191 protein-coding genes and 13 pseudogenes (2 of these 204 cut by a window edge) are annotated in these 230,686 nt (G+C 70.4%); 99 read left to right on the top strand and 105 right to left on the bottom strand.

Translation table 11 applies throughout. From position 1 onward, the window contains the following. From OG844_RS40980 to OG844_RS40995, 4 genes and pseudogenes are all read left to right on the top strand, one after another. Positions 1-30: the final stretch of a hypothetical protein gene (locus tag OG844_RS40980; protein WP_406388270.1), read on the top strand. Its footprint begins 741 nt before the window's first position; only the last 30 of its 771 coding nucleotides appear in the window; its start codon lies beyond the left edge, outside the window; the stop codon is at positions 28-30. Between the two features lie 554 nt (positions 31-584). Further along, positions 585-1,052: pseudogene (locus tag OG844_RS40985) on the top strand (trehalase-like domain-containing protein); the annotation flags it as partial. After that, a complete protein-coding gene (locus OG844_RS40990; protein ID WP_406388269.1) occupies positions 1,046-1,309 on the top strand; it encodes a hypothetical protein in 264 nt (87 codons plus the stop codon). The pseudogene OG844_RS40985 and the gene OG844_RS40990, both read left to right, overlap by 7 nt. Positions 1,310-1,717: 408 nt before the next feature. Continuing rightward, positions 1,718-4,969, top strand: a complete 3,252-nt coding sequence (locus OG844_RS40995; RefSeq protein WP_406388267.1) for a GH92 family glycosyl hydrolase — start codon at positions 1,718-1,720, stop codon at positions 4,967-4,969. Between the two features lie 66 nt (positions 4,970-5,035). On the opposite strand, the gene OG844_RS41000 is transcribed toward OG844_RS40995, so the two are convergent. The 4 genes from OG844_RS41000 to OG844_RS41015 form a co-directional block, all read right to left on the bottom strand. Further along, positions 5,036-5,527, bottom strand: coding sequence for a hypothetical protein (locus OG844_RS41000; RefSeq protein ID WP_406388266.1), 492 nt, complete (start codon positions 5,525-5,527; stop codon positions 5,036-5,038). Positions 5,528-5,779: 252 nt separating this feature from the next. Then, entirely contained in the window at positions 5,780-7,042 is a 1,263-nt protein-coding gene (locus OG844_RS41005; RefSeq protein WP_406388265.1) for a DUF6357 family protein, read from the bottom strand. A gap of 350 nt (positions 7,043-7,392) precedes the next feature. Then, complete coding sequence (locus OG844_RS41010) at positions 7,393-8,046, bottom strand: hypothetical protein (RefSeq protein ID WP_406388264.1); 654 nt, start codon at positions 8,044-8,046, stop codon at positions 7,393-7,395. Between the two features lie 245 nt (positions 8,047-8,291). Further along, positions 8,292-9,800 carry a DUF4246 domain-containing protein gene (locus tag OG844_RS41015; protein WP_406388262.1) on the bottom strand — a complete coding sequence of 503 codons (1,509 nt, stop codon included), beginning with the start codon at positions 9,798-9,800 and terminating at the stop codon, positions 8,292-8,294. A 300-nt stretch (positions 9,801-10,100) separates the two neighbouring features. Here OG844_RS41015 and OG844_RS41020 point away from each other — a divergent pair, with 300 nt between their 5' ends. After that, complete coding sequence (locus OG844_RS41020) at positions 10,101-10,838, top strand: DUF4232 domain-containing protein (protein WP_406388260.1); 738 nt, start codon at positions 10,101-10,103, stop codon at positions 10,836-10,838. Positions 10,839-11,040: 202 nt separating this feature from the next. After that, positions 11,041-13,275 carry a serine/threonine-protein kinase gene (locus OG844_RS41025; protein WP_406388258.1) on the top strand — a complete coding sequence of 745 codons (2,235 nt, stop codon included), beginning with the start codon at positions 11,041-11,043 and terminating at the stop codon, positions 13,273-13,275. Between the two features lie 143 nt (positions 13,276-13,418). On the opposite strand, the gene OG844_RS41030 is transcribed toward OG844_RS41025, so the two are convergent. After that, positions 13,419-13,844, bottom strand: coding sequence for a VOC family protein (locus tag OG844_RS41030; protein ID WP_406388257.1), 426 nt, complete (start codon positions 13,842-13,844; stop codon positions 13,419-13,421). A 192-nt stretch (positions 13,845-14,036) separates the two neighbouring features. Between OG844_RS41030 and OG844_RS41035 the strand changes: the two genes are divergently transcribed. Further along, the gene (locus OG844_RS41035) at positions 14,037-15,998 is read left to right on the top strand and encodes an acyl-CoA dehydrogenase (RefSeq protein WP_406388255.1); all 1,962 of its coding nucleotides are present in this window, start codon (positions 14,037-14,039) and stop codon (positions 15,996-15,998) included. Positions 15,999-16,089: 91 nt separating this feature from the next. On the opposite strand, the gene OG844_RS41040 is transcribed toward OG844_RS41035, so the two are convergent. From OG844_RS41040 to OG844_RS41055, 4 genes are all read right to left on the bottom strand, one after another. Beyond that, the gene (locus OG844_RS41040; RefSeq protein ID WP_406388253.1) at positions 16,090-16,965 is read right to left on the bottom strand and encodes a geranyl diphosphate 2-C-methyltransferase; all 876 of its coding nucleotides are present in this window, start codon (positions 16,963-16,965) and stop codon (positions 16,090-16,092) included. A 16-nt stretch (positions 16,966-16,981) separates the two neighbouring features. After that, positions 16,982-18,292, bottom strand: coding sequence for a family 2 encapsulin nanocompartment cargo protein terpene cyclase (locus tag OG844_RS41045; protein ID WP_406388252.1), 1,311 nt, complete (start codon positions 18,290-18,292; stop codon positions 16,982-16,984). 109 nt (positions 18,293-18,401) lie between these two features. After that, positions 18,402-19,814 (bottom strand): family 2B encapsulin nanocompartment shell protein, encoded by a 1,413-nt coding sequence (locus tag OG844_RS41050; RefSeq protein WP_406388250.1) that lies wholly within the window; start codon positions 19,812-19,814, stop codon positions 18,402-18,404. A gap of 804 nt (positions 19,815-20,618) precedes the next feature. Continuing rightward, positions 20,619-21,476 (bottom strand): SigB/SigF/SigG family RNA polymerase sigma factor, encoded by an 858-nt coding sequence (locus tag OG844_RS41055; RefSeq protein ID WP_406388248.1) that lies wholly within the window; start codon positions 21,474-21,476, stop codon positions 20,619-20,621. A gap of 291 nt (positions 21,477-21,767) precedes the next feature. On the opposite strand from OG844_RS41055, the gene OG844_RS41060 reads away from it, so the two are divergent. Continuing rightward, the gene (locus OG844_RS41060) at positions 21,768-22,955 is read left to right on the top strand and encodes a PP2C family protein-serine/threonine phosphatase (protein WP_406388247.1); all 1,188 of its coding nucleotides are present in this window, start codon (positions 21,768-21,770) and stop codon (positions 22,953-22,955) included. Positions 22,956-22,992: 37 nt separating this feature from the next. Here the strand turns inward: OG844_RS41060 and OG844_RS41065 are convergent, their stop codons facing one another. After that, on the bottom strand, positions 22,993-23,490 hold the full coding sequence (locus tag OG844_RS41065) for a MarR family winged helix-turn-helix transcriptional regulator (protein ID WP_406396004.1): 498 nt from the start codon (positions 23,488-23,490) through the stop codon (positions 22,993-22,995). Positions 23,491-23,804: 314 nt separating this feature from the next. Between OG844_RS41065 and OG844_RS41070 the strand changes: the two genes are divergently transcribed. The 4 genes and pseudogenes from OG844_RS41070 (at position 23,805) to OG844_RS41085 (ending at position 29,800) form a co-directional block, all read left to right on the top strand. Further along, positions 23,805-24,197, top strand: coding sequence for an STAS domain-containing protein (locus OG844_RS41070; protein WP_406388245.1), 393 nt, complete (start codon positions 23,805-23,807; stop codon positions 24,195-24,197). A 366-nt stretch (positions 24,198-24,563) separates the two neighbouring features. Beyond that, positions 24,564-25,165, top strand: a pseudogene (locus OG844_RS41075) (maleylpyruvate isomerase N-terminal domain-containing protein); the annotation flags it as partial. A gap of 102 nt (positions 25,166-25,267) precedes the next feature. After that, the gene (locus OG844_RS41080) at positions 25,268-26,119 is read left to right on the top strand and encodes a LysR substrate-binding domain-containing protein (protein WP_406396370.1); all 852 of its coding nucleotides are present in this window, start codon (positions 25,268-25,270) and stop codon (positions 26,117-26,119) included. Positions 26,120-26,404: 285 nt separating this feature from the next. Continuing rightward, a complete protein-coding gene (locus tag OG844_RS41085) occupies positions 26,405-29,800 on the top strand; it encodes a CARDB domain-containing protein (protein WP_406388244.1) in 3,396 nt (1,131 codons plus the stop codon). A gap of 77 nt (positions 29,801-29,877) precedes the next feature. On the opposite strand, the gene OG844_RS41090 is transcribed toward OG844_RS41085, so the two are convergent. After that, positions 29,878-33,045 (bottom strand): ATP-binding protein, encoded by a 3,168-nt coding sequence (locus tag OG844_RS41090; protein ID WP_406388242.1) that lies wholly within the window; start codon positions 33,043-33,045, stop codon positions 29,878-29,880. 162 nt (positions 33,046-33,207) lie between these two features. Between OG844_RS41090 and OG844_RS41095 the strand changes: the two genes are divergently transcribed. Together OG844_RS41095 and OG844_RS41100 are read left to right on the top strand one after the other, a co-directional pair. Next, entirely contained in the window at positions 33,208-33,336 is a 129-nt protein-coding gene (locus OG844_RS41095; RefSeq protein WP_406388241.1) for a hypothetical protein, read from the top strand. A 118-nt stretch (positions 33,337-33,454) separates the two neighbouring features. Further along, positions 33,455-34,102, top strand: coding sequence for a hypothetical protein (locus OG844_RS41100; protein ID WP_406388239.1), 648 nt, complete (start codon positions 33,455-33,457; stop codon positions 34,100-34,102). 43 nt (positions 34,103-34,145) lie between these two features. On the opposite strand, the gene OG844_RS41105 is transcribed toward OG844_RS41100, so the two are convergent. Continuing rightward, entirely contained in the window at positions 34,146-36,404 is a 2,259-nt protein-coding gene (locus tag OG844_RS41105; RefSeq protein ID WP_406388238.1) for a HelD family protein, read from the bottom strand. A gap of 171 nt (positions 36,405-36,575) precedes the next feature. Continuing rightward, entirely contained in the window at positions 36,576-37,388 is an 813-nt protein-coding gene (locus tag OG844_RS41110) for a peptidoglycan DD-metalloendopeptidase family protein (RefSeq protein ID WP_406388236.1), read from the bottom strand. A gap of 184 nt (positions 37,389-37,572) precedes the next feature. Here OG844_RS41110 and OG844_RS41115 point away from each other — a divergent pair, with 184 nt between their 5' ends. Beyond that, positions 37,573-38,652 carry a GH25 family lysozyme gene (locus OG844_RS41115; RefSeq protein WP_406388234.1) on the top strand — a complete coding sequence of 360 codons (1,080 nt, stop codon included), beginning with the start codon at positions 37,573-37,575 and terminating at the stop codon, positions 38,650-38,652. A gap of 117 nt (positions 38,653-38,769) precedes the next feature. On the opposite strand, the gene OG844_RS41120 is transcribed toward OG844_RS41115, so the two are convergent. After that, positions 38,770-39,732: a hypothetical protein gene (locus tag OG844_RS41120; protein WP_406388233.1), complete on the bottom strand. Its 963-nt coding sequence runs from the start codon at positions 39,730-39,732 to the stop codon at positions 38,770-38,772. 239 nt (positions 39,733-39,971) lie between these two features. On the opposite strand from OG844_RS41120, the gene OG844_RS41125 reads away from it, so the two are divergent. Together OG844_RS41125 and tkt are read left to right on the top strand one after the other, a co-directional pair. Then, the gene (locus tag OG844_RS41125) at positions 39,972-42,239 is read left to right on the top strand and encodes a heavy metal translocating P-type ATPase (protein ID WP_406388231.1); all 2,268 of its coding nucleotides are present in this window, start codon (positions 39,972-39,974) and stop codon (positions 42,237-42,239) included. Between the two features lie 270 nt (positions 42,240-42,509). Further along, positions 42,510-44,699 carry a transketolase gene (gene tkt, locus OG844_RS41130; RefSeq protein ID WP_406388230.1) on the top strand — a complete coding sequence of 730 codons (2,190 nt, stop codon included), beginning with the start codon at positions 42,510-42,512 and terminating at the stop codon, positions 44,697-44,699. Positions 44,700-44,737: 38 nt separating this feature from the next. Here tkt and OG844_RS41135 read toward each other — a convergent pair whose 3' ends face one another. The 4 genes from OG844_RS41135 to OG844_RS41150 all read right to left on the bottom strand — a co-directional run bounded on the left by OG844_RS41135 (position 44,738) and on the right by OG844_RS41150 (position 50,987). Continuing rightward, positions 44,738-47,596 (bottom strand): NHLP bacteriocin export ABC transporter permease/ATPase subunit, encoded by a 2,859-nt coding sequence (locus OG844_RS41135; protein WP_406388228.1) that lies wholly within the window; start codon positions 47,594-47,596, stop codon positions 44,738-44,740. A 1-nt stretch (position 47,597) separates the two neighbouring features. Then, on the bottom strand, positions 47,598-49,877 hold the full coding sequence (locus OG844_RS41140) for an NHLP family bacteriocin export ABC transporter peptidase/permease/ATPase subunit (protein WP_406388227.1): 2,280 nt from the start codon (positions 49,875-49,877) through the stop codon (positions 47,598-47,600). Then, positions 49,874-50,677: a hypothetical protein gene (locus OG844_RS41145; RefSeq protein WP_406388225.1), complete on the bottom strand. Its 804-nt coding sequence runs from the start codon at positions 50,675-50,677 to the stop codon at positions 49,874-49,876. The genes OG844_RS41140 and OG844_RS41145 overlap by 4 nt, the downstream gene beginning before the upstream one ends. Before the next feature lie 82 nt (positions 50,678-50,759). Next, complete coding sequence (locus OG844_RS41150) at positions 50,760-50,987, bottom strand: type A2 lantipeptide (protein ID WP_329213613.1); 228 nt, start codon at positions 50,985-50,987, stop codon at positions 50,760-50,762. Positions 50,988-51,751: 764 nt separating this feature from the next. Here OG844_RS41150 and OG844_RS41155 point away from each other — a divergent pair. Beyond that, the gene (locus OG844_RS41155; RefSeq protein WP_406388223.1) at positions 51,752-54,454 is read left to right on the top strand and encodes a cellulose binding domain-containing protein; all 2,703 of its coding nucleotides are present in this window, start codon (positions 51,752-51,754) and stop codon (positions 54,452-54,454) included. Between the two features lie 148 nt (positions 54,455-54,602). Continuing rightward, positions 54,603-56,225: an FAD-dependent monooxygenase gene (locus OG844_RS41160; protein ID WP_406388221.1), complete on the top strand. Its 1,623-nt coding sequence runs from the start codon at positions 54,603-54,605 to the stop codon at positions 56,223-56,225. Positions 56,226-56,299: 74 nt separating this feature from the next. Here the strand turns inward: OG844_RS41160 and OG844_RS41165 are convergent, their stop codons facing one another. Beyond that, on the bottom strand, positions 56,300-58,483 hold the full coding sequence (locus OG844_RS41165; RefSeq protein ID WP_406388220.1) for a discoidin domain-containing protein: 2,184 nt from the start codon (positions 58,481-58,483) through the stop codon (positions 56,300-56,302). A 490-nt stretch (positions 58,484-58,973) separates the two neighbouring features. Between OG844_RS41165 and OG844_RS41170 the strand changes: the two genes are divergently transcribed. The 4 genes from OG844_RS41170 (at position 58,974) to OG844_RS41185 (ending at position 62,075) form a co-directional block, all read left to right on the top strand. Then, a complete protein-coding gene (locus OG844_RS41170; RefSeq protein WP_406388219.1) occupies positions 58,974-59,702 on the top strand; it encodes a hypothetical protein in 729 nt (242 codons plus the stop codon). A gap of 128 nt (positions 59,703-59,830) precedes the next feature. Then, positions 59,831-60,532: a class F sortase gene (locus OG844_RS41175; RefSeq protein ID WP_406388217.1), complete on the top strand. Its 702-nt coding sequence runs from the start codon at positions 59,831-59,833 to the stop codon at positions 60,530-60,532. Positions 60,533-60,627: 95 nt separating this feature from the next. Continuing rightward, positions 60,628-61,662 (top strand): MDR family NADP-dependent oxidoreductase, encoded by a 1,035-nt coding sequence (locus tag OG844_RS41180; protein ID WP_406388215.1) that lies wholly within the window; start codon positions 60,628-60,630, stop codon positions 61,660-61,662. Positions 61,663-61,691: 29 nt separating this feature from the next. Beyond that, positions 61,692-62,075 (top strand): MerR family transcriptional regulator, encoded by a 384-nt coding sequence (locus OG844_RS41185; protein WP_406388214.1) that lies wholly within the window; start codon positions 61,692-61,694, stop codon positions 62,073-62,075. Positions 62,076-62,088: 13 nt separating this feature from the next. On the opposite strand, the gene OG844_RS41190 is transcribed toward OG844_RS41185, so the two are convergent. Together OG844_RS41190 and OG844_RS41195 are read right to left on the bottom strand one after the other, a co-directional pair. Continuing rightward, complete coding sequence (locus tag OG844_RS41190; protein WP_406396001.1) at positions 62,089-62,589, bottom strand: DNA polymerase ligase N-terminal domain-containing protein; 501 nt, start codon at positions 62,587-62,589, stop codon at positions 62,089-62,091. A 214-nt stretch (positions 62,590-62,803) separates the two neighbouring features. After that, complete coding sequence (locus tag OG844_RS41195; RefSeq protein ID WP_406388212.1) at positions 62,804-63,328, bottom strand: DUF4232 domain-containing protein; 525 nt, start codon at positions 63,326-63,328, stop codon at positions 62,804-62,806. Between the two features lie 189 nt (positions 63,329-63,517). Between OG844_RS41195 and OG844_RS41200 the strand changes: the two genes are divergently transcribed. Next, positions 63,518-64,438, top strand: coding sequence for a family 16 glycosylhydrolase (locus OG844_RS41200; protein WP_406388211.1), 921 nt, complete (start codon positions 63,518-63,520; stop codon positions 64,436-64,438). Between the two features lie 60 nt (positions 64,439-64,498). Continuing rightward, positions 64,499-65,491, top strand: a complete 993-nt coding sequence (locus OG844_RS41205) for an aldo/keto reductase (RefSeq protein WP_406388209.1) — start codon at positions 64,499-64,501, stop codon at positions 65,489-65,491. A gap of 37 nt (positions 65,492-65,528) precedes the next feature. On the opposite strand, the gene OG844_RS41210 is transcribed toward OG844_RS41205, so the two are convergent. The 3 genes from OG844_RS41210 to OG844_RS41220 form a co-directional block, all read right to left on the bottom strand. Then, positions 65,529-66,719 carry a serine/threonine-protein kinase gene (locus OG844_RS41210; protein ID WP_406388207.1) on the bottom strand — a complete coding sequence of 397 codons (1,191 nt, stop codon included), beginning with the start codon at positions 66,717-66,719 and terminating at the stop codon, positions 65,529-65,531. A 223-nt stretch (positions 66,720-66,942) separates the two neighbouring features. After that, positions 66,943-67,635 carry an HAD family hydrolase gene (locus tag OG844_RS41215; protein WP_406388206.1) on the bottom strand — a complete coding sequence of 231 codons (693 nt, stop codon included), beginning with the start codon at positions 67,633-67,635 and terminating at the stop codon, positions 66,943-66,945. A 24-nt stretch (positions 67,636-67,659) separates the two neighbouring features. After that, a complete protein-coding gene (locus tag OG844_RS41220; protein ID WP_406388205.1) occupies positions 67,660-68,142 on the bottom strand; it encodes an Lrp/AsnC family transcriptional regulator in 483 nt (160 codons plus the stop codon). Between the two features lie 273 nt (positions 68,143-68,415). On the opposite strand from OG844_RS41220, the gene OG844_RS41225 reads away from it, so the two are divergent. Together OG844_RS41225 and OG844_RS41230 are read left to right on the top strand one after the other, a co-directional pair. Further along, positions 68,416-69,927 (top strand): FUSC family protein, encoded by a 1,512-nt coding sequence (locus OG844_RS41225; protein ID WP_406388203.1) that lies wholly within the window; start codon positions 68,416-68,418, stop codon positions 69,925-69,927. A gap of 169 nt (positions 69,928-70,096) precedes the next feature. Further along, the gene (locus OG844_RS41230; RefSeq protein ID WP_406388202.1) at positions 70,097-71,176 is read left to right on the top strand and encodes a lactonase family protein; all 1,080 of its coding nucleotides are present in this window, start codon (positions 70,097-70,099) and stop codon (positions 71,174-71,176) included. Between the two features lie 133 nt (positions 71,177-71,309). Here the strand turns inward: OG844_RS41230 and OG844_RS41235 are convergent, their stop codons facing one another. From OG844_RS41235 to OG844_RS41250, 4 genes are all read right to left on the bottom strand, one after another. Then, positions 71,310-72,233: a sirohydrochlorin chelatase gene (locus tag OG844_RS41235; protein ID WP_384610529.1), complete on the bottom strand. Its 924-nt coding sequence runs from the start codon at positions 72,231-72,233 to the stop codon at positions 71,310-71,312. A 138-nt stretch (positions 72,234-72,371) separates the two neighbouring features. Next, a complete protein-coding gene (locus tag OG844_RS41240) occupies positions 72,372-73,382 on the bottom strand; it encodes an N-acetylglucosamine kinase (protein ID WP_406395999.1) in 1,011 nt (336 codons plus the stop codon). Further along, positions 73,367-74,044: a uracil-DNA glycosylase gene (locus tag OG844_RS41245; protein ID WP_406388200.1), complete on the bottom strand. Its 678-nt coding sequence runs from the start codon at positions 74,042-74,044 to the stop codon at positions 73,367-73,369. The genes OG844_RS41240 and OG844_RS41245 overlap by 16 nt, the downstream gene beginning before the upstream one ends. A 55-nt stretch (positions 74,045-74,099) precedes the next feature. Beyond that, positions 74,100-75,185: a WD40/YVTN/BNR-like repeat-containing protein gene (locus tag OG844_RS41250; protein ID WP_406388198.1), complete on the bottom strand. Its 1,086-nt coding sequence runs from the start codon at positions 75,183-75,185 to the stop codon at positions 74,100-74,102. Positions 75,186-75,450: 265 nt separating this feature from the next. On the opposite strand from OG844_RS41250, the pseudogene OG844_RS41255 reads away from it, so the two are divergent. Further along, positions 75,451-76,162 (top strand): annotated as a pseudogene (locus OG844_RS41255) (cupin domain-containing protein). A 44-nt stretch (positions 76,163-76,206) separates the two neighbouring features. Here OG844_RS41255 and OG844_RS41260 read toward each other — a convergent pair. Then, positions 76,207-77,265, bottom strand: coding sequence for a LacI family DNA-binding transcriptional regulator (locus OG844_RS41260; RefSeq protein WP_406388197.1), 1,059 nt, complete (start codon positions 77,263-77,265; stop codon positions 76,207-76,209). Positions 77,266-77,479: 214 nt separating this feature from the next. On the opposite strand from OG844_RS41260, the gene OG844_RS41265 reads away from it, so the two are divergent. From OG844_RS41265 to OG844_RS41310, 10 genes are all read left to right on the top strand, one after another. Beyond that, on the top strand, positions 77,480-78,727 hold the full coding sequence (locus tag OG844_RS41265) for an extracellular solute-binding protein (protein ID WP_406395997.1): 1,248 nt from the start codon (positions 77,480-77,482) through the stop codon (positions 78,725-78,727). A 2-nt stretch (positions 78,728-78,729) separates the two neighbouring features. Then, complete coding sequence (locus OG844_RS41270; RefSeq protein ID WP_406388195.1) at positions 78,730-79,659, top strand: carbohydrate ABC transporter permease; 930 nt, start codon at positions 78,730-78,732, stop codon at positions 79,657-79,659. A 4-nt stretch (positions 79,660-79,663) separates the two neighbouring features. Then, a complete protein-coding gene (locus tag OG844_RS41275) occupies positions 79,664-80,560 on the top strand; it encodes a carbohydrate ABC transporter permease (protein ID WP_329213668.1) in 897 nt (298 codons plus the stop codon). Between the two features lie 53 nt (positions 80,561-80,613). Beyond that, the gene (locus OG844_RS41280; RefSeq protein WP_406388194.1) at positions 80,614-83,016 is read left to right on the top strand and encodes a glycoside hydrolase family 3 N-terminal domain-containing protein; all 2,403 of its coding nucleotides are present in this window, start codon (positions 80,614-80,616) and stop codon (positions 83,014-83,016) included. A gap of 177 nt (positions 83,017-83,193) precedes the next feature. Beyond that, on the top strand, positions 83,194-83,853 hold the full coding sequence (locus OG844_RS41285) for a sodium:solute symporter family transporter (protein WP_406388192.1): 660 nt from the start codon (positions 83,194-83,196) through the stop codon (positions 83,851-83,853). An 87-nt stretch (positions 83,854-83,940) separates the two neighbouring features. Next, complete coding sequence (locus tag OG844_RS41290; protein WP_406388191.1) at positions 83,941-87,144, top strand: glycosyl hydrolase 115 family protein; 3,204 nt, start codon at positions 83,941-83,943, stop codon at positions 87,142-87,144. Between the two features lie 29 nt (positions 87,145-87,173). Then, a complete protein-coding gene (locus OG844_RS41295; protein ID WP_384610511.1) occupies positions 87,174-87,575 on the top strand; it encodes a hypothetical protein in 402 nt (133 codons plus the stop codon). Between the two features lie 162 nt (positions 87,576-87,737). Then, complete coding sequence (locus OG844_RS41300; RefSeq protein WP_406388190.1) at positions 87,738-88,841, top strand: NADH:flavin oxidoreductase/NADH oxidase; 1,104 nt, start codon at positions 87,738-87,740, stop codon at positions 88,839-88,841. A gap of 55 nt (positions 88,842-88,896) precedes the next feature. After that, a complete protein-coding gene (locus tag OG844_RS41305; RefSeq protein WP_406388189.1) occupies positions 88,897-89,688 on the top strand; it encodes a class I SAM-dependent methyltransferase in 792 nt (263 codons plus the stop codon). Positions 89,689-89,738: 50 nt separating this feature from the next. Next, on the top strand, positions 89,739-90,086 hold the full coding sequence (locus OG844_RS41310; RefSeq protein ID WP_406388188.1) for a transcriptional regulator: 348 nt from the start codon (positions 89,739-89,741) through the stop codon (positions 90,084-90,086). A 31-nt stretch (positions 90,087-90,117) separates the two neighbouring features. Here the strand turns inward: OG844_RS41310 and OG844_RS41315 are convergent, their stop codons facing one another. Together OG844_RS41315 and OG844_RS41320 are read right to left on the bottom strand one after the other, a co-directional pair. Beyond that, the gene (locus OG844_RS41315; RefSeq protein WP_406388187.1) at positions 90,118-91,500 is read right to left on the bottom strand and encodes an FAD-dependent oxidoreductase; all 1,383 of its coding nucleotides are present in this window, start codon (positions 91,498-91,500) and stop codon (positions 90,118-90,120) included. Positions 91,501-91,588: 88 nt separating this feature from the next. Beyond that, a complete protein-coding gene (locus OG844_RS41320) occupies positions 91,589-92,275 on the bottom strand; it encodes a DUF305 domain-containing protein (protein ID WP_406388185.1) in 687 nt (228 codons plus the stop codon). 157 nt (positions 92,276-92,432) lie between these two features. On the opposite strand from OG844_RS41320, the gene OG844_RS41325 reads away from it, so the two are divergent. After that, positions 92,433-93,923 carry an LVIVD repeat-containing protein gene (locus tag OG844_RS41325; RefSeq protein WP_406388184.1) on the top strand — a complete coding sequence of 497 codons (1,491 nt, stop codon included), beginning with the start codon at positions 92,433-92,435 and terminating at the stop codon, positions 93,921-93,923. A gap of 227 nt (positions 93,924-94,150) precedes the next feature. On the opposite strand, the gene OG844_RS41330 is transcribed toward OG844_RS41325, so the two are convergent. The 5 genes from OG844_RS41330 to OG844_RS41350 form a co-directional block, all read right to left on the bottom strand. Further along, the gene (locus OG844_RS41330; protein WP_383175449.1) at positions 94,151-94,330 is read right to left on the bottom strand and encodes a hypothetical protein; all 180 of its coding nucleotides are present in this window, start codon (positions 94,328-94,330) and stop codon (positions 94,151-94,153) included. A gap of 79 nt (positions 94,331-94,409) precedes the next feature. After that, complete coding sequence (locus tag OG844_RS41335; protein WP_406388182.1) at positions 94,410-95,135, bottom strand: HAD family hydrolase; 726 nt, start codon at positions 95,133-95,135, stop codon at positions 94,410-94,412. Positions 95,136-95,155: 20 nt separating this feature from the next. Continuing rightward, on the bottom strand, positions 95,156-95,848 hold the full coding sequence (locus OG844_RS41340) for a phosphatase PAP2 family protein (RefSeq protein WP_406388181.1): 693 nt from the start codon (positions 95,846-95,848) through the stop codon (positions 95,156-95,158). Between the two features lie 35 nt (positions 95,849-95,883). Beyond that, positions 95,884-96,819, bottom strand: a complete 936-nt coding sequence (locus tag OG844_RS41345) for a M56 family metallopeptidase (protein WP_406388180.1) — start codon at positions 96,817-96,819, stop codon at positions 95,884-95,886. Between the two features lie 87 nt (positions 96,820-96,906). Next, complete coding sequence (locus OG844_RS41350) at positions 96,907-97,506, bottom strand: DUF5134 domain-containing protein (RefSeq protein WP_406388179.1); 600 nt, start codon at positions 97,504-97,506, stop codon at positions 96,907-96,909. A 176-nt stretch (positions 97,507-97,682) separates the two neighbouring features. Between OG844_RS41350 and OG844_RS41355 the strand changes: the two genes are divergently transcribed. Next, positions 97,683-98,231, top strand: a complete 549-nt coding sequence (locus OG844_RS41355; protein WP_406388177.1) for a GNAT family N-acetyltransferase — start codon at positions 97,683-97,685, stop codon at positions 98,229-98,231. Positions 98,232-98,245: 14 nt separating this feature from the next. Here OG844_RS41355 and OG844_RS41360 read toward each other — a convergent pair whose 3' ends face one another. Continuing rightward, positions 98,246-98,896: a glycerophosphodiester phosphodiesterase gene (locus OG844_RS41360; RefSeq protein ID WP_406395995.1), complete on the bottom strand. Its 651-nt coding sequence runs from the start codon at positions 98,894-98,896 to the stop codon at positions 98,246-98,248. Positions 98,897-99,174: 278 nt separating this feature from the next. Between OG844_RS41360 and OG844_RS41365 the strand changes: the two genes are divergently transcribed. The 4 genes from OG844_RS41365 (at position 99,175) to OG844_RS41380 (ending at position 103,286) form a co-directional block, all read left to right on the top strand. Further along, a complete protein-coding gene (locus OG844_RS41365; RefSeq protein ID WP_406388176.1) occupies positions 99,175-100,572 on the top strand; it encodes a DUF6421 family protein in 1,398 nt (465 codons plus the stop codon). 26 nt (positions 100,573-100,598) lie between these two features. Beyond that, complete coding sequence (locus OG844_RS41370; protein ID WP_406388175.1) at positions 100,599-101,366, top strand: SDR family NAD(P)-dependent oxidoreductase; 768 nt, start codon at positions 100,599-100,601, stop codon at positions 101,364-101,366. Beyond that, positions 101,345-102,424: a threonine aldolase family protein gene (locus OG844_RS41375; protein ID WP_406388174.1), complete on the top strand. Its 1,080-nt coding sequence runs from the start codon at positions 101,345-101,347 to the stop codon at positions 102,422-102,424. The genes OG844_RS41370 and OG844_RS41375 overlap by 22 nt, the downstream gene beginning before the upstream one ends. 169 nt (positions 102,425-102,593) lie before the next feature. Then, positions 102,594-103,286, top strand: coding sequence for a B3/4 domain-containing protein (locus OG844_RS41380; RefSeq protein ID WP_406388173.1), 693 nt, complete (start codon positions 102,594-102,596; stop codon positions 103,284-103,286). 22 nt (positions 103,287-103,308) lie between these two features. Here OG844_RS41380 and OG844_RS41385 read toward each other — a convergent pair whose 3' ends face one another. Further along, positions 103,309-104,031: a lysophospholipid acyltransferase family protein gene (locus OG844_RS41385; RefSeq protein WP_406388172.1), complete on the bottom strand. Its 723-nt coding sequence runs from the start codon at positions 104,029-104,031 to the stop codon at positions 103,309-103,311. A 220-nt stretch (positions 104,032-104,251) separates the two neighbouring features. On the opposite strand from OG844_RS41385, the gene OG844_RS41390 reads away from it, so the two are divergent. The 5 genes from OG844_RS41390 to OG844_RS41410 all read left to right on the top strand — a co-directional run bounded on the left by OG844_RS41390 (position 104,252) and on the right by OG844_RS41410 (position 108,761). Beyond that, a complete protein-coding gene (locus OG844_RS41390) occupies positions 104,252-104,578 on the top strand; it encodes a TlpA family protein disulfide reductase (protein ID WP_406388171.1) in 327 nt (108 codons plus the stop codon). Positions 104,579-104,773: 195 nt separating this feature from the next. After that, the gene (locus OG844_RS41395) at positions 104,774-105,280 is read left to right on the top strand and encodes a flavin reductase family protein (protein WP_406388170.1); all 507 of its coding nucleotides are present in this window, start codon (positions 104,774-104,776) and stop codon (positions 105,278-105,280) included. Between the two features lie 201 nt (positions 105,281-105,481). Continuing rightward, positions 105,482-106,267 carry an electron transfer flavoprotein subunit beta/FixA family protein gene (locus OG844_RS41400; RefSeq protein WP_406388168.1) on the top strand — a complete coding sequence of 262 codons (786 nt, stop codon included), beginning with the start codon at positions 105,482-105,484 and terminating at the stop codon, positions 106,265-106,267. Positions 106,268-106,327: 60 nt separating this feature from the next. Next, positions 106,328-107,290, top strand: a complete 963-nt coding sequence (locus OG844_RS41405; protein ID WP_406388166.1) for an electron transfer flavoprotein subunit alpha/FixB family protein — start codon at positions 106,328-106,330, stop codon at positions 107,288-107,290. A 172-nt stretch (positions 107,291-107,462) separates the two neighbouring features. Further along, the gene (locus OG844_RS41410; RefSeq protein ID WP_406388165.1) at positions 107,463-108,761 is read left to right on the top strand and encodes a DUF6986 family protein; all 1,299 of its coding nucleotides are present in this window, start codon (positions 107,463-107,465) and stop codon (positions 108,759-108,761) included. A gap of 22 nt (positions 108,762-108,783) precedes the next feature. Here the strand turns inward: OG844_RS41410 and OG844_RS41415 are convergent, their stop codons facing one another. After that, positions 108,784-109,812: a LacI family DNA-binding transcriptional regulator gene (locus tag OG844_RS41415; RefSeq protein WP_351181925.1), complete on the bottom strand. Its 1,029-nt coding sequence runs from the start codon at positions 109,810-109,812 to the stop codon at positions 108,784-108,786. 197 nt (positions 109,813-110,009) lie between these two features. On the opposite strand from OG844_RS41415, the gene OG844_RS41420 reads away from it, so the two are divergent. Continuing rightward, a complete protein-coding gene (locus OG844_RS41420) occupies positions 110,010-110,978 on the top strand; it encodes an ROK family protein (protein WP_406388163.1) in 969 nt (322 codons plus the stop codon). Positions 110,979-111,010: 32 nt separating this feature from the next. Here the strand turns inward: OG844_RS41420 and OG844_RS41425 are convergent, their stop codons facing one another. Beyond that, complete coding sequence (locus OG844_RS41425; RefSeq protein WP_406396393.1) at positions 111,011-111,136, bottom strand: hypothetical protein; 126 nt, start codon at positions 111,134-111,136, stop codon at positions 111,011-111,013. A gap of 258 nt (positions 111,137-111,394) precedes the next feature. On the opposite strand from OG844_RS41425, the gene OG844_RS41430 reads away from it, so the two are divergent. Beyond that, a complete protein-coding gene (locus OG844_RS41430; protein WP_406388161.1) occupies positions 111,395-112,432 on the top strand; it encodes an NUDIX domain-containing protein in 1,038 nt (345 codons plus the stop codon). Positions 112,433-112,522: 90 nt separating this feature from the next. Here OG844_RS41430 and OG844_RS41435 read toward each other — a convergent pair whose 3' ends face one another. Then, positions 112,523-113,887 carry a dipeptidase gene (locus OG844_RS41435; RefSeq protein ID WP_406388159.1) on the bottom strand — a complete coding sequence of 455 codons (1,365 nt, stop codon included), beginning with the start codon at positions 113,885-113,887 and terminating at the stop codon, positions 112,523-112,525. 195 nt (positions 113,888-114,082) lie between these two features. Here OG844_RS41435 and OG844_RS41440 point away from each other — a divergent pair, with 195 nt between their 5' ends. Further along, positions 114,083-115,348 (top strand): geranylgeranyl reductase family protein, encoded by a 1,266-nt coding sequence (locus OG844_RS41440; protein WP_406388158.1) that lies wholly within the window; start codon positions 114,083-114,085, stop codon positions 115,346-115,348. A 142-nt stretch (positions 115,349-115,490) separates the two neighbouring features. On the opposite strand, the gene OG844_RS41445 is transcribed toward OG844_RS41440, so the two are convergent. Then, positions 115,491-115,940 carry a nitroreductase family deazaflavin-dependent oxidoreductase gene (locus tag OG844_RS41445; RefSeq protein ID WP_406388157.1) on the bottom strand — a complete coding sequence of 150 codons (450 nt, stop codon included), beginning with the start codon at positions 115,938-115,940 and terminating at the stop codon, positions 115,491-115,493. A 125-nt stretch (positions 115,941-116,065) separates the two neighbouring features. Here OG844_RS41445 and OG844_RS41450 point away from each other — a divergent pair, with 125 nt between their 5' ends. The 3 genes from OG844_RS41450 (at position 116,066) to OG844_RS41460 (ending at position 118,875) form a co-directional block, all read left to right on the top strand. Continuing rightward, positions 116,066-116,803, top strand: coding sequence for a TetR/AcrR family transcriptional regulator (locus OG844_RS41450; protein ID WP_406388156.1), 738 nt, complete (start codon positions 116,066-116,068; stop codon positions 116,801-116,803). Positions 116,804-116,944: 141 nt separating this feature from the next. Then, a complete protein-coding gene (locus OG844_RS41455; protein ID WP_406388155.1) occupies positions 116,945-118,213 on the top strand; it encodes a sensor histidine kinase in 1,269 nt (422 codons plus the stop codon). Beyond that, on the top strand, positions 118,210-118,875 hold the full coding sequence (locus OG844_RS41460; RefSeq protein ID WP_351181442.1) for a response regulator transcription factor: 666 nt from the start codon (positions 118,210-118,212) through the stop codon (positions 118,873-118,875). Before OG844_RS41455 ends, OG844_RS41460 begins: the two co-directional genes overlap by 4 nt. Here the strand turns inward: OG844_RS41460 and OG844_RS41465 are convergent. Next, positions 118,836-119,132 carry a DUF6332 family protein gene (locus OG844_RS41465; protein ID WP_406388153.1) on the bottom strand — a complete coding sequence of 99 codons (297 nt, stop codon included), beginning with the start codon at positions 119,130-119,132 and terminating at the stop codon, positions 118,836-118,838. The genes OG844_RS41460 and OG844_RS41465 overlap by 40 nt on opposite strands. A gap of 125 nt (positions 119,133-119,257) precedes the next feature. Between OG844_RS41465 and OG844_RS41470 the strand changes: the two genes are divergently transcribed. After that, entirely contained in the window at positions 119,258-119,659 is a 402-nt protein-coding gene (locus OG844_RS41470; RefSeq protein ID WP_406388152.1) for a MarR family winged helix-turn-helix transcriptional regulator, read from the top strand. Between the two features lie 33 nt (positions 119,660-119,692). Here the strand turns inward: OG844_RS41470 and OG844_RS41475 are convergent, their stop codons facing one another. The 3 genes from OG844_RS41475 to OG844_RS41485 all read right to left on the bottom strand — a co-directional run bounded on the left by OG844_RS41475 (position 119,693) and on the right by OG844_RS41485 (position 122,142). After that, entirely contained in the window at positions 119,693-120,445 is a 753-nt protein-coding gene (locus tag OG844_RS41475; protein ID WP_406388151.1) for a maleylpyruvate isomerase family mycothiol-dependent enzyme, read from the bottom strand. Between the two features lie 22 nt (positions 120,446-120,467). Beyond that, positions 120,468-120,836 (bottom strand): SCO4225 family membrane protein, encoded by a 369-nt coding sequence (locus OG844_RS41480; RefSeq protein WP_406388150.1) that lies wholly within the window; start codon positions 120,834-120,836, stop codon positions 120,468-120,470. A 79-nt stretch (positions 120,837-120,915) separates the two neighbouring features. Further along, positions 120,916-122,142 carry an MFS transporter gene (locus tag OG844_RS41485; RefSeq protein WP_406388149.1) on the bottom strand — a complete coding sequence of 409 codons (1,227 nt, stop codon included), beginning with the start codon at positions 122,140-122,142 and terminating at the stop codon, positions 120,916-120,918. Between the two features lie 121 nt (positions 122,143-122,263). On the opposite strand from OG844_RS41485, the gene OG844_RS41490 reads away from it, so the two are divergent. Further along, positions 122,264-123,478: an ROK family protein gene (locus OG844_RS41490; RefSeq protein WP_406388148.1), complete on the top strand. Its 1,215-nt coding sequence runs from the start codon at positions 122,264-122,266 to the stop codon at positions 123,476-123,478. On the opposite strand, the pseudogene OG844_RS41495 reads toward OG844_RS41490, so the two are convergent. The 3 genes and pseudogenes from OG844_RS41495 to OG844_RS41505 form a co-directional block, all read right to left on the bottom strand. Continuing rightward, positions 123,479-124,389 (bottom strand): annotated as a pseudogene (locus OG844_RS41495) (phosphotriesterase). Next, positions 124,383-124,964, bottom strand: a complete 582-nt coding sequence (locus OG844_RS41500) for a DUF4865 family protein (protein WP_406388146.1) — start codon at positions 124,962-124,964, stop codon at positions 124,383-124,385. Before OG844_RS41500 ends, OG844_RS41495 begins: the two are co-directional and overlap by 7 nt. Positions 124,965-124,999: 35 nt before the next feature. Next, on the bottom strand, positions 125,000-125,569 hold the full coding sequence (locus tag OG844_RS41505; protein WP_406388144.1) for a TetR/AcrR family transcriptional regulator: 570 nt from the start codon (positions 125,567-125,569) through the stop codon (positions 125,000-125,002). A 199-nt stretch (positions 125,570-125,768) separates the two neighbouring features. Here OG844_RS41505 and OG844_RS41510 point away from each other — a divergent pair, with 199 nt between their 5' ends. The 3 genes and pseudogenes from OG844_RS41510 to OG844_RS41520 all read left to right on the top strand — a co-directional run. Further along, on the top strand, positions 125,769-126,062 hold the full coding sequence (locus OG844_RS41510) for an SHOCT domain-containing protein (protein ID WP_406388143.1): 294 nt from the start codon (positions 125,769-125,771) through the stop codon (positions 126,060-126,062). Continuing rightward, positions 126,059-126,278: pseudogene (locus OG844_RS41515) on the top strand (ABC transporter ATP-binding protein); the annotation flags it as partial. The gene OG844_RS41510 and the pseudogene OG844_RS41515, both read left to right, overlap by 4 nt. Next, a pseudogene (locus OG844_RS41520) lies at positions 126,279-126,619 on the top strand (ABC transporter substrate-binding protein); the annotation flags it as partial. A 279-nt stretch (positions 126,620-126,898) separates the two neighbouring features. Here the strand turns inward: OG844_RS41520 and OG844_RS41525 are convergent. Both OG844_RS41525 and OG844_RS41530 read right to left on the bottom strand, forming a co-directional pair. After that, positions 126,899-127,420, bottom strand: a complete 522-nt coding sequence (locus OG844_RS41525) for an ATP-binding protein (protein ID WP_406388141.1) — start codon at positions 127,418-127,420, stop codon at positions 126,899-126,901. 217 nt (positions 127,421-127,637) lie between these two features. Further along, complete coding sequence (locus OG844_RS41530) at positions 127,638-127,955, bottom strand: hypothetical protein (protein WP_329213767.1); 318 nt, start codon at positions 127,953-127,955, stop codon at positions 127,638-127,640. Positions 127,956-128,194: 239 nt separating this feature from the next. Here OG844_RS41530 and OG844_RS41535 point away from each other — a divergent pair, with 239 nt between their 5' ends. Next, positions 128,195-129,328 (top strand): PLP-dependent cysteine synthase family protein, encoded by a 1,134-nt coding sequence (locus OG844_RS41535; RefSeq protein ID WP_406388140.1) that lies wholly within the window; start codon positions 128,195-128,197, stop codon positions 129,326-129,328. Between the two features lie 2 nt (positions 129,329-129,330). Here OG844_RS41535 and OG844_RS41540 read toward each other — a convergent pair whose 3' ends face one another. Together OG844_RS41540 and OG844_RS41545 are read right to left on the bottom strand one after the other, a co-directional pair. After that, the gene (locus OG844_RS41540) at positions 129,331-129,768 is read right to left on the bottom strand and encodes an SRPBCC family protein (protein ID WP_406388139.1); all 438 of its coding nucleotides are present in this window, start codon (positions 129,766-129,768) and stop codon (positions 129,331-129,333) included. Positions 129,769-129,835: 67 nt separating this feature from the next. Continuing rightward, positions 129,836-130,666 (bottom strand): DeoR/GlpR family DNA-binding transcription regulator, encoded by an 831-nt coding sequence (locus OG844_RS41545; protein ID WP_406388137.1) that lies wholly within the window; start codon positions 130,664-130,666, stop codon positions 129,836-129,838. A 236-nt stretch (positions 130,667-130,902) separates the two neighbouring features. Between OG844_RS41545 and OG844_RS41550 the strand changes: the two genes are divergently transcribed. Continuing rightward, positions 130,903-133,272, top strand: a complete 2,370-nt coding sequence (locus OG844_RS41550; RefSeq protein ID WP_406388136.1) for a hypothetical protein — start codon at positions 130,903-130,905, stop codon at positions 133,270-133,272. Here OG844_RS41550 and OG844_RS41555 read toward each other — a convergent pair. The 4 genes from OG844_RS41555 to OG844_RS41570 form a co-directional block, all read right to left on the bottom strand. Further along, positions 133,242-135,674, bottom strand: coding sequence for a right-handed parallel beta-helix repeat-containing protein (locus OG844_RS41555; protein ID WP_406388135.1), 2,433 nt, complete (start codon positions 135,672-135,674; stop codon positions 133,242-133,244). The two genes, OG844_RS41550 and OG844_RS41555, sit on opposite strands and share 31 nt — an antisense overlap. 231 nt (positions 135,675-135,905) lie before the next feature. Continuing rightward, complete coding sequence (locus OG844_RS41560; RefSeq protein ID WP_406388133.1) at positions 135,906-136,523, bottom strand: hypothetical protein; 618 nt, start codon at positions 136,521-136,523, stop codon at positions 135,906-135,908. 136 nt (positions 136,524-136,659) lie between these two features. Beyond that, positions 136,660-137,484 carry an MOSC domain-containing protein gene (locus OG844_RS41565; RefSeq protein ID WP_406388131.1) on the bottom strand — a complete coding sequence of 275 codons (825 nt, stop codon included), beginning with the start codon at positions 137,482-137,484 and terminating at the stop codon, positions 136,660-136,662. 46 nt (positions 137,485-137,530) lie between these two features. Then, entirely contained in the window at positions 137,531-138,001 is a 471-nt protein-coding gene (locus tag OG844_RS41570; protein ID WP_351176576.1) for a DUF6643 family protein, read from the bottom strand. A gap of 257 nt (positions 138,002-138,258) precedes the next feature. Here OG844_RS41570 and OG844_RS41575 point away from each other — a divergent pair, with 257 nt between their 5' ends. Next, positions 138,259-139,566, top strand: coding sequence for a TerD family protein (locus OG844_RS41575; protein WP_406388129.1), 1,308 nt, complete (start codon positions 138,259-138,261; stop codon positions 139,564-139,566). Between the two features lie 37 nt (positions 139,567-139,603). Here the strand turns inward: OG844_RS41575 and OG844_RS41580 are convergent, their stop codons facing one another. Continuing rightward, on the bottom strand, positions 139,604-140,785 hold the full coding sequence (locus OG844_RS41580) for a glycosyltransferase (protein ID WP_406388128.1): 1,182 nt from the start codon (positions 140,783-140,785) through the stop codon (positions 139,604-139,606). Between the two features lie 58 nt (positions 140,786-140,843). On the opposite strand from OG844_RS41580, the gene OG844_RS41585 reads away from it, so the two are divergent. Genes OG844_RS41585 through OG844_RS41600 form a run of 4 tightly spaced genes read left to right on the top strand, consistent with a single transcriptional unit; the run spans position 140,844 to position 144,419 of the window. Then, the gene (locus tag OG844_RS41585; protein WP_406388127.1) at positions 140,844-141,629 is read left to right on the top strand and encodes a glutamate racemase; all 786 of its coding nucleotides are present in this window, start codon (positions 140,844-140,846) and stop codon (positions 141,627-141,629) included. A 60-nt stretch (positions 141,630-141,689) separates the two neighbouring features. Further along, complete coding sequence (locus tag OG844_RS41590; RefSeq protein WP_406388125.1) at positions 141,690-142,250, top strand: hypothetical protein; 561 nt, start codon at positions 141,690-141,692, stop codon at positions 142,248-142,250. A 51-nt stretch (positions 142,251-142,301) separates the two neighbouring features. Beyond that, entirely contained in the window at positions 142,302-143,924 is a 1,623-nt protein-coding gene (gene lnt, locus OG844_RS41595) for an apolipoprotein N-acyltransferase (protein ID WP_406388124.1), read from the top strand. A 9-nt stretch (positions 143,925-143,933) separates the two neighbouring features. Next, complete coding sequence (locus tag OG844_RS41600) at positions 143,934-144,419, top strand: NUDIX hydrolase (RefSeq protein WP_406388122.1); 486 nt, start codon at positions 143,934-143,936, stop codon at positions 144,417-144,419. Between the two features lie 67 nt (positions 144,420-144,486). Here OG844_RS41600 and OG844_RS41605 read toward each other — a convergent pair whose 3' ends face one another. Together OG844_RS41605 and OG844_RS41610 are read right to left on the bottom strand one after the other, a co-directional pair. Beyond that, positions 144,487-145,887: an MFS transporter gene (locus tag OG844_RS41605; protein ID WP_406388120.1), complete on the bottom strand. Its 1,401-nt coding sequence runs from the start codon at positions 145,885-145,887 to the stop codon at positions 144,487-144,489. A gap of 338 nt (positions 145,888-146,225) precedes the next feature. Further along, a pseudogene (locus OG844_RS41610) lies at positions 146,226-146,683 on the bottom strand (YhjD/YihY/BrkB family envelope integrity protein); the annotation flags it as partial. A gap of 214 nt (positions 146,684-146,897) precedes the next feature. Between OG844_RS41610 and OG844_RS41615 the strand changes: the two are divergent. The 3 genes from OG844_RS41615 to OG844_RS41625 all read left to right on the top strand — a co-directional run bounded on the left by OG844_RS41615 (position 146,898) and on the right by OG844_RS41625 (position 148,351). Further along, entirely contained in the window at positions 146,898-147,041 is a 144-nt protein-coding gene (locus OG844_RS41615; RefSeq protein ID WP_406388119.1) for a hypothetical protein, read from the top strand. A 93-nt stretch (positions 147,042-147,134) separates the two neighbouring features. Further along, entirely contained in the window at positions 147,135-147,431 is a 297-nt protein-coding gene (locus OG844_RS41620) for an STAS domain-containing protein (protein WP_406388118.1), read from the top strand. Beyond that, complete coding sequence (locus OG844_RS41625; RefSeq protein ID WP_406388117.1) at positions 147,431-148,351, top strand: anti-sigma factor RsbA family regulatory protein; 921 nt, start codon at positions 147,431-147,433, stop codon at positions 148,349-148,351. Before OG844_RS41620 ends, OG844_RS41625 begins: the two co-directional genes overlap by 1 nt. 264 nt (positions 148,352-148,615) lie before the next feature. Here the strand turns inward: OG844_RS41625 and OG844_RS41630 are convergent. Further along, a pseudogene (locus OG844_RS41630) lies at positions 148,616-148,927 on the bottom strand (hypothetical protein); the annotation flags it as partial. 192 nt (positions 148,928-149,119) lie between these two features. On the opposite strand from OG844_RS41630, the gene OG844_RS41635 reads away from it, so the two are divergent. Next, positions 149,120-150,631, top strand: a complete 1,512-nt coding sequence (locus tag OG844_RS41635) for a cryptochrome/photolyase family protein (RefSeq protein WP_406388116.1) — start codon at positions 149,120-149,122, stop codon at positions 150,629-150,631. A gap of 39 nt (positions 150,632-150,670) precedes the next feature. Continuing rightward, on the top strand, positions 150,671-151,846 hold the full coding sequence (locus OG844_RS41640) for a spore photoproduct lyase family protein (RefSeq protein ID WP_406388115.1): 1,176 nt from the start codon (positions 150,671-150,673) through the stop codon (positions 151,844-151,846). Between the two features lie 63 nt (positions 151,847-151,909). On the opposite strand, the gene OG844_RS41645 is transcribed toward OG844_RS41640, so the two are convergent. From OG844_RS41645 to OG844_RS41675, 7 genes are all read right to left on the bottom strand, one after another. Continuing rightward, positions 151,910-153,058: an FUSC family protein gene (locus OG844_RS41645; RefSeq protein ID WP_406388113.1), complete on the bottom strand. Its 1,149-nt coding sequence runs from the start codon at positions 153,056-153,058 to the stop codon at positions 151,910-151,912. 261 nt (positions 153,059-153,319) lie between these two features. After that, complete coding sequence (locus tag OG844_RS41650; protein WP_406388111.1) at positions 153,320-154,408, bottom strand: lytic polysaccharide monooxygenase; 1,089 nt, start codon at positions 154,406-154,408, stop codon at positions 153,320-153,322. Between the two features lie 690 nt (positions 154,409-155,098). After that, complete coding sequence (locus OG844_RS41655) at positions 155,099-155,779, bottom strand: potassium-transporting ATPase subunit C (protein ID WP_406388109.1); 681 nt, start codon at positions 155,777-155,779, stop codon at positions 155,099-155,101. Positions 155,780-155,785: 6 nt separating this feature from the next. After that, positions 155,786-157,900, bottom strand: coding sequence for a potassium-transporting ATPase subunit KdpB (kdpB, locus tag OG844_RS41660; RefSeq protein WP_406388107.1), 2,115 nt, complete (start codon positions 157,898-157,900; stop codon positions 155,786-155,788). After that, positions 157,897-159,561 carry a potassium-transporting ATPase subunit KdpA gene (kdpA, locus tag OG844_RS41665; protein WP_406388106.1) on the bottom strand — a complete coding sequence of 555 codons (1,665 nt, stop codon included), beginning with the start codon at positions 159,559-159,561 and terminating at the stop codon, positions 157,897-157,899. The genes kdpB and kdpA overlap by 4 nt, the downstream gene beginning before the upstream one ends. 8 nt (positions 159,562-159,569) lie before the next feature. After that, positions 159,570-159,659 carry a K(+)-transporting ATPase subunit F gene (gene kdpF / locus OG844_RS41670; protein WP_010058599.1) on the bottom strand — a complete coding sequence of 30 codons (90 nt, stop codon included), beginning with the start codon at positions 159,657-159,659 and terminating at the stop codon, positions 159,570-159,572. Positions 159,660-160,088: 429 nt separating this feature from the next. After that, complete coding sequence (locus tag OG844_RS41675; protein WP_406388105.1) at positions 160,089-160,985, bottom strand: LysR family transcriptional regulator; 897 nt, start codon at positions 160,983-160,985, stop codon at positions 160,089-160,091. 97 nt (positions 160,986-161,082) lie between these two features. On the opposite strand from OG844_RS41675, the gene OG844_RS41680 reads away from it, so the two are divergent. Beyond that, positions 161,083-161,448, top strand: coding sequence for a YybH family protein (locus OG844_RS41680; RefSeq protein WP_406388104.1), 366 nt, complete (start codon positions 161,083-161,085; stop codon positions 161,446-161,448). A 1-nt stretch (position 161,449) separates the two neighbouring features. Here the strand turns inward: OG844_RS41680 and OG844_RS41685 are convergent, their stop codons facing one another. Together OG844_RS41685 and OG844_RS41690 are read right to left on the bottom strand one after the other, a co-directional pair. Then, positions 161,450-162,241: an ABC transporter permease gene (locus tag OG844_RS41685; RefSeq protein ID WP_406388103.1), complete on the bottom strand. Its 792-nt coding sequence runs from the start codon at positions 162,239-162,241 to the stop codon at positions 161,450-161,452. Further along, complete coding sequence (locus OG844_RS41690; protein ID WP_406388101.1) at positions 162,238-163,224, bottom strand: ATP-binding cassette domain-containing protein; 987 nt, start codon at positions 163,222-163,224, stop codon at positions 162,238-162,240. Before OG844_RS41690 ends, OG844_RS41685 begins: the two co-directional genes overlap by 4 nt. Here OG844_RS41690 and OG844_RS41695 point away from each other — a divergent pair. Further along, positions 163,223-163,597: a hypothetical protein gene (locus OG844_RS41695; protein WP_406388100.1), complete on the top strand. Its 375-nt coding sequence runs from the start codon at positions 163,223-163,225 to the stop codon at positions 163,595-163,597. The two genes, OG844_RS41690 and OG844_RS41695, sit on opposite strands and share 2 nt — an antisense overlap. Here OG844_RS41695 and OG844_RS41700 read toward each other — a convergent pair. From OG844_RS41700 to OG844_RS41710, 3 genes are read right to left on the bottom strand one after another with little or no spacing between them, the layout of a single operon-like run. Next, positions 163,552-163,878: a DUF1048 domain-containing protein gene (locus OG844_RS41700; RefSeq protein ID WP_406388098.1), complete on the bottom strand. Its 327-nt coding sequence runs from the start codon at positions 163,876-163,878 to the stop codon at positions 163,552-163,554. The two genes, OG844_RS41695 and OG844_RS41700, sit on opposite strands and share 46 nt — an antisense overlap. A gap of 1 nt (position 163,879) precedes the next feature. Beyond that, complete coding sequence (locus tag OG844_RS41705; RefSeq protein WP_406388097.1) at positions 163,880-164,236, bottom strand: DUF1048 domain-containing protein; 357 nt, start codon at positions 164,234-164,236, stop codon at positions 163,880-163,882. Then, positions 164,233-164,559, bottom strand: a complete 327-nt coding sequence (locus OG844_RS41710) for a PadR family transcriptional regulator (RefSeq protein ID WP_406388095.1) — start codon at positions 164,557-164,559, stop codon at positions 164,233-164,235. Before OG844_RS41710 ends, OG844_RS41705 begins: the two co-directional genes overlap by 4 nt. 214 nt (positions 164,560-164,773) lie before the next feature. Here OG844_RS41710 and OG844_RS41715 point away from each other — a divergent pair, with 214 nt between their 5' ends. Then, positions 164,774-166,576 carry a cholesterol oxidase substrate-binding domain-containing protein gene (locus OG844_RS41715; protein WP_406388094.1) on the top strand — a complete coding sequence of 601 codons (1,803 nt, stop codon included), beginning with the start codon at positions 164,774-164,776 and terminating at the stop codon, positions 166,574-166,576. A gap of 174 nt (positions 166,577-166,750) precedes the next feature. Here the strand turns inward: OG844_RS41715 and OG844_RS41720 are convergent, their stop codons facing one another. From OG844_RS41720 to OG844_RS41730, 3 genes are all read right to left on the bottom strand, one after another. After that, positions 166,751-168,247, bottom strand: a complete 1,497-nt coding sequence (locus OG844_RS41720) for a PepSY-associated TM helix domain-containing protein (RefSeq protein ID WP_406388093.1) — start codon at positions 168,245-168,247, stop codon at positions 166,751-166,753. Positions 168,248-168,420: 173 nt separating this feature from the next. After that, positions 168,421-168,945, bottom strand: coding sequence for a hypothetical protein (locus OG844_RS41725; RefSeq protein WP_406388092.1), 525 nt, complete (start codon positions 168,943-168,945; stop codon positions 168,421-168,423). Positions 168,946-169,105: 160 nt separating this feature from the next. Further along, positions 169,106-169,531, bottom strand: coding sequence for a SpoIIE family protein phosphatase (locus OG844_RS41730; protein WP_406388090.1), 426 nt, complete (start codon positions 169,529-169,531; stop codon positions 169,106-169,108). A gap of 290 nt (positions 169,532-169,821) precedes the next feature. On the opposite strand from OG844_RS41730, the gene OG844_RS41735 reads away from it, so the two are divergent. Next, complete coding sequence (locus OG844_RS41735; protein ID WP_406388089.1) at positions 169,822-170,550, top strand: type 1 glutamine amidotransferase; 729 nt, start codon at positions 169,822-169,824, stop codon at positions 170,548-170,550. A gap of 117 nt (positions 170,551-170,667) precedes the next feature. Here OG844_RS41735 and OG844_RS41740 read toward each other — a convergent pair whose 3' ends face one another. After that, positions 170,668-170,865, bottom strand: coding sequence for a hypothetical protein (locus tag OG844_RS41740; RefSeq protein WP_406388088.1), 198 nt, complete (start codon positions 170,863-170,865; stop codon positions 170,668-170,670). A 192-nt stretch (positions 170,866-171,057) separates the two neighbouring features. Then, positions 171,058-171,498 (bottom strand): ATP-binding protein, encoded by a 441-nt coding sequence (locus OG844_RS41745; RefSeq protein WP_406388087.1) that lies wholly within the window; start codon positions 171,496-171,498, stop codon positions 171,058-171,060. A 205-nt stretch (positions 171,499-171,703) separates the two neighbouring features. On the opposite strand from OG844_RS41745, the gene OG844_RS41750 reads away from it, so the two are divergent. After that, the gene (locus OG844_RS41750; protein WP_356422939.1) at positions 171,704-172,147 is read left to right on the top strand and encodes an SRPBCC family protein; all 444 of its coding nucleotides are present in this window, start codon (positions 171,704-171,706) and stop codon (positions 172,145-172,147) included. A gap of 147 nt (positions 172,148-172,294) precedes the next feature. Here OG844_RS41750 and OG844_RS41755 read toward each other — a convergent pair whose 3' ends face one another. The 4 genes from OG844_RS41755 to OG844_RS41770 form a co-directional block, all read right to left on the bottom strand. Beyond that, complete coding sequence (locus OG844_RS41755) at positions 172,295-173,851, bottom strand: PQQ-dependent sugar dehydrogenase (protein WP_406388086.1); 1,557 nt, start codon at positions 173,849-173,851, stop codon at positions 172,295-172,297. A 1,018-nt stretch (positions 173,852-174,869) separates the two neighbouring features. After that, positions 174,870-175,268 carry a hypothetical protein gene (locus tag OG844_RS41760; RefSeq protein WP_406388085.1) on the bottom strand — a complete coding sequence of 133 codons (399 nt, stop codon included), beginning with the start codon at positions 175,266-175,268 and terminating at the stop codon, positions 174,870-174,872. A 44-nt stretch (positions 175,269-175,312) separates the two neighbouring features. Then, on the bottom strand, positions 175,313-176,812 hold the full coding sequence (locus OG844_RS41765; protein ID WP_406388084.1) for a long-chain-fatty-acid--CoA ligase: 1,500 nt from the start codon (positions 176,810-176,812) through the stop codon (positions 175,313-175,315). A gap of 46 nt (positions 176,813-176,858) precedes the next feature. Continuing rightward, on the bottom strand, positions 176,859-177,887 hold the full coding sequence (locus tag OG844_RS41770) for a TauD/TfdA family dioxygenase (RefSeq protein WP_406388082.1): 1,029 nt from the start codon (positions 177,885-177,887) through the stop codon (positions 176,859-176,861). A gap of 173 nt (positions 177,888-178,060) precedes the next feature. Here OG844_RS41770 and OG844_RS41775 point away from each other — a divergent pair, with 173 nt between their 5' ends. The 6 genes from OG844_RS41775 (at position 178,061) to OG844_RS41800 (ending at position 184,481) form a co-directional block, all read left to right on the top strand. Then, positions 178,061-179,083 (top strand): AraC family transcriptional regulator, encoded by a 1,023-nt coding sequence (locus OG844_RS41775; RefSeq protein WP_406388081.1) that lies wholly within the window; start codon positions 178,061-178,063, stop codon positions 179,081-179,083. Between the two features lie 335 nt (positions 179,084-179,418). Continuing rightward, entirely contained in the window at positions 179,419-180,477 is a 1,059-nt protein-coding gene (locus OG844_RS41780) for a 3-keto-5-aminohexanoate cleavage protein (RefSeq protein ID WP_406388080.1), read from the top strand. 87 nt (positions 180,478-180,564) lie between these two features. Continuing rightward, on the top strand, positions 180,565-181,536 hold the full coding sequence (locus OG844_RS41785; protein ID WP_406388078.1) for a quinone oxidoreductase family protein: 972 nt from the start codon (positions 180,565-180,567) through the stop codon (positions 181,534-181,536). 67 nt (positions 181,537-181,603) lie between these two features. Next, positions 181,604-182,521, top strand: coding sequence for a TauD/TfdA dioxygenase family protein (locus OG844_RS41790; protein WP_406388077.1), 918 nt, complete (start codon positions 181,604-181,606; stop codon positions 182,519-182,521). 53 nt (positions 182,522-182,574) lie between these two features. Then, positions 182,575-183,909, top strand: coding sequence for an MFS transporter (locus tag OG844_RS41795; protein WP_406388076.1), 1,335 nt, complete (start codon positions 182,575-182,577; stop codon positions 183,907-183,909). After that, positions 183,906-184,481: an RBBP9/YdeN family alpha/beta hydrolase gene (locus OG844_RS41800; protein ID WP_406388075.1), complete on the top strand. Its 576-nt coding sequence runs from the start codon at positions 183,906-183,908 to the stop codon at positions 184,479-184,481. The genes OG844_RS41795 and OG844_RS41800 overlap by 4 nt, the downstream gene beginning before the upstream one ends. Before the next feature lie 159 nt (positions 184,482-184,640). Here OG844_RS41800 and OG844_RS41805 read toward each other — a convergent pair. The 9 genes and pseudogenes from OG844_RS41805 to OG844_RS41845 form a co-directional block, all read right to left on the bottom strand. Continuing rightward, positions 184,641-184,946: pseudogene (locus tag OG844_RS41805) on the bottom strand (TetR/AcrR family transcriptional regulator); the annotation flags it as partial. A gap of 193 nt (positions 184,947-185,139) precedes the next feature. After that, the gene (locus OG844_RS41810) at positions 185,140-186,969 is read right to left on the bottom strand and encodes a N,N-dimethylformamidase beta subunit family domain-containing protein (RefSeq protein WP_406395993.1); all 1,830 of its coding nucleotides are present in this window, start codon (positions 186,967-186,969) and stop codon (positions 185,140-185,142) included. A gap of 65 nt (positions 186,970-187,034) precedes the next feature. Further along, complete coding sequence (locus OG844_RS41815) at positions 187,035-188,507, bottom strand: condensation domain-containing protein (RefSeq protein WP_406395991.1); 1,473 nt, start codon at positions 188,505-188,507, stop codon at positions 187,035-187,037. 35 nt (positions 188,508-188,542) lie between these two features. After that, entirely contained in the window at positions 188,543-188,809 is a 267-nt protein-coding gene (locus OG844_RS41820; protein WP_406388074.1) for an acyl carrier protein, read from the bottom strand. After that, on the bottom strand, positions 188,806-189,030 hold the full coding sequence (locus OG844_RS41825) for an MbtH family NRPS accessory protein (RefSeq protein ID WP_351167283.1): 225 nt from the start codon (positions 189,028-189,030) through the stop codon (positions 188,806-188,808). The genes OG844_RS41820 and OG844_RS41825 overlap by 4 nt, the downstream gene beginning before the upstream one ends. Positions 189,031-189,035: 5 nt before the next feature. Next, the gene (locus OG844_RS41830; protein WP_406388073.1) at positions 189,036-192,056 is read right to left on the bottom strand and encodes a non-ribosomal peptide synthetase; all 3,021 of its coding nucleotides are present in this window, start codon (positions 192,054-192,056) and stop codon (positions 189,036-189,038) included. Next, entirely contained in the window at positions 192,053-193,552 is a 1,500-nt protein-coding gene (locus OG844_RS41835; RefSeq protein ID WP_406388072.1) for a class I adenylate-forming enzyme family protein, read from the bottom strand. Before OG844_RS41835 ends, OG844_RS41830 begins: the two co-directional genes overlap by 4 nt. Then, complete coding sequence (locus tag OG844_RS41840; RefSeq protein ID WP_406388070.1) at positions 193,549-199,104, bottom strand: amino acid adenylation domain-containing protein; 5,556 nt, start codon at positions 199,102-199,104, stop codon at positions 193,549-193,551. The genes OG844_RS41835 and OG844_RS41840 overlap by 4 nt, the downstream gene beginning before the upstream one ends. After that, positions 199,101-202,364, bottom strand: a complete 3,264-nt coding sequence (locus tag OG844_RS41845; protein WP_406388069.1) for an amino acid adenylation domain-containing protein — start codon at positions 202,362-202,364, stop codon at positions 199,101-199,103. Before OG844_RS41845 ends, OG844_RS41840 begins: the two co-directional genes overlap by 4 nt. Positions 202,365-202,989: 625 nt before the next feature. On the opposite strand from OG844_RS41845, the gene OG844_RS41850 reads away from it, so the two are divergent. Next, complete coding sequence (locus tag OG844_RS41850) at positions 202,990-204,315, top strand: S1 family peptidase (protein WP_406388068.1); 1,326 nt, start codon at positions 202,990-202,992, stop codon at positions 204,313-204,315. Positions 204,316-204,405: 90 nt separating this feature from the next. Here the strand turns inward: OG844_RS41850 and OG844_RS41855 are convergent, their stop codons facing one another. From OG844_RS41855 to OG844_RS41865, 3 genes are all read right to left on the bottom strand, one after another. Then, positions 204,406-206,088, bottom strand: coding sequence for a nickel transporter (locus OG844_RS41855; protein WP_406388067.1), 1,683 nt, complete (start codon positions 206,086-206,088; stop codon positions 204,406-204,408). Beyond that, the gene (locus tag OG844_RS41860) at positions 206,085-207,395 is read right to left on the bottom strand and encodes a tetratricopeptide repeat protein (RefSeq protein WP_406388066.1); all 1,311 of its coding nucleotides are present in this window, start codon (positions 207,393-207,395) and stop codon (positions 206,085-206,087) included. The genes OG844_RS41855 and OG844_RS41860 overlap by 4 nt, the downstream gene beginning before the upstream one ends. A 217-nt stretch (positions 207,396-207,612) precedes the next feature. Next, positions 207,613-209,160: a DUF4331 domain-containing protein gene (locus OG844_RS41865; protein WP_406388065.1), complete on the bottom strand. Its 1,548-nt coding sequence runs from the start codon at positions 209,158-209,160 to the stop codon at positions 207,613-207,615. A 317-nt stretch (positions 209,161-209,477) separates the two neighbouring features. Between OG844_RS41865 and OG844_RS41870 the strand changes: the two genes are divergently transcribed. Then, positions 209,478-209,720: a DUF6411 family protein gene (locus OG844_RS41870; protein WP_406388064.1), complete on the top strand. Its 243-nt coding sequence runs from the start codon at positions 209,478-209,480 to the stop codon at positions 209,718-209,720. 70 nt (positions 209,721-209,790) lie between these two features. On the opposite strand, the gene OG844_RS41875 is transcribed toward OG844_RS41870, so the two are convergent. After that, entirely contained in the window at positions 209,791-210,318 is a 528-nt protein-coding gene (locus OG844_RS41875) for a hypothetical protein (RefSeq protein WP_406388063.1), read from the bottom strand. A 120-nt stretch (positions 210,319-210,438) separates the two neighbouring features. On the opposite strand from OG844_RS41875, the gene OG844_RS41880 reads away from it, so the two are divergent. Next, a complete protein-coding gene (locus OG844_RS41880; protein ID WP_406388062.1) occupies positions 210,439-211,788 on the top strand; it encodes a BTAD domain-containing putative transcriptional regulator in 1,350 nt (449 codons plus the stop codon). Positions 211,789-211,834: 46 nt separating this feature from the next. Here OG844_RS41880 and OG844_RS41885 read toward each other — a convergent pair whose 3' ends face one another. Then, positions 211,835-212,926, bottom strand: a complete 1,092-nt coding sequence (locus tag OG844_RS41885) for a glutamate--cysteine ligase (protein ID WP_406388061.1) — start codon at positions 212,924-212,926, stop codon at positions 211,835-211,837. 212 nt (positions 212,927-213,138) lie between these two features. Here OG844_RS41885 and OG844_RS41890 point away from each other — a divergent pair, with 212 nt between their 5' ends. From OG844_RS41890 to OG844_RS41905, 4 genes and pseudogenes are all read left to right on the top strand, one after another. Continuing rightward, entirely contained in the window at positions 213,139-213,675 is a 537-nt protein-coding gene (locus OG844_RS41890) for a cysteine hydrolase family protein (protein ID WP_406388060.1), read from the top strand. A gap of 55 nt (positions 213,676-213,730) precedes the next feature. Then, a complete protein-coding gene (locus tag OG844_RS41895) occupies positions 213,731-214,405 on the top strand; it encodes an HAD family hydrolase (RefSeq protein ID WP_406388059.1) in 675 nt (224 codons plus the stop codon). 196 nt (positions 214,406-214,601) lie between these two features. Continuing rightward, positions 214,602-215,378 (top strand): VOC family protein, encoded by a 777-nt coding sequence (locus tag OG844_RS41900; protein ID WP_406388058.1) that lies wholly within the window; start codon positions 214,602-214,604, stop codon positions 215,376-215,378. Positions 215,379-215,394: 16 nt separating this feature from the next. Next, positions 215,395-215,693 (top strand): annotated as a pseudogene (locus OG844_RS41905) (LLM class flavin-dependent oxidoreductase); the annotation flags it as partial. A 263-nt stretch (positions 215,694-215,956) separates the two neighbouring features. Here the strand turns inward: OG844_RS41905 and OG844_RS41910 are convergent. The 3 genes and pseudogenes from OG844_RS41910 to OG844_RS41920 form a co-directional block, all read right to left on the bottom strand. Continuing rightward, positions 215,957-216,283: a plasmid stabilization protein gene (locus OG844_RS41910; protein ID WP_406388056.1), complete on the bottom strand. Its 327-nt coding sequence runs from the start codon at positions 216,281-216,283 to the stop codon at positions 215,957-215,959. A 507-nt stretch (positions 216,284-216,790) separates the two neighbouring features. Beyond that, a complete protein-coding gene (locus tag OG844_RS41915; protein ID WP_406388055.1) occupies positions 216,791-217,093 on the bottom strand; it encodes a helix-turn-helix domain-containing protein in 303 nt (100 codons plus the stop codon). A 127-nt stretch (positions 217,094-217,220) separates the two neighbouring features. Further along, positions 217,221-217,544 (bottom strand): annotated as a pseudogene (locus OG844_RS41920) (recombinase family protein); the annotation flags it as partial. A gap of 51 nt (positions 217,545-217,595) precedes the next feature. Between OG844_RS41920 and OG844_RS41925 the strand changes: the two are divergent. Continuing rightward, entirely contained in the window at positions 217,596-218,033 is a 438-nt protein-coding gene (locus tag OG844_RS41925; RefSeq protein ID WP_005474438.1) for a VOC family protein, read from the top strand. Between the two features lie 128 nt (positions 218,034-218,161). Here OG844_RS41925 and OG844_RS41930 read toward each other — a convergent pair whose 3' ends face one another. The 5 genes from OG844_RS41930 to OG844_RS41950 form a co-directional block, all read right to left on the bottom strand. Next, on the bottom strand, positions 218,162-218,725 hold the full coding sequence (locus tag OG844_RS41930) for a hypothetical protein (RefSeq protein WP_406388054.1): 564 nt from the start codon (positions 218,723-218,725) through the stop codon (positions 218,162-218,164). Beyond that, positions 218,722-219,414 carry a hypothetical protein gene (locus OG844_RS41935; protein WP_406388053.1) on the bottom strand — a complete coding sequence of 231 codons (693 nt, stop codon included), beginning with the start codon at positions 219,412-219,414 and terminating at the stop codon, positions 218,722-218,724. Before OG844_RS41935 ends, OG844_RS41930 begins: the two co-directional genes overlap by 4 nt. Further along, positions 219,411-220,424: a TniB family NTP-binding protein gene (locus OG844_RS41940; RefSeq protein ID WP_406395989.1), complete on the bottom strand. Its 1,014-nt coding sequence runs from the start codon at positions 220,422-220,424 to the stop codon at positions 219,411-219,413. The genes OG844_RS41935 and OG844_RS41940 overlap by 4 nt, the downstream gene beginning before the upstream one ends. Positions 220,425-220,426: 2 nt before the next feature. Next, on the bottom strand, positions 220,427-222,520 hold the full coding sequence (locus tag OG844_RS41945) for a Mu transposase C-terminal domain-containing protein (protein WP_406388052.1): 2,094 nt from the start codon (positions 222,518-222,520) through the stop codon (positions 220,427-220,429). 147 nt (positions 222,521-222,667) lie between these two features. Further along, positions 222,668-223,270 (bottom strand): TnsA-like heteromeric transposase endonuclease subunit, encoded by a 603-nt coding sequence (locus OG844_RS41950; protein WP_406388051.1) that lies wholly within the window; start codon positions 223,268-223,270, stop codon positions 222,668-222,670. Positions 223,271-223,506: 236 nt separating this feature from the next. Here OG844_RS41950 and OG844_RS41955 point away from each other — a divergent pair, with 236 nt between their 5' ends. The 7 genes and pseudogenes from OG844_RS41955 to OG844_RS41985 all read left to right on the top strand — a co-directional run bounded on the left by OG844_RS41955 (position 223,507) and on the right by OG844_RS41985 (position 228,642). Further along, positions 223,507-224,163: a TetR/AcrR family transcriptional regulator gene (locus OG844_RS41955; RefSeq protein ID WP_406388050.1), complete on the top strand. Its 657-nt coding sequence runs from the start codon at positions 223,507-223,509 to the stop codon at positions 224,161-224,163. A gap of 50 nt (positions 224,164-224,213) precedes the next feature. Further along, positions 224,214-225,638 carry an MFS transporter gene (locus OG844_RS41960; RefSeq protein WP_406395987.1) on the top strand — a complete coding sequence of 475 codons (1,425 nt, stop codon included), beginning with the start codon at positions 224,214-224,216 and terminating at the stop codon, positions 225,636-225,638. A 155-nt stretch (positions 225,639-225,793) separates the two neighbouring features. After that, a pseudogene (locus OG844_RS41965) lies at positions 225,794-226,659 on the top strand (DUF4158 domain-containing protein). Between the two features lie 483 nt (positions 226,660-227,142). Beyond that, a pseudogene (locus OG844_RS41970) lies at positions 227,143-227,298 on the top strand (hypothetical protein); the annotation flags it as partial. 53 nt (positions 227,299-227,351) lie between these two features. Further along, a complete protein-coding gene (locus tag OG844_RS41975) occupies positions 227,352-227,516 on the top strand; it encodes a hypothetical protein (protein ID WP_406388049.1) in 165 nt (54 codons plus the stop codon). A 24-nt stretch (positions 227,517-227,540) separates the two neighbouring features. Further along, complete coding sequence (locus OG844_RS41980; RefSeq protein ID WP_406388048.1) at positions 227,541-227,795, top strand: hypothetical protein; 255 nt, start codon at positions 227,541-227,543, stop codon at positions 227,793-227,795. Positions 227,796-228,003: 208 nt separating this feature from the next. Beyond that, positions 228,004-228,642, top strand: coding sequence for a DUF1345 domain-containing protein (locus tag OG844_RS41985; protein ID WP_406388047.1), 639 nt, complete (start codon positions 228,004-228,006; stop codon positions 228,640-228,642). An 18-nt stretch (positions 228,643-228,660) separates the two neighbouring features. Here OG844_RS41985 and OG844_RS41990 read toward each other — a convergent pair whose 3' ends face one another. Continuing rightward, positions 228,661-229,608 carry a methionyl-tRNA formyltransferase gene (locus OG844_RS41990; RefSeq protein ID WP_406388046.1) on the bottom strand — a complete coding sequence of 316 codons (948 nt, stop codon included), beginning with the start codon at positions 229,606-229,608 and terminating at the stop codon, positions 228,661-228,663. Between the two features lie 249 nt (positions 229,609-229,857). Between OG844_RS41990 and OG844_RS41995 the strand changes: the two genes are divergently transcribed. Beyond that, a protein-coding gene (locus tag OG844_RS41995; RefSeq protein ID WP_406388045.1) for a lysine N(6)-hydroxylase/L-ornithine N(5)-oxygenase family protein crosses the window boundary here: on the top strand, positions 229,858-230,686 show its 5' portion. The gene runs 527 nt beyond the window's last position; the window shows 829 of its 1,356 coding nt (coding positions 1-829); it begins with the start codon at positions 229,858-229,860; the stop codon falls past the right edge of the window.

Genomic DNA, 230,686 nt, shown 5'->3' on the forward strand with positions numbered 1-230,686 from the left:
AGCGTTTCCGATCTACCCTCTTGCGACTGAAGAGCGCCCGAGGACGCCCTCGCGGCGGAAACCCGGACCGTCGCCCACCAACTCGCCCACGACCAGGGTGTCGACCCCGCGGTCCTCGCCGCCGCGTCCATCATCGAGATCGTCACCGCCTGCCACCCCGACACGGCGAGCGGGCTGGCCTGGCTCATCGCCCAGTCCAAGCCCCGCGCCCGCCCTGCCCCGCGAACTCGTCCAAGCGACACGGCCGTTCGCAACCCTCGTGGAGGGCTGGCCCGCTGTGCGCGCCCTGCCCGGCGGACCGGAACTCCTGGCAACCCCGACACAGAGCGCTCACCGCATACCGCGACCACCGGGCTCCCCAGTGGCCTCGCGACGGTGTCCTCCACGCCCTGATCGACTCCCACCTCCGCACCGGCGGCTATCCGGCGGGCACCAGCAGCACGCCGTGGCACCTCGCCCGGGCCGCCGCCCTCTCCACCATGCGCACCAAGCGCCCGCAGCACCCCATGATCCACCGAGCCGCAACGAACGGACCATCATGAGCAGCCCATCGAGAACTACGCCCTGTAGGAGACCTCCAGACCGCCGCCCTGATCAGCAGAACCGGGAGCGTGGACTGGGGGTGTCTGCCCCGGTTCGACAGCCCGGCCCCGTTCGCCGGGCTCCTGGGCACCCGTGAGCACGGCTTCCGGCAGCTGGGACCCGCCGCCGACGACGGGCTGCCCGCTCCCGCCGACCACCGCCAGTACCAGCGCGACTCCCTCGTCCTGGACAGCTTCTGGATTACCGAGGACGGCACCCTGCAGATCACCGACTTCATGCCGCCCTGGGACGCGCGGACCACCCAGCCCCGCCTGATCCGCATCGCCCAGGTCCTCACCGGACAGATGACGGTGCGCTCGGAGTTCCGGCCTCGGATGGACTACGGGGGAACGACGCCCCGGATCACGGTCACCGACGGCCGGGCCTCGGCCGTCGCCGGCCCCGCACGCTCTCTACCTCGACGCCGAGTCGGACACCACCGTCCGCACCCACCCAGCCGCGCATGCTGAAGACTGCGGAGTACCACCTGATCCGGATGGCCGCCGCCGAGGGAACGACCGGGGAGTACGCGTGGGAGAAGGGTTTGACGCAGTTCCGGGCCAACTACATAGCGCGCACGGTCCGAAGGACTCTGGAGGCCGCCACGCTCCACGCTCTGATCAGACGGGCCTGGCAGCGGCAGCTGCTCGGCCCCACTCCGTTCTCCGCCGACTTGGCCCGGATGCACGTTCAGCAGCCGGCGGAGCCGGATCTCGGCTTCACGTGATTGTCCGCTCGCCAGCGGCTACCGGTTGGCGCTCCGAGTCTGGGGATTCCGTCCCATCCTGTACCTCGACGTGCCCGACGAGGTCTCGGCCCAAGCCGTCGCGCGGTTCCTCTCCGGCCGCGAGGGCTACGCCCACCTCCGTGTGCCGTTGGGTGGCGCATCCGCCTCGCAGGCCGGCCGCGCGCCAGGGCAGGCAGGTCACTTGTCGACGCCCCGTTCTGCAGAATCGATTCATCGCGTCAGGATTTGCCCCCCGCTCAGCCAGTGACATCCGGGGTGGTGGGGGGTTACGGTGCCAACGAACAGAGTGACAACGTTGTCAGTCGGTCAGGATTCGAAGGGAAATACCCCATGCGGTTTGCTTTCAGACCGTTCCGTCCCCGTGCTTCCGGTATAACAGCCGGTCTGATGGCCGCCGTCCTCGTGAGTGGTGGAGTGGTCGGCATCGCCCAGCCCGCCGCCGCCTCGGACGCGGAACCGATCGATCTGGTCAATCCGTTCGTCGGAACCCAGAACTTCGGCAACACCTTCCCCGGGGCGAGCGCGCCGTTCGGCATGGTTCAGGTCAGTCCGGACACCGGCGGCCAGGGCGGATACGACTACAAGCAGGACTCGATCTACGGATTCAGCCAGACGCACCTGTCCGGCGTCGGCTGCGGCGTCATGGGCGAGCTGCCCATCATGCCGACCACGGGCGCGGTCGACTCCGTGGACCCGAACGCCTACCGCTCCCCGTACAGCCACGACGACGAGCAGGCCAGTCCCGGCTATTACCGGGTGGGACTGAAGAAGTACGACGTCGACGCGGAACTCACCGCCACCGAGCGCACCGGGTGGCAGCGCTACACCTTCCCCTCCACCGGTTCGGCCAACGTCCTGTTCAACACGGGCAAGGCCAACCAGTCCGTGCTGGACTCCGAGGTGCACGTCGTCGGTGACCGCACCATCGAGGGCCGGGTGCACGCCGGGGGCTTCTGCGCCGGGCACGACGAGCACACGGTGTACTTCAGTGCCACCTTCGACCGGCCCTTCAAGGCCTACGGCACATGGGACGGCGCAGACCCCGAGCCCGGCACGCGAGACGCGGAGGGAGGCGGCCAGAACGGCGCCTGGGTGACCTTCGACGCGACCACCGACCGGGACGCCGTCCTCAAGGTGGGGCTGTCCTACACCGGTGTGGAGGGCGCCCGTAAGAACCTGGCCGCGGAGACCAAGGAGTCCTTCGACTTCGACGGCACGCGCAAGGCGTTGCAGGACACCTGGAAGAAGCAGCTGGATTCCATCCGGGTGGGCGGAGGCGCGGCGGACCGGCAGAAGGCCTTCTACACCGCGCTCTACCACAGCCAGTTGCACCCGAACCTCGCCGGTGACGTCGACGGCATGTACCAGGGGTTCGACAACAAGACGCACACGGCAAAGGACTACACGCCGTACCAGAACTTCTCGCTCTGGGACACCTACCGGCCGCAGAACCAGCTTCTGCAGATGCTGGAGCCGAAGGTCGCCCGGGACGTCGCGCTGTCGGTCGTCGCGGCTGGCCGGGACGGCGGCTGGCTGCCCCGCTGGGCGCTCGCCAACAGCGAGACCAACATCATGACCGGTGACCCCGTCACGCCCTTCCTCGTAGAGGCCTGGTCGAAGGGTCTGCTCGCCGGACACGAGGCAGAGACCTATGCGTTGCTGAAGAAGAACGCGACCAGCACCCCGCCCGCCGACTCGCCGTACAACGGACGCTCGGGATCGGACCACTACACCGAGCGCGGCTACATCCCGTCAGGACTCGAGCTCGGCAAGGACTGCGCGGACAAGGGCGGCGACAACGACTGCAAGCACCCGGCGTCGGCGACGATGGAGTACTCCGCCGCCGATGCGTCGCTCGCACTGATGGCCGACCGGCTCGGACACAAGTCGGACGCCCGGATGTTCGCCACGCGCGGGCAGTGGTACCGGAACCTGTGGGACTCCTCGATCCAGCAGTTCCGGCCGCGGACGGCCGACGGCACCTGGCTCACGCCGTACGACCCGGTCGAGGCGGCGCACCAGTTCCATGAGGGCGGCGCGTACCAGTACCAGTGGCTGGTACCGCAGGACCCGGCTGGTCTCGTCAGCCTGATGGGCGGCCGGAGCGCCACCGAGAAGCGGCTCGATTCCTTCTTCGTCCACGACAAACTGCTCACCGACCCGGCGGGCACCGCTCGGAACGACTGGATCTCGCAGCCGTACGACTACTACGGCAAGCCGACGTACAACCCGAACAACGAGCCGGACCTGCACGCCCCGTACATGTACAACTGGGTCGGCGCCCCGGCGAAGACCGCGACCGTGGTGCGTGCGGCGATGACGCTGTTCACCAACGGGCCGGACGGGATGACGGGCAACGACGACCTGGGCACCATGTCGGCCTGGTACGTCTTCTCCTCCCTCGGCCTCTACCCGACGATGAGCGGCGGCGACTTCCTGGCCGTGTCCAGCCCGCAGTTCGAGTCGGCGACCGTCCGGATCGGCAGCTACCCCAAGGCGTCCGGCACCAAGGGTCAGGGCGGCACGCTGACGATCGAGGCACCCGGAGCGAGCGACACGAAGCGGTACGTGCAGAGCGTGGCCCTGAACGGCCGGGACGTACCCCAGACCTGGCTGAGCTGGAACAAGCTCGCGCACGGCGGAACCCTTGCCCACCGGCTCGGGACCTCCCCCTCCTCATGGGGCACGGGCAAGGGCGCCCAGCCGCCCTCCGTCAACCAGGCATCCCCCGACAGCCGCAAGCACGTCGACGCGTCGCTGCGTCCCGCCTCGGCGGTCGTCCCCACGGGTGACGCCGCACAGATCGCGAAGTTCACGCTGGACGTCCTCGGGCAGGCACCCGGCAAGCTGAACGTGTCGGTCACGGCGAAGGTGCCCAGCGGCTGGAAGGCCACGACGGCACAGCGTTCACCACTGGTGATCGATTCCGGTCATCTCCCGGTGCAGAAGGAGGTGTCGCTCGGCATCACCGTGCCGCCGGGCGTCGCGGCCGGGTCCTACCCGGTGGAGGTGAAGGTCGCGGGCCGAGGGACGAACTCGGTCACCCGCAAGGCCACCGTCGCGGTGGGAGCCGCCACGACCTGCGCGAGTGAGGCGAACGGGCAGTGCGCAGTGGACCTGCGCGCGGACCTCGGCCACGACGGCACGGCCACGGTGGCGAACTCCGACGAGGGCGACTTCGACGGGCATGGCTGGAGCTATGACGGCGACCTGCTGCCCAAGGCGGGGCCGGTCACGTGGGACGGGGTGACGTACGACGCGCCGGACCCCACCGGCACGGCGAACAACTTCCTCGAAGCAAGCGGGCAGGCCCTCCTGCTGCCCGCCGGACAGCACAGTGCGCTGCGGCTGGTCGGCTCGGCGCACAACGGTCCTGTGACCACCACACTGACCGTGCACTACACGGACGGCAGCAGCACGGAGGCACCGGTGACGTTCGGCGACTGGGCGGGCTCCGCGCCGGACGGCGGCACGGTCGTCCTCGACATGCCGCACCGCATCAAGCGGGGCAGCGGTGTCGACGGGCCGTCCATTCGGCTCTTCGGTACGGCCGCCGAGCTCGACGGGGGCAAGACGGTCCGTTCGGTCTCGCTGCCGGACGACTCCCGCGTCGAGATCTACGCGATGACGCTCGTTTAGAGAGGGACGGCGGACCGCCGAAACCCAGCCTGCGGTGCGCCGTTCCGGATCGGCGCACCCCTCTCATCAGGGCCTCGGCGCGAAAGCGCCGGGGCCCTTCGCGTGCTCGCCCACCCCGACATCCGGCCCACCGTCCAACTGGCGCCGACGCCTGCCCGAACGGGACGGCCACGGCTGCCGTGCCGTCGGCATCTCCGGGTACGACGCCGGCCACGGACACCGTGACGACCTTCCGCTCCTCCTCACCATGACAGGAGCCGCCCGGGTGTACGCGGTGAGCGGCCCACGGCAGTACGGGCACCGCCGGTCGAGCGCGGTGGGCTGCCCGTCACGGCCGAGGGCCCGCTCGACGCGGGCGCGGCGGGTGGTCGCGGCGATCTTGTCGGCGAGCAGTGGCCGGACCGCGGTGAACAGGTCGCCGTCGGCCTCCTCGCCGAGCGCGCGCCCTTCCAGCCATACGGCGGCCCAGTGCAGCCCGTACGCACGGCTGCCCGGGTCGGTGGGGGACGCGTAGCTCCAGCGCGCGGGGTCGGCAAGGTCGGCCGCAGCGGGCGCCACCGCATAAGCGTGGCGTCCGGGGTGCGGCGGCCTACGAGGTGGCGGCGCACGGGGCGCTGCGGGCGGCGGCCACGGCGTCGCACAGCCGAGCTACTCGCGACAAGTCTGCCGGCGGTGGACCGGTGCTACCCGCCGCTGGGCACCGAAACGGACCCGGCTCCGACTGTTCACCACCGCCCGTGTGGGAGTCCTCCTTGAAAGCCCTGGCATGGGAGCCGTCTGTCGCCGCATCGTGAGGGCAAGCATCGGCGACTACTTGGCGTCGCGCCGCCGGCGCGCGCGCTCGAACTCGGCGGCATCCGACATCCAAGAGCCGTGCTGCTCGAGTGCGGCGCAGCCGCCGCGGACGAAGGTGCTCACCAGGTTCCGGTACCCGCTGATCCCGTCGACCAGGCTGTACTCGACCCGGTACTCCGGATCCGACTCGCCTTCACCCTCGTGCACCGTCGTGATCCGGGCGATGGAATCCGCGTAGAAGTGGAGCTGGATCCCTTCGCCCATCTCCTCGTCCTCGATGGTGAACACTTCGTTGTCCGCGGCAGAGCGATCGCCGACGAACTCCCAGAACTCCGCGGTGGCAGTGCGGGGATCGTCCTGGATCCACTTCTTGTCGACGCCCTTGTCGTCGGTGAACGACAGGATCGTCTTCCTCGCACTCTCGCCGAAGTCGGCGCGGTCGCCGGAAGCCTCCTCGTCGTCCTCCATGGGGGTGCTCCTGGAGTGGTCCGCAGCCTCCGAGCACATCAGGAAGCTCACGGTACGCACCGCGTCATCGACGAGCTCAGGGTGTGCACGGCGCACGGCCGCGTCGACCGCCGTCGCCATCCGATCCCAGTCGCGCTTGTCCGTGGCGCGCTTGCCCCGTCGCGGATCGCGGCCGATCCGCATCCCGGCGCATGCCCGCTCCGCGGTGGCGATCACACGCATGACCTCCGGCAGCAGCACGGGGTCGACGGTATCGGGCATCCGCTTCGGAACCGTCGCGCCGTGCAGGTACTGGCCCGTGTACCTCAGTATCGCGGCGTCGAGTGGACCGAGTACTGTTCCGCGCTCGGCGCGGCGGCGGTCCGCGTGGTACTCCTGAGCTCGTTTCCCGTTGGACGTCTCTGTCGCCGCGCGCATCGCCGCGCAGACCTGACCGCGCTCGAGCAGATCGATGTCAGCCCCATGGGCGATGAGCCGACCCCTGTCCCACCGGATGCGTTGGAAGAGCGCGTCGACGTCCGCGGGCGCGGAGAGGAGGATCGGGTCCAGGAGCGCGACGGCAGCGTTCTCTTCGAGCCGGCCCCGGGTTCCGGCGTCGTCGCACAGCGGAAGGACCGCACTCCACAGCAGCAGGTGTCTGGCCAGGTCCTCCCGGATCACCGCAAGATGGGCTTCCCCGATCGAGAACGTGAACGTGCGAGGCTCATGGTTGGCGTCGGCCCCGGCACCGAGCATCAGCTTCAGCTCACCGGCCTCGCGGATCACGTTCGGGATCCAGCCGCTCCTGCGCGTGAAAACTATGTCTCTCATGGACTCAGTCTTCCCCATCAGAAGAGACTGGCGAGTCCTGCCTGCACCGACCTGACCGGCCGCTTTCGTGTCATCCCACGCCGCCCGGAGCGAGCAGGCCCGTCATGGTCGAGTCAGACGTCGAACCTGAACTCCACCGAGTTCCGGTGCAGAGCAACTTCGATCCGGCACCGATCTCGACAGGATGCGACCAGATGGAAATCGCCGCCTACCCATCACCAGAGGAATACAGCAGTCAGTGGTCGACGCGTAGGCGAGTCATTTCCGAACGGCACCGGCTGGACACGGTTGGCCTTGGCCCACGGCGGGCATCACGGCGATGTTGCAGCCCCATCCCGAACCAAATCTGTTCATGACCACCGTTCAAATTCGACGTCGAGGCGCGTGTCGGTGCGCACCCAGACTTCGCCATCGGCGGCCTCGGCCGGGGCGTCGACTCGTTCGACACCGAGGAATTCGATCAACTTGAGCAGTTCGGCTCGTTCAGCTCGGTCATCGCTGACATCATGCGAGTCGAAGAAGACGTAGTACTGGTTGCTCGGGTCTACGATGCCCGAATTTCCCCAGATCCGAGCGACTTCTTCGATTGCCGCGGCTTCGGTCGTGATCGTGGCGGCGCGGGTAGCGCCGCGAGTCTCCGGTGACGCGTCGAGGTCCGCGAGGTCCGAGAACCACTGGCCGAAGTAGTCGAGGCCGGCATATCCGTTCTCGAAAAACAGCATCGCGCTCGGCAGGTAGCGATTGGCCCTATCGACCTTGAGGTATTCAGACCGAGGCTGATCCGCCACATCGATCCGTGCGATCACACCTTGACCGGGCATGAGCACCAAGCTTTGGCTCGCAGGTGCATCTTCGATGGTGTAGGTATCAGCATCTCGATTCCGGAAGAACGCGGAGAATGCTACGTACGCTTCCTGAGGGTCGCCTACGGAGACCTGCTGGGAGTTGCCGTCACCGACAGCGAAGACGAACTGTTTCGGTCCGGGGTTGTAAGGGCGAGCCATTTGTGTCCTTCCTTCACGTGTGATACCTCCGCCAGCGTAGTCGCATCAGAGCAGGCAGACGGACCTGCCGTTCATCGCCGACGAATTGCCGGAAGAGCCGGCGGCCACCGGAGCCACAGCCCCGCGCGCCGGTAGTCTGTTCGGCACGCTCGGTACCCCATCACCGCGCGCGCAGTTCGAGAGGGCACAGGGGCGGGCGCCGCAGGACTTGCCCCCGGGTCCCCTCCCGCGCCCTCTGCCTTGGTTCAGTGCTCGCAGAGGGAGAATTCTCGCTCGTAGAGCTGCTCGTTGTGCTCGTCGACGAAGAACTTGCGTTCCCGCATGAGTTGTTCCCGAAATTCATTGGCCTGTTCAAGCGTCATGGTCGAGGTTTCGGACCATGGTTGCTGCGGTGGCACATCGGATGTCGAGACGATCTTCTCCGACGGGTCGACCAGGAAGAACGCGAGAATTTTGCGATGTCCCGGGCGGGTTGGGTCCGTCAGGTGGAATGAGCCGACGCGGTGCTGCAGGATGTTCGGGAACGCCAGGCAGCGGCCCGCTGGGGTCGATGCCGATCCCAGCGTCTGGTTCAGTGCGTCTTCGTCCTCCAGGCCGTAGACCTCACGCAGACCGTTGTCGTCGTTCTGTTCGTAGTTCGGGTCGTCGAGTGCCGCCCGGAAGCTCAGCCGGCTTTCGGTGATGTTCTCACTGTCCCAGTAGTAGATGCCGGTCGAGACGATCCGCTCGTTCAGCATCCCCTCGACATGCCAGGAACCGCCCGGGTACTCGGGCTTGTCCGGGGTGAGGTGAATGGTGGCGAGCTTGACGATGACCTGGAGGCGGTGGCCTCGCAGGTCGACTCGGGCGGATGCACCGGGCAACTCGGGCGGAGTGAAGGCCGGGGCGTCCGGGATGACCGGGCGGCGGTTTTCCCACCAGTCGTCCTCGGCCTCCTCCCAAGCACGGAGGGCTTCCGCGTAGGCCCCATCATCGCTGTAGTCTGATGTGTCCGGATGCTCAGGCTCCGAGTCGTACCACCCGTAGGGATCGGCCTCGATCCGCAGGGGCCGGGGATGGCGCAGATCGGTGAGCACGTTCTCCAGCAGAGGGCGCATGCACGAGAACAAGTCCGGTAGGACGGAAGCCAGTTCGTGATGAGTCTCGGGGTGGACGTTGTTGACGTACGAACGGAAGGTGATATCGCCGTCATCAGTGACGTCGACGTCCGTGGGCAACCACTGGAATTTCTCCGAGAGTTCGTATGTCGAGTAGCGGCCCGTCTCGTTCTGCCAAGCCCGCTCGGGTGCGTCGCTCACCTCTTTCACCAGGCAGAACAGTGAGGGATGGACCAGATCCAGTACCTGGCCGTCGGACCCGGGATGCCAGTCCTTTTCCGCTTCGGGGACCTGCTCCAGAACCCGGACCGCCTCGCGCAGCCGGGATCCGAGCGTGTCGTCGACCAGCGTGTCCGACTGCCACACCCCGTCGACGGCGGACACCTCGATGCCGGTTCGTCCGTCCCGCAGCGCGGCGTAATGCACGAGTTCGGCGAGCACGTAACGAACCTGCGCTTCGGTGAGCCCTTGGGCGACCGCTTCCTGCGTCCACCTGGCGACGATGTCGGCATCGTTCATCTTGTCGAACCACCCCGGCTTCGCCCGAATGTGTGAGCTGCACTGCATCATCTGAAGTTCCCGCAGTGTTCGGGGTGTTGCGAACGCTATGGAACGGGAAGCACGAAAGGGCAGCGGGAAAGCAGACAGGCCGGTCAATTCTCTTGATCCTCCGAGTCGGTGTGCGGTGGCCGGAAGGATACGTCAGCAGACTGACACCGCAGCTGTAGTCCCTCTCGCCGCCGGTCCGGGAGTCAGCTATGACCCCCTTCTGCGGGCTGCGGACCGCGGCCGCCGTGCCGCCGGCGTCATCGTCACGCCAAGGCATCAGTTCGTACGAGGGCTGTAACAGACCCGGATCCGGGGCGACCGACCGATGGGCGGCAACCCAGAATGGCTGTGCAGAGCTTGAGACATCGACCGGTCCCGGGGGCCGGTCTCGGGGGAGTGGAACACAGCATGCACGCGAAGACAGTGAGAGTCGGATCGCTACGTCAGGGCCTGCGCGGCACCCTCTTGGGGGTGGTGGCGGTCGCGGCGCTGCTGGGGGCCACCGCCTGCCAGGCCTCCGGGGGTGAGGACAACGCCGCCCCGTCGGCCTCCGCGTCGGCCGGGGAGAGCGCGTCGAAGAGTCCCGAGGCATCGGGCGACACCGGCACCGCCACCGAAACCGGCAGTGGTGGCTCGGCCGGTGACGCGACCGGGGACAGCGGCGAGACCGGCGGAGGCAACGGCACCGACTACCAGGACTGCAAGGTCACCGACCTCACCACCGCGGTCGAGTTGCAGGACCCGTCCGGGGAGACCCCCCGCCACTTCCTGCTGACCGTCACCAACGGCAACAAGAAGCCCTGCGTCCTGAACGAGGCACCGCTGGTGCGACTCGGGGCAGGCAACGACGCCTCCACCGTCGAGACGCTCGGAGAGCCTGACACCGAGCCCGTCGTCGTCGAAGGAGACGGCGCGGCGTACGCAGGCCTGTACGTCTTCGGCAACGACGAGGGCGGCGAGGCGGCGTACGACCAGGCCGACCGGTTCACCGCCACCCTGGTCGCCGGTGAGGGCACCGAACTCAACGGCACGCTCATCTTCGACCTGCCCGACGGCCTCCCCTCCGTCTCCTACGACGACGCGGCGCGGGTGAACGGCTGGGCCGGCACCGAGGGCCTGGCGATGCGCGCGATCAACCAGCTCTGACCCCGGGCGGGCGACCCATGCCCCCACTGCCGGGGCATGGTTCTCCCACGGCGGAACGTCGTGAGCGGCACGGGAGCAGCCCTGCGCTCGCTGTTCGTCACCCGCTTTGCTCTGCCGTACTGCACTGCGACTAGTTTGGGTGCAGGACAGGTACGCGGGCCCGTGGTGGCACAGGTGCACGGGGGACGGGAGGTCGGGAAGGGTGTCGCTGCGCGAAGGAGATCCAGCCGAGATCGGCGGTTATCCACTTGAGGCGCGGCTCGGCTCGGGTGGCATGGGCACGGTCTTTCTGGCCCGTACGAGTTCGGGGCGACCCGTCGCGATCAAGCTCATCCATCAGCAGTACGCGGGGGACGACGAGTTCCGCATCCGCTTCCGGCAGGAGGTTGCTGCCGCGAGGCGGGTGAGTGGAGCGTTCACCGCCGCCGTGGTCGACGCCGCCCCCGAGGCCGAGCAGCCGTGGATGGCGACGACCTACATCGAGGGGCACACGCTCGCCCAGCGCATCGCCGCGGAGGGTCCGCTGAACGGAGCGGAGCTGAGGAGGCTCGCCATCGGGCTGGCGGAGGCACTGCGCGACATCCACCGGGTGGGGGTCGTCCACCGTGACCTGAAGCCCTCGAACGTCGTGCTCTCGCCCGAGGGCCCGCGCGTCATCGACTTCGGCATTTCGCGCGCCGTGGACCAGCAGACGCTGACGATGACCGGGCGGGTCATCGGTACGCCGCCCTTCATGTCGCCGGAGCAGTTGCAGGCGCCGCGCGGTGTGGGGCCGCGGTCCGATGTCTTCTCGCTGGGGACGCTGCTGGTGTACGCGGCAACGGGACATGGGCCCTTCGACGCGGACAGCCCGTATTTGACGGCGTATCAGGTGGTGCACGAGGAGCCGTCGCTGGGTGCGGTACCGGCGGCTCTGCGTGCGGTCATCGAGCCGTGCCTGGACAAGGAGCCCGAGGGGCGCCCCTCGGCGGACGAACTCCTCGTGCTGTTGCGGGATTTGCCGTCCGACCTCGGCGGTACCGAGGTGAGCGGGCTCGGCGCGGGCCGCACCCGCGACATGATCACCCAGCATCACGCGACGCGGGCCACCCCGGAGCCGAATGCCCCGGCCACCGCCGAGGCCGGTCCAGGGAGCACCGGCACCCCCATCGGCCACCGTCTGCGCCGCCGGTGGCGTCCTGTGCTCGCGGCCGCGGTCGCCGTGGCAGCGATCGGCGGGGGAGTCGCGGCGCTGAAGGCGGGCGGCTCCGGGGGCAACAGCGGCGGTGACAAGGGCAACAGCGTCGCGGTGCCGGGTGCTGCACTGCCGGACGGCTTCGAGCCGTGGCGCAGGACCGTGCAGGGTGGCAGCGAAGACATCCCCGACGAGCTGCGTTGCGTCGCGCGCGGCGAGGCGCTGTTCTGCGGGGGCGGCGGTGTCGTCGCCACCCGTATCAGGACCATGGACGGCTCGCGGGTGTGGACGGCGAAGAGCCCGGGCGTCCCCGTCCAGGGCATGCACCTGGTGGGCGCCACCGACGACACGGCGCTCGGTTACCGCTTCGCCGCCCAGGACGCCCCGCAGGACCCTCCCAGCGAGGTGGTGGCCATCGACGCCGACAACGGCAGGGAGCTGTGGTCCGTACCGTCCGGCGCCCAGTCGACCGCCGTCACGGGCCGGACCCAGGACGCCGTCGTGATCGGCTCCGCCGTCGTGACGGTCGACGCTTCCAACTCCCGCTTCGAGGCCCGGGACGCGCACAGCGGTGAGGTCACCTGGACGACGTCGTTCCCCGCGGGAACGCAGTGCGCTCCCGTCCCGGCGGGCCCACGGCTCTTCGCCATGTGCGCGACGGATGCGGAGGTGGATGCCTTGGAGGTGCGCCACCCGACCCTGTCCACGGTCGACCGCGCCTCGGGGACCCTGGGCAGGCCTATCGCGGTCGACGGTCCCGCCGTGCCGGTGGGCGGCGCCGACGGCAGGCTCGTACTCCTTCAGGAGCACCTGGAGGGACCGGCGCTGACCGGTTACGACGGGGTGGCGCGGGTTGACCCGGCCTCGCGGAAGGTCACGTACTCCCGACTGGCCCAGACGTACGCGGGGACGCCCGGCATGGCGGACGGCACCGTGTACGTGAGCGGGCACACCGGTCTCGTCACGGCGCTCGACCCCGCGACCGGCCGGAAGAAGTGGTCGCGGCAGACGGGCGTGGAGGGCGCGTCGGGTCCCGCGGCAGGAGCCGACGCGCTGTACTTCAGCTCGGCCACCGGTCGGGTCGTCGCACTGTCCCCGCACGACGGCAGAGCGCTGTGGACAACGGATCCGCAGGCCGACGGTCTGACGGGTGAGCAGGGCGCAGGCCCGCGTGTGACCGTCGCTGGACGTGCGGTGATCGTGGCCGCGGCCAGGAACACTCTCTTCGCCTTCGACGCACAGAAGCCGCCGAAGCCGAGCTGACCCCGGCGGCACCGGACGCCGGCCGCCTTCCTTGCGGGGCCCAGGATCTCACCGGCTCACCCGCTGATCTGCTGCGCCACCTGGAGGTTGCGCACCGCGGCGACCGGCTGCACGGACGCCGGCCGGACCACGATGTGCGCCGTTCAGGCGACCGGCTCGCCGATGCCCAGCAGGTTGCCCTCGCTGTCGCGGAACCAGGCGGCGCGCTCTCCCCGTGCGCCCTTGCTCGGGTAGTTCCCGTCGATATCGGCGATCCCGTCCTTCGTCCGGAGACCGGGCACGTCGACCTCCTCGAACATCACGCCGCGTTGCTTGAGTTCCGCCACGATCGTCTCCACGTCGTCGACCTGCCACCCCATCTGGGTGAAAGTTCCGGGCGAGGCTCCTGTCGACTCGAACAGGGCGAACTCGGTGTCTCCACACCGGTACAGCAGTCCACCGGGCCGTTCGTCGACGGGCTCCAGCCCGAGCTGCTCGGCGTAGAAGCGCCGTGCCCGGTCCAGGTCCTGGGCGGGCAGCCGGGTCGCCACGCGCCCCCGGGCGAGAATGTTCCTGTTGTCCGTGGTCATGCCTCCACTGTGCCTGGCGCCGCAGTCAGCTGCCGCGCGTGAGCCCCAGCGTGTCGAGCAACCGCACTGGCCCACAGCACCCGGCCGGGGCGTGGAACGCATCTGCTCGGTCACCTCGCCGCGCTTCCCCCGTACGGCCCTGCGAGCGCCGGTCGACCGCTTGATCGTCCCCGCGCGGGGTAGCGAGATGGCATGGCCACTGACAACACATCCACTGCTGCGAGCGGATACGTGCAGCCCGAGGTCGACGTCCGGGCCCTGGCCGAGGTGCTCGACGGCGAGTACGCCGAGATCCGCGGCCTGGTCCGGAGCAACCTGGTGACGCATGCCTCCGTTCTCGAGGAGGCCGACGAGCTCGGCGTCGACGCGTTTCGCGAGCGGGTTCGTGAGCTCGTGGTCGAGATGGCCGCGACGGGACAGACCGGTATGGGTTTCCCGAGCAAGTACGGAGGGGGCGGCGACATCGGAGCCTCGATCGCCGCTTTCGAGACCCTTGCCTTCGGTGACCTTTCGGTGCTGGTGAAGGTCGGCGTGCAGTTCGGACTCTTCGGTGGCGCGATCCTGCACCTGGGCACCGAACGCCACCACGACGCCCATCTGCCGGACCTGATCACCGGGCGGCTGATGGGGTGCTTCGCGATGACCGAGACCGGGCACGGCTCCAATGTCCAGGCGCTCGGCACCCACGCGAGGTACGACGCCGCCCGCCAGGAGTTCGTCATCACCACGGACGGCGACCAGGCGCGCAAGGACTACATCGGCAATGCGGCCCGCCACGCGGAGCTGGCGGTCGTCTTCGCCCAGCTGGAGGTGGGCGGGAAGCCCGAGGGGGTGCACGCGTTCGTCGTGCCGGTCCGGGTCGGCGGCGAGGTGGCCCCCGGTGTCCGGATCGAGGACGACGGCCGAAAGATGGGCCTCAACGGCGTGGACAACGGCCGCATCTGGTTCGACGGCGTGCGGGTGCCGCGTGAGGCGCTGCTCAACCGGTTCGCCGACGTCACCGCCGACGGCGTCTACGAAAGCTCGATCGAGAACCCCGACCGGCGCTTCTTCACCATGCTCGGCACACTGGTCCAGGGACGGGTCAGCGTCGGCGGCGCCGGGGTCAACGCGGCCAAGGTCGCCCTCGCGATCGCCACCAAGTACGCCGTGCGGCGCCGGCAGTTCGAGGCGTCCCCGGACGCGGAGGAGCAACTGCTCCTCGACTACGGTCTGCACCAGCGTCGTCTGCTGCCGCTCGTCGCGCGCACGTACGCGTTGCACTTCGCGCAGGACGTCGTGCGCACGCAGCTGCACGACGTCTTCTCCGGCATCGAGGACGACGCGCACGCGCGGCGCCGGCTGGAGTCACGGGCCGCGGGCACCAAGGCGCTCGGCACCTGGCACGCCACCCGGGTCATCCAGGAGTGCCGCGAGGCGTGCGGCGGCGCCGGTTACCTCACCGTGAACCGGTTCGCCGCCCTCAAGAGCGACAGCGACATCTTCACCACCTTCGAGGGCGACAACCACGTCCTGCTGCAACTCGTGGCCAAAGGCCTGCTCACCCATTACGCGAGCGAGTTCGAGGACCTCGACCAGCTCGGCATGGTACGCCACGTCACCAACCTCGCCGTCGAGACGGTCATCGAGAAGACTTCGGCCCACAAGCTGCTCGAGCGGGTACGCGATCTGCTGCCCGGCGGAGACGAGTGGGACCAGGAAGCCGGGCTGCGAGACTCGGAATACCAGCTCGCCATGCTCCGCTACCGAGAGGAGCACATGCTCGCCGGCGTCGCCCGCAGGCTCAAGCGCGGGATCGACCAGAAGCGCAACCCCGGAGCCGTCTTCTCGCAGGTCCAGGACCACGTCATCGCGGTCGCCCACGCACACGTGGAGCGGCTGGTGCTGGAAGCGTTCGTCGACCAGGTGCGTGCGTTGCCGAAGAGCGGCAACAAGGTCGCGCTGGGCTTGCTGTGCGACCTGTTCGCCCTGTCGACGATCGAGGCGGACCGGGCCTGGTTCATGGAGCACGGCAGGCTGACCGTCCAGCGTTCCAAGGCGATCAGCCGTGAGGTGAACGACCTCTGCCGCAAGGTCCGGCCCCTCGCGGTCGACTTCGTCGACGCCTGGGGCATCCCGTCGGAAATGCTGCGCGCGCCGGACCTGGTGGGCTGACCGGGCGCCGTGCCGAGCCGCAGTGGGGCGCGTGGCTGTGGCACGGAGAGGGCCCGTTCCACCGGGGGCGGGCCCTCCGGTCAGCAGGCGGTCAGATGCGGTCGGCTGCGATGAGGAGGTACTGGAAGGACCCGTCCCTGTAGGAGTTGATGAACGCGTCCTCGATTCCCGTGACCAGCGAAGACGTGGCCCGTAGCTCCCAGTAGGGCAGGGTGTCGGGGGTGAGATCGATGACGGCCTGTGGCACGAGGCGATTGTCGGCCATGGCGCGCAGGTACTCCCGGCGCGAGTGGATGTTGCACTCGAAGTGCGCGTTGATCTGCGAGACCCACTTCGAGGGCTGCCCGTACCGCGGGTTCCAGCAGCCGGTGATGGTCACGTAGCGGCCGCCGACCTCGAGGATGCGGGAGTGTTCGGCGAAGAGGTCGTGCAGGTCGACGTACATGCTCGACTCGTTGTTCCACGAGGCCGCGGCCGACCCGGTCTCGAACGGAGTGGCGAGCATGTTGCAGACGCGGGCGCGGACGTGGTCCTGGACACGGAGTTCTCGGGCACGACGGTTGGCGAAGTCGGCTTGCTTGGCCGACAGCGTGACACCTTCGACCTCGCACCCGAAGCGCTGGTGCGCCATCACCATCGAACCGCCGCGGCCACAGCCGGCGTCCACCAGGGTGTCGTCCTCGCCGATGTCACCGAGATGCCCCAGAAGGAACTCCGCCTGGGCGGACTCCAGTCGGTGGAGCTCGGCGATGAGTTTCTTCTCGCTCTCGCTGTCCGTGGAGTCACCGAGTGCGGCGTGGTCCACGTCGCCGATGCCGTAGTGATGGTGGTAGAGGCCGTCGACATCGCCGAGACGCAGGTTCACGGGCCTGGCCTCCCCGTCCCAGTAGCGGGCGATGTCCCCCTGGTAGGGCGTCGACGGGCGGGGGATGTGGAGGGACGCGGTGGCGAGTTCGGTGTGGGTCACAGATGATTCCATTCTCTTACCAGAAATCGGGCAGGCTGTAGCGGTAGGTGTTGGACCGGTGCCAGTGGTGGTTGCCGTCGACCCAGGTGGCCACGCCCCGGAGGAAGCGCTGCACGTCGGGGGCGGGGCAGGCCTCGGCCAGGGCGGAGGCTTCTCGTTCGAAGTCGTGCATGAGGTCGTTGTGGACCTCGACCGACTTCAGATAGGCGTCCCGTTCGGAGAGGCCCTCACGTTCGGCGATCACGACGGGCAGGTTCAGGTGCCGGCCCGGAGCGTCGAGTTCCTTGGTGTACGAGTACAGGTCGTTCACGATGGTCGTCGCGTTCCCCGCGAGGGCGATGACCTTCTGCATCGCGGCCTGGGCGTGCAGGTCCGCCGGCAGTTCGTAGCCGCCGACGGTGTCGGTGATGGTCGGACAGGGACGGAAGTTGTTGAACTGGCGCATGGCCAGGTACTCCCACACCTCCGGTACGTGGTCCAACTGCGCCCAGGCCGCTTCGGCGAGGTACCCCAGGTGCAGCCGGGCCATGTCGTGCCGTAACCGGTCCGCCTGGGAAGGGCTGGCAGCTCGGACGAAGTACTCCATGGCGGAGCGGTAGGCGCGCCGGGGTGCGTCCGCGTGGAGCGACTTCGCCCACTGCGGCTGGTACTCCTCGGTCGTGTGCAGGGGGTCGAGGGCGGTGTGCGCCAGCAGAAGACGTTCGCCCAGGCCGACGGGAGAGCCCCCGTGGTCCTCGCAGTAGCAGTCGTCCACGGCGTTCTCGGCCACCATCAAGCGTGTGGCGACCATCAGGTGGTCGACGGTGGGCGCGTCCGGATGGCAGCCGACCATGTAGCGGCCCACCGAAAAGCCGTCGAACTCCTCCTCCCAGTCCTCGGGATACAGGCTGACCTCGTCCAACGCCCAGGACTTGATCCTTCGGCTGACTTCTTCGACCCGCACCGGGTCGGGCTCGGGCACCGGGTGGTAGTAGAGGCCCGGGACCGGCGTGCCCTCCGCTGTGTCCGTCGGCGGCTCCGAAGACGTCGGTGGCCTTTCCCGCAGGATCAGGCGCAGGCCCGCTGTGCCCAGACCGCTGGGGCCACGCAGGATGCGTGCCAGGTCGGCGCCCGGTGCGGGCACCTCCATCGCCGGGGTGTCGAGGGGAGTCAGGGCGGGCGAGGCCGGCGCAGGCGGGGCGGGCGAGGCCGGAGCGCAGGGCGGCCCGCCGGTCGCGGTGTCGATGTCGAAGGCGCGGGCCGCGGCGGAAGCGAGTACGTGCGCCCCGAAGCGGGAAGCGGCCTCTTGCAGGTGGGACTGTGGTGGTGGCAGCTCAGGCTCTGACATCCGTGGCTCCTTCGTGGGGTGGGCGGCTGTCCCGAGGCCCTCCGGGGCATGCGCGACCGCCCCGAGAGGGGTTGGGGGTGTCGCACCAGGCCTTTTCGGGCCGGGCCCGCTACTTGGGCCAGTGGGCGATCTGCACGTTCTCCAGCACGCCGACCGCGTCCGGCACGAGGATGGCGGCGGAGTAGTAGGTGCTGACGAGGTAGGACGTGATCGCCTTCTCGTCGAGGCCCATGAAGCGGACCGACAGACCCGGTTCGTACTCGTCCGGGAGCCCGGTCTGGTGCAGACCGATGACGCCCTGGTTCTCCTCGCCGGTACGCATGGCGAGGATCGAGCTGGTCCTCTCCTTGGTGACGGGGATCTTGTTGCAGGGGAGGATCGGGACCCCGCGCCAGGCCGGGACCTGCTGGCCCCCGAGGTCGACATGGTCCGGATAGACCCCACGCGCGTTGAACCCGCGCCCGATCGCCGCGATCGTCCGAGGGTGCGCGAGGAAGAACTTGGTGCCGCGGCGCCGGCACAGCAGTTCGTCCATGTCGTCCGGAGTCGGGGGACCGGAGTGCGTCTGGATGCGCTGCTTGAAGTCCGCGTTGTGGAGCAGGCCGAACTCCCGGTTGTTGATCAGCTCGTGCTCCTGGCGCTCACGCAACGCCTCGATGGTGAGCCTGAGTTGCTCCTTCGTCTGGTTCATCGGCCCGTTGTAGAGGTCGGCGACCCTCGTGTGGATCCGCAGAATGGTCTGGGCGACCGAGAGTTCGTACTCGCGCGGTTTCAGTTCGTAGTCGACGAACGCGCCGGGCAGCTCGGTTTCGCCGCTGTGGCCGGCCGACATCGCGATCTCCGCCTCGCCGCGGTGGTTCTGCCGTTGGCTGGACAGCGAGGAGAACTCTTCGAGGTGGGCTCGGAGGCTCGGCGCCGTGGACAGCACGGCGCGGAAGTCGGCGCGTGACAGGGTGAGCAGCGTGCCCGAGGTCTCGGCGGTGGCGGTGTGCTCCCACCGGGCGTCCTCCTCGAGCAGGGCGTGCTCCCCGAACCGGTCGCCATCGGCGAGTACGTCCAGAGCGGCATCGTCGCCGTACTTGCCGACCGAGGTCCGGCTGATGCGTCCGTGGGCGATCAGGTGGAGCTGGTCCGCGGGTGTCCCGCGCTCCACGAGCGTCTCGCCGGTGCGGAAGTCGCGTTGGACGCACCTGTCCGCGACGGCTGCCAGTACCTCGACGTCGTCGAAGCCGCGCAGCAGGGCCAGTTCACCGAGCTCACGGGGAATCACCCGGACGTCGGCGCCGTCCTGGATGAACTCCACGCTCCCGTCGCCGACGGTGTACGTCAGCCGACGGTTCACCCGGTAGGCCCCGCCCTGGGTCTCCACCCAGGGGAGCATGCGCAGGAGCCAGCGAGAGGTGATCTCCTGCATCTGCGGGGCGGACTTGGTCGTGGTGGCGAGGTTGCGGGCAGCCGCCGTGCTCAGGCTGGACTGCCGGGGCAACTCCACTTGCGCTTCCGTGGTCGAGTCAGTGGTCATCGGGCAAGGTCTCCTTGGTCAGGGCGGTGGCGCGCGTAAGCGGACACCACCGGGCAACAGGAGGGAAAAGCGGTATATGAACGGGAATCCGTCCAGACCCAGAGGAACCTTAACGGCCGCTTCGCCCCCTGAACCAAGGGAAGTTGCTGACATTCGCTCGATACGATGATCGCGTCCGCACGATGTTTGTCCGGGTACCGGCTGTATTCAGCCGAGGCTGATGGCGCGTCCCAGGGATCGGCCGGCTCGGATTCAGCGGTGTGGGACCGACGGGCCGACGGCGGCGGAAGTGCCGTACGCCAAGAGAGTTGCGGGCTGTCGGGCCCGACGGGTCGACCGCCCGCTGACGCGACCGTTTCCGCATGAGTCACGACCGGCCTCACCGACACGAGGCCAGAAACGCGACAAGGCCCGGATTCGGGCCAGGGAACAGCTGGGGAAACGCACCGACGAGGCATCTTCGCGGACTTGAGGCGAAAGGGGTGGCCGGTGCCGGTCGTCATCGTCGGGGAGGCGCGCCGCCGCGGGCTCAGGCGCCGTGCGAACCGAGAGTCATCGGTCTTCCGTGTGCGGCGCGGGGCGGGCTGCGCGCCGCGCCGCACACGGCGACCGACGGGGGGTGGCCGTCGGTCCGGCGTGGGACTGTGCCGGATCCACGGGCGGTACCTGCCGGGCAGGGACGTGGTGGGGTCACCGATGCGTCCCGGGCGGCGGGCCCAGCCCGATCGGTGCCGGGCCGGAAGGCCGCTTCATCGCGCGGACGACGGCCCGCCGGTGTCCCGAAGGTTCCGGGTGCGGGCGTATTCAGGCCAGCATGCCGGCGCGGAGCTTGCCGAGGGTGCGTGTGAGGAGGCGGGAGACGTGCATCTGGGAGACGTCGAGTTCGGCGCCTATCTGCGACTGCGTCATCTCCTGGCCGAAGCGCATCTCGATGATGCGTCGCTCGCGGTCGTCGAGCTCCTCCAGGAGCGGGGCCAAGGCGTGCAGGTTCTCCACGGTCTCCATGGCGGAGTCGGGCTCACCCAGGATGTCGGCGAACGTGCGGGACGCCGAGCCCGGCGTTTCCCCGGAGTCGGTCGGCAGGTCCAGGGAGCCCGCGGTGTAGCCGTTCGACGCGATGATGCCCTCGATGACCTCGTCCTCGGTGAGGTCCATGTGTTCGGCCAGTTCCTTCGCCGTCGGGTCACGGTCCAGGTGGGTGGCGAGTTCGTCCTTCGCCTTGGCCAGATCCACGCGGAGTTCCTGCAGCCGTCGGGGGACGTGGACGGCCCAGGTGGTGTCACGGAAGAAGCGCTTGATCTCGCCGATGATGTAGGGGACGGCGAAGGTGGTGAACTCGACCTCACGGGAGAGCTCGAACCGGTCGATGGCCTTGATGAGTCCGATGGTTCCGACCTGGGTGATGTCCTCCATCTCACCGCTGCCCCGGTTGCGGAAGCGGCGCGCGGCGAACCTGACCAGGGAGATGTTCATCTCGATGAGGGTGTTGCGCGCGTACTGGTACTCGCGCGTGCCCTCCTCCAGGACCTGCAGCTGCTCGAAGAACAGCGTCGACAGGGCGCGCGCGTCCTTCGGGGCCACCTTGCCCGCGTCCTCGATCCAGGGCAGCTCACCGACACGCTCCGGCGAAGCCTCCGAAGCCGACGTCACGTCAGTCGGCATGAGCCCGGCAGTCTGTTCAGCAATCACTTCTTGTCACCCTCCCTGGAACGAGCTCGCTTCCTGACGAGCCCTTGCCCCGCCTCGGGAGGACCATGCGCGGTGACGCGAATTTTCTTGCTGTGCGGAAACAGTTGTCTCTGGGCATCGTAAGATGAGCAGCGCCGATCACCGGTGCGACCCCCCTGGGCGCGCCGCGCTGGATCGGGTACAGGCCCCGTACGCTGGAGGCTGACGGCCGAGGCCCACGGACGGTCCGGGGCTTCGGCGCAGCACGACGAGAAACAGGATCACGTGGACAGATTCGCTGCCGTCGAGCGAGAGCTGCGCAAGGCCGCACCTCATCAGCTCCTCGACGTCGTCACGACGACTCTGCGGGAGCAGTACGACGTACAGAGCGTGGAGTTGCGGCTCGCCGACTACGGCGTGACCACGCTCCAAGTGGTGTCCGAGGCGCCTCTCGCCGAGCCGGTGCCCATACATGACAGCCCGCAAGGGCGGGCATTCGGCGCCCAGGAGGCGTACGTGGAGCCCCGGACCACGCCGGGTCCGGCGACGGCGCACCTGCCGGTGACCGTCCGGGGAGACCGGCTCGGTGTCCTCAGCGTCACGGCGCGGGAGGGCGGCTGGTCCCGCGAGTGCCTCGCGGAGATGCAGCAGATCTGCGAAGCGCTCGGCCACGAGATCCTCGTAGCCGAACGGGACACCGACCTCTATCTCCTCGCCCGCCGCGCCACACGGCTGACCCTGGCCGCGGAGATGCAGTGGCAGCTGCTGCCCGGCCGCTCCGTGTCCCGCCCCGAATTCTCGCTGGGTGCCCACCTGGAGCCCGCGTACGCGATCTTCGGCGACAACTTCGACTGGTCGGTGTCGGCCCATCACCTCACCCTCACCGTCACCAACGGTATGGGCAAGGGGATGGAGGCGGCCCTGCTGACCAATCTCGTAGTGAACGCGCTGCGCAACGCCCGCCGCGCCGGCCTCGACCTTTCCGGCCAGGCCAGCCTTGCCGACCAGGCCGTCTACGCCCAGCACCGGGGCGCCCTGCACGCGTCGGTCCTGCTGCTCCGTTTCGACCTGGCCACGGGCGAGGTGGAGGCCGTGGACGCCGGCTCCCCCCGCATGTGGCGGCTGAGGGGACGCGGCGTCGAATCCTTCGACTTCGACGCGCAGCTCCCGCTGGGCATGTTCGAAGAGACGGAGTACGTCGCGGAGCGCCTTCGCGTGGAGCCGGGCGACCGGCTGCTGATCGGTAGTGACGGTGTCTACGACAGCGCGTCGGCGGCGGGGGAGCACTACGGGCAGCGTGCCCTCGCACGGGCACTGTCCGCGCACCGCTTCCTGCCTTCCGAGCAGGTGCCTCTCGCGGTTCTCCGCGATCTGCGGGACTACCGGGGCGCGACACCGCTGGAGGACGATGCCCTGGTGGTCTGCCTGGACTGGTTCGGACGGCAGTCCTCCACCGGTGGCACGTTCGTGTGACCGTGGCCGATCAGGCGGCCGTGCGGTCGGCCGGCTTCTATCCGGTCGACCGCAAGGGTCTCGCCCCGTCGCTGTCCTGCCCCGAGGACGCAGCCGCGCCGCGGAAGGCCCTGAGCCCTTCGAGGAGCGAACGCCGTGCCTTGGCCGGCATCGCGTCGATCGTGGACATCAGCACCTCCTCCCTGCGCATGCGCAGGTCGACCAGATACGCCTTGCCGAGACTGGTCAGCCGGAGCTCCAGTTCCCGGCGGCTCACCGGGCTGGGGGTGCGCTCCACGAACCCCGTGGCCTGCAAGCGGTCGCACAGCCTGCTGACCGAGGGGGAGGCCGATCCCAGGGCATCGGCGAGCATCCGCAGATTGATGCCCTCCTCCCGGTCCAGCGTGTACAGCACGCGGAGCTGGGAAGGGGAGACCGGGCCTGTCGGCACGGCTTCGCGTCCGTGCTCCCAGAGGACTTCGAGGAGTTCGACGAACTCGGAACCCTCACGGGCCACATCCCGCGACCGATGGTCGGGTTCGGGGCTCAGGCCCATATTGATGACACTCCGATCCGGCATCGCCTCACTCGTCCGTCTGGCCACCGGACCGAGCAATCGAGCCGGGCATCCGCTGCGCTCGTACGGAGAGCCAGGACCGAGGTTCCGGGACACACATGCACGGCCCCGAATATCCTACCCCCGTCCGCCACAGGTTCCCCGGGTCGCGACGGAGGCTCGATGGGTTTCCGTACGACAACAGTTGTCATGGGGTACGGTTCGGCAGTCGACATCTGATGCGTGATCTTCGAGCGGGCCACGCCGCTCCCGCCGTGACGGCGACCCGCTCCCGGCCTGGAGTACTGACACCCATGACGCACAGCCAGACCCTCATCCTCACTGTCAGGTATCCGGCGGACTCGATCGCCGTCCTCACGGTTGCCGGAGAGATCGATGTGGACAGTGCGCCGGCCTTGCGGACCCGGGCCATGGAGCTGATCAGGCAGGGCAGGCCACACCTGGTCCTGGACCTGGCGCCCGTGGAGTTCTGCGATTCCTCCGGTCTCAACGCGATGATCGCCATCCTCCGGTACGCGAAGGACCGGCACGGGTCCCTGTCGTTGGCCGCCGCACCGCCCCACCTGACGAGGCTGCTGGGCGTCACGGGTGTCGGCGACCTGATACCCGCACTACCCACCACGGCCGAGGTGCTGACACACATCACGATGCCCGGGGGTACGCCGGAGCAGCAGGAACCCCTCTAGACGGGCACGACGAAGCCCAGGCCAGGGACTGCCGGGCGGGGCTCGATCTCATCAGTTCAGGCCTGCTGCGGAGCGGGCAGGACTCGCGGGGCCCATCCGTTGCCTGCGGCGCCTCGCGGCGCGCCAGCAGCCGGTACGGGGCCGCCGGGACCACCAGGCCCACGAAGGCTGGACCTCGGGTCCGGGAGTGCAACGGCGTTCCACGGCAGGCGTGTTGTCAGCGGAAATCGCTGTCCGGTTGCCGGAGCGCAGTGTCAGGCATCCGGAGTGGGGAAGAATCTGGAGTCCCCCGGTCTGCTGCGGCTGATCGACGAACGGCCGGCCTTCCGCGCCGCCGTCGCTTCCGCGCCCAGCCTCGACGTGCAGGTGCCGACCTGCCCCGGGTGGACGCTGTTCGACCTGGTGCGGCACCTGGGCGAGGGGTGTCGCTCCTGGGCCGCCACCGTCGCGGCAGGCCCTGCCGCCTTGATGAAGTCCGCAGGGAAGGCCCGGTCCCACCTCGGGAGCGCGAGGCCCTGCCGGCCTGGCTGGCCGCATCGACGCAGGAGCTCCTGGACGAACTGCGGGAGGCCGGCCCGGACCGTGGTTGCTGGACGTGGTGGGGCACGGCGCAGTCGCCGAGGACCTGCGGCGCCGTCGCCCGGCACCAGCTCCAGGAGATCGCGGTGCACACCTACGACGCGCAGGTCACCGCGGGTGACCCGCAGCCGCTGCCGGACGAGGTGGCACTCGAGGGTGTCGACGAATTCCTGTCCACCTGCTGCGCAACTCCCGGCGCCTGGCCGCACAAGCCCACTGCCTTCGGCTTCCACGCCACCGAGGGCCACTCCTGGCGCCTGACGGCCGACGGCGACGGCGCACGCTCCACGCGTCTCCCCGTCCCCGGAACGCCGCCCGCCACCGCTGCCGACGAGGGTCAGGAAGCGGCCGGAGTCTCCGGCCGCGGCACGGCCGGTGAGCTGGTCCTGTTCATGTACGACCGCATCCCGGCGGACTCCCTGCGGATCGACGGAGACGCAGGTCTCATCGACCTGCTCCGCGCCTGGGAGCCGGAGGGGGAGGACCTGACGATGCGCCACCGTCAAGGTCGAGGGAATGCCTCCGGGAGAACGGGCGCAGCCAGGCCGTGGTGGCTCGGTCCGAAGGCTTGTTCCGGGTCCAGGGCGGAACACGAACGCGCCGCGCTGCACGCGGGCCGCGGCGGAATCCTGCGCATCGGTGCGTTCGCCACCGCCACCATCTCCCTGGTGCGCGCGGCCCTGCGCGAGTTCAAGCGGGACGGGCCGGACGTGGAGGTCACCGCGGTCGAGGGGCGGAGCGGCACCCTGATGCGGCAGCTCACGGAGAGGGATCTCGATCTCGCCGTGGTCAGTGAACTCCGTCCGGTCTTCCGCCGGCCGGGGGTGTCACGACGACGGCTCTCCCGGGGACGAGTTGCTCGTCGCTCCACCACGGCCATTCCCTGGCGGGAGCCGGGACCGTCGAGCTGCGCTATCTGTGCGACGAGGTCTGGCTCCAGGACGCGCCCTCGGACAGCCCCGCCATGCTCGCTGGCGCGTGGGCACGGGCGGGCTTCAAGCCCAGGAAGGTCATCAGGATCGCGGAGTGCCGCCGCCGGACCGGGGATCGCCCTGGTCCCCTCGTCGGCGACCCACGCGGTCCCGGCCGGACTCGTCCTGTGTCGGCTCGGCCCCCCCGCACCGGAGCGTACACATTGCACTGCCCGCGGCCCCGGTGCCGGCGGCGTTGAAGCTGCGGACCTGCGCCACGTCGCCTCCGACCGGACTGTGCTGACCGGCAACTGGCGGTTGCGCCGCCAAGGAACGGCGAAGGCCGTGGTGCGTCGGAGAGGGCTTCGCTGGTCACTCCTGATCCTTTGCGATCCGGTTGGTGGCGCTGAGCTGCGCAGTTGGCGGGCGTGAGGGTGGTGCCGGTGTGAGGACCGTTGACAAAAGTGTGACCTGCTAGAAACCTGTCACCTCGGCACCGCAAAATATTGACCGGATCACTCAAAATCCTAGGCAATGCACGCGAGTTTCCGGCGGGTGGCCTGCCTTCCCCCTGCCGGCGTCCCCGATCGTCCCCCCATCGGTGTACCGGCAGCCCGTACCCGGCCGTCACCGACCGCGTGACGCAGAACGCGTCGCGCTGTCGGTGACGCGCCGCTGTGCCCTCCCGGTCCCGCAGCCCACGGAACTGAGGACAGCATGAGATGGAAGCAACTCGGACGGCGGTTCGCCGTCGGAGCGGTGGCAGCCGCGCTGATGACCGTCGGGCTCCTGCCCGTCGCCGCATCGGCGGCCGTCCGGAGCCCCGACCTGGCTCTCGGTAAACAGGCGACGACCAGCGGGTCGCACGGTGGCTACGCGGCGTCGAACGTCACCGACGGCAGTCAGCAGACGTACTGGGAGAGCCCGGGCACCTTCCCGCAGTGGGTCCAGATCGACCTCGGCAACCGGTTCGACGTCGACCAGGTGGTGCTGAAACTGCCGACGACGTGGGAGGCGCGGACGCAGACGCTCGCCGTCCAGGGCAGCACGGACGGGAGTGGCTTCAGTACCCTGTCCGCGTCGGCCGCCCGGGTGTTCAGCCCTTCGGCGGGCAACACCGTCACCATCGGCTTCCCCGCGAAGCAGGCACGGTTCATCCGGGTGCACGTGACCGCCAACACCGGCTGGAACGCCGCGCAGCTCTCCCAGGTGGAGGTCTCCGGGGACGGCGGGGAGGATCCCGGCCCACCGTCCCCGGACGGCTCCAACCTGGCACTGAACAAGCCGATCGAGGCTTCGTCGGTCACACAGACCTATGTGGCGGCGAACGCCAATGACGACAAACTCTCCACGTACTGGGAGTCGAACGGATACCCCTCGACGCTGACGGTGAAGCTCGGCGCCGACGCCGACATCGAGGCCGTCGTCGTCAAGCTCTCCCCGGACCAGGCGTGGGCGACCCGTACGCAGAGCGTCCAGGTGCTCGGCCGCGCCCAGGACGCCACAATATTCGCCTCGTTGAAGGACCGCGCCGACTACTCCTTCAACCCCTCCGGCAACCAGAACACGGTGACCATCCCGGTCAGCGGCCGGTACGCGGACGTACAGCTCAAGTTCTTCTCCAACACCGGTGCGCCCGGTGCGCAGGCAGCAGAGATCCAGGTCGTCGGGACCGCCGCCCCCAACCCCGACCTGACCGTCTCCGAGCTGGCATGGTCGCCCGCCACGCCGTCGGAGAAGGACGACGTCACCGTGAACGCCACGGTGCGCAACACGGGTACGGCGGCGTCCGCCGCGACGACGGTCGACGTCAGCCTCGAAGGCCTGGTCGCCGGCAGCGCGTCCGTGGGCGGTCTCGCCGCCGGAGCATCGGCCACCGTGCCGGTCGCCGTCGGCAAGCGCCCGATGGGCGCCTACAGCGTCTCGGCCGTCGTTGACCCGACCGACACGATCGTCGAGCAGGACAACAGCAACAACAGCCGCACCGCCGCGTCGAAGCTCGTGGTCTCCCAGAGCCCCGGACCCGACCTGGAGGTGCTGGGCATCACCTCCAGCCCGTCGAATCCCGCGGTGGGCGCCGCCGTCACCTTCACCGTCTCCGTACACAATCGCGGTACCACGGCGGTGAGTTCCTCGACGGTCACTCGTCTCCTGGCGGAGAGCACCACACTGAACGGCGCGACCGGGGCCGTTCCCGCCGGAGGTACGGTCAGCGTGCCCATCAGCGGGAGCTGGACCGCGAAGAGCGGCGGGGCCAACCTGACCGCCACCGCGGACGCGACCGGAGTCCTCACCGAGACCAACGAGAACAACAACGTCTTCTCCCGCGCCATCGTGGTCGGCCGGGGGGCTGCGGTCCCGTACACCGAGTACGAGGCGGAACAGGCCGACTACGAGGGCACGTTGCTGAAGGCCGACCAGGAGCGCACCTTCGGGCACACCAACTTCGCCACCGAATCCTCGGGCCGCGAATCCGTGCGGCTGAACTCCACCGGCCAGTACGTCGAGGTCACCTCGACCGTACCGTCCAACTCCCTCGTGGTCCGCAACTCGATCCCCGACGCCTCCGGTGGCGGCGGGACGGAAGCCACGATCAGCCTGTACGTCAACGACACCTTCGCCCGCAAGCTGACACTCTCCTCCAAGCACAGCTGGCTCTACGGTGACACGGACAGTCCCGAAGGCCTGTCCAACCAGCCGCAGGCCGACGCCCGCAGGCTGTTCGACGAGTCCAACGCCCTGCTCGGCCAGACCTACCCCGCCGGCACGAAGTTCCGTCTCCAGCGCGACGCGGGCGACTCGGCCTCCTTCTACATCATCGACCTCGTCGATCTGGAGCAGGTGGCGCCGCCCGCCGCCCAGCCGGCCGGATGCACGTCGATCACCACCTACGGTGCCGTCCCGAACGACGGAATCGACGACACGGACGCCATCCAGCGGGCAGTGACGGCCGATCAGAACGGTGACATCGGCTGCGTGTGGATCCCGCAGGGCCAGTGGCGGCAGGAGCAGAAGATCCTGACCGACGACCCGCTGAACCGGGGCCAGTTCAACCAGGTCGGCATCAAGGACGTCACCATCCGCGGCGCGGGCATGTGGCACTCCCAGCTGTACACCCTCACCCAGCCCCAGAACGCGGGCGGCATCAACCACCCGCACGAGGGGAACTTCGGCTTCGACATCGACGACAACACCAAGATCTCGGACCTGGCGATCTTCGGTTCCGGCACCATCCGGGGCGGAGACGGCAACGCCGAGGGCGGAGTGGGTCTGAACGGACGCTTCGGCGATGGCACCAAGATCACCAACGTGTGGCTGGAGCACGCGAACGTGGGCGTGTGGGTCGGCCGTGACTACGACAACATCCCGGACCTCTGGGGACCGGGCGACGGCGTCGAGTTCACCGGCATGCGGATTCGCAACACGTACGCGGACGGCATCAACTTCGCGAACGGCACGCGCAATTCGACCGTGTTCAACTCCTCGTTCAGGAACACCGGCGACGACGCACTGGCCGTGTGGTCGAGCAAGTACGTCAAGAATCCGTCGGTGGACATCGGCCATGACAACCACTTCCGCAACAACACCATCCAGTTGCCCTGGAGGGCCAACGGCATTGCGGTATACGGCGGTTACGGCAACACGATCGAGAACAACATCATCGCCGACACGATGAACTACCCGGGCATCATGCTGGCGACGGACCATGATCCGCTGCCTTTCTCCGGGCAGACACTCATCGCCAACAACGCGCTCCACCGCACGGGCGGTGCGTTCTGGGGCGAGGCCCAGGAGTTCGGTGCCATCACCCTGTTCGCGGCCGGTCAGGACATTCCCGGCGTCACGATCCGGGACACCGACATCCATGACTCGACCTACGACGGCATCCAGTTCAAGTCGGGCGGCGGGTCCGTGCCCGGAGCGCAGATCTCGAACGTCCGCATCGACAATTCCGTCAACGGGTCCGGAATCCTCGCCCACGGAGGTGCGCGGGGCAGTGCGACCCTGACCGGTGTGACCATCACCGGCTCGGCCGACGGTGACGTCGTGGTCGAACCAGGATCGCAGTTCGTCATCAACGGCAGCGCCGGTCCGGCGTCCACCCGGAGGTAGATCCGGTCCTCGGACCGGGCACGACCCGGCCCCCGGCCGGCGCGCTGTCCGAGCGCGCCGGCCGGGGGAGCGCCGACTCACCTTCCTGGGGCCGGAATACCCATGCGCTCCCTCGGCCGTGACGGTTGCGATCCGTCCGCCTGTGCGGCCCTGGCGGCGACGAGCTCCTGCGCCAGCCGCCGCATCCCCTCCAGTATCTGAGGGTCACGCGCCAGCGCCCCCGTGTCGGCACACTCGCGCAGCGCCTCGTCCGCCTCCGCCAGCCGCCCGCAGCGCAGCTCGACCTCGGCGAGCCCCACCAGCGCGTAGGGCAGCACCCACGAGGAACCGAGTGAACGGGCCAGCCGGACCGCCGCGTTCGCCAGTGCCGTCGCCCGCCGGTGATCGCCCACCAGTAGTTCGGCGCCCGCCAGATTGCTCTGGTCGAAGGCGAGCACCGTAGGGTCCCCGGTACGCCGGGCGACCGACACCGCGCGCCGTGCGCAGTCCCGTGCGGCCTCCGTCCGGCCCTCCTCGCGGGCCAGTTCACCCACGACGGAGAGTGCGCTGGAGATCAGCGCCGCATCACCGGTCCGCTCGCCGGTCAGCAGTGCCGCCTCGGCCGCCCCGCGGCTCTCGCGTACCTGCCCGGAGGTGAGCAGCGAAGCGGCACGGATCGTGAACAGGCGGGACAGCAGCGGATCGCGGTCGTCCTCGGGCAGCCGGGCCGCCTCCAGCTCCGCCCGGCGCAGCGCGGCCATCGTCCCGTCGGGCCGCCCGGCGTAGAAGCTGAGCGCGCCCTCGGCGAGATGAAGACCGACCCGGTCGGCAACCGTGGACCGCTTCGGCGAGGGCGCCTCACGGAGCACCGCGAGACCTTCGAGCGGGCGCCCGGCACGTCCGAGCACCTCGGCCAGGGACACCGCGGCACGGAGCGCCCCGGCGTGTTCGGCGGCCGACGCCAGATCGCGGAGCGCACACCGCAGTACCTCCTCGGCCTCCGGATACCGTGCCGCGCGGCGGAGCACATTCCCCCAGGCGAGCCGCGCCTCGGCGGCCGCGACGCTGTCCGTGGCGTCGAGTTGGGCCACCAGTTCGCGGTAGTAGTCGCTTGCACTGTCGTTGGCGTACAGGGCGGCGGCCCGGTCGGCGGCGGCCCTGAGGAAGACAGGTGCTCGTGAGTCGTCCGCCACCGACATGTGGAAGGCGAGGGTGTCGACGGCATCGGGACGCAGCCCGAGCACGGTGTCGGCATACGCCTGATGGAGGCGACGTCGCGCGGCCCTGCTGAGCTGTTCGGCACACGCCAGTCGTACCAGCGGGTGTCGGAACGCGTAGCCGAGGACCTGACGGCCGCCGAGGACCACATCGCGCTCCTCGACAATGCCGGAACCGGCTGCCGCATCGAGCGCCGCCACGACCTCCGCCCCGTCCAGCGGCGGATGCAGCCCGGCGGAGGTGACGGCCTGGAGCTCGGCGAGCGAGACCGCGGTGCCGCCCGCCACGGACAGGGCCACGAGGGTGCGCCGGGCGTCCCCGGGGAGCCGGGCCAGCCGTCCGCCGACCAGGCGCCGGATGCTGTCCGGGACGGCGTCCGCGGCCGGTTCGGCGGTGGTGCGGTGGCGGGGTCCCATGCGTTCCAGGTCCGATTCCGCACTGGTGGTGAGTTCCAGGGTGAACAGCGGGTTCCCGAGCGACAGCCGGAAGATGCGTGAGGCGGTACGGCGGTCCTCAGCCGGCCCGCCGCGGCCGGCTGCCGCGGCGGCGAGTCCCGCGCAGTCGGCACGGCTCAGACGCAGCAGGTCGACCTCCATCGCCATCCGCTGCCGCAGGATGCCGTCGAGCACCTGCCGCCGCACGTCGTCCGGATCGAGGGTGTCGTCGCGGCAGGTGGCGATGAACCTCCATCGTCTGGCCTGCGCGGTCCGCACCAGGTGATGCAGCAGGCTCAGCGAACCCGGATCGGCGGCGTGCACATCGTCGAGGACGACGAGGACCGGCCGGGTGGCCGCAAGGTCGGTGAGGACACCGGCGACGGCCCGGAACAGCCGGGCGCGCTCCTCCTCCGGGCTGGCGGCGGCCGGCGGCCCGCCGCCCAGGGAGGGCAGCAGGGCGGCGAGGCCGCTGTGCTCGGCGCTGACCCGGGAACGCTCCTCGGCGCTGCAGCCGGCGAGGTGACCGTCGAGCGCGTCGGCGAACACCCCGTACGGTGTCTGCCCCTCCGCCTCGTGGCTCGTGCCCCAGAGCACGCACACACCCTGCGCCGCCGCGCAGCGCGCCGCCTCCGCGACCAGCCTGGTCTTCCCGATCCCCGCCTCACCGCGCACCACGACGAGCGGGGTGTCGCCCGCCGACGCCGAGGCGTGCTCGGCGAGCAGCGCCAGAGGGCGCTCGCGGCCGAACAGCGGGAGCCGTTCGGGACGTCGGATCGCGGGTGGCAAGGGCGTGGGCTCCGGCGCGGTCCGGGCGACCGGCGCCGTGCCGAGAGCATCCAGTGCGGACAGGGCGGTACGGTGCAACGCCTCCAGCGCGGCACCGGGACGCACCCCGAGCTCATCGTCGAGCGCCTCACGGCAGGCGTGGTACTGGCGGATGGCCTGCCGCGGCCTGCCCATGTCGCACCACGTGCGGGCCAGCAGCAGGTTCAACGGCTCGTCGGCGGGCGAGCGGTCGACCGCGTCCCGCAGCACACCGATCGCCGCCTCGGTGCGACCGTCGGCCAACAGCCGCTCGGCCAGAGCCGGTACGAGCCGCTCGCGCAGCACCTCGATGCGGCGACGGCGCTCCCCGGCCCAGTCCGCGTACCGGTCCTCCGGCAACAGCTCGCGGTCCAGGACCTGCAGTGCCTCTCCGATCACGTCGGCGTCCCCCGAAGCGAGCGCGGCGCGCCCGGCCTCCTCGGCCCCGTCGGCGTCGACCCGCACCCGGTCCGGCGCCAGGAACAGCAGATCGCCCTCCGCGATCAGATAGGAGGAAGGAACCCGCGGTGCCAGCTCGGGCTGCAACGCGTGGCGGGCGGCATGCAGGGTGACGCGAAGATTCCGCACCGCCGTGTCCATCGGGGCGTCCGGCCACAGCAGATCCATGACCTCCTCGCGGTGGCGGCGCAGACCAGGAGCCACCGCCAGCAGCTTCACCAGGGTCTGCGCGGTGCTGCGCCGCCACCGGCGGGGGATCGCCACGCCGTCGTCGCGGACCGCCGCGAACCCCCCGAGGAGGTGCAGGGACAGCATCGGGGCGCGTGAGAGTTCGGCCGGTACTGGCATGCGCACACCCCAACGATCAAATGGCACCTGTACGGCTGCTGTGTACACGGCCGCCGTTACTGGGGTGTTACAGCGGGCGGGGCCTCCCGTTCCTGCTGGTTTCGCCCACCCGCGCAGACCGGGAGCCTGAAGCCGACCGTGCCGGAACAGGGAGGGATTGTGATGTCCGAAGCGCTGGGACTGACCGATGAGGAGACCCGGATCTATGCAGAGCTCGTACGGCAGGGGCCCTGCCGTGTCGACCGGTTGCCCGCGCTGACAGGACTGCCGCCCGAGCGGATCGAGGTGTAGCCGACCGGTCTGGCGGCGCGGGGCCTGCTGACCAGGACGGAAGGTGAGGGGCCCCGGGTGATCGTCTCCCCGCCGGACATCGCGGGCGAAGTCCTGCTGCGCGATGCAGGAGTTGCACGTGGCCCGCGCGGCCATGGGCCGGCTCGCCGCCGCGTACCGAACGACCGCGGAGCAGCAGAGGACCGACTCCGTGCCGGTGGAGTTCATCCCCGGCGCAACGGTCGCCCAGCGGTTCGACCAGCTCCGGAGCAACGCGCGCAAGGAGGTCCTCGTCTTCGGCATCCCGCCGTACGTGTCCCGCGCCGCCGGCCTCGACCTGCTCGCCAACGACCGTGAAATGGAACAGCTTTCGGCAGGGGTGCGCTACCGGACGGTCTACGACCGCCGGGCACTGGAGAGCCCCGGCGGTCCGGGCCGGATCGGCCGGTACGTCGACGCGGGGGAGGAAGCACGATCAGCACCCAGGCTTCCAATAGAGATGGTGATCGTCGACCGCGAACTGGCGATCCTGCCCGCGCCCGTCGACGGCCCGGGCACGCAGAGCGCCTCCGTCCTGGTCCGCCCCGGCCCGCTCCTCGAGCGGTGCATCCGCCCGCCGTCCGCCCGTGCCAGGGCCTTGAGCAACCGGCGCGCACCGGGCCGTGACCACCGCGCGGCCGGGGCCGTCTCACCGGCGCGGTCCACCCGGAAGCCGCCGAGCACCCTGATGGTGACGATCTCCACCGCTGACGGAGTCACCGCATTCCCTCCGTACGCCGGACCATGATGCCGCGCCACGGTAGGAAGCCCTCATTACCCGCCCATACCCATTACCCGTTAGTGCCCGCGGCTGCCGGGGCACTGCCCGGCGGCGGCGTCGTCAGCGAAGCCGGCAGCTCTTCACGGTGGACGATGCCCAGGCGCTGCGTGGCGCGGGTCAGTGCCACGTACAGGTCGCTGGTCCCGTACCTGGCGGGCTCCACGACCAGTACATGGTCGAATTCGAGCCCCTTGGCCTGGCGCGGGTCGAGCAGCACCACCGTGCGGGTGAGATCGGGCTCCTCACCGGCCGTCACACCGTCCAGCCGGGCAGCGACCTCCTCGTGGAGCGCCGCAGGCGCGATCACCGCGAGTCGTCCCTCCTCGGGCATCAGCTCAGCGACCGCGAGCGCCACCGCGCCCGCCAGATCCTCGCCGGCGTCGCGCGTCCAGGGCGCCTCACCGGTGGACCGCACGGAGCCGGGAGGCTCGAACGACGGGTCCACGGCCCGTACGACACGGGCGGCGAGCTCCATGATCTCGGCAGGCGTACGGTAGTTCACGCCCAGCCTGACGTGTTCGTAGCGGTCACCGACGTACGGCTGGAGGATCGTGTCCCACGAGCCGACCCCGGCCTCCTCGGAGGTCTGCGCCGGGTCGCCGACAAGGGTCAGCGAGCGTGTCGGCGAACGGCGCATCAGCAGCCGCCACGCCATGGGCGACAGCTCCTGCGCCTCGTCGACGATGATGTGCCCGAACGCCCAGGTCCGGTCGGCGGCGGCGCGTTCGGCCGCGCTGCGGTGGTCGGCCTCCTCCTGCCGCTCCGCCATGCGTTCGGCGTCGATGATGTCGTGGGCGGCGAGGATCTCGGACTCCTCCTCGTCCTCGAACTCGTACGTCTCCGAGCCCCGCGACATCTCCAGGACGGCCTGCGCGTACGCGATCCGCTCCTGGCGCCCTGCCTCGGCGGCGGCCCGATCGGCGCTGTCGTCCGCCCCGAGCAGTTCGGCGGCCTCGTCGAGCAGCGGGACGTCGGCGGGGGTCCACTCCCCGTCGCCCGGCGCTCGACGGATGGCGTCGGCGTCCTCGTCCGGCACGTACACGGGCTCGGCCAGATAGTCCGTCAGGAACTCCTCCGGGGTGAGCTCGGGCCACAGCGCGTCGATGGCGGCGTGCACCTCCTCACTGACGGCGACGCTCTTGCCCAACTGGGCGAAGTCGTCCGGGCCGAGGAAGTTGGGGCCGCCGTACGGGTCCGCACCGAGGCGCTCGCCGAGCTGCGCGGTGAGGGCGTCGATGATCCGGAAGGCGAAGTACGGGCGGGCGAGGTTGTGCGGGAGGCGGGTGTCGCGGGCCCCCTGCCGGGCCTCGTAGGCGATCTCCCAGTCGAGGACGAGGTCCCCGTCGTCGTTCCGGATGATCAGCGGGGCGCCGGGCTCGGGCAGCTGCTGCCGGTCGCGTACGGCGAGGGCGAGCGCCTCGGCCATCGGTTCGCCGCCCTTGACGGCGGCGGCGCGCGGGGCGTCGGTGCCGCGTGCGTGGACGCCCGGGAAGAGTTCGGCCTGCGTGGAGAGCAGGACACCCGTCTCGCCGAGCGCGGGCAGCACCTCGCCGATGTAGCGCAGGAAGGCGGGGTTGGGGCCCACGATCAGGACGGCACGCTTGGCGAGCAGCTCGCGGTGCTCGTACAGGAGGAAGGCCGCCCGGTGCAGCGCGACAGCGGTCTTGCCCGTGCCCGGGCCACCCTCGACGACGAGTACACCGCGGTGCGGGGCGCGGATGATCCGGTCCTGCTCCGCCTGGATGGTCCGCACGATGTCGCCCATGCGGCCGGTGCGGGCGGAGTCCACGGCCGCGAGCAGCACGGCATCGCCGCTCGGGTCCTCGAAGCCGGTGCGCTCCCGGTCCCCGAGGTCGAGGACCTCGTCGTGCAGTTCGGTGACGACGCGGCCCTCGGTGGTGAGGTGCCGACGCCGGCGCAGCCCCATCGGTGTGTGCCCGGTGGCGAGATAGAAGGGGCGGGCGACCGGCGCACGCCAGTCGATCAGCAGGGGAGTGTGTTCGGTGTCGTCCTCGCGGATCCCGATCCGGCCGATGTGGTGCGTGTCGCCGTTCGCGAGATCGATGCGCCCGAAACACAGCGAACCGTCCACCGCGTCGAGGGCAGCCACCAGACCCGAGCGTTCCGCGACGCGGACATCGCGTTCGAGGCGCGCCTGCAGGCCGGTCCCGACCGGCGTCAGCGCCTCCTCGACGGCGTCCGAGGCGGCCCCGCGCAGCACGTCGACACGGTGATGGAGCCGGTCGACGTATTCCTGCTCCTTCTCCAATTCGACGCTTTCCCGATTTGACAAAATGGCTCCCTGCCGGATACTGTGTTTCTGGTAGGCCCCCTGTGCGGGGCCTTTTCTGTGGGCACACAGAAGAATTCAATATACGTGAGAAAATCCCCGATCCGCAATTGCGGACCGGGGATTTCCTTGTGCGCCGAAGGGGGTGGGTCAGTCCCAGCGGTCCTGGTTGATGAAGTGGCCGAAGCCCCGCCAGGAGTTGGGTCCCATGGCCCCGTCGATGGGTCCGGTGTAGCCGTTGGCGGCGGCCAGTCGTTGGACCGCGGCCCAGGAGTTGGGTCCCATCACGCCGTCGATGGGTCCGGTGTAGCCCCAGTTGCGCATGTTCCTCTGGAGCGCGGCGTATGTGTTGGTCCCGGGGACACCGTCGATCGGGCCGGTGTAACCGGACTCGATCCGCAGCCAGTTCTGCGTCCGCTTCCACATGATCGGACCCGGAATACCGTCCTGCTCGGTCGTCGACTTCGGCAGCCCGCCGCCCCCGCCCAGGTAATTGAGCGGGTTGACCCGGGTGCCGCCCGGGGTGATCAGATGCCAGTGGACGTGCGGTCCGGTTGAGCTCCCGGAGCCGGGGGCACCGACGGCACCCCCGGACCGTCCGACGATGGCGCCCTTGCCGACCGAGGTGCCGTTGGCCAGCAGGAACTGCGACAGGTGCATGTACTGCGTCCGGTACCCGTCGCTGTGGGTGATGGTCACCGTGTGTCCACCCGTGCCGTTGTTCGGGATGTTGGTGACGACGCCGGCGCCGGCGGCGGGCAGCGCAGTTCCGACGCCCATCCCGTAGTCGAGCCCGCCCAGGGAGCCACTGTTGAGGTGATCCTGCCAGGTACCCGTCATCCGGTAGCCGCTGAACGGGTTGTAGATGTCCAGGGCGTGGGCGGCGGTTCCCGAGAACAGTACGCCGCCGGCGGCCAGGCCGAGCGTGGTGACCGAGCCGCGCAGCAGGGTGCGGCGGCTCATCTCGAGCCGTGGCCGATCCTGCCGGCCGTCGTCAGGCCGATGGTTCTCGCACACAGCAACTCCCTTGTTAATACGGCGACTTGAGCTGGCGGAGGAACGCGGCACCACGGTAGCCTACGCGCATAGATATTGATAAGAACATGTCACGTTTGCCGCTGTGAGCCCCGCCCCCACCGGAGGAAGCATGCGCAGGAGAACCTTGATCCGTGGCGCCGTCGCGACGGCCCTGGCCCCGGCCGGCATCGTCACGGCCGCCCGCGCCGCGGCCACCACCGGGCCGGCTCCCGCTGCCGACGTGCAGGGCGTGGACGTCTCGAACTACCAGCGCGGCATCGACTACGCCCGCGCCGTCGGGGAAGGCCGTAGCTTCCTCATCGCCAAGGCCGGAGGGTGCCAGCTCGCCGAGGGCCCCTACGTCACGTCCTCCTACGCCGGCCATGTGGACGGCGCCCGCGCCGCAGGTCTGCGCGTGGGCCACTACTGGCTGTCGGGGGACTTCCTCACTCCCACCGCCGCCGCCGACTACTTCGTGGACCACCTCCACGACTACCGCGTCGGTGACGTGCTCGCGCTGGACGTCGAGGTGCTCGACGACTCCACCCGGCTGTGGAACGACACGGATGTGTCCGCCTGGTTCAACCGCGTACGGGAACGGGTCGGCGCCTACGTGCCCTGGTTCTACATCAGCGCCGGTGCGCTGCGGGCCGGTACCTGGAGCCGCACCGTCGCCGCCGGCGCTCACCTGTGGGCGGCATCCTGGGGGTCCGACAACGGCACCTATCCCGGCGCACCGGACCTCGGCGGCCGCTACCCCGCCTGGGCCGCCCACCAGTACACGTCGGTCGGATCCGCGGGCGGAGTCTCTCCCGTCGACCTCAACCTCGCCCGCTCCTGGGCCTTCGACCTCACGGAGCCCACCGACCCGCCGCCCGGAGGGGACGCGCTGCCGAAGTCGACGACCGAGCAGGACGGTATTCCGGGTCCGATCATGTGGAAGCGGACGCAGAACTGGCTGCGGATCGAGTCCGGTTACACCGGCCCGATCGACGGTGTCCCCGGGACCAACACATACGCCGCGCTCCAGAGGAACATGCGCAACTGGGGCTACACCGGACCCATCGACGGCGTGATGGGACCCAACTCCTGGGCCGCGGTCCAACGACTGGCCGCCGCCAACGGCTACACCGGACCCATCGACGGGGCCATGGGACCCAACTCCTGGCGGGGCTTCGGCCACTTCATCAACCAGGACCGCTGGGACTGACCCACCCCGGTCAGGCCGCGGTCCGGGCCGCCGCGCCGTGCGCGGGCATCAGCACGCCCCGCTGAGTGCGCACCACTTGACCCGAGCCCGTGGCACCGCCTCCGAAATGACCCTGGTTCAGTGCGTGTGGCCGCCGTCCTCGTGCTCCGTCGTGGGCTCGGCGGGCCGGGGGGTGAACGGCGCCGCTCCGGCCCGGACCGTGAAGGCCGCGGTGCGGACCGTGCCGTTGTGCTTGAAGTCCAGGAAGAGGCGGTAGGTCCCGGAACTGGGCGCCGTCGCGGTGAACGAGACCTCCGGACCGGTCTCGGTGCTGCCGTCACCGGGCTCCCCGGTCGGGTGGACGTGCAGGTGGGCGAGGTCACCGGCGCGCAGGGCGACGAGGTGTCCGTAGGCGGCGAGGTGGCGCTGGAGGTCGGTGACCGGGCGGCCGCCCCTGCTGACGTCGAGCCTGAGGTCTTCCGCGGCGCCGGGCCGAAGCGTCCCGTTCAGGGTCACGGTGTAGCCGTCGACCGTGGCGGTGCGGGACGGCTTGGGGAGCTCGGCGGGCTTGTAGGCGCCGGACACGGCGAGGTCGGCGCCGAGAGTGAGGTCGGGGGCGTTCCTCGCGCCGGGGGTGAAGTCCGCGAAGACCCGGTAGTCACCGGCGGCAGGGAGGGTGACGGGGGTGCTCCAGGTGCCGTCGGCGGCCCGGGTGGGGTGCAGGTGCCGATAGGTGGCCAGGTCACGTGAGGCGAGGATGAGGTGGAGTTCCTTGTCGTGCTCGCGCTGGTACGCCGTGACCGGCCGACCGGGCCGGTCGCGTACGGCGAAACGCAGTTCGCCCTCCTGTGCCGCCTTCAGGCGCGGGGTGAAGAGGTCGAGGGTGTAGCCGCCTTCGGAGATCTGGAGCCCTCCGGGCGGTGATGGCGCAGGGTCGCTGCCGTCGCCACTTCCCTCCGACGCCGTGCTGTTCATGTGGTCGGCCTGCGGGGCCGGTTCGGTGCCGCCCAGAGGGCCGACGGTGTTGCCGAGGCCGTAGGCGGCGCCGAAGGACACAGCGAGTGCTGCGGTGAAGGACGTGATCCTCCCGGCGGTGTTCATGGCTGCTCCTTGTCGTCCGGGCGGGCTCCGGGGCGGTGCCCACCGTCATCAGGCTATACCCCTAGGGGTATACGCAAGGCCCCGCGCCGGCTTGCGCAAGATACGGGAGGGGGGTATACCTGGAGATCTTCAAGGTACCCCATGGGGGTATCAGGATCTCAAGGGGGAGCCCTCGCACCCCGGCCTCCGTCGACCCGTACTTCCGGCCCGGGCCCCCCGCCGAACGTAGGAGCAGCCACATGACCACCAGGACGCCGGGCGCCGCCCGGGTAGAGCTCGCCATCAGCGGTATGACCTGCGCCTCGTGCGCGGCCCGCATAGAGAAGAAGCTGAACCGCATGGACGGGGTCGAGGCCACCGTCAACTACGCCACCGAGAAGGCGAAGGTCACCCATGGCGACGACATCTCGGTCGAGGAACTGATCGCCACCGTAGAGGCGACCGGCTACTCCGCCCAGGTACCCACCCGGCCCCGGACCGGCAACGACGAGGACGCCGCGAGCGGCATGAGCGACGACGAGCGTGCCGACAACGAGCTGAGGCCGTTGCGTCAGCGCCTGGTCATCGCGGTCGTCCTCGCCGTACCCGTCGTCGCGATGGCGATGATCCCCGCCCTGCAGATCGAGTACTGGCAGTGGCTCTCGCTCACCCTTGCCGCGCCCGTCGTCACGTACGCGGCCTGGCCCTTCCACCGCGCCGCCCTCACCAACGCCCGGCACGGGGCGGCCACGATGGACACCCTGATCTCCGTCGGTACCGGCGCCGCCTTCCTGTGGTCACTGTGGGCGCTCTTCCTCGGAACGGCCGGCACACCGGGCATGACGCACCCCTTCGAGTTCACGATCGCCCGCACCGACGGCGCGGGGAACATCTATCTGGAGGCCGCGGCGGGTGTCACGGCCTTCATCCTGGCCGGCCGGTACTTCGAGGCCCGCTCCAAGCGCAAGGCGGGTGCCGCTCTCAAGGCACTCCTGGAGCTCGGCGCCAAGGAGGTGACCCTCCTGCGCGGCGGACTCGAAGTCACCGTGCCCACCGCGGATCTGCGGGTGGGCGACCGCTTCCTGGTCCGTCCCGGGGAGAAGATCGCCACCGACGGCACCGTCGTCGAGGGGTCCTCCGCCGTGGACGCGTCGATGCTCACGGGGGAGTCCGTACCCGTCGAGGTGTCCGTCGGCGACACCGTCACCGGGGCGACGCTGAACGCCGGGGGCCGGCTGGTCGTCGAGGCCACCCGGATCGGTGCCGACACCCAGCTCGCCCGCATGGCAGCGCTCGTCGAGGACGCGCAGAACGGCAAGGCCGCCGCCCAGCGCCTCGCCGACAGGATCTCCGCGGTGTTCGTGCCGGTCGTCATCGGGCTCGCGCTCGCCACGCTCGGCTTCTGGCTCGGCAACGGCACCGGCCTCACGGCCGCGTTCACCGCCGCCGTCGCCGTCCTGATCATCGCCTGCCCCTGCGCACTCGGCCTGGCCACCCCGACCGCCCTCATGGTCGGTACCGGCCGTGGCGCCCAGCTCGGCATCCTCATCAAGGGCCCGGAGGTACTGGAGAGCACCCGCAGGGTGGACACCATCGTCCTGGACAAGACCGGCACCGTCACCACCGGGCTGATGACCCTGGTCGGCGTGCGCACCGTCGGGGACACGGACGAGAAGGAGGTCCTGCGTCTCGCGGGCGCCCTGGAGCACGCCTCCGAGCACCCGATCGCCCGAGCGATCGCCACCGGGGCAGTCGCGAAGGCCGGTGCCCTGCCCACCCCCGAGGACTTCGCCGGCGTCCCCGGCCTCGGCGTGCAGGGCGTCGTCGAGGGCCACGCCGTTCTCGCAGGCCGGGAGAAGCTGCTCATCGAGTGGGCCATCGACCTGCCCGAGCAGCTCAGGAGGGCCAAGGACGACGCCGAGAAGGCAGGGAGGACCGCCGTGCTCGTCGCCTGGGACGGCGAGGCGCGTGCGGTCCTGGAGGTGGCCGACGTGGTCAGGGAGACCAGCCCCGAGGCGATCAGGCGGCTGCGCGGACTGGGCCTGACCCCGGTGCTGCTGACCGGCGACAACAAGGCCGTCGCCGAATCCGTGGCCGCCGAGGTCGGCATCGGCGACGTCATCGCCGAGGTCATGCCCGAGGACAAGGTGGCCGTCGTCAAGAGGCTCCAGGCGGAGGGCCGCAGCGTGGCGATGGTCGGTGACGGCGTCAACGACGCTGCCGCACTCGCCCAGGCCGATCTCGGGATCGCGATGGGCACCGGTACCGACGCCGCCATCGAGGCCGGCGATCTGACCCTCGTACGGGGAGACCTGCGGGCCGCAGCCGACGCGATCCGGCTCTCCCGCAGGACGCTCGGCACCATCCGCTCGAACCTGTTCTGGGCCTTCGCCTACAACGTGGCCGCCCTGCCGCTCGCCGCCGCCGGACTGCTCAACCCGATGATCGCCGGAGCGGCCATGGCCTTCTCCTCCGTCTTCGTCGTCGGCAACAGCCTGCGCCTGCGGGGCTTCCGCGCCGCGGACTGAGCCGGGCACGGCGAGAATCGGCACGGTCCCGCGCGGACCGCGCCGGGAGAGCCGGGAACGAGGCCGGAAGTGACAGGTGCCGAGCGTGTCTCGGGCAGGAACGGGTACGCGTCGTCCCGGCCGGCTTCCCCGAAGCATCGCCCGATCCGCTCCACCGCTCCCGCCCCGGGATGCGAAGGGCGCCCAGGGAACCGAGGATGCCAAGAGGGACCGAGCCACAGGGCCGGGCCCGTACGGGCCGGTAAGCGACATCCCGAGGGAGACACCACCATGGCGCCCGAGCGATCCTCTTCCGGCAGCACCGCACCGCGCGACCCCGGCCTCGCGCTGCCGGTGGCGGACCGGGCCGGCTGGGGTCCGGTGGACGTGCGGGCGGTGGACACCGTCCGGGTGCTGGCCGCCGACGCCGTACAGAAGACCGGCAACGGCCACCCGGGCACGGCGATGAGCCTGGCGCCGCTCGCCTATCTGCTGTTCCAGCAGGTCATGCGGCACGATCCGGCCGATGACCAATGGCTGGGCAGGGACCGCTTCGTACTCTCCTGCGGTCACACCAGCCTCACCCTGTACATCCAGCTCTATCTCGCGGGCTACGGCCTGGAGATGGAGGATCTGGAGGCGCTGCGGACCTGGGATTCGGCGACGCCCGGGCATCCGGAGTACCGGCACACCCGCGGTGTCGAAGTCACCACCGGCCCGCTGGGCCAGGGCATGGGCGCTGCGGTCGGCATGGCGATGGCGGCCCGCCGGGAGCGGGGGCTCCTCGACCCGGACGCCGCGCCGGGCGCCAGCCCCTTCGACCACCAGGTGTACGTGGTGGCTTCCGACGGCGACATGATGGAGGGCGTGGCCTCCGAGGCCGCGTCGCTCGCCGGCCACCAGCGGCTCGGCAGCCTGGTGGTGTTCTACGACTCGAACCACATCTCCATCGAGGACGACACCGACATCTCCTTCAGCGAGGACGTCCCCGCCCGCTTCGCCGCCTACGGCTGGCACGTGCAGACGGTCGACTGGACCCGCACGGGCGACTACGTCGAGGACGTCGACGCGCTGCTCGCCGCGATCGAAGCGGCCAAGGAGGACCGGACCCGCCCGTCGTTGATCATGCTGCGCACCATCATCGGATGGCCCGCCCCGACGAAGAGGAACAGCGGCAAGGCGCACGGGTCGGCCCTGGGCGACGAGGAGGTCGCCGGCACGAAGAAGCTCCTGGGCTTCGACCCCGAGGTGTCCTTCGCCATCGAGGACGAGGTCCTCGTCCACACCCGCGCGGTCGGTGAGCGGGGCCGGGCGGCGCGGGCTCAGTGGCAGCCGGGGTACGAGAGCTGGCGAGCCGCGAACCCGGAGCGGGCCGCGCTTCTGGACCGCCTCCGGGAGCAGCGGCTCCCGGAAGGCTGGACCGAGGCACTGCCCGCGTTTCCGGCCGACGCGAAGGGCATGGCCACCCGCAAGGCGTCCGGCAAGGTGCTCGGTGCCCTGGCTCCCGTGCTGCCCGAACTGTGGGGCGGCTCCGCGGACCTGGCCGGGAGCAACAACACCACGATGGAGGACGAGCCCTCCTTCGTTCCGGCGGACCGGCAGACCGCGGAGTTCAAGGGCGGTCCCTACGGGAGGACCCTGCACTTCGGCATCCGTGAACACGCCATGGGAGCCGCCCTCAACGGCATCGCCCTGCAGAGCCTGACCCGCCCCTACGGCGGTACGTTCCTGACGTTCAGCGACTACATGCGCCCCGCTGTCCGCCTGGCCGCGTTGATGAAGCTGCCCGTCACCTATGTGTGGACGCACGACTCGATCGGTCTGGGCGAGGACGGTCCGACGCACCAGCCCGTCGAACACCTCGCCGCACTGCGGGCGATCCCCGGGCTCGACGTCGTACGCCCGGGCGACGCGAACGAGACGGTGGTCTGCTGGCGGACGGTCCTGGAGCACACCGACCGGCCCGCCGGTCTCGTCCTGACCCGGCAGAACCTCCCGGTGCTCGACCGCGGGAACCTGGCGAACGCCCCGGCCGAGGGGGCGGCACGCGGCGCCTACGTCCTCGCCGACGCGTCCGGAGTGGTTCCCGACGTCATCCTCGTGGCGACGGGATCCGAGGTCCACATCGCCCTCGACGCGCGCGCCCTCCTGACGGGCGAGGGCCTGGCCGTACGTGTGGTCTCGATGCCCTGCCGCGAATGGTTCGCCGAGCAGTCGCCGGAGTACCAGGACGAGGTCCTGCCGCCCACCGTGCGCGCCCGGGTCAGTGTCGAGGCCGCCGTCGGCCAGGGCTGGCGCGAGGTGGTCGGCGACGCCGGGCGGATCGTGAGCCTCGAGCACTACGGCGCGTCCGCCGACTACGCACGGCTGTACCGGGAATTCGGGATCACCGCCGAAGCGGTCGCTGCGGCGGCACACGACAGCATCCGCGACGCCGCGGCCGCTCCGAGGCCCGGCGGCCGGCGCGGCTCGTCCGACTGAGCGGTGGCCGCGTCGGAAGCGGCGCCCGCAACTGTCGCCTAGTGCATCTGACGCCGCACCAGCTCATGAAGCCGCCCGCCCGTGTCCGCGAGCAACTCGGCGGGCGGCCCCTGCTGAACGATCCGGCCGTCCGACATGACGATCACACGATCGGCGTCCAGGACCGTGGAGAGCCGGTGCGCGATCACGACGCGGGTGGCCTTCAGGGACCGGGTGCTCTCGATCACCGTGCGCTGGGTCTCGTTGTCGAGCGCGCTGGTGGCCTCGTCGAAGAACAGGATGCGGGGCCGCCGGACGAGCGCCTGGGCGATCATCAGCCGCTGACGCTGGCCACCGGAGATGGCGCCGCCACCGGAGATCATGGTGTGCAGGCCCATCGGCATGCGCGTGATGTCCTCGGCCAGACCCGCCATCGCGGCGGCCTCCCACGCCTCTTCCTGGGTGAAGACCTCGGCGCCGCAGATGCAGTCCAGGATCGAGCCGGACAGCGGCTGGGCGTTCTGCAGGACGACCCCGCACTGGCGGCGCACGGCCGCCTGGTCGAGTGCCGCCAGATCCTGGCCGTCGTACAGGACGCTGCCGGAAGCCGGCTTGTCGAAGCCGATGAGCAGCCGCAGAAGCGTCGACTTGCCGCAGCCGCTGGGACCGACGATCGCGACGAACTCGCCCGGCCGCACGGCAAGGGACAGGTCGTCGAGCACGGCGGGACCGTCATCGGTGTAGCGGAAGGACAGGCCCCGGGCCTCGATCTCCCCGGACAGCGCGCCGGGCTGCGTGCTGGCACCCCGTACCTCGGGCGCCTCGTCGAGCACCGGCCTGATCTGCTCGAACATCGGCAGTACGGCGGCAGCGGACACGAACGCCCCGGTGAGCTGCGTGACCGCGGTCAGCAGCATGGTCACCGAGGTGTTGAAGGTCAGGAACTCGCTGGCGGACAACGAGCCGCGGGCAGGGCCCGCCAGCAGGATGAACATGACCAGCGAACACAACGGCAGATAGACCGCGTTGAGCACCGTCGTCAGGTTCTTGATCCGGCCCGCCCGCTTCTGCAGCTCGCGGCTGCGCGCGAACTCCGCCGCCCACGCCCCGTACGCGAAGCTCTCCGCCGAGGCGACCCGCAGCTTGGGCAGCCCGCGCAGTGTCTGGAACGCCTGGTTGTTCAGCTTGTTGCCGAGCTCCACCAGCCGCCGCTGCCACCGCAGTTCCCACATGCCCAGGGTGAGGAACACACCCGCGATGACGACCAGCATCGCGATGGCGGTCAGCGCCAGCGGGACGCTGAACCAGAACAGCAGGCCGAGATTCATCGCACCGAGGGTGCCGGCCTGCACGGCCACGGGCCCGATCCCGGACAGCACGCGACGGATCGCACCGACACCCATCGCCGCGCCCGCCAGCTCGCCCGTCGACCGCTCTGTGAAGAACTTCGTGGGCAGACGCAGCAAGCGGTCCCACACAGCGGGCTGGAGCGTGCTCTCGATGCGCCCCTCCATTCGCAGGATGGTGAGGTTCTGCAGCAGCATGAAGGCGGCCGACACGACACCGGTGATGATCACGGCCAGTGAGACCTGGACGATGAGGTCGCTCTCGGCATTGGGCACGTACACGCCGAGCACCTGGCCCGTCGCGAGCGGCACCAGCGAACCGAGCGCCACCGTCACGAGTCCGGTCAGCAGCAGTCTGCGCAGATCGGCCCGCGTGCCGAACAGGCTGAAGCGCAGCAGCTGCCACGTGCCCAGCGGCCGCTCGGGCAACGGCCGGTAGAACATGACGGCACGCTGCTCGAAGTCCTGGGCGGCTGTGCTGTCGACGCGGGAGCGCCGGCCGGTCAGTGGGTTCACCGACTCGTACCCGCCGCGGCGCCAGAGCAGCGCGACCGGTGCCCCCGACGCGGCCCGGTGGCCCACCAGAGGCCCGGAGTTCTCCCGCCACCAGCGCCCGTCGAGCCGCACGGGGCGCGTCCTGATCCGGGAGGCGACCGCGACGCGCTCGACCGGATCGATCCGGTCGCTCACCGCACCGCCTGCCGGAGCCTCCGACAGAACGATCCCCGAATCACGCGCCACCAGCCGGCAGGCCGCGTACACCGCGTCATCGGTGGCGCCCGCCCTGCGCGAAGAGCTCCTGCCGGAACGGCCCATCGAGGTCAGCAGCGCCTCGTCGGCCTCCTTGCGGACGGCTTCGCCCGCCTTCATACCGGCCGCCGTACGGTCCTCGTGGGCGCGCTCCAGCTGCTCGATCCAGCGGTCGAGCGCGGACAGCAACCGGTACTGCTGGTTGACCATCCCCTGCCACAACGCGCCGTCGACGAGCAGGTCACCGGCCGCCTCGGCGCTGAAAGCGGCACCGTACTGCACGCTGCCCGGCGACACCGGCAGCCAGAGGATGTTGTCGTCGCCCACCGTCTCTTCGAGAGCGGTCCTGCTGTCCAGCGGGGCCTCGAACAGGACACGCTGACTGCGCCCGACACCGAGCGAGAAGGCGTGCTCCAGCAGACTCAGAGCGGCATCGCCCGTGTCGTAATGGCTGCGGTACTGCCCCTCGAACGCCCCCTGGGCCGCGTACTCGGGCCGGTAGAGCTCCCGCAGCGGGATCCGGCGCAGCACGCACTCCTGCAGGGGCCGGCCGACCAGCGTGTGCTGAGGCCCCTCGACGGGTCCCAGCACCAGTGTTCCCGGCTCGAGCCGACCGAGGAAGTGCCAGTGGCCCTGCTCCAGCGCGTCGACCGCGAACAGGTCGAGGGCACCGCCCACGACGAGCCACAGCACCTGGGGCCCTTCGAGCGAGAGGCTGCGCAGCCCGGTGCAGTCGATGGGAGCGCCGAGCCCTCCCAGCGCTCCGATGACCGGGTCCTGTCCTAGGGACTCCGCGCCCGCAGGGTGGTGTACGGACGTCACGTCAGTGCTCCCTGACCAGTTCGGCGTACGGACCCCCGGCAGCGACCAGGTCCTCGTGCCGCCCGCGTTCGACGACGGATCCGTGGTCCAGGACCACGATCTCGTCGCTGTCGCGGACCGTGCTCAGCCGGTGTGCGATCACGACGCAGGCACAGCCGCGCCGCCGCAGATTGTCGATGATGACCTGCTCGGTCTCCGCGTCCAGTGCGCTGGTGACCTCGTCCAGCACCAGGATGCTGGGCCGTCGCACGAGAGCGCGCGCGATTTCCAGACGCTGGCGCTGGCCGCCGGAGAAGTTGCGGCCGTCCTGCTCCACCCTGCTGTGGATACCCCTCGGGCGGCGGGCGACGACTTCGTACAGTGCGGCGTCCTGGAGCGCGGCGACCACGGCTTCGTCCGGCACCGAGGGGTCCCACAGCGCCACGTTGTCCCGCACCGTGCCCTCGAACAGGAAGACGTCCTGGTCGACGAAGGAGACCGACGCGGCCAACGCGCCCCTCGGAATGTCCTCCAAGCGCTGCCCGTCGATCCGGATCGTGCCCTCCCACGGGCTGTAGAGCCCCGAGATCAGCCGGGAGACCGTCGACTTGCCACTGCCGGACCCGCCGACGAGCGCCACCTGCTGACCAGGGCCCACGGACAGCGAGAATCCGGTGAGCAGCGGCTTGTCGAGCGGGCTGTAACCGAACCTGATGTCGTCCAGCGTCACATGGCCCTTGAGCCGGCGTGTACTCGCCGCGGGCTCGCGGCGGGAGTAGAGGGGGTCCACCGGGAAGTTCTCGACATCCTTCAGACGGGCCACATCGGCCGCGAAGTCCTGGACCCGCCCGGCCACCCCGTTGAGCCGGGTGACGGGTGCGGTGAAGCGGGTCACCAGCGCCTGGAAGGCGACGAGCAGCCCGATCGAGATGTGCCCCTCGACCGCCCTCAGCCCGCCGATCCAGAGGATCAGCGCGCTGTTGAGCGTCGCGAGCGCGGGAGCGACGACGCCGAGCCAGGCGCTCGGCACTCCGAGCCGCTGCTGCTCGTCGAGCGTCGTCGCGTGCTGGCCCGCCCAGCGCCGGAAGTACCCGTTCTCCCCGCCGGTCGCCTTCATGGTCTCGATCAACTGCAGCCCGGTGTACGAGGTGTTCGTCAGCCGGGCGCTGTCGGCCCGCAGCTTCTGGGTACCGGTGGTCCGCAGCCGTACGACGATGCGCATCGCGACCACGTTGAGCAGGGCGATTCCCACCCCGATGACGGTCAGTTGCGGATCGTAGGTCCACAGCAGGAACGCGTAGAGGATGACGACGATTCCGTCCACACCGGCCGCGGTGAGGTCGCGGGCGAGTGTCTCGGCCACGGCGTCGTTCGACTGCAGGCGCTGGACGAGGTCGGCGGGACTGCGCTGGGCGAAGAAGGTCACCGGCAGCCGCAGCAGATGACGGAAGAAGCGGGCGCTGCCGAGCGTGGAGGAGATGATGCGGCCGCGCAGCAGATTCGCCTGCTGCAGCCAGGTCAGTACGAGAGTGAGCGCGACCATCGTGCCCATCGCGCCGAACAGCACACCCAGCAGCGAGGTCTGATCGCCGATCAGGAACATGTCGATGTACGTACGGCTCAGGGCCGGCAGCGTGGCGCCGACGGCCACGAGCAGCAGGCTGGCGAGCAGTGCCACCAGCATCGTGCCCGTGGTGCCGCGCAGCCGCGCGGGCAGGGCGCCCATGACGCCGGGTTTCCGGCCGCCGCGCCGGAAATCGTCGCCCGGCTCCAGCACGAGCACCACTCCGGTGAAGCTGGTGTCGAAATCCTCGGAGGCAACGAAACGGCGACCCTTGTCGGGGTCGTTGATGTGCACGCCCCGGCGTCCGAGCCGCCGGCCGATGCCGTCGTACACGACGTAGTGGTTGAACTCCCAGAACAGAATGGCCGGCGCCTGGACCTCCGCGAGTGCGGCGGGCTCCATCTGCATGCCCTTGGCCGTCAGGCCGTAACTGCGGGCCGCCTTCAGCACGTTGCTGGCTCGCGACCCGTCGCGCGACACTCCGCAGGCGATGCGCAGCTCCTCCAGCGGCACATGCCGGCCGTAGTGGCCGAGCACCATGGCCAACGAGGCCGCCCCGCACTCCAGCGCCTCCATCTGGAGCACGGTGGGCGTGCGGACGGTCCTGGTCCGTCCGGTCTTCGGCGCAGGCCGCGGCCGCGACCGCCGCCTGCCTCCGGAGGCGCTCTCGGGGCGGTGTCTGCCGCGACCGGGGGGCGGCAGCCGCTGCGCTGCGGGGGAGGGGTGCGGTGCGGTCACGGGAGGAGCCAATCGATCGGATGCCGGTCGGCCAGATGGACGGAGCCGGTGGCCAGGGTCATGGAGTCGATCGCGTACGGGGGCCCCTGGGTCGATGACCACCGGTAGCCGGACTCGGTGGCGGCCGAGCGGTCGAGTTTCACCAGGACTGCCACCGGCCTGCCTCGGCGCGAGAACTGCTCTCCCAGCTGGCCGTCACCGAGGAACCGGGTGATCTGTTGCTGGGTCCGGGGCCGGCCGACCGCGGCCACCCGGCCGCGCAGCACCCCGTACTGCTGGGAGGGCACGGACTGGACGGTGAGGTCGACGGAGGCGCCCACCGGGACGGCCGCCCCCTTGTTGCCCGGTACGTAGAGCATCACGACGAGCGGATCGGCCGTGCCGTCGACGCGTTCGACGCTCGCCACATCGGCGCCGGTGGTGACCACGGCGCCGATCGTGGCCGTCACCGTGGTCAGCCTGCCGGCGTCGATGGTGCGGACGACGTGATCGCCCTGCTCCGTGCGGACCTTGAGCAACGGTGCGCCGGCAGGCAGGCTTTCGCCCTCTTCCGCGAGCACTTCGGTGATCTGTCCGGCTACGGGGCTCTGCAGGATGTAGCTGCCCTTGGCGTGTGTGAGGATCCCGGGGGCGCTGAGTGTGGTGGCCACGGTGCCGGTGACCGCCCAGAAGCAGGCAGCGGCCATCACCGCCACGGTGATGCTCAGGACGAGCAGTCCCTGCGGGCGCGCGAAACGCACCGGCAGGTTGAGCTGTTCGGGCGACTGCAGCTTGGAAAGGGCCTGTTGGCGGAACTGCACGGAACTCTTCCCTCACCTGTCGGCGGTCGGCACCGAGCCCCGGAACCGACGGGTTCCGGGGCTCGGTGGGTGCTGCCGTCTCTCAGAGACCGGCGGTGAGGCCGGTGGCCAGACCGGTGACCGCGCCGGTGTTCACGCCGGTGGTCGACTCGACCAGACCGGTGACGGAGCCCACGATGCCGGTGACCGGGGCGATCGAGTCGGCGGTGGCGGTGACATTGCCGAGAACGCCACCGATGAGGCCGCCGGACACGTTGTCCAGGTCGTTGTCGGAGATCTCGAGGGTCTCAACCTGGGGGGTGAGGTTCATGATGAGCGCTGCCCTTCGTCTGGAAATTCCTTAAACCGGAAACCCGTGGTGCGGCTCCCGTATGGGCCAGGATCAAAGCACGCCGATGGCTTGCGCAGCCAATCGAACAAGGGTGGCGCGGTCGATATCTGCGCCCTCGAATCGCCTCGCGTGCAGACCCGTTCATTTTCTGACGGCAAATCCTTCACGAGCTTCACGGGACGAATTCCTCGTGGTCGTGACTCTCCTTGCTCCAAGTGGGGCACTCCCGTACCAAACGGCCCTGGACCTGGTACGTACCTGGTTCGGACCGGGTGTTTCTCGGCGGCCGCGTGCTCGGTCTGCGTATGCGGTGTGCAGGTTTTTGCGGAACCGGCGATATGCGTGTCCGCGTGAAGAAACGCGTGCGTATCCCCGTCCGCACGAGTTGGGAAGAGGAGGCCGGGAATGAGTGCAGTCAGTGAATAGGTGGAGCTATTTCTCTCGTTGCGTGTTCATCCGTCACGCGGCCTCCGGGAATGTGGCGGAGATGTGCCCCTTTCCCTGATGCTGCGGGGACCTGGGCGCGGGGTGAGGGCGTCAGCAGTCGGCAGGCGGTGCCGTCGGAAGGGTGCGGGGTGGTCTGCGCGGGGCTCGTGGCCGATTCATCCGATGAACCGTGCGCACCACCCTTCTCCCCGGCGGCGCGCGACGCTACCATCGTGTTGCTTCATGGGAGCGCTCCCATCTCTGTGTCCACCCCCCAGCCGCCGTCCTCGGCGGCCCAGCTCGGAGAGGACGTTTCCGTGCGCTTGAGCGCCAGACCATTCGCCGCACTACTGGCGGCACTCACCCTGACCGCCGGGTTGGCCGTCACCGGATCCCCGGCGGCGGCACGCTCCGACGATGTGCCCCGCACGGCCGAAGCATCCGATGTGTCGATCGCCGCAGACACCTACACATGGAAGAACGCGCGGATCGACGGCGGCGGTTTCGTGCCGGGCATCGTCTTCAACCGGTCCGAGAAGAACCTCGCCTACGCACGTACCGACATCGGCGGTGCCTACCGGTGGGACCAGTCGGGCAAACAGTGGACCCCGCTGCTCGACTGGGTGGACTGGGACCGATGGGGCTGGTCCGGCGTCGTCAGTCTCGCCTCCGACACGGCTGAGCCCGACAACGTGTACGCGGCAGTCGGCACGTACACCAACAGCTGGGACCCGACGAACGGCGCCGTCCTCAGGTCCTCGGACCGCGGCGCGTCCTGGAAGGCGACCACGCTTCCCTTCAAGCTGGGCGGCAACATGCCGGGGCGCGGGATGGGTGAGCGCCTCACGGTCGACCCGAACAAGAGCTCCGTCCTCTACCTGGGTGCCCCCAGCGGCAACGGGCTGTGGAGGTCCACCGATTCAGGGGTCACCTGGTCGGAGGTGACGGCCTTTCCGAATCCCGGCAACTACGCGCAGGACCCGTCCGACACCAGTGGGTACGCCAGCGACAACCAGGGCATCGTCTGGGTGACGTTCGACGAGCGCTCCGGCAGCGCGGGCAGCACCACCAAGGACATCTACGTGGGGGTCGCCGACAAGGCGAACACCGTCTACCGCTCGAAGGACGGCGGAAGCACCTGGTCGCGGATCGCCGGACAGCCGACCGGGTATCTCGCGCACAAGGGCGTGCTCGACTCCTCGACGGGCCACCTGTATCTGACCCTGAGCGACACGGGCGGCCCGTACGACGGCGGCAAGGGGCGCATCTGGCGGTACGCCACCGGGACCGGCGAGTGGACGGACGTCAGCCCGGTCGCGGAGGCCGACACCTACTACGGCTTCAGCGGACTCTCCGTGGACCGGCAGCAGCCCGGCACCCTGATGGCCACCGCCTACAGCTCCTGGTGGCCCGACACCCAGCTCTTCCGTTCCACGGACAGCGGCGCGACCTGGACGAAGGCCTGGGACTACACCAGTTACCCGAACCGTTCCAACCGCTACACCCTGGACGTCTCCACCGTCCCCTGGCTCAGCTGGGGCGCCCACCCGTCACCGCCCGAGACCTCGCCCAAGCTGGGCTGGATGACGGAGGCACTGGAGATCGACCCGTTCGACTCGGACCGGATGATGTACGGCACGGGCGCGACGGTCTACGGCACCGAGAACCTCACCTCCTGGGACTCGGGCAGCCAGTTCAAGATCACCCCGATGGTCAAGGGGCTGGAGGAGACGGCCGTCAACGACTTGGCGAGCCCGCCCTCCGGAGCTCCGCTGCTGAGTGCGCTCGGCGACATCGGAGGCTTCCGCCACACGAATCTCGACGCGGTGCCCAGCCTGATGTTCACCTCGCCGAACCTCGACTCGACCACCAGCCTGGACTTCGCGGAGGCGTCACCGGGAACGGTCGTCCGGGTCGGCAACGCCGACGCGGCACCGCACATCGGCTTCTCCACCGACAACGGAGCCAACTGGTTCCAGGGCTCCGAGCCCTCCGGAGTGACCGGCGGCGGCACGGTCGCCGCAGCGGCGGACGCCAGTGGATTCGTCTGGAGCCCGGACGGCGCGGCCGTCCACCGCACGACGGGCTACGGCAACTCCTGGACCGCGTCCACCGGCATTCCGGCCGGGGCGACGGTCGAGTCCGACCGCAAGAACCCGAAGAAGTTCTACGGCTTCAAGGCCGGCACCTTCTACGTGTCGACGGACGGCGGCGCCACCTTCACCGCCAAGGCGAACGGCCTGCCCGCCGAAGGCAACGTCCGCTTCAAGGCGTTGCCCGGTAAGGAGGGCGACATCTGGCTCGCGGGCGGCACGTCGACAGGCGCTTACGGGCTGTGGCGTTCCACCGACTCCGGTACGAGCTTCACCAAGTTCTCCGGCGTGGAGCAGGCGGACAGCGTCGGCTTCGGCAAGGCGGCCCCCGGCGCCTCGTACCAGACCGTCTTCGTGAGCGCGAAGATCGGTGGGGTGCGCGGGATCTTCCGGTCCACGGATGCGGGTGCGCACTGGACCCGCATCAACGACGACACCCGCCAGTGGGGTTGGACCGGGGCCGCGATCACCGGAGACCCGCGGGTCTACGGACGGGTGTACGTCTCCACGAACGGCCGGGGGATCCAGGTGGGCGAGTCCTCGGACTCCGGCAGCCCGGACCCCGACCCGGATCCGGGTCCCGACCCGGAGGAGCCTCCGGCGGACGCCGACTGCTCGGTGACGTACACGATCACCAACCAGTGGTCCGGTGGTTTCCAGGCCGATGTGACGGTCACCAACACCGGAAGCGCGGCCCTCGACGGCTGGCAGCTGGCCTGGTCCTTCTCCGGCGGGCAGAAGGTCACCCAGATGTGGAACGCCACCCCGCGGCAGGACGGTGCGAAGGTGACCGCGGCCAATGTCGGCTGGAACGGCAAGGTGGCGTCCGGCTCCTCCGTGGGCTTCGGCTTCTCGGGCAGCTGGTCGGGCAGCAACGTCGAGCCCACCGCCTTCACCCTGGGCGGTGAGGCCTGCACCGTCGCCTGACGCCCACGGGCAGATTGCACGGGCCGGCGATCTCGGGGCGGCGCGGGAGGGAACGAGTCCTCCCGCGTCGGCCCACCCGATTCGCGAAATGGACACAACGCCCCCGGTGTGCTGCATTTGAGTGACGCACTTCCTCCCGGGAGGCACCGTGATCGACGTCGACGTGCTGGTCGTAGGGGCGGGCCCGGTCGGTCTCACGGCCGCGTCGGAGCTGCAGCGGCGGGGCATCGGGAACAGGGTCGTCGACCGGCTCCGCGCCCGTCAGCCCTTCGCCAAGGCGGTGGGCGTCCAGCCCAGGACCCTGGAGATCTGGGACCGGATGGGGATGGTCCGCGAGGCGCTGGAGACCGCAATCCCATTGAAGGGGCAACTGCTCTACGTCAACGGCGAGGAACAGGGCCGGATCGACCTGACCCTGCCCGCGGACGTTCCCTACGCCTTCGCCGCCCTCCCGCAGTACGAGACGGAACGGCTCCTCGAAGAGCTCCTGGTCCGCCTGGGAGGACAGGTCGAGCGCGGTACGGAGCTCGTCTCCTTCGAGCAGGACGACGGCGAGGTCAGGGCACGTCTCGCGTTGCCCTCCGGCGGAACGGAGGAGGTCCGGGCCCGCTACCTGGTGGGCTGCGACGGCGCCCACAGCGTCGTACGCAAGGGCCTCGGGCTCACCTTCGAGGGTGCGGCCCTCCCCGAGGAGTACATGCTGGGCGATGTCGAGGTCGACTGGGACCTGCCCTTCGGGTACACGGTCCGGTCCTCGCACGTCGTCGACGGGCGCACCGACGACCTGCTGGTGTGCATCCCGCTGCCCGGGCTCCGCCGCTACCGGATGTCGATGCTGACTCCGCCGGAACTGTCGCAGGCCCAGCGGACCGGGAAGGACGAGGTGGTGCACGGTCTGAGCGGTGACCGCGGCCCGCAGCCCGGGCTGGAGCACATCCAGGCGGTGCTCGACCGGCTCTCACCCGTGCCCACGACCGCATCGTCGCTGCGCTGGTCCTCCGTCTTCCGCATCAGCCATCGGCTGGTCGACCGTTACGGGCAGGGGCGGGTGTTCGTTGCGGGGGACGCCGCCCACATCCACCCGCCCACGGGAGCCCAGGGCATGAACACCGGTGTGCAGGACGCCTACAACCTGGCGTGGAAACTGGCCGCCGCCGTGCGCGGCCGGGCGGGCGAGGGCCTGCTGGCGAGCTACGACTCCGAGCGCCGCCCGGTCGGAGAGGAAGTGGTGCGGCGAACGGTCCGTCATGCGCGGAGCGGCATGCAGTCCGATCCGGACGACCCGGCGACGATGATGCGCCGGGAGGCACAGCTCCTGGTCGGCTACCGGGGCAGCCCCGTCGTGGGCCCGGACGGCACCGCGCACGACGGCCCCGCCCCGGGCGACCGCGCTCCCGACTGCGGCGGCCTCGAGTACGGTCTGGCGTCCTTCCCCGTACGGCTGTTCACCCTGCTGCGGGGACGCGACCACACCCTGCTGCTCTACGCGGACGACGAGGAGCAGCCGGCGCGATTCGACGAGGTGGCGGCTGCCGCCGAGCGGGCGGCGCCCGGCCTGCTGAACGCCTGCGCGGTCCTCGCTCCGAAGGTGCGGGCACCCGGGCTGCGACTGCCCGCCGTGCACGACGGCCTCGACGAGTTCCGGTCGATGTACGGCGCTCGGGGCGGCGAGGCGATCCTCGTACGGCCCGACGGCTACCTGGGGCTGCGGATCACCGCCGCGACGGGCCCGGAACTGCGTTCCTACCTGGAGATGCTCGTCGGGACGTGACGCGGGGCCCGGCAGTGACTGCTGCCGGGCCCCGCGCCGTCGGGTGAGTGGAGCTCCGCTCACCTCACCCCGTCTCAGGGAAAGGACACCACCTGTGACGGGATGGTCGAGGTGCCGGATGTGGGGGATCCGGTGCTGTTGATGACGTGTTCGTACTGTCCCTGGCCGCCCAGGGACACCACGAGCAGGTCGTGGAACTTCACTCCGGGCTTCACCGGTGCCTGGAAACCGTGCTCCTGACGGATGGTCGGGTCGACGTTGTAGTAGCAGTAACTGCCCATGCCCCAGCCCTCATGGGTGGTCACCGAGTCGGCCACCTTGTAGGCGGCGAACCCCTTGGTGCCGCCGTTCTGGATGGCGGCCTGGTTGGGGGCGTCGTACGCCTTCTCGTTCTGGAAGAAGATCGTCTTGCCGTTCTCCCCGTACCACTGCACGTCGTACTTGTTGAAGTGCTCGACGAACAGCCCGGTGGCCAGCACGTCGTCGCCGTTCACCCGCAGACCGTAGTCGGACCGGTTGGTCTCCCATCCGACCCCGTCGCCGTGGTCGGCGCGCCAGAGCCAGGTGTGGTCGATGATCGTGTCGTCGCTGTTGACGACCATGCCGGTGGTCGCCTTGCCGGCGCCCGCTCCGCCGACCCGGACGAACACGTCCTGGAGCGAGGTCGGGTTGGCCGAGTGGTCGGCCGCCGCGCCGTCGGGGCCCACCTGGACGAGCACCGAGGAGTTCTGCGTACCGGCGTCGACCAGGAGGCCGGCCAGCTTGACGCCGTCGACGTCACCGACCTTGATCGCGGTCACCCCGTTGTCCGGGATGATCGTGGCGAGGCCGAGGCCCAGTGCGACGGTGTTCGCGCGGTTGATCTCGATGGGCTCGTTGACGTGGTAGATGCCCGGGGTGAACAGCAGGTGCAGCCCCTGGCGGACGGCGGCGTTGATCGTCTGCGCGGTCGCGCCGGGCTTGACCACGTAGAACTGGCTCAGCGGAATGGACTCGCCCTGCGGGGTGCCGTTCCAGGAGACACCGCGTGCGTTGGTGCGCTTGGCGGGGACGAAGACCTTGTAGTTGTTGCCGTCGAGGTACAGGAACGGCTTCTCGCGGGAGACCGGGGTGTTGTTCAGGGTCGTGTACGGCGGCTCGGGGAAGCTCTGCGCGGGCGCCCCCTCGACTCCGGAGAACGTCATGTTCCAGACGCCGTTGCCCCAGCTGCCGATGGAGCTGTCGCGGGTGTACCACTGCTGCTGCGAGTAGGGGCCGACCTGGCCGTCGATCTTGCTGTCGGCGATGTAGCCGCCGCTGGCCCAGCCGTATCCGTTCGGCGCGAGGTTGAGCCCGCCCTTGACGTGCATGCGGCGGAAGGGGGCGGCCTGGGAGACGGCCCAGCGGTTGGTGCCGCTGACCGGGTTGAGGGCGAGGTTCTCGGCCGAACGCCAGAAGTTCTGGGTGGCGTTGCCGTTGAACCAGCCGGCGTCCACGGTGACATCACCGTTGAAGGTGGTGTCGTCCGGCTTCAGGCCGAGACCCGCGATCTGGGTGTAGAAGCCGATCTGGGCGTTGATGTTGTTGTACGTGCCCGGCTTGAACATCAGCGCGTACCTGCCGGTCCCGAACTGGGCCGACTCCTGCTTCTTGAAGATCTCGTCGACCTTGCCCTGGATGTTCGGGGTCGACGGGTCGAAGACCAGGACGTTGGGGCCGAGGTCACCGCCGCCGGGGATCTGCGGGTCGCCCCCGCCGCCCGTCGTCCCGAACACCTGGAACTCCCAGAGGGAGTAGCCGTACCCGGTGGCCCGGGTGGTACCGGTCAGCCGGACGTAGCGGGCGGTGCCGGAGACGTTGAGCGTCTCCGTGCCGCCGGGGCCCGTCGTGGTCGAGTAGGCGGTGCTCCAGTTGTTGTTGTCCGTGGAGAACTCGATGCGGTAGGCGGTGCCGTAGGCGGCCTCCCACCGCAGCACGATCTGGCTCACCGAGGCGGAGGCGCCCAGGTCGACCTTGATCCACTGGGGGTCGGCGAAGGCGCTCGCCCAGCGGGTGCCGTTGTCGCCGTCCACCGCAAAGCCGGCGGGAGTGCCGCCGTTCTCCTGGCTGGAAGCGGTGACCGTCTTGCCCTGCGACAGGAGCGCGGGTGCCGCGCTCGCCGGGGTCGAGGGGACGAACGCCAGGAGCGAGAGGACGAGGCCGGCGACGACGGCCAGCACACCGCCGCGTCTTCTGCCCAGCGGGGCAACGTGTCTGTGGAACAGAGGGGGTGCGTACATACGAGTGTCTCCTGAGTCGTGGGGCGGGTACACGACGCGCACAGCCAGAGAGCGCTCTCTCCGGCTGCGGCAGATACTCCACCCTTGTTACGAACACGTCAAGAGATGTGCAACAACAGATGTATCAGGGCCTGTTGACGACAAGAACTGATGACACCCCTGCAGTGATTGCCCCTTTGATTCGTCCTGTTCAGTGACGGAGCGTGAGATCTGAGACCTCGTCTGTTCAGGAAGTGGGGGATCGGCTCATCGGCCCCGTGTGTCCCGTAACGGGGCCGCCGCCGCCCAAACATCGCCTCGGCGTGGCGTGCCGTCCAACGGGTGACATCTGGCCTGCTGTCACACGAAGAGCCCATGGAGTCCCTCGAATGCGGCTCTCCCCAGTGGTGGGACACGGGATTTCAGCTGACGGTGGATCACGTCGCACCTGCGATCCGATGAGCCGACGATGTGTCGGCCTTCGCGGGGGTGGTGAAAGGACTGTGTATCCATGCGCTCTGCTCGCACCCTGTTCGCATCGGCCGCCGTCACGGCGGTCCTCGCGGTCTCTGCCCCAGCCGCGTACGCCGTGACCTCGGCCGATGGCTGGGACAAGGACAGCGGCTCCTCATCGAGCAGCAACAACGACGACCGTGAGAAGCCGGACTCGTGGAAGCACGAGAAGCCGGAGGGTGGCGTGCACACCGGTGGCGGTGCGCTGGCCGGCATCACGGCGGACGACTGGCAGAAGGACAAGGAGGAGTCCGCGGGCGGTAACAACGCGGACCGTGAGAAGCCGGACTCGTGGAAGCACGAGAAGCCGGAGGGTGGCGTGCACACCGGTGGCGGTGCGCTGGCCGGCATCACGGCGGACGACTGGCAGAAGGACAAGGAGGAGTCCGCGGGCGGTAACAACGCGGACCGTGAGAAGCCGGACTCGTGGAAGCACGAGAAGCCGGAGGGTGGCGTGCACACCGGTGGCGGTGCGCTGGCCGGCATCACGGCGGACGACTGGCAGAAGGACAAGGAAGAGGGCTCCGAGTCCGGCAGCACCACGGGCAGCGAGAAGTCGGAGACCTGGAAGCACGAGAAGCCGGAGGGCGGCGTCCACACCGGCGGTGGAGCGATGGCTCTGTCCGGCGGCGGCCTGGCAGCGGGCTCCCTGCTGATGCTCGGCGGTATCGGGGCGGCCGCATACCGGCTGCGCCGCCGCAACACCTCGGGTGTCGCGGCAGCCTGACAGGCATCCGCCGGGCCGAAGATATTCCTGTCGCGGCCGCCGCCCTCCCCGGGCGGTGGCCGCGCCGATTTTCCCCCGGCGTCCCCCGGTCCGTTCCGCCCTCCTCGTACCCGAAAGGCAGCATGCGCATGGCCGCCCAGCAGCCGTCCGACACAGAGTCCGCTTCCCCCGGCCTCGGCCGTTCCCTGCTGTGGCCCGCCGTGGCGGTGGGCCTGGGCTTCCTCCTCGTCTACAACTCCCTCGACGCCTCGGCAGGAGTCCCGCCGCCCGTCGCGGCCGTGGCGCCGGCGCCCGCGTCCTCTCCCGCCGCCGCCCCGCCCTCGCCCGTTCCGGCGCCCTCCGAGTCCTCCGAGTCCTACGGGCTGTCCCGGTCGGAACCCGCGCGGATCAGGATCAAGAAGATCGCCGTCGACGCCCCGTTCACTCCGCTGGCCATCGGCCCGTCGGGGCGGCTGGACGCGCCGCCCCCGAACGACATGAATCTGGCCGGCTGGTTCAAGGACGGGGCGACCCCCGGCGAGCGCGGCACCTCGGTCGTCGCCGGTCACGTCGACACCATGACGGGCCCGGCCGTGTTCCTGCTGCTCGGGACGCTCAAGCCCGGCAACAAGGTGAGCATCACCCGCGAGGACGGCATCGTCACCGTGTTCCAGGTGGATTCGGTCGAGACGTTCAGCAAGGCGAACTTCCCCGACGAGCGGGTGTACGCCGACGACGGCACCGCCCAGCTCCGGCTGATCACGTGCGGCGGCGAGTACGACAAGAAGGCGAAGGACTACAAGGACAACGTGGTGGTGTTCGCCCACCTGGTAGCCGTCAGGCCCGCGTGAGTACAGCCCGGGGCTTGCCCCTGACGTACAGGTGAGGGTTTAGCGTCTGCGGGCCTCCGGCCGATCGGCCGGAGGCCCGCAGACGAGGAGCCCGCATGACCGTTCGACCGCCCCTGCCTCGCACCTCCCGGGAAGTGCGGCTTGCCGCCGTTCCCGAAGGACTGCCCCGCCCGGAGCACTTCCGTGTCGTGGAGACACCGCTGCCGCAGCCCGGGGAGGGTGAGGTCCTGGTGCGCAACGGCTGCTTCCAGGTCTTTCCCGCCCTGCGTACGGTCATCGGCGGGGGAGTCGAGGGAGCCCCCTTCCCGGGTGTGGGCCCCGGGGACACCCTGTTCGGTGCGGCCGTCGGAGAGGTCGTGACGAACCCAGGCCCCGGCGGACCGGCCGTGGGGGAGCTGGTCTCGCACTATCTCGGCTGGCGGGAGTACGCCGTGGTCCCCGCCGCCGGATGCACGCCGCTCGGTGACGTCCTGCCCGACCCGGTGGCCCATCTGTCCCAGGGGTCCCTGGCGTACGCGGCACTCACCCGGGTCGCGGAACTGCGGGCCGGGGAGACGGTGTTCGTGTCCGGCGGGGCCGGAGCGGTCGGATCCATGGCGGGACAGACCGCCAGGCTGCTCGGGGCCGGCCGCGTGATCGGCAGCACCGGCTCACCCGAGAAGGCCGCCGTGATGCGGGAGCGCCTGGGGTACGACGCGGTCGTACTGAGGGGGCAGGAGGGTTCCCTGTCCGATCGGCTGGCCGAAGCGGCACCCGAGGGCATCGATGTGTTCGTCGACATGGTCGGGGGGGAGCAGCTGCGGGCGGCCGTCGGGGCGGCGCGCCCGGGCGCCCGGTTCGTACTGGTCGGGGCGCTGTCGGGTCAGCTGTCCGAGCGGGGGAGCGGCACCACGGCCCCCGTCGAGATCGACTCGTTCCAACTCGTCGTCAAGCGCGTCACGATGACCGGCATCAGCGGGCTCGACCACCCGGAGGCGCACGGTGAGTGGAACCGGAGGTTCGGGCAGTGGCTGCGTTCCGGAGAGATCACCTTCCCGCATGTGCGGATCGCGGGCATGGACAACGCCGCACGGGCGTTGCACGAGATGATCGGCGGTCACCATCTCGGCACCGTCGTCGTCACGTTGTGAGAACGCTGCGGGAACCCTGGGGGTGGCGGATGCGGATCGGTGACGCTGCGGCGGCAGCGGGGACCACGCCGAGAGCGTTGCGGTTCTACGAGGAGCGGGGACTGCTGCCACCGCCCGGGCGCAGCACGACGGGCCAGCGGGAGTACGGAACGCGTGATGTCGCCAGGGTCCGCGTCATCCGTGAGCTGCTGTCGCTGGGGCTGACGGTCGAGGATGTGCGGCACTGCTCGGACCGACTGGACCTCCTGGTCGACGGACCGCTCCGGTCCTGTGCCGGATCCGGGGAAGGGGGCGCGGAGAGCGAGGGGGTGGCGGCGCGGCGGCTTGCCGTACTCGACGCGGAGATCGCCCGGCTGAGCCGGCTGCGGGAGCAGCTCGCGGCGCGGGTCGAGGGGCGGACGACCGTGTCCTGACCCGGACCACGGGTCAGCCGGCCCGCTCCCGTTCCGCGGCGGCGACCTGGTGCAGTGTCCGGCCGGTGCGGGCCGAGCGGGCGTGGTACGGGTCGGGTGTGCCGGGCCTGTCGCGTACGGCCTGCCGGTCGTCGGCCTTGATGAGCAGCCAGGCCTCGGGGCCGTCGGTGTCGTCCTCGTTGCCGATGTGGAAGCGGGTGAGCGTGAATTCGCCGTGCAGTTTGCTTCCGTCGAGCCAGAACGTGGCGTGCCCGCGGTCCAGGGACTCGCCGAACGGTACGGGAGCGCCCTCGGCGTCGTGGCTGAGCGGACGGTAGGTGCCCTGGTCCCAGACGATGACGGTGCCGCTGCCCTGTTCGTCCTGTGGAATGACTCCTTCGAACTCGCGGTACTCCAGCGGGTGGTCCTCCGTCGGCACGGCAAGCCGCTTGTCGCGCGGATTGTCCGACGGGCCGCGGGGCACGGCCCACGACTTCAATACGCCGTCCAGTTCCAGGCGGAAGTCGAAGTGCATCCGCCGGGCCTCATGGATCTGCACCACGAAACGTTGTGCGTCGTCGCTGCTCACGGCTGGATCCTTCCGCCCTGGACTGCCGTCGGACGAGGCGTGCGGCTCCGCCCGGCCAGGCCCGCGCAGGCACTGCGCGGCCCGTACCTCCACTGTGCCGCCGTCGGCCGCGCGGCGCACGACGGCGGCCGTAGGGGGGCCGTGGGATCTGCCCCGGCGGTCAGTCCGTGTGCCGCTCGAGCACCGCGTCGGCAGCGGCCTGCGACGGGTGCCACGACGTGGTGACCGGTTCCCACACCCGGATACCGTCGGGGGCTCCCAGAGAGGCGGCGTCGAAGGTGCGTCCCCGGTGGGACGGGTCCCCGGCGACCGTCAGCCGGTCCGCCACCCGCAGCTCCGTCGACGTGGGGGCCAGCGTGCGCACAGCCGCGTACGCCGATCGGCCGGCCGCCAGGCGGTACGGTGCGCTCCCGCTCGCGGGCACCGGCTGTGCCGAGCCGTCCAAGCCGCCGAAGACCACGGTGGGGATGCGGTCGACGACACAGGCCGTGCCACCGCGGTTGGTGATGCTGATCCGTACAGCGTCGGGCTGGTCCGAGGCGGTGGCGGCGACCGCCAGGCGGCTGTCTCGGCAGGTGGGCGGCACCGGGGCCGCGACGGCTGAGGAGGCCGCCAGGGCACCCGTCGGAGCCAGCAGGGCCAGGGCGATTGCGGCGGGAACGGCGAGTACGGGTCGCATACGCATGAGATGTCCGTTCCCCATGGCGATGACTTCTACCCGCCCGGTCCGGACCGGGACCTTGACGGCTCTTCGGCGCCTGTCTTAAATCAAGAGTTGAAATATACGCCCGGGATGAGCGCCCCAACCGTTCACCTCTCGGCGTCCACCTGTCATGCACATGCCCCCCACCATCCTCCACCTCGAAGTGACGTGATGACTGTGCACCCCTTTGATCACACCATGAGGCGTCCGGCGAAACGGCGTCGCACGATGATGTACGCCCTCTCGCTGCTCTGCTGTTCGGCCGCCCTGACCGCCCTTCCCGCAGGCGCGTCGGCCGCCCCGTCTCCCCACACGACCGCGTCCTCCGCGGCACCGAAGGCCGCGGCCCCGGCCGCCGTGGTGTTCGCCGACGAGTTCGACGGAGCCGCGGGTTCGGCCGTCGACGGCGGCAAGTGGCAGATCGAGACCGGCGACAACGTCAACAACCACGAACGGCAGTACTACACGGCGGGCAACAACAACGCCGCCCTCGACGGCCAGGGCAACCTGGTCATCACCGCGCGCAAGGAGAACCCCGGCAACTACCGGTGCTGGTACGGAACCTGCGAGTACACCTCGTCCCGTCTCAACACCTCCGGCAGGTTCACCCAGACGTACGGTCATGTCGAGGCCAGGATGAAGGTCCCGCGCGGACAGGGGATGTGGCCCGCGTTCTGGATGCTCGGCGCCGACATCGGCAGCGTCGGCTGGCCGAACAGCGGTGAGATCGACATCATGGAGAACGTCGGCTTCGAGCCCGGTACCGTCCATGGGACCCTGCACGGCCCCGGCTACTCCGGATCCGGAGGAATCGGTGCCGGATACAGCCTCCCGGGCGGGGCGGCCTTCGCGGACGACTTCCACACCTTCGCCGTCGACTGGGCACCGGACTCCGTCACCTGGTCCGTCGACGGCACCGTCTATCAGAGGCGCACTCCCGCCGACCTCAACGGCAATCCCTGGGTCTTCAACAAGCCGTTCTTCCTCATACTCAACCTCGCCGTCGGCGGCTACTGGCCCGGCGATCCGGACGGCAGCACCACGTTCCCCCAGCAGCTCGTCGTCGACTACGTACGCGTCACCACCAACTGACGAGGGCCCACCCCGGGGCCGGCGGTCCACCACGCCGCCGGCCCCGGGCGGCGACGTAGCATGATCCTCATGGAGCAGCGGACACTGGGCAGGACCGGACGTGACGTATCGGTCGTAGGACTGGGCACCTGGCAGCTGGGCGGGGACTGGGGTGAGGTGCGGGAGGCCGACGCCTTCGACGTCCTGGACGCGGCCGTCGAGTCGGGAGTCACCTTCTTCGACACCGCCGACGTCTACGGGGACGGCCGCAGCGAGCAGCTCATCGGCCGATACCTGAAGGACCGTCCGGACGCGGACGTCTTCGTCGCCACCAAGATGGGCCGGCGCGCCGACCAGGTCCCCGAGAACTACGTACTGGACAACTTCCGTACCTGGAACGACCGTTCGCGCGCCAACCTCGGCGTCGACACGCTCGACCTCGTACAACTGCACTGCCCGCCGACCAGCGTCTACTCCTCGGACGCGGTCTACGACGCCCTGGACACGCTCGTCGCGGAAAAGCGGACCAAGGCCTACGCGGTCAGCGTCGAAACGTGCGCGGAGGCACTCGCGGCGATCGCCAGGCCGGGTGTCGCGAGCGTGCAGATCATCCTCAACCCGTTCCGCCTCAAGCCGCTGGACGAGGTGCTTCCGGCGGCTGCCGCGGCGGGAGTCGGGATCATCGCGCGGGTTCCGCTCGCCTCCGGACTGCTGTCCGGCAAGTACACCGAGGACACGGTCTTCGCTCCCGAGGACCACCGCACGTACAACCGCCACGGCGAGGCCTTCGACCAGGGCGAGACGTTCTCCGGCGTCGACTTCGCGACCGGTGTGGCGGCTGCCGCCGAATTCGCCGAACTCGTTCCCGAAGGCGCCACTTCGGCGCAGACCGCGCTGCGCTGGATCATCCAGCAGCCCGGTGTCACGAGCGTCATCCCCGGTGCGCGTTCCGTGGCTCAGGCCCGGGCCAACGCTGCCGCGGCCGTTCTTGCCCCGCTGCCGCTGAGCACGCTGGACGCGGTGCGGGAGCTGTACGACCGCCGGATCCGCGCGGAGATCCACGCGCGCTGGTGACGCGGACACGAGCCGGGGCCGAGCACCGCGGAGGGGCTCAGTCGTCCGACTCCTCGCCGTCCTCGCCGTCCTGCCGGGGCCCGTCCCCGGCAGGGCCGGCCGGTTCGACAGGCGCGGACGGCTGCAGTGTGGCCGTCGGCGTAGGACCGGGATCCGGGGTATCCGCCGCACCGGAGTCCGGCGAGAACAGGACCGTTCCCAGGTACACCGCCGCCACGAAGGCGACGGCTCCGGCGACGGCACTCGCCACACGGGGCCGTCGGCGGATGGCCTCACCCGCGCGGAGCCGGCGCGTGGACGCTGATCTGGCGGCCCGGGGCGCAGGCGTCGCCCGTCTGCGCCCGGTGGGCTGCGGCAGCCGGTACGCCGACATGCCCCCGGTGTCGGGAGTGGCGGCACCCGGCGCCGGAGCGGCAGGGACGACGGGCCGCGGGGCGGCGGCATGCTGCTGCGGCAGCGGCTCGGGGCGCCCGCGCCAGGCGCCGCTGCGGAACCATTCCGAGGCCTGCTGTGCACTCGGCCGGTCCTCGGGCTGCTTCGCCAGCAGGCCCAGCAGATACGAATCGAAGGCGGGGGAGATGTCGACCCCCCGCTGTCTCACCGGCACCGGAGGCGTGTCCACGTGCTGGTAGAGCGTCGCGGTCGCGGTGTCCGAGCGGAACGGCGGCTGACCGACCAGTAGTTGGTAGACGACACAACCGAGGGAGTACATGTCCGACGCGGAGTCGGCGGTGCGGCCGAGCGCCCGCTCCGGAGCCAGGTACAGGCTCGTGCCCACGATGTGGCCGGCGGTGGTCAGAGCCGTCGAGGGGTCGTCGACGAACTGGGCGATGCCGAAGTCGCCGATCTTCACCGTACCGTCGGCATCCAGCATGAGGTTGCCCGGCTTGATGTCGCGGTGCACGATGCCCTGCCGGTGCGCGGCCGCCAGACCCGCAGCCGCCTGACCCGCGATGTCGGCCACCTGCTCGGGGTGAACCGACTCCTGGGCCGCCAGCAGGTCCCCGAGACTCCTGCCCTCGACCAGCTCCATCACCAGATAGAAGCGGTCCTCCCACGAGCCGAAGTCGAACACGGCCACCAGGTGAGGATGGCTCAGACGCGCCGCGGTCTGCGCCTCCAGGCGGAACCGGGCGGTCGACGAGGCGTCGGCATGGTCCCCGAGCAGCAGTTTCACCGCCACGGCCCGGCCCAGGACTTCGTCCGTGGCGCGCCACACCTCACCCATGCCGCCACGACCGATGGGGGATATCAACCGGTACCGACCAGCTACCAGCACCTGTGCACACCTATCTCGAACTGTGGCCCGCTCCGACTGCCGCAGCGGCGACCTCATCGGGCTCAACGGCTCGGTACGGTACGTGGGGTGTGCGGCATGATCAGGATATCCGTCCGCCGGGCCTCCGGTTGCCGGGGCCGCCACCACCCCGCCGAATCCGGCCTGATCCGCATCAAAGTCCCTGGCGGAGGCGGTCGAACACGGCCTGTGCGGTGAACTCGTCCTGCCCGCCGGGGAAGAGCAGTTCCGCAGTCGCGAACGCGGGCTCACCGGCGATCTCTTCGGCAAAGGGAACCGCGATGCAGCGCATTCCCGCCGCGTACGCCGCCTCGACGCCCGGCACGGCGTCCTCCAGCACCACGCAGTCCGCCGGTTCGGCGCCGAGCCGCCGGGCGGTCTCCAGGAACACATCGGGCTCCGGCTTTCCGTGCGCCACCTCCTCGGCGGACACGTACAGCCGGATGTACGCGTCCAGCCCGGTGACGGCGAGGGTGGCTCCGATCGCCGCCCGGGACGAACCCGAGGCCACCGCCATCGCGACCCCGTCCTCGTGCAGCCGCTCGACCAGGAGCCGCATCTGCGGGAAGACCTTCGTCGAAGCGCCGGCGAGCTCCAGATACAGGGCGTTCTTCCCCGCCAGCAGTTCCTCGACCGGCGCCTCGATCCCGTACTCCGCGCGCAGGACGGTCAGGGTCTCCCGGGTACCGATCCCGATGAAGCGCGCGTGCTTCTCCCAGTCGTAGTCCTGTACGCCGTACCGGGAGAGGAGGCGGCGCCCCGCCTCGTAGTAGTTCGGCTCGCTGTCGACGAGCGTGCCGTCGAGATCGAAGATGACCCGAAGGGCCGGGGTGCGCCTGGAACTCATGGCTCCCAGCATGCCGGACGGTGATCAGTCCGGACTGCCCGCCGCCCGCCCCACGGCCTCGACCAGCGGCAGGACCCGGTGCGCCACCCTCTCGCGCAGGGCCACCTCCGTGCGCGTCCTGACGACGCCGGGGAGCTGGATCAGCTGCTGGATCACGTCCTCGAGGTGACCGTTGTCGCGGGCCACGACGCGCGTCAGGAGGTCACCGCCGCCGGTCGTCGAGAACACCTCGATGATCTCCGGGACCGCCGCGAGCGCGTCCCCCACCTCGTCCAGGTGCCCCTGGGTGACCTCCAGGTGGACGAAGGCGAGCACCGGGTGACCGAGTGCCGCGGGGGAGATCGACGGTCCCGTGCCGGTGATCACGCCGTCCCGCTCCAGACGGTCCAGCCGGGCCTGGAGGGTGCCGCGCGCCACTGCCAGGATGCGCGCGTACTCGCGGACGCTGGTGCGCGGCTGCTCGATGAGCAGCCGCAGGATTCGGGTGTCGAGGGCGTCCACCGCCATGATCGGCCGTTCTCCTCCCGGCTCGGTGATCCTTCGCCCGACTCTAACCGTGGCCCGGCCCGGGATCGGTGCCTTCCACGGGCGACCGGGTCCGTTGGCCTACTTGTGGCACGCCATACGCCTCCGGAGATGTACCAATGGCCCAGTGGTTTCGCCTCGATTTGAGCCATGAGGTGCCGGGATGCTCTGATGTATCTGTCGATGGCGCTGCGGATCCCCGTGGCGCCTTTTTCATGCCGGTGCACGGGCCGGGTTCACAGGGGAGAGCCTTCGTTGCTGAAGAGGATGTTCGTTGCCGCGGATCCGGGACGACTGCGCCTGCGCAGCGGGGTCCGGGCCGTCCTCGGCATCGGGCTGGCGGTCGTGGTGTGCGGGCTGGCCGGCCACTCGCTCGTCGGGGCGATCACCGGCGGTCTCGCCGCACTGCTGGCCCTGTTCACGGTGACCGACCCCACCGTGCGCGGGCAGGCCATCACGACGGCTCTGCTGCCTGCCGCGGGGCTCCCCGTGCTGGCCCTGGCAGCCCTGCTGCACGACCAGCCTGTGGCGCGCGACGTGGCCTTCCTCGCGGTGATGGGTGCCGGCGTGTACGCCCGGCGGTGGGGGCCGCGGGGGCACGCCCTCGGTGTGTTCGCCTTCATGTCCTTCTTCGTCACGCAGTTCCTGCACACGCTGCCCGCGCAGTTGCCCGAGCTGTACTCCGCGGTCGCCCTCTCCCTGCTGGCCTCGTCCGCCGTCCGCTTCGGCTTCTGGTGCTACGAGCGGCGGCTGCCCGCCCCCTCGGTGCTCACCCCGGTGGCCGGCCGGGGGCTGGCCCGCGCGACCACACGCCAGGCGATCCAGGCGACCGCGGGTGGCGCCTTCGCGCTCCTGGTGGGGCAGCTCCTCTCCGAGGAGCGCTGGTACTGGGCCGTCGGCGCCACCTGGTGGGTCTTCGTGAACACCGCGTCCCGTGGCGAGACCCTGGTGCGGGGATTCCGCCGGGTCCTGGGCACGCTGATCGGTATCCCCGTCGGTCTGGTCGTCGTCGTTCCGCTGCACGGTGCCGCCGTGCCGACCGCCGTCGTCGTGGCGGCCGCTGTCTTCGGGATCTTCTACTCGGCGGCGGTCTCGTACACCTGGATGATGTTCTCGGTGACCGTCATGGCAGGTGCGCTCTACGGGGCTCTCGGCGTGCTGGACCCCTCACTGCTCGCACTGCGGCTCGTGGAGACGGGTGTGGGGGCGCTCGGCGCGATGGCGGCGGTGCTCCTCCTGCTGCCGGTCACCACGCACGCCACGACCGATGCCTGGATCCAGCGGGCCCTGCGCTGTGTGCACGCCTGCACCGCGGAGGCGGCCGCGCGGCTCGCGGGTTCGGCGACGGCGGACCCGGCCCCCCGCGTCGCCGAACTGGAAGCGCTCCTCGGGCGCGTACGGCTCTCGCTCGGCCCGCTGGTGCATCCCCTGAGCCCGCTGCGCGCCCGTAAGGCGCGGGCCGGGCAGGTGCTCGCACTGCTCGACGTGTGCGCACGCGAGGTACGCGGTCTCGCGTCCGTCGCGGCGGACCCGGAGGCGTCGCACGACGCCCGTCTCGCCGCCGCCTGCTGGCGTGTCGAAGCCTCCGTGGAAGCGCTGACGGCCCCGGACCGCAGGCGCCACGAGACGGCTTCCGCCGCCGGCCACCTGCCGGCCGCCGGTGTCGCCGAACCCGCGCTCGCCCACCTGCACAGCCTGGAGCGGGCGCTCGCCGAACTGGCCGCGCCCCTGCACAGCTCCCCCCGGGCCCCGCTGATCCGTGCCTGACGTCCCCTAGGCCCCTTGAGGGGGCCGCTCGGCCGGCCACCGGCACGCAGGCGCGCGGTACGTGTCCGAAGGGGCTTTCCGGATTGGTCTGGACCACGAAGGGCTGCCTGCTACCGTCGCCGGGGAAGATCGCGACAGACGGCACAGACGGCAAAGGCGGGGTAGCGCGATGGGCAGCAGAAGCGCCGGGCGGGCATTCATAGGGTCGTTCACCTCGGCCGGCGGACGCGGTGTCACCGCGGTCGCCGTCGACCCGGACACCGGGGCGCTGACCGTGCTCGCGGCCACGGACGCCGTTCCCGACCCCTCCTTCCTCACGGTCGGCCCCGCCTCCGCAACGGGTGTCAGGCTTCTGTACGCGGTCAGCGAGACCTCCGACGGCGCCGCCGCCGCATGGGAGATCGGCGACGACGGCCTGCGGCCCGCCGGCCCGGTGCGGTCCGTCGACGGGAGCAGCCCCACACACCTGGCACTCGCCGCCGGTCATCTGGTCACCGCCAACTACGGCTCCGGGAGCGTGACCGCGCTGCCGGTACGGGCCGACGGCTCCCTCGGCCCGGCGGCCTCCGTGCTCCGGCACGAGGGCAGCGGGCCCGACACCGGCCGGCAGGCGGGCCCGCACGCCCACCAGGTGCTCGCCGACCCCTCGGGGAACTGGGTGCTGAGCGTGGACCTGGGTACGGACTCCGTGCGCGTCTGCGCCCTCGACCCGCGCACCGGGTCGCTGCGGCTGCACGGGGAGACGGCCATGCGCCCCGGCAGCGGGCCGCGACACATGGCCTTCCACCCGTCGGGGGGACACGCCTACGTGCTGAACGAACTGGAGCCGACGGTCACCGTATGCCGCTGGGACGCGGCCACGGGCCGGCTCGAGCCGTTCGGGGAGACACCTGTGCTGCCCCACGACGTGGATTCCGAAGGCGTCACGGCCGGGGACGCGCGTACGTACCCGTCCGAGGTCGTGGTCTCGTACGACGGGCGGTTCCTGTGGACCGCGAACCGCGGCCACGACAGCATCTCCGTCCTCACGCTCGACGAGACGGCCGAGAAACCGCTCCTGGCCGCGGCCGTGGGCTGCGGCGGGCAATGGCCCCGCGACCTCACCCTCGATCCCACCGGGCAGTGGCTGTACGTGGCGAACGAGCACTCCGGCAACGTCAGCTGGTTCGCCGTCGACGCGGAAACGGGCATTCCGGCCCACGCGGGCTCCATCGACGCTCCCGCCGCCTCCTGCGTCGTCTTCGCCTGAGGCGCCCCGGGGCGCCCCGGGGCGCCCCGGGAGACGCCCCGTGAGTCCCGGGGAGGCGCCCGGGAACGACAGGCGGCACGGGCCGGGGCTATCCGGTCCGTGCCGCCCGATCAGTCGGAGGTGCGGGCGCCGATCAGTGCGCCTGGGCGCCCTGCGGTGTCGCCGGCGTGATGCCGAGCGTCGCCGCGTAGGTCGAGAGCACGAGCTTGCCGATGGCCGGGTACGCGCCGAGCGGCTCGGCGGTCGCGCAGCCGGCCTCCCTCGCGGCGGCCTCCAGCAGGCCGGTGTCGACCTCCGGGCCCACCAGGTACGGCGCGAGCGCGAGCTGGGCGGAACCGGAGTTCTGGAGCTGTGCGGCGATCGAGGCGACCGAACCCTCCACATCCAGTGCGGCGGCCATCACCGGAACCGCGAGGCGCGCGGCCAGCAGCATGCCGGTGATCCCGGCGGCCTGCACGGCCTCGTCGCCGCCCACCGTGGCCAGCACGATGCCGTCGGCCGCGGTCGCCACGGTGAACAGCCTGGCACGGTCGGCGCGCGCCAGGCCGGCCTCCGAAAGGCGCACGTGGAGTGCCTCGGCGAGGAGCGGGTGCGGGCCCAGCACATCGGTCAGCTCGGTCTGGGTGCCGCTCTCCATGACCGCCTGCCGTATCCGCCGGATCAGGGCGCTGTCCGGCCCCGCCAGCAGCGGCACCACGACGGCGGACGGGCCCTGCGGCTCGGAGACCTCACGACCCGCGGCAACGGCCTGCTCGTAGCGCGCGGTGCGCTCGGTGGCGGTATGCGCGAGTACGGAGACGAGCGTGGGGTACTCGGCGTCGTCACCGTCGAGATAACCGATCTGTGCGTTCAGGCCGGGAAGCTCGGAACGGGCGATGCTGATCACTTCTTCGGCGAGGCTGCGCGTGGCCGAGGAAGGGGTACCGGGAACAGCGAGAACGAGCGCGGCAGCGCCCTCAGGTGCGACCACGGGCTCCGGGCGGCGGTGCCGTCCGGACTGGCGAGGTCGCGGCATTCGTACAGGCAGGCCGGAAGCGGGCCCAGTGGGGGTGCTCATGGCGCCGCATGCTACTGGTTTTGGGTGCCCCTCTGTTCGGGGAGGGGGTGGTCGGGCGTTATCTGTCCGGTTATGTCTGTTGAGTGGCATACCAGTCAACTGCCCTGCTCTGTCCGGGCGGTCAGATGCTCGGTATGCTCACGTCACCTCCGCCACGAACAGCAGTGCCGGGTGGGTGGGCAGCCGCAGTTCCGCCAGGGCGAGAGCCCGCGCGACGGCCAGCGAACCGTGGAGCGGATCACCTGCGGCGGGCACCACGCGGGCCTGCGGGACCTGTCGCGCGAGCTCTGCGTACAAGGGCCCGGTGAGCGGATCGCCCATCCTGAACAGACCTCCCGTCAGGGCGACTTCGCACCCGCCGTTCCCGGCGTCCGTGGCCGGGGGGCAGACCGCCGCTGCGGCTTCGGCGATGTGGACGGCAGCCTCCCGCAGGATGCCGGCCGCGACCTCGTCCTCGGCGGCGCAGGCCGCGACTTCGGGGGCGAAGGAAGCGAGCAGAGCCGGACGGTCGCCTCGCGGATAGAGGAGCCCCGGAAGATCGGGAGCAAAACCGAAAATCTTCCGGAGCCGCGCGAGCAGGTCGGGGGAACCCCCGGCCCGCCCGTCGTGGGCGCGCATCGCCGCGTCGAGTCCGGCGCGGCCGATCCAGGCACCGCCGCCGGAGTCGCCCAGCAGATGACCCCAGCCGTCGGCCCTTCGCCACGTCGTCAGATCGGTGCCGAGCGCGATCATGCCCGTGCCGCCCGCGACGACCGCTCCGGGTCGCTGTCCGAGGGCACCCGCGTAAGCGGTCACCGCGTCGGCGGCCAGCGCCACCCGCCGCACGACCAGCGCCTGCGCCAGAGCTGCCGGCAGCTCGGTACGCAACTGCCCGCCGAGCGTCGCCATCCCGGCGGCCCCGACGGCCACAGCGGCGATCTCCGCCCCCGGCCCGGCCTCCTCCAGCAGCCCCCGGACCGCCGGCAGAAGCTGCTCCAGCATGTGCCCGGCATCGATGCCGGCCGTTCCCGTCCGCACCGGTTCGGCGCAGACCGTGGTGGACACGGGATGCTCCGTGCCTACGGTCCCGAGCGCCACGCGCAGCCCGGACCCGCCGGAGTCCACGCCGATGACGAACGGGTCCGGCGCTGCCGTCACGGCAGCCGCCAGTCGACCGGCTGCGCCCCCTGGCGCTGCAGCAGTTCATTGGTCCGGCTGAACGGACGTGAACCGAAGAAGCCGCGGTCGGCCGACATGGGGGAGGGGTGCGAGGACTCGATCGCCGGGAAGTCGCCCAGCAGCGGCCGCAGATTGCGGGCGTCACGGCCCCACAGCACCGACACGAGCGGTGTGCCGCGCGCGACCAGCGCGCGGATGGCCTGCTCGGTCACCTCCTCCCAGCCTTTGCCCCGGTGCGCCGCAGGCCGCCTGGGAGCCGTCGTCAGCGCCCTGTTGAGCAGGAGCACCCCCTGCTGCGCCCAGGGCGTCAGATCGCCGTTGGAGGGCCGTGGAAGGCCAAGATCCGAGTGCAGCTCCCGGAAGATGTTCTCCAGACTCCCGGGCACCGGACTCACCTCGGGTGCCACCGCGAAACTCAGGCCGATCGCATGCCCCGGTGTCGGGTACGGATCCTGGCCGACGATCAGGACGCGTACCTCGTCGAAGGGTTGCTGGAACGCCCTCAGCACATTCGGTCCCGCGGGCAGGTAGGTGCGCCCCGCGGCGATCTCCGTGCGGAGGAAGTCGCCCATAGCGGCGATGCGTTCGGCCACGGGCTCGAGGGCCTGCGCCCACCCCGGCTCAACGATTTCTTTCAACGGTCGTGCTGCCACGGGCCGCACTCTACTGGTCTCCACCGGTGCTACGACCACACCGGTCGGCTGCGGGTCAGTCGAGCACCACCGCCCGCACGCACAGCACGTCGGGCAGATGCGAGGCGAGCTGCTGCCAGCTGTCCCCGTCGTCCTCGCTGGCGTACACCTCGCCGTTGCGGTTGCCGAAGTAGACGCCCGCCGGGTCGGCGTCGTCCGTACAGAGCGCATCGCGGAGCACCGTGCCGTAGTGGGCGCCGTCCGGCAGGCCCTGCGTCAGGGGCTCCCAGGTCGCTCCGGCGTCACGCGTACGGAACACCCGGCAGCGGCGACCTGCGGGGACGCGGTCGGCGTCCGCGTTGATCGGGAAGACGTAGACCGTGTCCGCGTGGTGCGGATGCGCGACCGCGGCGAAGCCGAAGTCCGAAGGCAGGCCCGCGCCGATGTCCGTCCAGTTGTCCCCGGAGTCGTCGCTGCGGAAGACCCCCCAGTGGTTCTGCAGGTAGAGCCGGTCGGGATCGGCCGCGTCACGGGTGACCTTGTGCACGCACTGGCCGAACTCGGGGTCGGGGTCCGGCAGGAAGACCGCGGAGACCCCCTTGTTGGACGGAGCCCACCGCTCGCCGCCGTCCTTCGTCCGGAACACGCCCGCGGTGGAGACGGCGACGGTCACCGCACGGGCGTCCCTCCGGTCGGTCAGGATGGTGTGGAGACCCTCGCCTCCCCCGCCGGGTACCCACTTCGACCTCGTCGGGTGCTCCCACAGCGGGCGGACCAGCTCGAAGGACTCGCCACCGTCCTCGGACCGGAACAGGGCCGCCGGCTCCGTCCCCGCGTACACCACGCCGGGCGCCTCGGGTCCGGCCGGATGCAGCTGCCAGACCCGCTCCAGCGACGCCTCGGTGAACTGGGGGAACTTCACCGCCGGCTGCTTCGGCTCGACCCATGTGGCGCCCAGGTCGTCGGAGTGGAAGACGGAGGGGCCCCAGTGTGCGCTGTCGCCGCCGACCAGAAGGCGGGGTGCCGGCCCGCGGGTGTCGATCGCGATCGAATAGACGGCCTGCGCGTTGAAGTGCGGATCTCCGAACTCCCATGCGCCGCCGCGCCTGCGGCCGATGAAGAGTCCTTTGCGGGTGCCCACGGTGAGCAGTACGTCGGTCATGACAGAGACCTCCCGAAACGCCGTTATGCCGGATAGGGGACAGTCTGCACCGGGCCACTGACAGCAGCCCGCACATTCGGTCGCCGCCCTGGCCGGGGCGGTTGCGGCAGGCGCTCTTGACCCCCGGTCGTACGCCGGGTCGTCTGGTGTGGAAAGCGCTTGCAGCCCAGGCGCGACAGACCGGGGGCGGGCGGTGGAACAGGCGCGGGGACGCACGGAGCGGCGTGCCCGGCAGGCGAAGGCGGCACCCGACCGAGGAGCACCTGTGACGGCCTTCGAAGGGCTGCGGGGCGCTGTCGCGGTGTCCCACCTCAGGGTCTACGACTGGCCCACGGAGGACGGCCTGCGCGGTGGCACCCCGCATCTGCACCTGAGGTGTTCCGAGGGCTACGTGGTCGTCGGAGGCAGCGGGTCCGTGCAGACACTCACGGCGTCGGGCTCCAGGAGACCCCCCTGGTTCCGGGGGCCCTCGTGTGGTTCACCCCGGGCACCATCCACCGGCTGGTCAACGAGGACGGGCTGCGCATCGTCGTCCTCATGCAGAACAGCGGGCTGCCGGAAGCGGGTGACGCCGTGCTCACGTTTCCGCCCCGGATCCTCGCGGACGCCGGGCTCTACCGTGCGGCAGCCACCCTTCCCGGCGGCACCGAGGAAGCGCAGACGTTCGCCGCACGCACCCGCCGCGACCTCGCCGTCCAGGTTTCCTCGCACTGCGCGGCGCCACCGAGGCGGGCGACCCCGGGCCGCCGGCCGCGTTCCACCGGGCCGCCGCGGAGCTCGTGCGCCCCCGGACCGAGGACTGGCGCGCACGCCGGCAGCAGGGCGCGGCGGCCGCGTCCCGGGCGACCGGCCGGCACCTCGACGCCCTGGCCCGCGGCGAGGACGCGCACCTCCGCGATGCCCGGGTGCAGGCAGAACAGGCTTTCGCACTCGGGAGGTTCGGTATGTGCGGCCGCCTCGACGTATGCCCGGGCTGACCGACTCCCGATCGCCGCCCCGCCGACAGGGTCCCGCTCGTGCGTCAGCCGGCCGGCGGGGCCGTGCTGCTGCGGACCACCAGGCTCGTCGCCAGGTCGACCCGGGTGGTGGCGGGCTGCCGGCCCCGGCCGAGGTCGAGCACCAGCCGGGCGGCGGTCTCGGCCATCTCTATGAGCGGCTGCCGCACGGTGGTGAGAGGCGGCCCGATCCACCGGGTGAGCGGCAGGTCGTCGAATCCGACCACGCTGAGGTCCTCCGGAATCCGCAGTCCCAGCTCACGCGCCGCCTCGTACACGCCGAGTGCCTGCAGGTCGTTGCCGGCGAAGATCGCGGTGGGGGGGTTCGGCAGGCGCAGCAGCTCCAGGGCCGCCGTGTAGCCGTCTTCGTGGTGGAACTCGCCCTCGCGCACGAGCTCGGGGTCCATCGGAATGCCCGAGGTCTCCAGCGCGGCACGGTAGCCGTCGATGCGGGCGCGGCTGCACATCATGCGGGTCGGCCCGCCGATGACGCCGATCCGGCGGTGTCCCAGACCCGTCAGATGGCGTGTGGCGGCGAGACCGCCCTGCCAGTTGGCCGCGCCGACCGAAGGGATGTCGTCACCGGGATCGCCCGCCGGGTCCACCACGACGAACGGGATGCTGCGGCTGTTGAGCTGGGCGCGCTGGGCGGCGTCGAGGTCCGAGAGCACCAGGATGACGCCGGCCGGGCGGCGTGCCAGGACGCCGTCCACCCAGGTCTGGCCCGGGGTCAGCCTGCCGGCGCTCTCCGAGAGCACCAGGCTCAGGCCTTCCTCACGGGCGACGTTCTCGACTCCCCGGACGACTTCCATCGCCCAGGCGCTGTCCAGTTCGTGGAAGACCAGGTCGATGAGCTGGGACTGTTGCGAGGCGCCGCGCCTCCGGCGGTAGCCGTGGCGCAGCAGCAGTTCCTCCACCCTGGTGCGGGTGCTGGGGGCGACATCGGCTCGCCCGTTCAGCACTTTCGAAACTGTCGGAGCCGAAACTCCGGCCGCTCGGGCGATTTCTGCCAGCGTGGCGGTGCTCTCCGACGACTCGTCGACGGACACCTTCTCCTGTTGGGGCTGGACCTTTGCAGCGCTCATGCACGAATCGTAGCTCCCCGAAGCCCCGAACAGGTGGCCGGGCGGTGTTGGTAAATCCTTGGTCCTGCCCTCTTGACGGGCCCGAAACACGACCGTACGGTTCCGGCAACATTCGAAAGGCAAGCCGAAACATTCGACAGAGGGTGCGGTCATGCGGTCGGGTATTTTCACTCAGGGCACACGTACGACGAGATGGGTCGCAGTCGGTGCGGCGATGGCGATGGCCGGTCTCCTGGCCGGCTGCGGTTCGGGAGACAGCGGCAGCGACGGCGGCGGCACCATCACCGCGTACGTCTACGGCGATGACGCGGTCAAGGTACAGCAGGCCGCGGTCGACACGTTCAACAAGACCTCCGAGGTCAAGGTCAAGCTGGTGTCGGTCCCCGGGACCGACTACGTGAACAAGCTCCGCAGTGCCATGGGCTCGCCCAGCGCCCCGGACGTCTTCTTCAACTGGGGCGGCGGTTCCATCAAGCCGTACGTCGACTCCAAGAACCTGGTCGACCTCACCTCGACCGTCAAGAACGACGCCACGCTCAAGGACGGCTTCCTCCCGTCGATCATGACCGCGGGCAGCCTCGACGGGAAGATATACGGGGTGCCGATGCGCGGCATGCAGCCCGTGATGGTCTTCTACAACAAGAGCCTCTTCGCCGAGCACAAGCTCGAGGTCCCCAAGACGTGGGAGGACCTCCAGAAGGCCATCACCACCTTCAAGGCCGCGGGCATCACCCCCTTCGCCCTGGGCGGCTCCGACAAGTGGCCCGAGCTGATGTGGATGGAGTACCTGCTCGACCGGATCGGCGGACCCGAGGTCTTCCAGAAGATCCAGAACGGCGACACCGACGGCTGGGGCGACCCGGCGGTGCTCAAGACGGCGCAGACCGTCAAGGAGCTGATCGACGACGGCGCGTTCGGCAAGAACTTCAACTCGGTCGACTACGGCAACGGCGGAGCCCCGACCCTGCTCAACAAGGGCAAGGCCGCCATGCACCTCATGGGCTCGTGGGAGTACTCGACCCAGCTGGGCAAGGCGCCCGAATTCGCCAAGAAGGACCTCGGCTGGGCCGCGTTCCCGACCGTGGCGGGCGGCGTGGGTGACCCGGCGAACGTGGTGGGCAACCCCACCAACTACTGGTCCGTCAACGCCCGTACCAAGCACAAGGACGCCGCCATCGCGTTCCTGAAGACGATGGCGTCGAAGACCTACGCCCAGGCCCTCGTCGACAACGGTGACATCCCCACCACCTCCAACGCGGCCTCGATGCTGAGCACCTCGCCCAACCCCGAGTTCGCCAACGACCAGTACCAGCTGGTCCAGAAGGCCCCGAGCTTCACCCTCTCGTGGGACCAGGCGCTGGAGGCCCAGTACGCCACCCCGCTGCTCACCGAAATCAGCAAGCTGTTCGCCGGAAAGAGCACTCCGGAGCAGTTCGTCGAAGCAATGAAGGCCGCACACTGACGATGTCCCACCACACTCCGCACGCGAAGAGGCGCGGAGACAGGAAGGCGGCCGTCGGCAACGTCGGCCGCCCCCCGGTCGCCTGGGCCCTGCCCGGCATCCTCTTCTTCGCCGTCTTCGCGATCATCCCCCTGGCGATCGCCGTCTACCTCTCCTTCTGCGAATGGGACGGGCTCAACTCCCCGACCCTGACGGGCCTGGACAACTGGACCCGGTTGTTCCAGGACTCCGAGTTCGGCCAGGCGGCCTGGCTGAGCCTCCTGCTCACCACGATCAGCTGGGCCTTCCAGACCCCCGTGGCACTGCTGCTGGGCGTCTGGGCGGCGGGACGCCAACGCAGCCGGGCCGTGCTGTCCGCGATCTTCTTCATTCCGCTGCTGCTCTCCACCACCGCGATCGCCATGCTCTTCCACGCCCTGCTGGACCCCAACTTCGGCGTGATCAAGGAGATCGGCCCCTGGATCGGAATCGATCCCAACATCATGGGGTCGTCCACGGGCGCGCTGCTCATGGTGGCGTTCGTCGGCGGCTGGCAGTTCATGCCCTTCCACACGCTGATCTACCAGGGCGGTGCCCGGCAGATCCCGGAGGTCCTCTACCAGGCCGCCGCCATCGACGGCGCCGGCATGGTGCGGCAGTTCTTCCACATCACCCTGCCGCAGCTGCGCCACACCATGACGACCTCGTCGGTCCTGATGATCGTCGGCTCGCTGACGTACTTCGACACCGTGCTCATCATGACCAAGGGCGGTCCCGGCACGGACACGACGATCCTGCCGTACCTGATGTACCGGACCGGCTTCCAGACGTACGACCTGGGATATGCCGCAGCCATCGCCACCGCACTGGTCGTCGTGGCCACCAGTCTCTCGCTCATCCTGGTCCGCTTCAGCGGCTTCGGATCGATGCGATCCACCCGGGAAGGTATGTGACGCGATGTCGATCGACACCCGCCCCGTTGCCCCGCAGCGGATCTCGCCGTCCCTGAAGCGCCATCAGGCCTCCGCCCGCCGCCGGAAGCTGCTGGGCAACCCGCTGGCCGGCCTGGGCTCGCTGGTCTGGCTCGTCATCGTCCTGGTGCCGCTCTACACGCTCGTCTCCGCGTCGCTCATGCGCCAGGACGAGGCGCTGAACGGCGACCCGCTGGCTTTCCCGACGGATCCGACGTTCGACAACTACAACACCGTGCTGCACAGCGGGTTCCTCACGCTGCTCGGCAACACCGCGATCGTCGCGGTGTCCACGGTGGCCATCGTGCTGGTGCTGTCCATCCCGGTGGCGTACGTGGCGGTGCGCACCCGCAGCCGCCTCTCCTCACTGGCGTTCCGGACGTTCCTGCTCGGTGTGGCGATACCGGCGCAGGCGGTGATCGTTCCCCTGTACCTGCTCATCGGCAAGATGGGTCTCTACGACACCCTCTACGCGATCATCCTGCCGACCGCGGCCTTCTCCATGCCGGTTGCCGTCCTGGTACTCAGCGGCACCATGCGGGACGTATCGGAGGAGATGTACGAGGCGATGTCCCTCGACGGCGCCTCGCCCGTGCGGATGCTGTGGCAGCTGGCGATACCGCTCTCCAAGGCCGGCATCAGCACAGTGGCGATCTTCTCCGCACTGCAGGCGTGGAACGGTTTCCTGTTCCCCCTGATCCTGACGCAGTCGGAGGAGAACCGGGTGCTCACGCTCGGGCTGTTCAACTTCATGACCCAGTTCGGCGTGAACATCCCGGCCGTGCTGGCGGCGATCGTGCTCTCCGTCGTGCCCATCTTCGCCGTGTACCTCGTGGCCCGGCGTGCGCTGGTCAACGGACTGATGGGGGTGGGCGGCAAGTAGCGACACCTCTGCCGCCCCGCACCACCGCACTCTTGAGAGGAACCCCTGCCGCCATGGCGATCCACCCCCACCCCCAAGCCCGTGAGGCCGACCCGGTACCCGAGGCCGACGGCCCCTGGCGCGACCCCTCGCTCACCCCAGAGGTGCGGGTGGCCGATCTCATCACCCGGATGACCCTCGAGGAGAAGGCCGCACAGCTCTACGGAATCTGGGTGGGCGCCGACGCCGAGGGCGACGGGGTCGCACCCCACCAGAACGACATGGTCGACCCGGTCGACTTCGAGGAGCTCACGACCCGCGGACTCGGCCAGCTCACCCGGCCGTTCGGCACCGCCCCGGTGGACCCGGGTGTCGGCGCCGTCGCACTGGCGCGGGCGCAGACCCGGATCGCCGAGGCCGGCAGGTTCGGCATCCCGGCGCTCGCCCACGAGGAGTGCCTCGCCGGCTTCACCGCGTGGGGCGCCACCGCCTATCCCGTGCCGCTGGCCTGGGGTGCGGCCTGGGACCCCGAGCTCGTCGAGGAGATGGCCCGTCTGATCGGCGCCGACATGCGGTCGGTCGGCGTCCACCAGGGGCTCGCTCCCGTTCTGGACGTCGTGCGGGACCTTCGCTGGGGCCGCGTGGAGGAGACCATCGGCGAGGACCCGTACCTGGTCGCGACGATCGGTTCGGCCTACGTCCGGGGCCTCGAGTCCGCCGGGATCGTCGCCACGCTGAAGCACTTCGCGGGCTACTCCGCGTCCGCCGGGGCGCGGAACCTCGCGCCGGTCCGTGCGGGCGGCCGTGAGATGGCCGACGTGATCCTTCCGCCCTTCGAGATGGCGCTCCGCGAGGGCGGTGCCCGCTCGGTGATGCACTCGTACGCCGAGATCGACGGGGTGCCCACCGCCGCGGACCCGGCACTGCTCACCGAGCTGCTCAGGGACACCTGGGGGTTCGGCGGGACCGTCGTCGCCGACTACTTCGGCATCGGGTTCCTGGAGACCCTGCACAAGGTCGCCGCCGGTCGCGCCGATGCCGCCCGGCTCGCACTCACCGCGGGCGTCGATGTGGAACTGCCCACCGTGCGCAGTTACGGCGACGAGCTCATCGCCGCAGTGCGTGAGGGAGCGGTGGCCGAGGATCTGGTGGACCGGGCTCTGCGCCGTGTCCTGCTGCAGAAGTGCGAGCTCGGGCTGCTCGACCCGAAACGGCCGGTCCTGCCCGCCGCGCTCGACGGGGTGGACCCGGACCGGGCGCGCGGCACCGTGGACCTCGACCCGCCGCGGAACCGGGCCCTGGCCCGGATCCTGGCCGAGCGGTCCTGTGTCCTGCTCGCCAACCCCGGCGATGTGCTGCCGCTCGGCGGCACCGGACGGATCGCGGTGGTGGGGCCACGCGCCGACGACCCGCTGGCCATGCTCGGCTGCTACTCCTTCCCCAGCCATGTGGGCGTCCTGCACCCCGAGATGCCGATGGGCATCGCCGTTCCGACGGTGCTCGAGTCGTTGCGCGAGGAATTCCCGGGTGCCGGGATCGACTTCGCGGAGGGCTGCGACGTCGACGGGGCGGACACTGCCGGAATCGCGCAGGCCGTGGAAATGGCCGTCGGCGCCGATGTCTGCGTGGCCGTGCTCGGCGACCGGGCCGGCCTGTTCGGCCGCGGCACCTCGGGCGAGGGCTGCGACGCGGCCGATCTGTCCCTGCCGGGTATCCAGGCCGAGCTGCTCGACGCGCTGCTGGACACGGGAACCCCGGTGGTCCTCGTGCTGCTGACGGGCCGCACGTACGCGCTCGGCGGCCGGGCCGACCGGCTGGCCGGGTGCGTGCAGGCCTTCTTCCCGGGCGAGGAGGGCGGACCGGCACTGGCGGGCGTGCTGTCGGGGCGGGTCAACCCCTCCGGACGGCTGCCCATCGGTGTCCCCCACGGTCCCGGCGGCCAGCCGTGGACCTACCTGCAGCCGCCGCTCGGCCGGGTCAACGGGGTCAGCAACCTGGACCCGACCCCGCTCCACCCGTTCGGCCACGGACTCTCGTACACCTCCTTCGAGTGGGAGGCCGGCGCTCCCGTCCCGGCCGAGCTGCCCACCGACGGCGCGACCGACCTCGAGCTCACCGTCCGCAACAGCGGCGAACGCGAAGGCGCCGAAGTCGTCCAGCTCTACGTCCACGACCCGGTCGCCCAGACCACCCGCCCCGAGTCGCGGCTGATCGGCTACGCCCGCGTGCCGCTCGCCGCGGGGGAGACCCGGCGGGTCCGCTTCCGCTTCCATGCGGACCTGGTGTCCTTCACCGGGACGGGCGGGCGCCGCATCGTCGAGCCCGGTGACATCGAGCTCCGCTTCGCCGCATCCAGCGACTACGCCGACGTTCGGCACACGGTACGGCTGCGCCTCACCGGGCCCGAGCGAACCGTCGATCACCGGCGCCGCCTCGTCTGCACCACGTCGCACGAGCCGGTGGTCCCGGAGAACTGACGGGCAGGGGCAGCGGTTCCCTGCCCGCCCGCTCCGCACGCCCGGGGGTGTGCGGAGGTGCTGTCGAAACTTTCGAAGGCTGCCCCGGAGCCCTCGGCGTGAGCCGAGGGCTCCGGACGGGGCGCCACTGCGAAAAGGCGTCTGTCATGCTCAAGGCAACCTGCTCGCTGGCCGTCGGTGCCGCCTCAAGTTGCCCGTCCGGCAGCCTGTTCCAGATGGTTCCGAGGCCTGCCACGCCGTCGCCCAGGGCTCGTCGGTCTGACCCTGGCGGGAATGTTCTCCCACACGATGACGATGGCCTCGTCGGACGCCAACGCGGTCTCCGCGGTCGTCACCCGCGACATCATCCCCGCGGTGGTCCGCCGCGCCAGGGACCTGTCCCCGGCGACCGGACTCCTCGTCGCCCGGGTGTGCACCGTCGTGTTCATCACCCTCAGCATGATCGTCGCCATCGAGGCGGACCATTCCGGTGGTGTGCTGGGCATCATCGTCGGACTCGTCGTGGCCGTGATGGGCCCCATCTCCATCCCGATGCTGCTGGGGCTGCTGCCGGCGTTCCGCAGGTTCGGGCCCCGCGCGGCCCTGTCCTCCTGGGCGTCGGGGCTGCTGGGCTACGTCCTCGTGAAGTCCGTGCTCGAGAGCACGGACCAGACCTTGGTGATCGTCACCCCGCTGGTCACCTCGCTGGTGGTGTACATCGCCGTCGGTCTGATCAGCCCGGAGCCCGACGACACCGCCGACGCGATCGTGGCGGCCCTGTCACCCGCCTCCGACGGCGACGGCGAAGCGGTGACAGCCACCGCTGCCCAGCCCGCCGCGTCCGGCGCCATCGACTGACGCGCCACACCCCCTCCACCCGAACACATGCCAAGGACTCATACCCGTCCAATTTGTCAAGAGTGTGAACAAAACTGGGAGAGCAGTATGGACCAGCACGTCCCGCACCACAGCAGTCGCCGATCGGTCCTGGGGGCCGGCCTGGGGCTGACCGCGCTCGCGGCCACACCCCTCGGCTCCCTGATGGGGATCACGGGTGAGGCGGCAGCGACGACACCGCTGTCCGGCGGCCCCGCCCCTCTCCGGCCCACGGACCCCGGTGCCTACGTCTCCTTCACCCCGCGCTCCGGCGCCTTCCCGCTGGTAAGGGCCGGCAGGGCGGCCCCGATCGTGGTCAGCGACAGCGACTACGCCGGAGTCGTGCGGGTGGCCGGTGACCTCCGGGCGGACATCGAGCGCGTCACCGGGGTCCGCCCCGTGCTCGCGCACGACACCGCTCCCAAGGGCAGCCGCGAGATCGTGCTCGTGGGAACCCTCGGCCGCAGCCCGCTGATCGACGCCCTGGTCGCCGCGCGCAAGCTCAAGGTCTCCTCGATCGAGGGACAGTGGGAGACCAGCCTGCAGACCGTGGTGGAGAAGCCGCTGCCGGGCGTTGACCGTGCCTTCGTGATCGCGGGCAGCGACCAGCGCGGCACGATCTTCGGCGCGTACGACGTCTCCCGGGGCATCGGCGTCTCGCCCTGGTACTGGTGGGACGACGTCGCACCCGTACACCGTGACGCGCTGTACGTCCTGCCGGGTCTGCACAGCCAGGGCACCCCCGCCGTGAAGTACCGCGGATTCTTCGTCAACGACGAGAACCCGGCGCTCGGGACCTGGGCCCCCGCCTTCTTCGGCCCCGGCAAGGCGCCGGGCTTCGAGGGCGGATTCAACGCCGACTTCTACGCCAAGATCTTCGAAGTGATGCTGCGGCTCAAGGCCAACTACCTGTGGCCCGCCGTCTGGGGCCGCGCCTTCGCCGAGGACGACCCGCAGAACCACGCCACCGCGAAGGCGTACGGCGTCGTCATGGGCACCTCGCACGAGGCACCCATGATGCGGGGGATCGAGGAGTGGAACAGGCATGCCGTCGCGGCCGTCCGTGACGGCGCGGGAAACATCACCAAGCCCGGCAACGACCCCTACGGCGGCACCGGGGAGTGGTCCTTCCGCCGCAACGCCGAAGCCATCAAGGCCTACTGGAGGCAGGGCATCCGCCGCATGGCGGACGAGGACTTCGAGGGTGTGGTCACCCTCGGCATGCGTGGCAACGGCGACGTCAGCCTGCCCGACGGCGACGGCATCGAGCTGATGAGCGAGATCATCGCCACCCAGCGCCAGATCCTCGCCGAGGAACTCGGCCCCGACGCCGACGTTCCGCAGGTGTGGACGCTCTACAAGGAGGTCCAGCGCTACTGGGACCGCGGACTGCGGGTCCCCGACGACGTCACCGTCGTCCTCACCGACGACAACTGGGCCAACATCCGCAAGCTGCCCGACCTGGAGAACGACGACCGCAGCGGTGGGTACGGCCTCTACTACCACTTCGACTACGTCGGGGTGGGCCGCAACTACAAGTGGGTCGACACCGCCTCGCTCCCCAACATGTGGGACCAGCTGCACCAGAGCGCGGCCTACGGCAACCACGGCCTCTGGATCACCAACGTCGGAGACCTCAAGGGCAACGAACTGCCCACCCAGTTCTTCCTGGAGTACGCCTGGAACCCCGACCGCTGGACCCTGGACCGGATCCCGGAGTGGGAGGAGCAGTACGCCCGGCAGAACTTCGGCGAGAAGCAGGCCGAGGACGTGGCCGCCGTCCTGCGCACCTACGCCCAGCTGCAGTCCCGCCGCAAGCCCGAACTGCTCAACCGGAGGATCACCCTCGACCCCGCCAAGGACCCGGCGAAGGACTCGTCCGCCATCGTCTACGACGACCGGGCCACCCCCTTCAGCCTGACCGACTACCGCGAGCTGGAGCGGGTCACGGGGGACTGGGAGCGACTGGACACCGCGGCGGCGCGCATCGGGCGCAAGCTCCCCGCCTCGGCCCAGGACGCCTGGTACCAGCTGGTCGGTTACGAGGTCCGGGCGACCGCCAACCTGTACGCCCTGCGTGAGGCCGAGTTCACCAACCTCCACTACGCGCCCCAGGGCAGGGCCCTCACCAACCAGCTCGCGGCCACCGCCGAGGCCAGGCTCGCCGACGACTTCGCGCTGGCGCGCCGCTTCAACACCGAGGTGGCCGACGGGAAGTGGGAGGGCTTCCAGACCCAGCCGCACATCGGTTACGGCGATGTGGACCGCTACGGCCCCAACGCTCCCTGGCAGCAGCCCGAGCTCAACAACGTGGCGATCGCCGACGAGATCTTCCCCGCCGTGCGCCGCATCGAACTCCCGCGCACGGCCGAGATGGGGGTGGCCATCGACGGCTCGGCCGCCTGGTGGCCGGCCGCGGGGCAGGACGGTGCCGAGCCCGTGCTGCCGGTCTTCAGCCCGTACCAGAGCCAGCCGGCGCAGTACGTCGAGGTGTTCAACCGTGGCTCCGAACCCTTCGACTACCGCATCCGCACGGGCGCGTCGTGGCTGATCGCCGACCGGACGCAGGGGCGGGTGGACGCCCAGACCCGGGTCACCTTCAGGGTCGACTGGTCACGGGCACCCGAGGGTGTCACCCGGGTTCCGGTCACCGTTTCCGGCCCCGGTGGCAGCGAGGTGGTCGTCCAGGCCGTGATCGACCGCCCCCAAGCGCGGCGCGCACAGCTCTCCGGCTTCGTCGAGGCCAACGGTTACGTCTCCATCGAGGCGGACCACTTCCACCGGGCGCTGGGCCGCGACGGCATCTCCTGGCAGCGCATCCCCGGCATCGGCCGCACCGGTTCGGGCATGGAGCCCTTCCCGGTCACGGCCGCACGCCAGACGCCGGGCGGGAAGGGGCCGAGGCTGGAGTACCGGGTCAGCCTGTTCACTACCGGGCCGGTCACGGTCTGGGCGTACCTCTCGCCCCGGAACAACGCACGGGCGGCCGACGGGCTCACGTACGCCGTCTCCTTCGACGACGACGCGCCGCAGTCCGTCAACGTCACCGCGGTCACCGGCGCCGACGACGGCACCATGAACCCGCAGTGGGCCCGTAACACCTCGGACAACGTCAACCGCACCAGCACCGCACACCACATCGGCCGGGCCGGCGTCCATGTGCTGAAATTCTGGATGGTCGACCCGACGGTGGTGCTGCAGAACCTGGTGGTGGACACCGGCGGCCTCAAGCCCAGCTATCTGGGCCCGCCGGAGAGTCTCCGGCTGAGCTGACCGGAGCGGGACGAGGAGGCGCGACAGGCATGAGCATCGAGATCGAGGACACCGAGGGACGCGGTGCGGCGCTGGAGGTGACCCCCGGCCCGGCCGAGGGCGCCCCCAGGGTCGGGATCCTGATCGAGGGCCCGTCGGCCGGCGCCTCCTGGTCCTGTTCCCCGGCCGCGGCCAGGGAACTGGCCGCGGCGCTCGTCGGGGCGGCCGAGGAGGCGGAGAACGCGCGTCTGTCGGATCCGGTGACCGTCAAGGCCCGCGAACTGCTCCGCGGCGACGTACGCGACGGCGACCGGGCCATGACGGTGGAGGGCGTCAGGGTCGACGGGGCGAACGTCCAGGTGACGTGGACGTCGGGCGGCGGACGCAGTTGGAGCCAGATGTACGCGGCCGAGGCCGACATCAGGCTCAGGCGGCGGCGGCCGGGGAGGTGAAGGGCGGACCCGGGCCGGTTGTACGAGAGGCTTCGTAATTCGACGTTTCCCGTAGTACGGTAGATCTCGTAGTACGGTGAATCTCGTATAAGGCGTGCTCGGCATGTCCGCCCGCCTGTCCTGCCCGTCGCATCGTCGCATCCAGAGGAAGCGGAGTCTCCCGTGAGCGCACTCTTCGAGCCCTACACCCTGCGGTCGCTGTCCATTCCCAACCGCATCTGGATGGCCCCGATGTGCCAGTACAGCGCGGAGACGTCGGGGCCGGACACGGGCGCGGCGAACGACTGGCACTTCGCCCACTACGCCTCCCGCGCGACGGGCGGCACGGGTCTGATCCTGGTGGAGGCCACGGCCGTCAGCCCGGAGGGCCGGATCAGCCCCGCCGACCTCGGCATCTGGAACGACCGGCAGGCGGACGCACTCCGCCGCATCACCGACTTCCTCACGCGCCACGGAACCGTTCCCGGCGTCCAGCTCGCCCATGCCGGCCGCAAGGCGTCGACGGACCGCCCCTGGCTGGGCGGCGGTCCGGTCGAGGCGACCCCGGACAGTGAGGGCTGGCAGCCGGTCGCCCCGAGCCCGGTCGCGTACGACGAGGGCCACCCGGTGCCCGCCGAGCTGACGGTCGAGGGCATCCAACAGGTCGTCGCCCGGTTCGCGGATGCCGCCCGCCGGGCGCTCGCGGCCGGCTTCCGTGTCGTCGAGGTCCACGGCGCCCACGGATATCTGATCGGTGAGTTCCTCTCCCCGCACGCCAACCACCGGACCGACGCCTACGGCGGCTCCTTCGAGAACCGCATCCGCTTCGCCCTGGAGGTCGTGGACGCGGTCCGGGCCGTGTGGCCCGAGGAACTCCCGGTGTTCTTCCGGATCTCCGCCACCGACTGGCTGACCGAGAACGCGGACGACGAGCGGGAGGGCTGGACGGCGGACGACACCGTCCGCTTCGCACGCGAGCTGCGGGCGCACGGCGTCGACCTGCTGGACGTCTCCACCGGCGGGCTCGCGCCGCGCGCGCAGATCCCCGTCGGGCCGGGCTACCAGGTGCCGTTCGCCGAGCGGGTCCGCACCGAGGCGGGCCTTCCGGTGGCCGCCGTCGGTCTGATCACCGACCCCGTACAGGCCGAGAAGATCCTCTCGGATGAGCGCGCCGACGCCGTTCTGCTCGGACGGGAACTGCTGCGCGACCCCTACTTCGCCCGCAACGCCTCGCGCGCACTCGGCGGAGATGTTCCGACACCCGAGCAGTACCAGCGGGCTGTCTGACACGAGGCTGCGCCCGGGGCGGGGGCCCGGGCTTTTCTCGGTACGCTGATCCGCGATGTTCACTCCACAGGGCCCGACCCTCCGCGAACTGGCCGTTCAGGCGCTCTCGTCCACGATGCGCGGGTACGACCTGCTCGCCCCCAAGTTCGACCGGACGCCCTACCGGACCCCGGACCGGGTGCTCGACGCCGTCACCCGGGCGGTGCGCCCCCTCGGCCCCTTCGACAGGGGGCTCGACGTCTGCTGCGGCACCGGAGCGGGTGTGGGCGTACTGGGCGAGCTGTGCCGGGAGCGGGTCACCGGAGTCGACTTCAGCGCCGGAATGCTCGCCGTGGCGCAAGTGGCGCAAGTGGCGCAAGTGGCGCAAGTGGCGCAAGTGGCGCAGGCGGCACAAGCCGCACGGGCGGCACAGGCAGGGGGCGACGGCGGTCCGCGGGTGGACTGGGTACGCGCCGACGCGCTGGCGCTGCCCTTCGCGCCGGTCTTCGATCTGGCCATCAGCCTCGGGGCGTTCGGTCACTTCCTGCCGAAGGAGCGCCCCGAGCTGTTCGGGCAGGTGTACGCATCGCTGCGGCCGGGTGGCCGGTTCGTCTTCCCGGTCGGTGCGCCGCCCCCGGTGGGTTCGCGTGCCTACTGGTCGCTGCTCGGCTTCGACGCGGCCATGCGCGTGCGCAACGTGCTGTGGCGTCCGCCGTTCGTCATGTACTACCGCACGTTCCGGCTTCCGGATGTGACGGAGGATCTCGTGCGCACCGGATTCTCCGTGCGGCTGCTTCCCCTCACGGACCTCGGCCAGGGCCCGGACGGCAGTCCCCGCGCCCGTCTGGTGGTCGCCACCCGCCGGTAAAACTACGACAGGTCTCGTACAATGGACAGCCCGGACGAAGTGGAGCCACAGTGACATCGAATGCCGCCCGTGCGCTCGCACACCCCTCGCGGGACGAGATCCGCCTGGAGGACGTGCTCCATGCGCTCTCCGACCCGATACGACTGCGGATCGTGCGCCAACTGGCAGGCGCCGCAGATGAACTGGCCTGCTCCCGCTTCGGGCTTCCGGTCACCAAGTCCACCAGCACGCATCACTTCCGGGTGCTGCGCGAAAGCGGTGTGATCCGGCAGATCTACCGTGGCACCGCCAAGCTGAGCGGCCTGCGGACGGAGGACCTGGACGCCCTTTTTCCGGGCCTGCTCGACAGTGTCCTCGGTGCGGCGGACCGGCAGGCGAAACGTCTCGGGGAGGACTGACCCCACGGCGGGCCGCTCAAGGGCTGTCCCGTCACCCGGTGCCGTCGCCCCGTGCCGCGTCGAGCAGTCCGGGCCAGTCGGGGATCTTCACCCGTCCACGTCCGAGCGAACGGCCCAGTGCGGCCTCCGCCCGCTCGATCGACAGCCAGCCGTTCCACTCCACCGGCCGCAGCCCCCAGTCCCTCAGGGCGCCCAGCGGGTCGGCGGGCACTGCCCTTTCCGCCAGCAGCGGCGCGTCGTCGATCAGCGAGGCGACCGTCTCCTTGGCGCAGGACCTGTTCGAACCGATCACTCCCGTCGGGCCTCGCTTGATCCACCCGGCGACGTACTCCCCGGGCGACGCGACCCCGTCCCGCAGCACCCGGCCGGCCAGATGCGGCACCGTGCTCCGCGCCGGGTCGAACGGCAGACCGGGCAGCGGAGTCCCCCGGTAGCCCACGGCCCGCAGCACGAGTTGGGCCTCGATGTCCTCGTAGCCACCGGTGTCCCGCACTCCACCGGCACCGTTCGGAGCCGTCCGCGCGAACCTCACACCCGCCACCCGTCCGCCCCTCTCCAGCAGCTCGACCGGGCGCAGGAAGAAGCGGAGCCGGATGCGGCGCTCAGGGTCACCCCCCAGGGGCGGCGGATCGGCCGACCACCCGCGCAGCACCTCCAGATTCCGCCGCACCACGGCGGGCAGCGGCGGCGTCCCGGGCGCGCCCGCCGGGGACGCGTAAGCAGGGTCGAGGGCCAGCTCCGCACCGTCCACGACCATCCGTGCGCGCGGCAGCGCACCGAGCTCGCGCAGTTCCTTCGTGGTGAACCTCGCCTGTGAGGGGCCGCGCCTGCCCGCGATGTGGACCTCCCGGACCCGGCTCGCCGCGAGTGCGTCCAGGGCTGCCGGGGGCACATCGGTGGAACGCAGCTCCGCCGCGCCGCGGGCCAGGATCCGGGCCACGTCGACCGCGACGTTGCCGACGCCGATCACCACGGCCGAGCGCGCCCCGAGCGTGAAGCCGTCGGCGGCCGTGTCCGGGTGCGCGCTGTACCAGGAGACGAACTCCGTCGCGGAGAAGCTCCCCGGCAGATCCTCGCCGGGAACGGCGAGCGGGCGATCGGCCGCCGCACCGACGCAGTAGACCACCGCGTGGTACAGCTCCTTGAGCCGGGCGGGTGACAGCCCGCCCTCGCCGCCCACCTCGACATGCCCGACGAAGGTGATCCGGTCGTCCTCCAGAACCGCCCGGAGGCTGTTCTGGAGCGACTTGATCTTCTCGTGGTCGGGGGCGACACCGTAGCGGACCAGACCGTACGGGGTGGGCAGCCGGTCCAGTACATGGACCCGCACATCCGGCACCCGCGACTGCTGCAGCAGGGCCTGGGCGGTGTAGACACCGCTGGGGCCCGAACCGACGACGGCGACACGAAGCACGGCGCACCTCTTCCCGCAGGATGCCTCCAGCATCGCACCGCGGCGCGAAACGGGGGAGAGGCACGCGGGGTCCGGTTCGCCCGGGCCGTCAGGTCATCAGCTTGCGCATCCGGTCGATCTCCACGGTCTGCTGGGCGACGACATCGGTGGCCATCTCCTCGACGGTGACGTTGTTGCCGTCGGCGAGTGCCTCCGTCGCCATCGTGATCGCGCCCTGGTGGTGAGTGATCATCAGGTCGAGGAACAGTGCGTCGAAGGCCTTGCCCCGTGCCGCGCGCAGCTTCTTCAGCTGGCCCTCGGTCGCCATGCCGGGCATGGCGGAGTGGTCGTGGGACTCTGTGCGCTTGTCTCCGCCGTTGTTTTTCAGCCAGCCTTCCATCGCGCCGATCTCCGGCTTCTGACCTGCCGATATGCGTTCGGAGAGCCGTTCGACAGATGTGGAGGCGCTCCGTCCGGAGACCAGTGCGGTGAGGACCAGGGCCTGCTTGTGGTGCTCGATCATCAGCTCGGCGTAGCGGAAGTCCGCGGAGTTGGGGGTGTCGTCCCCGGCGGCCTTCACCGCCTCCTCGGCGGAGAGCGTCCTTGCGGGCTCGCCCGGTTTTCCGGGCGCCACCACCGAAGGCCCCTTGCCCGTCGCGGATTTCGTCTCCTTGTCGCCGCTTCCGGAATCGCAGGCCCCCAGGGCGAGTACGGCCACCGCGAGCGTCGCCGCGAGAGCGGTTGCGCGTGCGCGCGGGATCTGACAGCGAATCAACACGGCGACCTCCTGTGCCACATGGGTGTGTTGCAGACCGTCCTAACACCTTCCGCAGGGCAAAGATCAAAAACTTTTATTACGTCTCTGTTGCCATCTGTTGGTGTGTACATGCGAGGGACGATACTGCCGGGGTCGATGCACCGTTCAACCATGAACGGCCACAAGGGAGGACGCAGTGACCTCGTTGCACACCACCAGAGTGCGGCGCAGACGTCTGGGTGTGGCGGCAGCCGCGGCCGGACTGATCGCCACGCTGTTCACGGCCGGGCCCGCGGCCGCGACACCCGACCCCGGTGACAAGGCTGCCACCAGCAGCGGTGTCTCCGTGAGCCAGCAGGCCGAAGCCAGGGCCGCCATCAAGAGCGGCGAGATACCCGGCGTGGACGAGATCGTCCACAGCGACAACATCACTCACGTCGCCAACGTTCCGAAGGACGCGCTGAAGGGCACGAACTCGGACCTGGTCTTCCAGGGCAAGTACGCCTTCTCCGGAAACTACGACGGCTTCCGGATCTTCGACATCAGCAACCCGAAGAGCCCGAGGACCGTCGCACAGGTCCTGTGCCCCGGTTCGCAGAACGACATCTCGGTCTCCGGGGACCTGCTCTTCCTGTCGACCGACTCCTCACGCAGCGACAACTCGTGCGCCAGCACCACCCAGCCCGCCACGGAGAAGTCCTCCTGGGAGGGCATGAAGGTCTTCGACATCAGCGACAAGCGCAACCCGCAGTACGTCGCCGCAGTCGAGACCGCGTGTGGTTCGCACACCCACACGATCGTTCCCGAGCGCAAGAACGTCTACGTGTACGTCTCCTCGTACTCGCCCAACGCGACGTTCCCGGACTGCCAGCCGCCGCACGACGGGATCTCCGTCATCAAGGTGCCGCGCAACGCTCCCGAGGAGTCCCGGATCGTCAACTTCCCGATCCTCTTCCCGGACGGCGGGAACCCGGGCGCTCCGGACAACCCGGGTGTCTCCAAGACCACCGGCTGCCACGACATCACCGTGCTCCCGTCGAAGGACCTGGCGGCCGGCGCGTGCATGGGGGACGGTCTGCTGTTCTCCATCGAGGACCCCGAGAACCCGAAGATCATCGACCGGGTCCAGGACAACGTGAACTTCGCGTTCTGGCACTCCGCGACCTTCAACCAGGGTGCCGACAAGGTCGTCTTCACCGATGAGCTCGGCGGAGGCGGCGCGGCCACCTGCAACGACGAGGTCGGTCCGAACCGCGGCGCCGACGGCATCTACGACATCATCGGCAGGGGCGACCACCGCAAGCTGGTCTTCCGCAGCTACTTCAAGATCGACCGCCCGCAGGCCGAGACCGAGGTCTGTGTCGCCCACAACGGGTCGATCATCCCGGTCAAGGGCCGCGACCTGATGGTCCAGGCGTGGTACCAGGGTGGCGTCTCCGTATGGGACTTCACCAACTCCGCGAAGCCGAAGGAGATCGCCTTCTTCGAGCGCGGTCCCATCACGACCGCGGCCGTCACCACGGCCGGTCCCTGGTCGGCCTACTACTACAACGGCTATATCTACTCCAACGACATCGCCAAGGGCTTCGACGTGCTGAGGCTCGACGACTGGCGGACGGACCCGGCGAAGCGGGTGCGGATGCACGAGCTCAACGTGCAGACGCAGCCGGACTACTTCGACCGCTGACCCGGCCGCATCTCCGCACGAAACGCCGTGCCCCGCCGGGTGGATCGCACCTGGCGGGGCACGCTTAATTCATTGACCGACGAGCCACGCGGGGACATGCTGTACCCCTGGATCCGGCGACGCGGGGGATCGCCGGAATCAGAGGACCCAGCAACACCGGCGGGAGCCGGACGGTACCGGCGGGGCAACGGCGGTACCAGCCGGGGCCCGTGCCACACCGGAGGCTCTCAGGCCGCAGGCCTCACGCTCGTACCCGCCGCCGCGGCCCACTCCACCAGCAGGCTCTGGTACTCCGTCTCGTCGTCCGGGGACAGCAGTCCGCCCGAGCGCTGCCACAGGTCACGGATCTCTTCGTTGACCACTGAGGCGGAACGCACGGAACCGGACGTGTTCGGATACGGGGACATGCGTCCAGGCTAAGGCCCCTGTCCGACAATCAGCCCCATCGGCGGACAGGACATCCCTCACACCGTCTCCAAGAAGTCTTCACGAAGCGTGCGGATCCGGGCGCCCGTCCGCGAGCGCCACCAGCCCGAGCGCACGGAGCCCGTCCGGCCGCTCCCGTACGGGCAGGTGATCCACGAAACGCACGTCACAGCCCAGTGCGGCCGCGCCCCCGTCCGCGTGCCGGTCGTCGCCGACCATGACCACGTCCGACGGATCGCGCCCCAGCAGCGTGCAGGCGGTCCGGAACAGGCGGGGATCCGGCTTCTGGATGCCGTGCTCGAAGGACAGGACGTACGCGTCGACCAGGCCGTCCAGGCCGTGTGTCCGGAAGACGGGCCGCAGATCCCAGCCGATGTTGCTGACCACAGCGACCGCGATCCCGTTGTGCCGCAGCCCACGGAGCACCTCCATGGCATCGGGGTACGGGCGCCATGCCTCGGGCGTCATATGGCGGTCGTACAACGCGTCGCACAGGCCGGGATCCGGCAGCTCGGCCCGGTGGGCCAGCCCGGTGTACGCCTGCCTGTGCAGCTCCGCGCTCCTGTCCCGATCGGCCCAGGCCGCCGTGAGGTGCGACGGAACCCGCTGCGGATGAGGGCCGCCCGGCAGGGCCCCGGCAGCTGTCAGCCGCTGTACGAACCGTCGGAAGTCGGCCCGTCCCATGGTCGCGCCCCGTGCGTCGAGGACGGCACGCAGCCACGAGTCGACCGACTCGATACGGAAGAGGGTCCCGGAGAAGTCGAAGAGCACACCTTTGACGGCCATGGTCCCTGATCCTCGCCGTTTCACGGGCGTCGCGACAAGGCCGCGTCCCGTCCGCCGCGCCGCCGGAGTGCCGTGTAACCGGCTGTCGAGAACGCGACCACGGCGGCGCCCAGCAGCAGGCCGCCCACGACATCGGTCATCCAGTGCACCCCCAGGTAGAGGCGTGTGACGGCCACGCCCACCACGGAGACCCCCGCCACCGTCAGTGCCGTACGCCACAGCCTCGGCCCCGCGCCGTAGAGGCGCAGCAGCCACAGCAGCAGTCCGCAGCTCACCACCGCCGTCATCGCGTGGCCCGACGGAAAGGCCGCGTAGTTCGCCGAATCCACCGGGTCGGGCCACCGGGGGCGCTCGCGGCCCAGGGCGGCCTTCAGCCCTTGCTGAGACGCCGTGGCGAGCGCACTGGTCGCGGCCACCCACACCGCGAGCAACCGCGCCCCGCGCCACCACAGGGCGATCACGGCGACGGCGATCAGGGCGCGCATCGTCCAGGGGTCCCATACCCAGTCCGTCAGCACCCGGTTGACCTGGACGAGCCCGGACTCGGTCACCGCTCTGCGGTGCAGAGCCTCGGCGACCGTGCGGTCCAGCGACATCAGGGGTGACCAGCGCACCGCGACCAGGATCAGCAGCACAGCGGCCAGGGCCGCGCAGATGACTCCGGTCGTCGGAAAGCCGGCTTCGGTGTGCGGGGGCCGGGAAGGGGAGTGCATGGGGACGATCCTCGCGGACGTGGGGCGAAACCCACTCATCCCAGTGCGCTGAGTCCCGGAACGAAGGCCACCAACAGCGGTACGACCGGCACCAGGGCGGCCGCCGCGGTCAGCCGCAGCCGACGGCCCGCGGTCAGCCGCTCCACCGGGGCGAGCAACCGGTTCACCCGGAGCGGCACTTGCGCGTCCGGGGTCGGGCACGGGCCGAACACTCCGCGGTCCTCGTTGAGTTCGACCAGGGCGAGGGCGATCGTGAGGCGCCCGAAGCGCCGGGACGCCACATCGTCCGCCGCCAGTTCGACCAGTCGGTGCATCTCGTCACGGAACGCCGCGAACACCGGCACCTGCGGGAACCCGGTCGCCAGCGCGGTCGAGCAGTGCAGGAGCCAGTCGTGGCGGGCCTGCGCGTGACCCTGCTCATGAGCCAGTACGGCATCGAGCTGACGGCCTTTCAGCCGCCCGAGAGCCGCTGTGGTGATGACCAGTCGAGGCGCCGCACCGGGCAGCCACCAGGCATCCGGACGCTCGCCCTCCAGCACCACCAGAGGGCCGCTGCCGGGCTCCTCGCCGGGCATCAGTGGGGAACGGACCAGCAGTTCGCTCCGGCGCCGCCTGCGCCGCTGCTGCGCCCGGTGGATCTCCCGTACGAGCATGGCCACGGTCCAGAGACCGCCCAGCGCGAGCAGCACCGCGATGACGGCCGACCAGGGCCCGTAGGCGGCCAGCGCGTAGGCCTCCACCACCGCGCGGGGGGCGGGCGCGAAGACCTGTCCCCGTACCGCCTGCCAGGCGGCGGCCGCACTGAGCATCATGGAGAGCCCGAAGGACAGCAGAACCCCGGCGACCACGCACTGCCAGACCCACAGGGCCACGACCGGCTCGCGCTCCGGCCACTGTGCCCGGGCCATCAGGCGCGGAGTCACAACGGCGGTCAGTGCACCGAGGACCAGCAGCACGAGGGAGACCAGCATGGGCGTCACCCTATGAGGGCCGCGGTACTCGCGGGTATGGCCGTGCACGCCAAGTGACGCACGACACGGCACAACGGGCCCGCTGTCTCACAGAGTGAGCAGCATCGCGAGCATGCCTATCCCCAGGGTCAGCCTGCAGGCCAGTGCCAGCTCGGGGCGCGACCCCCGGCCGGGGCCCGCCGCACGGCCAGGACTGCCCGGGCCGGCGGCTGCGGTCACCGGGATCAACCGTCCCGCGGAGCGCAGCACGTACAGCGCGTAGTACGCCAGCAGCGCTCCGGTCAGCAGGGGTATGCCTCCGGCCGACGCCGCGGATCCGGCGGCTCCGTGATCCATGTGCCCGCCGCTCACGCCCCGGCCCGCGTTGCGCGCCATCGCCACCGCCATGTAGACCATGGCCAGCGAACCGACCAGATGGTGCAGATGGTGGGCGCGGTACCGGGCGGCCACGAGCACGCGCAGAGCCGCCCCGCCGAACAGCACCGCGTACACCGCCCAGGTCCAGCCGGGCAGGGTGAACACGGCCGCGGGCACGGCCATCGCGGCCATGCCGAAACCCATCAGTCCTTCCGCGCGCGCCGTCCTGCGCTCCTCCTCCGTTCCGCTGCGCGTACGCACCAGGCTGTACGCCCCCGTGGCTCCGCACAGCACCATCAACAGCCAGCCGGCCGGCGCCGGTCCGTGCACGGTGCACCTCCCCCTACGGTGATCGCCGATGTCATCTACTCGGTGCCCAGCGCCGGATCGCCCTACCGGGGCGCATTGGGGTACTGGGGGAGCGCACCAGGGCCCGAAGGGGGCGGCCGGCGGCCGGGTTAGTCTCGGACCGCACCGTCGGCAGCAGACAAACGGAGAACGCCACCATGGACATCGCACCGTCCCCTGACCGGGCACAGCTGACCTTCCGCGACGCGACCGAAGCCGATGTGCCGGTTCTCGTGCAGCTCGTCCAGTCCGCCTACCGCGGCGACTCGAGCCGGGCCGGATGGACCACGGAGGCGGACATCCTCCAAGGGCAGCGGACGGACGCGGACGGGGTGCGCGAGGTGGTCACGGCTCCCTCGGGGCGGCTCCTGGTGGCCGAGCGGGACGGAGAGCCGGTCGCCTGCTGCCAGCTCGAGCACCGGGGCAAGGCTGCCTACTTCGGCATGTTCGCGGTGAAGCCCGGGCTCCAGGGCGCCGGCCTCGGCAAGGTCATCATCGCCGAGGCGGAGCGCATGGTCCGCGAGAGCTGGGGTGTGACCGAGATGCACATGACGGTGATCTCGGTCCGCGAGGAGCTGATTGCCTGGTACGAGCGCCGGGGCTACCGCCGTACGGGAGAGCTGACCCCCTTCCCGTACGGCGACGAGCGCTTCGGCATCCCGCAGCGCGACGACCTCGCGTTCGAGCTGCTCGTCAAGGAGCTGTAGACCCGTCCCGGGGCTCAGGCGGTGAAGCGGCCCGCCCGGCGGATCTCCGGATAGTCGGTCGTCGCTCCGTCCAGGCCGAGTCCGCGCACCAGACGCAGATGGTCCTGGGTGTTCACCACCCAGCCGATCACCTTCAGACCCGCCGCGTGCGCCTGCTCCACGACCTCCAGCGTGGTGCGGCGGATGTTCAGGGCAAGCGTGGCAGCGCCCACCGCCCGGGCGCGTTCGACCACGTCCCCGCCCCAGTGGCTCGCGATGAGCACGGTCCGCACCCCCGGTACCAGCTGCGCGATCTCGGCGACCGCCCCGTCATGGAACGACGACACCTCGACCCGGCCGGCGAGATCGCGCCGCAGCATCACCTCGGCGAGCGCCCGCGCCGCGGCCAGGTCCTTGATCTCCGCCTGCAGGGGTGAGCCGACCGCGTCGAGCACCTCCTCGAAGACGGGCACCCGCTCACCCTGTCCGGCATCGAGCTCGCGGAGCTCTGCCAGCGTCTTCTCGGCGATCTGCCCCCTGCCGTCCGTCGTGCGGTCCACCGCGGCGTCGTGCATGACGGCGAGTGCGCCGTCCTTGCTCAGATGGAGATCCAGTTCGATGGCGTCCATGCCGGCCTGCTCCGCGTGCACGAAGGAGCGCAGCGTGTTCTCCGGCTCGACACCCATGACTCCGCGGTGACCGATGGTGAGAAAAGTCAAGGCAATCCCGCTTCCGTCCGTCGTCGGCCCCCGCGTGCTGCTCATACCCCAGGGAACCAGGTCTCGCGCGCAGGAAGGCTAACGTCCTGCCCGTGCGGCGGAAGAAGTTGTCCAGCGGATGTGTGGCAGGAAAAATAGCGGTGATGATGGAGGATCGCAGGATAATTTTCTGGATCCGACTTGTTCGAAGTGGCCGACGGTGGTTACCGTTGCTCCACGCGAGGTTCTTCTGTGAAGGAAGTGTTATGACGGAAATTCTTGAGCACGCCGCCGCCACCGGCGCGATAGCTGCTGCCCCGCGGGTAGTCGAGCACCCGGCCTGGCCCGTGCTCAAGAGTGCCGTGGAAGAGCTGCGTCCCTGGCAGTCGAAGGACGGCTCCATCGACTTCGCGGCCGTGGGAGCCCCCTCCACGGAGACGGCCACCGCCACGCTCGAGCGCGTGATCACCGCGGTCGAGGAGCTCTCCCCCCTGCTCCCGTACGACGCCGCGTACCACCGCGCCCTCGTTCAGGACCTGCGCCGCTGGGCCGCCGACGACTTCGGCGTTCCGGACTTCCTCGACTCGCTCCTCGCCTTCCAGCCCGCCAAGAACCGCGCCGACGGACTCCAGCACCTCGTCGTCTTCGCGATGTACACGCAGAACGGCAACCCGGACCGCAACCTCGAAGCGGTCGTGCTGCGCATGGTCTGGCCCGAGTGGCTCGCCGACCTCGAGGCAACCCGCTACGACAACCCGCTGTTCTGCGGCATCACCTTCGAGGACTTCACCTCGGGTTACGACACCAACTCCGCCGTGCTCTTCCCCGAGACCATCGCCGTGCGCGAGGCTCCCGAGCGGTTCAGCTGGGGAGGCATCTTCTGCGACCGCGAGGCGGCCCGCTTCCGCCGCGTCACCGAGGCCTCCGTCGCGCTCCTGGCTGTCGAGCTGCCCGACGACATCCGCGAGATGATCGGCGACCAGAAGCGCTGCGAGCAGGCATTCGTACTCTGGGACATGGTCCACGACCGCACCCACAGCCACGGCGACCTGCCGTTCGACCCCTTCATGATCAAGCAGCGCCAGCCGTTCTGGATGTACGGACTCGAGGAGCTGCGCTGCGACCTCACCGCCTTCAGGGAGGCTGTGAACCTGGAGGCCGACGGCTTCGGCCAGGGCCGCGACGTGCAGTTCGCGGTGCTGTTCGACCGGATGTTCCGCTTTCCCGTCACGGGCGAGCGCGTGCGCAACTACGACGGCCTCGGCGGCCAGCTCCTCTTCGCGTACCTCCACAAGCACGACGTGGTCCGCTGGACCGACAACACCCTGAAGATCGACTGGGACCGCGCCCCGCAGGTCACCAACCAGCTCTGCGGCGAGATCGAGAAGCTCTACCGCGACGGCATCGACCGGCCCAAGCTGGTGCACTGGTTCGCCGCGTACGACCTGGTCGCCACCTATCTCGCCCCGCACCCCGGCTCCCGCTGGGCCAAGGGTCCGGACGCCCTGGACCTGACCCAGCCGCCACGCAAGCTCGTCGACGACGTGCTTCCGGACGAGTTTCCCCTGAGCATGTTCTATGAGGCGCTTTCCAAGAAGCTGAAGCACGTGATCGCCGCCACCAAGGGGATCACGGCGACGGATGCCGAGCGGGCAGCTGCGTGAACGCGCGTTCTGAGGAGTCGGTGGCCATGAACGGAACAGACAGGAACGAGGGCAGCGGTGTGCTCGAGGGTGCGGTGATCGCGGTGGCCGGAGCGGCGGGGCCCGCCGGCCGGGCCACACTGCTGAGGCTCGCCGAGGCGGGCGCGACCGTGGTGGCGTCCGACTCCCATCCGGAACGGCTCGCCGAGGCGGTCGACGCCGCGCGGTACGCGCACGGTGGAGCGACCGTCACGGGAGACACCGTCGATCTGCTCGACGTGGGTGCCGCGCGTGAGTGGGTGGACAAGACGGAGAAGGAGTTCGGCCGGATCGACGGCCTCGTCCATCTCGTCGGGGGCTGGCGCGGCAGCGCGACCTTCGCCGAGACGTCGCTCGCCGACTGGGACTTCCTCGAGAAGCTGCTGATCCGTACGGTCCAGTCGACTTCTCTCGCGTTCCAGGACGTCCTGCAGCGCAGTGACCGCGGCCGCTACGTCCTGGTGAGCGCGGCAGGAGCCAGCAAGCCCACGGAGGGCAACGCGGCCTACGCCGCAGCCAAGGCCGCGGCAGAGGCCTGGACGCTCGCTCTGGGCGACGCCTTCCGCAAGGCGGGGGGCGACGACGGTCCGACCTCGGCTGCTGCGATCCTGGTCGTCAAGGCACTGGTGCACGACGCGATGCGCGCCGAGCGCCCGAATGCGAAGTTTGCGGGCTTCACCGATGTCAAGGAGCTGGCCGAGGCCATCGCCGGCGTCTGGGACATGCCCGCCGGAGAAGTGAACGGAAAGCGTCTGTGGCTGACCCCGCAACCGTAAGGACCGATGCGCGACGTCACCACGATCCGCATGTACGCGGTTTCGCCAGTGACAACTACGCGGGCGCGCACCCGGAGATCCTCGCCGCCCTTGCCCTCGCCAACGGCGGCCATCAGGTCGCCTACGGCGAGGACGACTACACCGGGCACCTCCAGCGGGTCATCCACAGCCACTTCGGCCCGACCGCCGAGGCCTTCCCGGTGTTCAACGGCACCGGAGCCAACGTCGTCGCGCTCCAGGCCATGACCGACCGCTGGGGCGCGGTGATCTGCGCCGAATCCGCCCACATCAACGTCGACGAGGGCGGAGCGCCGGAGCGGATGGGCGGACTGAAGCTGCTCACCGTCCCGACCCCGGACGGCAAACTGACGCCGGAGCTCATCGACCGCCAGGCCTACGGCTGGGACGACGAGCACCGGGCGATGCCACAGGTCGTGTCGATCACCCAGAACACCGAGCTCGGTACGGTCTACACACCGGCCGAGATCCGGGCCATCTGCGATCACGCCCACGAGCGGGGCATGAAGGTCCACCTCGACGGAGCCCGGATAGCCAACGCCGCCGCGTCGCTGGACGTGCCGATGCGTACGTTCACCAACGCGGTCGGCGTCGACGTCCTCTCCTTCGGGGGCACGAAGAACGGCGCTCTCTTCGGCGAGGCTGTCATCGTCCTTGACCCGGACTCCGTCCGTGCGATGAAGCACCTGCGCAAGCTGTCGATGCAGCTGGCCTCCAAGATGCGCTTCGTCTCCGTCCAGCTCGAGGCGCTGCTCGCCCGTGACCTCTGGCTGCGCAACGCCCGGCACTCCAACGCCATGGCGCAGCGCCTCGCCGAGGGGGTCCGCTCGGTGGACGGCGTGGAGATCCTCTATCCCGTCCAGGCCAACGCCGTCTTCGCCCGCCTGCCGCACGACGTGAGCGAACGGCTGCAGAAGCGCTTCCGCTTCTACTTCTGGGACGAGAAGGCCGGAGACGTCCGCTGGATGTGTGCCTTCGACACCCGGGAAGAGGACGTCGACGCCTTCGTGCTCGCGCTCAAGGACGAGATGTCGAAGTAGTCGTGGGGGATGCGGCCGACCGGAGCGCCCGGTCGGCCGCATCGCTGTGCCCGGCGGGCGCACGCGCAAGTCCAGTGGATTGGGCTGTCCAGTACACTGTGCCGTACCGCGTGCGGTGGTTCCGGAACGCCCGGACCTGTGCCCGCAACGCGTCGGAGCGAGGCGGACGATGGCCCTGACGATCACGGTTACCGACGAAGTGCGCAGCCTGGCCCCGGGCTTCACCCATGTTGCCGTCGAGGCACACGGTCTGGTCAACGGGCCCAGCAACGAGGACAGTTCGGCGCTGCTGGACGATGCGACCCGCAGGCTGGTCGAGCGGCTCGGCGGCCGGGCGCCGCACGAGGACCCGCACATCGCCGCCTGGCGCGAGACCTACACGTCATTCGGTGCCAAGCCCTCACGCACCCGCAACTCCGCCGAGGCGCTGGCCAGGCGCGCGCTCACCGAGGCCGGACTGCCCCGGATCAATCTGCTGGTCGACCTCTACAACGCCATCAGCGTCGCCCACCTGATCCCTGTCGGCGGCGAGGACCTGGACCGCATCGGCGGTGCCATGCGGATCGTGCGCGCGACGGGGCTGGAGCCGTTCCCCACCGTCGCCGGCGGCGAGGACGCCGTGGAACACCCCGAGCCCGGCGAGGTCGTCTGGCGCGACGACGAGGCCGTGACCTGCCGCCGCTGGAACTGGCGTCAGGGCGTGCGCACGCGTCTCACCGAGGAATCGGTGAACGCCCTCTTCCTGCTGGAGGGTCTTGCCCCCGTGACGCCCGGCGAGCTCGGGGTCGCAGCCACCGAACTCGCCGAGTCCCTCGAGAAATTGAGCCCCGGGGTACGGATCACCCTCCACGAACCGGCGTGACGATTCGCTGCTGACCGGCCGGTCAGCCGAGCTCGCGGACCTCGGCGGGCGTCGGAGCCGTACCGCCGAGGTGCGCCGGAACCCACCAGGTGTCGCTCGCGTCCCTGGGGCGCACCGGATAGGCGCGCTGCGCCGCTTCCAGGAGCTCCTGCACGCGCTCCCGGAGCCTACGGGTGATCGCGCCCGCGTACTGGTCGGTGGGCGCATCCAGGGGCTCGCCCACCCGGATGGTGACCGGGATGTGGCTGCGCCGGAAGTTGCGCGGGCGGCCCTTGGTCCACAGCCGCTGCGTGCCCCACAGCGCCATCGGGATCAGCGGCACGCCGGCCTCCTGGGCCAGCCGCGCGGCACCCGACTTGAAGCTCTTCAGGGTGAAGGACTGGGAGATCGTCGCCTCGGGGAACACACCGACGATCTCGCCGGACCGCAACGAGGCGAGCGCGTGCGCGTAGGCGTCCTCGCCCTGGTTGCGGTCGACGGGGATGTGCTTCATACCGCGCATCAGCGGGCCGGAGACCTTGTGCCGGAAGACCGATTCCTTCGCCATGAAGCGGACGAGCCGCTTCTGCGGGAGGGCGCCGAGTCCGGTGAAGATGAAGTCCAGATAGCTGATGTGGTTGCTGACCAGTACGGCGCCACCGGTCTTCGGGATGTGCTCCGAACCCTGGGTGTCGATCTTCAGGTCGAGCGCCTTGAACAGCGTACGAGCGGCGCCGACGACCGGCCGATAGACGAGTTCTGCCATCTGGATGAAGACCCTTCTTCAGTGCCTGGGGTGGGTTCTCCCGGCGGAAGTTACGCAGCCGTAGGTAATCGGCATTGTGGCGATCGTGCCCCATGCGCGACGCCGTGGCCAGCCCCAAAGGGCCCGGCGCGCGAGATTCTCGTCACGTGAAACCTCCGGGAATGTAATGGGGCCATAGGGTGCTGACCCTTTGCGCAGAGCTCTGAGAAGGAGGACGCGGATGGACGGGCAGACGGCTGCCGAGACCCTGGACGCTGCCCAACTCGGCGCGGAACTGGGGGATCGAGCGACCCTCGTGCAGTTCTCCAGCGCCTTCTGTCAGCCCTGCAGGGCCACTCGGCGCACGCTGGCCGAGGTCGCGGGGATGGTCGACGGCGTGGCGCACATCGAGATCGACGCCGAGGCGCATCTCACGCTCGTACGCAGACTCGGCATCGGTCGCACGCCCACCGTCCTCGTGCTCGACGCGGCGGGCAGGATCGTCCGGCGGGCCGCGGGGCAGCCGAGGACGGCCGACGTCGTCGCGGCGCTGGGGCGGGCGTTGTGACGGACCGTGATGCATCTCCCACATGGCGGGACACGCTTGACTGCACACACCACGTATCGGAAGTCTGACGGCATGCCGCCAGCACTCCTTCTCTACGGCCGGGTCCACGTCGACCTCGTACGCCATGCCAGTGCGCGCTGTCCGGGTGCCTGAGAACCCACGGCCCCCGTACATCCCCTCGCAGAAGGACATCCCATGACGGCCTCGCCCGATCTCGCCGCCCCCCGGACGGCCTCGCCCGAACTTCTCCGTTCTGTCTTCCGGCAGCATGCCGCCGGTGTCGCCGTGATCACCGCGGCCGGCAAGCGCCCGGTCGGCTTCACGGCCACCTCGCTCAACTCCGTCGCCGCCGAGCCGCCCCTCATCTCCTTCGGTGTGGGCACCGCGTCCTCCAGTTGGCCCGTGGTGGCCGAGGCCGAGCACATCGGCGTGCACATACTCGGCGAGGAACAGCGGGAGCTGGCCGCCGCGTTCGCGCGCAGCGGCGCCGACCGGTTCGGCCCGTCCACCGGCTGGCGCAGTGGGCCGGAAGGCGTGCCCCTGCTCGACGGTGTGGTCGCCTGGCTCGTGTGCCGAGTGGTGGCCCGGATTCCGGCCGGGGATCATCGCGTGGTGATCGCTCAGGCGGTGGCCGGGGATCCCTCCGGAGGTGGCCGCCCGCTGGTCTACCACCAGGGCCGATTCACCGCTCTGCGAGACTGAGGACCCGCATGCGGCACATGAGCGGACCGCGTTGGCAACGTCACAGTTCCAAGCGCTTGCTTATGGGCAGATCAATGGGTGTACTGACGAGTAATATTTCCACCGGAGCATCGGTCGCCCTGACCGGAAACCGCCCCATAAGGCGCCTATGCTGCGTGCAACAAGGCAGCCCAGAAAAGACGATGCAGTAGGAGAGCCGGCGTGAGCTTGAGGATCGTTGTCTGTGTGAAGTACGTGCCCGACGCCACCGGCGACCGGCACTTCGCCGATGACCTGACCCTGGACCGTGACGACGTCGACGGTCTGCTGTCGGAGCTGGACGAGTACGCGGTCGAGCAGGCACTGCAGATCGCCGACGAGGCGGACGACGCGGAGATCACCGTGCTGACGGTGGGCCCCGAGGACGCCAAGGACGCGCTGCGCAAGGCGCTGTCGATGGGCGCCGACAAGGCCGTCCACGTCGAGGACGACGACCTGCACGGCACCGACGTCATCGGCACCTCGCTGGTGCTCGCCAAGGCCATCGAGAAGACCGGCTACGACCTGGTCATCTGCGGCATGGCGTCGACGGACGGCACCATGGGTGTGCTCCCGGCGCTGCTCGCCGAGCGGCTCTCCGTCCCGCAGGTCACCCTGCTCTCCGAGGTCTCGGTCGAGGACGGCACGGTCAAGGGCCGCCGCGACGGCGACTCCGCGTCCGAGCAGCTGGAGGCTTCCCTGCCGGCCGTGGTCTCGGTGACCGACCAGTCGGGTGAGGCCCGCTACCCGTCGTTCAAGGGCATCATGGCGGCGAAGAAGAAGCCGGTTGTGTCCCTGGACCTCGAGGACCTGGAGATCGAGGCGGACGAGGTCGGCCTGGGCGGCTCCTGGAGCGCGGTGGACTCCGCGGCCGAGCGTCCGGCCCGCACCGCGGGAACGATCGTCAAGGACGAGGGCGAGGGCGGCAAGCAGCTGGCCGAGTTCCTTGCGGGCCAGAAGTTCATCTGAGCCCCGGCCGTTCCCCCTTCACCGCCCCCGCCTACTTCGCACGCAGGAGATTGAAGTCCCATGGCTGAAGTTCTCGTCTATGTCGACCACGTGGACGGTGCCGTCCGCAAGCCCACTCTGGAGCTGCTGACGCTCGCCCGCCGCATCGGCGAGCCCGTCGCCGTCGCGCTGGGCAACGGTGCCGCGGACACCGCCGGTGTCCTCGCCGAGCACGGCGCGGTCAAGGTCCTCACCGCCGACGCCCCGGAGTTCGCCGACTACCTCGTCGTACCGAAGGTGGACGCGCTGCAGGCCGCCTACGACGCGGTCTCCCCGGCCGCCGTGCTGCTGCCCTCCTCCGCGGAGACCAAGGAGATCGCGGCCCGCCTCGCGGTCCGTATCGGCTCCGGCATCATCACCGACGCCGTCGACCTGGAGTCCGGCGACCAGGGTCCGGTCGCGACGCAGTCCGCGTTCGCCGCCTCGTACACCACCAAGTCCCGTGTCTCCAAGGGCACTCCGGTCATCACGGTCAAGCCGAATTCGGCCCCCGTCGAGGCCGCTGCCGCCGCGGGCACCGTCGAGGCCCTCGCCGTCTCCTTCTCCGCGACCGCCACCGGCACCAAGGTCCTCTCCCGCACCCCGCGCGAGTCGACCGGCCGCCCCGAGCTGACCGAGGCCGCGATCGTCGTCTCCGGCGGCCGTGGGGTCAACGGCGCCGAGAACTTCGCGATCATCGAGGCGCTCGCCGACTCGCTCGGTGCCGCAGTCGGCGCCTCCCGCGCCGCGGTCGACGCCGGCTGGTACCCGCACACCAACCAGGTCGGCCAGACCGGCAAGTCGGTCTCCCCGCAGCTCTACATCGCCTCGGGCATCTCCGGCGCGATCCAGCACCGGGCCGGCATGCAGACCTCGAAGACGATCGTCGCGATCAACAAGGACGCCGAGGCTCCGATCTTCGACCTGGTCGACTACGGCGTCGTCGGCGACCTGTTCGCCGTAGTCCCGCAGCTGACCGACGAGGTCAAGACCCGCAAGGGCTGACCCGCGAGAAGCAGTACCTGTGCGACGGTCCGGGGCCGCGCGGTGTTCCTCGCCGCGCGGCCCCGGACCGTTTCCGATCACCATTGACGCAAGGGCAGGCGGACTTATAACTTCACTATGCGGATGAGTGTTTCCGGGAAGCGGAAATTGCGAGAGTGCGGAGGGTACGGTCATGGGTCAGCAGGAGAAGGTGGCGACGAGCCTCGCCGACGCGGTGGGTGAGGAGATCAGTGCCTCCCTCGCGGCGGTGGACGCCGAACTCGCCCGCCGCTACCCGGGAGACCCGGGCACGCGCCAGCCGGTGCACACCGTGTACGTCCCCGCCGACACCTTCACCGCCGGCACCATCCGGTCCTGGGGCGACCAGGCGCTGATGGCCCTCGACGAACACGCCCCCGACGCGGCCGCGCTCGCCGCGGTCCTGGGCATCCCGCAGGAGCTCGCGGAGCCCGTCCACGACCGCGTACGCGCCAAGCTGGAGCGCGAGCCCGTGGAGGACCTGCGCATCGACTTCGAGGACGGCTACGGGCCCCGCCCGGACGCGGAGGAGGACGAGGCCGCCGCCCGCGTGGCCCGGCTGGTGTCCGAGGCGTACAGGGACGGGACCGCCGCCCCGTACATGGGCATCCGCATGAAGTGCATGGAAGCCGGGGTGCGCGACCGCGGCATCCGCACCACGGACATCTTCCTCACCGGTCTGATGCGGGCCGGAGGCCTCCCCGAGGGGCTCGTGCTGACGCTGCCCAAGGTGACGTACCCCGAACAGGTCACGGCCTTCGTCCGCCTGCTCGAGGCCTTCGAGCAGGCTCACGGGCTGCCCGCGGGCCGCCTCGGGTTCGAGATCCAGATCGAGACGAGCCAGTCCATCCTCGCCGCGGACGGCACCGCGGCCGTGGCCCGCATGATCGACGCCGCGCGGGGCCGAGCGACGGGCCTGCACTACGGCACCTTCGACTACAGCGCCTGCGTCGGGGTCAGCCCCGCCTACCAGGCGAGCGACCACCCGGCCGCCGATCATGCCAAGGCCGTCATGCAGGTGGCCGCCGCGGGAACCGGCGTGCGCGTGTGCGACGGCTCCACGAATGTGCTCCCCGTCGGCCCCGCCCACCAGGTCCACGAGGCATGGCGCCTCCACTACGGCCTCACCCGGCGCGCTCTGGCCCGCGCCTACTATCAGGGCTGGGACATGCACCCGGGTCACCTGCCGACCCGCTACGCGGCCGTGTACGCCTTCTACCGGGAGGGTCTCGCACAGGCCGCGTCCCGCCTCGCCGCGTATGTCGCCAAGGCGGCCGGCGACGTCATGGACGAGCCGGCCACCGCCAAGGCACTCAGCGGCTATCTGCTGCGCGGCGTCGACTGCGGCGCCCTGGACACCGCGGAGGTGGCCCGGCTCACCGGCCTCACCCGCGCGGACCTGGACGCCTTCGCCTCTCCCCGGCGCGGCGGGCTGACGGTCACGACGCCGTAGCCGAGCGCGCCGTACGCATGTTTCAGGCGGGCGGCAGTTCGCCCGAGCCGCGGGGGATGAGCCTCGTCGGGAGCTCCACCCGCACCGGGGGGTGGTCGGCTCCGTCGAGGCGGCGGAAGAGGTGCTCCGCGGCGGTGCGGCCCACCGCCGCGGCGTCCTGGGAGATCACCGTGATGCCGAGCAGGTCGGCGAGCTCGATGTCGTCGAAGCCGACCAGGGCGATCCGGCGTTCGTACTCTGCGAGGACGCGCACGGCGGTGACCGTCACGCGGTTGTTGCCCGCGAAGAGGGCGGTGACCGGTTCGGGACCCGAGAGCATGGTCCGGGCCGCTGCCCCGACCCGCTCCGGATCGGTGGATCCGAGGGAGACCCACGAGTCCTCGACCGTGATTCCGGCGTCGGTCATGGCCGCGTGGTAACCGCGCAGCCGCTCCGTCGCGGTGTGGATGCGCGGCTGGTCTCCGATGAAGCCGATCCGGCGATGGCCGTGCGCGAGTAGGTGGCCGACGCCTTCGCGCGCGCCGCCGAAGCTGTCCGAGAGGACCATGTCGGCATCGACCCGCCCCGCAGGGCGGTCCACGAACACGGTGGCGATACCCGCCTGTATCTCGGGCTCCAGGTAGCGGTGGTCGTCACCGGCCGGAATCACGATGAGGCCGTCGACGCGACGTGCGCAGAGCGCGAGCACGAGCTCCTGCTCGCGCTCCGGGTCCTCGGCGCTGGAGCCGTTGATCAGCAGCGCACCGTGGGCGCGCGCCACTTCCTCCACCGCGCGGCTCAGGGGGCCGTAGAACGGGTCGGCGAGATCCTCCAGGACGAGGCCGATGGAGGCCGTGCGGCCCTTGCGCAGCACCCGCGCGCTGTCGTTGCGGCGGAAGCCGAGGGCCTCGATCGCCTCCTGGACGCGGCGCTCCGTGTCGGGGGTGACGCCGGGTTCGCTGTTCACCACCCGGGATACCGTCTTGAGGCCCACTCCGGCACGGGCCGCCACGTCCTTCATCGTGGGCCGGTTGCCGTAGCGGGACTCGGAATGACGGGTGGTCTCGGCCACGGTGCGCTGTCCTGTCGTCGGGTGCGGGAGGTTCCGGCGGCGCCCCACGGGCGGTGCTGGGGAGGGCTCGGAGCCTGTGGCGTCGAGCATAGGCCCTGGACAACGTTGTCAACAGAATGGAGACTATGCAGACCACGTACGGAAGTCGCAGGTCCGCACCTTCGCCCGCTCCTCACCCATCCGGAGAGACCACACCGATGCATACCGACCTCGTCGCAGCGCTCGACATCGGCGGCACCAAGATCGCCGGCGCGTTGGTGGACGGCGGCGGAACCCTTCTCCTGCGGGCGCAGCGGCCGACACCCGCACGTGAGGACGCCGAGACGGTCATGGGTGCGGTGAGCGAGGTCCTGTCCGAGCTCAGGGCCTCCACGCTGTGGAACAGGGTGAGCGCGGCCGGCATCGGCAGCGCAGGGCCGGTCGACGCCTCGGCCGGCACGGTCAGCCCCGTCAACGTGCCGGCCTGGCGGGGTTTCCCGCTGGTGGAGCGGGTCGGTGCGGAAACGGGCGGACTCGCCGTCGCGCTGGTCGGCGACGGCGTCGCGATGACTGCGGCCGAGCACTGGCTGGGGGCGGCCCGCGGCTACGACAACGCGCTCTGCATGGTCGTCTCCACGGGCGTCGGTGGCGGCCTCGTGCTCGGCGGAAGACTGCACCCGGGCCCCTCGGGCAACGCCGGACACATCGGTCACATCAGCGTCGACCTGGACGGCGACCTCTGCCCGTGCGGTGCGCGCGGCTGTGTCGAACGCCTCGCCAGCGGACCGAACATCGCGCGCCGCGCCCTGGAGAACGGCTGGCTCCCCGGCCCGGACGGCGATGTCACGGCAGCAGCGGTGGCCGCCGCCGCGCGGGCCGGTGACCCGGTCGCCGTCGCCTCGTACGAGCGGGCCGCCCAGGCGCTGGCCGCCGGAATCGCCGCCACCGCCACGCTGGCCGAGATCGACATCGCGGTGATCGGCGGGGGAGTGGCCGGCGCGGGTGAGGTGCTCTTCGCGCCGCTGCGCCGGTACCTGCGCGACTACGCCACTCTGTCCTTCGTCCGGCAACTGACGGTCGCCCCAGCGGTGATGGGCACCGACGCAGGACTGGTGGGCGCGGCAGCCGCCGCGTCTGCGGTCCGTCCCGCAGGAGCGAACGGGGTACGGGCCGTCGCCGCCCCGTAGCGGCCTCCCGGGCCGGGCGCCCCGCGCCGGGCTCAACGGCCCCGGTCGGTCGCCTGCTGCGGAACGACCACCAGGAACGCGTCCTGCTCCAGGTCCATCACGACCTCGGCGGCCATGCCCTCGCAGCGTCGGGCGGCCGCGAACTCCTCGGCGGGCAAGCTGCCCCGTGGTCCCCCCGCGGGAAACCGCTCAAGTACCGTACGGCGCACCGCGCACCCCCTCGTCGTTGCTGTGCTGACCGCTCCAACGACGTCCGGCCGCCCGCCGTTACGGTCGCGCCGGCGGCTGGGCTCGTACAGATGGGACGCCCTCCGACAGCCGCCGGTTGCCGACTCCGTGCAACAGCGTCGCCCGGGCGGGTTTCCGCAGCGGGGTGTTGCGGGCAAGCCACAGAGGGCTACGGAAGAGGGGGACCCGTGATCGTCTGGATCAACGGTGCGTTCAGTGCGGGCAAAACGAGCGCCGCGTGCGAACTGATCGATCTGATCCCGAACAGCACCTTCTACGACCCCGAACTGATCGGCGGGGGACTGCGCCACCTGCTGCCCCAGAAAAAGCTCGCCGAAGTGACCGATTACCAGGACCTGGCGATATGGCGGCGTCTGGTGGTCGACACGGCCGCCGCTCTGCTCGCCGAGCTCTCCGGGGTGCTCGTGGTGCCCATGACACTGCTGAGACAGGAGTACCGCGACGAGATCTTCGGTGGACTTGCCGCCCGGCGCATCCCGGTGCGTCATGTACTGCTCTCACCTGAGGAAACGATCCTGCGGAGACGGATCGCCGGCCGGGAGGAGTTCGCGGACGATCCCGAGCACAGCGAGAGGATCCGGCAGTGGGCCTACGAACACATCGAGCCCTACCGGGCGGCGCTCGAGTGGATCACCGCGGACGCCCACACGATCGACACCAGCGCCCTCACCCCGTACGAGACGGCCGAACGGATAGCCGAGGCCGTACGCACCGGGGACGCCCGTGAGTGCGAGATCGTGCAGACCCCCGAACCGCGTGCGGAAACCGTCGCCTCCGGGGTCCTGCTCTTCGACGAACAGGACCGGTTCCTGCTCGTCGACCCGACCTACAAGCCGGGCTGGGAGTTCCCCGGTGGGGTGGTGGAGCAGGGCGAGGCTCCGGCGGAGGCCGGGATACGGGAAGTCGCCGAGGAGCTCGGGCTCCGCCTCGGCACCGTACCCAGACTCCTGGTGATCGACTGGGAGGCGCCCAGACCCCCCGGATACGGGGGGCTGCGCTTCCTGTTCGACGGCGGGCGCCTGAGCGGCGAGGACGCCGCGCAGCTCCTGCTGCCCGGTTCGGAACTGCGCGGCTGGCGTTTCGTCACCGAGGAGGAAGCGGCCGTCATGCTCCCGCCCACCCGCTTCGAGCGGCTGCGCTGGGCGCTGAGGGCCCGCGAACGGTCGACCGTGCTCAACCTGGAGGCCGGTGTGCCGGTGGGCTGAGATGCCTCTCGGCCCACCGGCACCGTCACCGTTCGGGAGGCCGTCGCCCGGAATCCGCTCCGGGCGACGGGTGCTCGAAGGCGCGCTCCCTCAGGCCTTCTTCGACTCCGCGTAGTTGCGCAGGAACAGCGCCTCGGCGACGGAGAGGCGCTCGAGCTCCTGAGGGGACACGCTCTCGTTCACCGCGTGGATCCGGGCCTCGGGTTCGCTCAGCCCGATCAGCAGGATCTCTGCCTCGGGGTACAGCCCGGCCAGGGTGTTGCAGAGCGGGATCGAGCCGCCCATGCCGGACGACTGCATCTCCTCGCCGGGGTAGGCGGCCCGCATGGCCTCCGCCATGGAGGTGTACGCCGGGCTGGTGATGTCGGCGCGGAACGCCTGGCCCTGGCCGACCAGTTCGACGGAGACCCGCGCGCCCCACGGGGCGTGCGACTCGAGATGGGCGGTCAGCAGCTTCGTCGCCTCCGCGGCGTCCTGGCCCGGGGGCACCCGCAGGCTGACCTGAGCCCGGGCGCTCGCCTGCAGCGACGGTGTGGCACCCACCACCGGCGGGCAGTCGATGCCGATGACGGTCACCGCGGGCCGCGCCCAGATCCGGTCGGCGACCGAACCGGTGCCGATCAGTTCCACGCCGTCGAGCACCTTGGCGTCCTTGCGGAACTCATCCTCCGGGTACTGCAGTCCGTCCCATTCGGCGTCCGACGTCAGCCCGTCGACCGTCGTCGTGCCGTCCTCGGCGCGCAGCGAGGCCAGAAGCTGGATCAACGCGGCCAGCGCGTCCGGGGCCGCGCCGCCGAACTGCCCGGAGTGCAGGTTCCCTTCGAGGGTGTCCACCTGCACCCGCAGCATGGTCATACCCCGCAGCGTCGAGGTGACGGTGGGCAGACCGACCCGGAAGTTCCCGGTGTCACCGATGACGATCGTGTCGGCGGCGAGCAGTTCCGGGTGCGCCTCGGCGTACTGTTCGAGGCCTCCCGTCCCCTGCTCCTCCGAGCCCTCCGCGATCACCTTGACGGAGACCGGCACGCCCCCGTTCGCCTTGAGGGCGCGCAGCGCGAGCAGATGCATGATGAAGCCGCCCTTGCAGTCCGCGGCGCCCCGGCCGAACCAGCGGCCGTCACGTTCGGTCAGCTCGAACGGAGGGGAGATCCAGGCGGACTCGTCCAGCGGCGGCTGGACGTCGTAGTGCGCGTAGAGCAGCACGGTCGGCGCGCCGGCCGGTCCGGGCAGGAAGCCGTACACGGAGCGGGTTCCGTCCGGGGTGTCGAGCAGGGCGACGTCCTGGAAGTCCTCGGCCCGCAGCGCGTCGGCGACCCAGTCGGCCGCCGCGTCGCACTCACTCTTCGGGAACTGTGCGGGATCCGCCACCGACCGGAAAGCCACCAGCTCGGTCAGCTCCGCCTTCGCGCGGGGCATCAGTGAGGCAACGGTCTCGGAAATCGGACGGGCGGTCATGGGCACGCTCCTGGTGGGTACGACGTTAGGTCTGTGGCGCGGTGTGTACGCCACGGTGGGCGACGCCGGGGTCGCGACGTTGCGTGTACGACGAAATCATGGCTGATCCTCCCACAGCGGGGCGCGGCCGCAACGCGCCGTAGGATGCCGTGAGCAGCTGGGGCCACTGGTCGGGATCGGGAGCAGAAGCACATCGTGAGCAGCGAGAACGCAGACGCCGGACGTGAGCCGGAAGAGTCGTCGTCGGTATGGGACGTCGTCGTGGTCGGTGCGGGTCCGGCCGGGGCTTCCGCGGCGTATGCGGCAGCCGTCGCAGGCCGTCGGGTGCTGTTGCTGGAGAAGGCGGAGATTCCCCGCTACAAGACGTGCGGCGGCGGAATCATCGGATTCTCCCGGGATGCCCTGCCCCCGGGGTTCGAACTGCCCCTGAGGGACCGTGTGTACGCGGTGACCTTCTCGCTCAACGGGAAGCTGTCGCGCACCCGCAGGTCCAAGCGCATGCTCTTCGGGCTGATCAACCGTCCGGAGTTCGACGCCGGTCTGGTGGAGGAGGCGCAGAAGGCGGGCGCCGAGCTGCGCACCGGTACGGCGGTGACGCGGGTGGAGCAGCACGGCCCCGCGGTGCCCGACCGGCGTACGGTCGCCGTGGTGCTGTCCGACGGGGAGACAGTTCTCGCGCGGGCGGTCGTCGGTGCGGACGGCAGTGCCGGCCGCATAGGAGCGCACGTCGGGGTGAAGCTCGACCAGGTGGACCTCGGCCTCGAGGCGGAGATCCCGGTTCCGGAGACGGTCGCGGAGGACTGGGCGGGGCGGGTGCTCATCGACTGGGGCCCGATGCCGGGAAGTTACGGCTGGGTCTTCCCGAAGGGCGACACGCTGACAGTCGGGGTGATCTCGGCGCGCGGCGACGGCGCGGGGACCAAGCGGTATCTGGAGGACTTCATCGGGCGGCTGGGGCTTGCCGGGTTCGAGCCGAAGATCTCCTCCGGTCACCTGACCCGCTGCCGCAGCGACGATTCGCCTCTCTCCCGCGGCAGGGTGGTGGTCTGCGGCGACGCGGCCGGGCTGCTCGAACCGTGGACCAGGGAAGGTATTTCGTTCGCCCTTCGGTCCGGACGGCTCGCCGGTGAGTGGGCGGTACGGATCGCCGAGGCGCACGACGCTGTCGATGCACGGCGCCAGGCCCTGAACTACGCGTTCGCGATCAAGGCGGGTCTGGGCGTCGAGATGGGGGTCGGCCGACGCATGCTCAAGCTGTTCGAGCGGCGCCCGGGAGTTCTCCACGCGGTGCTGACCGGATTCCGCCCGGCCTGGACCGCGTTCGCCGGGGTCGCCCGGGGGACGACGTCGCTGGCCGAGCTGGTGCGCTCGCACCCGATGGCACAGCGGGCGCTGTCGGCGATGGACCGCAGGGAGCTCCGGGAGCAGGCGTCGGTCTCCGAGGATTCCACGGTTCGCTGAGGCTCCCGTTCACGGGGGGCCTCGGCTCCTTGATGTCTTCCGTCGCAGGGGCGCGGCGCCTCGGCTCGCTGAGGGTGTTTCAGCCGGTCAGCCGGTCAGCCGGCAGCCGACTAGGCCCTCCGTTGCCTCGGCCCTCAGCCGCTCAGCCCTTGACCGTGATGCGGAAGACCGGGTGGTCGGGGGCGATACGGCGCAGCTCCTCGGCGGACGAGTCCGGGCCGACGCCGTTGAAGAACACGCCGACCTCCGCCTTCCAGCGCTTGAGGTAGGCGCGCAGCAGGTCGGGCTTCTCGTCGTCAGGAACCTCGGTGGCGGTGAACGCCGTGCTCTTCTTCCCGAGGTGGAGCTCGCCGCCGCCCGCCGCACGCATGTTGTGCGTCCACTGGACGTGGCCGCGGGGTGCGACCAGGTACTGCTGCCCGTCCACGGTCAGGAGGTTGACCGGCGTGCGGCGCCACTCGCCGCTCTTGCGGCCACGGACCGCCAGGACGCGGGATCCCCAGACACTGATGCCGCGCCGGGTGATCCATGCGACCGTCCGGTTGAGGATGTTCACGGTGAACCAGCCGGGCTTCTGAACGTGTGCGGACATGAGATCCCCTTCGCAAACGTGAGCGCTGCTCTCTCTTGAGATCAGTGTGCACGTGATGAGTGCTCAAAGGCAAGAGCACCGCTCTCGTTGTTGGTCAGTGATCCGTTCCGTGTCAGAATGAAGCCATGAGCACCATTCGAGGAGCCAGGGAACGAGCTCGCATCGAGGTCACCGCCGCCATCAAGGACGAGGCGAGGAGACAGCTTGCCGTAGACGGCGCGGCGAAGCTCTCCCTCCGCGCCGTCGCACGCGAACTGGGCATGGTCTCCTCCGCGCTCTACCGCTACTTCCCCAGCCGCGACGATCTCCTCACCGCGCTCATCGTCGACGCGTACGGCGCGGTCGGCGAGACCGCCGAGGCGGCTCGCGCGACGCCCGGCGGCTCCACCGGACCGCACACCGCCCGCTGGACCACCGTCGCCTGTGCCGTACGGGAGTGGGCTCTTGCCCATCCCCACGAGTACGCACTGATCTACGGATCGCCCGTCCCCGGCTACACCGCCCCGCAGGACACGATCGGCCCCGCGTCGCGCGTGGGCCTGGTCCTCATCGGGCTCGTCCGCGAGGCCTTCCTCAGTGACGGTCTGGCCGTTCCGCCGCTGGCCGGCGAGCTGCGCCCCGAGGCCGAACGCATGGCTGCCGACCTGGCCCCCGACCTCCCGCCCGGCGTCGTCGCCGCGCTCGTCCCGGCGTGGGCTCAGCTCTTCGGCCTGATCTCCTTCGAGGTCTTCGGCCAGTTCAACCGGGTCGTCGAGGCGCGGGACCTGCTGTTCCGCCGCGGCGCCCACGACCTCGCCCGCTCGGTGGGCCTCCTGGACGGCCGGGCCACCGCGGCCGACCGGGCGGGCGGAGCGGCGTCCTGACGCGGTACGCCGGTGCAGGCCTGAAGGGCGGACCCCGCAGAAACACCCCGCCCGCCCGGGCGAGGTACTCCACAGGGAGTACGCGTCATCACCACGCCCGGCTGACGCCCGGCGGGGGCCCGTCCGTCTAGCGTTGCCGGTATGGACGAGCAGCGAGCGCGCAGAAGCGCGGCCCCCCGCAGGGGACCGGGCGGCCCCAGGGGCGAGGGGCCGCCGCGGTGGCTGTCCGGCGTGCGGGCACGGTACGCCGCCCGGCTGCCGTGGCCGTCGACCGTGGCGCTCGGCGTGTTCGTGATGGCGGGCACCGCCTTCGCGGCGCAGGGCCAGGACCGTCAATCGGTCGACCTCCTCGCGCGGCTGCTGCTGTCGGCAGCCGTCGGTGTACTGCTCGTGCGGCGCCGGCACCCGGTGGTGGCCGTCACCGGGACGTCGGCGGCGACACTCGTCTACCTCGGGCTGGGGTATCCCTACGGCCCGGTGTTCCTCGCCGTCGCCGTGGGCTGCTTCAGTGCGATCGTCTCGGGGCACCGCAAGGCCGCCTGGTGGTCGCTCGGCGCGTTGTGGGCGGGCCATGTGCTGATGTCGCACTGGCTGTACCGGTGGCTGCCGCCGGACGGGGACGACTCCGCCCCCTGGGGGCAGGAGGCGTTCGTCACCGCCTGGGTGGTGGCGATCGTCGCGGCCGCCGAGCTGCTGCGGGTACGTCGTGAGCAGTGGGCCGCGGCCAGGGCGGAGCGCGAGGCGGCCGAGAAGCGGCGGGCCGACGAGGAGAGGCTGCGCATGGCCCGTGAACTGCACGACGTCCTCGCCCACAGCATTTCCGTCATCAACGTCCAGGCCGGTGTCGGACTCGCGCTGCTCGACTCGGATCCGGAACAGGCCCGCACCGCTCTCACCACCATCAAGTCCGCGAGCAAGGAGGCACTGGGCGAGGTCCGTCAGGTCCTCGACAACCTCCGCGCCCCGGGCGACGCCCCCCGCGCCCCTGCCCCGGGTCTGGCCCGGCTCCCCGAACTCGTCGACCAGGCCGCTGCTGCGGGCCTCACCGTCACGGTCGAGACGGACGGGGCGCCGGGCCAGGTCCCGCCCGGCACCGATCTCGCGGCCTTCCGCATCGTGCAGGAGGCGCTCACGAACGTGGTGCGGCACTCCGGGTCGCGCAGTGCCGAGGTCCGGATCGCGTACGGGAGCGAGGGCATCCGGCTCCGTATCGACGACGAGGGACCCGCGACCGGCGGCGACGCCGGGGGCAGCGGCAACGGTCTTGTCGGTATGCGGGAGCGTGCCGCCGCGCTGGGTGGCACGATCGACGCGGGGCCACGGCCCGACGGGGGCTTCCGTGTACGGGCCCAGCTCCCGCTGCCGTCGGCCTCACGGGATCCGGCCCGACCCACGGAGGAGACATCGTGATCCGCGTACTGCTGGCCGACGACCAGCTGCTCGTCCGGGCAGGCTTCCGGGCCCTGTTGGACGCCCAGCCCGACATCGAGGTGGCGGGAGAGGCGGCCGACGGAGCGGAAGCGGTGCGCCTCGTACGCGAACTACGGCCCGACACGGTGCTCATGGACATCCGCATGCCGCATCTGGACGGCCTCGCGGCGACGCGCGCCATCACCGGCGACCCCGCGCTGCACGAGGTGAAGGTCGTCATGCTCACCACCTTCGAGCTGGACGAGTACGTGTTCGAGGCAATTCGCTCCGGGGCCTCCGGCTTTCTGGTCAAGGACACCGAACCCGAGGAACTGCTGCGCGCGGTACGGGCGGTGGTGGGCGGCGACGCCCTGCTCTCGCCCGGAGTGACGCGCCGCCTGATCGCCGAGTTCGCGGCCAGGTCCAAGGAGCCCGCGGCGGCGACCGCCCTGGACGAACTGACCGAGCGGGAACGGGAGGTGATGGCCCTCGTCGGAATCGGGCTCTCCAACGAGGAGATCGCCCGCAGGCTCGTCGTCAGTCCGCTCACCGCCAAGACGCATGTGAGCCGCGCGATGGTGAAGCTGGGCGCCCGTGACCGGGCCCAGCTCGTCGTGCTCGCCTACGAGTCGGGGCTCGTGCGGCCCGGTTGGCTCGGCTGAGCGGACGGCACGCGCTGCTCATGCGGCGCCCGCGGAAAGCGCCACAGCACGTGTACCACGCGTACGACGAACGTCAGGGAGCCGAGCGCGGCGCCGATGCGGAACAGGACGCGCTCACCCGTGGACGTCAGATCGAGGAACAGGGCAGGGAGAAAGATCCCGGCGAACGTGGCCGCGGCCACCAGGGCTCCGCTCACCAGCGCGTAGCCGATCTCGACCGTCATCGCGTCCCGGTCCGCCTGAGTGCGTCGCCCCATGTCCGAAGTGTCACAGGAGCGGTGGCCGGCGGCAAGGAGCCCCTGCGGCCACCGCCCCCGGAGTTCCATGCGCGTGCATATGATTCCGATGCAACGACCACCCGGTGCTCTGCTAGCGTGCGGACATGCCAGCGAACACGTCCGACCGGGTGCTCGTCGACGAGTGGCGGGCTCTTCTCGCGCTGCACGCCAGGACTCTCTCCGAGCTCGATCGCGCCCTTCACCAGCACGGCCTGGGAGCCAGCGACTTCGAGGTGCTGGACGTCCTCGCGGAGAGCGCGGCCGACGACGGCGGAGCCGCCTACCGGGTACAGGAACTCGCCTCCCGGGTCCATCTCAGCCAGAGTGCGCTGTCCCGGCTGGTCGCCCGGCTGGAGAAGGACGGGCTGGTCTGCCGCGGGATGTGCAGCGAGGACCGTCGCGGCGTACGGGTCGAGCTGACGGAGAAGGGCCGGACCCGCCACACGGAGGTCAGGCCGCTGCAGCGCGCGGTGCTCGCCCGGATGCTGGGCGAGCACCGCGGCTGAGCGGGACCGTCCGGTCCGGGGCGGCCGGGGCGTTCACGACCAGTTGACTCCGGAGTTCCCGGTCCACAGCGCGGCGACCTCCTTGTCCCCGCTCGCCACGAGGGACGAGAGCGGCAGCCGGTTCCACAGGGCCAGACAGAGCTCCGAGGCGGTTCCGCTCACCTCGCAGTCGGCCTGCTCCGCCTCCGCGTCGGCGCCCCGCACTGTCTGAGGGGGTTCGGCGGACAGCCGTACGGTCCACACCGCGTCCGCGTCCAGCGCACGCAGCCGCATGGTGCGGGGTGTGCCGGAACGCACCCGGCTCTTGGGGCGGGCGTGGAAGCCGGTCAGCAGTTCGTCGATGCCGTCGACGGCGTAGGGCGCCGACACCGGTGTCAGTGCCCCGCCGCGCGCCGACTCGGCGTCCACCCGGTGGATCCTGGTCTCGTGCGCCTGCCTGCGCGCCCAGAACGCCAGCGGGGACGGTGCGGGCAGGAAGGCCCAGCAGTCGAGGTCGTCGGGCGCGTTTCTCAGTGCTTCCACCAGCAGCGCGTGCCCGTCCGTGAACCAGTCGAGGAGCTCGTCGCCGTCCAGATCGGGCTCGCCGCCCTCCGGGACGTAACTCCGGTGGCCCTCGGTCACGAACGCCGTCGCCCAGCGGTGCACCATGCCGGTGTGTCTCAGCAGATCGCGCACCTGCCAGCCGGGGCAGGTCGGTACTGGTGCGTGCGGGCCCGCCTCGCCGGCGGCTCCGGCCAGCAGACGGCCTTCACCGGCGAGGGATGCGATGTGCTCGGTTATCTCCACGGCCGAGATTGTGCCAGGTGGGTCAGGCGCCCTGGGGGTGGACGGAGCGGCTCCGGCCGCCACGGCGGACCAGTCGTGCGAACCAGCCGAGGGCGCAGGCCTGCACGAGGACGGACACGATCAGCGCAAGGTAGACGAACCAGGCCGGACCGCCCGTGTCGGCGCCGGCCATGGAGCTGCCGACGAGGAAGACGAAGACCGTCGGCGCCGCGAGGAAGAACACCCAGACCCCGGCGAACGAAGCATCCTCGTGGGCCACGAACAGCGTGTCCACCGCCACGAAGACCGTGGCCGCCAGGACGAGGCCGAGGTAGATCCGTGACGCCGTGTTGCCGAATGTCAGTCGTGCCAGTGTGCGCAGCTGCCGCTTGGTCATCAACTGGTGGCTCATGTCCGCTCCCCGTGGTCGGTTGATGTCTCCATCGTGCGCCGGGGAAGCCGTCCGTGCCTGAGTACGCCTACTCATTCGCTCATGTGTGCGTTGCGCGGCGTGCGCCGAAGCCCAGCAGTGCGGCGGTCGCGGCGAGCAGCGTCACCGTCGTGAGCGCCACGGGCAGGGAGAACCAGTCGGCCAGGAAGCCGATCACCGGCGGTCCCAGCAGCATCCCGCCGTAGCCGAGCGTCGACGCGGCAGCCACTCCGCTGGGACCGGCCAGCGCGCCCGCCCGGCCGACCGCGACGGGGAAGATGTTGGCCAGGCCGAGGCCGGTCACGGCGAATCCGAGCAGGGCGAGCCAGAGCGTGGGGGCGAGGGCTCCGAGCAGCATCCCCGCCGCGGCCGTCGTCCCGCCGACCACCAGGGTGCGGGTCTGCCCGAACCGTTCGAGGAGCGTGGTGCCGGTGAGCCGGCCGATGGCCATGGTCAGGGCGAACAGGGAGTAACCGGCTGCCGCGGGTCCCGGGTTCGCGTGCAGGTCCTGCGTGAGGTGCAGCGCGCCCCACTCGGCCAGCGCGCCCTCGCCGTACGCCGTGCAGAGCGCGATGACGCCGAAGAGGATGACGATCCGGCGGGCCCGGCCGTCCATGCGCTGCGGGCGCTCCCGTGTGCCGGAGGTCCCCTTCGGGGCGGTGACGGCGGTGGCCGGGCGGTGGCGCAGCAGTACCGGGCCTGTGACGGCAGTGACGAGCAGCCCGATTCCGGCGAGGGCGAACAGGTGCGTCGAGGGCGACAGATCACCCGCGACCAGTCCGCCGAGCCCGGCGCCGGCCATGGCGCCGAGGCTGAAAGCGGCGTGGAAACTCGGCATCACCGGGCGGCGCATGGCGGTGACCAGATCGACGGCCGCGCTGTTCGCCGCCACGTTCATGCCGCCGTAAGCGGCTCCGAACAGCAACAGGACCAGCCCCAGGGCGAGGACCGAATGCGTCTGCGCGGGAAGGGCGATGCTCAGCGGGAGCAGCACGCCGCAGACCACGGTGACGGCATGGCTCCCGTATCGCCGGCAGAGCCTTCCGGTGAGCATCATGGTGATCACCGCACCCGCGGAGACTCCCAGCAGGGCGAGTCCGAGAGTGGAGGGGGAGGCTCCGGTCTGGTGCTTGATGGCCGGGATGCGGACCACCCAGCCGGCGAAGAGGAACCCGTCGAGGGCGAAGAACACGGTCAGCGCGGTACGGAGGCGGGCCGACGGGGGTGGGGCGGTGTCTCCGCCAAGTCCCCCCGGTAGGGCCGTCCGCAGTTTGTTTAGTTGCGGCACAAACTCAGCATAGGGCCGCGCGGACGCCGTACGCAACATGGCGAACCCCGTGACCGTCCGGTGAACGATGTGGGGCGTACGGGCGTCGGCGGCGGCTCCGGATCATGGGAGACTCGCCCCCATGAACGGGAAGTCGACCACCACCCGGCAGAAGTTGGAGAGAGGCCGCAGCGCCCTGGGACCCGCACTGGAGCTGGTCCACACAGGCCGCGCGCCCACGCGCGCCGTGCTGACGTCCGAACTCGGTGTCACCCGCGCCACCGCGGGAGCGGTGGCCGCGGAGCTGGAGGCGCTCGGGCTGATCCGGGTCGACTCCAGCCCCGGCTCCGCCGCCGGTTCGCAGGGCCGCCCCTCGCACCGGCTGGCCGTCAGGGACGGCGGGCCGGTCGCACTCGCCGCACAGGTCCACTCCGACGGCTTCCGTGCCGCGCTCGTCGGGCTCGGTGGCAGGATCGTCGCCACCGCACCCGGCTGCGTCGCGGTCATGGCCGATCCCGCCCAGGTCCTCGGCGAGGTCGTCGAAGCCGGTGCCCGGCTGCTCCGGGACAGCGGACTGCGCTGCGTCGGAGCAGGGCTCGCCGTACCCTCGGCCGTCGCCGAACCCGAGGGCACCGCCCTCAACCCACTGCACATCGCCTGGCCCGCGGGTGCCCCCGTCCGGGAGATCTTCACCGCCTGCGTGCGCGCGGCCGGAATCACCGGACCGGCGTTCACCGGCAACGACGTCAACCTCACCGCCCTCGCCGAGCACCGGCACGGCGCAGGACGCGGCGCCCAGCACCTGCTCTGCGTGGCCACCGGACACCGTGGCGTGGGCGGTGCGCTCGTCCTGGACGGGCGCCTGCACAGCGGGAGTTCGGGACTCGCCCTGGAAGTGGGACATCTCACGGTGAACCCCGAGGGGCGGCCCTGCCACTGCGGCGGACGCGGGTGCCTGGACGTCGAGACGGACCCCCTCGCCTTCCTCACCGCGGCGCGCCGGGAACCCGGTCCCGAGGAGTCGCTCCTCAAACAGGCCGGCGACCTGCTGCGCACGGAGTACGCCGACCCCTGCGTACGGACCGCGGCGGAGGAGCTGATCGACCGGCTCGGCCTGGGCCTTGCCGGGCTCGTCAACATCCTCAACCCCGACCGCATCATCCTCGGCGGACTGCACCGCGACCTCCTCGAGGCCGACCCCGAACGGCTCCGTGCGGTCGTCGCCGACCGCAGCCTGTGGGGGCGCAGCGGCAGCGTGCCGATCCTGTCCTGCACGCTGGCCCACAACAGCCTGGTCGGCGCCGCAGAGCTGGCCTGGCAGCCCGTGCTCGACGACCCGCTGGCCGCCCTCACCTGATCAGGGGCGGGGGCCCCGCCTCGGGGCGGCGAACGCGAAGGCGCGCGCCGGGGCCGTGACAAGGACCGAGTGCAACAGGTCCTTTCCGAGGGCCTGCTCCGGCCGGGGACGCAGCCTCCGCAGGAGGTCGGGCATCCCCGGTGTCCCGGGCACGGTCGTGTCGCCACCGAGCAGCAGCCGGCCGCCGAAGCCGGCATCGGCGAGCTCCGCGAGCTGGTCCGGCAGCCGCCAGTCCGTGGCGTGGTTGGCCCGTGAAGGGCCGTCGAACGCGAGGAACGCACCCGCCCGCGCGGCCTCGCGCTGCACCACGCCGTCGGGGAACCGTCCCAGGTGGCCGAGGGCGACCCGCCCCGGATCCACCCCCGACTCCCCGCACAGCAGGTCCAGTACGTCCAGCGCACCCGTACCCAGCTCCAGATGCACGGCGATCGGTGCGCCGGTCCGTTGATGGGCACCTGCCGCCGCCGTCATGGTGAGCCGGGCGTGGGCGTCGATGCCGTGGAACGATCCGGCCACCTTGATCGTCCTGCCCGCGCTTTCGTACCGTCGATGCCCTCGGTGAGCTCCCGGACGAACAGGGCCTCCGGCTCCGGCAGGATCCGGCCGAGCAACTCCTCGGGGTAATGGGCGGCTTGATGGAGTCCCGTGGCCGCGACGACCTGGACCCCGGTCGCACGGGAAAGTGCCACGAGGTCCCCGGGCTTCCTGCCCATCCCGTACGGAGTCCACCGGACCACCGACCGGCCCCCGAGCCCGTGGAATCCGTGCAGCGGTTCCTGTGCCCGCCCGGGGTCGTCCAGCTCCTGGCCGGGCAGCAGCGGGGTGCGGATGAAGAGGTGGTCGTGTGCGTCGCAGACACCCAGGTCTTCGGCGGGGATGTATCCGAGGACGGTGCGGACCGCGGTCACCACTGCCTGTCCCGCCCCAGCCGGTCGCGCTCCGGCGCCGACACGTGGAGCACCTCGAAGCGGTCACCGGGGGCCGCGCCGGGCTCCTCTTCCCAGAGGGTGAAGTGGAGCAGCTCCCAGCGGCGCGGATCCACGGCCAGTGCCGTGGCGACGACCCCGGGAGACGCGGCCAGCAGTCGGGCCTCCTCCAGCGCGGCCTCGACCGCCCCGGCGGGCCGGACCGTGTCCGCGACCCGCACCCGGCGGCGGACCGCGATACGGGCGGACGCGCCCGCGGCCGGCCCGTCCAGGTACGCGAGTCCCGTCCAGTGCTGCACCTCGGGGCGGCCGAAGTCATCGACGACGCCCTGGAAACCGGGGCCCCAGAGAAAGGCGTTCATGCCCTCGGGGGCCGACCACAGATACAGCGGTGCGTACTGGTTGACCGGTGACGCCGCGCCGCGTTCCCGGATCAGATACGCCTTGAGGCCGAGGCCAGGGAAGGCGTCGAGGAGGTGCCCCCTCGTCGCGACGCGTCCGCGGATGATCTCCATGTCGTAGTCGGCGGGCAGGGTGATCTCGTACTGCATGGCGTGCATCGGTAACTCCTCGGGCAGGGAACCGTCTTCGCGGCTCAGGCCGACGGGGTGCGTGCGGTGAGCAGGGAGAGCAGCCCCGTGACCGCCGAGTCGAAGGCGGCGGTCGAGCCGGAGGCGCGAGCCAGGACGTAGCCGCCCTGGACGGTCGCCACGATGGCCGCCGCGATCTCGCCCGCGACGAGACCCGGTGTGAACTCGCCCCCGTCCAGGCCCTCCTGGACGACCTCGGTGAGCCGGCCCCGCAGCCAGGCCAGTGTCTCGTCCACCGGTGCGCGCAGCTTGTCGCTCGCCACGACGTCCGGATCCATCGTCAGCCGCCCCACCGGGCAGCCCTGCAGCACCTCGCGCTCGCGCAGCAGGTAGCGGGAGATCCGCGCGTACGCCGGTCCGGGTCCGTCCAGCACGCGCCCCGCGGCTTCCCGCATCTGCGCCGCGGTGCGGTCGATGGCCGCGAGCGCCAGATCGGGCTTGCCGGCGAAGTGGTGGTACATGCTGCCCTGGCCCGCACCCGCCCGCTGCTGGATGGCCTTGGGGCTGGTGCCCACGTAGCCGCGCTCCCAGAGGAGCTCCTGGGTGGCTTCGATCAGACGGTCCGGAGTGCTCATCCCCTTACTGTACATACCAGTAGGTACAAACGGATGCGGCCGGGACCGATGCCGGGAGCAGACGCGTGGGCACCACGTACTCCCACAGTGGTACGCGCACTGCCGCCGGCCGTACGACGCCCCGGACCCCCTCCCGGAGCCAGGCTCGTGAGCGACAGAAGAACGCGCACGAACCCCCTGACCGAGGGAGCTGACCGAGATGAACACCCTTGCCCACTCCGGCGGACCCGGACCCTGGATCCTCCTCTTCCCGATCATCTGGGCGGCCGTCGTCATCGGCGTCGTCACCCTGCTGCGCCGCACCGTCCGGCGTGGCCGCCGGGGCCCGTGGCAGTCCCACGGCGTCCGCCGGGGCGGCACCGGCGAGCACTCGCCGATCGACCTCCTCGGCAGGCGGTTCGCCACAGGTGAGATCGACGAGGACGAGTACTGGCGCCGCCTCTCCGTCCTGGACGAGCCCTTCGGACGCTTTGACAAGGACGGACCGGCATGACCACCGCCGACACCACCACCGGTAGCACAGCAGCGGCCCGGGTCGCCGACGCCGTGAAGGTCTACGGCACAGGCGACTCCGAGGTCAGGGCCTGGACGGAGTGGGCGTCGGCTTCCCGGGCGGCCGCTTCACCGCGATCACGGGGCCCTCCGGCTTCGGGAAATCGACCTGATGCACTGCGCCGCCGGTCTCGACACCCTGACCGCCGGATCGGCCACCGATCTGGTCCGAAAGATCGAACAGGTACCGGGTGTCGCGGCAGCCGCTCCGAAGACCGAGGGGGAGGGGCAGCTCCTGGGAGCAGACGGCGGACCATCGGCGGGCAGGGGCCGCCCACCGTCGCCGGGAACTGGATCGCCGATCCCTAGCTCAATCCGTACCGCCTCGTGGACGGACGAGCGCCGTTTGTGCCCGGCAAGGTCGTCGTCAACCGCGGTACCGCCGAGCCGGGCGGCCTGAAGATCGGCGACACCACCGTCCTGCGCACCCCCGACCCGGTCCGTGTCACCGTCGTCGGCCTGCCCACCTTCGGCGGGGAGGACGGCATGGCCCAGGTCTCCTACATTCTCCGGGTTGGGCACGGCAGGCGGCCTGCTGCTCGGTGCTCTCCTGGGCTGGGTGCCCGTCAAGTCAAGGCGTCGGAAGGCACCGGCGACACGGTGTTCGTCTTCGCACCGCCGCCGCTGAGGCTGCTGGCCGTCGCCCTGGTCGGGCTCGCCGCGGGCGCGCTGGCCGGCTGGCGGCCGGCCCGGCGCGCCGCACGACTCGACGTGCTCCGCGCGATCGCCACGGAGTAGCGCGCACGACAGAGGAAGTGACGCCCTCGCCCCGCCCGGTCAGCCGACGACGGCCGACCGGGCCCGAGTCTGTGCCGTGTGCTCCACGAGCGTGTCCCGTCCGGAGCCGAAAGGACCGTCGGTCGTCGACCCGTACACCGGGAGAGGCGACAGTGCGATGGCGAAGGACGGGGCCGGAAGGGTGAACCAGACGACCTTGCCCGTGTCGTCGGTCGGTCGTACTCCCCAGCTCTCGCTGACCGCGGCGATCATCGCCAGTCCGCGCCCCGAAGTGGCGGACGAATCGGCATCGCACACGGTCGGCAGCCGTGGGTCGTGGTCGTGGACGGAAACCGTGAGACGGTCGAGCAGCAGCTCGATCTCGACGGTGCACGATTTGTCCGGCTGTGCATGCCGGTGGACATTGGTCAGCAGTTCGGTGACGCCGAGCGCTGCCGGGTCGATCAGAGGATCGAGATGCCAGTAGCGCAGTTGCGCCGAAATGATTCTGCGGACCTGACCGATCCGCGACGGCAGGGCCTGGAGCTCCACCGCGCAGTGCCTGCTTGGCTCGCTGATCACGGCTGCGACTCCCCGAAATAGGTCCGGAAGAAGACGAAGGAACGGATCCAGCAGTGTGGCGCGCTGCTGTTTCTGGTCTGGTCGTGCGTGGTCCGCCCTGCGGCACCCGGCGGAGCGGCTTGCGCGGTCACCGCCGGTACACCATCAGTGACGTGTCAACAGCGTGACTCAGGGGGTTGGGGTCCGCAACTCGCGGTGTCCGTACGGAACCGTTGCGTCAGGTCCGCCGCCCGCCCGCGCGGCGCAGCGCCTCCAGGAACCTGCGCACCGGAGCGGCCCCGCCGGGCCTGCGGTTGCGCTGCCCCATGGTCAGCCGGTAGCGCACCCCGTTGACCCGCGCGACGGCGGAGTCCGCCGCCAGGAACCATCGCTTGCCCGCGCTCACCGTGGTCACCGGGGCGCTGTCGATCTCCCGGCCGTTACTGGTCAGCAGCGCCAGCCGGCCGTCCTTGACGACGACCTGACCGGCCCGGGTCAGGGAACGGGTCCACCGCTCGATCCTGACTCCACTCGCACTGAACTCTGCCTCGGACATGGCGACTTCGCCCCCCCTTGTACCGGCTTCTGCTGGGAAGTCTGCCCGCATCGGGGCCTGTGCACCAGGTCGCATCAGGCCGGAACCGTGCGTTTCGGGAGAGGATCTCAGGCACCATGGGCACCTGCGGCCACGACAGGGCCAAGGAAGGGCTATGGGGTATCAAAGCGATCGTTTGCGCAGGTGGGGGGAATATCGTGATGGCGTCGGGTACCGGTGGCACGAGGAGGAGATCGCTGATGGACACCAGTGGGCACAGACGTGACGGTGAGATCGCGACGACCACGGACATCGACCGCAGCGATCCCGACTACCGTGCCTGGCTCAAGGAAGCCGTGCGCAAGGTCCAGGCGGACGCCAACCGGTCCGCGGACACCCACCTCCTGCGCTTCCCGCTGCCCGAGCAGTGGGGCATCGACCTGTACCTCAAGGACGAGTCGACGCATCCCACGGGCAGCCTCAAGCACCGGCTGGCGCGTTCGCTCTTCCTCTACGGGCTCTGCAACGGCTGGATCCGCCGCGGCAAGCCGGTCATCGAGGCGTCCAGCGGCTCGACAGCGGTCTCGGAGGCGTACTTCGCGAAGCTGATCGGTGTCTCGTTCATCGCGGTGATGCCCCGCACCACCAGTCCCGAGAAGTGTCGGCTGATCGAATTCCACGGCGGACAGTGCCACTTCGTCGACGACTCGCGGAAGCTGTACGAGGAGTCCGCGGCCCTCGCCGCCCGCACCGGCGGCCACTACATGGACCAGTTCACCTACGCCGAGCGGGCCACCGACTGGCGCGGAAACAACAACATCGCGGAATCCATCTACCAGCAGCTCAGGCTGGAGCGGTACCCGGCGCCCGCCTGGATCGTCGCCACGGCCGGAACCGGCGGTACCTCGGCGACCATCGGGCGCTACGTCCGCTACATGCAGCACGACACGAAGATCTGCGTACCCGACCCGGAGAACTCCTGTTTCTTCGACGGATGGACCCGGCACGACCCCCTGGCCACCAGCGACTGCGGTTCACGCATAGAGGGCATCGGCCGGCCCCGTATGGAGCCGAGCTTCGTACCCGGTGCCATCGACCGGATGATGAAGGTGCCGGACGCGGCGAGCATCGCGGCCGTGCGCGCACTGGAGCGGGCCATCGGCCGCAAGGCCGGCGGTTCCACCGGCACCGGACTGTGGAGCGCGTTCAAGCTCGTCGCGGAGATGGTCGGCCAGGGCAGCACCGGGAGCATCGTCACGCTGTTCTGCGACCCGGGCGAGCGCTACCTCGACAAGTACTACTCCGACAGCTGGCTGAGCGAGCAGGGCCTGGACATCGACCCGTACACGGGGACCATCGACCACTTCCTGGCCACCGGCACCTGGCCCGCCTGAGGTCAGGATCCTTCGAGCAGAGCGTCGAGCACCCGCCCGAAGACCCGGCGGCCCGCATTCGAGAGCAGCGGATCACCCCACCCGGGCAGCAGCCTCACGCGCAGATCCTCGACCCACACCACGTGCGACCCCGCGACCGTCGGCCGGACATCGATCGACGCCCTGCCCAGCACGATCCGGCCGCGCTTCTCCAGCCGGCAGATCCCGGCACGGCCGGCCACCGGCGGCGTCCACCGCACCACTTCCATCGGATCGTCGAACCCGAACGGCCCGAGACCCGTACGAGCCACGAAGACCGTCCCCACTCGCGTCGGCAGACCGGTCGGGACGGTGACCGACGTCATCGGTACGGATCCGGCGTGCGCCTCCCAGTCGGTCACCCGACGCCAGGCCTCGGCGGCGGGAAGGGGGGTGAAACGCTCGATCCGGAAGACGGCCACGGCACGATCCTAGGACGTCCGCGGCCCGTCGGATGCGGAGCGGAACCCAGGCGCCCCTGGAACGCGGCTACTGGGGTGCCGATCCGCCCGCCACGACAAGCCCCGGCAGATGCTCCTCGATCTCCTGCCGGGCGCCGTCCGGCAGCCCCGAGTCCGTGACGAAGGAGTCCACCTCGTCCAGCGTCGCGAACGAACTCAGGCCGACCGTGCCCCACTTGGTGTGATCGGCCACCACCACGACCCGGCGTGCGGCCCGCACGAAGCGGCGGTTCGTCTCGGCCTCCGCGAGGTTCGGGGTCGAGAGGCCGGCCTCCACGGAGATCCCGTGCACCCCGAGAAACAGCACATCGAAGTGGAGGGAGCCGATCGCGCGGTCCGCGACCGGCCCGACGAGGGAGTCCGAAGGCGTGCGTACCCCGCCGGTCAGCACCACGGTGGCCGCTCCGGCCCGGGGCCCACCTCCCGCCGTCGGCCGCTGGGCGTCGTGGAACACGTCGGCGACCCGCACCGAATTCGTCACCACGGTCAGGGACGGAACGTCCAGGAGGTGTCGGGCCAGCGCGAACGTGGTCGTGCCGCCGGACAGGGCGATCGCGCTGCCCGGCACGGCCATCGCCGCCGCCGCCCGCGCGATGTCCTCCTTGGCGCTGAGCTCGAGCGTCGACTTGGCCTCGAACCCTGGTTCGTGCGTACTCGCCTCGACCAGCGGCACAGCCCCGCCGTGCACCTTCTCGATGACGCCCTGGCGGGCCAGCGCGTCCAGGTCCCGGCGGATGGTCATGTCGGAGACATTCAGCCTGCGGGTCAGCTCGTTGACCCGGACCCCGCCGCGCTTGCGCACCTCGTCGAGGATGAGCGCGCGCCGCTGTTCCGCGAGCAGGTTCTGGTTCTCGCTCAACGCCGGGTCCGGTCCCTTCCCTCTGGCCGCAGGTCCGACACCGGCCTGCGGGACGCCCTCATCCTGCCACGCAGCCCTGCCGACCGTGTCACTGGGGAGATTCGGTGAGAGCGATGCGGCAGGCCCCCTCCGTCGGACATGGTGGTGACTGCGCGTCAGCCCGACGCTCCGCGCCGTGCCCCCGTCCCTTCCCCGCCGTCCGACAGGCCGGCGGACCAGAGAGCGAGCAGACGACCTTGCCCCCTGCCACCCAGGCCCCGCAGAGCACCGGGGCAGCGCTGGAACTGCTCGTCCACGGCGTCGGCGGAGCCACTCCCCAGGAGATGCTCGGCGACCCCCGTACGACCAGGATCACCGGCGACGCGACGGCCGCCATCTACCGGCGTACCGAGGACATCGAGGCCGAGCAGCACCCCGGACGTCATGGGGACGGACCCGTCGCCGAGGCCTACTGCTGGGCCAACCTCACCTCGGGCAACGGCTCCCGTGCCCTGTGGCTGCTGCTGCTCCCCTTCATGGTGGTCAACCTCGCCCACTGGATGCGGCCCACGGCACGGGGCCGCACCGCGTCGGTGCGGCTGTACGGCATGGTGGTGCGGCTCATCGCGCTCAGCCTGACCGTGCTGCTGACCGCCGCGGTCTGCGAAGTCGCCCTCGACCTGGTGGCCTGGCAGTGCGCGGGCGCACCCGAGTGCTCCGGCCGGCGGTCCTGGCTCGGCTTCCTGTCGACGGAGCAGGGCGGCTGGTGGTCCCAGCCCGGACGTCGGCTCGCGGTCGCCGCACTCGTGCCCACGGCCCTGGTCGGACTGCTCTGGTACCTGTCCAACCGCACCTGGAGCGCGTACGAATCGCAGCGACCGCTGAGCTGGGACGACCCCGGGGAGGACTCGGCACACACGCCGGAGACCTCCACGTCCGCCGCACCACCGGTCCGTCCCGCCCTCGGCCGGCCCGGGTTCTGGTACGGCCGCCGGCTGGTCGCCCGGCTGCGGGCCGCCCACACCGCCGCCGGATTCCTCACCGTCGCAGCCGCGGTGGGGGGAGCCGCAGCCCGGCACGACCGGTCCACCGACGGTCCCGTGGCCGCTGTGATCGGCGGTCTGTTCGAGGCGGCTCTCGCCGTGTGCGCGCTTGTGGTGGTCGCGGTGGTCTGCCGCCGGGGCCGCAGCGAGCGGCGCCTCGACAACACCCTCGACCGTGCCGTCACCACCCTGCTGCCGGGGGCGTCGCTCGCCCTGCTGCTCGTCGGCACGGTGTACGCCGCATGGTCCCGTCCCGCCTGGGCTTCCTCGGGCACCCTCCCCGGAGAGACCGCCTTCCGCGTCCTCGCCGTCGGACAGTGCGTTCTCGTCGTCCTGCTCGCCGTGGTGGCGCTGAGCCTGTACCACCGCATCCCCGAGCCGCGCACGACCCTCCACGGCCTCGGAGGGCCCGCCGTGGCCATGCTCGCCTGTGCGCTCGGCGGTGTGATGACCGGCGGGGTCGCCCAGCGTGTCGCCGACTGGCTCGACGGCTCCGGTACACCCGGCATGGGCGCCGGCTCGACCATAGAGGGGCCGCCCGTGCTCCTCAGCTGGCAGGCTTCCGTCATCCCTGTCCTGCTGCTGCTCCTGCTGGCCCCCCTCACCTGGCTGGCCGTCCGCACCGGTCTGCGCGCCCGTCGGCTGGGACCCGAGGTCGAGGCGGAGTACGAACAGGCGCGGCCCGACCGCGCCCGCACCCGGCGGATCGCGGGCACCAGGGCCACGGCGGCCCTCACCGACTCCGCCCCCTGGCTCGTCGCGCTGGTCTCGGGCGCCACACTGCTCCTCGGCGCCGGAGCGGTCGCCGGGTCGTGGCTCACCGGTGAGGTGCCCGGCCGGGCGATGGACGGTGCGGTTCCCCTCGTCGAATCGCTCGCCGAGGCGGCGCAGTCGACCGGCTCCTGGATGATCGGCTTCGGATTCGTCCTGTTCGTCACCTGGGGCCGCCGCGCCTACCGCGACGTGTCCGCCCGGCGCACGATCGGCATCCTCTGGGACGTCGGCACGTTCTGGCCGCGCGCCGCCCATCCCTTCGCACCGCCCTGCTACGCGGAGCGCGCCGTGCCCGACCTGTCGTCCCGGATGTCCGCCTGGACGGCGCGCACCCGGGGCCGGCTCGTCATCTCGGGCCACTCCCAGGGCAGCGTCCTGGCAGCGTCCGCGGTCTGGCAGCTGCCCGACGCGACGCGGCGCCGGGTCGCGCTCCTCACCTACGGCTCACCGATCGAGCGGCTCTACGGGCGCTGGTTCCCCGCCTACTTCGGACCGGTACCCCTGGACGGGCTGCACCGGTCCGTACACTGCTGGCGCAACCTCTGGCGTGCGACGGACCCGATCGGAGGTCCCGTCCGCATCGACGAGAGCCAGGGACCCGAGGTGGACCGTGGCCCGCTGAAGGACCCGCTGGTCTACGGCCGAACCCCTGAACACCCGCTGCCCGAACCGATTCTGGGGCACTCGGACTACCAGGCCGACCCGGTCTTCGCCGTGGAGCGGGCCGCGCTCCTGGAACGGCTCGGACCGGTGGTGCCCCACCAGGGCGGCGGGGAGACTCAGGGGAGTTCGGGAAGGTCCTCCGGATAGAGCAGAGTGAGGTCGTCCGTACTCGGCTCGGCGAGCTGGGCGACCCGGCCCGCATGCCGCTCGACCATCGACTCGAAGGTCTGGCGGGCCGTGCGGCCGTTACCGAAGGCGGGGCCCTTGGGAAGCTCTGTGAAGTACTTGAGCAGCGCTTCCCCGGCTCCGCCCGCGAGGCTGTACTCATGCTCCTCGGCCTGCTGCTCGACGATCCGCAGCAGCTCTTCGGGAACATAGTCACTGAAGGTGATGGTCCGTGAGAAACGCGACGCGACGCCCGGGTTGACGGTGAGGAAGCGCTCCATCTCGTGCGTGTACCCCGCCACGATCACGACGACGGCGTCCCGGTGGTCCTCCATCAGCTTCACCAGCGTGTCGATGGCCTCCCGACCGAAGTCCCGGCCGGAGTCCTCGGGCGACAGGGCGTACGCCTCATCGACGAACAGGACTCCGCCACGGGCCCGTTCGAACGCCTCCTGCGTGCGGATCGCGGTCGAACCGATGTGCTCGCCGACCAGGTCGACCCGGGACACCTCCACGAGATGACCGTGCTCCAGCACACCGAGCGAGGCCAGGATCTCGCCGTACAGGCGGGCCACCGTCGTCTTGCCCGTACCCGGGGACCCGGTGAACACGAGGTGCCTGCGCACCGACGCCGCCTTGAGGCCCGCGAGCCTGCGGCGCCGGCCGACCTCGATCATGTCGGTCAGGGCACGCACCTCGCGCTTGACGCTGTCCAGACCCACCAGCGCGTCCAACTCCCCGAGGACGGCGCCCGAATCGCGCACCGGCTCCGTCGGAGCGGGGGCGGCGGGCTCGGCGGCGCGTTGTCCCGGCATCGCACCGAGCAGGCCGGGCGTCGACTGGGTCGCCGTCAGGACCGGCGGGGCCGGGGCAGTGGCACCGCGCAGTCCGCTCTCGTCGCTGGTGCAGTCCTTCACCACAGGACCGCCGCCGATCCCGTCGCCCGGGGAGCCGGAGCCCTCCGCGAACTCGTACCCGCCGCGGGCGCACCGCTCGGTGCGGCAGCGGGTGAGCGTGGAGCGGCAGCCGTCCATGACATGGAAGCCGTAGCCCTCGCTCCCGGTGACGCGGCAGGTGTCGAAGGTGCCGCGGCCCTCGGCCGAGACATAGAAGCCGGCCTCGGCGGGCGAGGTGACCGTGCAGCGCTCGATCGTCGGGTCGGCGCCCTTGGTCACGATGACGCCGGTCTGGGCGGCGTCGATGGTGCAGTTGTTCAGGGTTCCGCCACTGCCGTGGTCGCGGAACCACGCTCCGGTGGACGCTTCGCGGATCCGGCAGTCGTCGAGCTGGGCGGTGGCGCCGTCGCTCACCGACACCGCCGTGTTGCGGATCTGGGACAGGTCGCTGTCCACCACGTCGGCGCGCGAACCCCGGTCCAGGACGAAGAGGGCATCGGGTACGTCGTGGACGCGGCACGAATCGAGTATCACGGTGGCGCCGTCGCTGACCCACACCGCCGGGTAGTCGCCCGTGCTGTCGTGGATCTCGCACTGGTTGGCGTCGACACGGGTACCCGGGTCCCAGACCGACAGGCCGTTGCGGCCGAACCGGCGCACGGTCGAGCGCGTCAGCGTGAGAACGGAGCGGGACCGCAGGTCGACCGCGTTCTCCGGGATGTCGTGAATGTCGCAGTCGGCGAGCGTGAGGACCGCGTCGGTGTCCAGCGTGACGCCGTCCGCGGACGTGCGGTGCACGGTGCAGTCGGTGAGTTGCGCGGAACCGCGGGCCGTGACCTGCACCCCGCTGCCCTTGATCTCGTACACCTCGCAGCCCACGGCTTCCAGACCGCTGCCCTCGCCGGTCACGCTCAGCCCCGCACCGGAGGCGTGGTGGACACGGCACCGCTCGAGCCTCGGATGCGCCCCGTCGCGGACCGAGACACCGGACTGCCCGGCCGACACGATCTCGCACTCCTCGAAGACGCCCCCGGCACCGTCGAGTACGGCGATGCCGACGCCGGCCGGGTTGTCGACGGTACAGCGGCGCACGGTGGGCCGGGCCGCCCCCCGCACCTCGATCCCGGCGGCCGACCGGGTCACGACACGCAGATCCGAAAGCTCGGGCGCGCCCTCCTCGACGAGCAGCGCCGGGGCGGCGGAATCCTGACCCTCCACATGAAGATCCTGGATCACCGCCGAGGCGCGCACCGTCAGGGGTACGCCGTCGACCGGCGCGATCCGCACGGAACCGACGGATCCCTCGGGGCCGCGCAGGGTCACCGCGCGGTCGACGACGAGGTTCTCCCGGTAGGTACCCGGGGCGATGGTGAGGACGTCACCGTCCGCTGCGGCCTCCAGGGCTGCGGTGAGGGAAGCGTATTCGCCCGTGCGGCGGCGCCATCGCGATGTGCCGGTGTGCGTCACCTGGACCGTGCCCTGTGCCATGGTGCTGCTGTGCCCCCACCTCGTGCCGTGTGCGCTGCCTCGTGCCTGTCCGCATGCCTGTGCGACGCCGGTGCCACCGGCCGCACGACAGCGCCGGGCCCGCCTGCCGAGGAGTCGGGCGGGCCGGTCCACCGTAGCGCGCGCGACGGACGCGAGTTGACGAGTCGGCTGCTCATGAGGGTCCGTAAACAGATGTAGCGTCCCGGCACTCGACCTCGCGCACCGGTGGGCTCAGCTGCCCGTCCCGGTCCGGCCCCAGTCCGGACCGGTTTCGGCCCAGGCCCGGTCGAGCCGACCGTACCGCCGTTGCATCATGCGCCATACGGCCAGTCGGCGTGTGGCTTCCACCAGACCCGCCGCGACCAGGGTCGCACCGATTCCGGCCAGGACCGCATGGGTGCGCGCCGTGGATGTGTCCATCGGGCGAATCACCGGGCGGCCCCCGTCATCCGTCCAGATCCGTATCCGCTCCCCGGGGGCGGTGACCGCGGACGCCGCGGACACTCTGCCGGTGCGGGCCGTACCGTCCGGGGCCTTCCACCGGGCCACCGCGGAGGATTGCGCGGTGCCTTCCGCCACGGCCGCCTCGGGGTCCTCGGCGAAGCGCGAGCCACCGGAGGGCCCGCGCACGACGACAGCGGTGGTGAGGTGCCGCCGCGCGTGCTGCGCGCGCACTGCCTGCTGAAGGGCTTCATCGGTGAGGGACCCGCACACCCAGCCGAGCACCGGGGCGGCGATCAGCATCAGCAGCATCGCTGCCAGTGCCCCCCATGCCTCGTGGCGGTCGGTGGGCCTGCACAGGGGATTGTGCCGCCACCGCCGGATTCCCAGGACCGCTCGCACAGTCATCCACCCCCTTCCGTATCCGTCATAGCCCGGTACGGCACTGATCACGTGCTGGGGAAGCGAAGAGAGAGCAACCTCACGCCGTCCAACGCCCGGGACGCTCCGGTGAGTTCCCGGCCGGTGCGAGGTGGTCCGACGTTCAGCCGAGGATCCGCACCGGGTCCCCGACCCGGATCACCCCGGTGCCTTCAGGGATCAGGTTCTGGCCGAAAAGGAGATCCCTGCCCACCAGACGATGGCGGGCGAGCGTACGCAGGGGCTCCTTGCCGCGCTTCGACGTCCGCTGGTCGGTCGTGGTCACGATGCAGCGGGCGCAGGGCTTCGCCACGCGGAAGGCGACCTCCCCGATGGCGATCCGGCCCCAGTCGTCCTCGGCCCACGGGGCCGTCCCGTCCACGACCACGTTCGGCCGGAAGCGGTTCATCGGCAGCGGGCCCTCTTCGGGGTGGTCACCCCGGGCCACGAGTGCGTTGAGCGCATCCAGCGAGGCACTCGAGGTGAGAAGGAGGGGGTAGCCGTCGGCGAACGAAACCGTCTCACCCGGGCGGCCGAACACCGGATCGACGGGCCTGCGGTGCGACGGCGCGTCGAGATGGACGAGCCGGACCTCCGCACCGAGGCGTGCGCCGAACCAGGCGTGCGCGGCCTCGGCCGCCTCCACCACCTCGACCTTGTCCCTGAAGAGCTCCGCGCCGACGGTGCAGACCGGCTCCGGCACGTCCACGGTCAGCGGGGCACTCCCCGGCGCCGAGACGATCACCCCGCCACCTGGCAGGGGCCTCGCGGACAGCTGGGCCATGCCGGGCTGCTGACGCTGGGTGACCACCTTGCCCCGGCCGTCGATCAGCATCCAGCGACGGTCGCCGTCGAGTCCCCATGGCTCGACGACGGCCTGCTCGGCTGCGCACGCTGCCAGCGACTTGACCGGGTGGACGTGGACAGCCCTGAGTACGGGAGAGACCATGCGTCCAGTTTGCCAGTCGTATCCGGCAGCGGGCAGGAGCGCCTGCTCAGTACCCCCGGCCCTGATACGGACGGTTGTACGGGTCCTCGTACGGGGACGGAGTCGGGGCGGGCCGGGGCGATGCCGGGCGCATCGACTCGTAACCCGTGCCGGGGCGCTGCGGCTGCTGCTGGTAGCCGCGGGGCGCCGAGGGCTGCTGCGGGATGTACGGGGCCGGCGCGTGCTGCAGGTGTGCGGGCTGCATCGGCGCGTGCTGCATGCCCGCGTTCTGGTACTGCGGCTGCGGCGCCTGCTGCGGGTAGCCGTACGACCCGCTGGACGGGGCCGCGGGCAGGGCGGGAAGCGACGACGGCAGGGCCGGCAGATAACTGTTGCCCGTGTCGTACGCGGCGGGGACTCGGATCGGTGCGATCTGAGGAGTACCCCGCTCGGCGACCAGGGAGTCGTAGATCGGGGTGTCGGGGAACGACGGCGCGGCGTAGTAGCCGCCGCCGTAGGTGGAGCGGGGGGAGGTCATGACACATAAGTTAAGCCCACGATGTGCTGGTTGGGGAGTCCGATAAGAGGGTTGTTTTACGCGTTGTGAGGGAACCGCGTTCCCCAATGCGAGCGAACTTGGCAAAAAGGGGCACCGAGCCACGCTGTGATCGTGTAAAGAGCGAGTTCACGGGGGGTTACCGGCGGGTCGCGGGGAGCAGTCTCCGCCGTACTGTGGGCTCCCCGGCGGGCCGGGGATTAGGTTGTCGTGAAACTCTCCGGGCAGCCGGACTCGTGATGGGGGCGAGCATGACCATGCAAAAGGGAACCAATGTTCCTGTGCCGGCTCAGGTCGTACAGGTCGAATTGGGCTGGCGAACCTCCCCAGGGGCGCCGGACGTGGATGCCTCGGCGCTCCTTCTCGTGTCGGGAAAGGTACGCAACGACGCGGACTTCGTCTTTTACAACCAGCCGGCCCACGCATCCGGCGCGGTGCGCCACGAGGGCAAGCGGACGGCCGGTGACGCGGTCACGGACAGCCTCGTGGTCGACTTCGCCGCGGTGGAGCCGGCGATCGACCGCGTGGTCGTCGTGGCCTCGGCGGACGGCGGCACCTTCGGCCGGGTGACAGGCCTCTACGTGCGGATCGTGGACTCGGCGAGCGGCTCCGAGATCGCGCGCTTCGAGAGCGCGGACGCGACGGTCGAGACCGCGTTCATCCTCGGCGAGCTGTACCTGCGGCAGGGCGCATGGAAGTTCCGGGCCGTAGGACAGGGGTACGACACCGGACTCGGAGGTCTGGCGACGGACTTCGGTATCTCCGTCGACGAACCGCAGCAGTCGGCACCACCTCAGCAGGCCCCCCACCCGCAGCCGGCGCAGGCGCCCCCGGCGCCCTACCGCGCACCTCAGGCCGCTCCCGCCCCGCAGGTCGCGCCTCCCGCCGCACCCCCCGTCACGCAGCCGGTGAGGCTGACCAAGGTCACCCTGACGAAGGAGGCGCCGTCCGTCTCCCTGTCGAAACAGGGCGGAACCTCCGGGGCCCTGCGCGTCAATCTCAACTGGGAAGTGCGCAAGCAGTTCAAGAGCTGGGGCGCGAAACTCGGCAGGGCCGTCGCCATGCACGCCGACCTCGATCTCGATCTCTGCGCACTCTACGAACTCACCGACGGAAGCAAGGGAGTTGTGCAGGCGCTGGGAAACGCCTTCGGTGATCTCAGCCGGCCCCCCTTTATCCACCTCGACGGTGACGACCGCACCGGCGCGCTCTCCACCGGCGAGAACCTCACAGTCAACCTCGACCACAAGGACCGGCTGCGCCGCGTTCTGATCTTCGTAACCATCTACGAAGGCGCCCGGAGTTTCGCCGATCTGCATGCCACCGTCACTCTGCAGCCACAGAACGGAGCGGCGATCGACTTCTCTCTCGACGAATGCACCGTGCCCTCCACCGTTTGCGCTCTCGCGCTGATCACCAACAACGGGGGAGAGCTCACGGTGCAGCGGGAGGCACGCTATCTCGTCCCACAGCGCGGGGTGAGCCCCCAGCGGACCATCGACGCCGCCTACGGCTGGGGAATGAACTGGACCCCCGGCCGCAAGTGACCCCCGGCCCATGGAGCCCGGCCTCCCACGGCCGGGCTCAGGGCTCAGGTGCGGCCTCGGGGCGGGCGTACGTACGCCCCTTCCAGGCCGCACCGCGTCCGCGGTAGTGCTGGACCGCCGAGTCCACCGTCATCAGGAGGTAGAGGACGGCGGTGAACGGCAGGAGCGGCGCCAGCCACAGCGACTGACGGTAGTACCCGAGCATCGGCATGTACGTCCCCGCCATCACGGCCCACGCCGCCGCCCCCGCCCACGCGGCCACCGTATCGCCCGTCAGCAGCCCGGCCGCGAGCGTCACCGGCGGTGCGACGTAGACGAGACCCAGCCCGAGAACGGTCCCGGCCAGCAGCAGCGGACTGTGCCGCAACTGCGCGTACGCACTGCGCGAAACCATCTGCCACAGATCCGCGAGCCGCGGATAGGGCCGCGCACTGTCCACCCGCTCCGCGAGCCCCAGCCAGATCCGGCCGCCGCTGCGCTGCACCGCCCGCGCCAGCGACACGTCGTCGATCACCGCCTGCCGGATGGACTCGGGGATGCGTGCCCGTTCGGCGGCCCCGGTGCGCAGCAGCACGCAGCCGCCCGCCGCGGCCGCCGTCCGGGTACCCGCCCGGTTGACCCGGCGGAAGGGGTAGAGCTGCCCGAAGAAGTAGACGAAGGCCGGCACGACGAGCCGTTCCCAGGTGCTCGTCACCCTGAGTCGTGCCATCTGCGAAACGAGATCGAAGCCGCCCGCCCCCTCGTCCCCGGCCGCGGCGACCAGCTCCCTCAAACTGTCCGGCTCGTGCGCGATGTCCGCGTCGGTCAGCAGCAGGAACTCCGGCTTCCGCTGCCGGGCCAGCGCGATTCCGTGCCTCAGGGCCCAGAGCTTGCCCGTCCAGCCGGACTCGGGCTCACCCGGCGACACCACCGTCAGCGGCAGCCCCCCGTGCTTCACCGACAGCGCACGCGCGAGCTCACCCGTGCCGTCCTCGCTGCAGTCGTCGACCAGGAAGATCTCCGTGTCCCCCGGATAGTCCTGGGCGAGCAGCGACGGGAGGCTGACAGGCAGCATCTCGGCCTCGTCCCTGGCGGGCACGACGACGGCGACCGAGGGCCAGCGCACCGGGTCGGCACGCCTGGGGAGCCGCTGGTCGGTCCGCCAGAAGAACCCCTGCCCCAGCAGCAGCCACACCCACACGACCAGCGAACCCACGGCGATCCAGGCAACGGCGCTCATCCGCCGAAGTCTGCCCCACTTCGGCGGCGCCGCAAGGGCTGTCGACTATGGTGACCGGGTGAAGATCGCACTGATGGACTCGGGAATCGGCCTGCTCGCCGCCGCTGCCGTGGTGCGCCGGATTCGGCCCGACGCCGATCTGGTGCTGTCCTCGGACCCCGGCTCGATGCCCTGGGGACCCCGTACTCCTGAGGACGTGACCGATCGCGCGCTCGCCGTGGCACGCGCGGCCGCGGCCCACCGGCCGGACGCCCTGATCGTCGCCTGCAACACCGCGTCCGTCCACGCGCTGCCGGCCCTGCGGGCCGAACTGGAACCCGGACTGCCGGTCATCGGCACGGTCCCCGCGATCAAGCCCGCCGCGGCGGGCGGCGGCACCGTCGCCATCTGGGCCACCCCGGCCACCACCGGGAGCCCCTACCAGCGCGGGCTGATCCGAGACTTCGCCCGGTCGGTGGACGTCACCGAAGTTCCCTGCCCCGGGCTGGCCGACGCCGTACAGCACGCGGACGAAGCGGGGATCGACCGTGCGGTGGCCGCTGCCGCCGCCCTCACCCCGCCCGGCGTGACGGACGTGGTCCTGGGCTGTACCCACTACGAGCTGGTGGCCGAGCGCATCCGCGCCGCCGTGCAGCAGCCCGGCCTGCCGCAGGTCGTCCTGCACGGCTCAGCCGTGGCGGTCGCCACACAGGCGCTGCGCCGTATCGGCTTCGCACCCGCTCCGTCGGCCGAACCGGTCGGCACCCTCGCGGTCCTCCTCGGCGGACACGCCGCCGACCTGCCCGAACCCGCACTGGCGTACGCGGAGGGCCTGCTCCTCAAGGCCGTCAGCCCCGCGCTCTGACCGTCCCGCCCGGCTCTGCAGCCGCTCCCCGGGACGCGGAACGTGGGTACGCTGCTTGGCATGACGGACCACCCCGGCAGTGCGAGGCACGGTTCGAGCCAGGCCCCGGCCACGATCTGGACGGGCCGGGCCCGCAACCGCTTCCAGTGGCTGCTCGCCGCCGCCGGAGCGGGATGCCTGGCGCTGGGCATCGAACTCGCTGTCGATTCGGCCTGGAGTGCCGGAATCGCCCCCCTGCTCATGTCGGTCATCGGCTGTCTCGCCGCCGGACTGCTGATCCTGTTCGGGACCCTCGCCTTCGTCCACGTGGCCGTCAAGGTCGACGGCGACGCCCTCGAGGTACGTTGCGGCCACATCGGACTGCCCAGGCGCCGGATCCTGCTCACCCATGTGGTCGGTGCGGACTTCGCCCCCCAGGTCACCCCGCGCCAATGGGGCGGCTGGGGCTACCGCTGGCGCCCCGAGCAGGGAACCGCCGTGGTGGTGCGCCGGGGCGAGGGGCTGGTGCTGAGACTCGGCGACGGCAGGACCTTCACCGTCACGGTGGACAACGCCGAAGCGGCTGTACGGTTCATCCGCGACCGGCTGCACCTGAGCGCCACCGGGTCCGCGGAGTCGTAACGGCCGGAGCGGGATGCCGCTCCCACAGCCGCCCACCGTAGACTCCGCCAGGTGAGCGCCACCATCACCACAGTCGAACCGCCGTCCGCCCCCGCGCCCCGCAGCAGGAAGCTGTGGCCGCGGCTCGTCCGGCCGGCCGCAGCCGTCCTGTCCGGTGCGCTGCTCTACGCGAGCTTCCCGCCCCGGCCCCTGTGGTGGCTGGTCCTGCCCGGGTTCGCCCTGCTGGGATGGGTCCTTTTCGCGCGCAGGCTGCGCGCCGCGCTGGGCCTCGGCCTCCTGGCCGGTCTCGGCTTCATGCTCCCGCTGCTGCACTGGACGGGCGAAGAGGTCGGCCCCGTCCCGTGGCTCGCCCTGGCGCTCGCCGAAGCGGTGTTCATCGCCGTGGGCTGCGTGGGGATCGCCGCGGTCTCCCGGCTCGCGTACTGGCCCTTCTGGGCTGCCGCGGTCTGGGCCCTCGACGAAGCGGTCCGCGCCCGCGTGCCGTTCGGCGGCTTCCCCTGGGGCAGGATCGCCTTCGGCCAGGCGGACAGCGTGTTCCTGCCGCTCGCCGCGCTGGGCGGAACCCCCCTGCTCTCCTTCGCCGTGGTGCTGTGCGGCTTCGGACTCTTCGAAGCCCTGCGACAGATCCGCGCGTACCGCGCCACCGGCACGGTGCCCCGCATCGCCGTCGCGGCGGCCGCGGCAGCCGTCGCGGTCCCGGTCGTCGCCGCCCTCGCGGCCCTGCCGCTCGTCGACGACTCCGCCGAGGACGGCACCGCGACGGTCGCCGCCGTCCAGGGCAACGTGCCGCGCCTGGGGCTCGACTTCAACTCCCAGCGCCGCCAGGTGCTGGACAACCACGCCAAGCGCACGGAGCAGCTGGCCCAGGAGGTGAAGGCGGGGAAGGTGCCCCAGCCGGACTTCGTCCTGTGGCCGGAGAACTCCTCCGATCTCGACCCTTACCGCAACGCCGACGCCCGCGACGTGATCGACAAGGCGGTGAAGGCCATCGGTGCCCCCACCGTCATCGGTGCCGTGCTCGCGCCCGACACGGGAAACCTCCGCAACACCCTCATCGAGTGGGACCCGGACAGCGGCCCCGTGGACACGTACGACAAGCGGCACATCCAGCCGTTCGGCGAGTACATGCCCATGCGGTCCTTCGTGCGGATCTTCAGCAAGGACGTCGACCGGGTGCAGCGCGACTTCGGACCCGGCAGCAGGGTCGGCGTGTTCGATCTGGCGGGCACCAAGGTGGGGCTCGTCACCTGCTACGAGGCGGCCTTCGACGACGCCGTGCGCGACACCGTCAAGAACGGTGGCCAGCTGATCGCCGTGCCGAGCAACAACGCGACCTTCGGGCGCAGCGAGATGACCTACCAGCAGCTGGCGATGTCCCAGGTGCGTGCGGTCGAACACGGCCGGGCGGTCGTCGTGCCCGTCACCAGCGGGGTCAGCGCGGTGATCCGGCCGGACGGCACGATCGTGCAGAAGACCGGGATGTTCACCGCGGACGCCCTGGTCGACGAGGTGCCGCTGCGGTCCTCGCTCACCCCCGCCACGCGGATGGGCCCCCTGCCCGAAGGCATCCTCGCGCTGCTCGCGGTGGCCGGCCTCGGCTGGGTGACGGTCCGTTCCGCGCGTGCCAGGAACGACCGGAGGGCACGCCCCGGGACCTCCCCCGCGGCCACGTAGGCTCGCCGCATGGCTACTCCCGACTTCATCCGCGAGATCCGCGCCACCGCCGGACACCAGTTGCTCCTGCTGCCGGGCGTCACCGCGATCGTCTTCGACGACGAGGGCCGAGTCCTGCTCGGACGACGGTCCGACACGGGCATGTGGGCCGTCATCGGCGGCATCTCCGAGCCCGGTGAGGAGCCCGCGGCGACCGCGGAACGGGAGGTGTACGAGGAGACCGCCGTGCACTGCGTCGCGGAGAGGGTGGTGCTCACCCAGGCGCTGCAGCCCGTGCAGTACGACAACGGCGACCGTTGCCAGTACCTCGACATCACCTTCCGCTGCCGCGCCACCGGCGGCGAGGCACGGGTGAACGACGACGAGTCGCTGGAAGTGGCGTGGTTCCCCGTCGACTCCCTGCCGCCGCTCAACGAGTTCTCCCTGTTCCGGATCAAGCATGCCCTCACCGACGGCCCCACCTGGTTCGAACCCACGCCCGAGCCCGGCGTCTGACGCGGCACGACGCCGAGGGGCCGGCCACCACCCGACAGGTGGTGGCCGGCCCCTCGGCGTGAACGGCTCAGGTGGTGCGGGAGTCGGCAGGCAGCGCGGTCCGGGCACCCGGGACGTCTCCGGCACCCTTTCCGGCATCCGCGTCGATGTCGCTGAGGTCCCTGTTCCGCGTCTCCTTGGCGCAGACGATCGCCAGTACCGTGATCAGCGCGGCCGCGATGACGTACAGGGAGATGGGCGTCGAACTGCCGAACTCCGCGAGCAGGGCCGTGGCGATGAGCGGCGCCGGCGCACCCGCGGCGACCGACGAGAACTGTGCTCCGATCGACGCACCCGAGTAGCGCATGCGCGTCGAGAACATCTCCGAGAAGAACGCCGCCTGGGGTGCGTACATCGCGCCGTGGAAGACCAGCCCCACGGTGACGGCGAGCAGCAGGCTCCCGAAGCTCCGGCTGTCGATCAGCGCGAAGAACGGGAACATCCACAGGCCCACGCCTGTCGCGCCGACCAGATAGACCGGCCTGCGTCCGATGCGGTCGGACAGCGCGCCCCAGGCCGGGATCACGGCGAAGTGCACGGCGGACGCGATGAGCACGGCGTTGAGCGCCGTCTGCTTGCTCAGGTCCGCGGACGTGGTCGCGTACACGAGGATGAACGCGGTGATCACGTAGTAGCTGATGTTCTCGGCCATCCGGGCGCCCATGGCGATGAGCACATCCCGCCAGTGATCACGGAGCACGGCGACGAGCGGCATCTTCTCGGCCGTCGCAGCCGCGGTCCTGCGCTGCTCGGCCTGGGCCAGGGCGGCCTTGAACACCGGTGATTCATCGACAGAGAGACGAATCCACAAGCCGAGAATCACGAGGACCCCGGAGAGCAGGAAGGGGATGCGCCAGCCCCACGCCTCGAAGGCGGAGTCGGACATCAGCGCGGTGAGCGCGGAGAGCACCCCGGTGGCGAGCAGCTGCCCCGCGGGTGCTCCGGTCTGGGGCCATGACGCCCAGAACCCCCGCCTCTTTGCATCACCGTGCTCCGAGACGAGCAGCACGGCCCCGCCCCATTCGCCGCCGAGGGCGAAGCCCTGCACCAGCCGCAGAACGGTGAGCAGGACGGGGGCGGCCAGACCGATGGTGGCGTGTGTGGGCAGGAGCCCGATGGCGAAGGTCGCGCCACCCATCAGCAAGAGGCTCAGCACCAGCAGCTTCTTGCGGCCCAGCCGGTCACCGTAATGCCCGAACACCAGGGCCCCGAGAGGCCGGGCGGCGAAACCGACCGCGTAGGTGAGGAAGGCGAGCAGGGTTCCGACGAGCGGTTCGGATCCGGGGAAGAACAGCTTGTTGAAGACCAGCGCGGCAGCCGATCCGTAAAGGAAGAAGTCGTACCACTCCACGGTGGTCCCGACGAGACTCGCCGCGACGACGCGGCGGAGGTTCGAGGGGGGTGGGGGAGCGGTTGCTGGGGCGGCCATGGATACCACTTCCGGACGGTTGGCGGGGACGTGTCTGTGTCGCCATACCGTAGGAAGGGGCAGGTCAGGGGCGTATGTGGCGGGACACCATAGTTCAGGTCGCGGGTGTGCGGGCGGGCGCTACGGGGAGGTGCTGCGGCCTGTTTCCGTCTTGTGAGAGTGGGACGGGACAGGGCAGTCCGAGTTGCACTGTCCAACACGGTCCGGGTTGCGGCGGCCGCAGCACTGGAACCAACAACGCGGGACGAAACGCAGGGCGGACGCCGACGACGGGACGATCGCGAGCTGGGCCGGGTCGGCCCACCCCGTCAGGATGCGGGCGCAGTCACGGGCTGTCGGGCCGCCCAGTACAGGATCACCAGCATGATGGTCACCAATACGACCAAGACGGGCCATTCTGTGATGGCCCAGACGGTCATGGCCGTGTCGCCGATTCCCAGCGCGGTGCCGAGCCGACGGGCGAGCCCGCCCGAGAGCACGACAATCAAGGCACTGACGCAGGCCAGCACCATCAGCACCGGAGTCAAGCCGACGCGGACCGGGAGCACCTTCCAGGCCGGGCGCCCCTCGGGCAGGTCGTGCACGGCGTTGGAGGTCCGGATGAACGCGGCCATGTAACCAGACGCAGACCACAAGGCTGCTGCGAGACCCACGATCGCCATCACCCAGCCGGTCCACTGCTGGACTGCAGCTGGGTCACCGCGTTCTCGAGGACGTCACGTGCCGCGCCCGTCTGCGTCGTTTCCGTGCCCGCGATGCCGAACCAGGAGACGAGAACCGGTAGAGCGGGGGAAAGGCAGTCCTCGCCGCCGAGGCAAGGACCAGGCTCGGCGGCATGACTCCGTACCTGACGTGTGGCCGGCAGCCCGTTGCCCCCGACCTGGCGGAACCGCCGGTCAAGCAGGCTTCACAGGAGATCATCGGTTACCACGCTGTGGAACCGAGGAGCCCGCTGTCTGCCGGCGCACAGCTGATCCCTACGGCCAGATGAAGTTCGGCTGGCGTGATCAGTGGGGACGCTGGCTGTCGCCGACCGCGATCGAGGTCCGCGCCTGGACGAAATCCTCCTGCTGGAGGCCGAGCCGGCCGCCGGGGAGCCCACGAAACTCCGCTACCGGATGCTGTGGGCCTGGAGCCTCGCAGTCGTGGGATGATGCCGCGGTACTGAGGTCTGTGGAGGTCACAGGGTGGACGACTCACACGGTGGGGATTCTCTGGCGGCATCGTCGCAGCCGAGGACAGCCGCGTTGGAGATCCGTTCCCTGACGGATCCACCGGGAGTGCACGCGTCCGGCGAGGTCACGCTGACCACCCGCGCTGCGTGGGAGCACGCTTTGGAGGGTTTGGTCGGCGGGAGCGGCGACGTCTATCTGGACCTGTCCTGCGTGACGTTCGTCGACGTCGCGGGCGCGTCTGCGGTGGCGGTTGCAGCCCAGCAGCTTGGCATAGGACGCCGTATGGTCCTCAAGGCGCCCCCGCGCCCGCTGCGGCGCGCATTGGAGCTGTTCTGGGCCGACCTGTCAGCGATCGAGGTGACGAAGTAATGGATGCGGCTGATTCGTTCGTCCACCCGGCGCTGTTCTACCGGGATGTCCAGGAGTACCTGGCCGGGACTGTGCCATTCATCCAGGACGGTCTCGCCGCGGGCGAGCCGGTGGCGGTGGCCGTCCCTGGCCCCAAACTCGCGCTGCTGCGTGCGGAACTCGGTGCGGACGCCGAGGCAGTGCGACTCATCGACATGAACGAGGCCGGGCGCAACCCAGGCCGGATCATTCCCAAGGTGCTGCGGGCCTTTGCCGACGCCCACCCCATCAGCCGGGTGCGCATCATCGGTGAACCGATCTGGCCAGGCCGTACTGCGGCCGAGTACCCGGCCTGCGTTCAGCACGAGGCGTTGATCAACGTTGCGTTCCGCGGCCGCGACGTGACCATCGTCTGCCCCTACGACGCCGTCCGGCTCGATGCCACGGTGCTCGCCGACGCGTACGCCACGCATCCCGTGATTGTCGACGCAGGACGTGAGGAACAAAGCCGCAGCTACGACCCCGACCTCATCGTCGCCACCTACAACCAGCCGCTGGCCCCTCCGTGGGACACCTTGGCCTACGTGTTCGATGCCGAGCTCCTCCCCTCCGCACGCGAGTTCGCGGTGGGGCGGGCCAGGCGTCTGGGGCTCGCGGGTGAGCGTTTGGACGACTTCGCCCTGGCCGTTGCCGAGCTGACCACCAACAGCGTCGTGCATGGTGGCGGGTCGGGCACCGTATGGGTCTGGTCGCAGGACGGTCAGGTTCTGTGCGAGGTGACAGACGCAGGGCAGCTGAGTGACCCGCTGGCAGGCCGTCGCCCGGCCGCGCGGGAGCAGCTCGGCGGCCGGGGTCTGCTGATGGTTCACTACCTCGCCGACCTGGTCCGCGTTCACACCAGCCCGGAAGGCACCGCGATCCGCTTCTACTTCGCGAACTGACAGCCGCGACCCTCCCGGCGAGCGGCGTGCGGCGTGCGGCGTGCGGCGTGCGGCGTGGACGGGGCGCCGGGGCCGAGCGCTCGCGGCACCTTGTGGATGGCAATGGGTGAACGCACCAACGGGGCGGCGGGGACGGCCAGGGTAAGGGTGAGGCCTGTAGGGCGGGGGTGAGGAGACCGGAGCGGGCCGTGAGGAGCGAGGGTCCTCCCCGGTGTACTCGTGAGCGAGGACGGTATTCAGATTGCCAAGGACGGTTACCCCATCGGGGTCGTAGGCGGCTGCGGCCCGCAGGGCATAGCGGGTCGGCGAGGTCACTGCGGCGGCCGCGATTCCCTTGCCGCACTCGTCATCGGGCAAGAACCCCCAGCGGCGCCGTCGAGCGGGAACAGATAGGAGAAGCCCCGCCACGTTCCCCGGAGAGGCGCGACGTTGTAGTGCGCCGCCGCCTCCAGGCCCGGCACCACGGCCGGGGCTGAGTGATGTTGACGGTGCCCAGGTTGTACCCGTCGTGGGCGGTGAGCGGGACCGCGGCGCAGAACTGAACGCCCAGCTCTCCCCGGAGGAGGCCCGCCTCACTCAGTCCAGCGAAGGGCACGACCGCGGGGTGGGCCGAGGTTCGGTCGGCAGTGCGGCCCTGCAGTTCGCATCCTGGAAAGGGCCTGTGTCGTTGATGCGAGGACCTTACCCGCGACTGAAACGAGACCCACGTGAGCAGCCCGATCGGCCTGTGCCCGGAAATCCTGGATGTTCGTCGAGGGAGCGCTCGGAATGGCTGAGGAAGAGTCCGGCGCCACCCATTGGCTGTTCGGCGATCAGCTCGGTCCCCATTTCGTCGATCCGGCGCGGGGCGGTCCGCAGCGGAACGCGCCGCTGCTCATGATCGAGGCCCGCAGCGTCTTCCGACGACGGCGGTTCCACCGTGCGAAGGCCCACCTGGTCCTCTCCGCGATGCGGCATCGAGCCGCCGAACTCGGCGACCGCGTGCGGTACGTCAAGGCGGACACATACCGTCAGGGTCTGCGCGAGGCGGTGGGGGACGGCCCGGTGACCGTGCACCATCCCACGTCCCACGCTGCCCACGCCTTCGTGCGCGCGCTGCCTTCCGTGAGCGTTCTGCCGGCGCGCGGTTTTCTCGTGACGCACGACGAATTCAGGGACTGGGCCGCCGGACGCGGCACGAAACACCTCCGGCAGGAGGACTTCTACCGGTGGGTCCGCCAGATGCACGACCTGCTGATGGAAGGCGACCGTCCCGTCGGCGGCCGGTGGAACCTGGACCACGACAACCGGCAGCCCCCGCCGCGCGGCGCCACCGATCTTGGCGTTCCGGCGGCCTATCGCCCCCGGGAGAGCGACATCGACACCGAGGTGCGGTCCGACCTCGACCGCTGGTCCCGTGACGGGGACGTCGAGTTCGTCGGTGAGGACGCGCCCCGCCTGTTCCCCGCCACCCGCCGGGAGGCGCTGGCCGCGCTCCGCCGCTTCGTGGACCACCGGCTCGCCACGTTCGGCGCGTATGAGGACGCGGTTCTCGCCGGGGACGCGACGATGAGCCACAGCCTGCTCTCCTCGTCGCTCAACCTCGGCCTGCTGGACCCTGCGGAATGCGTCGAACGGGCGGAGGCGCAATGGCGATCCGGCGATGTGCCACTCAACAGCGCCGAGGGATTCGTGAGACAGATCGCCGGATGGCGTGAGTTCGTCTGGCACGTCTACTGGCACTTCGGGACGCGATACCGGGCGAGCAACGCCTTGGGCCACCACGAGGGACTGCCTGACTGGTTCACGGAACTGTCCCCGGACGGCACGGAGGCGAACTGCCTCACCCACGTCCTGGAACAGGTCAGAACGACCGGCTGGACACACCACATCCCCCGCCTGATGATTCTGGGCAGCTTTGCCCTGCAACGGGGGTGGGAGCCCCGGGCGGTCACCGACTGGTTCCACCGCAGCTTCGTCGACGGCTACGACTGGGTCATGGTCCCGAACGTGGTGGGCATGTCGCAGTACGCGGACGGGGGCCGCATGACCACCAAGCCCTACACGTCCGGAGGCGCGTACATCGACCGCATGAGCGATTTCTGCGGACCCTGCCGGTACGAGCCGTCCGTAAGGGTCGGTGATGACGCCTGCCCCTTCACCGCCGGGTACTGGAACCTCCTGCACCGCCACCGCGACCGGTTCGAACGTAACGCACGGATGACCCAGGCGGTGCGGGGGCTGGACCGGCTCCGCGATCTCGACGCCCTGCTGGAACAGGAGCGTCACCGCCGCGACTGACACCCTTCGGCACGACCCACATGTGGAGAGGAGAGGAACGTGGATCAACCGCCGACAGGAGCCGCGCCGGGAGAGCCCGAGCAGCAAGCGCTCTTCGGGTGGTCGGACATCGCAGTGGAGCCGGCCGCGCACTCGGCTTTCCGGGACAGCCCGGAGGCCCGCCGAATGCTCGACGTGCGGGAGGTCTACGCGGAGCCGGCCGCACTCGACTCCCCACGCGGCCGACAGATCATGGCCCGGCTGCCGGGAGCGCGCGTGACCGAGGTCGCGAGCCACTGGCGCATCCCCTCCCTCCACGGCAACGAAGGCAACATCGCCCGCTGGGTCCGTATCAAGACCGAGACGCTCGTCCTCGGGATGAAGCGCACACTCCGGACCCGTCCCAACGGCCGGTCGGCCGACTGGATTGCCCCAGGCCCCTCCAACGGGTGCGCGATGGCCTGCGCCTACTGCTACGTACCCCGTCGCAAGGGCTACGCCAACCCCATCACGCTGTTCACCAACATCGAGGCGATCGTGGCCCACGTCCGCAGCCACGTACGGGCCCAGGGCCCCAAAAGGGAGCCCAACCAGTGTGACCCCCAGGCATGGGTCTACGACATCGGCGAGAACGGCGACTGCTCGGTCGACGCCCTGGTCTGCGACAACACAGCAGACCTCGTCGCCGCCTTCCGCGGCCTGCCGACGGCGAAGGCCTCCTTCGCAACCAAGTTCGTCAACCCCGATCTGCTCGCACTCGACCCTCAGGGGCGTACCCGAGTGCGCTTCTCGCTCATGCCGCCCGACGACGCCCGGCTGCTGGACATCCGGACCAGCCCGGTCACCCAGCGGATCGCCGCAGCTGCCGACTTCCTCGACGCCGGCTACGAGGTCCACTTCAACCTCTCGCCCGTCATCCTGCGCCCGGGATGGCAGCGGGACTGGGCCGACCTGCTTTCCCACCTCGACGACGTCCTGCCCGTCCGCGTGAAGCAACAGGCGGCGGCCGAGATCATCATGCTGACCCACAACCAGTCGCTCCACGAGGTCAACCTGGGCTGGCACCCTCGCGCCGAGGAAGTGCTGTGGCAGCCTGCCGCCCAGGAGACCAAGCGCTCGCAGAACGGAGCCATCAACGTCCGCTACACACAGGACATCAAACGGGAGTCACTGACGCACATCCAACAACTGATCGCCACGCACACACCGTGGCTGCGCGTCCGGTACGCCTTCTGAGCACGGGCCGGCCCAGAGCCTTCGGGAACTTCGGCTGGACGCAGGGGCGGTTTCCGGTGCCGCTCAGGGGCGTGGAGCCAGGTCCATGAGCAACTGGCGTGTCTCCAGCAAGAGTGCACCTCCGACGGCGGCCGCCGGTCCCTCCTGGTGCTGGAAGTTGTCGGCGAGAGCGCGATGTGTGACCCATGCCTTGTCGAACGCCCGCTCGCGGCGGCGATCGTCGGTGGCTGAGGCCGGATGCTCGGCCTCCTCGAGGCACATGCGGGCGGCCTGCTCCAGTACGTCCGACAGCTCGACGAGGAAGCAGGGAGGCGGCGTCGGGAGGCCCCTGCCGTCACCGCCGCTTTCGTTGAGGGTGCGTGCGACGGCGAGGATGCGGGTGCAGACCCGGCCCCACCGGACGTCCTCGGTGAAAGGTGGGGGCGGGGGTCCCGTCCGTCGCAGCCGTCCGCCCGGGTTCCAGCGCGCCCCCTCCGTGGCCCAGTGCCTGGCATCGGCCACGCCCTGGAGAGACAACGACAGACGGGACGCCTCGGTGTGCCAGTTCCCGGCCTTCTCCCATGCGTTGTCCTCGCGCAAGCCGTGCGCCATGGCGTCGAGCAGGTCTGCCGATCCGCGCGCGAGTCGGCGCAGGCGGTCGCGGACGCTGCGCAGATGGACTGGGGGCAGGACGAGGGCGTTGACCATGATGCCCACCACCGCGCCGATCAGCGTCTCCAGCAGCCGGTGACCGACGTTGGAAGCGCTCGACGATCCGTAGGTGATGACGAAAAGGGCCGTGCTCGCCCCGAGGATGCCCTGGCTCCCGAATCGGCGGTAGTTCCCGAGCAACGTCATGAACGGCAGGGTGAGCAGCATGGCGGCCATGGTCTGGTCATGCGTGACGGCCATGGCGGCCGACGCCCACACCGTGCCGAGGACGATGATGCCGAACTGCTGGCTGCCCGTGCGCAGCGATTGGTAAACGGTGCTGCTGACCAGGGCGACTGCCGTCCAGGGAGCCAGGAGTGCCATGGGAGCCTGGAGCCACCATCCGGTCAGGGCCCAGGCGATGATCGCCGCCGCGGCTGCTTTGAGGGATTGGACGAGGGTGTCCCGTTCGGGTCCGGACTCCTCGAACGCGCTATGGACGGACCGCCGGACCGCCGTCCACTCCCGTCCGGCCCACCGGCCGTTAGCCGACCAACGTGCTTTCCGTACCAACCCGTTCACTCCCCAAAAGGGTGGCCCTCGCCCGCTGAATGCACCGCCAACCTTCTGCCTCGGTGCCCCCGAGCGGTGAGGATATGCGTCGCATCCGGCTGAAGAGATTCGGGCTGGGCGCGCCGGAAGGCGAAAGACAGAGAGCTCGTCGAGCACGTCGGCGCAGCTGCGGCACAAATCGGGTCGATGCCGGTCATGCGTGCCGGGCCTGGGGACACGGCAGTGCCGGTTCCCGCAGGGTGCGGGAACCGGCACTGCTTCGTTCGGTGGCTACGGGTTGACGCAGCCGATCGAGCCGATCGGGAAGTTGTTGCCGGTCGATGTCGCCGTGAAGCCGAAGGTGACGCTGCCGTCCGGCGGGATGGTCCGGTTGTAGTCGAGGTTCTTGACCGTGAGCGTGCCGTCGGACCCCGTGGTCAGCGCACCGTTCCACACGCTGCTGACCTTGGCGCCCGTGCCGGGCGTCCACTTCACGGCCCAGCCGTCACGTGCTGTCGTGCCGTGGTTCATGACCTCGACAGAACCTTGGAAGCCGCCGCTCCAGGAGTTGGTCACGCTGTAGACGGCCATGCACCCGGAGTGCGGGTCCGTGGGTGTGGGGTCCGGGGTCGGAGTCGGCGTCGGAGTAGGAGTGCTGCCTGAGCCGCGGATGCCGGTCACTTCGCCGTTGCCGCCGTCGAAGACGATGTCGGAGCAGGAGAAGAAGTTCTCCTGGCTGTCCGAGCGAACCCACTGGATGAACATCACCGCGTCGCCCGAGCGGCCCGAGGGCAGGTTCAGGTCCCAGTAGTAGTGGCCGCCGTCCGCACCCGGCGAGCCGGTCTGCGGCGGGTTGGTGACGGTCTCGATCAGTTCCAGGTCGTCCCAGCCCAGTTCGGTGGTGGGCGAGTAGCCGGGCTTGGACAGGTACACCCGGAACGAACCCGGGTGCGCCGCCCAGTTGCTGTGCTTCACCTGGATCGTGTTCCCGGAGGTCAGGTGTGTCCGGGGCCAGTCACCGCGGGGGGCGTTGTATCCGGTGAAGTTGTACGGTGACCGGTCGCCGGCGCTGCACAGTTTTCCGTCCGGGACGTAACCGGCCCCTCGCCCACCCGCGTTGGAGTCGAGTACGGCGAACCAGTTGTACAGAGCGGTCGCACCGCTCTCGTTGAGCGCGGCCCTGCACGCCGCGTTGGTCGGGTCCAGGGCGCCGGTGCTGGTCTTGGCGTCCAGCATGCAGAGGTACGTACGCGACCCCGGCGTCATCGTCACGCCGTGCGCCTGCGCATTGCCCTGGCCGAACAGCGCCAGGGCTAACCCGCTGATGAGCGTCGCGAGCACCGTTGCCAGGGAGGCAAGTTGTTTCTTGCGTCGAGTCATGGTGTCTCCTGTGCCTGTGTGGGGATCGTCTTCCGGTCGGCTTGTCCCGTGCGGTCACCGTCCGGTGACGGAACCCTCGGGGGCGTGCGTGGATCAGGCGGACGGGGTGCCCGGACGAGCTCGGCGGCGAGACGTACGGGGATGGGGCCGGGGCGTCGGTGTCGGTAGGAATGGCCGGATGGGGGATGAGGGGATCGGAGCGCACGACGACCCGCGATGGGAGCGCTCCCATGCGCTGGTTTGTAGGGGACTGTAGGAGCGCTGCGTGTCCCTGACAACCCATCGCGGCGAAATGTGTCGCGCGGATTTCCGAAAAGGCAGGTCAGGGTGACAGGCGGATACGGCGGTTGTCTCGCGTCAATCCCCGGCTTGGGAGCGCTCCCGACCGGGACGCTGCCGCCGAGCGCCGACCCGCGCCGCGTCGAGGACGACAAGGGCGGTGGTCTGTCTCGGCGCAGAGGTGATCCGGGTGGTGGTCAGCACTCGCGGTGCCCGGTGAAAGAGACGGCGGAGACGCCAGGGCTTCTGAGGTGACGGTGCGGCAGAAGCGCGGCGTTCGCACTCGGAAGGGGGTGATGCGGGGACCTGTGACGCCCGAAACCGGACACCGGGATCCAGTGGAATGGCGGCCGTCCGGTGGGGTGCGGAGTCACCGCACCCCACCGGCTTCCGTTCCTCGCCTGAGGTCCGTCAGCCCTGGACCAGGTCCTGGAGCGCTGTGTTCAGTTCGAGTACGTTCACCCGGGGCTCGCCCATGAAGCCCAGGAGCCGGCCCGTCGTGTGATCGGCGACGAGGCCCTCGACCTCCTCGACGGGGAGGTCGTTCACCTCCGCGACCCGGTGGACCTGGAGCTTCGCGTACGCGGGGGAGATGTCCGGGTCCAGGCCGGAGCCTGAGGAGGTGACCGCGTCTGCCGGTACGTCAGCGGGCTCCACCTTGTACGAGGCCGTGGAGTTGTCCTTGACCACAGCCGCCTTGGCGTCCGTCACCCACGTGATCAGGTCCTCGTTGTCGCCGGAGCGGTTGGTGGCGCCGGAGAGGATCAGGGAGTACTGGGTGTTGACGCTGTTGGAGCCGAGGCCGTTGGAGGGGCGTGGCTGGAACCACTTCAGGTCCGGCCTGGCTGCCTCTTCGGCGTCGTTCGGGTCGTTCTTCGGGAGGTTGTAGGTCTGCCCGATGAGGGAGGAGCCGACGACCTGGCCGCTCTTGTCCTTGATCTCGGAGCCGTTGGCCTTGTTGTTGAAGAGGGTCTGGGCGATCCCGGTGACGGCCAGCGGGTAGATGACCCCGCACACCAGGGTGAGGACGAGGAGGGCCCTCAGCCCGGCCCCGAACAGGCGCACGGTGTTGCTGACGGAGGTGTTGGTCATGGCGGATCAGCCGATTCCGGGGATGAGGGAGATGAGCAGGTCGATGATCTTGATGCCGACGAACGGGGCGACCAGACCGCCGAGGCCGTAGATGCCCAGGTTGCGGCGCAGCATCCGGTCAGCACCGGCGGGCCGGTAGCGCACTCCCTTGAGGGCCAGCGGTACCAGAGCGACGATGATCAGAGCGTTGAAGATGACCGCGGACAGGATCGCCGACTCCGGCGAGGCCAGGCCCATGATGTTCAGCTTGTCCAGCGACGGGTACGCCACGGCGAACATGGCGGGGATGATCGCGAAGTACTTCGCGACGTCGTTGGCGATGGAGAACGTGGTGAGGGCGCCGCGGGTGATGAGGAGCTGCTTGCCGATCGCGACGATCTCGATGAGCTTGGTGGGGTTGGAGTCCAGGTCCACCATGTTCCCGGCCTCCTTGGCGGCCGAGGTACCGGTGTTCATCGCGACCCCGACGTCCGCCTGGGCGAGGGCCGGGGCGTCGTTCGTGCCGTCACCCGTCATGGCGACGAGCTTGCCGCCGGCCTGCTCCCGCTTGATGAGGGCCATCTTGTCCTCGGGCGTCGCCTCGGCCAGGAAGTCGTCGACCCCCGCCTCCCCGGCGATCGCCTTCGCGGTCAGCGGGTTGTCGCCGGTGATCATGACCGTACGGATGCCCATGCGGCGCAGCTCGTCGAACCGCTCGCGCATGCCCTCCTTCACCACGTCCTTGAGATGGATGACCCCGAGGATCCGCGGACCGCGAGCGTCTTCCACAGCCACCAGCAGCGGCGTGCCACCAGCCTGGGAAATCCCGTCCGTGAGTGCGTGCGCGTCCTCGGCGACAACCCCGCCCCGCTCCTTCACCCAGGCGACGACGGAGCCGGTCGCCCCCTTGCGGACCTTGCGCCCGTCCAGGTCGACGCCCGACATGCGGGTCTGCGCGGTGAACGCGACCCATTCGGCATCGGTCAGCTCGCCCTGGTCCCGTTCCCGCAGCCTGTACTTCTCCTTGGCCAGTACGACGATCGACCTGCCTTCGGGGGTTTCGTCGGCGAGCGAGGACAGCTGCGCGGCATCCGCGAGTTCGTCCTCCGTAACGCCTCCGACCGCCAGGAATTCGGCCGCCTGACGGTTGCCCAGGGTGATGGTCCCCGTCTTGTCGAGGAGCAGGGTCGACACGTCGCCCGCCGCTTCCACCGCGCGCCCCGACATGGCCAGGACGTTGCGCTGGACGAGGCGGTCCATTCCGGCGATGCCGATCGCGGAGAGCAGCGCACCGATGGTGGTCGGGATCAGACAGACCAGGAGCGCGGCGAGCACGATCATCGAGGTCTGGCCGTCGGCGCCCGCGTAGACGGCGAACGGCTTCAAGGTGACCACGGCCAGCAGGAAGACGATGGCGAGGGACGCCAGAAGGATGTTCAGGGCGATCTCGTTGGGGGTCTTCTGCCGGGCCGCGCCCTCCACCAGGCTGATCATGCGGTCGATGAATGTTTCGCCCGGCTTCGTCGTGATCCTGATGACAACGCGGTCGGACAACACCTTCGTACCGCCGGTCACCGCACTGCGGTCGCCGCCGGATTCGCGGATGACCGGGGCCGATTCTCCGGTGATCGCGGATTCGTCGACGGAGGCGACACCTTCCACGACATCGCCGTCGCCGGGGATGACATCTCCCGCCTCGCAGACCACCAGGTCACCGATGCGGAGCTCCGCGCCGGGCACCTGCTCCTCGCCCTTGCCGTCCGTGGTGAGGCGGCGGGCGACGGTGTCGGTCTTGGCCTTGCGCAGGGTGTCGGCCTGGGCCTTGCCCCGGCCCTCGGCCACCGCCTCTGCGAGGTTCGCGAAGACGGTGGTCAGCCAGAGCCAGCCGGCGATGGCCCAGCCGAACCAGTCGGTCGGGTCCAGCGCCGCCAGCACGGTGGTGACCACCGAGCCGACCAGGACGACGAACATGACGGGCGACTTGATCATCACGCGCGGGTCGAGCTTGCGCACCGCGTCCGGGAAGGACTTCAGCAGCTGCTTCGGGTCGAAGAGGCCGCTGCCGACGCGGTCGGTGACCGCGTGGTTGCCGGAGGGCGGCAGGTCTCCGTGCGGAGCGTGAGTGGGGGTGACGGTGCTCATGAGGCGAGCCCTTCGGCGAGCGGACCCAGCGCAAGGGCGGGGAAGTAAGTCAGACCGGTGATGATCAGGATGGTGCCGACGAGAAGACCCGCGTAGAGGGGCTTGTCGGTGCGCAGGGTGCCCGCGGTCTCGGGCACCGGCTTCTGCTCGGCCAGCGACCCGGCGAGGGCCAGGACGAAGACGATCGGGAGGAAGCGGCCGAGCAGCATCGCGATGCCGATGGTGCTGTTGAACCACGGGGTGTCCGCGTTCAGTCCCGCGAAGGCGGAGCCGTTGTTGTTCGCCCCGGAGGTGTAGGCGTACAGGATCTCGGAGAAGCCGTGCGCCCCGGAGTTCGTCATCGAGTTGCCCGGAGTGGGCAGAGCCATCGCCACGGCGGTGAAACCGAGCACGAGTGCCGGGGTGATGAGGATGTAGCAGGCCGCGAGCTTGATCTGGCGCGTGCCGATCTTCTTGCCCAGGTACTCCGGGGTCCGTCCGACCATGAGGCCCGCGATGAACACCGCGATGATCGCCATGATCAGCATGCCGTAGAGGCCGGATCCGACACCGCCGGGTGCGATCTCGCCCAACTGCATGCCCAGCATCGTGATGCCACCGCCGAAGCCGGTGAAGGAGGAGTGGAAGGAGTTCACCGCACCGGTCGAGGTCAGCGTGGTGGCAACCGCGAAGATCGAGGAGCCGGCGATCCCGAAGCGGGTCTCCTTGCCCTCCATCGCCCCGCCCGCGATGTCGAACGCAGGTCCGTGGTGGGCGAACTCGGTCCACATCATCAGCGCGGTGAAGCCGAGCCAGATGGTGGCCATCGTGCCGAGGATCGCGTATCCCTGCCTGAGCGAGCCGACCATGCGGCCGAAGGTGCGGGTCAGCGCGAACGGGATCAGCAGGATGAGGAAGATCTCGAACAGGTTGGAGAGCGGGTTCGGGTTCTCGAAGGGGTGGGCGGAGTTGGCGTTGAAGTAGCCGCCGCCGTTGGTGCCCAGCTCCTTGATGGCCTCCTGGGACGCGACCGCGCCACCGTTCCACTCCTGCGTGCCGCCCATGAACTGGCCGACCTCGTGGATGCCGGAGAAGTTCTGGATGGCACCGCAGGCGACCAGGACGAGCGCACCGATCACCGAGATCGGCACCAGGATGCGGACGGTGCCGCGCACCAGGTCGGCCCAGAAGTTGCCGAGCTCACCGGTACGTGCCCGTGCGAAGCCCCGGACGAGCGCCACCGCGACGGCCATGCCGACTGCGGCGGAGAGGAAGTTCTGCACCGCGAGGCCGCCGGTCTGCACGACGTGGCCCATGGCCTGCTCGCCGTAGTACGACTGCCAGTTGGTGTTGGCCACGAACGACGCGGCCGTGTTGAACGCCTGGTCCGGGTCGATGGAGGAGAAACCGAGGGAGCCGGGCAGCGAGCCCTGTACCCGTTGCATGAGGTACAGGAAGAGAACACTCACCGCCGAGAAGGCGAGCACGCCCCGTAGGTAGGCGGGCCACCTCATCTCGGCGGCTGGGTTGGCACCGATGGCCTTGTATATCCACTTCTCCGGCCGGTAGTGCTTCTCGGAGGAGTAGACCCTGGCCATGTAGTCGCCCAGCGGGCGGTACGCGAGCGAGAGGGCGGCGATCAGGGCGAGCAGCTGGAGCACACCAGCGGCCTGGGGACTCATGGCGGCGCTCAGAACCTCTCCGGGTAAAGAAGGGCGAGCACGAGGTATCCCAGCAGGGAGACGGCCACGACGAGGCCGACGATGTTCTCGGCGGTCACAGCTTGGTCACCCCCCGGGCGACGAGAGCCACCAGCGCGAACACCGCGACCGTGGTGACGACGAAGGCCAGGTCGGCCATCGTGAGCTCCTGATTGACGTGAGGAATGGAATCGGCCGTGCGGCCAAGATGAGGAAACCTCGGCTTCGGACCGGTGACAGACCGCCTTGACGGGGTCCATACGAGGACGGGGGCTCCCTTGACGCCGACCTGATGCGGTCGACCTCCACCGGCTACGGAGCGTCGTCCTCCGTTGCACGGCGGGACACCGGCCTGTGCTCAGGGTCGGAGCGGGGATGCCGATCGTGCGCTGCTCGTTGAATTGATCCACCGGCCCCGACACCCGTCGGCAGCCGAGCATTCGGGCGCACCGGCAGGCCGCGTACGGGTCCGGGCCGAAGGCCGAGGCGGTGAAGCCGCTGGTCGACCTTTACCGGTGCAGCCCCAGAAGGTCCGTGAACGCTTGTCGGCTGTGCACGAGCAGCTCGCGTACCGAGGGGTTGTGTGCGCTCTTCCAGATCAGGGCGAGCAACGCCGGTGTGTCGACGTCATCGATGGTGCGGGCGGTGAGCCGGTCGCGGTAGCCCGCGGCCATCGAGTTACTGAGGACGGCGACGCCGAGTCCGCGGGCGGCGAGGTCGGCGATGGCATCCGCGGCGCTGGCCTGCAGGGCGATCGAGGGCTGGAGGTTCTGTGCGGCGCAAGCCTGGTCGAATACCGCGCGTAGGCCGGTGCCTGGTGGCATGCACACGACGGGGTAGGCAATGAGGTCGCGCAGGGTGACCCGCCGCTGCTTCGCCAAGGGGTGCCCGGCCGGGACTGCTGCGACGAGCCGTTCACTGATGATGGTCAGGGCCTCCAGCCCGTCGGGGGTGGCTGCTGCGGCTCCGATGAGTGCCATGTCGACGGCGCCGGCGCGCACCCCGTCGACGAGCCGGTCGGAGCTCTCCTCCAGCAGCGAGATTTCCACACCGGGGTGCGCCTTGTGGAAGGCGGCGAGAGCGTCGAACAACGGGGTGACGGTGCAGCCGATGACCATTCCGACGGTGAGGCGACCCCGGATCAGCTCGGTCACCTCGTCCACTGCCCGGCCGACTGCCCCAGCTGAGACGAGTGCGGCACGGGCGTGTTCGAGCGCAGCTTTCCCCGCGACGGTGAGGGTGACGGTTCGGGCCGAACGGTCGAACAGCTCGGCACCGAGTTCCCGTTCGAGCCGGCGGATCTGGGCGCTGATGCCGGACTGACTGATGTGCACACGCTCGGCGGCACGGGTGAAGTTCTGCTCCTCGGCGACTGCGACGAGGTATTCCAGCTGCCTCAGTTCCATGACTGCAGATTCTAGTTTGCAGAAGATCCATCTGTTGGACTTCTGGTCGGCGGGCGACCAGGCTGAGAAACGCCGGAGCCTTACGAAGGAGGAACCCATGCCGGAGTACGAGAAGGCCATGCGGCCCGAGGACATCACCCGCTTGTTCGTCGAGCGATCCAACGCCGGTGACGCGGCCGGGGTTGCCGCGCTCTACGAGGAGGATGCGGTGATGGCTTACCCGCCCGGCGAGCTGACGGTGGGGCGGGATGCGATCCGCGCGCTGTGGGAGAAGGTGCTGGCCAACGGTCCCCGCTTCGAGCTGGAACGGCCTTTGCCGACGTTGATCAGCGGCAACATCGCTCTCACCTCGACCCCACCGAAGGACAGTGCCGGCGCGCGGGCGCAGGTCGTCAGGCGCCAGTCCGACGGAAGTTGGCTGCGCCTGCTCGACCAGCCCGAGTTTGTCCCACCCACCCCCTGAGCTACTTCGGGTCGCGGTTGAACTGCCCCGTCGACCAGCGGAATCCGAGCGCGATCAGGGCGACGCACCAGGCGATCGCGATCCAGCCGTTGTTGCCGATCTCCGTGCCGAGGAGAAGACCCCGGAGGGTTTCGATGGCCGGCGTGAAGGGCTGGTACTCAGCGATGGGCCGGAACCAGCCGGGCATGGTGTCGGCGGGGATGAAGGCGCTGGAGATGAGAGGGAGGAGGATCAGCGGCATGGCCATGTTGCTGGCCGCCTCGGGGTTGGGGCTTGCCAAGCCCATGCCGACCGCGATCCAGGTCAGCGCAAGGGCGAAGAGGACGACGAGCCCGAAAGCCGCCAGCCACTCCAGGGCGGTCGCGTCCGTGGAGCGGAAGCCGATGGCCACGCCGACGGCGCCGACGAGGACCACGCTCATGACGGATTGCAGCACGCTGCCGACGACGTGCCCGATGAGGACCGAAGGGCGGTAGACAGCCATCGTGCGGAAGCGGGCGATGAGGCCTTCGGTCATATCCATGGAGACGTACACCGCGGCCCCGATCACGGTGCTTCCGACGGTCATCAGCAGCAGGCCCGGGACGATGTAGGCGATGTAGTCGGAGCGGTCCGCGCCGCCGCCACCGATGCCCGCGCTCATCACATCGCCGAAGATGTAGACGAAGAGCAGCAGCATCATGATCGGCGTGAGCAGCAGGTTCAGGGTCGCTGACGGGTAGCGACGGGCGTGCAGCAGGTTGCGGCGCAGCATCGTGTTCGAGTCGCGGACGGCGAGGGACAGGGCGCTCATCGGACGGTCTCCTTGGGCTGGTGGGGGATGTCGGTGCCGCTGGTCAGGGCGAAGAAGACGTCGTCGAGGTCGGGGGTGTGGACGGTGAGTTCGTCCGCCTCGATGCCGGCCGAGTCCAGCCGGTCGAGAACCGAGCGCAGTTCGCGCTGGCTGCCGTCGCTGGGGATGGACAGCGACAGTGCCTCGTCGTCCCCGGTGACCTCGCGCAGGGCGTCAGCGGCGGACCGGTACGCGGCCGGGTCGTTGAAGCGGAGACGGACGTGCCCGCCCGGGACGAGCCGTTTGAGCTCCTCGGCGGTGCCCTCGGCGGCGATCTTGCCGTCGTTCAACACGGCGATGCGGTCGGCGAGTTCGTCGGCCTCCTCCAGGTACTGGGTGGTGAGGAAGACGGTTACGCCGTCGGCGACGAGGCCGCGGATGATGCCCCACATGTTGTGGCGGGAGCGCGGGTCGAGCCCTGTCGTCGGCTCGTCGAGGAAGATGATCCGCGGGCTGCCGACCAGCGTCATCGCCAGGTCCAGGCGGCGCTTCATGCCGCCGGAATAGGTCGAGGCGGGCTTCCTGGCGGCCTCCGTCAGGTCGAAGCGCTCCAGGAGTTCGACGGCGACCCGCCTCCCCTCGCTCTTGGGCAGGTGGTGCAGGTCCGCCATGAGGAGCATGTTCTCCTCGCCGGTGATCAGCCCGTCGACGGCGGAGAACTGCCCGGTGACACCGATCGCGGCACGAACCGCCTGCGGGTCGGCGGCCAGGTCGTGACCGCCGACGTGCAGGTCGCCGGCGTCGGCGGTGATGAGGGTGGAGAGGATTTTCACGGCGGTCGTCTTGCCGGCACCGTTCGGGCCGAGCAGGGCGAACACGGACCCGGCCGGAATATGCAGATCGATGCCGTCGAGGACGAGCTTTTCGCCGTACGACTTGCGGAGCCCGACGGCGGAGACGGCGGTGGGCGACGGGGGCCCGTCACCCTGACTGGATGTGGGCATGACAGATGAAGGCATGGTGAATTCCTTACCGGGGCTGAAGGCGCAGGGGGAGTGGGAGCTGTACGGAACTCGGATCGAGAGGGCTGCCCGTGACTGCGCGTCGGTCGTGCCGTCCTGGGGAATGGCGTCGGGCCGCCCCGCCGCGGAGACCTGCTCGCCTGCGGGCGTCGGCAGGACCGAGTCAGGTCTCGTCCGCCTGCTCGACCGCCTCGGCGGACAGGCGCGCGGCGGCTTCCGGTGGCCGGTCCGCCCGCGCCCGTCCGCGCTGCGCGGAGGCGGAGGGGCCGCGCCTGCGGGCTTCGCCTGCCGACTTGAGGTGACAGGGTGCTACTTCCCGGCGGTACCGGGTTTCCCGCTGATGGACTCCTGGTAGATGTCCGCGTAGGTGCGTGAGTCCTTGATCAAGTCGTCGCAGAAAGCGGCGACGTCGCTGCCGATCAGCTGCAGGACCCCCTTGCCCGTCGCGGCGCCCTCCTCGAAGAAGTCGACGATTCCGGGGAGCAGGGGCCCGTCGGGCAGGTCGATCGGGCCGACCTTGAACAGGTACCTCTGCATCTCCTTGTAGACGATCTGGTAGTCCGGCGGGAGCGCCTTGACCCGCGCCATGTGCGCCCGCCACTGCTTCTTGCCTTCGATGATGTCCTGGATGCCCACGTCAGCCTCCCAGCCGGCTCAGTTTCCTTGCGACGTTCCTGTTCAGCTGCTCGCGCCACCGGTCGCGATGGGTTCGAGCCCCTTCTCCGCCGGCGAGTGCCGTGCAGAAGCCCCGGATGTCGTCGCCGAGTACTTCGTGGACGCTCAGCCCGTCCGCCGCTGTGTCTTCGAGCAGCCCAAGGGTGGCGTCGAAGATCGGCATCAGGTTTCGGCCGGTGAAGTCCCCATGAAGGAAGAGGTGGGCGACGATCTGTTCCCACACCGCCCGGTAGTCGTCCGGCAGGGCTTCGGCCCGGGCTGCGAACGCCTTCCATTCCCTGGTGAGATCGCTGCCTGTGATCTTCTCCCAGAAGTTCATCTCCCGCCCTCCTTGAGCTTGTTGATGCGTGATGAGACGTACTGCCATTTCGCCCAGAACTTCGCGAGTTCCTCGAGTCCGGCATCGTTGAGCGCGTAGAACTTGCGCGGCGGACCGACCCCGGACGGTCGTTTCGTCACCTGGACGAGTCCGTTCCTCTCCAGCCGCAGCAGGATGGTGTACACCGTCCCCTCGATGACATCGGCGAAGCCGAGCTCGTTCAGCTGACGGGTGATGGCGTACCCATAGGTTTCCTCGCGGCCGATGATTTCGAGCACGCACCCTTCGAGCGTGCCCTTCAGCATCTCCGTCAGGTCGTCCATCGCGAGGCCTCCTCGGTTCTCTCGGTACTGCGTGCTACCGAGTACCACTATAACGTATCACCGAGTAGTGGGGGCCGGTAGTGGTCGGCGGACACGGACCGGACTCCGAATCGTGGACGGGTTCGAATCGCTGTCGTTTGGCCTTCCGGTGGGGGTTCTCGGCAGTTTTGCCGGGGAGCGTCGGCGACGCGCCGAAGCCCCATACATTCGGTTCATGTCTGATCACTCGGAGTTCCCCCCGCGTCCTGTCACCTCCTCCCGCCCCTCCGAGCCCTCCGGACTCTCCCGCCGTGGTGTTCTGCGGGCCGCGGCGGCTGCCGGCGCGTTGGGCATCCCGTTCGGTGCTGCCACGGCCGGGTCCTCCCCGGCCGCCGCGGCGACGGTCATCGTTCCGACGGCCGCACCCGAACTGCCCGCCGGTCTGGTGCCCTACCTCTCCCCGTACATCAACTGGGCCGGCGAGATCACCCACGGCGGGCTGTGGGCGTGCGCGCCCCGCACCGGGCAGGACCTCGCCGACCTCGCCAACTGGGCGCATGCCAACGGCTGGCGGCTACGTGCCCGGGGCAAGGCGCACAACTGGTCGCCCCTGACCATCACTTCGTCCACCGAGCGCGACGCGAAGGTCCTCCTGCTGGACACCACCGTCCATCTCACGCACATGGAACTCACGACCCCGCCCGCAGGCGCCCCCGGCGCGGTGCGCGCGCAGGCCGGGGCGACCCTCGAAACGCTGATGGCCTTCCTCGCCGACCACGGGCTGGGCGTCACCAACACTCCCGCGCCGGGGGAGTTGACCCTGGGCGGCACGCTGGCCATCGACGCCCACGGCACCAGCGTCCCCGCGGACGGCGAGTCCGCCCGCCCCGGCCACACCTACGGCAGCCTCAGCAACCTCGTCCTGTCCCTCACCGCCGTCGTCTGGGACGCGGAGCAGGATGCCTACGTCGTGAAGACCTTCCACCGAGGAACCGACGAGGAGTGCGAGGCGCTGGCCACCCACCTCGGGCGCGGCCTCATCGTGGAGGCAGAGATCCAGGCGGGCGAGGACATACCGCTGCGCTGCCGGAGCCGCGTCGACCTCACCGCCGACGAACTGTTCGCCGCCCCGGGCAGCGCCCTCGCCGCCCGGGGAAACACCTTCGCGGACTTCATGGCCGAGTCGGGGCGGGTGGAGACGATCTGGTTCGCCTTCACCGACCGGCCCTGGCTCAAGGTGTGGAGCCTCAGCCCTGAGCGCCCGGTCACTTCCAGGCCGGTGCACAGCCCGTACAACTACCCGTTCAGCGATGTCGTCCCGACCCCGGTCGCCCGGCTGGCCGGGCTTGTCGTCGGGGGCTCCTGGCATCTCGCGCCGCTGCTCGGCGCCGCGCAGTACACGGTGGCGGCGACCGGACTGACCGCCACCCTCGCGAAGGACCTGTGGGGCCCGTCGCACGCCCTCCAGTTCTACTTGCGCCCCACAACACTGCGTGAGACCGCGAACGGGTACGGGATCCTCACCCGCCGGGCAGACGTCCAGCGCGTCGTCTCCGAGTTCGCCGGCGACTACAAGCAAAGGCTGGCGGCCTGGGCCGCGGCGGGCAGATTCCCGATCAACGGGCAGGTGGAGATCAGGGTCAGCGGCCTCGACCAGCCCGATGACTCCGCCGCGCCGGGCGCACGCCCGCCGCTGCTCTCCGTCGTCCGCCCGCACCCGGACCACCCGGAGTACGACTGCGTGGTGTGGGTGGACGTGCTGACCCAGCCGACCTCACCCGGAGCCCACGAGTTCTACCGGGAACTGGAACGCTTCCTGATGAGCACCTTCGACGGCGACTACGCGCTGGCGCGCGTCGAGTGGTCCAAGGGCTGGGGCTATACGGACACGGCGGCCTGGGCGGACGAGCAGATCATCGGGTCCGCGGTGCCCGCTTCGTACGGCGCCGGGCAGTGGTCCGAAGCCGTCTCCGTCCTGGATCGGCTCGACCCTCACCGGGTCTTCGGCAACGGCTTCACGGATCGACTGGTGCGTTAGCCGCGGGCCCTTCACCGGGCACGGCGCCAAGGTCATGCCGACGTCGACGAACGTGTGTCGTGTCCCGCACCACCGACGCGCTGACGCTCGGCTCGCCGTACGTCACCTGAGGCAGCGGCTGACACCGGGCCCGGAGGACAGGGGCTGTTGCCCCGTCCTCCGGGCCCTCTGCTCCTACGAGGCCCGCACGTGCCGGACCAGGCCTGTCACCACGTCCACGACGAGGAAGGCGGCCAGGGTCACCCCCAGGACCGGCAGCGCCCAGCCGAGGGCGGCGACAGCGGGGATGCCCAGGACGATCACGGGCAGCGGCAGTCGGCGCCAGGCTCCGCGGGCGGGCGCCGTGCCGAATGCAGCCCTGCGATCGTCGCGGGTCGGGCGGCGCTGCCACCACATGCGGTAGCCCCAGATGGTCACGGCGGTGAGGCCGAGCGCGATCGCGGCCAGCACGATCTGGTTGACGATGCCGAACAGCACGCCCATGTGCCCCTGCACCCCGAGCTTGCTGAGCTTGGCGAGGAGCGGATAGTCCGCCCACCGGCTGTGGGAGGTGATCTCGCCCTTCTCGGTGTCGACAGCGACCTGGTCGTAGTGCACCGGCCAGACGTTGTCGCCCTGGGCCACGACCCACGCGCCCGAACTGTCGGCGGGAGGCGTCACCTCCACCGTGCCGCCCAACCCGGCGTCCCGGGCCGCGGCCAGGGCCGCGTCGAAGTCGGCCGGATCCGCCGCGGCGGAGTCCTCCGCGGCGCCGTGCCCGGCGTGTTCGCCGCCCTCGTCCTCCGCTGGCGGCTGAGCGCCGGGAAGTGTGGTGTCCAACGCGGGAGCACGGCCCCTGGCCGCGTCCAGCAGCTGCCCGAACCGATCGCCCGCATAATGCGACCACGTCAGGCCCGTGGCACTCAGGAAGAGCAGACCGAGTGCCAGCCACACACCCGTGGCCGCGTGCCAACTGCGGGTGCGGCGCACGCCCCGGGCCGAACGGTCGGGCAGCAGAACGCCCCGTGCGGACCCGGCCCGCTGTCCACGGCTGCGTCCGAGCCAGAGGACGAGGCCGCCCGCGACGATCACCCAGAGCCAGCTCGCGGCGACTTCTGAGTAGAGGCGACCGGTCTCGCCCAGGTGCAGATTGCGGTGGAGGTCGTCGAGCCAGGTGGTGAGTGGCGTCGAGCCGAACCACGTGGTCAGGTCGCCCTGCACCTCGGCGGTGTAGGGGTTGACGAACACGGTGCGCTGCTTGTCACCGAGCTCCGGCAGGGACAGCACCACCCGTGTGGTGTCCTCCGGGCCGGGAGGGGTGACGACGGAGGCCAGGCTGCCCTCCGGGTGGGCGGCCCTGGCTGCGGCTATCTGCTCCGCCAGCGGACGGGGCGCCTCGCCGACCTGCTCGACGCGCAACTGGTCGCCGTACACGAGTTGGTCGAGCTGCGGCGTGAAGGTGTAGGCCAACCCCGTCAGGGCGGCCACCAACAGGAAAGGGGCGACGAATACGCCGGCGAAGAAGTGCAGCCGGACGAGCAGGCTCCGTACGGCCTGCCAGGAGCGGCCGGGCCCGGGCTCGGCCGCAGGGGTGGAGGTGGGCTCGGCGACGGCGACTGCTGCCGCCGCGGCGGACGGGGCGTCGATACGACGGCGGTCGTTCTGTGGTGGTTCTTCGGTTCCGAAAGACATGCCTATCCCTCAGGTGGACGCGGCCGCCGGACGAGCCGGGGACGCCGCGAAGTCGGTGACGTGCTTCCGTCGGAGTGACGGTGCGACGCGAGTGCCCCGGCCCGGCTCCGCCCGTACGCATGCCTCGGCGCACCGGTGAACAGCCGGTGCGATGGAACGCGGAAGGGGGACCGTCAGGCCGGGGTCGCCGAGGGAGGACCCCGCCGGGTCCGGGAACGGGCGAGCAGTACCCCGAATCGGGGATGCGCCGACGACAGGGGCACCGGCCGGAGCTGAGGGGTGACAGGGAGGGCCGGGGGTTCGCGGTAGCAGAAGGCCGGGACGACCAGGGCGGCCAGCCCGCGCAGGACGCGTTCTCCGTAGATGACGCACAGCGCGGTCCCGACCGTGGCGACCGTATGAGCCGAGGTCATGGCGGAGGACAGAGAATGCCCGATACCGCGCTCGGCCATGTCTGCCGGGCCCATGACCATGTGCCGGCCGGCCATGTGATGTGCCGCGTGGCCGACTTCGGGCATCGAGAATCGATGGAAACCGAGGTGGAGGGAGAACTGTGTTCCGGCCAGCGCCAGCACCGTGACATCGAAGCGGCGACGGCGGCCACCGAAGAACACCGAGCCGAGCACGGTCAGCGTGGCCAGGATGAGCGCCAGCGGACCTGCGCCGGGCAGCCGCCCACCGGCCGAGGCATGGCTCACCACACCCAGGAAAAGGCATGCCGAAGCGCAGAGCAGACCCCTTACGGTCCGCCCGGTCCATCCTCCCGGCTCGCGCACGGGTACAACCTATCGAGCATGTACACGGCGGCGCGTGTGTGTCTGTACGGTGCACGAGGATCGACCGTGAGCTGACTGGCCATCACACGGCTCGCCCCGGCCGGTGAGGTGATGACCGGCTCGCCCGTGCGAGCACGATCACCGTGTCGTCGGTGGGCGCGGAAGGGAGCATGCTCGTAAGGATGTTCTCCGCCGTCGCTTCCAGTTCCCCTGCGGCACGGGCGAGTTGGGATCGGAGGGCCTCGGTGCCCTCGCTGATGTCCTCACCCGCTTCGACGAGGCCGTCGGTGTACAGGGCCAGGACGGAACCCTCCTGGAGGTCTGTCTCGGTCGTGCGGAACGGGAAGCCGCCGACGCCGAGGGGAACCCCTCCGCCGACGCCGAGGGGAACCCCTCCGCCGACGCCGAGGGGAACCCCGAGGACCTCGTCGATGACATCGACCGTGCCGTCGGGCTGCCGGACCGGAGGTGGGGGCGTTCGCGATGCGGGCTGCGCCGGTGGTGGCATGAGGTGAGCTGACGGATCTCTGTGCAGCTCAGCGCCGGTTCGTCGACGCTACAACGGATGCGGCGGTATCGCTGGTTGAGGTGAAGAGCCGTCGGCTGCCGAGCCGCCGTCGCTGCTGTCCGCGGTCGGCCACAGCAGGAGCCCGCCGCCGCGGGGTCAGGGGTTTCGGGCTTCCGGTCAGGAGGGCAGTCAGCTGTGGGCGCCAACTATTCTTTGTGCCGACGGCTACGAAGTGCTTGTCGGAATGATCAGCGCAGCGAACGCAGATGCCGAGCAGGGGAGCCGAGGCGATGACGCCTTCGAACGCACCGGGCCCGCCGACCGCCGTGGTCGTACAGAACACCAGGAGCGGCGGTCCCGGCCGGGTCGGGGCCTGGCTGCGCGAGGCGGGTATCGGCCTCGAAGTGCTACGTCCCTACGAGGGTGAGGTCCTGCCCCGAAGGCTCGACAGCAGGCCGCTTCTCGTGCTCGGCGGAAACTTCCTGCCGGACGACGACGAGCGCGCGCCCTGGCTCCCGGCCACCCGCCACCTCGTCGCGCAGGCGCTGGACGGCGGCACGCCCGTCCTCGGCATCTGCCTCGGTGGCCAGTTGCTCGCTCAGGTGGCGGGCGGCAGCGTACGGGCGCGTCACGGGCAGCCCGAGTTCGGCAGCACACAGATCCGGCTGCGCCCCGAAGCCGCCGACGACCCGTTGCTCCACGGGCTCGGCCGGGCGGTTCCCGCGATCGAGCGGCACGTCGACGCGATCACCGAACTCCCGCCGGGTGCCGCCTGGTTGGCGTCCAGCGCGGCCTGCCCCCACCAGGCGTTCCGGGTCGGGGCGCGGGCCTGGGGTGTGCAGTTCCACCCGGAGGCGGAGGCCCATCGGATCGCCGGTTGGGACCGGGAGCGGCTGGCCCTGCAGGGCTTCGACAGGGACCGGCTGCACACCGAGGCCGTGGCCGACGAGGGCGCGGCGGTCTCGGCATGGTCGGTGTTCACCCGGAGGTTCGCTCAGGTGTGCGCGCGGCGGCCGTGACCGGCTGCTGGTCGGGCGCGAGTACGGCGGCCCGGCGCCGCCGTCCCACGGACGCGGACCCGGTCCTTCGGACTGTCGCGGCAGGCGACGCCATGGATCCAACCCGTTGATCACGCCTCACGCTTCCATCGGGCCGAGGTCCGTGAGCGCGGCTCCCAGTCGCCGTACACCCTCGGCCAGCTCGGAGTGGTCGGCCGCCGCGGCGAACCCGATGCGCAGGTGGGCTGCCGGCGGCTCGGTGGCGAAGTAGCGGCTGCCGGTGCTGACCGCGACGCCCCGTTGCCGGGCGGCACCGGTGAGGACGGTGTCGTCCACGCCGGACGGAAGACGAAGCCACAGATGCAGTCCGCCCGTGGGCAGCCCCGCCAAGGCCGCGCCGGGGATCTCCTGGGCGACCGCGGCGGCCAGTACGGCGCACCGCTCCCGCAGCGCCGTACCGAGAGCCCGAGTTCGGTGTCTCTCCGGACGGGTCGCCGCGCCGCCCGCCGAATCATTTCCTGCGGGGGATCAGTCGATGGAATCGCCATGCGGGGGCTTCGGCGCGCCGGGAGGGACGAAGCAGGCGGTGATGGTCTTGCCCGACGCCTGGGGGTGCGTGGCCCATCCGTCGGCGAGCGCGTCGACGATGGCGAGTCCACGGCCACCGGTCGTCGTGTGGTCTTCGGGCTGCTGGGCGGGGGGTACGGGATCGGAGTCGTGGACACTCACGTGCAGGCAGCGACTGTCCCAGGTGAGGACCAGCTGGGCGTCGCTGTGTGCGTGCACGTGCGCGTTGGTGACCAGTTCGGAAACACTGAGCAGTATCGCGTCCACGGTTTCGGGAGCGTCCTTCGTCCATTCCAGGGACGCCAGGTGGTCCCGCGTCCAGTGGCGGCCGGCCCGTACCCCGTGCGATACGGGAAACGACTGTGCCCATCCCACCGCACGCAGCGACGTGTCCTTCGTCATCGACCCCTCCTCGCTCGGCTCTCCCTTCTCGTCTACCCACGCATCCGGGGCCCACCACGGCGGCCCCGGCGTGCGGCCCGGCCGACGTCCCGAAGCTGATCGGTGTCTCTCCTGCGACCGGATGGCGAAGGAGCATGCGTGTGGCGGCGCCTATCGGGTAGTCGGCAGCGGAAGGCGAAACCGAGCGAAAGAAAGGTTGTTGCTCATGTCCTCCTCCCTCGTCGAGACCGTCGACATCAAGGCGCCCGTCAGCGTCACCTGGGCTCTGTGGAGCGATGTGTCGCAGTGGCCGAAGTTCCTGAGCCACGTGCGACGGGTCGATCCGATGGACGAGCGCCGGTTCTCCTGGCAGTTGTCCCTGCCGGGCGCCGACAAGAGCTTCGTCGCGGAGCTCACCGAGGTCGTCCCGCAGGACCGGATCGCCTGGAAGACGATCGAGGGTGTGCATCACGCAGGCGTGGTCACCTTCCACCGGCTCGACGACACCTCCAGCCGGGTCGCCCTGCAGATCGAGTACGACCCCAGCGGATTCGTGGAGCACCTGGGTGCCCTGACCAACCTCGACTCGGCACTCACCAACTACGACCTGGGAGAGTTCCAGAAGCTGGCCGAGTCCACAGCGGCGGGTGACGGCCCTCGGGGCCTGTGACCACCGCACGCTCGCCGGGGTGCGGAGCACCCCGCAGACGTGACCGCCCGTGCGCACCTCCGAAGTGCGCACGGGCGGTTCTCAGTCGAACGGCGAGCGGGTGGCGACGGTTCGCGGGATGACGTGGAGGGCGTCGGTACAGGCGGCTCAGCGGCCGACGGCGCAGGCGTCCCCGTTCAGCATGAACCGTGGCGGCGACGACGAGTCACCGGTGTGTGCGGCGAGGTAGCCGAGAGTGATGCTCGCGCCGGGAGCGATCGTGGCGTTGTGCGAGGTGTTGGTGGCCGTGATCGTGTTGCTTCCCTGGGTGAGGTCGGTGTTCCAGTCGGAGGTGACGGTCTGCCCGAGGACCAGCGGGAACTCTAGCGTCCAGCCGTTCATGGGGGTGCTGCCGGTGTTGGTGACGGTGAGGTCCACCGTCGTGCCGGTGCCCCAGGTCCGGATGGTGAGGTTTACACGGCAGGCGGGCTCCTCACGGGCGAAGGCCACGCGGTGCAGGCCGCCGGGCAGATCGTTGACCGCGTAGAACTCTCCGTCGACGGTCGTGCCGATGGACGTCACCTGGGTGGGCATCTCCCCGATCTCGGCCTGCTCGTAGCCGCCTTCGCCGCCGGGTCGCAGCGCCCAGACCGTGGACGAGCAGTAGTCGGTGGCGATGTACGTGCCGCCGACGAGGTCGGCGTACTTCTGGCCCCGGTAGACGTGACCGCCGATGACCGAGCAGCCGCCCGTGTAAGGGGAGTAGGTGAAAACCGGCTCCGTGTACGTTTCGCCGGGCACGCAATCGCCGCCCTCGAACTTCTCCAGGCCCTCGTGGCAGGACCAGCCGAGGTTCAGCCCTCCCTCTCCGGGCGTGAGGTGGTCGACCTCCTCCCACCGGCCCTGGCCGACGTCGCCGATCCACATCGAGCCGTCGGCGCGGTCGAAGGAGAACCGCCAGGGGTTGCGCAGACCGTACAGCCAGATCTCCTCGCGCGCGCCGGGGGCGCCCACGAAGGGGTTGCCACCGGGGACGCAGTAGGGGAGCGGGGCGCAACCGCGGCTCACGTCGATGCGCATCACCTTGCCCAGCAGGGTGTCCAGTCGCTGCCCGGAGCGGAAGGGGTCCGCGGAGCCGCCGCCGTCACCGATGCTCCAGTACAGGTGGCCGTCGGGGCCGAACGCGAGCTGGCCGCCGTTGTGGTCGCTGTACTCGGAGTGCGGCTGGGAGAGCAGGACCTCCGAGCGGGACTCGTCGAGGCGGTAACGGGCGAGAGTGACCGCTCCGTCGGGCCGTGCGGTGTACGCCACGTACAGGTGGTGGCTGTCAGCGAAGTCGGGCGGGACGGCGATGCCGAGGAGGCCGCGCTCGTTGCCCGATTCGTCCACGGCCGACCTGATGTCGATGAGCGGGGCCGTGGCAAGGCCGGTATCCGGGTGGTACACGCGTACGGTGCCGGACTTCTCGGTGATGAACAACCGGTCCGTGCCGTCGTCGGGGGCGGCGAGGGCGGTGGGCCGTCTCAGCCCGGAGGCGACCTGGGTAGTGGTCGCACGGAGCGAAGGCAGGGGTACTGGCGAGGGGTCAGCCTCCGCGCGGGTCGGCCTGGTATCCGACGTCGCGGTCGGGGCCGCCGCGAAGGACTGGGTCGCGGCGGGTAAGGGAGCAAGGGTGGTCAGCAGGAGGGCCAGCAGGAGCTGCCCGGTCCAGCGGCGTCGTAGCATGTCGGCTCCAGACTCGAGGACGCTTGCGCGGCGGTCGTACGCACACAAGTGGTTCGCACCCGGTGGCGCGCTCCGAACGGACACGCTTGTCGTAGCGGACGTCACCGGTGCCGGTCAGCGGGAGGGCCGCGCGATGACCGGCCCGGTCGTTCAGTTGAACGGTGAGGTTGTCCGCGCCCCTGGTCTTCCACGCACCCACGATGTCCGGCGTGTTGTCGTGGCCGCTTATTGTCACGCGCATGACAACTCATCCTCTTTCCGGTGGGCACCGGGTTCCAGGCGAGGGTGCCGACTGCGTGGGAGCGCTCCCGCGACCCTAGACTGCGCGTGGAGGGGTAGTGCGGGCAACATTTGTTTGCGCCACTTCCGCGCCACGTGGCGCAAACGATGCGACGCCGAACGGGAGACGCCACAGACACTGCGCAGCAGGTTCGGGGATGTGGGCGGTTCAGTGCAGGGCCGGCCAGTCACCGTGTCATCGCTGCGCCCTGTGCGGCACGTGCTGGCGCCAAAGACCCGTGCCCGTGCGGTCAGGGAACTGGACAGGACATGCAGGACATGGACGAACGGTCGATGCGTGAAGGGGTGCTGATGCAGGACACGCGCCAGCCGGCCCTCCAGGGCTCACACCGCGTGTGGCGCCGAACAGGTCGCTGCGTGACCATATCTCACAGGAAGATGGAGACACCCCTTTCCCTCGGCGCGCTGGTGCTGCCGATGTTGCTCTTCACATGGCCGCTGTCGGCATCGAGTACGAGCGAGCCCCTGCTGATCCAGATCGCTGCTCAGGTTGCATTCGTCGTGCTGATGCCCACGCCCTCCTGCCCGAGAAATGGGTGGGAGCTTCGTAGCGGGCGGGTGACGATGGGTGGGGCCCTGGGGGCATCAGCCAGGGCCCACGCATGTGATCGACAACGCTGCGCTCTGCAAGGTCCGCTGTCACCACAGCAGGTCCAACGGTCCGCCGTCCAGGGGTGTCGGTGACGCCGCTGTCGAGCGCCTCCGCCTTCCTGCGCCTTCAGTGGCCGGGGCGGTCGGTCCGGGAGAGCACCCCGACGATGGTGCTCGAGAAGGGCTCTCGCCTGGTTCGGGGTATCGGTACCTCCACCAGCCGGCCGTCGTACAGCATCCACATCCCGAAGCAGTCGTCGTCCTCGTCGCGTACCAGAACCTGTACAGACCACGGGTCGGGCCACGGCAGCGATTCCAGATGTGCCAGCAGTCCTGTCCAGTTGTGGCGGATGAACTGGACAACCCAGACGTAGCACTCCTCGGACGTGATGGATCCGTCGAACGCGCCGTCGTCCACACGCTTGAAGCACTGGTGCCACTCCCGGTTCCCGTCGGGTTGGGTGAGTGGCTCCATCACGTCTTCGGCATTCCGTGCCAACACGATGACTTCGGTGTATCTGCTCATGGCGGGCAGTTTCGCACCAGTACACGGGGCCACCCGCCCCGGGGTTACGGCGCCTTCCACTCCACGACGATCTCCCGCTTGAGGATCTTGCCCGTTGCTCCCTTCGGGAGCGCGTCGGTGAAGGTGACGATCCGGGGGTACTTGTAGGCCGCCACCCGCGCTCTGACATGGTCGCGCATCTCGTCGGCAGTGACCTGGGAGCCGTCCCGCACGGTGACCACGGCGGCTATCTCCTCGCCGTGGACCTCGTGCGGCACCCCGACGACGGCTGCCTCCGCGACGGCCGGGTGTTCGTAGAGGACTTCCTCGATCTCGCGGGGATAGACGTTGTATCCACCACGGATGATCAGGTCCTTCTTCCGGTCGACGATGAAGTAGTAGCCGTCGTCGTCGACCCGCGCGAGATCACCACTGTGGAACCACCCGTCCCGGACAGCTTCCGCGGTGTCGTCCGGACGGTTCCAGTAGCGCCTCATCACGTTCTCGCCGCGGATCGCGATCTCGCCCACCTCGCCCGGGCCCACCGGAGTGCCGTCGTCGGCCATGAGCCTGAGTTCGACGCCGCGGATCGGGACGCCGATCGAGCCGGCCTTGCGGGGCCGGTCCGGAGGATTGAACGCAGCGACCGGCGAAGTCTCCGAGAGGCCGTAGCCCTCCAGTACCGTGACGGCGAATTCCCGCTCGAAGGTGTGCAGTACCTCGACCGGCAGGGAAGCGCCGCCGGAAACGGCCAGACGCAGGCGGGGGAGCGCGTGCCCGTCGGGGCCCCTGTTGTTGAGCAGCGCCGAGTACATCGTGGGGACGCCCAGGAAGATCGTGGCCCCGTCCCGCCGCATGATCTCCAGCGCCTCGGCCGGATCGAACCGCGGCATCAAGGTCAGGGTGGCGCCCGCGGCGACGGCGGTGTTGAGGGCGCAGGTCTGCCCGAAGGCGTGGAACAGGGGCAGGCCCCCGAACAGCACGTCGGCCGGACCGACGTGGAGCAGTGTCCCGGCCGTGGTTGCCGCGTTGGTCACCAGGTTGCGGTGGGTCAGCTCGGCACCCTTGGGGGTTCCTGTCGTGCCCGATGTGTATAGGATCACGGCGGTGTCGTCCGCCGCCCGCCCGGCGACCTGTCGCATGGGTTCGGAGTCCTGAACCAAGGTGTCGAACGTCGCCGTGTCGGTGACCAGGCAGTCGATGCCGACTTCTGCCGTGGCTGTCGCCACCTCGTGTGTGGAGTGAGGCGATGTCACCGCGATCCGGGATCCGGAATCCCTGAGGGCGAAGGCGACTTCACGGGATTTCAACAGCGGGTTCATCGGCACGACAACGCCGCCGCAGCGGAGAATGCCGTAGTACGCCACCGGGAAACAGCTGACGTTGGGCATGACCAGCGCGACACGATCGCCCGGGTGCACCCCCCTGCTCCGCAGCAGTGTGGCGAACCGGGCGCTCGCGTCGTCGAGTTGGGCATAGGTCAGGGTGATGTCGTCCTGGCGGACTGCGACGCGGTCGCCGCCCGATCGGGCGGACTTCACCAGGAGTGAGGCGAGGTTGTCCATGGGGCTCCTGTTCGGACTGGATCGGTGGGGGCGCAGGCGGTGACGGTCACCGGCAGTGACGGAAGCCGCGGAGACGTGCGGAGTTCTGTGTCGCGATGACGTCGCGGGGGGAGATCCCGCCGCGACCGTGCCCGAGGGTCAGCCACAGTCGCAGGACGTGGCGCCCCGGATCGGGCTCGGCGAAGTCCTCGAACCCCGTACGGGAATGAAGAACGGTGTGGTTGTTCACGAACAGCAGGTCGCCGGCCTCGAAGTCGACATCGAGCCGGAACTCCGGGGACTCCGCCAGTGCGTCGACGAGGTCGAACAACTCCACGTCCGCCGGGTCGAGGCGGGGAACGTCGGGAAAGCGCTGTGCGGATTCGAGATAGCAGCGGTTGTAGCGCATGCTGAGCCCCCTCCGGCTCCGGGACGCGAGCGGGAGCGCGGCGTACGGGAGGTCGCCGGGGGCATGCTCCTCCCGGCGGTCGAAGAAGTGGGTGCGGTACAGCCGCTCGACCAGATCCGGCCGCCGCTCCAGGACGGCGTTGTGGACCGCTGCCGAGCTGACGAGGGCGCTCCGCCCGCCGGAGCGGGCCGCTCGCAGGCACAGCAGTCCGAGGACATCGGAACCGTCGCTGTGAAACGGCAGACTCTCGCGGGTCTGATATCCGCGCGTCGCCGGATCGGTGAGGCTACGGCCGGTGTCCCGGGCGTGGCCGAGCATATGACCCGACGCGTTCTGGGAGACCGGCGTACCCAGGTGGCGGCCCGCCCCCCAGAAGACGGTGCTCGCCGCGGCCAGGTTGTACCGCTCGACCGGAATGCCCTTCACGAGTACGAAGCCCCGGCCGTTCTCCAGTACGTCGGCGACGTGCCGCAGCTCTCCGGTCGGCGTGGGCAGCGGAAAGTCACCGGATGTGACCTTCAGCAGCGGAATGCTCCGTTCGTGCACCCTGTGCAGGGCCGCGTCGAGCTCGTCGATCTGCGCAGGTGAGAGCCGTAGGACCCCTTCCCCGGAGTCGACCTGCTCCGGTCCCTTCCACACGGCCGGCCCGGTATGGGGCCGGCGCAGCATGTTGATCTCGCTCCTCATGGTGGCCTCCCTTCCTCTCTGTGGCTTCCCGAGGAGTACCGGCCGTCCGGGTCGCCGCATCCGGGCGGAGAGCTCCGCCGCGGTGGTGCAACGCTAGGTCACGACGTGGGCTGTTACTTGACTTGACGTGACATCTCACTTATCACTTGGGGACTCATCCCCTGGAGTGCGCCATGAAGCCGCTTGTCCGCAACGCAGCGCTGAACAGCTATGTCGAGGTCAGTCAGTCGCTCGGCATCGATCCGCGGGCCCTGATGAAGCGCGTGGGCCTCGACCCCGTCGGCCTCGCGGTCCAGGACCGGTGGATCCCCGGCGCGGCGGTCATCGAGCTGCTGGAACTCTCCGCGGAGGCCTCGCACCGAGTGGACTTCGGCCTGCTCCTCGCCGAGCGGCGCCGCTTCTCCAATCTCGGCCCGATCAGTCTGGTCCTGCGTGACGAGCCAGATGTCCGCAGTGCCCTCGAACTCCTCGTCCGCCACGAGTACATGTACAACGAGTTGCTTCACAGCCGGCTCTCCGAGGCGCGTGGCCTGGCCACCCTCAGGGTGAGTCTCGAAGTGGGTGAGGCCATGTCCACCCGCCAGGCCACCGAGCTGGCCGTGGGCGCCTTCCACGGGGTGCTCCGCAGCTTTCTGGGTGACCGGTGGCAGCCGCTGTCCGTGTGCTTCACGCACGAAGCGCCGGCGGATTTCGGCACCCACCGACGTCTCTTCGGCCCCGTGGTGGAATTCGGCCGGGAGTTCAACGGGATCGTCTTCTACGCCAGCGAACTCAAGGCTCCCAACCCCATGTCGGACCCGCTGCTGCGGACCTACGCCCGGCAGTACTTCGAGTCCATCGCGGTGTCCAGGGAGACCACCGTGCTGGATCGTGTGAGCGAGCTGATCGAAGTCCTGCTGCCCACCGGGCGCTGTTCGATCGAGCAGGTCGCGGACAGCCTCGGCATCGACCGGAGGACGGTGCACCGGCACCTCGCGGCTTCGGGCGAGACCTTCTCCTCGGTGCTCAACGCGACACGCATCCAGCTGGCGGAACAACTCGTCGCGAACCCACGTCGGTCGTTCACGGAGATCGCCGGACTGCTGGGATTCTCCGCACCGAGCGCCTTCTCGCGCTGGTTCCGTGAGCGGTTCGGATGCAGCCCGAGGGACTGGCGGGTCCGCGGGACCGTGCAGCGGCGCTCGGGCGAGGAATGACCGAGGGCGGCTCGACGCGCTCCGGGGCGCGTGTCCCCAAGCGATAAGTCTCCTGTCACCATCGGTCAAGCGCGTGCCGTAACCCGCGCTTAACGTGGGACCACCGCAAGGGACATGGTCGGCCCACGAGGACGAGCAGGAATCCCTGCCCGATGCCGCGTGCCCCCTCCCCACCGACCGCCGATCGCATCCGAGCGACCGCCGGACCCGGGAACCCCTTCCGCACCCTCGCGCCCGTTTCCCCTCTGCCCTTCCGGCGCCACGTCACAGGCGGTGCCGCGGGCAGCGAGTGAAGCCCCACCGACAGAAGTCCCGCCCCACAAAGGAGATGGACCATGCATTTCTTCGACGACTCCCTGTATCCGGAGAACCAGGAGAAGCTGGTCATCCAGGCCGCGCCCTACGGGCCGGAGTGGCTGCCCGGTGACGCCGACGACCTCCCGCTCACCATGGACGAACACGTGCAGGCGGCCGTCGACTGCTACGACGCCGGTGCCACGGTGCTGCACATCCACGTACGCGAACTGGACGGTCACGGCTCCAAGCGCATCTCCATGTTCAACGAGCTGATGGCCCGGCTGCGCGAGGCCGTGCCGGACATGGTCCTGCAGGTCGGCGGATCCATATCCTTCGCCCCCGAGGACGAAGGCGGCGACGCCAAGTGGCTCAGCTACGACACCCGCCACATGCTGGCCGAGATCACCCCCCGGCCCGACCAGGTGACGATCGCGATCAACACCAACCAGATGAACATCGTCGAGCTCTTCGACGACGAGGACATCGAGGGCACGTCGATCGCCAAACCGGGGTACTACAAGGCATACCGGGACATGGTGGTCGAGGCCGGGCCGGACTTCTATCTCGAACATCTCGAGAGGCTCCGGGCCAAGGACGTCCAGCCGCACTTCCAGCTCGCCAACACGGCGCAGCTGGAGACCGTGGAACGGCTGATCCGCAAGGGCGTCTACAGCGGACCCCTCGTCCTGAACTACGTCGCCATCGGCGGCGGGTTCGCCGGCCGGCACCCCGCCGACCTGGTCGAGTTCATCCGCCGCGTCCCGGACGGCGCCGTGCTCACCATCGAGGCCTCCATGCGCGCGGTGGCGCCGATGGGCGCGGTCGGCATCGCTCTGGGTGCGCACGTGCGGGTGGGCAACGAGGACAACCTGTGGCAGCGCAAGGGCGAGCGGATGTCGTCCGTCGAGCAGGTCGAGCAGATGGTCCGGATCGCCGACGCACTGGGCCGTGACGTCGCCACCGGGCAGGACGCCAAGCGGATCTACCGGATCGGTGAATGGTACGCGGACGCCGACGAGACCCTCGCCCGGCTCGGCATGGTGCCCAACCGCCGCCCCGGACAGCGCGGTTCCATGCTGCGCGACGTCACGAGCTGACCCGGCTCCCGCGGGCGGCGGCCGGAGGCCCCTGCCGCCGCCCCGCACCACCCCACCCAGATTGCACACGAGCAAACGGAGCACGTCATGGCACACGCCATTCGCTTCCATGAAACCGGTGGCCCCGACGTCATGAAGTGGGAAGAGGTCACAGCCGGTGACCCCGGCCCGGGCGAGGTACGGATCCGGCACGTCGCCGTCGGACTCAACTTCGCCGACACCTACTTCCGCACCGGCCTGTACCCGGCCCCGCTCCCCGCCGGTCTCGGTGTGGAGGCATCGGGTGTGATCGAGGCCGTGGGCGAGGGCGTCACGGATGTCGCCGAGGGGGACCGGGTGACGTACACCGGCAGCCCCCTGGGTGCGTACAGCACGGAGCGGGTCATGCCCGCGGACTCACTGATCAGACTGCCCGACGGGATCAGCTGCGAGACCGCGGCCGCCATGACGATGCGCGGCCTCACCTCCGCCTATCTGCTGCGCCGCATCCACCCGCTGAAGTCCGGCGACACCGTCCTGCTCCACGCGGCGGCCGGCGGCGTCGGCCTGATCTTCTCCCAGTGGGCGAAGCTGCTCGGCATCACCGTCATCGGGACGGTCTCCAGCGAGGAGAAGGCCGAGGTCGCCCGCGCCCACGGCTGCGACCACATCGTCTACTACAGGCGGGAGAACGTGGCCGAGCGGGTGCGCGAGTTGACGGACGGCAAGGGCGTCCCGGTCGTCTTCGACAGCGTCGGCAAGGACACCGTCGCCGGATCCATGGCCTCGCTGCAGCGCCGCGGCCTGCTCGTGTGCTTCGGTACGGCCTCCGGTGTGCCGCCGCTCGATGCCATGCAACTGGCGATCCACGGCTCGCTGTTCGTGACTCGGCCGGCCCTGGCCGACTACATCGCCGAGCCCGCGGAGCGCGCCGCACTGGCCGATGAGCTGTTCGGACATGTCGCGTCCGGCCGCATCACGGTCGATACGAACCAGCGTTACGCCCTTCCCGACGCGGCGCAGGCCCACCGGGATCTCGAAGGAGGGCGCACCACGGGATCCTCCGTCTTCGTCGTCTGAGTACGCCGCATCCGAGCACCTCGCGTACCCCATGGCACGAATCCCACGACAACCAGGAGTGAGCACGATGCCCCACATCATTCACCCGACGGAAGGCTCGCCGGCTCCGGTGCGCACCGGGGGTCGCCGCGCCTCGATCGAGGTCGAGCCGCTGACCTGCACCATAGGAGCCGAACTCTTCGGCGTGAACCTCGGCGACGCCGCGCGCGACGACGACCTGTTCGCACAGATCAAGGAACTGCTGCTGCGGTACAAGGTCCTCTTCCTGCGTGACCAGGACATCACCCGCGCCGAACACGTCGCCTTCGCGGCGCGCTTCGGGCCTCTGGAGGACCACCCGGTGGCCGGCAGCGACCCCGAACACCCGGGCCTGGTCCGCATCTACAAGGACCTGGACAGCAAGGCCGAGCACTACGAGAACGCCCTGCACTGCGACGCGACCTGGCGCGCGGCCCCGCCCATGGGCGCCGTACTGCGCTGCGTGGAGACGCCGGAGGTGGGTGGCGACACGATCTGGGTCAACATGGCCGAGGCCTACCGCAGGCTGCCCGAGCACATCAAGGCCCAGATCGCGGACCTTCGCGCCCGGCACAGCATCGAGGCGACCTTCGGCGCCGTGATGCCGGCGGAGCGACGCCACGAACTGAAGGCCCGCTTCCCGGACCCCGAGCACCCGGTGGTGCGCACCCATCCGGAGACCGGCGAGGAGATCCTCTTCGTCAACGCCTTCACCACGCACTTCGTCAACTATCACACGCCGGAGAACGTGCGCTTCGGCCAGGACTACGCGCCCGGCGCCGGCAACCTCCTGAACTACCTGATCAGCCAGGCGGCCGTCCCCGAGTACCAAGTGCGCTGGCGCTGGCAGAAGAACAGCGTCGCCATCTGGGACAACCGCTCCACCCAGCACTACGCCGTCCAGGACTACTGGCCCGCCGTCCGGAAGATGGAGCGCGCCGGGATCGTCGGCGACGCCACGTTCTGAGCCCTGACCAGAGACGAGATCTGAGCCTTGACCAGAGACGAAAGGTGACGCCCATGAGACTTCACACCGCCGGCACCCAGGTGCCGGACACGCTTCCCGCCACTCCGGCCGTGTCCCGTGGCTATGCCTGGCTGGTGTTCGCCCTGAGTTTCGGGCTGCTGCTGTCCGACTACATGTCGCGACAGGTACTCAACGCCGTCTTTCCCCTGCTGAAGGCGGAATGGCTGGTCTCCGACGCCGAGTTGGGCACGCTCAGCGGCGTCGTGGCCCTGATGGTCGGTGTGCTCACGTTCCCCCTGTCGTTGCTGGCGGACCGATGGGGCCGGGTCAGGATCCTCGTCCTCTCGGCGGCAGCGTGGAGCCTGGCCACGTTGGGCTGTGCCATAGCCGCGAGCTACGGCCAGATGCTCCTGGGCAGGTTCATGGTGGGTGTCGGGGAGGCGGCGTACGGGAGTGTGGGCATCGCGGTCGTCCTGAGCGTGTTCCCCATCGGCGTACGGGCCACGCTCTCCGGGGCCTTCATCGCGGGAGGGTCGTTCGGATCCGTGCTGGGGGTGTCGATCGGCGGTGCCATCGCCCAGGAGTTCGGCTGGCGCTGGGCCTTCGGCGCGATGGGCTTCTTCGGGCTCGCGCTCGCCGCCGTATACGGTCTCGTGATCACGGAGAAGAGACTCGGTTCGGCCTCGACGAGACGAAACAGGTCCACACCTGGCGAACGTGCACCCATCCGGGCCCAGTTGCCGCGGCTCTTCTCGTCGCTGTCCGTGGTCTGCGCGTACATCGGCAGCGGGCTGCAGATGTTCATCGCGATGGCGCTGCTCGCCTGGATGCCCAGCTTCCTCAACCGGTACTACGACATGACTCCTGGTGAGGCGGGCCTCGGAGCCGGGGTCTTCGCGCTGATCGGCGGCATCGGCATGGTGCTCGGCGGGATCGTCGCGGACCGCCTGAGCCGGAAGGTCGCGGCCCGGAAGTGGGTCGTCGCGATTGCGTGCAGCCTCGGGTCGCTCGTGCTGCTGATGGCGGGATTCCATCTGCCGACCGGTCCGCTGCAACTCGTGCTGATCGGGGCCGGGACCCTGGTGGCCGCAGGCACCGCCGGGCCGGCGGCCGCGATGGTCGCCAATCTGACCCCCGCAGCCATCGCGGCGACGGCCTTCGCGACTCTCACCCTGGCCAACAGCCTGCTCGGGCTCGCCCCGGGGCCCGCGGTGACGGGCATGCTCGCGGACAGCATGGGCCTGCTCGGCGCGCTGCGGGTGATCCCGCTCGTAGCCCTGGTGACCAGCGTGGTCTTCACCATCGGAATGTTCTCCTACGAGAGGGATCTGCGCCGCCTGGGGCTGCTGCCCGGCACGGCGCCCACGACATCGGAGGCTCGGGCATGAGCCCCACCGCAGAGCCGACGGTCGTGATCGTCCCCGGGCTGCGCGATCACGTGCCGGAACACTGGCAGACCCTCCTCGCCGACAGGATCGCCGACGCCCGGACCGTTCCCCCGCTGGAGAAGGACAGGCTGAGCTGTGACGCCCAGGTCGCCGCACTGGACGAGGTGTTGTCGGAGATCTCCGGCCCCGTCGTACTCGTGGCGCACAGCGCCGGGGTGATGACCACCGTGCACTGGGCGCAACGACACCGACGTCCGGTGCTGGGAGCGCTGCTCGCGACACCGCCCGACTTCGAGGCCACGCTGCCGGAGGGTTATCCCACCGCCGAGGACCTGCGCGACAACGGCTGGACACCGGTGCCGCGGACAGCCCTGCCCTTCCGCAGCATCGTCGCGGCGAGTACGAACGACCCCCTGGCCGAGTCCGGTCGCGTCGCCGGTCTCGCCCGGGCATGGGGCAGCAGCCTCGTGGACCTCGGCCCCGTCGGGCACCTCAACCCCGCCTCCGGCTACGGCCCATGGCCCCGGGCGGAGGAGTTCGTCCGCGACCTCGGACGGACCCCGTCCGACTGACCCGCTACCGCACCCCACCCGCACGACCTCGCCCCCGGAGGCGCTGATGAGCACCGATTCCGACCTTCTGTGGTCCCCGAGTCGCACCACTGCCGAGAGCTCCAACACGGCCGGCTTCATGCGCTGGCTGAGCGAGACGCGGGGACTGGAGTTCTCCGGCGATGCGCGGTGCGCGACGGCGACCCGGGTGACGGCGCTGAGCACGTCCGCCGGACCCGCCCCGGACGGCACCTCGTCGAGCGAGGCGACGAGCCGGTCCGCCATGAGGTCGGCGCACTCCGCGAACAGTGCGTACTTGTTCGGGAAATGCCGGTAGAGGGCCGCCGCGCTGATACCCACGCCGGCGGCGATCTGCTCCATGGACGCCGCATGGTAGCCGCGCTCGCTGAAGACTCGGCCGGCCGCCTCGACGATGAGTTGCTTACGGTTGCGGGGCCGGGTGGCCGCGGCCGGATCGGCGCTCACGGCCGAACGGGCGGGTGCGGAAACAGGGCCATGCGGATCAGTCAACCACACGGTGCCCGAGGGGCTCGGGCTCCCTCGGAGCGGACCGCACCCCAGGCGGATTCCGGCTCACTTCCCAGGTGACGGTGCCCGGCCGGAACCGTCACACCGGCCTCGCCCGACCGCCGGTGCCCCCGTGCACCGGCGGTCCCGTTCACACCGGCGGATGGCTGACGAGGAGATCGTCCGTGGTCGCCGCGAGCAGCCGCCCCGCGTACGAGGCGAGGGCGGTGGCAGCAGGGAAGGGGCTGCCCAAGGTGAAGGGAGCATCGGTGGTGACCGGCGGACGCGAGAGCAGTCCGTCCGGACCGAGGGCGTACAGACGGGCGTTGAGCACGGTCAGGGAGGCTGCCTTGCCCGCCGGTCCCACGGCTGTCCACGGCGCCTCGGGGTGCAGGGCAGGCCGATGGTGCAGGGTGTCGTCATGCGGGGTCACCGCGAAGAGAGTGTTGTCGCACATCGCCAGAGCGGTCGTTCCGGCGGGGACCTTTCCGGCCGGGGTCCAGGGAGCCGGCCCGGGCACCGGAGCGCGTACCAGCAGTCGGTCGTCCGTTCCGACCGCGAGCAGGGCCAGCGGTACGGGCCGGCACGCTTCGCGCGGGGCCGTCAGACACCGTATCTCCGGCTCAGGTCCCGGCGCGGGCGGACAGGGGACCCACGGCAGGTTCTGGTCCGACGGCTCGCGGTGGAGCAGGGTCCTGCCGTCCTCGGCCACGGCGAAGAGCAGGCCCTCGCAGGCGGCGAGCGCCCGCAGACGCGGCGCCGGCCCGACGGTGTGCCAGGCGGGACGGGGAGAGGTGCCGCCGAGACGGTCGAGGACGTTGCGGGTGATCCGGTCCACGACCGGATCGGACAGTGCCCGGCCCCAGTTGATCGTGGCGGTGTTGAAGACCGTGCCGGCGCCCATGCGGAAGACGCCCATGGTGGCCCAGCCGCCCTGCCCGTACGCACGCCAGTGCCGCAGGTCCGCGGTGGCGAGGACGGCGAAGGAACGGGGGGTGCCGTCCCGTCCGGTGGCCCGGGGCACGCCGGCCGACCAGTCGAGTTCGGCGGCGTCGGTCTCGTACCCGAGCGCGCCCCGGGCGAACGCGTCGCCGTCGGCGAGTCCGGTGCCCTCGAAGACCCAGTGGCCGGCGAACCGGACCGTGTACGACTCGCGTCCTATCACGGCCATGCCCTCGCCCCACGCGCCGGCGCCGTTGCGGAAGCTGACCCCGGTCATGGAGTTCTCGGGCCGGTCGACGGGCGAACTGGACCACTCGACGGTGGCGAGGCGCGGGTCCACAGCGGCTGCGGGGTCGGCGGCGGCATCGCGGTGACAGACCATCGTGCGCCCCTCGTCCTCCAGGCGCATCTGCCACCAGGCGGTGTTTCCCGCGAAGACCGCCAGATTGCCGCCCTTGCGGACGAAGGCCTCGACGCTGTCGCGCATGCCGGCCGACCAGTACTCGTCGTGCCCGTTGATCACCAGCAGCCGGTAGGAGGACAGGAGTTCGTCGCCGTCGTGCAGATCGAAACCGGAGCAGAACTCGACCGGGTACCCGGCACCCGGGAGCCAGCGCAGCAGGGGTTCCTCCCAGCGCTCGGGCGGCGGCCCGCCGCCCGGCTCGGTGAGGGACACCCGTGCGGCACGGCCCGGCTCCTCCGCGTAGTAGATGCTGCGGCCCGGCTGTCCCGCACGGTGGTACGCGCGCCAGGTGGCGAAGGGAACGGAGACGAGTACGGACGAGGTCGCCGCGGGCCGGGCCGCGCGGACCACGAACCACACTTCGTGTTCGGCGTCGCGATCGGGCGCCGGTGTCTCGGGGCGGTCGTCGTGGAAACGGGCCACATACAGGGAACTGGGCCAGTCGGGCGGGACGTCGAGGGTCCACCCGGTCCCGCGAACGGGTACGCGCGTCATCGTGCGCTCGGTGACGACGTCGGTGACGACGACGTGACCGGTCAGCGGGCCTCCGTCGCCGGCGGTCACGCCGAAACGCATGCTGCCGCCCTGGACGCAGGACGTCTTCTCCGCACGGGCCAGGGGCCGCGGGACGAGACCCGCGCTCATCGGCCGGAGCCTTCCGTCGCGAGGAGTCCAGGCAGTGCGGCCAACCGGGGCGGGTCGCCGGCCGACGAGGACACGACGACCTCCTCGATGGCGCGAAGGTGGGCCTGGACGGCGGCCGGCGGCAGATAGGCCGTGTCGGCGGTGAGGGTCACGGTGAGCGCGCTGTCGTCCCCGCTCACGTGCAGGCAGTACCGGCAGGCGACGCGGTCCTGCGTCGCGGGGAAGTCGAGCACGCTCCGGCGGCGGAGCGCGACGAGTTCCTCGGCGTCCGGCGCCGGCCGGGGCGACGCGGGGCGCTCCGTCAGCCGCATGTCGTTGAAGCAGCAGTACGGGTGCACCTCGGCACCCCGCTCGTGGGACGCCCGTTCCAGCAGGGCGTCCCAGTCGGCGGGATCGTAGGCGGCCGCGCGGTAGCCGGCGAGCGCGGCCGGCCAGGCACCCGCCAGCAGATCGGTGAAATCGGCGTCCGGACCCGGGACATCGTCCATGCGCAGGACGAACAGCGCGTCCTGCGACAGCGTGCTGACCAGGGTGCGGTGGCCCTGCGCCGCGCGATTGCCCGCGATCGGCATGACCGCCGCCACGGAGTGCCCCTGATCGGCGGCGACCAGAGCGGCCGAAGCGGTGAGGAGCACGGTCGAGCCGCTGACCCGATGGGCGGCGGCCAGCGCCTCGACGGCCCGGGGGAGCGCGGCGGAGACCAGACGGCCCGTCCAGAAGCGGGGGGTGCGTGGAGGCGCGACCGGGGTGGGGAACATCGTCGGAGGGGCTTGCCGCAGTCCGTTCTCCCAGTGGGCGAGCGCGGCCCCGCCGGAGCGGCGGCCGGCCGGGGAGGCCTGATGCCGTGCCAGGTCCAGCGGGGTCTCGGCGCAGGCTGGACCGGCCGACCCGCGGCGGGCCAGCAGCCGCAGATCGCGGACGAGGACCTCGGCGCCGTGCCCGTCGGTGGCCAGATGGCACAGCGCCAGCACGACGTGGGTGATCCGGCCTTCGTGGCGGACGGCGCCGAACCGTACGGGCCACTCGCGCGCGTAGTCGAAACGGCGGGAGGTCAGGGACGCCAACAGATCCTCGGCGGCGGCCCCGCAGTCGGCCGGGTCGGGCTCGTCGTGGACGCGGACCTCCACCAGCCCCTCGGCACACAGGCGTTGGCGGGGTTCTCCGTCGTCACCGGCCGCGATCCGGGTGCGCAGCGCCTCGTGGCGTACGAGGAGCGCGGCGACGGCGCCCGCCAGCCGGGGCAGGTCGACGGGCGTACCCCGGTCGGCGAGGGGCAGGACACGGCCGATGTTGAAGTAGTGGTCGTTGGGAGCGGTGCGGCCGATCGCGTGCCAGATCGCGCGCTGCCCCCAGGTGAGCGGGGCGTCACCGGACCGGCCGCCCGTGAAAGAGACCGTCGTCCTCGCGTCCGCCGGGGTCCGGCCGGGATCCGGTGCCGCAACTACGGCCGCGCCGGAGTCCGGCGCCACCGTGCCGGGGACCAAGGCGTCCGGGCCCGCCGCCGTCACGGGGTGTTCTCCGCGGCCAGAGCCCGCACACGGGCGGTGAGGCCGGCGAGTCCTTCGGTGTACAGCGCCCGGTCGCCGAGATCGATGAGCACGCCGTACTCGGTCTCCAGGCTGTCGGCCAGCCGCAGCAGGGAGAGCGAGCTGACGCCGAGCGCGGCGAGCGGCTCGGCGGAGTCGACGATCTCGCCGGCGGCCACCTGGCCGTCCGTGGCCCGTTCGACGAGCTCGGCAAGGCGGTTTCGGGTCGGGGCGGACGTGTTCACCGGACGCCGCCCGCCTGCCGGGCGGCCTCGTCGGCCAGACGGCGGCGCAGGCTGAGCGGTCGGATGTCCGGCCACACCTGGTCGACGTGCGCGACGCACTCCTCCTCGGTGCCGCTGAAGCCCTCGGCCCGCCAGCCTGCGGGCAGCGGCGTGCCCTCCTGCCAGAGGGCGTGCTGCTCCTCGTCGTTGACGGCCACGAGGTAGCGGGTCGGATCGCTCATGAGGGCTACTCCTTGCACAGTGCGGTGACGGCGGCGGTGACGCCGTGCACGGTAGGGGTGTCGAAGAAGACGTCGAGAGGGACGTCCACGCCGAGGTTCTGATGGATGCGGGCGGCGATGGCGGTGATGGTCAGGGAATGGCCGCCGAGGTCGAAGAGGTCCTCGTCGGGCCCGAGGTCGTCCAAGGCCAGGACCTCGCGCCAGATGGCGAGCACCGCACCGGTGGTGGGGTCGAGTTCGCCGTCCGTGGCGCCGGCGGCCGCGGGCCCGCTCCGGTCCGGGACCGGCTCCGGGAGCGCGGACCGGTCCAGCTTGCCGTTGGGCGTCAGCGGGAAGGCGTCGAGCACCGTGTACGTGCCCGGCACCGCGGCGGCGGGGAGCGTCGCGGACAGGTGGGCGTGCAGCTCCTGCGCGGTGGGTGCCGGGCCGGCGGGAACGACATAGGCACTCAGCCGGCGGTCGCCGTCCGTGCCGTGCACCGCGGCTGCGGCCTGGGCCACCGAGGGATGCGAGGCCAGCCTCGCCTCGATCTCGCCCAGCTCGATCCGGTGGCCGCGCAGTTTGACCTGGGTGTCACAGCGGCCGAGGTGGACGAGACCGCCGACGGGAAGGCGCCGGACGACGTCGCCGGTGCGGTAGATGCGCGATCCCGGCGGGCCGTACGGGTCCGGGAGAAAACGCGCGGCCGTCAGGCCCGGGCGGTGCCGGTAGCCGTGGGCCAGCCCCGCGCCGCCGAGGAAGAGCTCACCCGCAAGTCCGTACGGGACGGGGCGCAGCCGCTCGTCGAGGACGTAGGCGCGGGTGTTGGCGAGCGGTTCGCCGATGAGGACGTGTCCGTCGTCGGCCACGGCGGGTTCCGCGAGGGAGGACCAGATGGTCGTCTCGGTCGGGCCGTACACGTTCACGAGCCGCTTGCTCACCGCGGCCAGGTCCGTGGCGAGGGACGGGGGCAGCGCCTCCCCGCCCGTGAGCGCCGTGAGCCCGGCCGCCGCGCCGGTGAGGCCGGCGTCGAGGAGCAGCCGCCATCCGCTGGGAGTGGCCTGGACGTGGGTGATCCCCTCGCCCCGGACGAGGCCGAGGAGCGCGGGGCCGTCGCGGTGACCACCCTCGGGTACGAGGACGACGCGTCCTCCGGTGATCAGGGGCAGAAGCAGTTCGACGGCGGAGATGTCGAAGGACAGCGAGGTGAGTCCGAGCCAGCGGTCCTCGGGGCCGGAGCCCAGGTGGTCGCGCAGCGCGCCCAGGACGTTGGCGAGCGCGGAGTGGGGCACCTCCACCCCCTTGGGGCGCCCGGTGGACCCGGAGGTGTAGAGCACGTAGGCGGGCTGGGACGGCGTCGGGCCCGGGGGCAGGGCCGGGGTGTCCGTGCCCTCGGGTGCGAGATCGGCCGGTACGAGGTCGCCGGGGCTGTCGGGGTGCGCGGTGATCCGGAGCGCGAGACGGGAGTCGGACCGGATGAAGGCCAGCCGCTCGGCCGGGTAATCGGGGTCGAGGGGCAGATAGGCGGCCCCGCAGGCCATGGTGGCGAGGACGGCGACCAGCTGGTCGCGCCCGCGGGGCAGGCCGATACCGATGAGCGTGCCCGGGCCCGCGCCGCGGCGGTGCAGCGCGATGGCCGCGTGCGCGACGAGACCGGAGAGCTCGCGGTAGGTCAGGGCTTCCTCACCGCAGACGACGGCGACCGTGTCGGGGTGTGCGGCGACCGCACGGGCGAAGAGCTCCGGCACGGTGCACCGGGCGAGTTCGGGCCGGGGGGCCGGTGCGGCGAGCTGGTCCGACCGTTCCCGGGACGTCAGCAGGGGCAGGTCGCCGACCGGGGTGCCGGGGTCGGCCAGTACGCCGTCGAGGAGATTCCTCCAGTGTCCGGCGATGCTCCGTGCCGATTCTGCGGTGAGGGCGTCGGCCCGGTACTGCAGGCTCGCGTCGATCTCGGATCCGGAGTCGACGAGCTGGAGGTGGAGCAGGTTGCGCGCGGTGCCGCAGAAGCCGGTCCAGTGGACCTTGGCGCGCACCCCGTCGCCGAAGGCGGGCGGCTCCCCGGCGGGGCGCCGCCGGTAACTGAGGGAGAGGGGGGTGAGCGCGGTGCGCGGGGTCAGACCGCGCACGGAGCGGCCCAGTGGAACGGCCCGGTGCCGGTACAGGGCGCGCAGTTCGGCGCGGACGGTCTGGGACCAGGCTGCGAACGGCGCTTCTGGGGCCGCGGTGCTGAAGAGAGGCAGCTCGTTGACGGCCAGCCCCACGCCGACCGCCTCGCCGCGCGGGCGCAGCGACAGTTCGACAGCCGTGACCGGGGCGGGGTCGCCGTAACGGGCGAGCAGCGCGTGCCAGGACGCGGTGAGGAGTTCGAAGCGGGTCAGCCCGAGCCGGCGCGCCGTGGTGTCCACGAGGCCGGTCCGCCCGGGTCCCAGGTTCAGCGAGATCTCGGCGCCCGGCGCGGGAGCGGTGCCGGGGATGCGCGAGGGTGCGAGGCCGGGCAGCACGGGCGCGGCCGGCTCGCGCCAACGAGCGGCCCAGTACGCCTCCGCGCCCGCGAGGGCGTCGGAGGAGGGCTCCACCGCCGGCCGCGGGGCGACCGGAGCGAGCGGACCTCTGCGGTAGGCGTTGGCCAGGTCGCTGACCAGCCGGTCCTTGGACTCGCCGTCGAAGACGAGGTGATGGACGGTCAGAACCAGGACGTGCCGCACCGGGGACAGCCGGAAGAGGACGAAGCGGTACAGCGGCCCGCGGGCGAGGTCGAAGGGAACGGACCGCTCCTGGGCGAGGAGGGGGTCCAGTTGACCGGGGGAGCAGTCGACCACGCGCGGACGTGACTGTTCCGTGCCGGCTCGTGGAGCACCGTCGGCACCGAACACCGTGGTGAGGGCCGGGTGTCGGGCCGCGACGGCGGAGCAGGCCCGGACCATGCCGTCGGCGTCGACGGGGCCGTGGAGGTCCACGGTCACGGTGAGGTGGTAGGCGGCGGCGGTGTCCAGGGTGCGCTCGGTGAGCCAGACGCCGTGCTGGGCGGGACTGAGGATCGCGTTCACAGGGTGGCCTCGGAGTGGTCTTGGGCGAGGAGCCGGCGCAGGTCGCGTTTGAGGACCTTGCCGGCCTCGTTACGGGGCAGCGCGTCGCGGAACAGCACGGTGGCGGGGAGTTCGTGGACGGCCAGGTGATCGAGCAGGAACGTCCGCAGGGCGGCCGCCGTCAGACCGGCGTCGGACACGACCACGGCGGCGACGACGCTGCCGAGCACAGGGTGCGGAACCCCGACGGCGGCGGCGTCGCGCACCTGCGGATGGGAGTGCAGGGCGTTCTCGATCTGGAGGGTGGAGACCTTGTGGGCGCCCGACTTGACGACGTCCCGCTCCCGGTCGAGCAGGTGCAGGAAGCCGTCCTCGTCGATGCGGCCGAGGTCGCCCATGCGTACCCAGCGTCCCTGGAAGACCTCACCGTCCCTCTCGCCCATGTACGCCCGTGGAGCCGCGGGAGATCGCAGCCACAGCTCGCCCGGGTCGCCCGCCGGGACCGGGAGGCCTTCGGGGGTGGTCACGCGCAGATCGGCCAGGGAGGCGGGCCGGCCGGGGGAGGTGGGACGGGCCGGATCGAACAGCAGGGTGATCTGCGCGGGCGCGGCTTCGGTGGAGGTGTAGTAGTTGACGATCTGGGCCTTCGGGAAGGCCCGGCCGAGCCCGAGCGCGACCGGCTGGGGAAGAGCGGCGGCCGTGGATCCGACCAGGCGCACACCGTCGAGCGTGCCCGCGGCGGTGGCGTCCGCGAGGGCCGGTGACGCCAGCAGTTCGATCGCCATGGCGGGGACGAGGAAGACGCTCCCGACGTCGTGTTCGGACAGCAGCCGGAGGAAGCGGGCCGGGGTGAACTGCGGAGCGGTGACACACGTGGCGTGCGCGTTGAGCGCGTTGACCAGCATGGTCTGTCCGGCGTTCGTGCCGACAGGGAAGGCGTGCAGGAAGGCGGAGGAGTGGCGCAGCGGCCGGCGGCGCTCGTCCAGCGTGCAGCCATGAGCCAGGTTGGCGTGGCGGGCACCGACGGCCTTGGGGGTTCCGGTGGTGCCGGAGGTGTAGAGGATCTGGGCAAGGCCGTCGGGTGCGGGGTCGGGCAGGTCCGGCGCGGTGGGGTGGCCGGCGGAGTCGGATTCGGTCAACACGGTTGTTCCGGGCGGGATTCCGGCCGGGAGATCCTGCCCGCCGTGCAGTACGAAACGGGCACCCGCATCGGCGAGAACGTACTCCGTGGCGGCGGGCGCGGACCGGTCGGACAGCGGGACCGCCACGCCGCCGGCGCGCAGCACCGCGAGGAACGCGACGGCGAACTCCGTCCACCGGCCCGTGCCGTGGTGCAGCACGACACGGTCCCCGGGCCGCAGTCCGGCGGAGCGCAGTGCGGAGGCGTACGCACCCGAACGGGCTTGCCAGGATGCGAAGTCGAGCCGTTCGCGGCCGGTGACGAGGGCCGTGCGGTCGCCGTGCGCGGCGGCACGGTGGGCGAGCAGGGCGGGCAGGGTGGCGACTGTGTCCGTCACGTCCGGCTCTCCTTCACACGGCGGGCGGCGGCGATGCGGGCACGCTCGCGCAGGCCGACCAGGTCGTCGGGCTCGGCCTCGGGGACGTCCCGGTCGAAGCGGGCCAGCACGGGAAGGCGCAGGCCGAGCGCGACCATGCCGAGCATGGCGCACCCGAACAGGACGTACATCAGGGCGATGCCGCGCCCGGGGCCGGTGCCTATCAGGGGACCGAAGACGGGGGCGAGCGCCCCTCCGCGCTCCATCAGCGGTCCCAGCAGCGAGGAGCCCAGCGGCGCGATGACGCCGTGGCCCAACGGCAGGGTGGACCAGGCGACCAGCGTGTTCAGGGCGAAGACGCGGCCGTGGAAGCGCTGCGGCACCTTGACCTGGACGATCGTGGAGTAGACGCCGTTGACGAGGGACAGGGCGAAGGACATGCCGAACGCCCCGGCGGCGATCACCCAGAGGCTGGCGTGCAGCCCGGTGACGGCTCCGGCCAGGGCCAGGAGCGCCGCGAGGCCGAGCATGCCCCGCAGCCGGTGCCGGCGCGGGCCGCCCCAGAAGCCCATGACGATCCCTCCCAGGATCGCTCCTGCGCCGCCCGCGACGGCGACCCGCGCCGCGCCCTGGAGGTCGTCGAAGGCGAGGACCAGCGGGGTGATGAGCAGGAAGAGGGGCGAGAGGAAGATGTTGAGGCCCGCGAACCACAGGAGCATGGCCCGGAAACCCCGGTTGCGCCATGAATGGGTGAAGCCGTGCCGGATCTCGGACACGAGGGACTCGCGACGCGTCCACGGCAGCGTCCGGGGGAACTTCACCGCGAGCAGGACGCCGATGGCCAGCACGTAACTGATCACGTCGATGACGAGGATGCCGCCGAGACCGATCGCCGCCATGAGCGCCACAGCCACCAGTGGCACCACGAACTGCGCTGTTCCGAAAGCGAGTTGAACGATCCCGTTCGCGTGGCCGAGGTACTGCTTGGGCACGAGCTGGGGGACCGCGGACGCGTAGGCGAGCCGTTGGAACGTCAGGGCGACGGAGAGTACGCCGAGCAGGACGTACACCTCCCAGGAATGAAGGTTTCCGGTGAGGAGCAGAGCGAGGAGACCGGCCTGGGTGGTGCAGGCGGCGATGTCGCCGGCGAGGAGCACCGTGCGCCGGTTCATCCGGTCGACGAGGGCTCCCGCGAGAGGGCCGACGAGGATGCCCGGAACCATGGCCACGACCGCGTACAGCGCGTACCGGGTGAGGGAGCCGGTGTTCAGGAGGATCCAGATCGGGAGGGCGAACTCGGTCAGTGCCGAGCCGGTGATCGAGAAGAGCTGCCCGACCGCGACCAGGAGGAACCGGCGCATGCTGGGTTCGGGCCCGGCGGCGGACTCCGTTCCCTCGTGGGGTGGAGCAGAGGGCTGTTCGTCAGCCTGTGTGCCGTCGTCCGCGGCGATGGGGCCGGTGTCCCCGTGGAACCACCACGAGTGGAGCGGATCGCGGGCGGGGAGCTCGTCGGTCAGCCCGTCGCGGACCGCGAGGTGCACGGTGGTGACGGCGTCGGCGACCTCGACGGCCCGGTACTTGAGGAAGAAGTGACCGCCCTGGTCGAGGACGGCGACGGCGGAGCGTTCGGCGAGCAGCAGCCACTCGCGGTAGCGCTCCTGGTAGAAGTCGGCGGCCGGGTCCTGGTCGCCGATCAGGCAGACGAGCGGGGCGCGCAGCCGCGGGGCGCCGGAGGCGACGTCGGCGATGGCGCGGGTGAAGTAGTCCTCGGCGGCCTGCGTGTCACGGCGCATGTTGCCGATGATGAAGGCGGCCTGCTCCTTGTCGAGGTCGGAGGTGTTCACGCCGAGCCCGATGAGCCAGTTCGCGTACACCCGGTCGCCGAGCAGGGGTTCGAGGGAGGCGACGCGGCTGAGTGCGTTGAGAACACGGCTGCGCGGCCGGGCGAACGGGAACTGGGCCCCGGCGTAGACGGCCTCCAGGGGATGGCCGGTCGCCTCCAGCAGCCGGGACACGGCGATCGCCAGCGCCGTACCGACGGCGCAGTGGCCATAGACGACGACGGGTCCCTCCGTCCGTTCCCGCACCTCGCCCGCGATGCGTTCGGCGAGTTCGTCGAACGGCACGGACTCCTCGGTGACGCCGACGTCGTGGCCCGGCACGGCGACGGCCCACAGTTCGACGTCGGGGGGCAGCGCGTCGGCGACGGGCTGGTAGACGACGGGGCTGCCGCCGCCGTAGGGGACGCAGACGAAGGTGCGGGTACGGCGGGCCGCGGACACCGGCGGGGTGAGCCGGTGCAGCAGTGGCCGCGGGGTGTCGTCGTGCTCGTCCCTTGCGGCGACGGCGGCCAGGTCGCGGATCGTACGGTGGGTGAAGAGGTCCATGACGCTGACGGGCTGCGCGCCCGCCTCGGCGAGCCGGCCGCGTGCCCTGGCGACGACCTGCGTGGCGAGGAGCGAATGGCCACCGAGGTCGAAGAAGTCCTCGTCCGTGCCGACTTCCGTCAGGCCGAGCACCTCGCTCCAGATCTCGGCGAGCAGGAGCTCGGTCGGGGTGGCCGGCCGGGTGGCGCCGGTCGCGCGCCGCATCTGGGGAGCGGGCAGGGCACGGCGGTCGAGCTTCCCGTTGGGGGTGAGCGGCAGGGAGGGGACGACGGCCACCACGGCGGGGACCTGATGGTCGGGCAGCAGCCTCTTGAGCGCGGTGCGGAGCCGTGCGGGGTCGGGCTGGTCTGGGCCGGTGGCGGCCACGACGTACCCGACGAGACGCTTGTCGCCGGGCCGGTCCTCGCGCAGGACGACGGCGGCGTCCGCGACACCGGGCTGGGCGCGCAGCGCGGCCTCGGTCTCGCCCGGCTCGATCCGCAGCCCGCGCAGCTTGATCTGCTGGTCGATGCGGCCGAGGTGCTGGAGGGCGCCGTCCGGTCGGCGGCGGGCCAGGTCGCCGGTGCGGTAGAGACGGGAGCCCGGCGGGCCGTACGGGTCGGGCACGAACCGGGCTGCGGTCAGGCCCGGCCGGCGGTGGTAGCCGAGGGCGACCGCGGTGCCGCCGATGTGCAGTTCGCCGGGGGCGCCGGGCGGTACGGGACGCAGAGCGGCGTCCAGTACGTACAGCCTGGTGTTGTCGATCGGGAGCCCGATCGGCACCGTCTCCAGAGGGCCCGCGCACTCCCACGAGGAGACGTCGACGGCGGCCTCCGTGGGCCCGTACAGATTGGCGACGGAGCAGTGCGGCAGCCGGCCGGTCAGCTCGCGGGCGGCGTCGGGCGGCAGGGCCTCCCCGCTGCTGATCACGCGGCGCAGCGCCGTACACCGCTCGATGTCCTCCTCGGCGAGGAAGACCGTCAGCATGGCGGGGACGAAGTGGGCGACGGTGACGCCGGCGGAGGCGATGAGGTCGCGCAGATAGCCGCTGTCCTTCTGGCCGCCGGGCTTGGCGAGGACGATGCGCGCGCCGGTGGCCAGGGGCCAGAAGAACTCCCAGACCGATACGTCGAAGCCGACGGGGGTCTTCTGCAGGACGGCGTCGTCCGGCCCCAGGCGGTAGGCGTCCTGCATCCACTGGATGCGGTTGGCGATCGCCCGGTGGGTGTTCGGGACGCCCTTCGGGCGGCCGGTGGATCCGGAGGTGTAGATGAGGTACGCGGTGTCGTCGGGGCCGGGTCCCGCCGGTCCGCGGCGCGATCTGGGCGGCTCCGCGGGGTCGTCCAGCAGCATGACCTGCGCGGTGCAGCCGTGCGGGGTGGGCAGTCCGCGCTGGGTGAGAAGGACGGGCGCGTCGCTGTCGGCGAGGAGGAAGGCGAGGCGTTCGGCGGGGTAGCCGGGTTCCAGCGGGGTGTATCCCGCACCGGTGCGCAGGATGCCCAGCAGACCGGCGACGAGTTCGGGTGAGCGTTCGGAGCAGATGGCCACGAGACTGCCCGGGCCGACCCCCTCGGCGGCCAGGCGGGCGGCGATCCGGTCGGCCTGTGCGTCGAGCTGCCGGTAGGTGAGGGCCGCCCTGCCTTCCACGGCCACGGCGACCGCGTCGGGAGTCCGGGCGATCTGCTCGGCGACGAGGGCGGTGAGGGTGGTGGGCGCACGGTCCAGCGCGGTGTCGTTGAACCGGCGCGTCTCGAAGTCGTGTTCGTCGGGGGTGCGTCCGGCGAGGGCGGACAGCGGGGACTCCGGGGCCGCTGCGACGGCTTGGAGGAGCCTGCCGAGGTGGTCGGCGAGGCGTGAGATGTCGGCAACCTCGAAGAGGTCGGTGTTGAAGTTGAAGGACCCGTGCAGCCCGTCGGGCCACTCCTGGAGGAAGAGTTCGAGATCGAAACGGGTACCGCTGGCCCGCACCCCGAACGGTTCGGCCGTCACGGGACCGTCCGATCCGGCGTCGCGCTGGGTGGCGTAGTTCTGTACGGCCAGGACGGCCTGGAAGACGGGTGGCCGCGACACGTCCCGGGGGACCTTGAGCTCGCTGACCAGCTGTGCGAACGGCAGGTCCTGGTGGGCGTAGGCGTCGAGGCAGGTCTCGCGGGTGCGGCGCAGGAACTCGGAGAACGGGGGGTCGCCCTGCAGGCGGGCCGGAAGGGCGATGACGTTCACGAACATGCCGACCAGAGGCTCGAGTTCCGGTTCGGGGCGTCCGGCGACGGGGGAGCCTACGGCGAAGTCGCTCTGACCGCTGTAGCGGGCCAGGAGAATCTGGAAGGCGGCCAGGAGCACCATGTGGACGGTCGCGTCGTGCCGGCGCCCGAGCAGCGTGAGCCGTTCCAGGAGAGCGCGGTCGACGGAGAACGCGTGCCCGGCGCCCTCGAACGTCTGACGGGGCGGGCGGGGGCGCGAGAAGGCGAGTTCCAGCGGCTCGATCCCGGCGAGCTCGCGGGTCCAGTGGGCGACCTCGGCAGCGAGCCGCTCGCCGCTGAGCTGCTCGCGCTGCCACAGGGCGAAGTCACCGTACTGGACGACGAGTTCGGGAAGCGGATCCGGATCCCCCGAGACGTGTGCGGCATGACCGCGCAGCACTTCACCCAGCAGGACCTCGCTGGACCAGCCGTCACTGACGCTGTGATGGACCACCAGGAGCAGCACGTGGTCGTCGTCGGCGAGCCGGATGAGGAGCGCTCGCAGCAGCGGCCCCTCCTCCAGGTCGAAGGGCACGGCCGACGCCTCGTCGACGAGGCGTTCGGCCTCGGACAGGCAGGCGGCTTCGGCGTGGGTGAGAGCGGCCGGCCCGGGCGGATCGATGACCAGCCGGGGGCGCCCGTCGTCGGTGGCCGGGTACCGCGAGCGCAGCGTCTCGTGGCGGGCCACGCTCGCGTCCAGGGCGGCGCGCAGAGCGCCGATGTCCAGCGGGCCGCGGAGCCTGCGGACCACCGGGATGTTGTACGCGGCGGTTCCCGGAGCGAACTGCTCCATGAACCAGAGCCGTTCCTGGGCGAACGACAGCGGGACGGGCGTGCCGGGATCCCGGCGGGGCACGGTCGCGCGGGCAACGGTCCGCGAGGCCAGCCGGCGGCGCAGCAGCTCCTTCTTGGCGGCCGAGAGACGGGTCGCGGCGGGTTCTGCCGGATTGGTTGTGTCGGCGCTCATGAGACGGGCCGGCTTCCTTCCAGTGCGTCCTGCGCGGCGAGGAGCTCTTCGGCCGCCGTGTCCGACAGGGCGTCGATCTCGGCGGTCAGGGCCGCTTCCACGGCCTCGGCGAAGGCCGCGACCGTGCGGTGGGTGAACAGGGTGCGCAGAGGGACGGCGAGGTCGACGGCGGCGCGGATACGGGCGACGACCCGGGTGGCCAGGAGCGAGTGGCCGCCCAGGTCGAAGAAGTCGTCGTCGGCGCCGACGGGTCCGGTGCCGAGCACCTCCCGCCAGACGTCGGCCACGAGTTCCTCCGCCTCGGTCCGGGGCGGTACATGCACGGCGCGTACGGGCGAGACGGCCCCCGGATCCGGCAGGGCCGCCCGGTCCACCTTGCCGTTCGGGGTGAGGGGCAGTCGGTCGAGCACGACCCAGGCGTCGGGGACGAGATGCGGCGGCAGCACCGTGGACAGCTCCGCGCGCAGCCGCGCCGGATCCGGCGCGGGCGCTCCCGGCGCCGCTACGACGTGGGCGACCAGCCGGTCCTGGCGGGCGGACACCACGGCCTCGGCGACACCGGGCAGGGCGCCGAGCGCGGACTCGACCTCGCCGGGCTCGATCCGGAATCCGCGCACCTTCACCTGGCCGTCCAGGCGGCCGAGGAACTCCAGTTGCCCGTCGGCGCGACGGCGGACCCGGTCACCCGTGCGGTAGCGGCGGGCCCCGGGAGGCCCGTCCGGGTCGGGCACGAAGGAACGGGCGGTGGCGCCGGGGCGCCCCAGATACCCGTCGCCGACACCGGCCCCGCCGATCACCAGCTCACCGGGCGTGCCGGGCGGCACGGGCGTGCCGTGCCGGTCCAGCACGGCGACGGTCGTCCCGCCGATGGGCCGGCCGATGGGTGGCCGTCGCAGCTCGTCGGCCGTGCCGAGGTCCGCCGTGGTGGCGATGACCGTGGTCTCCGTCGGGCCGTAGGAGTTCACCAGCCGTACGGTGTCGCCGAAACGGCCCCGCCAGACGGCGACCGCCTCCGCGCGCGCCTGGTCGGCGCCCAGGATCAGCAGGCGCAGCGAGTGGGGCCACGGGGTTTCGTCCAGGTCGGCGACGAGGTGGTGCCAGTAGGGCGTCGGAAGGTCCAGGACGGTGACACCGGCCGCGTACGGTTCGGCCAGCTGGTCGGAGAGGGCGGCCCCGGGCCGGGCCGTGACGAGGACCGCACCCGACGCCAGTGCCGGGAAGATCTCCTCGGCGCTGGTGTCGAAGGAGAGCGAGGCGCTGTGCAGGACGCGGTCCGCCTCGCCGAGGCCGTAACCCTCGCGCATCCACGCGACACGTGCCGCGAGTGCGCGGTGCGGTACGAGAACGCCCTTGGGCGTGCCGGTGGAGCCCGAGGTGTAGATGACGTACGCGGGGTCGTCCGGGCCCGCCTCGCTGTCGGGTCCGGGGAGAGTCCCGGGGGCGTCCTCGGAGCCGGTCGGCGGGGTGACGGACAGGACCGGGAGGTCGACGGTGAGACCCGCGACCGGCTTGCCGTCAGGCGTCAGCAGGAGGGCGGCCCCGCTGTCACGGAGCATGAAGTCGAGCCGTGCGGCGGGGTATTGCGGGTCCAGCGGGAGATACCCGGCGCCGATGCGCCAGGCGGCGAGCATCGCCACCACCGCCTGCGGACCCCGGGGCAGACAGAGCGCGACGAGGTCCCCCCGGCGGACGCCGGCTGCCAGGAGCCGGGCAGCCAGGGCGCGGGAGGAGTCGGCGAGTTCACCGCGCGTGAGGCTTTCGTCGGGACCGATGACCGCCGCTGCGCCGGGGACGAGCGCCGCCCGGTCGATCGCGGCGAGGACCGTCGGGGGGTGTGCCGGAAGAGCGGGCCCCGCGGTCTCGTTCCGCTGTACCGCCAGTTCGTGCCCGTCGAGCACGGGCAGCAGCCGTACGGGCGTGTCCGGCGCCTCCAGGGCGGCGCGCAGCAGGACCTCGAAGCGGGCGGCGATCAGGGCGGTCTGCGTCGCGTCGAGGAGATCGGTCCGGTAGCCGAAGACGGCGTGCAGATCGTCGCCGTCCGGGCGGACGTCCAGGCCGAGTTCGAACTTGGCGGCGGTGTGGCCGCCGTCGCCCTCGGCGCACACGAGGTCGGCGAAGGGGTGCTCGCCGAGAGCGCCGCCGCTCTGCGTGTGCACGGTGAGGAGCGTCTGGAAGACAGGCGTGCGGCCGGTGTCACGGTCCTGCCGCAGCTCCTCGGTGAGCCGTTCGAAAGGTACGCGGCCGTGCGTCAGGGCGCGGAGCCAGTCGCCGCGGATCCGCCGCAGGACGGCGTCGAAGGACGGATCGCCGGCGAAGTCCGCGCGCAGGACCAGGGTGGAGGAGAAGTAGCCTACGGTCCGCTCGCTGTCGACCGTGGTCCGTGCCGCGGTGGGCACCCCCACACAGAAGTCGTCCTGGCCGGTGCAGCGGTGGAGGAGAGCCTGATAGGCGGCGGCGATCACCATGAACGGGGTGAGGCGCCGTGAACGGGCGAAGGACTCCACCACAGCGCCCAGACCGCCCAGCACCCGGGTGTGGTAGGCGCCGCCGCTGCCCGGGACCTCGGGGCGGGGGTGCTCGAGGGGAAGCGCCAACGGTGTGGCGCCACTGAGCAGCTCACGCCAGTGGTCGAGGGCCGAGGTGGCCTCGGGCCCGTCCAGCCACGCGCGCTCCGCGGCCGCGTGAGCCAGATAGGACGGCGGCTCCGCCAGCTCCGCCGTACCACCCACGCGGTGGGCGGAGTAGTGCGCGGCGAGTTCGGAACGCAGGAGGCCGAGGGACCAGCCGTCGGCGACGATGTGGTGGACCACGAGGCAGAACGTGTATGCGCTCTCCCCGGTACGGAGCAGCGCGGCCCGCAGCAACGGCCCCTCGGCCAGATCGAACGGGCGATTGGTGAACTCGCCGATGCACGAGGCGATGTCCGTATCGGGACGGCCCCGCAGATCGCGGGTGTCGAGCGGTACGGGAGACGGCGGATCGACGACGACGTACGGACGTCCGTCGACGGCGGGGAACCGGCTGCGCAGCGCCTCGTGCCGACCGGTCGCCGCGTCCAGGGCCGCGCCCAGGGCCGACGGCGAGAGCGGTCCCGTGAACCGGAGCACCAGCGGAATGTTGTAGGCCGCGTCCCCCGGTTCGAACTGGTCCAGGAACCACAGACGCTCCTGCCCGACGGAGAGCACGGCCGCGGCGTGACCCCTCGCCGGTCCGGGTTCGCTCGCCGGCGCGGAATGAGGCTGCTGATCGGGTACGGGCATGACGCTCCTGGGGGGCCGGGCTGTGGGGTCGGCCCGAACTGGCTTGAACCGCATACGTGTTTTCCGCATGCGAAGGGTGATGCGCTGGGAGGGGAGGACACCTGCCCTGATGGGCTGTCGTGATGCCGCAGATGCTAGAGAGAGATCGATCCGTGGGTCAATGGTCTGGACCAAAGTGTTGGCTCCGAGGTGGATGCCGAGCGTGCATCGGCCCAGGAAGAACGCGATGACCGCACTCACGGGCGGCGGTTCGGCGCGATGGGCGAGTGGCCCCCGCGTCTCTCACGACAAGGCGGGCGGGGCGGGCTGGAACCGGCGGCGGGTCGGGGGTGTGCGTCGGTCGTTCGGGAGTTCCCGCTCCGGACGCGCCGCGGTGCCGAGCCGAGGGGCAATCGGCTGAAACCCGCCCCGCGGCGGGGTGCGGACAGAGCCTCGTAGTTGCGCTTTTCCGGACATCTCCCGAGGGCGGTCCTCCCTCCCGTGCTGGTTCGGTGCTGTCCGGCCGAGTGACAGCCACGGCCGGGTGAACAGGACAGCGAGGCGCCACGTATGGAGGAGAGGGCACTGAATCCCACGCTCCCGGCGTCGATGACGTCGTGTCCGCACGGCTTCGAGGGGGCAACGGATGAGGCACGCACGACGCAGCCTGCAACGGATCGCACGGCTGGCGGCCGTCGGCGGACTGCTCTGCGGCGGGCTGATGGTGACCAGCGCCGTGGCGGGCGAATCCTCTGGCCCGCCGGACGGCACAGGCGGCACCGTTCCGCCTGCCGAGCTCGGCGCGGGTCTGGTCTCGCAGCTCGGCACCTCGCGCACGGCGGGCAGTTGGATCGGCTCCGACGGCCGCCCTGTCGTCGCGGTGACCGACGCGGAGGCCGCGGCGGAGGTCCGGCGAGCGGGGGCACGCGCCGAACTCGTCCGTCACAGCATGGTCAGCCTCCGGTCGGCCACCGACGCGCTGGGCGAAGCCCCCCGGGTGTCCGGCACGGCATGGGCGATGGACTACTCGTCCAACCGGATCGTCGTTCATGCCGACAGCACCGTGTCCGCCACTGACTGGTCACGGATGTCGGGCCTCGCCGAGGAGATCGGCAGCTTCGTGCACATGCGGCGGACCGGAGGAACCCTCACCACCCGACTCAACGGCGCCGACCCGATCTTCGCCCGCAACGGACGCTGCTCCGCTGGATTCAACGTGACCGACGGCCGGCAGGACTTCGTCCTGACAGCCGGTCACTGCGGTCCACGCGGAACCGCCTGGTTCCAGGACGCGACGGGCACCCGGCAACTCGGCACCACCACGGCTGCCAGCTTTCCCGGCAGCGACTTCTCGCTCGTCGCGTACGGGAACGGTGAAGCTTCCGGTGCGAGGAGCGTCGTCGGTGTCGGTGGTGACCAGACGGTGAGGATCGTGGCGGTCGCCGACCCTGTCGTCGGCCAACGGGCCTTCCGCAGCGGCAGCACCACCGGGGTGCGCGCCGGCCGGGTGACCGCGCTGAACGCGACGGTGAACTACCCCGAGGGCACGGTGACCGGCCTGATCGAGACGACGCTCTGCGCCGAACCGGGCGACAGCGGGGGGCCGCTGTTCGCCGACGGGCTGGCCCTCGGCCTGACGTCCGGGGGCAATGGCGACTGCACCATCGGCGGTACCACGTACTTCCAGCCGGCAACCACCGCGATGGCGGCCCTCGGAGTGAGACTGACCGCCGAAGGAAGCGGTACCGGCCAGGTCCCACCCCCGTCCGCCGCAGGAGCCGTCGCCCCGGGGGCTGTTGCCCCAGGATCGTCGGGGCTTCCGATGTTCGGCGGTACCGTCAGCTTCCGGACCCTCACGCCTGGTCTGCTGGTCATCGCCGTGAGCCTTCTCGGGCTCGCGGCAACCGGCTTGATCCGATCGGCCCAGCGGCGGAACAGTTACCGACGCCGGTACGCCCGGAGCTGGAACTGAGCCTCCTACCGGCGGCGCCGTCCTTCCGGGCCCGGCCGGTCGATCGCCCAGCTCCTGGTGCGGGTTCATGCCTGGCCTGTCCGTACCTTCTCAGCTCAGAGCGGTTGCCAGTCCCCTGAACACCAGTCCGCACCCGAGGATCAGGACGACGGAGGCCGTGGCGAGCGGCGCCAGCCGGTGGGCACGCGCGAGTACCCGGCTTCGCGGCCGCTGGACCAGCCTCCGGGCCGTGGTCTCCCGTAGCCGCACCACCAGGAACCCGGCTCCCGCGAGCGTCAGCGCCAGCCCGCCTCCGTACGACAGGACCAGCAGGAAGCCGAACCACGCCTGACCGAGAGCGGCCGCGCCGATGAGTACGACGACGGCGGAGGGACTCGGCACCAACCCGCCGGCCAGGCCGAGGAGTATCACGCCGCGGAGCCCGGGGGCGGGCGGCACGTGGCTGTGGGAATGACTGTGGGGATGGCTGTGGTCATGCCCATGGTGATGATCGTCGCCGTGCGTCTGGCCGGTACCCGCCGGTGTGGGGGAGCGGTCTGCGGTTTCGCCGGAGTGCTCGGCTCGGCGCACCGTCGCGAGAGCGGGAACCCGCTCCTCACCGTGCGGAGTTCCGGTGTCCTCACCGCGCTCGTGTGCAGGGGCGTGCTCATGCCCGGATGCGCGGCTTCCGTGATGACCGGGGCCGTGAGTGCGGTGGCGCAGACGCCACCCCCTGCGCAACAGAAGCACCCCTGCGACCGCGACCAGGGCGCCGCTCGCGATACCCAGCCAGGACACCACGGTCGGCGCCGCCGCCGAGCCGGCGGTGATCAGGGCACCCAGCGCGAAGACGCCCAGCGTATGGGTGAGAGTCACCGAAGCCCCGAGAGCCAGCATGTCGCGCAAGGAACCACGGCCGCCCGCTGCTGCGGCGGCGGCCATCATGGTCTTGCCGTGCCCCGGGGCCAACGCGTGCATGGCGCCCAGCAGCAGCGAAACCACGAGCGCCAGCGCGGCGAAGCCCACGGTCAGCTCGTGCCGGGCGACCAGCCCGGTCAGCGCCTGCGTCCAACGGTCCGTCCCGCGCGGCAGCACGCCCAACGCCGGGGAGGCGTTCGCCTCGTCCTCGGTCCCCGCCCGCAGCGCCGACCCGCCGGGGCGGACCGTGAACGTGGCCGAACGCGAGTCGGGCGGTGAGGAGAGCAGGTCGTCGGGATACGCGGTCAGCCGCCGGGACCGGGAGGTGTCGGGCACGCCCGCCCCCGAGATCGTCATCCGGTCGCCCCGTGCGGTGATCTCCCGCCACCCGACGCCGGTGGCTACGTCCGCCGGGCGGTACGAGAGTCGCAACCGCGCGCCATCCTGCAGCGGCGCCGCCATCCCGCAGGTCACGCGCAGTGTCTGCAGCCCCGCCTGCCCCGCACGCACCTGCGCCTTCGCGCTCCTCACCGAGACGGAGACCCCGGTGCCGCCCGCGTCCCTGCCCCCGACCGTGAACCGAGCACCCTCGGCGGCAGCGTCGCACCGCGCCCGGGCCCATGCCGACAGTTCGTCCGGCGCGAGCCGGTCGTCCCGGTCGGTGTCGATACGGATCCGTTCCTGCGAGGCGGGGATCTCAGCCAGGTCCTCCACGTGGTCCACGCTGAGCTGCCCCGGAACGACGACGAGACCGTCGTACTGGTTCACCGTGAAGTTGCCCAAGGGGTGTGCTTGCGCCGCCCGCGCCGGGAGCAGAGCCAGGACAGTGCCCGTCGCCAGCGTGGCGAGAGCGCAGGCGGCGGTACGGCGGATCATGAGTCACCCCGGGGCCGGGTCAGCGCCGACAGGGCGGATGCGGCGTCGTGGGCTCCCGTGGGTGAGAAGCCCGGATTCAGATCGAGCGCGGCCCGCAGATGGCGCCGGGCAGCTCCGTCGTCGTCGAGAGCGCGCTCGATCATGCCCCGGTGAAAGAGGAAAGAGGCGTTCCGATAGCCGGGCGACCCGGAGGTCGCCTTCTTCGCGTACGTCAGTGCCTCCTGGTTCCTGCCGTTCGCGTGCAGCGCCCAGGCGAGAGCGTCCGCCGTGTGCACGCTCTCGCGGCGGGTCCATTCGGCGCGCGCCGACTTCAACGCCTCGGCGGCGTTGCCGTGGTCGGCCTCGAGGAGGGAGGACTCCAGATCGGTGGCGACGCCATTGGCGCGGGCCAGACGGGTCCAGATGCGGATGAGCGCGTACTGCTCCTCGGCCTGCCGACGCTGTCCGCCCGCCTCGTACAGTTCGGCGAGGGCGGCGAGCTGCCCAGGCAGCGGGTAACGCCGTACGACCCCCTCGAGATCGCTCACCGCACGCTTTCGATCGCCCAGCGCGGCATGGGCGCGACCGCGTCCTTCCAGCGCCGGCAGGTGCTCCGGTTCGCCGCGCAGAGCGGTCGCGAAATGCTTCAGCGCCTGACGGAACTCACCCTGGGACCAGGAAAGGTTGCCGAGTGACGTGGCCGCATAGGCCACGTCGGCCGTACTGAATGCCGAGGCCAGCGCCCGCAGCAGCACCCGACGTGCCCCCTTCACGTCGCCGCGCAACTCCAGGACGTACGCGTACCGCGTGAACACGGGTATGCCGGGACGCCGCCGGTCGGCGAGCTCCACCGCCTCCAGCGCCTCGTCGTAGCGGCCGAGTTCGACCAGGGCATCGACCCGGCTGCACAGCGCCCGCTCGCTGTACGGGTTCACCCTCAGCGCCCGGTCCACCAGCATCAGCGCCGCTTCGAAGTCGTGGCGCGCGGCGGCCAGCGCCGCCTGACCGGCGAGTGCCGCGTCGTTCCCGTCCGCGGCACGCAGCTTCAGTGAACGCTCGAACGCCGCCTCGGCCTGCGGATACCGTGTCGGATCACCGCTGGTCCGAGCCTGTTCGACGTATGCGGCGCCCAGGGTCGCCCACCCGGTGGCGTCCCGGGGCTGCGTCCTGAGGTGCCGCTGCAAGGTGGTGATGCCCTGCGCCAGCTCCCCGACGGCCAACTGCTCGACGGGCACATCCGCCGCGACCGCGCTCCCGGCGCGCTCGGGCCGCACCGCATCACCGCCGGCCCCGGACGCCACCGAGGTGAACGTGAGCCCGAGAGCCACCGCCACGACTGCGGAGACGCGCCAACGCCCCGGCCCGTGCCGTCGCTGAAACCTTCGCGCGAACCGCGGCGTGCGTACGGGCATCGATCCTGCCCTCCTCGTTCTCGGTCGGTGGTGGTTCGGCAGCGTCGTGGGGGAGTGCGTAACGCCGGCCGGCGGGCCCTGGTCACGAGAGGCTCCGGTCCGCCGTGGCACCCGACAGCCCGACGGCTGGGCGTCAGCCGAGCCAGGACCGCTGACCGGTTCGACGGCGGGAACGCAGCCACGCCGTGCCGAAGCCGACCAGCAGCACCGTCGCGGCTCCCGTTCCCGCGGAGGCGAGCATCACCGTGTCGTCGTCCCACGACGCGGTGATCGAGGACATCCCGCCCGTCAGTCCTGTGGTGTTCGCCTTCGTGGCAGCCTCCGACGCCCTGACGTCGGAACCGGCGGTGGGCAGGGCGACGTACGGAAAGGCGGTGCCGAACTTCTTGTCGTTCGCGTCGACGGCGTCGCCCAGGTCGTTCTTCGAACCGACGAGTTCGCCCTCGACGACCTGGAGCGCGATGTCCAGCACGTCGTCCGTCAGACGCCGCCCGTTGGGGAAGCCCGCGTTGTCGCCGTCCAGCACCCCCAGCCGTTTCGGCTCCGCGACCGGCTTGATGGACGTGTTGAGGCGCAGCATCTCCGAAGCCTTGACCGCCGGAGGCTGGTTGAGGTCCTTCACCCCGGTCAGGAACACCGAGACGAGATCGTCGCGCGGCTCCGCCGGAGCCTTGATCTTGTAGATTCCCTCGATGAGTTTCGGCAGCTCGGGTTCGGTGACGTTCTTCAGGAAGTCGCCGTCGTTCTCGGGCGACGACGCGTTGAACCTGTCCTTGTCCTTGACCGGATTGACGACCTCGTTGACCAGCGGCATGCCGAGCCGCGACACCCGCGTCCAGTCGCCGTATGCGTTCTTCCGCTCCGTCGTCGCGTAGATGCCGACCACCGGCTGCTCGGCGGACTCCCGGATGTACGAGTTCGGCACCTGGAGGGCGATCGTGTTGACGTTGTAGCCCTGGAGAGTGTCGTTGCCGACCTCCGACAGATCACCGCCGTACAGGAGGTCGAAGACCCGCAGGTCGAGGAAGAACGGATCATCGGCCTGACCGGCGAAGGCCTTGAGCCCGCCGGCGATCTTCTGAACCGCCTGGTCGCGCAGCGCCTGGTAGTCGGGCATCGACGCCTTGCCGACGTTCGACGGCGCGACCGGCAGGCCCTTCGCCAGCGGGTGGCGCGAGACAGGCTTCCCGTGCTGCAACCGCAGCAGCTCCAGGTCGTACGTCTGAGTGAAGTTGAGGTCCGGATCGGTCAGGCTCTCCACCGGGCCCGTGTTGTAGAGGAAAGTGTTCTCGTTCTTCCGGTGGTCCTTGAAGGTGAACCGGTACAGGAGGTCGTCCTGGGCGTCACCGTCGCTGTCGATGTGGATGTCATAGCGGGCGTCGCCGGCGAACGTGTAGAAGTTGGGGCCACCGGCCGGCTCCTGGAACGGCAGCCAGTTCGCCACCAGCGTCGTCGAGTCGGGATGGTCGGGGCTGACGAACGCGTACACGTCGGTGTTGTCGAACTGGGGCTGCCCGGAGATCAGGGGCGCTTCCCGGTGGCTCGAGGCTGTCGCCGTCTCCGGCTCCAGCATGCCCACGCCGGCAGCTGTGAGTCCTCCGGCGGCCAGCGCACCACAGGCGACCAGAGCAATGCTCCCGCGCCCCCGCCAGGTCCGGCCGCTTCTTGTCGTTGCGGTCATCTCGTCCATCCTTCATCGGGCATCGGTCCGTTCCGGCTTGCTCGTAGCTCCAGTACGTGCGCCGCACCGGTCTTGTTCGGCGCTGACCGAACGAGTTCGACCGCGTGACGACCGGAGGAGGCGGCCGGCATCGGTGAGTACGAGTGCGGGTGAGCGCGGCGGTGGCCGCTCGAGCTGGGAAGGAATGCCATGACGGATGAGGCGCAACGCGACTCGGTGAGGGGACGCGGCCGGTGTCGCAGTCTCGGAGCGGTCAGCCGGATTGAGGGCGCCCCCGGCGGGCAGGCGAGGCTTGCACCACTACAGAAGGAGATTTGATGATCATCGTCGGAATAGTCGCCGTCTGTGTTGTCCTGGCCGTCCTCGCCTTCTTCGTCCCGAAGCTCTCCCGCCACCCCGAGCGCGGAACCCAGCGCACGCTGGGGCTGGGCTCCCGCGCGGGCAGCAAGGCGCCCGGCGCCCTGGGCCGCGCCTTCAGCAAGCCCTTCCGCAGCAGCTCCAAGGCCGTAGGACGCAGTGGTTCGGCCGGTCGCCGCGCCCGCTGGCGCATGCCGTTCTGACGGCTTCCGTGGAACTCCTGCGCTCCACGGGCGCGGCGACGCCGGGAAGTGGCCCGTCAAGCCGTGCGGTTCAGGAGATCCGCTCGCAGATGTCCGTCGTCGAGCCATGAGCCATGGTCACGGTCTTGTGGCCGGACGCGCTGATGGCGAGGGTGTACACGCCGTCGACGACGTACATGCCCCGGTCGAGGTTGCCCTCACCCACGCCGACCAGGACCGGCCCCAGCACCGACCAGAACTGCGAACCGTCGGCGCGGTACTCGACGATCGCGGAGCCGCTAGCGTCCGCGTCGTAGAAGACGTCCGAGACCTTGTTGGTGACCCGGACGACGAGGTCCCCCCTGTACGCCACACTCTTCGGCGACCCGTCCGGGTACCGGGCCAGAACACGCTGCACCACCTCGTCCACGACAGGTTCGCCATGGATGGCGAAGTCGCATCGGTGGCCCGCGGCGACATCCCAGGGCGCGGAAGGCGCGGGCTCCCAGCCGAGATCGTGTTGCAGGCCGGAGTGTTCGGCGCCGGTGGCGTGGGCCGGCGTCGCGCCCAGGAGCGTGGTTGCCAGGATTGATCCGATGGCCAGAGCTGTTCGTCGCATGATGACTTCCCGTGAGTGAGGTTCGGCTGGTGTCCCGGCCAAAGAGTGACCCCGGCTTCTCACCACTCGCTGACCACGCCTGTCTGCCGCGCGGTCGGGCCGGATACGCTCACCAAGGCCATGGAGTTCCAACTGCTGGGTCCGTTCGAGGCCCGACACGAAGGTGCGCGGATCCTTGTCGCCGACCGCCGTCAGGAGCGCTGCCTCCTTTCGGTCCTGCTCCTCGAGGCAGGGCGGGTCGTCGCCACCGACCGCCTCGCCGACCTGCTGTGGGACGGTGATGCCTCCGCGTCCGCCCGCCGCACCATCCACACCTACATAGGCCGCATCCGCGCCCGACTGCGGCCGCACGGGCTGCACATCGACACCCGGCACGGCGGTTATGTCCTCGACCCGGGTGGTCACACCATCGATGCCGAAGACTTCATCGCCCTGTGCGGCCGCGCACGGGCGACCACGGACGCCGTCCAGCGTGTGCGCCACTACGACGAGGCACTTGCCCTCTGGCGCGGGCCGCTGCTCGCCGACGTGGCCGACGACGCGCTGCGCACGCGGCTCGGCAGCCACCTCGGCGAACTGAGGATGTCCGCACTGGAACAGAGAGCGGAAGCCCACCTGGAACTCGGCGAGCACGACAAGGTGGTCGCCGAACTCTCACCGCTCGCCCCCCGGCACCCCGAAAGGGAGAGGCTCGTCGCCGCGCAGATGACCGGGCTGCGCAGAAGCGGCCGGCAGGCCGAGGCCCTCGACCTCTACCGGCTCACCCGGCAGGCGCTCGTGAGCCGTCTCGGCGTCGAGCCGGGCGACCGACTGCGGACCCTGAACGAGCGCATGCTGCGGGGTGATCCCCGGCTGGACCGGCCGCCCGGGCCCGTGTACGCGGTGCGTGTGGGGGAGGAATGGCTGCCCTGGTCCACGAGCGGTCACCCCGCGCTCGAGTTCTGCAACACCTACGCCGGCTGGGGCGGGCCTCCCCTGCCCGGATCCGAGTGGCTGCGTTCGTACTCCACACTGGCCGTATGGGCAGGCCATATGGATCTCGCGGAGGCCCATGTCGTGTCGGGGCTGCTCAAGCAGGCACTGCAGCAACCGAATGATGCCGCGGCAGTCCTGCGGGAGGCCCGGGAGTTCCGTACGCAGCTCTACACCGTTCTGACCGACATCGATGATGTGCGGGCCTTCAAAGCGGTAGCCGGTGTGGCGGAGGCCGCGGCAAGAACCTCCGCGTTCGTCTTCGGACAGGACAGACTGGGCCGGTGGCGACTGTCGCCGTCCGCCGGACTGCGTCTGCCCCTTCTCGCTGTGGCCCGCAGCGCGGCCGAACTGCTGGCCGCTCCGGCCAGATTCATGATCCGGGTATGTCCGGGGGAGGGCTGCGGCTGGGTGTTTCCCGACGAGAGCGGTCGGCGCAGATGGTGCAGCCTCCGCACCTGCGGGAAGGACGTGTCGACGGTGTCGTACCCTGACTGAGCCTGTGACCTGGGAAGATCAAGGCCCGGGAGGGCAGTTCCAGGGGTCAGCCGCGCGTCCTGGCCACGCACGCGGCCACTACGTCACGGAGACTGCCCGTGCGGTCGAGTGCCTCCCGCTGGATCCGTGCCCCGGTCCCGCGCTCCAGTACGTTCTTGAGCGCGGCCTCGGCCCATGCGAGGTCGCCGCTCTCCTCCAAGGAGTCGCGGACGTGCGCGAGCAGGGCGCCCACGACCTCGGACGCGGGCTCGGGCAGCATGGTCAGGGGGTGGAGCAGCTGCCCGTCCAGCCCCTCCCGTCCGGCTTGCCAGGCGGCCATGCGCAGGACACCCACCCCGACCGGGTCGGGCGGCTCCCCTTCGGACCAGCTGCGTGCCGCCGTGTCGACCAGCCCGCGCACGAGGGTGGCGAGCAGCGCGGCGTCGGCCGGATCGAGGCACACATCGGCCACCCGGACCTCGACTGTCGGGTACCGGTGCGAGAGCCGTGCGTCGAAGTAGATCATTCCCTTGTCGCGCAGAACCCCCGTGTCGACGAGTGCCGCGACCTGTTCGTGGTAGCGGTCGGCGGAACCGAAGACCTCGACCGGTCCGGCCGAAGGCCAGCGCCCCCAGACCCTGCTCCGATAACTGGCGTACGCGCTGTCGAGGCCCTGCCAGAAGGGTGAGTTGGCGCTCAGCGCAAGGAGCACCGACAGCCAGGGGCGTATACGGTCCAGCACCCCGACGCCCTCCTCGTCCGACTCCACCGAGACGTGCACGTGGCATCCGCAGGTCAGCTGCTCCTGCGTGGTCAGTCCGAACCTCTCGGCGAGCCACCGGTACCTCTCGCCCTCGCCGATCGAAGGGCTGACCGGCAGAGGCGCTGTCGCCATGGCTGCCACGGCAGCACCGGCCTGGGCGGCACTCTTCGCCGCCTCGGCCCGTGAGCGAAGGATCTCGTCCGCGAGTTCGCGCATGTCGGTGCGCGGTTCGGTGGCGAACTCCAGTTGCTGGTCATGGAGTTCCGGCTCGAAGACCGAGTCGCCCTTCGCACGGCGTTCCGCGAGGGCCAGCACGGCCGTCGACAGTGCGCGGGGCTCACCGCTCTGTTCGTCGACGAGCAGCAGCTCCTCCTCGACACCCACCGTCCGCACCATCGTGGCCTCCCGAGCCCTATTTTGCCGACCGCCACGGCCGGGCGTGCTGTTCCTGCCACCCACCGACTGCCCCGTGCTTCCGGCTTCACGCGAGCAGGGGCCCCGACGGGATTCGGGACCGCGCACATGGACAGTGCCCCACGTCCTCCCGTTGCCGACATCGAGCCCCAGGAAATTCGCTGCGGACGCGAGTGAATGGCACCATGGGATTCATGCTGAGTAAGGCGCTGATCGTCATTGACATGATCAATGGTTATGACCATCAGGATGCCGAGCAGCTGATTCCCTCGGCAGAACGCGCAGTTCCCGTCATCGCAGGGCTGCTGCGGACGGCTCGTGCGAACGGCACACCGGTCATCTATGCCAACGACAACTTCGGGGAATGGCGTTCGCATCACGGGGAGATCGTGGAATCGGCACTGGCCGGCGCGCGCCCCGATCTGGTCGAACCGCTGCAGCCGGACGGGCAGTCACTTTTCGTGGTGAAGGCCAGGCACTCGATCTTCTACGAGACACCCCTGCCGTACCTGCTCGACCAGGTGGGCGTCGGCCATCTCGTTCTCTGCGGTCAGGTGACGGAGCAATGCGTTCTCTACTCGGCACTGGATGCGCATATCCGCCACCTAGGTCTTACGATTCCTGAGGAGGGGGTCGCCCATATTCATGCGGACCTCGCTCAGGCCGCACTCCACATGATGGAACGGAACATGGGCGCCCGCATATGCGCCGCAGAGGCGGTCGAATTCTGACGTCCGACCGCGGCGCCGCGCACCTGCTGCGTACAGCTGCCGAGGGAGGAAGGCCATGGCGCCTGCTGCTCTGTTCGACGTGGACGGGACACTTGTGGACACCAACTACCTGCATGTGACCTCGTGGTGGGAGGCTTTTCGACAGGCAGGCCACATCATTCCGATGACCGCGGTGCACCGGGCCATCGGACGTGGATCCGCCGACCTCGTCGAGCACCTTCTCGGGCCAGGGCGGGACCGCGAGCAGGACACGCGGATCAGTGCCGTGCACGCGGCTCTGTACGCCACCTACTTCGAACGGCTACCGCCCCTGGAGGGCGCGGCGGATCTTCTGCGCGCCCTGTCCGCACGGGGCTGGACCGTAGTGCTGGCCACGTCCGCATCCGGTGGTGAGCTCAAGGCCATGAGACGGGCACTCGACGCCGACGACGCCATCGCCGACACGGCGAGTGCCGACGACGTCGACGAGGGGAAACCCGCCCCGGATCCGATCCGGCACGCGATGGATCTCGCCGGCGCACGCAGCGAAGAGACGGTCTACGTCGGCGATTCCGTGTGGGACATGGAAGCGGCGACCGGAGCGTCGGTGGCTGCCGTGGGCCTCCTGTCGGGCGGAATTCCCAGAGCGGAGCTCGAACAGGCCGGGGCGGTGGAGATCTACCGCACTCCCGCAGATCTTCTCGCCCGCCTGGAAACCAGCGTCTTCACCCGCATCGGCGGATCCGGCTGAGCCGGATCCGCCGGCGGGGCATCCGGCGTGAGCGCCGTCGTGCCGAGGTGCGGGTCGGCGGGGACGGGGGCATCGTGGTGTACGGGGCCGGCCGCCCCGCACTGTCGGGTGTCCATCGGCCAGTGGGGACCACGAGCCCCGCGGATCAGGACTGCTCCGCCCCTGCCGTCGTGCGGTCCGGGCGAAGGAGCGTCGGATGTCAGCCCTCGAAAGGATCTCGCCGCAATGCGGGGCGCCTTGCTGGGTGAATCTGGCGGCACGGGATCTGCGTGCGGCTCAGTCCTTCTACGGCACTGTCATGCACTGGGAATTTCACCCCAGCAGTCTCGGCAGCGACTTCTCGGTCGCCCTCGCGCACGGCAGACCGGTCGCCGGAATCGGGCGCTGCCCGGGCGGCGACGGTCCCTCCGCCGTCTGGATTCCGTACTTCGCCGTGAGCAGCGCGGACGGGACAGCGGACAGAGTCAGGGAACGCGGCGCCACACTCGCGGTGGGCCCGATCCCGCTGGGCGACGGGCGCGCCGGGGTCGCTGCAGACCGGGAAGGGGCCACGTTCGGCTTCTGGGAGGGGTCGACTCCGGCCTGGTCGGCGGGAGAGGGGGCGCCGGCTCGGCTGGACCTGCAGACCCGACACGCCTTCGAGGCGGCCATCTTCTACGCCGAGGTCTTCGACTGGGCGGCCGGGCCGTCCGGCAGTTGTACGGTCGACTACGCACAGGACCACGTGCTCATCCAGGCCGGGGGGCGCACCGTGGCCACTCTGCGAGGCGGAGCAACCGATGCCGCTCCGGACCCCAGAGCGCGGACGCGGTGGATCGTCGACTTCTTCGTCCCGGACAGCGAGCAGACGGCGGCCGCAGCCGTCGATCACGGCGGCGAAGCGATATCCGTACCCTCGCCCGATGGCTCCTCGAGGAGCGCGTTCGTGATCTCCGACTCCGAAGGTGCCCTCTTCTCCGTCTCCGACCGATGACGCGGCTCGGCCCGGTCCGACCACGCGCTCCCATCCCGCGGTGGTGGCGCGCAAGGCGGCGACGCTGCAGTTGCTCTCCGAGGGGAGGTTCCGGCTCGGACCGGGTTCCGGCGAGAACCTCAACGAGCACGTGGACGGCGCCGGGTGGCCGGCCGCCCATGTGCGTCTGGTGATGCTCGAGGAAGTCGTGCAGATCACTGGGGAGCTTTTCGACGGAGGGTACGTGAACCAACACGGCACGCACTCGACGTGGACAACGCCAGGCTGTGGGACCTGTCTGAGACGCGTGTCCCCCATGGGTGTCGCGGTGCCGGGTGGAAGTTCGTAGATGCGGTGCGCGCCCATACCGGGGCAGGGTTCACCGACGTCGCGCTCGCCCGGACCTTCATCCGCTGCGCGCAGGACAAGCCCCTGCCCGCCCTGCGCGCACTCTGAGAGGTCCTGCGGCCCGGTCGTCGAGCTCTCGGCGGAGAGGGTCTCGCACGTGCCGGACACGCAGGAAGGCCGCCCGGTCCGCCCGGTCCGCCCGCAGGATGGGCGACCGTCCCTGCGGGCGGCGGAAGCCGCACGGCGGCGGCTCAGCGGCTGACGGCCTTGAGGAGCTCTTCCTTGTTCATCGTCGAGCGGCCCTCGATGTTCTTCTTCCTGGCCTCTTGGTACAGCTGGTCCTTGGTGCGGCCCTGCGCACCCTTGTGCGAGCGCTCGCCGCCACGCTGCGAGGCCGACTTCGGGTCGCGTGTCGACGTCCTGCTCGCCGTCTTCGCCTCCCCCGAGCGGGCGCGCTCCTTGTTGACCGTGCGGGCGGCGATCTCCTTCGCACGCTTCTCGGACGTGCCGCGCTTCTCGGCACTCTCCTTGACGTGCTCGTACTGACGCTCACGCTTGGGGCTGGATCCTGCCGGCATGGCGTTCTCCTCCTCGTTCACTTCAGGGGCTCGGCCCACCCGTACACGGGTCCGACGGCACGGGTACGCGGTGCCGCCCCACGTATCCCGTTACCGCTGGTGCACCGTCGGAAACATGGCACCCGCGACAGGCTTGCGCCCGCCGGGCCGTGCCGCTCGGGTGACGCGTTGAGCGGTCACGCTCCGCAACCGGGTCGAACTTCGGCTCGCGGTCGAAGTCGTAGAGGCCGCTGCGGGTTCCACCAGATGCCGCCGTACTCGGACTTCGCTCCCGACAAGCGGGGCATCGCGGAGCTGTCGTGGACGCGCTGACGCGCAGGATCGACGCGGGCGCGATGGCGCCGCACTCGCGACTCACCGCGGGGTTCGGGGGCCGAGTAGGAACGGACCAGGAAACCGGTGTTGCTGTCAGAAGTTTTGACAGGCGGTGATCTGGGCCGTGTCGGAGCCGGTGGCAACGAAGTCGGACCCGTAATCCCAGCACGGACGCCAGACGCAAGGTAGTGGTCAGGACTTCGCGGCAGCGGTCTTCTTCGGCTGGCGGGGCACGGTCTTGGTCTTGTCGAGGTGTCCGTACACCGTCGATCTTGGCACGTTGAACATGTCAGCGATCTGCTGGACGGTCTTCTCCCTCTCGTCGTAGAGCTGCTGGGCGAGCTCGGCTTGGTCGGCCGTGAGCTTCGGTCGGCGGCCGCCGACCCGGCCGCGGGCCCGTGCGGAGGCGAGCCCGTCGTTCGTGTTCGCCACGATCAGCTCGCGCTGGAGTTCCGCGAGCACGGAGAGCATCCCGAACATGCCCCGGCCCTCCATGGTGGCGGTGTCGATGCCCTGCTCGATGACGTGCAGCCCGATCCCGCGGTCGCGCAGCTCGGGCGCCGAGGGTCACCAGGTGCAGCACTGAGCGGGAGAGCCGGTCGAGCCGGGTGACCTTCAGCGTGTCGCCTTCACGCATGAGCTGCATGACGAGATCGAGCTTGGGTCGGGAGGCTTTCGCGCCACTGGCGACGTCGACGCGGATGTTGTCGCGGTCGACGCCGTTGCGCAGAAGCGCGTCGATCTGGTGGTCGGGGTTCTGGTCGGCCGTCGAAGTGCGGCAGTAGCCAAGGAGCATTGTCGGACCCCGCCGACCGTTCACCGACGTTGATTTTCGACGCGACTTGTCGACAGTACCCACTGACCTGTGACAGCGAAGTTTGACGGTTTGCCATCGATTCCTAATGCCGTTCGTCAAGTCGCGGCGCACGCTTGAGGTAGCGGGCATGAGGTGTCGGAGGTGCGCGGTACTCTCCGTTCATCCGACTGGGGAGGGCTCATGGGGACCAAGTGGAGCTTGACGATCGACTGCGCGTACCCGGGGAAACTGGCCGCGTTCTGGGCGCTGGCGTTGGGCTACGAGGAGAAGCCCGCGCCCGCAGGGTTCGGGAGCTGGGAGGAGTGGTTTTCGCATCATGAGGTTCCGGAGGACGAGTGGGATGACGGGGCGTACCTCTCAGATCCGGACGGCGTGGGCCCCACCTTGTCCTTCCTGAAGGTGCCGGAGCCGAAGGTGGCGAAGAACCGGCTGCATATCGACGTGCAAGTTGGTGGTGGCCGTGAAACCCCGTGGGAGGTGCGCTGGCCGCGCGTGGTCGAGGCGGTGGAGCGGTTGACCGCTGCGGGCGCGACGGTAGTCCGCGAGGACGAGTTGCAGGGCAGGCCGGATCACGTGGTGATGGCAGACCCGGAAGGTAACGAGTTCTGTCTGGTCTGACGGGGTCGGTCAGGCCAACTGGCCGCGCGCAGCGTGTCGCGTCCCTACCTATGCGGCAGCCCTTGCCGGCGGAGCTGGCTCGTAGCGCCGTCCGTCCCGCAGAACAACGTAGGGAAGTTTGACCGTGATCACGAGGGCAGTGCGGACGTCACGGGGGTGAGCATGTCGTGCAGGTCTGCGGCGTCGATCGCGGCCAGGAGCATGACGAGGTTGTGGGTGTGGCGCATGGGACCGCGCGGTTGCTGATACTGGAGTGCGATGCGGACGATGCGCCGGTCGAGTTTGTAGCGGGCGCTGAGCTGCTGCCGGTGTGTGCCGTCCTGGTAGGCGTCGAACAGGAGCATGACGAGGTTGAGCCTGGTCGGGGAGTCCGTGACCCGGCGATCGAGCGCTTTGGAGAAGACACAGGTTCGATCCGGGTCGGAGTCAACGCGTCCCGGGGCATCGGGGAGTGCCCGTCGCAGGTTGGTGACGGTCCGTCCGGTGGCCTGGGCCAGCAGGTCGAGGTCTGGGGTCCCGTAACTGCCGCGTCGGCAAAGGACCCTGAGCAGGTATTTGTAGGGCAGGTGGTTGGCGCGGGCGAGACGGCGGATGAAGGACTCGGTGCCCTCGCCGAGGTGTGGCCGGACCTGGATGGGCAGGCGGGTGAGTCGCGGGGGCTGCGGGTGGCTGTCCGCTCGGGCAGTGGTCACGGGTTGATCAGGCCGTTGTGAGCGGGGACGTTGTCGCGTACTTCCTTCCGCCGCCGGAACGCTCTCTGGCGGCAGGCGGCAGAGCAGTATCGCCGGGCGCCGGTCCGGCCTGGGTCGATGGGGGTGCCGCAGTGACTGCAGCCGGCCGTGGGCCTCTGCTCGGAGAGATCGGTCTGCCGCTCGACGACGGCAGGTCCGGCCGGTTGGAGGAGTGCCCGGTGGCGGCAGCGCGATGAACACCAGCGCCGGGCTTCTCCCTCGGCCGTCGCGGCGATGGGCTTCGTGCAGAACTCGCAGATCAGCGGCCGTGGTTGAGTGGACTGGTCGGGGCGGTGGCGTCTTCGGTGGGCTCGCTGACGGCAGCGGGCGGAGCAGTGCTGGCGGGGACTTCTGGCGCCGGGCTTGGTCGCCGGGAGCGGCGCGTTGCACTCTTTGCAGGTGCCGGACGTGCCTTCCAGGGTGTCCCGGAGGGCGGCGGGGTCCCGGCCGGTCGCGGCACCGAGGCGGCTGTAGCTCGGGGTGCCTTTGTGGTGGGGCGGTTCGCAGAGGTAGTCCCGCAGGTAGCCGGCCTTGAGGTGGTTGGCGTGGGCGAGGCGGACGATGAACGCATCGGTGCCCTCGCGCGGAAGCGGCCGGACCTGAACGGGTAGCTGGGTCACCGAGGGGTCGGGGACGAGGTTCACGGTCATCGTGCCGCCCGGGGCTTGGCGGTCGTGGCCTCCTGGGCGGCGAAGTCCAGCGGGACCGCGTCCAGTCCGTCCCGGGTGATCTCCTCGGTGCCGGTGAGCATCGCGTCGATCGCGGCGCCGCGGATGAGATGAGACAGGGCGCCGATCATGCCGCCGGTGCGGTCGTGGGGGTAGCGGTCGAGCGCGGCCAGGCTGCCCGGCGCGTGCTGGTGCAGAAGCAGAGTGTTCTCCATCTGCGCGACCAGGCCCTTCCATTCCCGGTTGTAGGGGAAGGGATGGGTGGGGATGAGGGTGAAGCGTCCGGCGATCTGGGCGCCGCGGGTGCCGGACAGCAGGGTGCTGCCCTCGATGTCGATGCCGGCGTAGATGAAGGTCGCCGGTATTCGCTCCGAGAAGTACTTCAGGGTGTCGGCGACTTCGGCGCCATTGCGGCTGGTCAGCGAGATGTTGTGGAGCTCGTCGACCAGCACCAGACCCGTGCGGGCATCCGTGCAGACACCGACGACGGCCTCGATGATGTCGGTGATGTTGAAGCGGGCCCTCACGGGCAGGCCCAGGAAGCGGGCGAACTCGGCCGCGATCATGCGGGCGGTCGCGGCGGGCGGGAGGGTGACGTAGAGGACCGGGATCCGGTCCTGGGCATGGGGATGGCGGGAGCGGTCGAGGAGTTCGTGCGCCAGGCCGAGCTGGGTGATCGCGATGGTCTTCCCTGTCCCGGCGGGCCCTGAGACGATCAGCCCGCGGCGGGCGCTGATGGCGTGCCGGTTCAGCACGACCAGACGCCGGCCGGTGGCGACGGTGTGGCGGACGGTGGAGGTGGCCACCACCAGCAGACGTGCGTGGTGGTCGAGGCGGGTCTCGTCGTAGAGGTACTTGTCCGGCGCAGGCAGCGCGGCGTACTTGGCGGCGGTCAGCAGTGCCGGAGGTGCGGGCGGGTCAACGGCGAACTGGCGCCATCCGGGCAGTGTGGTCAGGTGCCGCCCGGTGTCCTCGGCTGCGGTGTCCGGCATCGTCACGTGCGTCTCCAGGGGTCTTCGCGCGGATCGAACAGGCCCAGCGGGATCACCTCGGCCAATGTCTCCTCCGCCTCGGCATCCTCGGCCGGTCCGTCCGGGGCTTCGGTCGCCGTCTGCGGAGCGGGCTCGGGACGGGGCGCCGGGGTGGATGGCCCGGCGGCCTTGGTGCGGGCGGCCACCCGCCGGTCCCGCTTGCTGGCCTTGGCCGGCTTCGCCGGCCGGTCCGCCTCTTCGGGCCCGGCGTGGGCGCGGGTGAGCAGGTCGGCGACCGCGTCGGCGATCTCGGTCTCGGTGGCGTCGGGCAGCTGGTGGCTGACGTGGTTCCAGGCCAGGTCACCGAAGGGCATCGGGGCCCGGTTCAGGTGCTTCCAGGTGGCCTGGACCCACGAGCCGTCGCCGCGATGGTCGCGTACCCAGATCCGGGAGACGTCGTAGGGGTCGCGATGGACCTCCCAAAGGCCCCGCTTGGCCTGGACGCCGGAGTGCCGGCGGCGCATCGGGCCAAGCTCGGGGCTGTCGTAGGTCCGGTTCTTGATGCGGATGCCGTAGTCGTTGACCACCCGACAGTCCGCGGGCAGAAGTTCGACGTAGTCGTCGCCGGTCAGCGCGACCGGGACGTAACCGCAGATCTCGACGAGCGTGGCGTACTTCTCGTTCGGGGTGAACATCCGCCCCGGATGGGACGGGTCACGCAGCCCGTCGTGTCTGCGATTTTGCCACTTCGCGACAATCCACTCATCCAGGTACTCCTGCAACTCCATCAAGGACCACAGGCGTTCACGTTCCAGATGCCGTCCGCGGTGGTCGGCGGAGCGGCCGGTGTAGCCCGGCAGGAACTGGGCGAAGAGCGTGGCCACCGAGCCCAGCATCGACTCGATGTGCCCCTTCTCGAAGCCCGCCGCCTTGTGGGCCGGCTGCACGTCGATCTCCAGGAAGGGGCAGGACGACTGGAAGTTGCGGGAGATGAACGCCTTCCCGTGGTCGCAGACGATCATCTCGGGGACGATCACCGGACGGGCGGCGGCATGCGCCAGGCGCTCGTCCAGGTCCAGCAACCTGCGGTGCGGCAGCAGCGAGCGGGACATCCTCAAGGCGTCCACCCAGCCCGGACGCATGAGCTCGGGGGTGACGGTGCGGGCCAGCAGCACGCTGGCATCGACGGCCTTCGTGCTCGGCCGCAGCACGGCTGCGGTCAGCGTCCTCGTCGCGACATCGATCATGGCGGTGAGTTCAACTCGCCCGGTCACCCCGATGTCGAGGAGGACCAGCACGTCCAGCGGCGTGGAGTCGATCTGCATGACCTCGCCCGGCGCGAAGGCGGGCAGTTCACCGAACGGTGCTGTCGCCCCGTGCGCCTTGGAGCGGCGGTTGGTGGCCGTGCCGAAGGTGTGGGTGCCGGAGGTCAGCTTGGCCAGCAGCCGGTAGAGCGTGCGCTCGGAGGGCAGCTCGACACCCTGGCCGTCAGCGGATTCTTTGAGGATCTCCCCGGTCTTCCAGAGGATGAAGGCCCCGTTGCGGGTCGAGGAGTCAACGCCCTCGGCGATCGCCTGCCGCATGGCCGCCACGATCCGCTCGTCGATCGAGCCGAACTCGCTCTGCTTGCGGACCGGCCGGTGGTCGGCCAGTCCCAGCACTCCCTCGGCCTGGTAGCGGCGGCGCCGGTGAGCGACCGTACTCGCCGACACCTTGTGGCCCAGCGAGGTCAGCTCGGCGGCCTTGGCCCGCTGCCGAGCGGTCAACGAGCGGCCCGCCGCGTACTCGGGCCGCGGCACCGCGTACTCACCGGCATCCGGCGGCAGGCCGTGCAGGACTTCGAGGATGTGCCCCTCCCACCACAGGGCCCTTTCCATGACCCGGTCGGGGAACGTTTCCAGCAGCGACGCGGTCGGCAACGGCATCCGCACCGGGTTGTCGACCACCGCGAAGTCGGCCTCCGCGACCAGCTCGGCCACCGTCACCACCTGCGGATCACCGCCGGAGTCGGTCAAGGTCACGGTCTTCGTGGCAACGGCGACCACCCCGCGGACCTGGCCCCGGTAGCGGACCCAGGAGCCGACCGCGATCCCAGCCGGCCGTCGCAACGTACTCATCCTCGCCGCCCTTCCGCCCAGACCGGGCTCTCGGCCCGAAGCAGTCCGCCCTCCAGATCCGTGGCCAGGATTCCCGACCACATCAGGTGGAACAGCACGGGCAACACCAGCAAGCGGTCACCGGCCTGAACTGCCCCTGCCAGCAGCTCAGTCGGCTCCGCGAAGATGTCCAGCAGCAGCTCGGCGACATCGGTGCGGCGGCCGCACCGGCTCCTGCGATAGCGCGACAGCCACCGGACATTGGCCCATGAGCACCGGGTCGGGGACGCCGACGTGGGAGAACTCCCAGCCCACCGCCCGGCAGGCCACCCGGGTCCCGGCGAACAGCTCCGCGGTCGCCTCGTCCATCCGGTCACCGGCACGGACATCGACCACGCGGCCCCGGCCGTCCGCGAGCCGTACGAAGTAGTCCGGAGCGTGGCGGCGCAGACGCTTCCCCTCGCGCCAGTGCAGCCAGAACGGCTGCGAGGCGATCCCGATGATCTCCGGATCCCGGTCCATCAGGATCAGCCGGTCCCGCTCCAGCCAGGACTCGTAGCCCACGTGGCCGCCCGCGGTCACCGAGTAGTACCAGCCGGCGAAACTCTCTGTGTCCTTGGCCCAGTTGAACGTACGGACCGGATCACCAGCCTCGAACCGCGTGTCCCAGGCCCGTCCCAGCGGCTCCCGTCGACGCTCACCTTCATCGTAAAAGTCCAGCTCAAAGGCCGATAACGGGGCATCGCCGTACGCAAGCGCCGGTGCCCCCACCGTTCCCCCAGACCCTCAGCAGCCCCACCAGTCAAACTTCGCTGGCAGGAACCTACCGGTGGTCAAACTTCGGTGGCAATGGATCAATCATCGCTGTCACAGGTCACCCACCTGCGGGTTCGTGATCGCGCACGCACGTGTCGACAGACGTTCGTTTGACGACACTCGGAGCTGCGCGACCGCGCGATCCCCTGACATCGTAGACAGTGTCTAAAGGATCATGGTAGACACTGTCTATGGAACGCGAGAACTCTCTCAGGGAACGGTTGATCGACGTCGGAGTGGACCTCGTGATGACCGACGGAACCGCCTCGTTGGGGCTGCGTGAGATCGCCCGACGGGCGGGGGTGTCGCACGGGGCTCCGCGTCGGTACTTCCCCACTCATCACGCCCTGCTCTCTGCAATCGCCCGCCGCGGTTTTGCGGACCTCAAAGTCCGGTTCGCAGCCGCGACCAACGGCACGACGTCGCCGCGCGGCCAGTTGCAGGAGATCGGGCGGGCGCACGTCGGGTACGCGCTGGAGCACCGTGGCATGTTCGAGCTGATGTTCCGGCACGACCTGCTCGACAGCGAGAAGCACGCATCGGGCCAGTCGCGGCTCCGAGATTCGACTCTGCCGTTGTTCGAGCTCATCGTCGAGCTCATCGTCCGGCATCGGGCGGAGCAGGCCACCGCGCACCAGTTGGGTGCGCCGGGCGAGTCCGAGCCGCCGCCGGCGGTGACGGCCGCCGCCCTCTGGTCGAACCTTCATGGCCTCGCCCAGCTGTGGACCTGGGGGAGCCTCCAGCTCGCCCTCGATGCCCCACCACCAGGCGGAGCACCTGGTAGCGGCCAGCTCGACCGGCTCGTCACGGCGGTGCTGGACGCTCATCTCGGCCCGGTGAAATCGTGACCGCAACCGTACGGCAGCGTCTCGCACTCCTGGTCAGCGTGGTCGGCGCGATGATCGTCGCGCTGGACGGCACGGTACTCATGGTGGCGCAGCCAAGCCTGCAACACGACCTCGGCGCGAGCATGGCGCAGGTTCAGTGGACCAGTACCGCCTACCTGCTTACGGTGGCCGCGCTTCTCGTCATCGCCGGACGCTTGGGCGACCGGTACGGGCACCCGCGGATGCTGTTCGTCGGCGTGCTCGGCTTCGCGGCCGCCTCGGCCGGTATCGCGCTCGCTCCGGGAGCCGGCTGGGTGATCGCCCTGCGCGCCGTACAAGGCGTATTTGGTGCGCTCCTCCAGCCGGCGACACTCGCGCTGCTGAGGCTGGCGTACCCGGCGGACCGGCTCAGTACGCCGGTCGCCATCCGTACCGGCGCGATCGGTGTGGCCGCGGCGGCCGGTCCGGTACTCGGGGGCGTTCTCGTCGCGCACCTGGGCTGGCGTGCCGTGTTCTGGATCAACGTCCCCGTCGCGCTCGCGATCGCCGCCCTCACCCTCGCCGTGAAGACGCCGGCGCCCTCACGTACCGGGACTCAGCGACTCGACCTCACCGGCGCGGCGTTGCTCGCAACTGCTCTCGCGGTCCTGGTGCACACCCTGTCCGGCGTACCGGCGCACGGCTGGACCTCCGCGTCGACATGGCTCGGCCTCACCGCTCTCGCGGGCGTCGCGGCGGCGTTCGTCGGGCACGAACGCCGCACCACGCACCCGATCGTGCCGCCGGCAGTGGCGCGGTCCGTAGCGGTGACGGCATCAGTAGCGATCCTGCTGTTCACCACCGGCGGTATGTTCGGCGCGCTGTTCGTGACCACATTCTTTTTCCAGGACGTACTCGGACTCGACCCGCTTGCCAGTGGTCTGAGGGCACTCCCGCTGACCGCGCTCATGGCCCTCGGTGCACCCGTCGCCGGCGCCGCGCTGCGCCGGTACAGCCCACGCCGCACCGCGATCCTCGGTACGGTCCTCGTCGTCCTTGGCATAGGGGGTCTGTCCCAGCTCGGCTCGGCAGGCACGTGGGCTGATACCGGCTTGGCCTTTGCCGTCCTTGGCGCGGGATTCGCCACCGTCATGGTCACTGCCACCGCAACCGTCGTGGGTGAGGCGCCGCCCGGCTATGCCGGGGTTATCGGTGGACTCAAGCAGACCGCCATGAACGTCGGCCCGTCCCTCGGAATCGCCGTAGCCGCCAGCATGATGCTGTTGAGACCATCGGCCGCCGGGACTCTGACTGCTGGCGTGACCCCAGCAATGTCCGCCCCGGCGACGGGCCCCACCCTGATGGTCCTCGCCGGACTCGCCGCCCTCGCCCTGCTACCGGCATCGCTGCTGCCGACGCAACCGGTCCACCGCGCGAGACGTAACACGACCGCCCCGGACGATCACGACATCCACACCATTGGCCAAACCGGAGCGAAGTCTCGGGTGACCGGCTGACACCGGGGTCGCTCGATCGTCGGTATGGGCTCCCCGAGGCCTGGACTCTTTATCAGGCCGGGCCATGATCCCGGCCGGAATTGAAGAGCACCGAACACGCGGTTGGAGAGGCTGGGAGCGTCGCGCGAGGCAAGTTGACGATCAAGGAGCGCGCGGTGCCCACCAACTTTTTGAGCGAGGACCAACGCAGGCGCTTCGGCCGGTTCGCGGAAGACCCGGACGAGGGACAGCTCGCCGGTTCCTTCCTGCTCGACCAGACCGCCCGGCGCCGGGCAGTGGCCGCCAAGGGCGCGCGCAACCGGATCGGCTGGGCGGTCCAGCTCGGGACCGTCCGGTATCTGGGGACGTTCCTGAACAACCCCGAGGCGTACCCGCCGTGGTGGTCGACTACGTCGCCGAGCAGTTGGGACTGGACCCCGCGGAGTTCGCCGGCTACGGCACAAAAGAGACCCGCTGGGACCACCAGGACCAGATACGCGAGGGCTACACGTACACGAAGTTCGAGTTCGACCAGTGGTTCGGGCTGGCCCGCTGGATGTACCAGCGGGCGTGGATCGGCTCCGAGCGCCCGACCCTGCTGTTCGACCTGGCCACCAAGCGGCTGGTCGACAAGAAGGTTGTGCTGCCCGGCGTGACCGTGCTGGAACGGCTGGTCTCCGGTTCGCGCGAGCGCGCCGAGAAGCGCCTGTGGGCCATGCTCGCCGCGGCCCCGACCAAGGAGCAGGCCGCCGGGTTGCAGCGCCTGGTCGTCGTTCCCGCGGGCAAGCGTCTGTCCGAGCTGGACCGGCTGCGGCGTTCACCCCGGGACATCACCGCGCGCGGGGTGGGTAAGGCCCTGGAGCGCTACGAGGCGTTGAACGCCTTCGGCGGCGCCGCGTGGGACCTGTCCGCGGTACCCCCGGGAAGGCTCCAGGCGCTGGTTCGCTTCGCGCGGGCGGCCCGTGCACAGGCCGTCTCCGACCTCGCCGGGGACCGGCGCCTGGCCACCTTGGTGGCGTTCGCCGCGCGGGCGAGCCGGTAGCGTACCTTCTCATGCGACAGGCCCGCCTGAGCGCCGATCTGCCGCAGACCTTGTCGCGGGTAAGCGGGTTGAGCGGCCCGTAGTCGGCGTCCGGGTCCGTCCGGTACAGCGTGGCGCTGCCGGAGTCGGCCAGGCGCGGGGAGACCGCCTTCAGGAAACCGATCGTCGGGTCATCGCTCACCCGCACACCCTGGCGGCCCGGATCACGGCCTGTCAAAACTTCTGACAGCATCACCGGTTTCCTGGTCCGCTCCTACTCGTACCCCGGTTCGAGCTGGTGGTACGGGAGAGCACCCGCCCGGCGCCCTGACCTTCAAGGGCCGTGATCGTCACGGGCGTGCCCCGGACACGGCATCGATTCCCGCGCCGACTGCACAGCCCTTTCCTGCCCGCGTGCTTTACCGCTGTGCCGACAGGCCCACTCCGTTTGCGGAGCGATCGACATCGGGTTTGAGTGGAGGCGACCCCTCACGGGCACCGGGGGCGAAGAAGCTGCTGGTGACCCACGGCTACCAGCCGGAGTTCGGCGCCCGTCCGCTGCGCCGCACGATCGACTCCCTCCACTGCACCGTCCGCAGCGCAGCCGCCGAGGGCGCCAGCCCGTACCCCGATCAGGCCTCGTCCGGCAACGCATCCTGACGGGCACCGGGATCATTCGCGGCGCCCGCCCGGGCAACGCAAGGGAGAGAACGATGGCGCAGCACCACCACAAGTCCAACAAGCAGGTCGAGGGCGACCCGGACAAGGGTCACGGAGGCGGCATGCCCAGGCGCCCGGACGAGAAGCGACTCGACGAGCGCGTCGAGGAAGACCGCGAAGCGGCGGGTCTTCCTCCCGGGGAGCGCACCTCGGACTAGTACGGCAGCAGCGACGCGCCCGATGTGACGGGGCAGCTCCACGAACGCCCCGGTCGCACATCGGTCCTGCCCGCCCCCGCCCCGCGGATGGTCCTGAACGCCGGACTGGCGGGAGGGGCCGCGCTCCTGCTGGGCCTCGGCCACAGCTCCTGGGTCGCCTGCTCCGCCGCCGCGGTGCTGCACTCGATCAACGTCCGCTTCCGGAGCGGCTCGTCCGTCCCCGATGACGCGGCACTCCGTCCGCGCGCCCTTCCCCGCAAGTGGCGGGCCCGATGGTGACCTCCGGGCACGCCACTCGGCATTTCCCGCGTCGCCGGACCTGCCGCACTGCCGCCCGGCCGATGCGCGGATAGCCTGGTGGCGCCCTTCGTGCCGGGCCTTCGATGCCATGGCCCGTGGGGGCGTCGTATGTGTCCGAGCCATGGTCGTACGGGAAGGGCGAACCCTTCACCGGCCTGCCGAGGCAGCCCTCTCGGCGAGGTCCCCGATGCACCTCTGGTCAGTACTCTCCGCCGTTCCCCGACTCGTCGGCGCGGCAGTCCTCGGGGCGGTCGCCGGCGTGGTGGTCGGGGTGCTGACCGCCAACACGCCGCTGGGCGTCCTCGCGGGCATCGCCGCCGCGCTGACGGTCTTCGTCGTGGTGGGGTGGATCGTCCTGTGGCCCATGAACGCCACCGTCACCCATCACAACGTCCGGCGCGAGGAGTTCAGGCCCGTCGCCGAGGAGCTCGCCGTCGTCGGCTCCGCCCTGTGCGGGCTGCTCGGCATCGTGGTGCTGCTCCTGGTCGACGACGACGACCTGAGCCACGCCGCCGCCGCCACGGCACTCTGCGGTGTGTTCATGGCCTGGGCGGCGCTCCACCTGATGTACGCCACGCGGTACGCGTACCTGTACTACGTGCCGACCGCGGGCGGGATCGACTTCAACACCGACGACCCGCCGCAGTACAGCGACTTCCTCTACTTCAGTTACAACCTCGGGATGACCTACCAGGTCTCCGACACCGACGTGTCCAGTTCCACCATCCGCGCGGTGGCCCTGCGGCACTGCCTGCTGTCCTACGTCTTCGGTGTCAGCATCCTGGCGACCACGATCAACCTCGTCGCCGGAATCGTCACGCGTTGATACGTGGAGGCCAGCGGGTCAGGGACGGCTGGTCAGGTAGCCGCCCATGTTGGTGAAGTACTCCGTCGCGGGCAACTCCCGGCCGTCCTCGGTCCGTACGCGGGTGACGGCCAGACCGTGGTTGCGGCCCGTGCGGGCGTCGGCTCCGGCGACGATGACCACGCCGTCTCCCTCGCGGTAGAAGATCCGGCCGGGCGTACCGCCGTAGCGGCCCTCGGACACCACTGCGGCGAGGACCTCGAGCCGCTTGCCCCTGTGGAAGGCGTAGGCGCTGGGATACGGCTCGGACTGGGCGCGGACCAGGCGTTCGAGGTCCTCCGCCGGCCAGTTCCAGTCGATGCGGATGTCCTCGGCGGAGCGCTTGTGGAAGAAGGTCGCCAGGGAGCGGTCCTGCTTGGTGAACTCCGTCTGCCCGGACGCGATGAGCGCGAGTGCGCCGGTGGTCACCGGGCCGATGAGGTCGACGGTCTTGTGGAACAGGTCGGTGGCGGTGTCCGTCGGCCCGACGGGAACCGCCTCCTGGCGGACGATGTCCCCGGCGTCCAGTTCGTCGTCCATCATGTGCGCGGTGACGCCCACCTCGGGCTCGCCGTTGATGAGGGCCCAGATCAGCGGGGAGAAGCCGGCGTACTTCGGCAGCAGTGAGTCGTGGACGTTCAGCGTGCCGTGCCGGGGGAGGCCGAAGATGCGCGGGGGGATCCAGGTGCGCCAGTTGTTGGCGACGATGATGTCCGGGTCGGCCGCCTTGAGGCGCTCGAACAGTTCCTCGTCGTCAGGTCGGTTGCGGATCAGGACCGGGACGCCGTGCTCCTCGGCGAGGTCGGCGACCGAGTCGCTCCAGATCTTCTCGTACGCGTGCTCGCTCTTGGGGTGGGTCACGACCAGCACCACGTCGTGCTCGGAGTCCAGGAGAGCTTGCAGGGTGCGGTGCCCCCAGGTCTGGTATCCGAACATGACAACCCGCATGGGGTTCCTCCTCAGGGTAGGGACTGGTCGTTGGTCAGTAAAGCAAGCCTTACCTTAGTATGCAACGCGATGGCGTGAAGCCGTAGTTGGCGGGAGCTCCTGCGACCGCCGCTCCGGCCTGCCCTATCGACAGCTCCACAGGATTAGCTTAGGCTTACCTAAATTCCAGCGGGCCGCTTCGTCGGCGTGCTCACATCCCGTACCTTCCCCCACGCCTGACAGGCGGCTTCCCCGCACGATGGGAGTGACATGTCACAGGTTCTTCCTGGCGACGTAACACCGGTCCACGACCTCATTGGCATCGGCTTCGGCCCGTCCAATGTGGCCATGGCGATCGCGATCAGCGAGCACAACGCACGCACCGGCTCGCAGGAGGCGGTCAGCGCTCACTTCTTCGAGCAGCAGCCACGCTTCGGCTGGCACCGCGGCATGCTGATCGACGACGCGACCATGCAGGTGTCCTTCCTCAAGGACCTGGTGACGCTCCGGAACCCGACCAGCGAGTTCAGCTTCCTCTGCTATCTGAAGAGCAAGGGCCGGCTGGTCGACTTCATCAACCACAAGAACCTCTTCCCGCTGCGGGTCGAGTTCCACGACTACTTCGAGTGGGCCGCGGCCCAGGTCGACGACATGGTCTCCTACGGCAACGAGGTCGTGGGGGTCACCCCCGTCGTCCGTGACGGAGCCGTGGAGTACATGGACGTGACGGTCCGGTCCGGCGAGGGCCTCGAGGTCCACCGGGCCCGCAACCTCGTCATCGGCACCGGGCTGCGTCCCCTCATGCCCGAGGGCGTCGAGCGCGGCGACCGCGTCTGGCACAACTCCGATCTGCTGGCGAAGGTCGCCGGGCTGGAGGGCACGTCGCCCTCCCGGTTCGTCGTCGTGGGCGCAGGGCAGAGCGCCGCCGAGAACGTCGCCTACCTGCACCGCGTCTTCCCCGAGGCCGAGATCTGCGCGGTCTTCTCGCGCTACGGCTACAGCCCCGCCGACGACAGCAGCTTCGCCAACCGGATCTTCGATCCCGAGGCGGTCGACCAGTACTTCACCGCGCCCGACGAGATCAAGCGCAAGCTGATGG

The organism is Streptomyces sp. NBC_00887 (assembly GCF_045207585.1).

What these genes read in the sequence shown, in the direction of transcription:
- OG844_RS40990 (WP_406388269.1), top strand. Translation starts at nt 1,046, where the DNA reads ATGCTGAAGACTGCGGAGTACCACCTGATCCGGATGGCCGCCGCCGAG.
- OG844_RS40995 (WP_406388267.1), top strand. Translation starts at nt 1,718, where the DNA reads ATGGCCGCCGTCCTCGTGAGTGGTGGAGTGGTCGGCATCGCCCAGCCC.
- OG844_RS41005 (WP_406388265.1), bottom strand. Translation starts at nt 7,042, where the DNA reads ATGAGAGACATAGTTTTCACGCGCAGGAGCGGCTGGATCCCGAACGTG.
- OG844_RS41010 (WP_406388264.1), bottom strand. Translation starts at nt 8,046, where the DNA reads ATGGCTCGCCCTTACAACCCCGGACCGAAACAGTTCGTCTTCGCTGTC.
- OG844_RS41020 (WP_406388260.1), top strand. Translation starts at nt 10,101, where the DNA reads ATGCACGCGAAGACAGTGAGAGTCGGATCGCTACGTCAGGGCCTGCGC.
- OG844_RS41030 (WP_406388257.1), bottom strand. Translation starts at nt 13,844, where the DNA reads ATGACCACGGACAACAGGAACATTCTCGCCCGGGGGCGCGTGGCGACC.
- OG844_RS41035 (WP_406388255.1), top strand. Translation starts at nt 14,037, where the DNA reads ATGGCCACTGACAACACATCCACTGCTGCGAGCGGATACGTGCAGCCC.
- OG844_RS41045 (WP_406388252.1), bottom strand. Translation starts at nt 18,292, where the DNA reads ATGTCAGAGCCTGAGCTGCCACCACCACAGTCCCACCTGCAAGAGGCC.
- OG844_RS41050 (WP_406388250.1), bottom strand. Translation starts at nt 19,814, where the DNA reads ATGACCACTGACTCGACCACGGAAGCGCAAGTGGAGTTGCCCCGGCAG.
- OG844_RS41055 (WP_406388248.1), bottom strand. Translation starts at nt 21,476, where the DNA reads ATGCCGACTGACGTGACGTCGGCTTCGGAGGCTTCGCCGGAGCGTGTC.
- OG844_RS41065 (WP_406396004.1), bottom strand. Translation starts at nt 23,490, where the DNA reads ATGGGCCTGAGCCCCGAACCCGACCATCGGTCGCGGGATGTGGCCCGT.
- OG844_RS41070 (WP_406388245.1), top strand. Translation starts at nt 23,805, where the DNA reads ATGACGCACAGCCAGACCCTCATCCTCACTGTCAGGTATCCGGCGGAC.
- OG844_RS41080 (WP_406396370.1), top strand. Translation starts at nt 25,268, where the DNA reads ATGCGCCACCGTCAAGGTCGAGGGAATGCCTCCGGGAGAACGGGCGCA.
- OG844_RS41085 (WP_406388244.1), top strand. Translation starts at nt 26,405, where the DNA reads ATGAGATGGAAGCAACTCGGACGGCGGTTCGCCGTCGGAGCGGTGGCA.
- OG844_RS41090 (WP_406388242.1), bottom strand. Translation starts at nt 33,045, where the DNA reads ATGCCAGTACCGGCCGAACTCTCACGCGCCCCGATGCTGTCCCTGCAC.
- OG844_RS41095 (WP_406388241.1), top strand. Translation starts at nt 33,208, where the DNA reads ATGTCCGAAGCGCTGGGACTGACCGATGAGGAGACCCGGATCTATGCA.
- OG844_RS41110 (WP_406388236.1), bottom strand. Translation starts at nt 37,388, where the DNA reads ATGAGCCGCCGCACCCTGCTGCGCGGCTCGGTCACCACGCTCGGCCTG.
- OG844_RS41115 (WP_406388234.1), top strand. Translation starts at nt 37,573, where the DNA reads ATGCGCAGGAGAACCTTGATCCGTGGCGCCGTCGCGACGGCCCTGGCC.
- OG844_RS41120 (WP_406388233.1), bottom strand. Translation starts at nt 39,732, where the DNA reads ATGAACACCGCCGGGAGGATCACGTCCTTCACCGCAGCACTCGCTGTG.
- OG844_RS41125 (WP_406388231.1), top strand. Translation starts at nt 39,972, where the DNA reads ATGACCACCAGGACGCCGGGCGCCGCCCGGGTAGAGCTCGCCATCAGC.
- tkt (WP_406388230.1), top strand. Translation starts at nt 42,510, where the DNA reads ATGGCGCCCGAGCGATCCTCTTCCGGCAGCACCGCACCGCGCGACCCC.
- OG844_RS41150 (WP_329213613.1), bottom strand. Translation starts at nt 50,987, where the DNA reads ATGAACCTCACCCCCCAGGTTGAGACCCTCGAGATCTCCGACAACGAC.
- OG844_RS41165 (WP_406388220.1), bottom strand. Translation starts at nt 58,483, where the DNA reads ATGTACGCACCCCCTCTGTTCCACAGACACGTTGCCCCGCTGGGCAGA.
- OG844_RS41170 (WP_406388219.1), top strand. Translation starts at nt 58,974, where the DNA reads ATGCGCTCTGCTCGCACCCTGTTCGCATCGGCCGCCGTCACGGCGGTC.
- OG844_RS41175 (WP_406388217.1), top strand. Translation starts at nt 59,831, where the DNA reads ATGGCCGCCCAGCAGCCGTCCGACACAGAGTCCGCTTCCCCCGGCCTC.
- OG844_RS41180 (WP_406388215.1), top strand. Translation starts at nt 60,628, where the DNA reads ATGACCGTTCGACCGCCCCTGCCTCGCACCTCCCGGGAAGTGCGGCTT.
- OG844_RS41185 (WP_406388214.1), top strand. Translation starts at nt 61,692, where the DNA reads ATGCGGATCGGTGACGCTGCGGCGGCAGCGGGGACCACGCCGAGAGCG.
- OG844_RS41190 (WP_406396001.1), bottom strand. Translation starts at nt 62,589, where the DNA reads ATGCACTTCGACTTCCGCCTGGAACTGGACGGCGTATTGAAGTCGTGG.
- OG844_RS41195 (WP_406388212.1), bottom strand. Translation starts at nt 63,328, where the DNA reads ATGCGTATGCGACCCGTACTCGCCGTTCCCGCCGCAATCGCCCTGGCC.
- OG844_RS41200 (WP_406388211.1), top strand. Translation starts at nt 63,518, where the DNA reads ATGACTGTGCACCCCTTTGATCACACCATGAGGCGTCCGGCGAAACGG.
- OG844_RS41205 (WP_406388209.1), top strand. Translation starts at nt 64,499, where the DNA reads ATGATCCTCATGGAGCAGCGGACACTGGGCAGGACCGGACGTGACGTA.
- OG844_RS41210 (WP_406388207.1), bottom strand. Translation starts at nt 66,719, where the DNA reads ATGGGTGAGGTGTGGCGCGCCACGGACGAAGTCCTGGGCCGGGCCGTG.
- OG844_RS41215 (WP_406388206.1), bottom strand. Translation starts at nt 67,635, where the DNA reads ATGAGTTCCAGGCGCACCCCGGCCCTTCGGGTCATCTTCGATCTCGAC.
- OG844_RS41220 (WP_406388205.1), bottom strand. Translation starts at nt 68,142, where the DNA reads ATGGCGGTGGACGCCCTCGACACCCGAATCCTGCGGCTGCTCATCGAG.
- OG844_RS41230 (WP_406388202.1), top strand. Translation starts at nt 70,097, where the DNA reads ATGGGCAGCAGAAGCGCCGGGCGGGCATTCATAGGGTCGTTCACCTCG.
- OG844_RS41235 (WP_384610529.1), bottom strand. Translation starts at nt 72,233, where the DNA reads ATGAGCACCCCCACTGGGCCCGCTTCCGGCCTGCCTGTACGAATGCCG.
- OG844_RS41250 (WP_406388198.1), bottom strand. Translation starts at nt 75,185, where the DNA reads ATGACCGACGTACTGCTCACCGTGGGCACCCGCAAAGGACTCTTCATC.
- OG844_RS41260 (WP_406388197.1), bottom strand. Translation starts at nt 77,265, where the DNA reads ATGAGCGCTGCAAAGGTCCAGCCCCAACAGGAGAAGGTGTCCGTCGAC.
- OG844_RS41265 (WP_406395997.1), top strand. Translation starts at nt 77,480, where the DNA reads ATGGCGATGGCCGGTCTCCTGGCCGGCTGCGGTTCGGGAGACAGCGGC.
- OG844_RS41270 (WP_406388195.1), top strand. Translation starts at nt 78,730, where the DNA reads ATGTCCCACCACACTCCGCACGCGAAGAGGCGCGGAGACAGGAAGGCG.
- OG844_RS41275 (WP_329213668.1), top strand. Translation starts at nt 79,664, where the DNA reads ATGTCGATCGACACCCGCCCCGTTGCCCCGCAGCGGATCTCGCCGTCC.
- OG844_RS41280 (WP_406388194.1), top strand. Translation starts at nt 80,614, where the DNA reads ATGGCGATCCACCCCCACCCCCAAGCCCGTGAGGCCGACCCGGTACCC.
- OG844_RS41290 (WP_406388191.1), top strand. Translation starts at nt 83,941, where the DNA reads ATGGACCAGCACGTCCCGCACCACAGCAGTCGCCGATCGGTCCTGGGG.
- OG844_RS41295 (WP_384610511.1), top strand. Translation starts at nt 87,174, where the DNA reads ATGAGCATCGAGATCGAGGACACCGAGGGACGCGGTGCGGCGCTGGAG.
- OG844_RS41305 (WP_406388189.1), top strand. Translation starts at nt 88,897, where the DNA reads ATGTTCACTCCACAGGGCCCGACCCTCCGCGAACTGGCCGTTCAGGCG.
- OG844_RS41330 (WP_383175449.1), bottom strand. Translation starts at nt 94,330, where the DNA reads ATGTCCCCGTATCCGAACACGTCCGGTTCCGTGCGTTCCGCCTCAGTG.
- OG844_RS41335 (WP_406388182.1), bottom strand. Translation starts at nt 95,135, where the DNA reads ATGGCCGTCAAAGGTGTGCTCTTCGACTTCTCCGGGACCCTCTTCCGT.
- OG844_RS41340 (WP_406388181.1), bottom strand. Translation starts at nt 95,848, where the DNA reads ATGCACTCCCCTTCCCGGCCCCCGCACACCGAAGCCGGCTTTCCGACG.
- OG844_RS41345 (WP_406388180.1), bottom strand. Translation starts at nt 96,819, where the DNA reads ATGCTGGTCTCCCTCGTGCTGCTGGTCCTCGGTGCACTGACCGCCGTT.
- OG844_RS41355 (WP_406388177.1), top strand. Translation starts at nt 97,683, where the DNA reads ATGGACATCGCACCGTCCCCTGACCGGGCACAGCTGACCTTCCGCGAC.
- OG844_RS41360 (WP_406395995.1), bottom strand. Translation starts at nt 98,896, where the DNA reads ATGGGTGTCGAGCCGGAGAACACGCTGCGCTCCTTCGTGCACGCGGAG.
- OG844_RS41365 (WP_406388176.1), top strand. Translation starts at nt 99,175, where the DNA reads ATGACGGAAATTCTTGAGCACGCCGCCGCCACCGGCGCGATAGCTGCT.
- OG844_RS41370 (WP_406388175.1), top strand. Translation starts at nt 100,599, where the DNA reads ATGAACGGAACAGACAGGAACGAGGGCAGCGGTGTGCTCGAGGGTGCG.
- OG844_RS41380 (WP_406388173.1), top strand. Translation starts at nt 102,594, where the DNA reads ATGGCCCTGACGATCACGGTTACCGACGAAGTGCGCAGCCTGGCCCCG.
- OG844_RS41385 (WP_406388172.1), bottom strand. Translation starts at nt 104,031, where the DNA reads ATGGCAGAACTCGTCTATCGGCCGGTCGTCGGCGCCGCTCGTACGCTG.
- OG844_RS41390 (WP_406388171.1), top strand. Translation starts at nt 104,252, where the DNA reads ATGGACGGGCAGACGGCTGCCGAGACCCTGGACGCTGCCCAACTCGGC.
- OG844_RS41395 (WP_406388170.1), top strand. Translation starts at nt 104,774, where the DNA reads ATGACGGCCTCGCCCGATCTCGCCGCCCCCCGGACGGCCTCGCCCGAA.
- OG844_RS41405 (WP_406388166.1), top strand. Translation starts at nt 106,328, where the DNA reads ATGGCTGAAGTTCTCGTCTATGTCGACCACGTGGACGGTGCCGTCCGC.
- OG844_RS41410 (WP_406388165.1), top strand. Translation starts at nt 107,463, where the DNA reads ATGGGTCAGCAGGAGAAGGTGGCGACGAGCCTCGCCGACGCGGTGGGT.
- OG844_RS41420 (WP_406388163.1), top strand. Translation starts at nt 110,010, where the DNA reads ATGCATACCGACCTCGTCGCAGCGCTCGACATCGGCGGCACCAAGATC.
- OG844_RS41435 (WP_406388159.1), bottom strand. Translation starts at nt 113,887, where the DNA reads ATGACCGCCCGTCCGATTTCCGAGACCGTTGCCTCACTGATGCCCCGC.
- OG844_RS41445 (WP_406388157.1), bottom strand. Translation starts at nt 115,940, where the DNA reads ATGTCCGCACACGTTCAGAAGCCCGGCTGGTTCACCGTGAACATCCTC.
- OG844_RS41450 (WP_406388156.1), top strand. Translation starts at nt 116,066, where the DNA reads ATGAGCACCATTCGAGGAGCCAGGGAACGAGCTCGCATCGAGGTCACC.
- OG844_RS41455 (WP_406388155.1), top strand. Translation starts at nt 116,945, where the DNA reads ATGGACGAGCAGCGAGCGCGCAGAAGCGCGGCCCCCCGCAGGGGACCG.
- OG844_RS41465 (WP_406388153.1), bottom strand. Translation starts at nt 119,132, where the DNA reads ATGGGGCGACGCACTCAGGCGGACCGGGACGCGATGACGGTCGAGATC.
- OG844_RS41470 (WP_406388152.1), top strand. Translation starts at nt 119,258, where the DNA reads ATGCCAGCGAACACGTCCGACCGGGTGCTCGTCGACGAGTGGCGGGCT.
- OG844_RS41480 (WP_406388150.1), bottom strand. Translation starts at nt 120,836, where the DNA reads ATGAGCCACCAGTTGATGACCAAGCGGCAGCTGCGCACACTGGCACGA.
- OG844_RS41490 (WP_406388148.1), top strand. Translation starts at nt 122,264, where the DNA reads ATGAACGGGAAGTCGACCACCACCCGGCAGAAGTTGGAGAGAGGCCGC.
- OG844_RS41500 (WP_406388146.1), bottom strand. Translation starts at nt 124,964, where the DNA reads ATGCACGCCATGCAGTACGAGATCACCCTGCCCGCCGACTACGACATG.
- OG844_RS41505 (WP_406388144.1), bottom strand. Translation starts at nt 125,569, where the DNA reads ATGAGCACTCCGGACCGTCTGATCGAAGCCACCCAGGAGCTCCTCTGG.
- OG844_RS41510 (WP_406388143.1), top strand. Translation starts at nt 125,769, where the DNA reads ATGAACACCCTTGCCCACTCCGGCGGACCCGGACCCTGGATCCTCCTC.
- OG844_RS41530 (WP_329213767.1), bottom strand. Translation starts at nt 127,955, where the DNA reads ATGTCCGAGGCAGAGTTCAGTGCGAGTGGAGTCAGGATCGAGCGGTGG.
- OG844_RS41535 (WP_406388140.1), top strand. Translation starts at nt 128,195, where the DNA reads ATGGACACCAGTGGGCACAGACGTGACGGTGAGATCGCGACGACCACG.
- OG844_RS41555 (WP_406388135.1), bottom strand. Translation starts at nt 135,674, where the DNA reads ATGGCACAGGGCACGGTCCAGGTGACGCACACCGGCACATCGCGATGG.
- OG844_RS41560 (WP_406388133.1), bottom strand. Translation starts at nt 136,523, where the DNA reads ATGACTGTGCGAGCGGTCCTGGGAATCCGGCGGTGGCGGCACAATCCC.
- OG844_RS41565 (WP_406388131.1), bottom strand. Translation starts at nt 137,484, where the DNA reads ATGGTCTCTCCCGTACTCAGGGCTGTCCACGTCCACCCGGTCAAGTCG.
- OG844_RS41570 (WP_351176576.1), bottom strand. Translation starts at nt 138,001, where the DNA reads ATGACCTCCCCCCGCTCCACCTACGGCGGCGGCTACTACGCCGCGCCG.
- OG844_RS41575 (WP_406388129.1), top strand. Translation starts at nt 138,259, where the DNA reads ATGGGGGCGAGCATGACCATGCAAAAGGGAACCAATGTTCCTGTGCCG.
- OG844_RS41580 (WP_406388128.1), bottom strand. Translation starts at nt 140,785, where the DNA reads ATGAGCGCCGTTGCCTGGATCGCCGTGGGTTCGCTGGTCGTGTGGGTG.
- OG844_RS41590 (WP_406388125.1), top strand. Translation starts at nt 141,690, where the DNA reads ATGACGGACCACCCCGGCAGTGCGAGGCACGGTTCGAGCCAGGCCCCG.
- OG844_RS41600 (WP_406388122.1), top strand. Translation starts at nt 143,934, where the DNA reads ATGGCTACTCCCGACTTCATCCGCGAGATCCGCGCCACCGCCGGACAC.
- OG844_RS41605 (WP_406388120.1), bottom strand. Translation starts at nt 145,887, where the DNA reads ATGGCCGCCCCAGCAACCGCTCCCCCACCCCCCTCGAACCTCCGCCGC.
- OG844_RS41625 (WP_406388117.1), top strand. Translation starts at nt 147,431, where the DNA reads ATGGATGCGGCTGATTCGTTCGTCCACCCGGCGCTGTTCTACCGGGAT.
- OG844_RS41635 (WP_406388116.1), top strand. Translation starts at nt 149,120, where the DNA reads ATGGCTGAGGAAGAGTCCGGCGCCACCCATTGGCTGTTCGGCGATCAG.
- OG844_RS41650 (WP_406388111.1), bottom strand. Translation starts at nt 154,408, where the DNA reads ATGACTCGACGCAAGAAACAACTTGCCTCCCTGGCAACGGTGCTCGCG.
- OG844_RS41655 (WP_406388109.1), bottom strand. Translation starts at nt 155,779, where the DNA reads ATGACCAACACCTCCGTCAGCAACACCGTGCGCCTGTTCGGGGCCGGG.
- kdpB (WP_406388107.1), bottom strand. Translation starts at nt 157,900, where the DNA reads ATGAGCACCGTCACCCCCACTCACGCTCCGCACGGAGACCTGCCGCCC.
- kdpA (WP_406388106.1), bottom strand. Translation starts at nt 159,561, where the DNA reads ATGAGTCCCCAGGCCGCTGGTGTGCTCCAGCTGCTCGCCCTGATCGCC.
- OG844_RS41675 (WP_406388105.1), bottom strand. Translation starts at nt 160,985, where the DNA reads ATGGAACTGAGGCAGCTGGAATACCTCGTCGCAGTCGCCGAGGAGCAG.
- OG844_RS41680 (WP_406388104.1), top strand. Translation starts at nt 161,083, where the DNA reads ATGCCGGAGTACGAGAAGGCCATGCGGCCCGAGGACATCACCCGCTTG.
- OG844_RS41685 (WP_406388103.1), bottom strand. Translation starts at nt 162,241, where the DNA reads ATGAGCGCCCTGTCCCTCGCCGTCCGCGACTCGAACACGATGCTGCGC.
- OG844_RS41695 (WP_406388100.1), top strand. Translation starts at nt 163,223, where the DNA reads ATGACAGATGAAGGCATGGTGAATTCCTTACCGGGGCTGAAGGCGCAG.
- OG844_RS41690 (WP_406388101.1), bottom strand. Translation starts at nt 163,224, where the DNA reads ATGCCCACATCCAGTCAGGGTGACGGGCCCCCGTCGCCCACCGCCGTC.
- OG844_RS41705 (WP_406388097.1), bottom strand. Translation starts at nt 164,236, where the DNA reads ATGAACTTCTGGGAGAAGATCACAGGCAGCGATCTCACCAGGGAATGG.
- OG844_RS41710 (WP_406388095.1), bottom strand. Translation starts at nt 164,559, where the DNA reads ATGGACGACCTGACGGAGATGCTGAAGGGCACGCTCGAAGGGTGCGTG.
- OG844_RS41715 (WP_406388094.1), top strand. Translation starts at nt 164,774, where the DNA reads ATGTCTGATCACTCGGAGTTCCCCCCGCGTCCTGTCACCTCCTCCCGC.
- OG844_RS41720 (WP_406388093.1), bottom strand. Translation starts at nt 168,247, where the DNA reads ATGTCTTTCGGAACCGAAGAACCACCACAGAACGACCGCCGTCGTATC.
- OG844_RS41730 (WP_406388090.1), bottom strand. Translation starts at nt 169,531, where the DNA reads ATGCCACCACCGGCGCAGCCCGCATCGCGAACGCCCCCACCTCCGGTC.
- OG844_RS41735 (WP_406388089.1), top strand. Translation starts at nt 169,822, where the DNA reads ATGACGCCTTCGAACGCACCGGGCCCGCCGACCGCCGTGGTCGTACAG.
- OG844_RS41745 (WP_406388087.1), bottom strand. Translation starts at nt 171,498, where the DNA reads ATGACGAAGGACACGTCGCTGCGTGCGGTGGGATGGGCACAGTCGTTT.
- OG844_RS41750 (WP_356422939.1), top strand. Translation starts at nt 171,704, where the DNA reads ATGTCCTCCTCCCTCGTCGAGACCGTCGACATCAAGGCGCCCGTCAGC.
- OG844_RS41755 (WP_406388086.1), bottom strand. Translation starts at nt 173,851, where the DNA reads ATGCTACGACGCCGCTGGACCGGGCAGCTCCTGCTGGCCCTCCTGCTG.
- OG844_RS41760 (WP_406388085.1), bottom strand. Translation starts at nt 175,268, where the DNA reads ATGAGCAGATACACCGAAGTCATCGTGTTGGCACGGAATGCCGAAGAC.
- OG844_RS41765 (WP_406388084.1), bottom strand. Translation starts at nt 176,812, where the DNA reads ATGGACAACCTCGCCTCACTCCTGGTGAAGTCCGCCCGATCGGGCGGC.
- OG844_RS41770 (WP_406388082.1), bottom strand. Translation starts at nt 177,887, where the DNA reads ATGAGGAGCGAGATCAACATGCTGCGCCGGCCCCATACCGGGCCGGCC.
- OG844_RS41775 (WP_406388081.1), top strand. Translation starts at nt 178,061, where the DNA reads ATGAAGCCGCTTGTCCGCAACGCAGCGCTGAACAGCTATGTCGAGGTC.
- OG844_RS41780 (WP_406388080.1), top strand. Translation starts at nt 179,419, where the DNA reads ATGCATTTCTTCGACGACTCCCTGTATCCGGAGAACCAGGAGAAGCTG.
- OG844_RS41785 (WP_406388078.1), top strand. Translation starts at nt 180,565, where the DNA reads ATGGCACACGCCATTCGCTTCCATGAAACCGGTGGCCCCGACGTCATG.
- OG844_RS41790 (WP_406388077.1), top strand. Translation starts at nt 181,604, where the DNA reads ATGCCCCACATCATTCACCCGACGGAAGGCTCGCCGGCTCCGGTGCGC.
- OG844_RS41795 (WP_406388076.1), top strand. Translation starts at nt 182,575, where the DNA reads ATGAGACTTCACACCGCCGGCACCCAGGTGCCGGACACGCTTCCCGCC.
- OG844_RS41800 (WP_406388075.1), top strand. Translation starts at nt 183,906, where the DNA reads ATGAGCCCCACCGCAGAGCCGACGGTCGTGATCGTCCCCGGGCTGCGC.
- OG844_RS41810 (WP_406395993.1), bottom strand. Translation starts at nt 186,969, where the DNA reads ATGCGTTTCGGCGTGACCGCCGGCGACGGAGGCCCGCTGACCGGTCAC.
- OG844_RS41825 (WP_351167283.1), bottom strand. Translation starts at nt 189,030, where the DNA reads ATGAGCGATCCGACCCGCTACCTCGTGGCCGTCAACGACGAGGAGCAG.
- OG844_RS41840 (WP_406388070.1), bottom strand. Translation starts at nt 199,104, where the DNA reads ATGAGCGCCGACACAACCAATCCGGCAGAACCCGCCGCGACCCGTCTC.
- OG844_RS41845 (WP_406388069.1), bottom strand. Translation starts at nt 202,364, where the DNA reads ATGCCCGTACCCGATCAGCAGCCTCATTCCGCGCCGGCGAGCGAACCC.
- OG844_RS41850 (WP_406388068.1), top strand. Translation starts at nt 202,990, where the DNA reads ATGAGGCACGCACGACGCAGCCTGCAACGGATCGCACGGCTGGCGGCC.
- OG844_RS41855 (WP_406388067.1), bottom strand. Translation starts at nt 206,088, where the DNA reads ATGATCCGCCGTACCGCCGCCTGCGCTCTCGCCACGCTGGCGACGGGC.
- OG844_RS41865 (WP_406388065.1), bottom strand. Translation starts at nt 209,160, where the DNA reads ATGACCGCAACGACAAGAAGCGGCCGGACCTGGCGGGGGCGCGGGAGC.
- OG844_RS41870 (WP_406388064.1), top strand. Translation starts at nt 209,478, where the DNA reads ATGATCATCGTCGGAATAGTCGCCGTCTGTGTTGTCCTGGCCGTCCTC.
- OG844_RS41875 (WP_406388063.1), bottom strand. Translation starts at nt 210,318, where the DNA reads ATGCGACGAACAGCTCTGGCCATCGGATCAATCCTGGCAACCACGCTC.
- OG844_RS41880 (WP_406388062.1), top strand. Translation starts at nt 210,439, where the DNA reads ATGGAGTTCCAACTGCTGGGTCCGTTCGAGGCCCGACACGAAGGTGCG.
- OG844_RS41885 (WP_406388061.1), bottom strand. Translation starts at nt 212,926, where the DNA reads ATGGTGCGGACGGTGGGTGTCGAGGAGGAGCTGCTGCTCGTCGACGAA.
- OG844_RS41890 (WP_406388060.1), top strand. Translation starts at nt 213,139, where the DNA reads ATGCTGAGTAAGGCGCTGATCGTCATTGACATGATCAATGGTTATGAC.
- OG844_RS41895 (WP_406388059.1), top strand. Translation starts at nt 213,731, where the DNA reads ATGGCGCCTGCTGCTCTGTTCGACGTGGACGGGACACTTGTGGACACC.
- OG844_RS41900 (WP_406388058.1), top strand. Translation starts at nt 214,602, where the DNA reads ATGTCAGCCCTCGAAAGGATCTCGCCGCAATGCGGGGCGCCTTGCTGG.
- OG844_RS41910 (WP_406388056.1), bottom strand. Translation starts at nt 216,283, where the DNA reads ATGCCGGCAGGATCCAGCCCCAAGCGTGAGCGTCAGTACGAGCACGTC.
- OG844_RS41915 (WP_406388055.1), bottom strand. Translation starts at nt 217,093, where the DNA reads ATGGAGGGCCGGGGCATGTTCGGGATGCTCTCCGTGCTCGCGGAACTC.
- OG844_RS41925 (WP_005474438.1), top strand. Translation starts at nt 217,596, where the DNA reads ATGGGGACCAAGTGGAGCTTGACGATCGACTGCGCGTACCCGGGGAAA.
- OG844_RS41935 (WP_406388053.1), bottom strand. Translation starts at nt 219,414, where the DNA reads ATGACCGTGAACCTCGTCCCCGACCCCTCGGTGACCCAGCTACCCGTT.
- OG844_RS41940 (WP_406395989.1), bottom strand. Translation starts at nt 220,424, where the DNA reads ATGCCGGACACCGCAGCCGAGGACACCGGGCGGCACCTGACCACACTG.
- OG844_RS41945 (WP_406388052.1), bottom strand. Translation starts at nt 222,520, where the DNA reads ATGAGTACGTTGCGACGGCCGGCTGGGATCGCGGTCGGCTCCTGGGTC.
- OG844_RS41955 (WP_406388050.1), top strand. Translation starts at nt 223,507, where the DNA reads ATGGAACGCGAGAACTCTCTCAGGGAACGGTTGATCGACGTCGGAGTG.
- OG844_RS41960 (WP_406395987.1), top strand. Translation starts at nt 224,214, where the DNA reads ATGATCGTCGCGCTGGACGGCACGGTACTCATGGTGGCGCAGCCAAGC.
- OG844_RS41975 (WP_406388049.1), top strand. Translation starts at nt 227,352, where the DNA reads ATGGCGCAGCACCACCACAAGTCCAACAAGCAGGTCGAGGGCGACCCG.
- OG844_RS41985 (WP_406388047.1), top strand. Translation starts at nt 228,004, where the DNA reads ATGCACCTCTGGTCAGTACTCTCCGCCGTTCCCCGACTCGTCGGCGCG.
- OG844_RS41990 (WP_406388046.1), bottom strand. Translation starts at nt 229,608, where the DNA reads ATGCGGGTTGTCATGTTCGGATACCAGACCTGGGGGCACCGCACCCTG.